This is a genomic window from Thalassospira sp. MBR-102 (assembly GCF_040549275.1).
Lineage (GTDB): Bacteria > Pseudomonadota > Alphaproteobacteria > Rhodospirillales > Thalassospiraceae > Thalassospira > Thalassospira xiamenensis.
The window spans coordinates 57,672-288,357 of the sequence record NZ_JBEPTC010000004.1; the positions used below are offsets into that span (position 1 = coordinate 57,672).

At 55.5% G+C, this 230,686-nt stretch carries 217 protein-coding genes, 5 tRNA genes and 1 other RNA gene (2 of these 223 only partly in view); 110 read left to right on the top strand and 113 right to left on the bottom strand.

Annotated features, from left to right (window positions below; translation table 11 throughout):
* From ABIE64_RS09050 to ABIE64_RS09065, 4 genes are all read right to left on the bottom strand, one after another.
* Positions 1-2, bottom strand: partial view of a helix-turn-helix domain-containing protein gene (locus ABIE64_RS09050; RefSeq protein ID WP_354377203.1) — a 2-nt sliver only. It extends 1,126 nt beyond the left edge of the window; just 2 of its 1,128 coding nucleotides fall inside the window; the start codon is cut by the window's left edge — 2 of its three bases fall inside, at positions 1-2; its stop codon lies beyond the left edge, outside the window.
* Positions 3-169: 167 nt separating this feature from the next.
* Positions 170-2,452 (bottom strand): phosphoenolpyruvate--protein phosphotransferase, encoded by a 2,283-nt coding sequence (gene ptsP / locus ABIE64_RS09055; protein ID WP_007091121.1) that lies wholly within the window; start codon positions 2,450-2,452, stop codon positions 170-172.
* A 5-nt stretch (positions 2,453-2,457) separates the two neighbouring features.
* The gene (locus ABIE64_RS09060; RefSeq protein ID WP_037991039.1) at positions 2,458-3,486 is read right to left on the bottom strand and encodes an NAD(P)H-dependent flavin oxidoreductase; all 1,029 of its coding nucleotides are present in this window, start codon (positions 3,484-3,486) and stop codon (positions 2,458-2,460) included.
* A gap of 154 nt (positions 3,487-3,640) precedes the next feature.
* Positions 3,641-4,861 carry an aspartate kinase gene (locus ABIE64_RS09065; protein ID WP_007091123.1) on the bottom strand — a complete coding sequence of 407 codons (1,221 nt, stop codon included), beginning with the start codon at positions 4,859-4,861 and terminating at the stop codon, positions 3,641-3,643.
* Between the two features lie 430 nt (positions 4,862-5,291).
* Between ABIE64_RS09065 and ubiG the strand changes: the two genes are divergently transcribed.
* Complete coding sequence (ubiG, locus tag ABIE64_RS09070) at positions 5,292-6,056, top strand: bifunctional 2-polyprenyl-6-hydroxyphenol methylase/3-demethylubiquinol 3-O-methyltransferase UbiG (RefSeq protein WP_354377204.1); 765 nt, start codon at positions 5,292-5,294, stop codon at positions 6,054-6,056.
* A gap of 68 nt (positions 6,057-6,124) precedes the next feature.
* On the opposite strand, the gene ABIE64_RS09075 is transcribed toward ubiG, so the two are convergent.
* Positions 6,125-6,559 (bottom strand): DUF1178 family protein, encoded by a 435-nt coding sequence (locus ABIE64_RS09075; RefSeq protein WP_007091125.1) that lies wholly within the window; start codon positions 6,557-6,559, stop codon positions 6,125-6,127.
* A gap of 121 nt (positions 6,560-6,680) precedes the next feature.
* Between ABIE64_RS09075 and ABIE64_RS09080 the strand changes: the two genes are divergently transcribed.
* The 6 genes from ABIE64_RS09080 (at position 6,681) to ABIE64_RS09105 (ending at position 13,632) form a co-directional block, all read left to right on the top strand.
* Complete coding sequence (locus ABIE64_RS09080; protein ID WP_354377206.1) at positions 6,681-7,202, top strand: class I SAM-dependent methyltransferase; 522 nt, start codon at positions 6,681-6,683, stop codon at positions 7,200-7,202.
* Between the two features lie 133 nt (positions 7,203-7,335).
* A complete protein-coding gene (locus ABIE64_RS09085) occupies positions 7,336-9,249 on the top strand; it encodes a PhoX family protein (protein ID WP_354377207.1) in 1,914 nt (637 codons plus the stop codon).
* Between the two features lie 325 nt (positions 9,250-9,574).
* Positions 9,575-11,065, top strand: a complete 1,491-nt coding sequence (locus tag ABIE64_RS09090) for an alkaline phosphatase (RefSeq protein WP_354377208.1) — start codon at positions 9,575-9,577, stop codon at positions 11,063-11,065.
* A 65-nt stretch (positions 11,066-11,130) separates the two neighbouring features.
* Complete coding sequence (locus tag ABIE64_RS09095) at positions 11,131-11,571, top strand: hypothetical protein (RefSeq protein WP_354377209.1); 441 nt, start codon at positions 11,131-11,133, stop codon at positions 11,569-11,571.
* Positions 11,549-12,286: an ABC transporter ATP-binding protein gene (locus ABIE64_RS09100; protein ID WP_354377210.1), complete on the top strand. Its 738-nt coding sequence runs from the start codon at positions 11,549-11,551 to the stop codon at positions 12,284-12,286. Before ABIE64_RS09095 ends, ABIE64_RS09100 begins: the two co-directional genes overlap by 23 nt.
* The gene (locus tag ABIE64_RS09105) at positions 12,283-13,632 is read left to right on the top strand and encodes an FtsX-like permease family protein (RefSeq protein ID WP_354377211.1); all 1,350 of its coding nucleotides are present in this window, start codon (positions 12,283-12,285) and stop codon (positions 13,630-13,632) included. The genes ABIE64_RS09100 and ABIE64_RS09105 overlap by 4 nt, the downstream gene beginning before the upstream one ends.
* Before the next feature lie 53 nt (positions 13,633-13,685).
* Here the strand turns inward: ABIE64_RS09105 and ABIE64_RS09110 are convergent, their stop codons facing one another.
* On the bottom strand, positions 13,686-14,225 hold the full coding sequence (locus ABIE64_RS09110) for a YHS domain-containing (seleno)protein (protein WP_223305196.1): 540 nt from the start codon (positions 14,223-14,225) through the stop codon (positions 13,686-13,688).
* A gap of 206 nt (positions 14,226-14,431) precedes the next feature.
* On the opposite strand from ABIE64_RS09110, the gene ABIE64_RS09115 reads away from it, so the two are divergent.
* Positions 14,432-14,815: a VOC family protein gene (locus ABIE64_RS09115; protein ID WP_114094824.1), complete on the top strand. Its 384-nt coding sequence runs from the start codon at positions 14,432-14,434 to the stop codon at positions 14,813-14,815.
* 23 nt (positions 14,816-14,838) lie between these two features.
* Here ABIE64_RS09115 and ABIE64_RS09120 read toward each other — a convergent pair whose 3' ends face one another.
* On the bottom strand, positions 14,839-15,663 hold the full coding sequence (locus ABIE64_RS09120; RefSeq protein WP_354377212.1) for a carbon-nitrogen hydrolase family protein: 825 nt from the start codon (positions 15,661-15,663) through the stop codon (positions 14,839-14,841).
* 198 nt (positions 15,664-15,861) lie between these two features.
* On the opposite strand from ABIE64_RS09120, the gene ABIE64_RS09125 reads away from it, so the two are divergent.
* The 3 genes from ABIE64_RS09125 to ABIE64_RS09135 all read left to right on the top strand — a co-directional run bounded on the left by ABIE64_RS09125 (position 15,862) and on the right by ABIE64_RS09135 (position 18,785).
* Complete coding sequence (locus tag ABIE64_RS09125) at positions 15,862-16,533, top strand: GntR family transcriptional regulator (protein ID WP_063094860.1); 672 nt, start codon at positions 15,862-15,864, stop codon at positions 16,531-16,533.
* An 80-nt stretch (positions 16,534-16,613) separates the two neighbouring features.
* Positions 16,614-17,423, top strand: a complete 810-nt coding sequence (locus tag ABIE64_RS09130) for a phytanoyl-CoA dioxygenase family protein (RefSeq protein ID WP_063094858.1) — start codon at positions 16,614-16,616, stop codon at positions 17,421-17,423.
* Positions 17,424-17,447: 24 nt separating this feature from the next.
* Positions 17,448-18,785 carry an NAD(P)H-dependent oxidoreductase gene (locus ABIE64_RS09135; RefSeq protein WP_354377213.1) on the top strand — a complete coding sequence of 446 codons (1,338 nt, stop codon included), beginning with the start codon at positions 17,448-17,450 and terminating at the stop codon, positions 18,783-18,785.
* Between the two features lie 81 nt (positions 18,786-18,866).
* Here ABIE64_RS09135 and grxC read toward each other — a convergent pair whose 3' ends face one another.
* From grxC to ABIE64_RS09150, 3 genes are all read right to left on the bottom strand, one after another.
* Positions 18,867-19,145 (bottom strand): glutaredoxin 3, encoded by a 279-nt coding sequence (gene grxC / locus ABIE64_RS09140; RefSeq protein WP_354377214.1) that lies wholly within the window; start codon positions 19,143-19,145, stop codon positions 18,867-18,869.
* 105 nt (positions 19,146-19,250) lie between these two features.
* The gene (locus ABIE64_RS09145) at positions 19,251-20,021 is read right to left on the bottom strand and encodes a ComF family protein (RefSeq protein WP_354377215.1); all 771 of its coding nucleotides are present in this window, start codon (positions 20,019-20,021) and stop codon (positions 19,251-19,253) included.
* Between the two features lie 77 nt (positions 20,022-20,098).
* Positions 20,099-20,995: a LysR family transcriptional regulator gene (locus tag ABIE64_RS09150; protein WP_354377216.1), complete on the bottom strand. Its 897-nt coding sequence runs from the start codon at positions 20,993-20,995 to the stop codon at positions 20,099-20,101.
* 141 nt (positions 20,996-21,136) lie between these two features.
* Here ABIE64_RS09150 and ABIE64_RS09155 point away from each other — a divergent pair, with 141 nt between their 5' ends.
* The 6 genes from ABIE64_RS09155 (at position 21,137) to radC (ending at position 27,462) form a co-directional block, all read left to right on the top strand.
* Positions 21,137-21,754: a glutathione S-transferase family protein gene (locus ABIE64_RS09155; RefSeq protein ID WP_354377217.1), complete on the top strand. Its 618-nt coding sequence runs from the start codon at positions 21,137-21,139 to the stop codon at positions 21,752-21,754.
* 43 nt (positions 21,755-21,797) lie between these two features.
* Positions 21,798-23,915, top strand: a complete 2,118-nt coding sequence (locus ABIE64_RS09160; protein ID WP_354377218.1) for a 2Fe-2S iron-sulfur cluster-binding protein — start codon at positions 21,798-21,800, stop codon at positions 23,913-23,915.
* A gap of 84 nt (positions 23,916-23,999) precedes the next feature.
* A complete protein-coding gene (locus ABIE64_RS09165; RefSeq protein WP_354377219.1) occupies positions 24,000-24,917 on the top strand; it encodes a methyltransferase domain-containing protein in 918 nt (305 codons plus the stop codon).
* A gap of 50 nt (positions 24,918-24,967) precedes the next feature.
* Entirely contained in the window at positions 24,968-25,696 is a 729-nt protein-coding gene (sfsA, locus tag ABIE64_RS09170; RefSeq protein WP_354377220.1) for a DNA/RNA nuclease SfsA, read from the top strand.
* A gap of 97 nt (positions 25,697-25,793) precedes the next feature.
* Positions 25,794-26,600 (top strand): type I methionyl aminopeptidase, encoded by an 807-nt coding sequence (gene map / locus ABIE64_RS09175; RefSeq protein WP_007091145.1) that lies wholly within the window; start codon positions 25,794-25,796, stop codon positions 26,598-26,600.
* 28 nt (positions 26,601-26,628) lie between these two features.
* Positions 26,629-27,462 carry a RadC family protein gene (gene radC, locus ABIE64_RS09180; protein WP_354377221.1) on the top strand — a complete coding sequence of 278 codons (834 nt, stop codon included), beginning with the start codon at positions 26,629-26,631 and terminating at the stop codon, positions 27,460-27,462.
* A gap of 181 nt (positions 27,463-27,643) precedes the next feature.
* On the opposite strand, the gene ABIE64_RS09185 is transcribed toward radC, so the two are convergent.
* A complete protein-coding gene (locus tag ABIE64_RS09185) occupies positions 27,644-28,117 on the bottom strand; it encodes an AtaL-like protein (RefSeq protein WP_354377222.1) in 474 nt (157 codons plus the stop codon).
* A 40-nt stretch (positions 28,118-28,157) separates the two neighbouring features.
* Positions 28,158-29,021: an SDR family oxidoreductase gene (locus ABIE64_RS09190; protein ID WP_007091148.1), complete on the bottom strand. Its 864-nt coding sequence runs from the start codon at positions 29,019-29,021 to the stop codon at positions 28,158-28,160.
* Between the two features lie 102 nt (positions 29,022-29,123).
* On the opposite strand from ABIE64_RS09190, the gene ABIE64_RS09195 reads away from it, so the two are divergent.
* Positions 29,124-30,017 carry a LysR family transcriptional regulator gene (locus ABIE64_RS09195; protein ID WP_007091149.1) on the top strand — a complete coding sequence of 298 codons (894 nt, stop codon included), beginning with the start codon at positions 29,124-29,126 and terminating at the stop codon, positions 30,015-30,017.
* A gap of 143 nt (positions 30,018-30,160) precedes the next feature.
* On the opposite strand, the gene ABIE64_RS09200 is transcribed toward ABIE64_RS09195, so the two are convergent.
* From ABIE64_RS09200 to ABIE64_RS09215, 4 genes are all read right to left on the bottom strand, one after another.
* Positions 30,161-31,015: a MipA/OmpV family protein gene (locus tag ABIE64_RS09200; RefSeq protein ID WP_007091150.1), complete on the bottom strand. Its 855-nt coding sequence runs from the start codon at positions 31,013-31,015 to the stop codon at positions 30,161-30,163.
* Between the two features lie 129 nt (positions 31,016-31,144).
* Positions 31,145-32,338 carry an AraC family transcriptional regulator gene (locus ABIE64_RS09205; protein ID WP_354377223.1) on the bottom strand — a complete coding sequence of 398 codons (1,194 nt, stop codon included), beginning with the start codon at positions 32,336-32,338 and terminating at the stop codon, positions 31,145-31,147.
* Between the two features lie 41 nt (positions 32,339-32,379).
* Positions 32,380-33,603, bottom strand: a complete 1,224-nt coding sequence (locus ABIE64_RS09210; protein WP_354377224.1) for an AraC family transcriptional regulator — start codon at positions 33,601-33,603, stop codon at positions 32,380-32,382.
* 28 nt (positions 33,604-33,631) lie between these two features.
* The gene (locus tag ABIE64_RS09215; protein ID WP_354377225.1) at positions 33,632-34,858 is read right to left on the bottom strand and encodes an AraC family transcriptional regulator; all 1,227 of its coding nucleotides are present in this window, start codon (positions 34,856-34,858) and stop codon (positions 33,632-33,634) included.
* Positions 34,859-35,453: 595 nt separating this feature from the next.
* On the opposite strand from ABIE64_RS09215, the gene ABIE64_RS09220 reads away from it, so the two are divergent.
* The 5 genes from ABIE64_RS09220 to ABIE64_RS09240 all read left to right on the top strand — a co-directional run bounded on the left by ABIE64_RS09220 (position 35,454) and on the right by ABIE64_RS09240 (position 40,975).
* Positions 35,454-37,088 (top strand): peptide ABC transporter substrate-binding protein, encoded by a 1,635-nt coding sequence (locus ABIE64_RS09220; RefSeq protein ID WP_354377226.1) that lies wholly within the window; start codon positions 35,454-35,456, stop codon positions 37,086-37,088.
* A gap of 78 nt (positions 37,089-37,166) precedes the next feature.
* Complete coding sequence (oppB, locus tag ABIE64_RS09225; RefSeq protein WP_354377227.1) at positions 37,167-38,090, top strand: oligopeptide ABC transporter permease OppB; 924 nt, start codon at positions 37,167-37,169, stop codon at positions 38,088-38,090.
* Between the two features lie 26 nt (positions 38,091-38,116).
* A complete protein-coding gene (locus ABIE64_RS09230; RefSeq protein ID WP_051682242.1) occupies positions 38,117-38,998 on the top strand; it encodes an ABC transporter permease subunit in 882 nt (293 codons plus the stop codon).
* A 4-nt stretch (positions 38,999-39,002) separates the two neighbouring features.
* Positions 39,003-39,974, top strand: coding sequence for an ABC transporter ATP-binding protein (locus ABIE64_RS09235; protein WP_354377228.1), 972 nt, complete (start codon positions 39,003-39,005; stop codon positions 39,972-39,974).
* The gene (locus tag ABIE64_RS09240; protein WP_085643804.1) at positions 39,971-40,975 is read left to right on the top strand and encodes an ABC transporter ATP-binding protein; all 1,005 of its coding nucleotides are present in this window, start codon (positions 39,971-39,973) and stop codon (positions 40,973-40,975) included. The genes ABIE64_RS09235 and ABIE64_RS09240 overlap by 4 nt, the downstream gene beginning before the upstream one ends.
* Positions 40,976-41,049: 74 nt before the next feature.
* Here the strand turns inward: ABIE64_RS09240 and ABIE64_RS09245 are convergent, their stop codons facing one another.
* From ABIE64_RS09245 to ada, 6 genes are all read right to left on the bottom strand, one after another.
* Positions 41,050-42,603: a trypsin-like peptidase domain-containing protein gene (locus ABIE64_RS09245; protein WP_354377229.1), complete on the bottom strand. Its 1,554-nt coding sequence runs from the start codon at positions 42,601-42,603 to the stop codon at positions 41,050-41,052.
* A gap of 62 nt (positions 42,604-42,665) precedes the next feature.
* Positions 42,666-45,557 (bottom strand): TonB-dependent receptor, encoded by a 2,892-nt coding sequence (locus tag ABIE64_RS09250; protein WP_354377230.1) that lies wholly within the window; start codon positions 45,555-45,557, stop codon positions 42,666-42,668.
* Positions 45,558-45,725: 168 nt separating this feature from the next.
* Complete coding sequence (locus ABIE64_RS09255; protein ID WP_354377231.1) at positions 45,726-46,811, bottom strand: FecR family protein; 1,086 nt, start codon at positions 46,809-46,811, stop codon at positions 45,726-45,728.
* Positions 46,804-47,337, bottom strand: a complete 534-nt coding sequence (locus tag ABIE64_RS09260) for an RNA polymerase sigma factor (protein ID WP_341365360.1) — start codon at positions 47,335-47,337, stop codon at positions 46,804-46,806. The genes ABIE64_RS09255 and ABIE64_RS09260 overlap by 8 nt, the downstream gene beginning before the upstream one ends.
* A gap of 126 nt (positions 47,338-47,463) precedes the next feature.
* Positions 47,464-48,177: a 2OG-Fe(II) oxygenase gene (locus ABIE64_RS09265; RefSeq protein WP_354377232.1), complete on the bottom strand. Its 714-nt coding sequence runs from the start codon at positions 48,175-48,177 to the stop codon at positions 47,464-47,466.
* Positions 48,174-49,244, bottom strand: coding sequence for a bifunctional DNA-binding transcriptional regulator/O6-methylguanine-DNA methyltransferase Ada (ada, locus tag ABIE64_RS09270; protein WP_503012846.1), 1,071 nt, complete (start codon positions 49,242-49,244; stop codon positions 48,174-48,176). Before ada ends, ABIE64_RS09265 begins: the two co-directional genes overlap by 4 nt.
* Before the next feature lie 253 nt (positions 49,245-49,497).
* On the opposite strand from ada, the gene ABIE64_RS09275 reads away from it, so the two are divergent.
* The gene (locus ABIE64_RS09275; RefSeq protein ID WP_354377234.1) at positions 49,498-50,268 is read left to right on the top strand and encodes an SDR family oxidoreductase; all 771 of its coding nucleotides are present in this window, start codon (positions 49,498-49,500) and stop codon (positions 50,266-50,268) included.
* Between the two features lie 37 nt (positions 50,269-50,305).
* Here the strand turns inward: ABIE64_RS09275 and ABIE64_RS09280 are convergent, their stop codons facing one another.
* Positions 50,306-52,036 (bottom strand): GAF and HD-GYP domain-containing protein, encoded by a 1,731-nt coding sequence (locus ABIE64_RS09280; RefSeq protein ID WP_354377235.1) that lies wholly within the window; start codon positions 52,034-52,036, stop codon positions 50,306-50,308.
* Positions 52,037-52,288: 252 nt separating this feature from the next.
* Positions 52,289-53,302, bottom strand: coding sequence for an MBL fold metallo-hydrolase (locus ABIE64_RS09285; RefSeq protein WP_354377236.1), 1,014 nt, complete (start codon positions 53,300-53,302; stop codon positions 52,289-52,291).
* 107 nt (positions 53,303-53,409) lie between these two features.
* Between ABIE64_RS09285 and ABIE64_RS09290 the strand changes: the two genes are divergently transcribed.
* Together ABIE64_RS09290 and purB are read left to right on the top strand one after the other, a co-directional pair.
* Positions 53,410-54,366 (top strand): LysR family transcriptional regulator, encoded by a 957-nt coding sequence (locus ABIE64_RS09290; protein WP_354377237.1) that lies wholly within the window; start codon positions 53,410-53,412, stop codon positions 54,364-54,366.
* Between the two features lie 232 nt (positions 54,367-54,598).
* Positions 54,599-55,909, top strand: a complete 1,311-nt coding sequence (gene purB, locus ABIE64_RS09295; protein WP_354377238.1) for an adenylosuccinate lyase — start codon at positions 54,599-54,601, stop codon at positions 55,907-55,909.
* A 57-nt stretch (positions 55,910-55,966) separates the two neighbouring features.
* On the opposite strand, the gene ABIE64_RS09300 is transcribed toward purB, so the two are convergent.
* Entirely contained in the window at positions 55,967-56,875 is a 909-nt protein-coding gene (locus ABIE64_RS09300; protein WP_354377239.1) for a LysR substrate-binding domain-containing protein, read from the bottom strand.
* 97 nt (positions 56,876-56,972) lie between these two features.
* On the opposite strand from ABIE64_RS09300, the gene ABIE64_RS09305 reads away from it, so the two are divergent.
* Complete coding sequence (locus ABIE64_RS09305) at positions 56,973-57,914, top strand: DMT family transporter (protein WP_354377240.1); 942 nt, start codon at positions 56,973-56,975, stop codon at positions 57,912-57,914.
* 59 nt (positions 57,915-57,973) lie between these two features.
* Here ABIE64_RS09305 and ABIE64_RS09310 read toward each other — a convergent pair whose 3' ends face one another.
* From ABIE64_RS09310 to ABIE64_RS09320, 3 genes are all read right to left on the bottom strand, one after another.
* A complete protein-coding gene (locus ABIE64_RS09310; protein ID WP_037989875.1) occupies positions 57,974-58,672 on the bottom strand; it encodes a CTP synthase C-terminal region-related (seleno)protein in 699 nt (232 codons plus the stop codon).
* A gap of 120 nt (positions 58,673-58,792) precedes the next feature.
* Entirely contained in the window at positions 58,793-59,470 is a 678-nt protein-coding gene (locus ABIE64_RS09315; RefSeq protein ID WP_007092026.1) for a response regulator, read from the bottom strand.
* Between the two features lie 158 nt (positions 59,471-59,628).
* A complete protein-coding gene (locus tag ABIE64_RS09320) occupies positions 59,629-59,949 on the bottom strand; it encodes a DUF1476 domain-containing protein (protein WP_063092658.1) in 321 nt (106 codons plus the stop codon).
* 145 nt (positions 59,950-60,094) lie between these two features.
* On the opposite strand from ABIE64_RS09320, the gene ABIE64_RS09325 reads away from it, so the two are divergent.
* The 5 genes from ABIE64_RS09325 to purL all read left to right on the top strand — a co-directional run bounded on the left by ABIE64_RS09325 (position 60,095) and on the right by purL (position 65,186).
* A complete protein-coding gene (locus ABIE64_RS09325; protein WP_063092661.1) occupies positions 60,095-60,874 on the top strand; it encodes an NRDE family protein in 780 nt (259 codons plus the stop codon).
* Positions 60,875-61,091: 217 nt separating this feature from the next.
* Positions 61,092-61,850, top strand: a complete 759-nt coding sequence (gene purC, locus ABIE64_RS09330) for a phosphoribosylaminoimidazolesuccinocarboxamide synthase (protein WP_007092029.1) — start codon at positions 61,092-61,094, stop codon at positions 61,848-61,850.
* A 118-nt stretch (positions 61,851-61,968) separates the two neighbouring features.
* Positions 61,969-62,208: a phosphoribosylformylglycinamidine synthase subunit PurS gene (gene purS / locus ABIE64_RS09335; protein ID WP_007092030.1), complete on the top strand. Its 240-nt coding sequence runs from the start codon at positions 61,969-61,971 to the stop codon at positions 62,206-62,208.
* 81 nt (positions 62,209-62,289) lie between these two features.
* Positions 62,290-62,979: a phosphoribosylformylglycinamidine synthase subunit PurQ gene (gene purQ, locus ABIE64_RS09340; protein WP_354377241.1), complete on the top strand. Its 690-nt coding sequence runs from the start codon at positions 62,290-62,292 to the stop codon at positions 62,977-62,979.
* Positions 62,976-65,186: a phosphoribosylformylglycinamidine synthase subunit PurL gene (gene purL, locus ABIE64_RS09345; RefSeq protein WP_354377242.1), complete on the top strand. Its 2,211-nt coding sequence runs from the start codon at positions 62,976-62,978 to the stop codon at positions 65,184-65,186. The genes purQ and purL overlap by 4 nt, the downstream gene beginning before the upstream one ends.
* Positions 65,187-65,263: 77 nt before the next feature.
* On the opposite strand, the gene ABIE64_RS09350 is transcribed toward purL, so the two are convergent.
* Entirely contained in the window at positions 65,264-66,079 is an 816-nt protein-coding gene (locus ABIE64_RS09350) for a helix-turn-helix domain-containing protein (protein ID WP_354377243.1), read from the bottom strand.
* A gap of 133 nt (positions 66,080-66,212) precedes the next feature.
* On the opposite strand from ABIE64_RS09350, the gene ABIE64_RS09355 reads away from it, so the two are divergent.
* On the top strand, positions 66,213-66,617 hold the full coding sequence (locus tag ABIE64_RS09355) for a hypothetical protein (RefSeq protein WP_354377244.1): 405 nt from the start codon (positions 66,213-66,215) through the stop codon (positions 66,615-66,617).
* 46 nt (positions 66,618-66,663) lie between these two features.
* Positions 66,664-67,437, top strand: coding sequence for a substrate-binding periplasmic protein (locus ABIE64_RS09360; protein ID WP_354377245.1), 774 nt, complete (start codon positions 66,664-66,666; stop codon positions 67,435-67,437).
* A gap of 16 nt (positions 67,438-67,453) precedes the next feature.
* On the opposite strand, the gene ABIE64_RS09365 is transcribed toward ABIE64_RS09360, so the two are convergent.
* A complete protein-coding gene (locus ABIE64_RS09365; RefSeq protein ID WP_354377246.1) occupies positions 67,454-68,656 on the bottom strand; it encodes an Mrp/NBP35 family ATP-binding protein in 1,203 nt (400 codons plus the stop codon).
* A 277-nt stretch (positions 68,657-68,933) separates the two neighbouring features.
* Here ABIE64_RS09365 and hflK point away from each other — a divergent pair, with 277 nt between their 5' ends.
* The 4 genes from hflK to ABIE64_RS09385 all read left to right on the top strand — a co-directional run bounded on the left by hflK (position 68,934) and on the right by ABIE64_RS09385 (position 72,975).
* Positions 68,934-70,064, top strand: a complete 1,131-nt coding sequence (hflK, locus tag ABIE64_RS09370) for an FtsH protease activity modulator HflK (protein ID WP_354377247.1) — start codon at positions 68,934-68,936, stop codon at positions 70,062-70,064.
* Positions 70,064-70,936 (top strand): protease modulator HflC, encoded by an 873-nt coding sequence (gene hflC / locus ABIE64_RS09375; protein ID WP_354377248.1) that lies wholly within the window; start codon positions 70,064-70,066, stop codon positions 70,934-70,936. Before hflK ends, hflC begins: the two co-directional genes overlap by 1 nt.
* Before the next feature lie 132 nt (positions 70,937-71,068).
* Positions 71,069-71,260 carry a DUF2065 family protein gene (locus tag ABIE64_RS09380; RefSeq protein WP_007092039.1) on the top strand — a complete coding sequence of 64 codons (192 nt, stop codon included), beginning with the start codon at positions 71,069-71,071 and terminating at the stop codon, positions 71,258-71,260.
* Between the two features lie 218 nt (positions 71,261-71,478).
* Positions 71,479-72,975: a DegQ family serine endoprotease gene (locus tag ABIE64_RS09385; RefSeq protein ID WP_114094796.1), complete on the top strand. Its 1,497-nt coding sequence runs from the start codon at positions 71,479-71,481 to the stop codon at positions 72,973-72,975.
* Positions 72,976-73,060: 85 nt separating this feature from the next.
* On the opposite strand, the gene serB is transcribed toward ABIE64_RS09385, so the two are convergent.
* Entirely contained in the window at positions 73,061-73,951 is an 891-nt protein-coding gene (serB, locus tag ABIE64_RS09390; protein ID WP_037989861.1) for a phosphoserine phosphatase SerB, read from the bottom strand.
* A 147-nt stretch (positions 73,952-74,098) separates the two neighbouring features.
* Between serB and ABIE64_RS09395 the strand changes: the two genes are divergently transcribed.
* From ABIE64_RS09395 to ABIE64_RS09420, 6 genes are all read left to right on the top strand, one after another.
* Entirely contained in the window at positions 74,099-74,260 is a 162-nt protein-coding gene (locus tag ABIE64_RS09395) for a hypothetical protein (RefSeq protein WP_354377249.1), read from the top strand.
* The gene (miaA, locus tag ABIE64_RS09400) at positions 74,257-75,213 is read left to right on the top strand and encodes a tRNA (adenosine(37)-N6)-dimethylallyltransferase MiaA (RefSeq protein WP_354377250.1); all 957 of its coding nucleotides are present in this window, start codon (positions 74,257-74,259) and stop codon (positions 75,211-75,213) included. The genes ABIE64_RS09395 and miaA overlap by 4 nt, the downstream gene beginning before the upstream one ends.
* 151 nt (positions 75,214-75,364) lie before the next feature.
* Complete coding sequence (locus ABIE64_RS09405; protein WP_007092046.1) at positions 75,365-77,128, top strand: acetolactate synthase 3 large subunit; 1,764 nt, start codon at positions 75,365-75,367, stop codon at positions 77,126-77,128.
* A 104-nt stretch (positions 77,129-77,232) separates the two neighbouring features.
* Complete coding sequence (gene ilvN, locus ABIE64_RS09410) at positions 77,233-77,742, top strand: acetolactate synthase small subunit (RefSeq protein ID WP_007092047.1); 510 nt, start codon at positions 77,233-77,235, stop codon at positions 77,740-77,742.
* A gap of 97 nt (positions 77,743-77,839) precedes the next feature.
* Positions 77,840-78,859 (top strand): ketol-acid reductoisomerase, encoded by a 1,020-nt coding sequence (gene ilvC / locus ABIE64_RS09415; RefSeq protein ID WP_007092048.1) that lies wholly within the window; start codon positions 77,840-77,842, stop codon positions 78,857-78,859.
* A 154-nt stretch (positions 78,860-79,013) separates the two neighbouring features.
* Complete coding sequence (locus ABIE64_RS09420) at positions 79,014-79,922, top strand: pseudouridine-5'-phosphate glycosidase (protein WP_354377251.1); 909 nt, start codon at positions 79,014-79,016, stop codon at positions 79,920-79,922.
* A 50-nt stretch (positions 79,923-79,972) separates the two neighbouring features.
* Here the strand turns inward: ABIE64_RS09420 and ABIE64_RS09425 are convergent, their stop codons facing one another.
* Positions 79,973-80,638, bottom strand: a complete 666-nt coding sequence (locus ABIE64_RS09425) for a pyridoxamine 5'-phosphate oxidase family protein (RefSeq protein ID WP_354377252.1) — start codon at positions 80,636-80,638, stop codon at positions 79,973-79,975.
* 133 nt (positions 80,639-80,771) lie between these two features.
* Here ABIE64_RS09425 and pdxR point away from each other — a divergent pair, with 133 nt between their 5' ends.
* A complete protein-coding gene (gene pdxR / locus ABIE64_RS09430) occupies positions 80,772-82,283 on the top strand; it encodes a MocR-like pyridoxine biosynthesis transcription factor PdxR (protein WP_354377253.1) in 1,512 nt (503 codons plus the stop codon).
* A 109-nt stretch (positions 82,284-82,392) separates the two neighbouring features.
* On the top strand, positions 82,393-83,877 hold the full coding sequence (locus ABIE64_RS09435) for a cryptochrome/photolyase family protein (protein ID WP_354377254.1): 1,485 nt from the start codon (positions 82,393-82,395) through the stop codon (positions 83,875-83,877).
* Between the two features lie 30 nt (positions 83,878-83,907).
* Here ABIE64_RS09435 and ABIE64_RS09440 read toward each other — a convergent pair whose 3' ends face one another.
* Positions 83,908-85,455, bottom strand: a complete 1,548-nt coding sequence (locus ABIE64_RS09440) for a CYTH and CHAD domain-containing protein (protein WP_354377255.1) — start codon at positions 85,453-85,455, stop codon at positions 83,908-83,910.
* A 723-nt stretch (positions 85,456-86,178) separates the two neighbouring features.
* On the opposite strand from ABIE64_RS09440, the gene ABIE64_RS09445 reads away from it, so the two are divergent.
* A complete protein-coding gene (locus tag ABIE64_RS09445; RefSeq protein ID WP_354377256.1) occupies positions 86,179-86,532 on the top strand; it encodes a hypothetical protein in 354 nt (117 codons plus the stop codon).
* Positions 86,533-86,723: 191 nt separating this feature from the next.
* Complete coding sequence (locus tag ABIE64_RS09450) at positions 86,724-87,386, top strand: hypothetical protein (RefSeq protein ID WP_354377257.1); 663 nt, start codon at positions 86,724-86,726, stop codon at positions 87,384-87,386.
* A gap of 396 nt (positions 87,387-87,782) precedes the next feature.
* Here ABIE64_RS09450 and ABIE64_RS09455 read toward each other — a convergent pair.
* The 5 genes from ABIE64_RS09455 to infA form a co-directional block, all read right to left on the bottom strand.
* A tRNA-Phe gene (locus tag ABIE64_RS09455) sits at positions 87,783-87,858 on the bottom strand.
* A gap of 97 nt (positions 87,859-87,955) precedes the next feature.
* On the bottom strand, positions 87,956-88,162 hold the full coding sequence (locus ABIE64_RS09460; protein ID WP_354377258.1) for a DNA gyrase inhibitor YacG: 207 nt from the start codon (positions 88,160-88,162) through the stop codon (positions 87,956-87,958).
* Position 88,163: 1 nt separating this feature from the next.
* The gene (locus ABIE64_RS09465; protein WP_354377259.1) at positions 88,164-89,597 is read right to left on the bottom strand and encodes a ribonuclease E/G; all 1,434 of its coding nucleotides are present in this window, start codon (positions 89,595-89,597) and stop codon (positions 88,164-88,166) included.
* Between the two features lie 2 nt (positions 89,598-89,599).
* On the bottom strand, positions 89,600-90,178 hold the full coding sequence (locus tag ABIE64_RS09470; RefSeq protein ID WP_354377260.1) for a Maf family protein: 579 nt from the start codon (positions 90,176-90,178) through the stop codon (positions 89,600-89,602).
* Positions 90,179-90,306: 128 nt separating this feature from the next.
* Entirely contained in the window at positions 90,307-90,525 is a 219-nt protein-coding gene (infA, locus tag ABIE64_RS09475) for a translation initiation factor IF-1 (RefSeq protein WP_007092059.1), read from the bottom strand.
* Positions 90,526-90,745: 220 nt separating this feature from the next.
* Between infA and ABIE64_RS09480 the strand changes: the two genes are divergently transcribed.
* On the top strand, positions 90,746-91,270 hold the full coding sequence (locus tag ABIE64_RS09480; RefSeq protein WP_354377261.1) for a GNAT family N-acetyltransferase: 525 nt from the start codon (positions 90,746-90,748) through the stop codon (positions 91,268-91,270).
* Between the two features lie 10 nt (positions 91,271-91,280).
* Here the strand turns inward: ABIE64_RS09480 and ABIE64_RS09485 are convergent, their stop codons facing one another.
* The 7 genes from ABIE64_RS09485 to ABIE64_RS09515 form a co-directional block, all read right to left on the bottom strand.
* Entirely contained in the window at positions 91,281-91,727 is a 447-nt protein-coding gene (locus ABIE64_RS09485) for an arsenate reductase ArsC (RefSeq protein ID WP_007092061.1), read from the bottom strand.
* 6 nt (positions 91,728-91,733) lie between these two features.
* Positions 91,734-92,210, bottom strand: coding sequence for a UPF0262 family protein (locus ABIE64_RS09490; RefSeq protein ID WP_167332761.1), 477 nt, complete (start codon positions 92,208-92,210; stop codon positions 91,734-91,736).
* Positions 92,211-92,260: 50 nt separating this feature from the next.
* A complete protein-coding gene (gene hisD, locus ABIE64_RS09495; protein ID WP_354377262.1) occupies positions 92,261-93,556 on the bottom strand; it encodes a histidinol dehydrogenase in 1,296 nt (431 codons plus the stop codon).
* Positions 93,546-94,205 (bottom strand): ATP phosphoribosyltransferase, encoded by a 660-nt coding sequence (gene hisG, locus ABIE64_RS09500; protein ID WP_354377263.1) that lies wholly within the window; start codon positions 94,203-94,205, stop codon positions 93,546-93,548. The genes hisD and hisG overlap by 11 nt, the downstream gene beginning before the upstream one ends.
* Positions 94,206-94,279: 74 nt before the next feature.
* Positions 94,280-95,572 (bottom strand): UDP-N-acetylglucosamine 1-carboxyvinyltransferase, encoded by a 1,293-nt coding sequence (gene murA / locus ABIE64_RS09505; RefSeq protein WP_007092065.1) that lies wholly within the window; start codon positions 95,570-95,572, stop codon positions 94,280-94,282.
* An 82-nt stretch (positions 95,573-95,654) separates the two neighbouring features.
* Entirely contained in the window at positions 95,655-96,209 is a 555-nt protein-coding gene (dcd, locus tag ABIE64_RS09510) for a dCTP deaminase (RefSeq protein WP_354377264.1), read from the bottom strand.
* A 142-nt stretch (positions 96,210-96,351) separates the two neighbouring features.
* Positions 96,352-96,534, bottom strand: a complete 183-nt coding sequence (locus ABIE64_RS09515; protein WP_007092067.1) for a hypothetical protein — start codon at positions 96,532-96,534, stop codon at positions 96,352-96,354.
* A 177-nt stretch (positions 96,535-96,711) separates the two neighbouring features.
* On the opposite strand from ABIE64_RS09515, the gene ABIE64_RS09520 reads away from it, so the two are divergent.
* The 3 genes from ABIE64_RS09520 to ABIE64_RS09530 all read left to right on the top strand — a co-directional run bounded on the left by ABIE64_RS09520 (position 96,712) and on the right by ABIE64_RS09530 (position 97,931).
* A tRNA-Thr gene (locus ABIE64_RS09520) sits at positions 96,712-96,786 on the top strand.
* A 27-nt stretch (positions 96,787-96,813) separates the two neighbouring features.
* Positions 96,814-96,888 (top strand) — tRNA-Thr (locus ABIE64_RS09525).
* A 224-nt stretch (positions 96,889-97,112) separates the two neighbouring features.
* Positions 97,113-97,931 (top strand): hypothetical protein, encoded by an 819-nt coding sequence (locus ABIE64_RS09530; protein ID WP_354377265.1) that lies wholly within the window; start codon positions 97,113-97,115, stop codon positions 97,929-97,931.
* Positions 97,932-98,041: 110 nt separating this feature from the next.
* On the opposite strand, the gene ABIE64_RS09535 is transcribed toward ABIE64_RS09530, so the two are convergent.
* Together ABIE64_RS09535 and ABIE64_RS09540 are read right to left on the bottom strand one after the other, a co-directional pair.
* On the bottom strand, positions 98,042-99,325 hold the full coding sequence (locus tag ABIE64_RS09535; protein WP_354377266.1) for an oligosaccharide flippase family protein: 1,284 nt from the start codon (positions 99,323-99,325) through the stop codon (positions 98,042-98,044).
* A 6-nt stretch (positions 99,326-99,331) separates the two neighbouring features.
* The gene (locus ABIE64_RS09540; protein ID WP_354377267.1) at positions 99,332-100,363 is read right to left on the bottom strand and encodes an NAD-dependent epimerase; all 1,032 of its coding nucleotides are present in this window, start codon (positions 100,361-100,363) and stop codon (positions 99,332-99,334) included.
* Positions 100,364-100,575: 212 nt separating this feature from the next.
* On the opposite strand from ABIE64_RS09540, the gene ABIE64_RS09545 reads away from it, so the two are divergent.
* On the top strand, positions 100,576-101,307 hold the full coding sequence (locus tag ABIE64_RS09545; protein ID WP_354377268.1) for a putative metalloprotease CJM1_0395 family protein: 732 nt from the start codon (positions 100,576-100,578) through the stop codon (positions 101,305-101,307).
* Positions 101,308-101,592: 285 nt separating this feature from the next.
* Positions 101,593-102,246: a response regulator gene (locus ABIE64_RS09550; protein WP_007092070.1), complete on the top strand. Its 654-nt coding sequence runs from the start codon at positions 101,593-101,595 to the stop codon at positions 102,244-102,246.
* A gap of 60 nt (positions 102,247-102,306) precedes the next feature.
* Here ABIE64_RS09550 and ABIE64_RS09555 read toward each other — a convergent pair whose 3' ends face one another.
* The 7 genes from ABIE64_RS09555 to ABIE64_RS09585 all read right to left on the bottom strand — a co-directional run bounded on the left by ABIE64_RS09555 (position 102,307) and on the right by ABIE64_RS09585 (position 109,015).
* The gene (locus ABIE64_RS09555) at positions 102,307-104,265 is read right to left on the bottom strand and encodes a response regulator (protein WP_139328265.1); all 1,959 of its coding nucleotides are present in this window, start codon (positions 104,263-104,265) and stop codon (positions 102,307-102,309) included.
* A 76-nt stretch (positions 104,266-104,341) separates the two neighbouring features.
* Positions 104,342-105,340, bottom strand: a complete 999-nt coding sequence (gene acuI, locus ABIE64_RS09560) for an acrylyl-CoA reductase (NADPH) (RefSeq protein ID WP_354377269.1) — start codon at positions 105,338-105,340, stop codon at positions 104,342-104,344.
* A gap of 83 nt (positions 105,341-105,423) precedes the next feature.
* Positions 105,424-105,795 carry a YkvA family protein gene (locus ABIE64_RS09565; RefSeq protein WP_354377270.1) on the bottom strand — a complete coding sequence of 124 codons (372 nt, stop codon included), beginning with the start codon at positions 105,793-105,795 and terminating at the stop codon, positions 105,424-105,426.
* Between the two features lie 56 nt (positions 105,796-105,851).
* Entirely contained in the window at positions 105,852-106,127 is a 276-nt protein-coding gene (locus ABIE64_RS09570; protein ID WP_354377271.1) for a hypothetical protein, read from the bottom strand.
* A 127-nt stretch (positions 106,128-106,254) separates the two neighbouring features.
* Complete coding sequence (locus tag ABIE64_RS09575) at positions 106,255-107,019, bottom strand: glycosyltransferase family 2 protein (RefSeq protein ID WP_114094771.1); 765 nt, start codon at positions 107,017-107,019, stop codon at positions 106,255-106,257.
* Positions 107,012-107,983 (bottom strand): glycosyltransferase family 9 protein, encoded by a 972-nt coding sequence (locus tag ABIE64_RS09580; protein WP_354377272.1) that lies wholly within the window; start codon positions 107,981-107,983, stop codon positions 107,012-107,014. The genes ABIE64_RS09575 and ABIE64_RS09580 overlap by 8 nt, the downstream gene beginning before the upstream one ends.
* A 3-nt stretch (positions 107,984-107,986) precedes the next feature.
* Positions 107,987-109,015: a glycosyltransferase gene (locus tag ABIE64_RS09585; protein WP_354377273.1), complete on the bottom strand. Its 1,029-nt coding sequence runs from the start codon at positions 109,013-109,015 to the stop codon at positions 107,987-107,989.
* Between the two features lie 160 nt (positions 109,016-109,175).
* Between ABIE64_RS09585 and ygfZ the strand changes: the two genes are divergently transcribed.
* Complete coding sequence (gene ygfZ, locus ABIE64_RS09590; protein WP_354377274.1) at positions 109,176-110,090, top strand: CAF17-like 4Fe-4S cluster assembly/insertion protein YgfZ; 915 nt, start codon at positions 109,176-109,178, stop codon at positions 110,088-110,090.
* An 85-nt stretch (positions 110,091-110,175) separates the two neighbouring features.
* Here ygfZ and ppdK read toward each other — a convergent pair whose 3' ends face one another.
* The 7 genes from ppdK to ABIE64_RS09625 form a co-directional block, all read right to left on the bottom strand.
* The gene (gene ppdK, locus ABIE64_RS09595; protein ID WP_354377275.1) at positions 110,176-112,839 is read right to left on the bottom strand and encodes a pyruvate, phosphate dikinase; all 2,664 of its coding nucleotides are present in this window, start codon (positions 112,837-112,839) and stop codon (positions 110,176-110,178) included.
* Between the two features lie 58 nt (positions 112,840-112,897).
* Positions 112,898-114,961 carry a glycine--tRNA ligase subunit beta gene (gene glyS, locus ABIE64_RS09600; protein ID WP_354377276.1) on the bottom strand — a complete coding sequence of 688 codons (2,064 nt, stop codon included), beginning with the start codon at positions 114,959-114,961 and terminating at the stop codon, positions 112,898-112,900.
* Positions 114,962-114,964: 3 nt separating this feature from the next.
* The gene (locus tag ABIE64_RS09605; RefSeq protein WP_007092414.1) at positions 114,965-115,855 is read right to left on the bottom strand and encodes a glycine--tRNA ligase subunit alpha; all 891 of its coding nucleotides are present in this window, start codon (positions 115,853-115,855) and stop codon (positions 114,965-114,967) included.
* Positions 115,856-116,102: 247 nt separating this feature from the next.
* Positions 116,103-116,336 (bottom strand): hypothetical protein, encoded by a 234-nt coding sequence (locus ABIE64_RS09610; protein WP_354377277.1) that lies wholly within the window; start codon positions 116,334-116,336, stop codon positions 116,103-116,105.
* A 163-nt stretch (positions 116,337-116,499) separates the two neighbouring features.
* Positions 116,500-118,188 carry a methyl-accepting chemotaxis protein gene (locus tag ABIE64_RS09615; RefSeq protein WP_354377278.1) on the bottom strand — a complete coding sequence of 563 codons (1,689 nt, stop codon included), beginning with the start codon at positions 118,186-118,188 and terminating at the stop codon, positions 116,500-116,502.
* A 339-nt stretch (positions 118,189-118,527) separates the two neighbouring features.
* Complete coding sequence (locus tag ABIE64_RS09620; protein WP_354377279.1) at positions 118,528-119,310, bottom strand: tRNA1(Val) (adenine(37)-N6)-methyltransferase; 783 nt, start codon at positions 119,308-119,310, stop codon at positions 118,528-118,530.
* A 43-nt stretch (positions 119,311-119,353) separates the two neighbouring features.
* On the bottom strand, positions 119,354-119,611 hold the full coding sequence (locus ABIE64_RS09625) for a putative signal transducing protein (protein WP_354377280.1): 258 nt from the start codon (positions 119,609-119,611) through the stop codon (positions 119,354-119,356).
* Between the two features lie 234 nt (positions 119,612-119,845).
* On the opposite strand from ABIE64_RS09625, the gene ABIE64_RS09630 reads away from it, so the two are divergent.
* From ABIE64_RS09630 to ABIE64_RS09655, 6 genes are all read left to right on the top strand, one after another.
* Positions 119,846-120,856 carry a polyprenyl synthetase family protein gene (locus ABIE64_RS09630; protein ID WP_063092616.1) on the top strand — a complete coding sequence of 337 codons (1,011 nt, stop codon included), beginning with the start codon at positions 119,846-119,848 and terminating at the stop codon, positions 120,854-120,856.
* A gap of 100 nt (positions 120,857-120,956) precedes the next feature.
* Positions 120,957-121,033, top strand: a tRNA-Pro gene (locus ABIE64_RS09635).
* A gap of 204 nt (positions 121,034-121,237) precedes the next feature.
* Positions 121,238-121,314: transfer RNA gene (locus tag ABIE64_RS09640), tRNA-Pro, on the top strand.
* Positions 121,315-121,973: 659 nt separating this feature from the next.
* Positions 121,974-123,035: a TRAP transporter substrate-binding protein gene (locus ABIE64_RS09645; RefSeq protein ID WP_007089654.1), complete on the top strand. Its 1,062-nt coding sequence runs from the start codon at positions 121,974-121,976 to the stop codon at positions 123,033-123,035.
* A 113-nt stretch (positions 123,036-123,148) separates the two neighbouring features.
* Positions 123,149-123,739: a TRAP transporter small permease subunit gene (locus ABIE64_RS09650; protein WP_007089655.1), complete on the top strand. Its 591-nt coding sequence runs from the start codon at positions 123,149-123,151 to the stop codon at positions 123,737-123,739.
* Between the two features lie 23 nt (positions 123,740-123,762).
* Positions 123,763-125,154 carry a TRAP transporter large permease gene (locus tag ABIE64_RS09655; RefSeq protein WP_063092614.1) on the top strand — a complete coding sequence of 464 codons (1,392 nt, stop codon included), beginning with the start codon at positions 123,763-123,765 and terminating at the stop codon, positions 125,152-125,154.
* Between the two features lie 132 nt (positions 125,155-125,286).
* Here ABIE64_RS09655 and spbR read toward each other — a convergent pair whose 3' ends face one another.
* On the bottom strand, positions 125,287-126,423 hold the full coding sequence (gene spbR / locus ABIE64_RS09660; protein WP_063092613.1) for a SpbR family protein: 1,137 nt from the start codon (positions 126,421-126,423) through the stop codon (positions 125,287-125,289).
* A gap of 265 nt (positions 126,424-126,688) precedes the next feature.
* On the opposite strand from spbR, the gene ABIE64_RS09665 reads away from it, so the two are divergent.
* Positions 126,689-127,084 (top strand): c-type cytochrome, encoded by a 396-nt coding sequence (locus ABIE64_RS09665; RefSeq protein ID WP_037992286.1) that lies wholly within the window; start codon positions 126,689-126,691, stop codon positions 127,082-127,084.
* Positions 127,085-127,159: 75 nt separating this feature from the next.
* Here the strand turns inward: ABIE64_RS09665 and ABIE64_RS09670 are convergent, their stop codons facing one another.
* From ABIE64_RS09670 to ABIE64_RS09710, 9 genes are all read right to left on the bottom strand, one after another.
* Positions 127,160-127,900 (bottom strand): DUF6969 family protein, encoded by a 741-nt coding sequence (locus ABIE64_RS09670; protein WP_114095472.1) that lies wholly within the window; start codon positions 127,898-127,900, stop codon positions 127,160-127,162.
* A gap of 139 nt (positions 127,901-128,039) precedes the next feature.
* The gene (locus ABIE64_RS09675) at positions 128,040-128,909 is read right to left on the bottom strand and encodes a formylglycine-generating enzyme family protein (protein ID WP_114095471.1); all 870 of its coding nucleotides are present in this window, start codon (positions 128,907-128,909) and stop codon (positions 128,040-128,042) included.
* 317 nt (positions 128,910-129,226) lie between these two features.
* A complete protein-coding gene (locus tag ABIE64_RS09680; RefSeq protein WP_181849986.1) occupies positions 129,227-129,562 on the bottom strand; it encodes a hypothetical protein in 336 nt (111 codons plus the stop codon).
* 90 nt (positions 129,563-129,652) lie between these two features.
* Positions 129,653-130,081 (bottom strand): universal stress protein, encoded by a 429-nt coding sequence (locus ABIE64_RS09685; RefSeq protein ID WP_037992232.1) that lies wholly within the window; start codon positions 130,079-130,081, stop codon positions 129,653-129,655.
* A gap of 14 nt (positions 130,082-130,095) precedes the next feature.
* Positions 130,096-132,687: a TRAP transporter permease gene (locus tag ABIE64_RS09690; RefSeq protein ID WP_354377281.1), complete on the bottom strand. Its 2,592-nt coding sequence runs from the start codon at positions 132,685-132,687 to the stop codon at positions 130,096-130,098.
* Positions 132,688-132,895: 208 nt separating this feature from the next.
* Positions 132,896-133,873 carry a TAXI family TRAP transporter solute-binding subunit gene (locus tag ABIE64_RS09695; protein ID WP_007089664.1) on the bottom strand — a complete coding sequence of 326 codons (978 nt, stop codon included), beginning with the start codon at positions 133,871-133,873 and terminating at the stop codon, positions 132,896-132,898.
* 207 nt (positions 133,874-134,080) lie between these two features.
* Positions 134,081-134,911 (bottom strand): beta-keto acid cleavage family enzyme, encoded by an 831-nt coding sequence (locus ABIE64_RS09700; RefSeq protein ID WP_354377282.1) that lies wholly within the window; start codon positions 134,909-134,911, stop codon positions 134,081-134,083.
* Positions 134,911-136,272 carry an aspartate aminotransferase family protein gene (locus ABIE64_RS09705; RefSeq protein ID WP_354377283.1) on the bottom strand — a complete coding sequence of 454 codons (1,362 nt, stop codon included), beginning with the start codon at positions 136,270-136,272 and terminating at the stop codon, positions 134,911-134,913. Before ABIE64_RS09705 ends, ABIE64_RS09700 begins: the two co-directional genes overlap by 1 nt.
* Entirely contained in the window at positions 136,269-137,171 is a 903-nt protein-coding gene (locus ABIE64_RS09710) for a MurR/RpiR family transcriptional regulator (protein ID WP_354377284.1), read from the bottom strand. The genes ABIE64_RS09705 and ABIE64_RS09710 overlap by 4 nt, the downstream gene beginning before the upstream one ends.
* 276 nt (positions 137,172-137,447) lie before the next feature.
* On the opposite strand from ABIE64_RS09710, the gene ABIE64_RS09715 reads away from it, so the two are divergent.
* Positions 137,448-138,536, top strand: a complete 1,089-nt coding sequence (locus ABIE64_RS09715; RefSeq protein WP_354377285.1) for a response regulator — start codon at positions 137,448-137,450, stop codon at positions 138,534-138,536.
* Here ABIE64_RS09715 and asnB read toward each other — a convergent pair.
* Both asnB and ABIE64_RS09725 read right to left on the bottom strand, forming a co-directional pair.
* Positions 138,497-140,437 (bottom strand): asparagine synthase (glutamine-hydrolyzing), encoded by a 1,941-nt coding sequence (asnB, locus tag ABIE64_RS09720; RefSeq protein WP_354377286.1) that lies wholly within the window; start codon positions 140,435-140,437, stop codon positions 138,497-138,499. The genes ABIE64_RS09715 and asnB overlap by 40 nt on opposite strands.
* The gene (locus ABIE64_RS09725; RefSeq protein ID WP_007089671.1) at positions 140,438-140,710 is read right to left on the bottom strand and encodes a ribbon-helix-helix domain-containing protein; all 273 of its coding nucleotides are present in this window, start codon (positions 140,708-140,710) and stop codon (positions 140,438-140,440) included.
* Between the two features lie 78 nt (positions 140,711-140,788).
* On the opposite strand from ABIE64_RS09725, the gene ABIE64_RS09730 reads away from it, so the two are divergent.
* The gene (locus ABIE64_RS09730; RefSeq protein WP_354377287.1) at positions 140,789-141,565 is read left to right on the top strand and encodes a phosphodiesterase; all 777 of its coding nucleotides are present in this window, start codon (positions 140,789-140,791) and stop codon (positions 141,563-141,565) included.
* A 2-nt stretch (positions 141,566-141,567) separates the two neighbouring features.
* Here the strand turns inward: ABIE64_RS09730 and queG are convergent, their stop codons facing one another.
* The 10 genes from queG to ABIE64_RS09780 form a co-directional block, all read right to left on the bottom strand.
* On the bottom strand, positions 141,568-142,722 hold the full coding sequence (queG, locus tag ABIE64_RS09735; RefSeq protein ID WP_354377288.1) for a tRNA epoxyqueuosine(34) reductase QueG: 1,155 nt from the start codon (positions 142,720-142,722) through the stop codon (positions 141,568-141,570).
* Between the two features lie 112 nt (positions 142,723-142,834).
* The gene (locus ABIE64_RS09740) at positions 142,835-145,312 is read right to left on the bottom strand and encodes a TonB-dependent siderophore receptor (protein ID WP_354377289.1); all 2,478 of its coding nucleotides are present in this window, start codon (positions 145,310-145,312) and stop codon (positions 142,835-142,837) included.
* Positions 145,313-145,477: 165 nt separating this feature from the next.
* The gene (locus ABIE64_RS09745; protein ID WP_354377290.1) at positions 145,478-146,500 is read right to left on the bottom strand and encodes a FecR family protein; all 1,023 of its coding nucleotides are present in this window, start codon (positions 146,498-146,500) and stop codon (positions 145,478-145,480) included.
* 139 nt (positions 146,501-146,639) lie between these two features.
* Entirely contained in the window at positions 146,640-147,164 is a 525-nt protein-coding gene (locus ABIE64_RS09750) for an RNA polymerase sigma factor (protein ID WP_354377291.1), read from the bottom strand.
* Between the two features lie 195 nt (positions 147,165-147,359).
* Positions 147,360-147,827, bottom strand: a complete 468-nt coding sequence (gene queF, locus ABIE64_RS09755) for a preQ(1) synthase (protein WP_341364686.1) — start codon at positions 147,825-147,827, stop codon at positions 147,360-147,362.
* 4 nt (positions 147,828-147,831) lie between these two features.
* Positions 147,832-148,974 carry a tRNA guanosine(34) transglycosylase Tgt gene (gene tgt, locus ABIE64_RS09760; protein ID WP_354377292.1) on the bottom strand — a complete coding sequence of 381 codons (1,143 nt, stop codon included), beginning with the start codon at positions 148,972-148,974 and terminating at the stop codon, positions 147,832-147,834.
* Entirely contained in the window at positions 148,974-150,023 is a 1,050-nt protein-coding gene (gene queA / locus ABIE64_RS09765) for a tRNA preQ1(34) S-adenosylmethionine ribosyltransferase-isomerase QueA (RefSeq protein WP_354377293.1), read from the bottom strand. Before queA ends, tgt begins: the two co-directional genes overlap by 1 nt.
* Before the next feature lie 102 nt (positions 150,024-150,125).
* Positions 150,126-150,671, bottom strand: coding sequence for a queuosine precursor transporter (locus ABIE64_RS09770; RefSeq protein ID WP_114095459.1), 546 nt, complete (start codon positions 150,669-150,671; stop codon positions 150,126-150,128).
* Between the two features lie 260 nt (positions 150,672-150,931).
* Positions 150,932-152,461, bottom strand: a complete 1,530-nt coding sequence (locus tag ABIE64_RS09775) for an inorganic phosphate transporter (protein ID WP_354377294.1) — start codon at positions 152,459-152,461, stop codon at positions 150,932-150,934.
* Between the two features lie 170 nt (positions 152,462-152,631).
* The gene (locus ABIE64_RS09780; protein ID WP_354377295.1) at positions 152,632-156,219 is read right to left on the bottom strand and encodes an AsmA family protein; all 3,588 of its coding nucleotides are present in this window, start codon (positions 156,217-156,219) and stop codon (positions 152,632-152,634) included.
* Between the two features lie 402 nt (positions 156,220-156,621).
* Here ABIE64_RS09780 and ABIE64_RS09785 point away from each other — a divergent pair, with 402 nt between their 5' ends.
* Both ABIE64_RS09785 and ABIE64_RS09790 read left to right on the top strand, forming a co-directional pair.
* Positions 156,622-157,458 carry a DUF2189 domain-containing protein gene (locus ABIE64_RS09785; protein ID WP_007089683.1) on the top strand — a complete coding sequence of 279 codons (837 nt, stop codon included), beginning with the start codon at positions 156,622-156,624 and terminating at the stop codon, positions 157,456-157,458.
* A 180-nt stretch (positions 157,459-157,638) separates the two neighbouring features.
* A complete protein-coding gene (locus ABIE64_RS09790) occupies positions 157,639-158,019 on the top strand; it encodes a hypothetical protein (RefSeq protein WP_063092593.1) in 381 nt (126 codons plus the stop codon).
* Positions 158,020-158,173: 154 nt separating this feature from the next.
* On the opposite strand, the gene ABIE64_RS09795 is transcribed toward ABIE64_RS09790, so the two are convergent.
* Positions 158,174-158,413: a hypothetical protein gene (locus tag ABIE64_RS09795; protein WP_063092592.1), complete on the bottom strand. Its 240-nt coding sequence runs from the start codon at positions 158,411-158,413 to the stop codon at positions 158,174-158,176.
* Between the two features lie 159 nt (positions 158,414-158,572).
* On the opposite strand from ABIE64_RS09795, the gene ABIE64_RS09800 reads away from it, so the two are divergent.
* A complete protein-coding gene (locus ABIE64_RS09800; RefSeq protein ID WP_063092591.1) occupies positions 158,573-159,307 on the top strand; it encodes a Crp/Fnr family transcriptional regulator in 735 nt (244 codons plus the stop codon).
* A gap of 36 nt (positions 159,308-159,343) precedes the next feature.
* On the opposite strand, the gene ABIE64_RS09805 is transcribed toward ABIE64_RS09800, so the two are convergent.
* The 4 genes from ABIE64_RS09805 to ABIE64_RS09820 form a co-directional block, all read right to left on the bottom strand.
* Positions 159,344-159,562, bottom strand: a complete 219-nt coding sequence (locus tag ABIE64_RS09805; RefSeq protein ID WP_063092590.1) for a hypothetical protein — start codon at positions 159,560-159,562, stop codon at positions 159,344-159,346.
* A gap of 131 nt (positions 159,563-159,693) precedes the next feature.
* On the bottom strand, positions 159,694-160,074 hold the full coding sequence (locus tag ABIE64_RS09810; RefSeq protein WP_063092589.1) for a hypothetical protein: 381 nt from the start codon (positions 160,072-160,074) through the stop codon (positions 159,694-159,696).
* 116 nt (positions 160,075-160,190) lie between these two features.
* Complete coding sequence (locus ABIE64_RS09815) at positions 160,191-160,388, bottom strand: hypothetical protein (RefSeq protein ID WP_007089689.1); 198 nt, start codon at positions 160,386-160,388, stop codon at positions 160,191-160,193.
* A 211-nt stretch (positions 160,389-160,599) separates the two neighbouring features.
* Positions 160,600-160,833 (bottom strand): DUF3309 family protein, encoded by a 234-nt coding sequence (locus ABIE64_RS09820; protein WP_063092588.1) that lies wholly within the window; start codon positions 160,831-160,833, stop codon positions 160,600-160,602.
* A 360-nt stretch (positions 160,834-161,193) separates the two neighbouring features.
* Here ABIE64_RS09820 and ABIE64_RS09825 point away from each other — a divergent pair, with 360 nt between their 5' ends.
* Positions 161,194-161,559, top strand: a complete 366-nt coding sequence (locus ABIE64_RS09825; RefSeq protein ID WP_051682411.1) for a hypothetical protein — start codon at positions 161,194-161,196, stop codon at positions 161,557-161,559.
* Positions 161,560-161,676: 117 nt separating this feature from the next.
* Here ABIE64_RS09825 and ABIE64_RS09830 read toward each other — a convergent pair whose 3' ends face one another.
* Complete coding sequence (locus ABIE64_RS09830) at positions 161,677-162,588, bottom strand: DMT family transporter (RefSeq protein WP_037992207.1); 912 nt, start codon at positions 162,586-162,588, stop codon at positions 161,677-161,679.
* 166 nt (positions 162,589-162,754) lie between these two features.
* Between ABIE64_RS09830 and ABIE64_RS09835 the strand changes: the two genes are divergently transcribed.
* Both ABIE64_RS09835 and ABIE64_RS09840 read left to right on the top strand, forming a co-directional pair.
* The gene (locus ABIE64_RS09835) at positions 162,755-163,663 is read left to right on the top strand and encodes a LysR family transcriptional regulator (RefSeq protein WP_354377296.1); all 909 of its coding nucleotides are present in this window, start codon (positions 162,755-162,757) and stop codon (positions 163,661-163,663) included.
* A complete protein-coding gene (locus ABIE64_RS09840) occupies positions 163,660-164,745 on the top strand; it encodes a lipid A deacylase LpxR family protein (RefSeq protein WP_354377297.1) in 1,086 nt (361 codons plus the stop codon). Before ABIE64_RS09835 ends, ABIE64_RS09840 begins: the two co-directional genes overlap by 4 nt.
* Before the next feature lie 82 nt (positions 164,746-164,827).
* Here ABIE64_RS09840 and ABIE64_RS09845 read toward each other — a convergent pair whose 3' ends face one another.
* Positions 164,828-166,231 (bottom strand): FAD-binding oxidoreductase, encoded by a 1,404-nt coding sequence (locus tag ABIE64_RS09845; protein ID WP_097053123.1) that lies wholly within the window; start codon positions 166,229-166,231, stop codon positions 164,828-164,830.
* A gap of 198 nt (positions 166,232-166,429) precedes the next feature.
* Positions 166,430-167,386 (bottom strand): choline ABC transporter substrate-binding protein, encoded by a 957-nt coding sequence (gene choX / locus ABIE64_RS09850; RefSeq protein WP_354377298.1) that lies wholly within the window; start codon positions 167,384-167,386, stop codon positions 166,430-166,432.
* Between the two features lie 261 nt (positions 167,387-167,647).
* On the opposite strand from choX, the gene ABIE64_RS09855 reads away from it, so the two are divergent.
* Complete coding sequence (locus ABIE64_RS09855) at positions 167,648-168,547, top strand: LysR substrate-binding domain-containing protein (RefSeq protein WP_354377299.1); 900 nt, start codon at positions 167,648-167,650, stop codon at positions 168,545-168,547.
* Here the strand turns inward: ABIE64_RS09855 and ABIE64_RS09860 are convergent.
* The gene (locus tag ABIE64_RS09860) at positions 168,544-169,251 is read right to left on the bottom strand and encodes a TIGR00266 family protein (RefSeq protein WP_063092580.1); all 708 of its coding nucleotides are present in this window, start codon (positions 169,249-169,251) and stop codon (positions 168,544-168,546) included. The genes ABIE64_RS09855 and ABIE64_RS09860 overlap by 4 nt on opposite strands.
* A gap of 185 nt (positions 169,252-169,436) precedes the next feature.
* On the opposite strand from ABIE64_RS09860, the gene ABIE64_RS09865 reads away from it, so the two are divergent.
* From ABIE64_RS09865 to ABIE64_RS09880, 4 genes are all read left to right on the top strand, one after another.
* Positions 169,437-170,858 carry a branched-chain amino acid ABC transporter permease gene (locus tag ABIE64_RS09865; protein WP_354377300.1) on the top strand — a complete coding sequence of 474 codons (1,422 nt, stop codon included), beginning with the start codon at positions 169,437-169,439 and terminating at the stop codon, positions 170,856-170,858.
* Between the two features lie 91 nt (positions 170,859-170,949).
* Positions 170,950-171,948, top strand: a complete 999-nt coding sequence (locus ABIE64_RS09870) for a sensor domain-containing diguanylate cyclase (RefSeq protein ID WP_354377301.1) — start codon at positions 170,950-170,952, stop codon at positions 171,946-171,948.
* Between the two features lie 233 nt (positions 171,949-172,181).
* Positions 172,182-172,658 (top strand): GNAT family N-acetyltransferase, encoded by a 477-nt coding sequence (locus ABIE64_RS09875; RefSeq protein WP_063092577.1) that lies wholly within the window; start codon positions 172,182-172,184, stop codon positions 172,656-172,658.
* Between the two features lie 304 nt (positions 172,659-172,962).
* On the top strand, positions 172,963-173,331 hold the full coding sequence (locus tag ABIE64_RS09880) for a DUF4870 family protein (RefSeq protein ID WP_037992274.1): 369 nt from the start codon (positions 172,963-172,965) through the stop codon (positions 173,329-173,331).
* Positions 173,332-173,396: 65 nt separating this feature from the next.
* Here the strand turns inward: ABIE64_RS09880 and ABIE64_RS09885 are convergent, their stop codons facing one another.
* Complete coding sequence (locus ABIE64_RS09885; protein ID WP_037992196.1) at positions 173,397-173,780, bottom strand: hypothetical protein; 384 nt, start codon at positions 173,778-173,780, stop codon at positions 173,397-173,399.
* Positions 173,781-174,113: 333 nt separating this feature from the next.
* Between ABIE64_RS09885 and ABIE64_RS09890 the strand changes: the two genes are divergently transcribed.
* Together ABIE64_RS09890 and ABIE64_RS09895 are read left to right on the top strand one after the other, a co-directional pair.
* Positions 174,114-174,638, top strand: a complete 525-nt coding sequence (locus ABIE64_RS09890) for a hypothetical protein (protein ID WP_354377302.1) — start codon at positions 174,114-174,116, stop codon at positions 174,636-174,638.
* Positions 174,639-174,678: 40 nt separating this feature from the next.
* Positions 174,679-175,590 carry a hypothetical protein gene (locus tag ABIE64_RS09895; RefSeq protein ID WP_354377303.1) on the top strand — a complete coding sequence of 304 codons (912 nt, stop codon included), beginning with the start codon at positions 174,679-174,681 and terminating at the stop codon, positions 175,588-175,590.
* Here the strand turns inward: ABIE64_RS09895 and ABIE64_RS09900 are convergent.
* From ABIE64_RS09900 to ABIE64_RS09935, 8 genes are all read right to left on the bottom strand, one after another.
* A complete protein-coding gene (locus ABIE64_RS09900) occupies positions 175,581-175,934 on the bottom strand; it encodes a VOC family protein (protein WP_354377304.1) in 354 nt (117 codons plus the stop codon). The two genes, ABIE64_RS09895 and ABIE64_RS09900, sit on opposite strands and share 10 nt — an antisense overlap.
* A gap of 25 nt (positions 175,935-175,959) precedes the next feature.
* Positions 175,960-177,639 (bottom strand): FMN-binding glutamate synthase family protein, encoded by a 1,680-nt coding sequence (locus ABIE64_RS09905; RefSeq protein WP_354377305.1) that lies wholly within the window; start codon positions 177,637-177,639, stop codon positions 175,960-175,962.
* A gap of 60 nt (positions 177,640-177,699) precedes the next feature.
* Complete coding sequence (locus ABIE64_RS09910) at positions 177,700-178,068, bottom strand: HVO_A0114 family putative DNA-binding protein (protein ID WP_354377306.1); 369 nt, start codon at positions 178,066-178,068, stop codon at positions 177,700-177,702.
* Positions 178,065-178,331, bottom strand: a complete 267-nt coding sequence (locus ABIE64_RS09915; RefSeq protein ID WP_354377307.1) for a toxin-antitoxin system TumE family protein — start codon at positions 178,329-178,331, stop codon at positions 178,065-178,067. Before ABIE64_RS09915 ends, ABIE64_RS09910 begins: the two co-directional genes overlap by 4 nt.
* Positions 178,332-178,533: 202 nt before the next feature.
* A complete protein-coding gene (locus ABIE64_RS09920) occupies positions 178,534-182,199 on the bottom strand; it encodes a hydantoinase B/oxoprolinase family protein (protein ID WP_354377308.1) in 3,666 nt (1,221 codons plus the stop codon).
* Positions 182,200-182,267: 68 nt separating this feature from the next.
* Positions 182,268-183,569: a TRAP transporter large permease gene (locus ABIE64_RS09925; protein ID WP_037992186.1), complete on the bottom strand. Its 1,302-nt coding sequence runs from the start codon at positions 183,567-183,569 to the stop codon at positions 182,268-182,270.
* Between the two features lie 10 nt (positions 183,570-183,579).
* Positions 183,580-184,092 (bottom strand): TRAP transporter small permease, encoded by a 513-nt coding sequence (locus tag ABIE64_RS09930; protein ID WP_354377309.1) that lies wholly within the window; start codon positions 184,090-184,092, stop codon positions 183,580-183,582.
* A gap of 139 nt (positions 184,093-184,231) precedes the next feature.
* The gene (locus tag ABIE64_RS09935) at positions 184,232-185,206 is read right to left on the bottom strand and encodes a TRAP transporter substrate-binding protein (protein WP_354377310.1); all 975 of its coding nucleotides are present in this window, start codon (positions 185,204-185,206) and stop codon (positions 184,232-184,234) included.
* Positions 185,207-185,466: 260 nt separating this feature from the next.
* Between ABIE64_RS09935 and ABIE64_RS09940 the strand changes: the two genes are divergently transcribed.
* Positions 185,467-186,216 carry an SDR family oxidoreductase gene (locus ABIE64_RS09940; protein ID WP_354377311.1) on the top strand — a complete coding sequence of 250 codons (750 nt, stop codon included), beginning with the start codon at positions 185,467-185,469 and terminating at the stop codon, positions 186,214-186,216.
* A gap of 77 nt (positions 186,217-186,293) precedes the next feature.
* Here ABIE64_RS09940 and ABIE64_RS09945 read toward each other — a convergent pair whose 3' ends face one another.
* Entirely contained in the window at positions 186,294-186,818 is a 525-nt protein-coding gene (locus ABIE64_RS09945) for a winged helix DNA-binding protein (RefSeq protein ID WP_354377312.1), read from the bottom strand.
* Between the two features lie 304 nt (positions 186,819-187,122).
* Between ABIE64_RS09945 and ABIE64_RS09950 the strand changes: the two genes are divergently transcribed.
* Both ABIE64_RS09950 and ABIE64_RS09955 read left to right on the top strand, forming a co-directional pair.
* Positions 187,123-188,043, top strand: coding sequence for a LysR family transcriptional regulator (locus ABIE64_RS09950; protein WP_354377313.1), 921 nt, complete (start codon positions 187,123-187,125; stop codon positions 188,041-188,043).
* A 95-nt stretch (positions 188,044-188,138) separates the two neighbouring features.
* Positions 188,139-188,807: a glutathione S-transferase family protein gene (locus ABIE64_RS09955; RefSeq protein ID WP_354377314.1), complete on the top strand. Its 669-nt coding sequence runs from the start codon at positions 188,139-188,141 to the stop codon at positions 188,805-188,807.
* A gap of 80 nt (positions 188,808-188,887) precedes the next feature.
* On the opposite strand, the gene ABIE64_RS09960 is transcribed toward ABIE64_RS09955, so the two are convergent.
* Complete coding sequence (locus ABIE64_RS09960; RefSeq protein WP_354377315.1) at positions 188,888-190,852, bottom strand: methyl-accepting chemotaxis protein; 1,965 nt, start codon at positions 190,850-190,852, stop codon at positions 188,888-188,890.
* 367 nt (positions 190,853-191,219) lie between these two features.
* Between ABIE64_RS09960 and ABIE64_RS09965 the strand changes: the two genes are divergently transcribed.
* From ABIE64_RS09965 to ABIE64_RS09985, 5 genes are all read left to right on the top strand, one after another.
* Positions 191,220-192,032 carry a TerB family tellurite resistance protein gene (locus ABIE64_RS09965; protein ID WP_354377316.1) on the top strand — a complete coding sequence of 271 codons (813 nt, stop codon included), beginning with the start codon at positions 191,220-191,222 and terminating at the stop codon, positions 192,030-192,032.
* Positions 192,033-192,161: 129 nt separating this feature from the next.
* A complete protein-coding gene (locus tag ABIE64_RS09970) occupies positions 192,162-193,994 on the top strand; it encodes an ATP-binding cassette domain-containing protein (protein WP_037992270.1) in 1,833 nt (610 codons plus the stop codon).
* A gap of 92 nt (positions 193,995-194,086) precedes the next feature.
* Entirely contained in the window at positions 194,087-194,269 is a 183-nt protein-coding gene (locus ABIE64_RS09975; protein WP_063094751.1) for a hypothetical protein, read from the top strand.
* Positions 194,270-194,425: 156 nt separating this feature from the next.
* On the top strand, positions 194,426-195,298 hold the full coding sequence (locus tag ABIE64_RS09980) for a DMT family transporter (protein WP_007089723.1): 873 nt from the start codon (positions 194,426-194,428) through the stop codon (positions 195,296-195,298).
* A 6-nt stretch (positions 195,299-195,304) separates the two neighbouring features.
* Positions 195,305-196,036, top strand: coding sequence for an N-acetylmuramoyl-L-alanine amidase (locus tag ABIE64_RS09985; RefSeq protein WP_354377317.1), 732 nt, complete (start codon positions 195,305-195,307; stop codon positions 196,034-196,036).
* On the opposite strand, the gene ABIE64_RS09990 is transcribed toward ABIE64_RS09985, so the two are convergent.
* Positions 196,030-196,842 carry a substrate-binding periplasmic protein gene (locus ABIE64_RS09990; protein WP_354377318.1) on the bottom strand — a complete coding sequence of 271 codons (813 nt, stop codon included), beginning with the start codon at positions 196,840-196,842 and terminating at the stop codon, positions 196,030-196,032. The two genes, ABIE64_RS09985 and ABIE64_RS09990, sit on opposite strands and share 7 nt — an antisense overlap.
* Before the next feature lie 199 nt (positions 196,843-197,041).
* On the opposite strand from ABIE64_RS09990, the gene rnpB reads away from it, so the two are divergent.
* Positions 197,042-197,437: RNase P RNA component class A (rnpB, locus tag ABIE64_RS09995), an RNA gene on the top strand.
* A 54-nt stretch (positions 197,438-197,491) separates the two neighbouring features.
* On the opposite strand, the gene ABIE64_RS10000 is transcribed toward rnpB, so the two are convergent.
* Both ABIE64_RS10000 and ABIE64_RS10005 read right to left on the bottom strand, forming a co-directional pair.
* On the bottom strand, positions 197,492-198,112 hold the full coding sequence (locus ABIE64_RS10000) for a pyridoxamine 5'-phosphate oxidase family protein (RefSeq protein WP_354377319.1): 621 nt from the start codon (positions 198,110-198,112) through the stop codon (positions 197,492-197,494).
* A gap of 70 nt (positions 198,113-198,182) precedes the next feature.
* Positions 198,183-198,755 carry a cysteine hydrolase family protein gene (locus ABIE64_RS10005; RefSeq protein WP_354377320.1) on the bottom strand — a complete coding sequence of 191 codons (573 nt, stop codon included), beginning with the start codon at positions 198,753-198,755 and terminating at the stop codon, positions 198,183-198,185.
* A gap of 96 nt (positions 198,756-198,851) precedes the next feature.
* On the opposite strand from ABIE64_RS10005, the gene ABIE64_RS10010 reads away from it, so the two are divergent.
* Positions 198,852-199,832, top strand: a complete 981-nt coding sequence (locus ABIE64_RS10010) for a GlxA family transcriptional regulator (RefSeq protein ID WP_354377321.1) — start codon at positions 198,852-198,854, stop codon at positions 199,830-199,832.
* Here ABIE64_RS10010 and corA read toward each other — a convergent pair.
* The gene (gene corA, locus ABIE64_RS10015; RefSeq protein WP_354377322.1) at positions 199,829-200,872 is read right to left on the bottom strand and encodes a magnesium/cobalt transporter CorA; all 1,044 of its coding nucleotides are present in this window, start codon (positions 200,870-200,872) and stop codon (positions 199,829-199,831) included. The two genes, ABIE64_RS10010 and corA, sit on opposite strands and share 4 nt — an antisense overlap.
* Before the next feature lie 152 nt (positions 200,873-201,024).
* Positions 201,025-201,690 (bottom strand): EF-hand domain-containing protein, encoded by a 666-nt coding sequence (locus ABIE64_RS10020; RefSeq protein WP_258548516.1) that lies wholly within the window; start codon positions 201,688-201,690, stop codon positions 201,025-201,027.
* A 615-nt stretch (positions 201,691-202,305) separates the two neighbouring features.
* On the opposite strand from ABIE64_RS10020, the gene ABIE64_RS10025 reads away from it, so the two are divergent.
* The 12 genes from ABIE64_RS10025 to ABIE64_RS10080 all read left to right on the top strand — a co-directional run bounded on the left by ABIE64_RS10025 (position 202,306) and on the right by ABIE64_RS10080 (position 214,005).
* Complete coding sequence (locus ABIE64_RS10025; protein WP_114095425.1) at positions 202,306-202,842, top strand: division/cell wall cluster transcriptional repressor MraZ; 537 nt, start codon at positions 202,306-202,308, stop codon at positions 202,840-202,842.
* Positions 202,842-203,825 carry a 16S rRNA (cytosine(1402)-N(4))-methyltransferase RsmH gene (gene rsmH / locus ABIE64_RS10030; RefSeq protein WP_354377323.1) on the top strand — a complete coding sequence of 328 codons (984 nt, stop codon included), beginning with the start codon at positions 202,842-202,844 and terminating at the stop codon, positions 203,823-203,825. Before ABIE64_RS10025 ends, rsmH begins: the two co-directional genes overlap by 1 nt.
* Positions 203,822-204,265, top strand: a complete 444-nt coding sequence (ftsL, locus tag ABIE64_RS10035; protein WP_341364717.1) for a cell division protein FtsL — start codon at positions 203,822-203,824, stop codon at positions 204,263-204,265. Before rsmH ends, ftsL begins: the two co-directional genes overlap by 4 nt.
* On the top strand, positions 204,262-205,980 hold the full coding sequence (locus tag ABIE64_RS10040) for a peptidoglycan D,D-transpeptidase FtsI family protein (protein ID WP_354377324.1): 1,719 nt from the start codon (positions 204,262-204,264) through the stop codon (positions 205,978-205,980). Before ftsL ends, ABIE64_RS10040 begins: the two co-directional genes overlap by 4 nt.
* Positions 205,967-207,427 carry a UDP-N-acetylmuramoyl-L-alanyl-D-glutamate--2,6-diaminopimelate ligase gene (locus tag ABIE64_RS10045; RefSeq protein WP_354377325.1) on the top strand — a complete coding sequence of 487 codons (1,461 nt, stop codon included), beginning with the start codon at positions 205,967-205,969 and terminating at the stop codon, positions 207,425-207,427. Before ABIE64_RS10040 ends, ABIE64_RS10045 begins: the two co-directional genes overlap by 14 nt.
* Before the next feature lie 65 nt (positions 207,428-207,492).
* A complete protein-coding gene (locus tag ABIE64_RS10050; RefSeq protein ID WP_354377326.1) occupies positions 207,493-208,923 on the top strand; it encodes a UDP-N-acetylmuramoyl-tripeptide--D-alanyl-D-alanine ligase in 1,431 nt (476 codons plus the stop codon).
* A 24-nt stretch (positions 208,924-208,947) separates the two neighbouring features.
* Positions 208,948-210,036: a phospho-N-acetylmuramoyl-pentapeptide-transferase gene (gene mraY / locus ABIE64_RS10055; RefSeq protein ID WP_354377327.1), complete on the top strand. Its 1,089-nt coding sequence runs from the start codon at positions 208,948-208,950 to the stop codon at positions 210,034-210,036.
* 27 nt (positions 210,037-210,063) lie between these two features.
* Complete coding sequence (murD, locus tag ABIE64_RS10060) at positions 210,064-211,470, top strand: UDP-N-acetylmuramoyl-L-alanine--D-glutamate ligase (RefSeq protein WP_354377328.1); 1,407 nt, start codon at positions 210,064-210,066, stop codon at positions 211,468-211,470.
* Positions 211,467-212,612 (top strand): putative lipid II flippase FtsW, encoded by a 1,146-nt coding sequence (ftsW, locus tag ABIE64_RS10065; RefSeq protein ID WP_354377329.1) that lies wholly within the window; start codon positions 211,467-211,469, stop codon positions 212,610-212,612. Before murD ends, ftsW begins: the two co-directional genes overlap by 4 nt.
* Before the next feature lie 415 nt (positions 212,613-213,027).
* Positions 213,028-213,123, top strand: coding sequence for a type II toxin-antitoxin system RelE/ParE family toxin (locus ABIE64_RS10070; protein WP_354377330.1), 96 nt, complete (start codon positions 213,028-213,030; stop codon positions 213,121-213,123).
* A complete protein-coding gene (locus ABIE64_RS10075; protein ID WP_037992159.1) occupies positions 213,120-213,398 on the top strand; it encodes a helix-turn-helix domain-containing protein in 279 nt (92 codons plus the stop codon). The genes ABIE64_RS10070 and ABIE64_RS10075 overlap by 4 nt, the downstream gene beginning before the upstream one ends.
* A 136-nt stretch (positions 213,399-213,534) precedes the next feature.
* The gene (locus tag ABIE64_RS10080) at positions 213,535-214,005 is read left to right on the top strand and encodes a GNAT family N-acetyltransferase (protein WP_354377331.1); all 471 of its coding nucleotides are present in this window, start codon (positions 213,535-213,537) and stop codon (positions 214,003-214,005) included.
* 106 nt (positions 214,006-214,111) lie between these two features.
* Here the strand turns inward: ABIE64_RS10080 and ABIE64_RS10085 are convergent, their stop codons facing one another.
* Positions 214,112-215,008 (bottom strand): hypothetical protein, encoded by an 897-nt coding sequence (locus ABIE64_RS10085; RefSeq protein WP_354377332.1) that lies wholly within the window; start codon positions 215,006-215,008, stop codon positions 214,112-214,114.
* Positions 215,009-215,213: 205 nt separating this feature from the next.
* On the opposite strand from ABIE64_RS10085, the gene murG reads away from it, so the two are divergent.
* From murG to ABIE64_RS10110, 5 genes are read left to right on the top strand one after another with little or no spacing between them, the layout of a single operon-like run.
* Positions 215,214-216,413 carry an undecaprenyldiphospho-muramoylpentapeptide beta-N-acetylglucosaminyltransferase gene (gene murG / locus ABIE64_RS10090; protein WP_354377333.1) on the top strand — a complete coding sequence of 400 codons (1,200 nt, stop codon included), beginning with the start codon at positions 215,214-215,216 and terminating at the stop codon, positions 216,411-216,413.
* 11 nt (positions 216,414-216,424) lie between these two features.
* Positions 216,425-217,834 carry a UDP-N-acetylmuramate--L-alanine ligase gene (gene murC / locus ABIE64_RS10095; protein ID WP_354377334.1) on the top strand — a complete coding sequence of 470 codons (1,410 nt, stop codon included), beginning with the start codon at positions 216,425-216,427 and terminating at the stop codon, positions 217,832-217,834.
* A gap of 40 nt (positions 217,835-217,874) precedes the next feature.
* Positions 217,875-218,819 (top strand): UDP-N-acetylmuramate dehydrogenase, encoded by a 945-nt coding sequence (gene murB / locus ABIE64_RS10100; protein WP_354377335.1) that lies wholly within the window; start codon positions 217,875-217,877, stop codon positions 218,817-218,819.
* Entirely contained in the window at positions 218,816-219,730 is a 915-nt protein-coding gene (locus tag ABIE64_RS10105) for a D-alanine--D-alanine ligase (RefSeq protein ID WP_114095677.1), read from the top strand. Before murB ends, ABIE64_RS10105 begins: the two co-directional genes overlap by 4 nt.
* A complete protein-coding gene (locus tag ABIE64_RS10110; RefSeq protein ID WP_114095676.1) occupies positions 219,718-220,587 on the top strand; it encodes a cell division protein FtsQ/DivIB in 870 nt (289 codons plus the stop codon). Before ABIE64_RS10105 ends, ABIE64_RS10110 begins: the two co-directional genes overlap by 13 nt.
* A gap of 118 nt (positions 220,588-220,705) precedes the next feature.
* Here the strand turns inward: ABIE64_RS10110 and ABIE64_RS10115 are convergent, their stop codons facing one another.
* Together ABIE64_RS10115 and ABIE64_RS10120 are read right to left on the bottom strand one after the other, a co-directional pair.
* On the bottom strand, positions 220,706-221,677 hold the full coding sequence (locus ABIE64_RS10115) for a 2-hydroxyacid dehydrogenase (protein ID WP_354377336.1): 972 nt from the start codon (positions 221,675-221,677) through the stop codon (positions 220,706-220,708).
* A 108-nt stretch (positions 221,678-221,785) separates the two neighbouring features.
* Positions 221,786-222,547 (bottom strand): GntR family transcriptional regulator, encoded by a 762-nt coding sequence (locus ABIE64_RS10120; RefSeq protein ID WP_354377337.1) that lies wholly within the window; start codon positions 222,545-222,547, stop codon positions 221,786-221,788.
* A gap of 172 nt (positions 222,548-222,719) precedes the next feature.
* On the opposite strand from ABIE64_RS10120, the gene ABIE64_RS10125 reads away from it, so the two are divergent.
* The 6 genes from ABIE64_RS10125 (at position 222,720) to ABIE64_RS10150 (ending at position 228,691) form a co-directional block, all read left to right on the top strand.
* The gene (locus ABIE64_RS10125; protein WP_354377338.1) at positions 222,720-223,745 is read left to right on the top strand and encodes a TRAP transporter substrate-binding protein; all 1,026 of its coding nucleotides are present in this window, start codon (positions 222,720-222,722) and stop codon (positions 223,743-223,745) included.
* Positions 223,746-223,809: 64 nt separating this feature from the next.
* A complete protein-coding gene (locus ABIE64_RS10130) occupies positions 223,810-224,337 on the top strand; it encodes a TRAP transporter small permease subunit (protein ID WP_063095112.1) in 528 nt (175 codons plus the stop codon).
* Positions 224,327-225,631, top strand: coding sequence for a TRAP transporter large permease (locus ABIE64_RS10135; protein ID WP_037992146.1), 1,305 nt, complete (start codon positions 224,327-224,329; stop codon positions 225,629-225,631). Before ABIE64_RS10130 ends, ABIE64_RS10135 begins: the two co-directional genes overlap by 11 nt.
* 19 nt (positions 225,632-225,650) lie before the next feature.
* Positions 225,651-226,850: a mandelate racemase/muconate lactonizing enzyme family protein gene (locus ABIE64_RS10140; RefSeq protein ID WP_062960718.1), complete on the top strand. Its 1,200-nt coding sequence runs from the start codon at positions 225,651-225,653 to the stop codon at positions 226,848-226,850.
* Between the two features lie 24 nt (positions 226,851-226,874).
* On the top strand, positions 226,875-227,642 hold the full coding sequence (locus ABIE64_RS10145) for an SDR family oxidoreductase (RefSeq protein WP_354377339.1): 768 nt from the start codon (positions 226,875-226,877) through the stop codon (positions 227,640-227,642).
* Between the two features lie 11 nt (positions 227,643-227,653).
* Positions 227,654-228,691 (top strand): L-idonate 5-dehydrogenase, encoded by a 1,038-nt coding sequence (locus ABIE64_RS10150; RefSeq protein WP_354377340.1) that lies wholly within the window; start codon positions 227,654-227,656, stop codon positions 228,689-228,691.
* A gap of 526 nt (positions 228,692-229,217) precedes the next feature.
* Here ABIE64_RS10150 and ABIE64_RS10155 read toward each other — a convergent pair.
* Both ABIE64_RS10155 and ABIE64_RS10160 read right to left on the bottom strand, forming a co-directional pair.
* The gene (locus tag ABIE64_RS10155) at positions 229,218-230,264 is read right to left on the bottom strand and encodes a LacI family transcriptional regulator (RefSeq protein ID WP_354377393.1); all 1,047 of its coding nucleotides are present in this window, start codon (positions 230,262-230,264) and stop codon (positions 229,218-229,220) included.
* A 37-nt stretch (positions 230,265-230,301) separates the two neighbouring features.
* Positions 230,302-230,686, bottom strand: partial view of an ABC transporter ATP-binding protein gene (locus ABIE64_RS10160; protein WP_354377341.1) — the final stretch only. The gene runs 725 nt beyond the window's last position; the window shows 385 of its 1,110 coding nt (coding positions 726-1,110); the start codon falls outside the window, past its right edge; its stop codon occupies positions 230,302-230,304.

Sequence of the window (230,686 nt, forward strand, 5' to 3'; positions counted from 1 at the left end):
ATCTTAATGTCATTTGACGGCCCATTTCCAGGCAAAGGCCTGAAACGCAAGCGCCCCCCGGATTGCTCGTCCAAATGATCTTCCTTTCGCTTTCCGATCGCCAACTCCGCACCCCCACGTTACGATCTAGCAATAAAAATAGCAGAATCCCCACCAAAAGCGATTGTTTTTAAAGTTTTACACCGTGATCTATTGCGAAAGCCTTAAGACGCGATCGCAATGACTTGGTCGAACTTCCCATCACCGACAGGACATATCCCTCAACGCTTCTCACATTCAGGCTCCGGACCATTTCCTTAACAGGACCGATAGAAGCCGGTGCCATGGACAAGCGGCGAATACCCAATCCGATCAGGGCCATCGCTTCAAGTGGTCGCCCGGCCATCTCGCCGCAGATGGTCAGACGCACATTCCGTTCGTCACACAATGTGACAAGCTGCCGCATAAATGCAAACACACTTGGCGAAAGTGTATCATATCGCCCTTCCAACCGCGGGTTTCCACGATCAGCAGCGAACATGAACTGCAGCAGGTCGTTGGTTCCAACCGACAAAAAGTCGACACGCTCCAGAAGCGCCGGTGCCTGCCATATCAGCGCCGGAACCTCCAGCATCGCGCCAACCTCGACCCGGTTCGGTACATAGCCGCGTTCTGCTTCGCGTTTCAACTGCTGATCCAGAAGCGCCCTTGCCTGGTCGAACTCTGCGACTTCGGCAATCATCGGGAACATGACATACAGGTCTCGCTCATGGGCGGCCCGGATCAACGCGCGCAACTGATGAACAAGCACTGCAGGCCGATCCAGCGTAATGCGGATCGAGCGCCAGCCCATCGCCGGGTTCTCTTCTGTCATATCCTCCCAATAGGGCAACAATTTGTCACCCCCGACATCAAGCGTCCGAAACACGACCGGACGACCTTCCGCCTGTTCAAATATCCGGGTGTACAGCCGGGTCTGATCGCCAATATCTGGCATGGCCGATCTGACCATAAATGGAATTTCCGTCCGATAAAGCCCGATCCCGTCCGCGCCGCTTTCAATCACATGGGGTACATCGATCAAAAGCCCCGCATTGACGTTCAGCGAAATATCAATCTCGTCACATGTCCGGGACGGCATATCGCGCATCTGCGCATAAAGCGCCTTGCGCTCGGCCCGCGCACGAAGCGCACCGTCAATAACCGAACGGACATCTTCACTCGGCCGGACGAACAATTGTGCATTGTCGGCATCGACAATCAGCGGATCACCGGTTTCGACCTTGTCGAGAACCCCTTTAACCCCGCCCAGCACCGGAATATCCAGCGCACGCGCAACAATTGCCACATGTGACGTATGCGACCCTTCTTCAAGAGCAAGGCCGCGCAGGCGGGTATGATCATAATCCAGAAGTTCCGCCGGACCGATATTTCTCGCCACCAGAATGATATCGTCGGGCAACTCGCCAAAGGCCGGGGACTGATACTGCCCCGAAAGATGCTGCAGCAGACGGTTCGCCAGATCTTCAAGATCATGCAAACGTTCGCGCAGATACGGATCACTGACCTGGGCCATGCGCGCACGGGTATCATCATGAACCTTCTGAACCGCGGCTTCCGCCGTAAGGCCGGTATGGACCGCCTCGGTAATGCGGTTAAGCCACCCGGTATCCTGCGCAATCATTTTATAGGCTTCAAGGATATCGCCCGGATCATCATCGCCGCCACTGCTATCCATTCCCGCAACAGCTTCAAGCATTTTGTCGAGATGGTCCTGAAGCCCGCGCATGGCGTCGCGAAGCCGGGTCAGTTCCTCGTCCGGATCATCGGATACCATCCGGTCGATGACAATACGCGGCTCATGAAGAACCGCAACGCCCTTGCCAATCCCCGGTGCCAGACGCGCCCCACCAAGCCGCAAGGGCAAAAGCGCAATCCCGTCGGTCGGAATCAGTTCATCGCGGCTGACCAGTTCGCCACCGGCGACCATTTCGGCCAGCACCATGGCAACGTTTTCAAGCGCTTCCTGCTCGTCCTCTGAATAAAGACGTTCGGTCCGGTTCTGCACGGCAAGGACGCCAATGATACGGCCCCCACGCAGGATCGGCACACCGATCATGGAATGATAGATTTCCTCGCCGGTTTCCGGACGGTAAGCAAAGTTCGGATGGCCTTGCGCATCTTTAAGGTTAAGGGGCCGCGCATGGGCCGCCACATAACCGACAATCCCCTCGCCCACCCGAAGGCGGGTCATATGAACTGCCGCCGGTGCCAGACCGCAGGTCGCGAAAAGTTCCAGCACCTCGCCCGCGCGCATCACATAGACCGAACATACCTCCGCCACCATATCGGCGGCGATGATGGTCACGATCTGCCCAAGGCGCTCTTCTGCCGTCCCCGGACCAGCCATGACGTCGCGAACGCGCTTTAACAGGCGTCGCGGACCAGTGACTGCGGCGGACGGCATGCTCATCGGGTTTAACTGTCTCTTCTAACGAGGGACTGAACGGCCTGTTCGACCAGTTCTTCCAGAATTTCGGATACCGGTTGTTCTTTCTTTACCATACCAACCGACTGCCCTGCCATAACCGATCCGCCATCGACATCACCATCGATAACAGCCCGGCGAAGCGCACCGGCCCAGAAATGTTCGATCTCAAGCTGGGCTTCACCCTGATCAACCTCACCGGCGCGGAATTTGGCAATTACCTTGCGCTGGGTTTCAAGGAATTCATCGGTTCCCTTATTGGCAAGGGCGCGTACCGGAATAACCGGGAAACGTTCATCAAGCTGAACCGTGGTGACCGCATCGCGTGCGCTGGCACGAATGAAGGCCTTTTTGAAATCGGGATGCGCAATACATTCGGTTGCGCATACCAGTCGCGTACCGATCTGAACACCGGCCGCCCCCTGTTCAAGCAATCCGGTAATGGCTTCGCCGCGCGCGATACCACCGGCACAGAATACCGGAACATCGCGCATTTCCGGCAGGATTTCCTGCGCCAGAACCGTCAGGGAAACCGGGCCGATATGACCACCAGCTTCGCTGCCTTCGATCACCAGCGCATCCGCACCCGAGCGCACCAGTTTTTTGGCCAAAACCAGTGCCGGGGCAAAACAGATGACCTTGGCAAATTCCTTGGCTTTCTTGATCGCTGCCGATGACGGCAGACCACCGGCCAGAACGACATGACCGACTTCATGCTCACGGCAAACCTCGATCAGGTCATCAAGCATCGGGTGCATGGTGATCAGATTGACGCCAAACGGCTTTTTGGTCAGGGCCTTGGTCCCGGCGATTTCAGCCGACAGCAATTCCGGGGTCATCGACCCGCACGCAATCACACCAAAGCCACCGGCATTTGAAACCGCCGCCACAAGGTGACGTTCGGAAACCCAGGACATTGCACCCGCCATGATGGCGTAATCCGTTCCCAGAAATTCCTTGCCCGCCGCCCACAATTTTTCAAGGCGGGCGCGTGCGACATCGAATTTCGGATCTCTCATATCATTCTGTACCCCAAAGCAGAAATGCAGGAAACCAAGGGTTCCCTGCCATTTCATCATAAAGGCCGAAACCGATAGTTCCAGCTAGTATGTAATAATTGACGCAATTTAACAGTGACTTAATCACAGGCCATGCAAGTCACATTATATTAAATTACTCGGCATCAAGGCCATAAGCGGTATGAAGCGCGCGAACTGCCAGTTCGGTATATTCTTCGGCAATCAGAACGCTTACCTTGATTTCCGAGGTCGAAATGACCTGGATATTGATGCCTTTTTCCGCAAGCGTTTCGAACATCTTGCGCGCAACGCCAACGTGCGAACGCATGCCCACACCAATGATCGACACCTTGGTCACATCTGATGTGCTCAGCAATTCCTTATAGCCGATCTTGGCCGAATTGCCCTCAATCACCGACAGCGCACGTTTAAATTCGCCGCGCGGCACGGTAAAGGTCATGTCGGTGCTTTTACCGTCTTCTGAAACGTTCTGCACGATCATGTCGACATTGATATTGGCCTCGGCCAGCGGGCCGAAGATAGAAGCAGCGATTCCCGGTTTGTCGGCGACTTTCACCAAGGTGATCTTGGCTTCGTCACGGCTATAGGCAATCCCGCTGACGACTTCCTGTTCCACGATTTCGTCCTCGTCTACAACAAGTGTTCCTTCCGCATCACTAAAGGAGGAGCGGACCTGTACCCGGACGCGATGGTTCATGGCCATCTCGACAGAACGGGTCTGAAGGACCTTCGCACCAAGCGATGCCAGTTCCAGCATTTCTTCGTAGGTAATCTTTTCGATCTTGCGCGCCTTGGGCACGATGCGCGGATCGGTCGTGTAAACCCCGTCAACATCGGTATAGATATCGCAACGATCAGCCTTCAGAGCCGCGGCAAGCGCCACCGCAGAAGTATCCGAACCGCCACGGCCCAGCGTGGTAATGCGGTTGTCAGGTGCGATCCCCTGGAAACCGGCAACACAGACAACCTCGCCGCTATTCATGCGCTTGTCGAGTTCGGTTGTATCGATTTCCTTGATACGTGCCTTGGCATGCGCGCCATCGGTCTTTATCGGAATCTGCCAGCCAAGCCATGAACGTGCTGGTACGTCAATGCTTTGCAGCGCCATGGCGATCAGGCCAACTGTCACCTGCTCGCCCGATGATACGATCACGTCATATTCACGCGCGTCATACATCGGTGAAATTTCATCAGCCCAGCCAACCAGTTCGTTGGTCTTGCCCGACATTGCCGAAACAACAACCGCTACCTGGTTCCCGGCATCGACCTCGGATTTGACCCGACGGGCGACGTTCTTGATCTTTTCGACATCGGCGACCGATGTGCCGCCGAATTTCATGACAATACGGGCCATGAAGTATCCCCGCTAAGCTTGCCATCCATCGGTGCTCCGAAGAAGACGGCATGTGATCCGGCCCTCGATCGATTGGCGCAGGCCATCAATGCGGCGCGCCGCCTGATCCGGGCGGCGTTATCAATACTGCCATACTCTTTTGGAAACAAGCATCAACGCAGGGGAAAATTGCATCGATTCATTTTTTATTCGGGTTTGATGCGCCAGATGCCTCCCCAAGGGCGCAAACTGCGAAATATCCTGCGAATTCTTACCTGAAAACCCTGACAACACATGCGATTGGCGCAAGGCACGTTTCGATTTCCCTCATGCTGGCAAAGCCCTCATTCGCCCGGCGTCAGGACCTTGATGCCCGGCAAACTATTGCCTTGCCGGGCGCGCCCGCGTAAACAGGGCAAAGAAAATCAACGTCACGCCATCGGAGCCGTCCATGTCGCACGCATCCGCCAATAACAGCCGCACCGCCAATGCCGAGGAAATCGCACGCTTTTCCGCAATGGCCGAAAAATGGTGGGACCCGAACGGCGCGATGAAGCCCCTGCACAAGTTCAATCCGATCCGCTTGCAGCTTCTGCGCGATAATATCGCTGCCCATCTCGGACGTGATGCCAACCAGCTTGACGTCCTGAAAGATGTCGAAATCATCGATATCGGTTGCGGTGCCGGTCTTCTGTCCGAACCGCTGGCACGCATGGGCGCAAAAATGACGTCAATCGACGCTGCCGAAAACAATATCGAAGTCGCAAAAGTCCACGCTGCGCAATCGGGCCTTGCCATTGATTATCGCAATTGCACCCCGGAAATGCTGGTCGACGAGGGCAAGCAGTTCGATATCGTTCTGAATATGGAAGTCATCGAACATGTCGATGACCCGCAATTCTTCATGCAGGCCTGTGCGGCGTTACTCAAACCCGGCGGGTTGATGTTTGTTGCCACCCTGAACCGGACGATCAAATCGCTGGCACTGGCAAAATTCGGCGCTGAATACATCCTGCGCTGGTTGCCTGCTGGCACCCATGACTGGCGCAAATTCGTCAAACCATCAGAAATGTCGGGCTTGCTGCGGGGTGCCGGTCTTGATCTCGTGGATATCACCGGTGTGACCTACAACCCGATCACGGATAAATGGTCGATTGCCCCTCGCGATCTTGACATCAATTATATGGTGATCGCGCAAAAACCCGCCAAAGCCTGATCCTATAGCTGACAACGTATTTTAGGACGGCACATCAGGCATGAAGGGAGCAAAGCGGGATCGAGCCCCTAATTCTTCTTGCTCTCATCAAGCCATGGCAACGCCTGAACATCAATGCCTTCATCGATCAGTTCGGCGGTTTCTTTAAGTGATGCCTCGCCATAAATGCCGCGCTTTTCGGTTTCGCCGTAATGGATTTTGCGGGCTTCCTCGGCAAATTTGTTACCGACATGCTCGCAATTCTGTTCGACCTGCTTGCGGATTTCGGCGATTGCCGCACGGGTTGCCTCGGCAAAGGCGACCTGGCGGGTCTTTTCGGCGGCTTCCTCTTTTTGGCGCGACGTCCGAAGACGCGGTGCCATCAACGCCTTTCCGACATTGGCCGTTCCACAAAACGGGCATGACAATTCACCGCTGGCAGCCTGGGTGTCATAAGTGGCACCGTCTTTGAACCAGCCTTCAAATTCGTGATCATGTTCGCATTTAAGCTGAAAGAGGATCATGGTGTTGTTTTGTTCAAGCAAACCGTAACAATTGCAAGGTGTTTTGATATCAATGATATAGCGACACCCTGCCCGAAACGCCATTTTCAGGCGGCTCCTTCAATAACCAAGATTTATGAAAATGTCATCATTAATGCCATCGGACTGGGTTACCCGTCATTCCCCACCCTGCCCCACGACCGGTGGAACGGCCCTTGATCTTGCCTGTGGCAAGGGTCGTCACAGTTTCTGGCTGGCGGATCAGGGATGGCAGGTCACAGCCCTTGATCGCGATCTGTCGGATACGGGAACCGGTGAAAACACAGGAATTGAGTGGATCGAAGCAAATCTTGAATCTGGTCCCTGGCCGCTTGGGGACCGGCAGTTTGATCTGGTGGTGGTCGTCAATTACCTGCACCGACCGCTATTTGAAAATCTTCGCGATGCGATCAAATCCGGTGGCACTTTGCTTTATGAAACCTTCATGATCGGTAACGAAGCATTCGGCCGCCCGCGATCACCAGAATTCCTTCTGCACCCTGGCGAACTGCAAAACGCCTTTTCCGGCTGGAAAATCAACGCATTCGAGCAGGGCCCTCAATACAAACCAGCCACAGCCGTTCCCTTCGCTGTGAAACAATTCCTGTCGGCCTGCAAACCATAGGCAAAGCAGACCGCAACAATTCCGTAACACACTGGAATAAAAATAAAAATAAACACAAGTGTCATAATTAAAACAGCTGGTTTCTGGCATCTTCCTCGGCGCTAGTTTTAGCATTTGGCAGAGAGAGAAAACCATGACAGAACACTTTGAAATCGTCGAGGATCGCGATGACATTCCGTCGAACCCGACAAACAATCCGCGTGTAGCCGACCTGATCAATGCCCGCCTTTCTCGCCGTGGCTTTTTCAAGGGGCTGATGGCAACCTCGGCCGTCGCTGGCGCCGGTATCGCGACCTCCGGCATGGCCCGTGCGCAGGACGCATCGACCCTGACCTTCAAATCGATCCCGCAGAAAATCACCGAAACTCATGCGGTAGCCGACGGTTACGATGCCGACGTCCTGATTCGCTGGGGCGACAAGGTTGCTGCCGATGCACCGGCCTTCGTTCCGGGTGCTGTTGACGCAACCGCCCAGAATAAACAGTTCGGCTATAACTGTGACTATGTTGGCTATATGCCGCTGCCGGTCGGCTCGGACAATTCCGAACACGGCCTTCTGTGCGTCAGCCATGAATACACCAATGCGGAAATGATGTGGCCGGGACTCAAGGATGCCATGGGCGCATCACAAGAACAGGCCCTTCACGAAATTGCCGCCCACGGCCATTCCATCGTCGAAATCAAAAAGACCAATGGCAAATGGCAGGTCATCGACGGGTCAAATTATGCGCGCCGCATTTCGGCCCTTGATACCGACATGGTCATCACCGGCCCGGCAGCAGGCCATGACCGCCTGAAAACCAGTTCTGACCCGACCGGCACGCGCGTCATCGGCACGCTGAACAACTGTGCAGGCGGCAAAACCCCTTGGGGCACCATCCTGATCGCCGAAGAAAACTTCAACGGCTATTTCGGGGGCGACATCGCCAAAACCAGCGAAGAACGCAACTACAAGCGCCTCGGCATCGAGCCGGACAGCTGGTATTCATGGGTCAAATATTTCGACCGTTTCAATGTCGAAAAAGAACCGAACGAACCGAACAAGTTCGGCTGGATGGTCGAAATCGATCCCTACGATCCGACATCAATGCCCAAAAAACGCACCGCCCTTGGCCGCTTCAAACACGAAGGCGCAACCGTTATCGTCAACAAGGATAACTCGGTTGTTGCCTATTCCGGCGACGATCAGCGTTTCGACTATCTTTATAAATTCGTCGCGTCGAAAAAATACAATCCGAACGACCGCGCAGCTAACATGGACATCCTCGAAGACGGCACGCTTTATGTCGCCAAATTCAATGAGGACGGCACAGTAAACTGGATGCCGTTGGTCCATGGTGATGGCCCGCTGACCGCCGAAAACGATTTCCATAGCAAGGCCGACGTTCTGATTGAAACCCGTCGCGCCGCCGACCTTTTGGGTGCGACCCAGATGGACCGCCCCGAAGACGTCGAACCGAACCCGGTCAACGGCAAGGTTTACGTCATGCTGACCAACAACTCGAAGCGCAAGGAACCGAACATCGTCAACCCGCGCGCCTCGAACATCCATGGCCATGTTCTTGAGCTCACCCCTCCGGGCGGCATGGGTAAGGATGCCGATCACACCGCAGATACCTTCAAGTGGGACATCTTCCTGCTTGGTGGTAACCCGGCGAATGCCGATGACCGTGCAGTTTACCATCCAGGGGCTGAAAGCTGGGTATCCTGCCCGGATAACCTTGCGATTGACCATAAAGGCCGCCTGTGGATTTCGACCGATGGTGCGCCGAACTCGGATATTCCAGATGGCATGCATGCCGCAGACGTTGAAGGTGCCGGTCGTGCACTGACCAAATTCTTCTTTGCCTGCCCGGAAGGTGCCGAAATGTGCGGCCCGGAATTCACCCCGGATGGAACAACCCTGTTTGTCGCGGTTCAGCACCCGGCAGATGGTTCGACCTATGACGCACCCAGCACCCGCTGGCCGGACTTCAAGGACGGCGTTCCGGCGCGTCCGTCGGTGGTTGCGATCACCAAGCAGGGCGGCGGCGAAATCGCAAGCTAAGGCCACGAAACACACCTGATGGACCACACGCTGGTCCTGAAGAAAATGGCGGCGGGCAAGGATGTATTTCCGGTCCGCCGTCCTTGTTTTACCTGCTATGTCGGTTCATTCGCACATCGGAATATTGGTCAAATTGTTCAAGGCTTTAGTTTGGAATAAATCCAGTTCTTGAAGATTCGAGCCCCAAAATACATTCACCCGAACATTGTAACCTATCAATCACATTAGCTTCACCAAACCGCCCCTTATCGATCTTAAAATGAGAACCATTCGCTGCATAGCAGAGTGCAGCCGAATATTCCGTTCGATAAGGGAGAACATCGAAATGAAACGCCTTCTTGTCGCTTCCGCACTGGCTGGTGCCATGTGTGCGAACGTTGCTGTTGCCGCTGACATGCTGCCGCAGGCCAATGATCCGTATTTCGTCGCCGCCCAGCAGACCCTGCAGCAGAAACTGCAACAGCAGGCCAACACCAACCGCGCCAAGAACATCATCCTGTTCGTTGGCGACGGCATGAGCATCCCGACCGTTACCGCAGCCCGCATCTATGAAGGCCAGAAGCGCGGTGTCGACGGCGAAAGCAACAGCCTCGTTTTCGGTCAGTTCCCGAACGTTGCCCTGTCCAAAACCTACACCCATGACGCCCAGATCGCTGACTCGGCCCCGACCGCATCGGCCATGATGGCAGGGGTCAAAATGAATAACGGCACCATCGGCGTCAGCTCGGACGTTGTCCGTGGCGATTGCAAGGCACAGCTTGCCCATCCGGTCAAAAGCCTTGCCGCACAGGCCGAAGAACAGGGCATGTCGACCGGTGTGATTTCCACCGCACGCCTGACCCATGCAACCCCGGCGGCAACTTATGTTCACACATCCGACCGTGACTGGGAAAGTGACAGCGACCTCTCTGACGCGGCCAAAGCGGATGGCTGCAAAGACATCGCAGCCCAGCTGATTGAATGGTCGGCGGGCGACGGGTTGGAAGTTGCCTTTGGTGGCGGTCGCCGCATGTTCATGGACAAAACCATGGAAGACCCGGAAGACAAGGGCAAGATGGGCCAGCGTTCCGACGGTCGCGACCTGACCAAGGAATGGGTTGATGCCAAGGGTAAAGGCGCGTCCTACATCTGGAACAAAGAACAGTTTGATGCGATCGACGTTGCATCGGCAAAGCATGTTCTGGGTCTGTTTGACCGCTCGCACATGGAATATGAAGCCGACCGCGCCAAAGATGCGGCTGGCGAACCGAGCCTGGCCGAAATGACCGGCAAGGCAATTGATATTCTGTCGAAAAATGACAAGGGTTACTTCCTGATGGTTGAAGCCGGTCGTATCGACCATGCCCATCACGAAGGCAATGCGGCCCGCGCGCTTGAAGACACCGTCGCACTGAACGACGCGGTCAAGGAAGCCATGGGCAAGGTCAATCTTGACGATACCCTGATCATCGTCACGGCCGATCACTCGCACACCATGACCATTTCCGGCTATTCCAGCCGTGGCAACCCGATCCTTGGCGTTTCAGAGGAAAAGGGCGACGACGGCAAACCTTACACTACCCTTGGCTATATGAACGGCCCGGGTGCGCTTAAGGACGAAGTCCGTGCCGACCTGACCAATGTCGACACCACCGACATTGACTTCCTTCAGCAGGCACTGGTCCCGATGAGCAGCGAAACCCATGCTGGCGATGATGTTGCCATCTTTGCCAACGGCCCGTGGTCGCACCTGTTCAGCGGTGTCGTTGAACAGAACTTCATCTATCACGTCATGTCCTATGCCTCGAAAATCGAAGACCGCATGGCTTCGAAATAAGGCTTGCGTCTGATACCGCCGACCGCAGCGAACTGCGGTCGGCATTTTCTTTGATGGAGATTTCCATGATCGTCGGACGCCGCACATTCATTGCAGGTGCAGCCGCCACCGCCGGGATGCTGATCGCCCCGCCGGCCTTTGCACACGACCGGATCAAAATTCCCGATATTTACAAAACCCAGAACGAATTTTCCGGTCAGGCCAAGACATTCGCCAAAGATAAAAGTCGCATCGAAATTACCGGCTTCATGGCTCCGCCACTTAAGGCGGAGGCATCCTTTTTCGTACTGACCCGTCGCCCGATGTCAGTTTGCCCGTTCTGCGAAACATCCGCCGACTGGCCGGTCGATATTGTCTTTGTCAGAACCCGCGAAAGGGTCGACGCCGTCGCCTTTAACCGCATGATCGTCACGAGCGGCATTCTCGAGCTCGGCGAAGCCAAAGATGAGGAAACCGGATTTGTCAGCCTTGTCCGACTTGTCGATGCAGAGTTCGAAGTCCTCTAAGCCCGGCGCAGATCAAAGCGCGTCGGACCTGTTGCGGATTTCGGATATTGAACTGCGCTATCATCGCAATACAGCCCCGGTCATCAGCCTGCCATCCCTTGCCATCCATCAGGGCGAGGTCGTCGGCATTTCCGGCCCGTCGGGGTCGGGGAAGTCCAGCCTGCTTTATCTGATCAGCGGCCTTTTGCGTCCGACAGGCGGCAATATCATCTGGAACGGAACCGATATCACCAGCCTGTCAGAAGGCGCATCTGATCGCTGGCGCCGCCAATCGATCGGTTTTGTCTTTCAGGATTTCCACCTGATCGATGAAGTCAGCCCGCTTGAAAATGTTCTGATCCCGGCAAGCTTTGCCGGATGGCGCATTCCACCAGAAACCCGTAAACGCGCCTATGATCTTCTTGATCAGGTCGGCGTTCCGATGGCGCGTAAAAGCACATCGGACCTGTCGCGCGGCGAACAGCAACGCGTGGCGATTGCACGTGCCCTTCTGTTTGATCCGCCGATCATCCTTGCCGATGAACCAACCGCAAGCTTGGATGACGCAGCAAGCCAGATCGCAACTGACATTCTGTTTTCGCTTGCCGGATCAAACCGCACCCTGATCACCGTCAGCCACGACCGCGACGTGATTGATCGCTGCGCGCGCATCCTGAAATTCGACAAGGGCCATCTTGTGGATGATGCGACCACCAACCGGGCGGAGGGCGCATGAACCCGTTTCCCATCGTCATTGCAAGCCTGCGCCGCCACTGGATCATGAATATTCTGTTCGTGCTGCTGATCGCGGTTGCGGTTGCCATTGGTGTCGGCATTACCGCACAGGAACGTGCACTGCGCCAAGGTAGCGCCAAGGCCGCCGACAAATTCGACATCCTTATCGCCGCCCCCGGCAGCCAGACCGAAATCGTCATGAACACGATTTTCCTGCGCCATAGCGCGATCAATCTACTCGATGGTCAACACTGGGCCAGCTTGATGACCGACCCGCGGGTTGAAATCGCCGCCCCGCTTGCCTTTGGCGATAGCTGGCAGGATTACAGCATTGTCGGATCGACCCCGCAATTCGTGGCCTATCTGTCGGACGGACTGGCAAGCGGCCATATATTTGAAAACATCGAACAGGCCGTTATCGGTGCTGCCGTCCCACTTGAAATAGGCGATGAATTCGAGCCCAGCCACGGTCATGGTGCCGAAGCCGAGCTTGAACATCATCACGGCGTTCATCTACAAGTCGTCGGCAAGATGAAGCCCACCGGAACCCCGTGGGATAGTGCGATCATCGTTGCCGTCGAGCAGGTCTGGGATATCCATGCCCTGCCAACCGGCCATGATGAAGACGAAGATCACGACCATAGCGGTGCCGCAGAAGAACATCATGACGAACATGAAGATCATGATCATGACGAAGCAGCGGAACATCACGACGAGGATCACGAGCACGAACACGAACACGAACACGAACACGAACACGAACATCAGGTGATGGACCATATCGGCCCGCCCTTTGATGCCGATGCCCTGCCCGGTGTTCCGGCACTGGTTGTCCGCCCCAAAAGCGTTGCAGCCGCCTATACGCTGCGTGCCGATTACCGGACAGACCACAGCACCGCCTTCTTCCCGGCCGAGGTTCTGGTGGAAATGTATCGCCTGCTGGGCAATGCCGGTTCGGTGATGCGTGCCATGGCACTGGGATCACAGGGACTGGTCGTTGCCGCCATTCTGGCCGCGATCCTGGCCATGATGCAGCTTTATCGCAAACAATTCGCTGTCCTGCGCGCTCTTGGCGCACCGCGCAGCTATGTGTTTGGCGCGATCTGGTCCTATGTCTCGATCCTTGTCGTGATCGGTGCCATTGCCGGTCTTGGACTTGGCTGGTTTGTTGCCCAATCGGTTTCTACCGTCTTTACGGCCGAAACCGGTATGGCGTTACAGGCAACAATTTCAGGCTCAGAACTATCGCTTGCCGGTGGCTTTGTCCTGATTGGTCTGATCCTTGCCACGGTTCCGGCCTTCCTGCTTTATCGGCGACCAGTCGTCGAGGCCTTGCGCAACTCATAAAAAACGCCCCCGACAGACCAAATCTGCCGGGGGCGTTTCATCCTGAGGTCACCTTACTTCACCGGGGCTGTCCCGTCATAGGTGCCGTCATTATCGCTGATCGCCTTCCAGCTTTTATCCGACGCGTCCTTGGCTTCAAGCGACGTCCAATTACCTTCGGACTTGTTGATATTCCCACTGATATCGCTGGCCCAGAAACCAGCCACCGTCGGCGTGATGTTCAGATAAAGCGCCCCGTCGACAATCCGCCAAAGGTTCGGGTTTGCCGGAACCTTGCCCCCCTGTGCGATGCCATAGGCACAATGCCCGTCATATTTCGGCGCATATTTTGCTGGATTGGCAACGAACATTTCGCGATGCTCCTCGGATGCAAACGCCCATGTCGCACCATTGTAATTGGCGGTAATATCGGCACGACCCGGCACCGCACGTGGCTGTGCCCCGCCCGGCTCCGCCTGTTTCAGATCGAAATAGGCCACCGGATCATACCCGCTGATCGCAAAGCCGGTTTCATCAACATATTGCTCCCCGGCAAAAGCCGCCCCTGACGCCGCTACCATCACGCACGAGGCCAGTAAAATACGCTTAAGCATGACCATAAAACTCCGTTTGCTGTCTTGATGATCACAGACTGCAAAAAGCGCCCCCAAAGGTAAAATGACGTTGCGACACTGTTTCGTGAAGCCGCGTGACCAATGGCGTCCAAAATCGAGCTGATCACGAATTTTCCTATTGACCTCAACTTAAGTTAAGGAATTACACAGAAAACAGTTGAGAGAAAAACATAAAGGAGATCACCATGAGTGATGCTTTTTTGGAACATGTGAATTTCACCGTCGCTGATCCGGCCAAAACGGCTGCACAATTATGCAACTGGTTTGGCTGGCATGTGCGCTGGAACGGTCCGGCAAAGGATAACGGCATCAGCTATCATGTCGGCAGTGATACAAGCTATGTCGCCGTCTATTCCGGCGGAACACCGGTAAGTTCGGACGAAAATTCCTATCGCACGCTGGGTGGGATGAACCATGTCGCCATCGTGGTTGACGACCTTGATGCCACCGAAAAGAAAATCCTCGCCAGCGGCCTTAAAACCCACAATCACGCAGATTACGAGCCCGGCCGCCGGTTCTATTTCCACGATGAAAACGGCATCGAGTTCGAGGTGGTCAGCTATCGCTGACCACCTGCCAGACGGCGCTTAAATCAGCACGGTTTATACGCCCGGTCATTATGAAGCGACGGCACCATCCGCCGAATGTCTTCGACCCGGTCCAGATCGATCTCGGCGGTAACAAAGCCGGGATCGGTCCCCGCATCGGCAAGAACCTCGCCCCACGGATCGATAATAAGCGAATGGCCGAATGTCTGCCGGTTGCCCGGATGATCGCCGCACTGTGCGGCTGCAATCACATAACAACCATTTTCAATCGCGCGTGACCGCAACAGATTGTGCCAGTGCGCCTGCCCGGTCGTGCGCGTAAACGCCGCCGGGATCGACAGAATCTTTGCCCCCGCCTTGGCATAATCACGGAAAAGCTGCGGGAACCGGACGTCATAGCAAATTGCGATGCCGATATCGCCGATATTGGTTTTGGCAAGCCGTGCCTGATCGCCGGGGCGGAATGTTTTACTTTCGCGGTAACTTTCCCCATTCGCCAGATCGACATCAAACATATGGATCTTGTCATAGGATGTGATCACCGCCCCGTCCGGGCCGATCACAAAGCAGCGATTGGCAACCCGGTCTTCGCCCGGCACCTTCACATGCAATGACCCGACAATCAGGGTCGATTTCAGTTCTTCGGCCAGATCGCAGAAAAATGTAAGGGCCGGATGATCGGCCTCGTCAAAGGCGGCTGTCCGCACCTTTTCCCCGCCAAACGACATCATCGAAACATTTTCCGGAAACGCAATAAGCGTCGCCCCCGCCGCATGGGCATCGCGCGCATAGGTCGCGGCACGCGCAAGGTTGTCGCTCATATTGTCACGCGCATTGACCTGGACACAGGCAGCAATGAAACGGGCCATGACATCGTCTCCTTATCGTTGTTCTGCGATAATCATGGAACGCGATCAGACCACGGACAATACACAATTGGGCTATCGCGCCACCAAAACAGTGTTTTAATCTGAACACACAACCACAGAGTCATTTTTTTTCGATTTGATCTTCCAATGGTTAAATTTAGCGTATACAGTATTCCACATGCGAAAGAAGGATTGAAGATGGAACCGCTTTCCGGTCGTAAAAGTCTGACTGACGAAGTGCATGATCGCTTGGTCGATGCCTTGTGTTCCGGTGCTCTCCCTCCCGGAACGCCTTTGCGTCAGGAAGCCTTGGCCGAGGAGCTCAATGTCTCGCGGCAGCCAGTGTTGCAAGCTCTGGGGTTGCTGCGTCGTGATGGACTGGTGGTACCGATGGGACGGCGCGGATACCGCGTTGCGCCGGTCGATGCCAAACTGGTCGAGCACGTTTATGACTTGCGCGAAGCGTTTGACGGGCTTGCCGCCCGTCTGGCGTCAAAATCCCCGGAAGACGAACGGAAATCGGCCCTGCGGGCTGCCATCCAACAGGGACACCACGCCCTGGACAGCAATACCACCGCAGACCTTGTTGCAGCCGACGTCGCGTTTCATCAAACGATCTATCGCCTGTCGGGCAATCCCCTGTTGCCCGAGGCATCAGCCGCAATCTGGCTGCAGGTTCGGCGCGTCATGCACGCCGACCTGCAAACCGGAACCGGTCGGGACCCTGTCTGGACCGAACATCAAGCCATCGCCGACGCGATCTGCGCCGGCGATGGCGCGGCGGCCCAACAATTGGCAATTGCACATACACGCAATGCCGCAAACCGCCTGATCACGCACATGAAAGAAACTGCAAAGAAAAACAATTGAATCGCCTGGCGCATAAACCGCCCGAACCGGGCACAAGGTCGCACAACAAAAACCAAAATCTTGCGACACGGAGGAACGTCATGAAACTCAATGAAGCGGCACTTGCCGAATTTCGCGAACAGGGCTTTGTCTTTCTACCGGAACTTTTCTCTCGCGAAGAAGCCGCCCTTCTTCTGTCCGAAGCCCGCCAGATTTATGCATCCGACCGCGAAGAAGTCTGGCGCGAAACATCGGGCGTCGCCCGCACGGCTTTTGCCGCCCACACCTATAACGAAGCCCACCGCCGCCTTGGTGCCCATCCCCGCCTGATCGAACCTGTGGAACAGTTCCTTGATGAACAGGTTTACATGCATCAATACAAAATCAACGCCAAGGCTGCCTTTGATGGCGCCGTCTGGCAATGGCATCAGGATTACGGCACCTGGCAGCGCGACGATGAAATGCCCGAACCGCGCGCGTTCAACATCGCCCTGTTCCTCGAAGACGTCACCCCGGCAAACGGCCCGTTGCTATTCATCCCCAAAAGCCACAAGGCCGGCGTACTCAAAGCCGGTCACGATCTTGAAACCACCTCCTATCCGCTTTGGACCCTGGATCGAGAAACCGTGACAAAGCTTGCTGCCGAAGGCGGCTGTGAAGCCCCGATTGGGCCTGCCGGATCGGTTGTGATGTTCCACGGCAACCTTGTCCATGCAAGCCCGCCCAATATCAGCCCGTTTGACCGCACCATTGTTTACCTTAGCCTGTGCGCGGTTTCGAACCATATCCGGGCGTTTAATCGCAAACCTTGGATCGCGCATCGCGACTTCACCCCGATCACACCGCTTGCCGATGATTGCCTTGACGAACTGGTTGCCAAACAATCGTCCGCCAAAAGTTCCGCGGCCTGATCGCCCGGCGACGGAGTATTTCAAATGAACCTTGATGCAAAGCTGCGCAAACGTGCCGCAGACGGCAATCCCGTTCGCGTCGGCATTATCGGTGCAGGTAAATTCGGCTCGATGTTTTTAAGTCAGGCCGGACACCATCCGGGCTATCACGTTCTCGGGGTCGCAGACCTGAGCGCGACCCGCGCCAAAGAGGCCCTCGACCGTGTCGGCTGGCCAAAGGAACGCTATCAGGCAACCGATCCGGACAATGCGCTTGAAAACGGCACCACCTGGATCACCGAGGATGCCGATGCCCTGATCGAAGCCAACGGCATCGAAGTCATCATCGATGCCACCGGCAGCCCCGCAGCCGGTATCCGCTATGGTCTGAAGGCCATCGAATATGGCCGCCACCTTGTCATGGTCAATGTAGAGGCCGACGTTCTTGCTGGCCCCCTTCTGGCCCACAAAGCCGAACAGGCAGGCCTTGTCTATTCCATGGCCTATGGCGATCAGCCCGCCCTGATTTCGGAAATGGTTGATTGGGCGCGTGCCGTCGGCCTTGATGTCATCTGTGCGGGTAAAGGCACCAAATATCTGCCCGCCTATCACCATGTCACGCCTGATGATGTCTGGACCCATTATGGCCTGACACCGCAACAGGCCAAGGCGGGTGGGATGAACCCGCAGATTTTCAACAGCTTCCTTGACGGCACCAAATCCGCCATCGAAATGGCCGCTGTTGCCAATGCCTGTGATCTGGTGCCACAGGATATCGGCCTTCGCTTCCCGGCCTGCGGGGTCGATGACCTGCCACGTCTGCTCTCACCACGCGAAACCGGCGGATTGCTTGATCGCAAGGGCACGGTTGAAGTGGTTTCAAGCTTGGAACGTGATACCCGCCCGGTGTTTCGCGATCTGCGCTGGGGCGTTTATGTCACGTTTGAAGCCCCCAGTGACTATGTCAAACGCTGCTTCTCGGAATATGGTCTTCTGACCGATCCGACCGGGCAATATTCCGCGATGTATAAACCCTATCACCTGATCGGGCTGGAACTGGGCATTTCGGTCGCCTCTGCCGCCCTGCGCCACGAGGCCACCGGCTCACCGCGCGCATGGTCGGGCGATGCGGTTGCCTTTGCCAAACGCGACCTTCGCGTCGGTGAAAAGCTCGACGGGGAAGGCGGTTACACGGTCTATGGCAAACTGATGCCCGCCCGCATGTCAAAGGCCCAAAATGCCCTGCCCATCGGCCTTGCGCACCACCTGACACTCAACCGCAATATCGCAATTGATCAGGTCGTGACATGGAACGATGTCGATTTCGACCCCACCGATCCCGCCATCCGTTTCCGCAAGGAAATGGAAGACACCTTTGGCTAACGAACTCTCTCTGTCGCGTCACCAAAACGAAAACCCCGGCCACATGGACCGGGGTTTTCAATGTGCAGGGCGATGCCCCAATCAGGCCGACAGCTTGCTGTCCAGGCCGCCCTTGGCGTTCAGCGCCATCAACTCGTCGCAACCGCCAATATGTTCGTCATTGATGAAAATCTGCGGCACGGTGTGTTTGCCATTCGTACGATCCATCATTTCCTTTTTGCGACGCGGTTCCATCATCACATCGATCAATTCGTATTTGGCACCCTTTTCTTCCAGAAGCTTGCGGGCACGCTTGCAATAGGGGCACCATTCGGTGGCATAAACTTCGACTTTTGCCATCTGGTCATGTTCCTTTTTCATTGGGTCGTTATCGGTGCTATGGCGCATATTTTCACGGCCTTGCACCAGAATACGACCGGCAATCCGTCCTGTATGGGCGTTCTATAACAGATATTTTGCGACGCGTCATCGGACCACCCGTGCAACTGTGATCACATCGACGTGCATGGCTCCGGCGCGCTTTAAAATCCGCGCGCATGCATTGGCCGTCGCCCCGGTGGTCAGCACATCATCAATCAAAACCACGCGCGCCCCCGAGAGCCCGATCCGCTTTGCGATCCCGTCATCGACACCGAACGCACCGCCGACTTCGCGCTTGCGCGACGACGGCCCCAAACCGCCTAGACTGCGCGTTTTTCGCAACCGCCGCAGCACCGTGCCATGCCATCCAATGCCGGTCTGGCGCGACAGACTGGCGGCCAACAACCCAGACTGATTATATCGCCGCATCAAAAGCCGGGTACGATGTAACGGCACCGGAAGAATGATATCCGCATCTGCCCAGAAATCCCGCCCTGCCTGCACCAGCCAGCGACTTAAAAGCGGCGTCAGATCGGTGCGATCCCCGTGCTTGAACCGTAAAAGGTAATCACGACTGGCGTCGTCATAAACCAGTGCCGCACGGGCCCGATCAAACGCAGGCTTTTTACGCAAACATTCGCCGCACAGGATGCCATCGCCCGCATTGTCTTCAGCGGCAAGCTCGAACGGATAGCCGCAACACGCGCACAGTGGATCGGAAATAAACCGAAGCCCGATCCAGCAATCAGCACAGACCGCATGCACTGTATCGGTAACCGCACCGCATCCACCACAACGCGGCGGCAAAACGGTGCGCAAACCGATCTGCATGACATTGCCGACAATACGCCCAATCTCTGCCGGTAAAATCCCCACTCGATCTTCCCTGCCCATGCATCGTCATCGATCACAAAACACCCGATCCTATCACGCAAGATGATTGAAACGATGCGCTAATTGATACGCTTATCCGCACGCAGACGATCCACCGCCAGGTCAATAAAGGCGCGCACCTTGGCCGGTGCATGGCGGCCTTCGGGATGGACGATATGAATGGGGATCGGTTCGGGCTCATAATCGCGTAAAACGACTTCAAGCGATCCTGCCTCAATCGACGGTATCGCCTGATAAGACAACAGGCGCACCAGCCCCCATCCGTCAATCGCCGCCTTGCGCGCGGCTTCAATCGAATTGGTTTGCAATCGTGCACTGACCGAAAGACTGGTTTTCTGATCGCCGCCAAACTGCCAGTCCAGTGGTGCCGATGATCCGGTTGATGCAACAACCCTGTGCATCCCGATATCTGCGGGTACCTGTGGCCTGCCGTGGCGATCAAAATAATCGGGGGACCCGCAAATGATACGCCTAACCGTCCCGACCTTGATCGCGCTCATTGATGTATCGGCCATATGCCCGATCCGAAGAGCAAGATCGATGCCTTCCTCGACAATATTGACGATGCGATCAAACAACAGTACCCGACCGCGCATTTCGGGATACTGATCGAGGAATTCGGTCATTACCGGAAATACATACATCTGACCGAACAGAACCGGGGCCGTGATGGTCAAGGTCCCGCTGGGTCTGGCATAGGCACCGCCTGCCGCGGCTTCGGCTTCTTCCAGGTCGCCAAGCAATCGTTTGCAATCGTCATAATAATGTGCACCCGGTTCGGTCAGGGAGACAGACCGTGTTGTCCGGGTCAGCAGCCTTGCGCCGGTGATATCCTCAAGGAAGGCCACCGCACGTGTAACCGCAGGCGGGCTTGATCCCAATTCCCGTGCCGCAGCGGCAAAGCTTTGTGCTTCGACAACGCGCACAAAAATCCTCATCGCCTGAAATCGGTCCATGGTGCTTTTCCTGCTCCGCCAACACACAATTCCACTTTATGGAATAATGAATTCCCCGAAAACCATATTCCGCAAATCAGAGGAAACAATCACAGTAGGCAGCATCGCATCAACCTCATATTCGAAGAAGGATTTGGAACAATGAAGCTGCATTATTTTCCCCTCTCGGGCCATGCCCACCGCGCCCACCTGTTTCTAAGCCTTCTGGGCGTTGACCATGATGTCGTCACGGTCGATCTGCCCAATGGCGCGCATAAATCGCCGGAATTCCTCAAACTGAACCCGTTGGGTCAGGTACCGGTTCTCGAAGACGGCGACGTCGTGATTGCCGATTCCATCGCCATCATGACCTATGTCGCCAAGAAACGCGGCGCGACCGACTGGCTGCCCGAAGATGCCGAAAGTGCCGCCAAGGTTCAGAAATGGCTTTCGGTCGCGGCGGGGCAAATTGCCTATGGCGTCTGTGCTGCCCGTCTGCTCACGGTGTTTAATGTACCGTTCAATCCCGACGAAGTCATTGCACGCGCCCATGCCATTCTGGCCCAGATTGATGACGCGCTTTCGGGCAAGGACTGGATCGAGCTGGGCCGTCCAACCATCGCCGATGTCGCCCTTTACAGCTATATCGCCAATGCGCCCGAAGGCAATGTTGACCTTGCCCTCTATGGCAATGTGCGTGCCTGGCTAAAACGGGTCGAAGCCCTGCCCGGTTTTGTGCCGTTCGAACAAACGGTTGCCGGACTAAGAACGGCAATCTGACAAAACCATCCTTCCCCTTACTTTTGTCGCGAAGGAAACTGCCATGAACACGCCCATTACGTCACCTGCCCCCGTAAAATTCACCCCGTCTGGCACCGACACCAACGGTCCGTGGCACGAGGGCGAAATCCAATTGCAGAAGCTGGTCGGGGTCGATGAACGTATGGCCGAAGTTGGCAAACGTGTCCTGCGCGACCACCTGATCGACCAGCATCGCCAGTTTTACCCCCAACTGCCCTTTGCAGTATTTGGTGCGGTTGATGACAATGGCGATGTCTGGGCAACCCTTCGCGCCAACCACCCCGGCTTTCTGCATGCCCCCGATCCCTATCAGCTTGCCGTCGACATCCCCCGGGATCCGACCGATCCGGCCGATGCCGGGATGGATGACGGCAAGGCCATCGGCATGATCGGGATAGAATTGCACACAAGACGCCGCAACCGCCTGAATGGCACCATCGAGCGCTCATCTGATGATGGTTTCGCGATCCGCGTCGGGCACAGCTATGGCAACTGCCCGCAATATATCCATCTGCGCGATTTCGAATTCGTCCGCGATCCACTTTCGTCTCAAACCGGTTCGCATGCGGATTTGGAAAGCACGTTGAATGATAAAGCGCGCGCGATGATTTCCGAGGCTGACACCTTCTTTGTCGCAACCTATGTTGATCGTCCGGGCGAAAAGCGCGAGGTCGATGTTTCACACCGTGGCGGCAAACCCGGATTTGTTCGCATTGATGACGATGGTAGCCTGACCATTCCCGATTTTGCCGGAAACCTGTTTTTCAATACGCTGGGTAATATCCTCGCCAATCCCAAGGCTGGCCTTGTTTTTACCGATTTTGCCACGGGCGATGTCCTGCAGATCACGGGCGATGCCGACGTCATCATCGACGGGCCGGAAATTGCCGCCTTTCAGGGGGCAGAACGTTTGTGGCGGGTTTTCCCGCGTAAGGTTGTGTTGCGCAAAGCCACCCTTCCGATCCGCTGGCGCGATCAAATCGACGGGGCATCCCCCAACAGCCTTCTGACCGGCGACTGGGAAACGGCGGAACGTAAAATTGCGGCCATGCAGAACGCGATTATTTGGAAAAATTTCAAAATCGCGCGGATTGTGAAAGAAAACAGAATAATCAAATCCTTCCATCTCGAACCGCTCGACGGAACTGGAACCCTGCCTTACAAGGCCGGGCAGCATCTGCCGATCCGGGTCACGGTGCCCGGCCATGACAAACCACTGATCCGCACCTACACACTTTCAAGCGGCCCGTCGGACAATCGCTATCGCATCAGTGTGAAGCGCGAAGGCTTGGTTTCAAGCCACTTGCACGACCATCTTGCCGAGGGCGATGTGATCGAGGCCCGTGCGCCTGCAGGCGATTTTTCAATCGACGCCCATGTCAAACGCCCGGCAGTTCTGATTGCGGGTGGGATCGGTATCACACCGATGATCTCGATGTTGCGCCATATCGTTTATGAGGGGCTCCGCACCCGCGGCTTCCGGCCGACATGGCTGTTTTATGCGGCGCGAACCCTTGAAGACCGGGCGTTTGATGACGAGCTGGTCGAACTGGTCAAAGCAGCCCAAGGCAGCATTCGCCTTGTCCGCGTGCTTGCTGATCCGACCGACGCCGAACCGCGCAAGGATTACGAAGCATCCGGGCATATCGATATGGATTTGCTGCGCTCCCTGCTGCCGTTTGACGATTTCGATTTTTATCTGTGCGGTCCGCCACCTTTTATGCAGGCGATATATGACGGTTTGCGCGGCCTTAACATTACCGATACCCGCATCCATGCCGAGGCCTTCGGCCCCGCATCGCTGCAACGCAGCCACGACAGCCAGCCCGATCTGCCTGAACTGGCACCGGCGAGCAGCACGGATACAAAAGTTGATTTTTCAGGTTCGGACAAAAGTGCGATCTGGAAGCCAGATGATGGCAAAACCTTGCTGGAACTGGCCGAAGATGCCGGATTGGCACCAGAGGCAAGCTGCCGCGGTGGGAATTGCGGCACCTGCCGGACTAAAATCCTGCAAGGGAACGTCACCTATAAAACCCGGCCCTCGGCTAAAACCGCCCAGGACGAGGCATTGATCTGCTGTGCGGTACCTGCGGCTGCGGAAGATGGTAGCGATGAATCGCTTGTTCTGGCGCTTTGATCCGGTCTTGGATTGCAAGGGAGGGCGCGACGTTCTATCTAGGTCGTAACTTTTAAAACGACTTTTGACGGAGCTTCCCGCCTCATGGCCGATCCGATCACCGTTTTTGATCGCCACATCCTGAAACTGCGCCGCGACCGCGCGGCAAAACGTGCCAGCGAGTTCAATTTCCTGTTTGCCGAAACTGCCGAACGCCTTGCCGACCGGCTTGACGACACCACGCGCAAATTCCCGCTAGCGGTTGATCTTGGCTGTCACAATGGCGAGCTTGGCCAGATCATCGGTGCACGTGGCGGGATAGAAACCCTGCATCAATGCGACATTTCATATGGTTATGCGCAGTCAGCCAAAATGCGCAATGAGTGCACGACATTCGTTGCCGATGAAGAATTCCTGCCGTTTGGCGATGGGTCACTTGATCTGATCCTTTCGAACCTGTCGCTGCATTGGGTCAATGACCTGCCCGGTATGCTGCTTCAGGCACGGCGCGCGCTTAAACCCGATGGGCTGTTTCTGGCATGCCTTCTGGGCGGTGATACGCTGCGTGACCTGCGCGAGGCGCTGATGACCGCCGAGGCAGAAGAAGAAGGCGGCGTATCCCCTCGCGTATCCCCCTTTGTCGATGTTCGCGATGCAGGGTCGCTGTTACAGCGCAGCGGCTTTGCCCTGCCGGTGGTTGATAGCGACGATATCACCATCGATTATCCAGACGCCCTGAAACTGATGCGCGATCTTTCGGGGATGGGCGAAAGCAACCTTGTCGCCATCCGGTCCAAGAAATTCACCAAACGCAGCACATTGGCCCGTGCGGCGGCAATTTATCACGAACGTCACGGTCGCCCGGATGGCCGCGTTCATGTCAAATTTCAGGTGATCTACCTTACCGCCTGGGCCCCCGATGAAAGCCAGCCCAAGCCGCTTAGACGCGGTACAGGGCAGGTCAGCCTTGTTGATTTTCTGGGTGACGTCCAGGACAAGCCCGATCCGGCAAAAAGCAATTAGTCATACTTTTTGTTTTGCCGTTCAAAAGCAAACAGTTACCGGAATTTGACATGCTCCTTCCTTCTCCGCTGATTCAGGGCAAGCTGATCAAACGTTACAAACGTTTTCTGGCCGATATCGAGCTTGATAATGGCGATATGATCACCGCCCATTGCGCCAATCCGGGCGGGATGATCGGGTTGAAGGAGGCCGGGATCGATGTCTGGCTGTCGCAATCGGACAATCCGAAACGCAAACTGAAATACAGTTGGGAACTGTGCCGGGTTGGCGGTGCGATGGTTGGCATCAATACTGCCCATCCCAACACAATCGTCGAAGAAGCCATCTTGTCGGGCAAGGTGCCGGAGCTGGCCGGATATGAAACGCTGAAGCGTGAAGTCAAATATGGCAAGAATTCAAGGATCGATATCCTGCTTTCTGATCCGGAACGTGGGCTTTGCTATGTCGAAGTCAAGAATGTGCATCTTAAACGCGATGATGCTGTTCCGGGGCTGGCGGAGTTTCCCGATGCGGTTACCGCGCGCGGGGCAAAGCACCTTGACGAAATGGCCGACATGGTCGCAGAAGGTCACCGTGCCGTGATGTTCTATCTGATCCAGCGCGATGATTGCGACCGTTTTGCCTTGGCATCCGATATAGATCCGCACTATGCAGCGCGCTTTTCAGCGGCGACCAGCGCCGGGGTCGAGGCATTGGCCTATGACTGCATCATTGATGTCAAGACACCATCGGTAACCGTAAACAAGGCCGTTCCGATCCGGGACATCAGCGCAAAGTGACGGCATCCTTGCCAATTTCGCCCTGTCCGATTATGTCATTGAACTATGTTGCGACACAGTGACCATTGAATTTACTGCCGAACCAAGGAGATTTCGGGTGGCGAACGGAAAAGTAAAACTGCACGGACCCGAAGCGTTCGAAGGGATGCGCGCCGCCGGACGGCTGGCTGCGGAAGTCCTTGATTACATTACGCCCTTCGTTGTTCCGGGCGAAACGACCGGCAGGCTCGACCAATTGTGTGATGAATATATTCGCGATCATAATGCGGTTTCGGCCTGCCTTGGCTATCGCGGCTTTCCGAAATCGATTTGCACCTCGATCAACCATGTTGTCTGCCACGGGATTCCCGGCGACAAGAAACTGATGAATGGCGACATCATGAATATCGATGTCACGGTCATTCTCGATGGCTGGTATGGCGATACGTCGCGCATGTATATCGCGGGCACGCCCAAGGTCATGGCGCAGCGTCTTGTCGATGTGACGTACGAAGCATTGTGGCGCGGGATTAATGCCGTCAAGCCGGGTGCGACACTTGGCGATATCGGTCATGCGATCCAAAGCTATGCCGAAAGCGAACGTTTTTCGGTTGTACGCGATTTCTGCGGTCACGGCCTTGGTCAGGTGTTCCATGATGCGCCCAATATCCTGCATTATGGCCGCCCGGGCGAAGGGCTGGTTCTGGAACCCGGCATGATTTTCACCATCGAACCGATGATCAACCAGGGCACTTATACCTGCAAAATCCTGCCTGATGGCTGGACAGCGGTGACGCGGGACCGCAAACTGTCGGCACAGTTCGAACATTCACTTGGCGTCACCGATGACGGGTTTGAAATCTTTACCCGATCACCGGCCGGGCTTGAAAAACCACCATACGACATTAGTGCAGCCGCCGAATAAGGCCGCAAACAAAAAGGGGGAAGCGGATTTGAGCGAAACAGAAGATCGCAAGGCTGCTTCCCGTCCTGACGCATCAATAGATGTACAGATTGATGACGGCACGCGCGTCTTTTTCGATCAGACGCGCGCTGCGGTTCCGGTCGGACAAAGTACCAGTTTCCAGCCATCGCCGAGCGACGCGAAACCGCCCAAACCCCATTATCACGGCCACCGTCAACGCCTGCGCGAACGGTTCCTTAAAGGCGGGGCCAATGCGCTTGCCGATTATGAATTGCTTGAACTTCTGCTGTGTATGGCGATGCCGCGTGGCGATGTCAAACCGCTGGCAAAATCGCTGATTACGCAGTTTGGCAGCTTTGCCAATGTTCTTGCCGCACGGCCCGAAGATTTGCAAAAGGCCAAGGGGCTTGGCGATGCCGGAATTGCCGCGATCAAGGTGGCCGAGGCAAGTGCGCAATATCTGGCCCGTGAACGCGCGATGGAATTGCCCGTGATCGCCAGTTGGGAACAGCTGATTGATTACTGCCGGGTGCGTCTGGGCCATCGCAAGACCGAAGAACTGCATCTGCTGTTTCTGGACCGCAAGAACCGGTTGATTGCCGATGAATGCCATCAGACCGGCACGGTCGATCACACCCCAGTTTACCCGCGCGAAGTGATCAAGCGCGCCCTTGAATTGCACGCCAGCGCGATCATTCTGGTCCATAACCATCCCAGCGGCGATGCCACCCCATCGCGCGGCGATATAGACATGACGCGCAAGATTGTCGAGGCCGCAAAGGCGATGGAAATCACCATCCACGACCACATCATCATCAGTCAAACCGGGTATAATTCGTTCAAAACCCTTGGCCTGATTTAGCCACATGATCCAGCGGGATAAGATCGTGCTTTTGGGATAAAAGTGCAGCGCCGCCGTAAAACGAACGGAACCAGACAGAAACAGTTGGCTAAAACGGAAAATCTGGTCAGCCATTGAGAACAGCCGACCAGATATCTGTCTCTGAATTTTCAATTGTCTCAAACAATGAAGACGACCGAGGTCAAATCCTTCCTTCGGCAACCATTTCACGAGTACGCTTCAATGTAGACATCAGGGCTGCTTTGTAGCCGTTATTGCTATCGAACTGTGCTTGCTCTGCCTGTTCTTCCGAGCCGTTAGGTTCCTTGTCGCGCAGTCCTAGGTAGCAGTAGAATTTGAGCTGAAGGTCGCCCGTTTCGTCCTCGAACAGTTCGTTGATGATCGCCCCCTCTCGCGGGCCTGTTGCCTGAAAGAAGGTGACCTTTCGTTGCGCATCCAGCGTAATGATCTCGCGCAGGTCGACACCGCCGATCGTAGCATCGCGGACGAAATGTGTTGAGCTTTCCTCTGTGACATCGCAACGGGTACAGAGGCCAGCCGGAAGAAATTGTCGCGCATCACGAGCTTTCAGCTCAAGGCCCTTCCAGACCTGTTCGCGTGTCAGTCTGGGTTGACCTTGCGGGTTAACCGGGACGGTTGCAGTCGAATATATCATGTCGATGATCCTTTTTTCGGTCGGGTTGGAATGAGGGCGATCAGTCAACGATCTGCGCGACATAATCACGATAGGAGCGCAACGGACGGCCAAGCATCGACGTCAACCGGTCGACGTCGCCAGCATCCGGAAGCATGCCATCGGTCAGGAAACGCTCCGCCATCAGTCGCATATCAAAGGCCATCCAGCCTGGCATGAACTGACGCAGGTTCTGTTCAAACCCAGCAGTATCGTTGCCGGGAAAGGTGATTGGGCGGCCAAGGACATCGCCCCAAATCGTGGCCGCATCCTTGCCGGTCAGCGTATCCGGACCAACAAGGTTGATGCGATTGATCGGCAGCGGTATTGCCGATTGTTCACGGCGGATCAGTTCGAGCGCAGCAATTTCGCCGACGTCACGTGCATCAATCATTGCAAGTCCCTTTTCACCAATCGGCATCGGATAGATGCCAAAGTTGGTGACGACGTCCATGATCGTAATTTCGTTATCCATGTAATAAGCTGGGCGCAAAATGGTGGCACCAAGACCCATTTGTTCGATCATCCTCTCAACACCGAACTTGCCCGCGAAATGCGGCACGTTGACATAGATATCGCTGTGGATCACCGACAGATATACGATCCGCTCGATCCCGGCCTCACGGGCAAGGTTAAGCGTAATCAGCGCCTGCGTGTATTCGTCGGCAACAACCCCGTTCAGCAGAAACAGGGTCGAGACACCGGACAGGGCGCGCCGCAGTAAATCGACATCACGCATATCGCCCTGAACGACTTCCACGTCGTTCGGGAAACTGGCCTTGGACGGGTCACGGACCAATGCACGCACATCTGCACCGCGTTTCAGAAGTTGTTCGACAACATTGCTTCCGACATTGCCGGTCGCGCCGGTTACCAGAATGGTCATGGTTTTTCTCCTTGGTTGAGCAATTTGACTGCCCCAATTTAATGATCCACATTCACGGCAATAGACGTTATATTTAGACAGACTGTCTCGCTGGTGGAACACATGGACCTTCTTGCCCTTGCCGACTTCAATCTGGTCGCCCGACACGGTGGGTTTGGGAAAGCGTCGCGCGCCACAGGCCGCCCGAAAGCGACACTGTCACGCCGCGTGGCAGAGCTGGAGGCAAGCCTTGAGCTGCGTTTGTTCGAACGCAGTGCTCGACTTCTCAAACTGACCGAAGAAGGAAGGACGCTGTTCGAGCGGACGAGCCAGTTGTTCACTGAACTCGACGAGACGACTGCGGCAATTGCCTCTGGCGGACGCGAACCGAGGGGGAAACTTCGGATCAGTGCACCTTTGCTGTTTTCGCAGACTGCGATGGGGAAACTGGCTGCGGACTTCGCCCTCAAATACCCGAAGGTCCGACTTGAGGTCACGACCGAAGATCGCCCGGTCGATATGATTGAGGAAGCCTATGATCTGGTAATAAGGGTTAACCCGGAACCTGATGAAAGCCTTGTCGGTCGTGTGTTCCTGCGTGATCGACTGGTGATCGTTGCTAATCCGGGCCTGACGCCACCGATGGATGGCTCCTCTGTCCCGGCTGTTGTACGGGGGCAAGTCCGCCAAGACGAAAGCTGGAATGTGAAAACATCAACCAGCCAGTCAAAGATCGCGGTCAATCCGGTCCTGAGCCTCTCATCGCTCGTCATGGTTCGGGACGCCGTACGCAAAGGAGTTGGCGCGGGACGACTTCCGGTGTCGCTTGTGTGTCATGATCTTGCCGATGGTACGCTGGTGCATTGGGGCGATGTGGACGGGCCTGAAATTACCTTATGGGCGCTCTATCCGTCACGCCGCTTGCTAAGCGCACGCGTCTCGGCGTTCCTAGACTTTCTAAGGGATGCTTTTCCCAAAGGAACTCCGGACGAGTTGGCGGCCTATGTGGGAAGATGAAAGCCATATAGCTTGGCTTCCATGCCTGCTGTCCGATTGAAAAGAGCACAGAAAAGGCGAGTCGGCCCACTGGACGTGACCGACCCGCCAGAAACCGGCCGCCTGAATTTGGGGGGCAGGAGACCGGTGCCTGAACCCAAAGGTCAGAAGTTGTAAACCAGACCCAGACCGATGCTGTAAACATAGTCATCATCAATCAACGGGCTGTCAGTATAGCTGTCAGGCAGCAATTCCACCCCACCGGTTCCAAGCAGAACGATACTTTCGGTAATCGGATAGGTCACAGAAACGTCAAGATGCGGGATAAAGGCAGCATCCGCGTCATAGACGGCCCGGTCACTTCTGACTTCGGTGCCGCTGACACCGACATGGTAGTTTGCCAGCTTATCGCTTTGCCAGCGTACCCCGCCACCCCAGTCGAATGTTACATTCTGCAGATCCATCGGGATGGTATAGGTGAGGTCAAGTTCATGACCGTCATGGGCGTCATTCAGATCAGTCAGGTAATAGGCCCCGACTTCCCCGCGCCACAGGCGGCTGGTGAAACCGATCCCGGCCTCATAGGCCATATCGCGCTCTTTCATGCCACGCAGATATTCACTATCGCCATTTTCAAACGGCTTCATGCGAAGCGCACCAAGTACGTCAAGACTGGCGAATTCATTTTGCCATGCGGTGACAGATATCCCGTCGGTCCCGATATGCAGCCGATCCGCATCATAGGCCAAAAGCGGCAAAGGATCTAAATCGACGCTGTCCGCACCACGATAAGGATTGCTTTCAACCTGGCCATATGCCCCGAACTGCCATACCCCACCAAGCCAGGGATCAGCAGCTTCATCTTGTTTGGGGTTAACCTCTTCGCGCAGGACGTCCCTTGTACCTTGCTGCGCATTGGCCGACGTACTGATGACGAGCATAAGCGCACTTGCACACAATCCGGCCCCCAACAGGATCAAACCGTTCCCGACCAGATTTGAAACTTTATAAAAATTCATTTTGTCCGATCACCCTTGTATCAGTTTTGGTGACCCGACAATGCAGTGTTGTTCTGTGTCTGGCGTCCGGCTCTGTATCTTCGAACCTGATCTAAGCGATCAAAAGGTACGAATGCGCATTCGGACGCGTTAAGTATTTGTATTTAATGAATTCTCATCCCGGTACGCACTGGGCGTTTTGCCGATGATTTTCTTGAAGGCCAGATTGAAAGTCGATTTAGAATTAAACCCGACACTGATGGCGATATCGAGGATCGTGCGATCCGGTTCCTCGATCAGAAGACGGGATGCTTCGTTTGTGCGGGTCTCGTTGACAAAATCAAAAAAGCTTTTGCCAAGATGCTGGTTCAGCACATAGGAAAGCTGATTGGGTGTCACCCCAACAGCATTCGCGAGCTTTGGCATGGTCAGAAGCGGATCAAACATCAGCTCGCGTGCCGCCACGATGCGGTCCAGTTTTGCCCCTATTCGGCTGACATCTTCGGGATCAACCACATTGCGCGCCAGACCGGGTCTGGGCCTTTTTCCATCACTCTCGCCGGTGTTTTCAACCTCGTCGCGTTCAGGCTGTACGAACAATGCCGGATTGGCGGCAATAACGTGACACATCCGAAAGAACACCAGAACAAAGGTCGCCTTCACACACAGAACCAGCCATTCACTGCGTGAAACGATGGTATCGAAAAGACTGATCAGCGTGAAAAGGGTGAAAATCACACTCAACCCGACGAGCAGTTCAAGAATCCAGCGCCTTAGCCCTTTCTGATCGACTTCAAGCTGCCGATGGGCATCTTTCAAATACCGGACCGCAACATGCCAGATCCGGAACATATAGATCGCAAATTGCAGACAGAAGATCGCGATCAACATCATCAGCAGCAGATTAAAGACGTTGCCCTGACTGAAATCGAGATTGATGCGGACGTCGGAAACAGCCGTGTCCGACCGCGAAAGACTGGCATGCAGCAGAAAAACGACCCAGACCATGACTGCCGACACCGGAAGCATGATTGCAAAATGCCATGCCGGTTTTGCGGATGGATTGCCTGATATCTCCCGGAAATAAAGATAGATTGCCGGAATGAAGGCGAAAAAGAAGGGTGTAACAAGCGGTGTCAGATACAGGTTCACAAGTGGCGGGACGATGGTATCGACGATATCGTCGACAAAGCCCATTCCAACGGCCACCGCAAACATCATCAGCCAGCGATTTGCTCGAAATGCGCGTTTTCCCTCGCCCTGCAAAAGAATAATCAGAAAAACGGCCTGAACCGCGCCAAGTGCCGCAATCAGCAGCAGCAGCAAATCGATTGTTTCAAACATTCATGTGCCCGTCATTTGCGACGATAAAGATTACAGCAGCGCTAAAGTACGGGGTTACGCCGCGACAGGGTCTCCGATCGGTAAACACTTGGCGTTTTGCCGGTGATTTTCTTAAAAGCCAGATTGAAGGTGGATTTGGAATTAAAACCAACACTGGTTGCGATATCAAGGATGGTGCGATCCGGCTCGTTTACCAAAAGGCGGGATGCCTCGCCGGTTCGGACTTCGTTGATGAAGTCAAAGAAGCTTTTGCCAAGATGCTGGTTCAGCACATAGGAAAGCTGGTTAGAGGTTGCACCGACTGCATTTGCAAGCTTTGGCAGGCTGACAAGAGGATCGAAAAGCAGGTCGCTTCTGGTCCTGATGGCGTCAAGCCGTTTACAAATTCTGCTGATTTCATCGGCATCCACCAAGTTGCGAGGCGCAAACCGGGTTTGCCTCGACCCGGTTGCCGTGAAATCACGGGCATCTTCATCCATTGCCATCTCTTGCGCCCCGTCCCATTCCGCCTGAACGAACAAAGCCGGGTTGTGCGCAATCACGTGGCACATACGAAAGAATACGAGCGCGAACGCCCCCTGCACAAGGGTCGTCAGCCATTCGCTATCGGTAATGAAAATATCGACAATCGTCGTTGCGGTAAAAATCAGAAAAATCAGGCTGATGCCAGTCAGCAGTTCCGTCACCCAGCGGCGCAGAACGCGCTGATCCGCACCGAGTTGTTCACCCGCCTGCCGCAGATAGCCAATCGCAACCCGCCAGATTTTGACCATATAGCCAAACAACTGGACATAAAGCGCAATAATGATTGTCAACAGGATCGCAGCCACAGGCAAATGACTTTCAATATCGGTATCCAGTTCGAAATCGATTTCTCCGCCAATGTCGCCCGGAAGTATGCTGGTGCGCATTATGTGTACCGCGACCGCCGTCAGGATGGCGACCGGCACCAGAATGACGAAATGCACCCCCGGATAGCGCACGGGACGGTCAGCAATTTCGCGAAAATACAAGTAGATAGATGGTAAAAAGGCAAATGTGACCGGTACAAAAATAATTGCCAGATACAGAATATAAAGCGGCGAGAGGAAGACATCGCTGATGTCTTCGATAAAGCTTGCGCAGGCGGTCAGCGAGAACGCCAGCAACCAGCGATTCGCACGAAATGCGCGTTTGCCCTCGTGCCGCAACAGAAGCATCAGGAATGCGGCCTGTGCAAGGCCGACTGCAGCAATAAGCAAAAGAACGATTTCGGACGTATCCATTCTTTATCCTGATGGTCGCTGTCTGTTGTTAACCGGGGCCGACGACAGCATCCCCAACAATTCCAGGGGCGGTCGCGTGCGTATCTGCAGCAACTCGGTATTTGCTTGGTGTTGTACCGGTTACACGCCTAAACGCAAGATTGAAGGTGGATTTTGAATTGAACCCGACGGCCATGGCAATATCAAGAACCGGTCGATTTGGCTCGGCAAGAAGCAAGCGAACAGCTTCTTCGATCCGGACGGTATTGACGAATTCAAAGAAGCTTTGGCTTAGATGCCGGTTCAGGACAAAGGATAACTGATTAGGCGTTGCCCCAACCGCGCTTGCCAGTTTGGGCATCGTCAGAAGCGGATCAAACATCAAATTACGTTCGGTGCGCAGAACATCAAGGCGTTTTCGGATGCGTTCACTTTCGTCGGTATCGACCAGCGAACGTAGTGGTTCATGATCTTTGTCAGCGAGATCGGTCAGCGGGTCGACCGACAGGTGCACAACCTTTGCTGGAATGGTATTGAACGGCTGGCTTGCGACCAGAAAACTCAGCCGCATCACTATGCACAGGAACACGAAATTCATCACCGACCCCGCCCAGTAAAGGCTTTCGGTCCACCACTGAATTATCTGAATACCGGCAAAAACGACGAAGGCCAGATGCAGGCTTCTTACGACATTGCCGATCCATTGCCGCTTGGCCAGGCTTTGCTCAGTTCCCTGTTTTGTCAATTCCGTCGCAAAGGACCGGGCGGCACGCCACATCATGAGATGATAAGTGCCGACATAAACAAAAAACGCCGTCATGATGGCAACCACAAACCAGGACAGCGCCGGATCGGTTTCAAATGTCAGATGGATAGGCGCACCGGAAGAAATTTCATCGCCATATCTGGCAAAGACCGAGGCGGTCAGAATACTCGAAAAGACCATACCGACCAGAAGCGATACAAAATGCCACCAGCCGTTGGATACCCAACGCCCGGCAACAGTGCGAACATAAAGAAAGATTGCCGGACCAAGTGCAAGATAGGCGCTGAAAAGTAGCGGTTCGGTCATCAGCGCGATTTCAGTTCCGAACAGCAGAAATACCGCATCTCGAAGGAAAATCAGCGCAAAGCACAGTATGAAGATATAGAGCCAGCGATTAGCATAGAGGGCAGATGGCCCTTCTTGGCGCAAGAGCAGAATAAAGAAACCGGCCTGAGAAATACCAAGTATGGCAACCATCAGGGCCGCCAGATCAAACGGGCTTAAAGGCATCTTTCGGTCGCATTTATTGATCAAGGAAATCTGAAAAAACAACGTACGCAAAAACCCGTAGCCTGAATGACGATGTTTCTCAACGGCAATTTTTTGAATTCACGCTTGTTTCATCAAGCTGCCATGACGCGATACCGGGTTTGTATTCCTAAATCTTTTCACGCGCGAAAATGTAATCAGAGAACGCCCATTTTCGCGCCAAGATATTGAAATCGCCTGAATTGCCGAAAAATAATGCAGAAAATCACAAAGCCCGATTCGTGATCACCGAATTTGGCGGCCAACCCTTTGAATGTGAACTGTTTCACTTTTTGCGCATATAGCCGCAAGGCACGACGCGACAATCACCATTACATGCAAAACGTTTTACAGGCTAAAGTTGCAGGCTTCCCCAGCCGTAGAACAATCTGTTATTTCCGAATAACACGCAAAATAACACCACAAAACGACTGCAATCACGCAAGAAAGCACCATTTGTTTCAAATTTGTGGAATCGTGACTTGCAGATCACGCATGTCAGTCTCAGTATTTTTGCGTACGTACTTTCAGGGAGTACGTCGACAACAAAGCAAAATAGATGAGGGAGACATTACAGATGTCACAAAACGCGAAGACCGCAAATGGTCTCGTGAAGGGATTGCTTAATTCCTCGCGGGCCTTTGTGCTGGGCACGGCATTGCTTGCCGGTTCCATGACCATGCTGTCCACCACACATGCACAGGCTGAAAAAATCCTGCGCGTCGGCAATGATGGCGAACCGCAATCAATGGACCCGCATTTCATTTCGACGGTTCAGACCAGCCGCCTGTCGGATGATATGTTTCTGGGTCTTCTGACATATGGCCCGGATGGTGAACCGGTGCCAGGTGCCGCTGAAAGCTGGACCGTTTCTGACGACGGCATGACCTATACCTTTAAAATTCGCGATCACAACTGGTCGGACGGCGTGCCGGTAACTGCCGGTGATTTTGTCGCGGGCTGGAACCGCCTGCTTGACCCGGCGACCGGTGCGGAATACGCATCCCTGCTTTATATCATCGAGGGTGCCGAGGCTGTTAACAGTGGCAAGGAAGGCGCGAAACTCGCGGCCACCGCCCTGGATGACAAAACCCTGCAGGTCAAACTGACCGCGCCAGCCCCTTATTTCCTGGCACAACTTACCCACCAGACCGCCTTCCCGATCCCGCAGCATGCGATTGCCAAATTTGGCAAAGACTGGGTGAAACCGGAAAATACCGTGGTGAACGGTCCGTACAAACTGACCGAATGGCTGCCGAACGTTCATTCCAAACTTGAAAAGAACGCGGAATTCTATGACGCCGCCAATGTGCCGATCGACGAGGTGATCTATTACACCTATGAAGATCGCACCGCGATGCAGAACCGTTTCCGTGCAGGCGAACTTGACGTCGCACGCGACATCGCGTCCGAACAGATTTCCTGGCTGCGCGATAACCTTGCCGATAGCCTGCGCATCGCACCGTATGCCGGTATTTATTACTATGCGATCCGTACCGACAAGGACATGTTCAAGGATGTCCGTGTCCGCAAAGCCCTGTCGATGGCGATCAACCGCGAAGCCATTACGGACTCGGTTCTGAAAACCGGTGAACTTCCGGCCTATTCCTTTGTCCCGCCCGGAACCGGTAATTACGGCGAGCCAGCATACATTTCGTGGAAAGACCTTTCCTATAATGAAAAGCTCGAAGAAGCCAAAAAGCTTCTGGCCGAGGCCGGTTATGGCCCTGACAATCCGCTTAAATTCACCCTGCGCTACAACACGTCTGAAAACCACAAGCGCATCGCGATTGCGGCCCAGAACATGTGGAAGCAGATCGGCGTTCAGGCCGAGCTGTTCAACACCGAAGGCAAAATCCACTATGCCGATCTGAAGGTCGGTAACTTTGAAGTGGCACGTGCGGGCTGGATTGCCGATTACAACGACGCGCAGAACTTCCTGTTCCTCGGCGAAGAACGGACCGGGCCGCTGAACTACGCGGCTTTTGACAACCCGCGTTACAACGAACTGATGCTGGAAGCCGAAAAGGAAGGCGACCTTAAAAAGCGTGCCAGCCTGATGAAGCAGGCCGAAGCCATCATGATGGAAGCACAGCCTTACATCCCGATTTACTACTATGTCTCGAAACAACTCGTCTCACCGAAGATCGAAGGCTGGATCGATAACGCCCCGGATCGCCACCTGACCCGCTGGCTCGACATCAAAGAGTAAACGCCGGAGACTTTACCGCAGGTCCGGATCACGGACCTGCGGCAACTCATCGGCCCCCAATGGGGATGAGAGAGAATTATGTTATCTTACGCCATCCGGCGCCTGATGATCGCGATCCCAACGCTGTTCATCGTGATCACGGTTGCCTTTTTCATGATGCGCATTGCACCAGGCGGACCGTTCGATCAGGAACGTGCCCTGCCCCCGGAAATCGAAAAAAACATCAAGGCCGCCTATGACCTTGATAAGCCGCTGCTTGAACAATACACGATCTATATCGGCAAAATCCTGCGTGGTGACTTTGGCCCGTCGATCAAAATTCGCGATTTTTCCGTCGCGGAACTGATCATGGCTGGTGCCCCGGCATCGATGCAGCTTGGCCTGTCGGCGATCTTTCTGGCGCTGATATTCGGGGTTGGCTTTGGCACCTATGCCGCCCTTCGACAGAACAGTGCGGTTGATTTTGCCGTAATGGGCGTTGCCATGGTCGGCATTGCCATCCCGAACTTTGTCATGGCGCCGCTTCTGTCGCTGGTGTTTGGCCTGTATCTTTCGATCCTGCCAACGGCAGGTTGGGGAGACGGCGAAATTCAATACAAGATATTGCCTATCATCGCCCTTGCCCTGCCACAAGTCGCCTATATCGCGCGCCTGACGCGCGGGTCGATGGTCGAAGTCCTCCATTCCAATTACATCCGCACTGCACGCGCCAAAGGTTTGCGTGAAAAGCTTGTCGTCAACCGGCATGCGATCCGCGGCGCGCTTTTGCCTGTCGTATCCTATCTGGGACCGGCAACCGCGGCGGTGATGACCGGCTCTGTGGTCATCGAAACCATCTTTGGCGTGCCCGGTATCGGCACCTATTTCGTCAAGGCAGCGCTTAACCGCGACTACCCGCTGGTGATGGGTGTGGTCATTGTCTATGCGGTGATGATCATCCTTCTGAATTTCCTGGTCGACATGGTCTATGGCCTGCTCGATCCCAAGCTGAAGTCACGCTAATGATGAACAAGGATCAAAAAACAGCGATGCTTCAGGCGGCAGGCGTCGCCGGAGAGATCGAGGGTCGCAGCCTGTGGCGCGATGCCCGTATTCGCCTGTTTCGCAACAAGGCCGCCGTCGGGTCGATGATCATTCTGGCCATCATTACCCTGATGGCGATTTTCGCCCCGCTGCTCAGCCCGTTTGAATACGACCAGATCGACTGGGGCTATATCCAGGAAGGTCCGAACTGGGAAAACGGCCATATCCTTGGCACGGATGGCAATGGCCGCGATATTTTCATCCGCATTCTGTATGGCGCGCGCGTGTCGCTTGCGGTTGGTTTACTGGCAACGGCGGTGTCGCTTGTGATCGGCGTTACCTATGGCGCTGTTGCCGGCTATTTCGGCGGCCGGATCGACAATATCATGATGCGGTTTGTCGATGTGCTTTATTCCCTGCCCTTCATGTTCTTTGTGATCATGCTGATGGTGGTGTTTGGCCGGAACATTTTCCTGATTTTCGTCGCCCTTGGTGCGGTTGAATGGCTGACCATGGCACGTATTGTCCGCGGTCAGACGCTTTCGATCCGGCGGCGCGAATTTATCGAAGCCGCCCATGCCACGGGTGTTTCGAACTTCAAGATCATTTTCCGCCATGTGATTCCCAACGTTCTGGGGCCGGTCATTGTTTACATGACGCTGACCATTCCGCAGGTGATCCTGACCGAAAGTTTCCTGTCGTTCCTGGGCCTTGGTGTTCAGGAGCCGCTCACAAGCTGGGGCGTTCTGATTTCCGAAGGGGCGAAAGTGATCGAAGCAGCGACCTGGATGCTGATTTATCCGGCGATCTTCCTGGCACTGACGCTGTTCTGTTTCAACTTCATCGGCGACGGATTGCGCGACGCCCTTGATCCGAAGGACAGATAGGCACATGACAAACCATATTCTGACTGTTGAAAACCTGCGTGCCCGCTTCCAGACCCCCGACGGCGAGGTCGAGGCTGTCAACGATGTGAACTTCCATATCGATCCGGGCGAAACACTTGGCGTTGTGGGGGAGTCCGGATCGGGCAAAACCCAGATTTTCCTTGCCGTGATGGGTCTTCTTGCCAAGAACGGCAAGGCCACGGGTACGGTGCGCTACAAGGATAAGGATATCCTCAATATCCCGTCACGCCAGCTTAACAAAATCCGCGGTGTGACGATGTCGATGATCTTTCAGGATCCGATGACGTCGCTTAACCCGTTCCTCAAAATCTCCAGACAGATGACCGAGGTACTGGTGGAACATCGCGGCATGTCCGAAGGCGATGCGCTTAAACGCGCGATCAACATGCTTGATCGTGTCGGTATTCCGGGTGCGGCCCAGCGCGTGCATATGTATCCGCATGAATTTTCCGGCGGCATGCGCCAGCGCGTAATGATTGCCATGGCGTTGCTGTGCGACCCCGAAGTCCTGATTGCGGATGAACCAACCACCGCCCTTGATGTGACGGTGCAGGCACAGATCCTTGATCTGCTGCGCGATCTTAAAAAGGATTTCAATACGGCCATTGTCATGATCACCCATGATCTTGGCGTGGTGGCAGGCCTGTGTGACCGGGTGATGGTAATGTATGGCGGACGGATTGTCGAAACCGGTTCGGTGCGTGACATTTTCTATGACAGCCATCATCCCTATACCGAGGGGCTTTTGAAATCGATGCCGCGCATCGACACGGCAAGCGAGGAACACATGTTTGCCATCCCCGGACAACCGCCTAACCTGCAAAACCTGCCACAGGGTTGCGCTTATCAGGAACGCTGCGCCTATGTGATGGATCGGTGCTGTGTTTCCCGCCCAAGCCTGTTTGGCTTTGACGATGGTCGCGCCAGTGCCTGCTTCCGGGAGGACGGTCAATGAATGCGATCCGTAAAAAGAAAAACGTCCCGATCCTGTCGGTTCGTGACCTTAAGGTTCACTTTTCCCTGCCGGGCAAGGGATTTTTTGGGGCAGAACGCCAGCTTAAGGCCGTCGACGGGATCGATTTCGATCTGTATCCCGGCGAAACGCTTGGCATTGTGGGCGAATCCGGTTGTGGAAAATCGACCCTTGGCCGTGCGATCCTGCAACTGATCCCGCCGACCGACGGGCAGGTCGTGTGGCTGGGGCGGGATATTGTCGGCGCCCCCCATCGCGAAATGCAGCCGCTACGCCGGGACCTGCAGATCATTTTTCAGGACCCGCTGGCCAGCCTTAACCCGCGCATGACGATTGGCGAGATCATCGCCGAGCCGCTTGTGACCCACAAATCCGAACTGGGTAAGGACGAAATCAAGGCGCGCGTTAAACGCATGATGGCGCGCGTCGGGCTTTTGCCACAGATGATCAACCGCTATCCGCATGAATTTTCGGGTGGCCAGTGCCAGCGTATCGGCATTGCACGCGCGATGATCCTCGAACCGAAACTGATCATTTGTGACGAGCCGGTTTCAGCACTTGATGTATCGATACAGGCGCAGATCGTAAACCTGTTGCAGGAATTGCAGCGCGAATTTGATCTGTCGATGATTTTCATCAGCCACGATCTTTCGATCGTGCGCCATATCTGCCACCGCATATTGGTGCTGTATCTCGGCAATCTTATGGAGCTTGCCGACCGCGACAGCATCTATGCCAACCCAAAACATCCCTACACCAAGGCCCTGATTTCCGCAGTTCCGATCCCGGACCCCGAGATTGAACGCACCAAGGAACGCATCGTGCTGACCGGTGATTTGCCCAGCCCGATCAACCCGCCATCTGGTTGCGTGTTCCGCACCAGATGTCCGTTTGCCAAGGATGTCTGCGCGACCGATGTCCCGACCGTTGACACCGTCAACGATCACCATCAGGTGGCCTGCCATTTCCACGAACGGATGTAGGAGGGCAACCTCCCTTTGCACCACCCAAACTTAGTCGGGCCGTCTTGCGACGGCCCGTTTTTTGTTTGGATCGCTCAGTAGTCTTCAAGATCAACCATGCTCAGCGTATCGATGATCTTTGTGCGATCCTGACCATCACGTTTGAAATAGACAAGCGCATAGGGTGCGTTGCTTTCAAGCGCCTGCCCCATCACGGCTTCGAACTCCTCGGGTGTGGAAATCTCGGTATCATTGATCCGGGTAATGAAATCACCCTTTGTAAATCCAGCCTGATCGCCTTGCCCCATCTTTTCCATCCGATCAACGACAAGCCCCTTCGTGCCAACGGGTAAATCCAGTTTTTCCCATGCCTTTTCATTAGCCGGAACCAGTTCGAGGCCCATGACTTTCTTCCGACCATCATCCTTCGGCGTTTTACCAAGAATCTTGTCGCGTTCGGCCTGGCGGCGGCGGCTTTTGGCTTCGTCCATATCGCCGGGGATCATCGTAAAGCTTTTAAATCCACCATCGCGCCAGACGGTAACGGTCGTTTCACCTTTTGCCTCCGCCGCCTGCATGCGGAAATGCAGGCGCGATGTGACCGTTTCGCCATTCACCGCAACAATCACATCTCCTGCACGAATACCTGCTTGATAGGCCGGTTCGTCATCGGGGGCCCGGTGGATCAACATTCCCTCGTCATGGTCCATCCCCAAAAGCTTGCCGATGCCCGGCTTGACTTCAGAATAGGCAATCCCGAACCATCCGCGTTTGATTTCACCATCTTTGACAAGCAGATCAATGATCCCCTGCGCATGTTCAGCCGGGATGGAGAAGGCCAGTCCCTCGTTCCCGCCAGAGCGGGTATAAAGCGCGGAGTTAACGCCAACGACCTTGCCATCCATCGACAGAAGCGGCCCGCCGGAATTGCCCTTGTTTACCGCGGTATCGGTTTGCAAATACGGGTTATATTCCCCTTTGGATAGCTGGCGCTGCTTGCCCGAAATCACCCCGGTGGTCAGACTTTGATCAAAGCCATAGGGATAACCAAGCGCAAAAACCGGATCGCCGATACGGATCGCATGCGAGTTGCCCCATGAAAGCGGCTTAACATTTTCAGGCATTTCAACACGAAGGACGGCGAGGTCGGTCAGAAAATCCTTCCCTACCAGATCAGCACGAACACGACGGCCATCTTTCAAAACAACGACAAAACGCGCACCATCGCGGACCACATGCTCGTTGGTAACAATCAGGCCGTCATCGGTAATGAAAAAACCAGTCCCGGTCGACGCATTGCGCTTCTTTTTCTGCCAGTCGTATTTGGGTTCATCGCCCTTTTCGCTTTCCTTGTTCTTTTCATCGCGATCATTGCGATCTTCATCCTCGTCCTGATCGCCACGTTCGTTCGGCGGCAGATAGAAATCCTCGCCGTTTTCCTTTTTCTCCCGTTCTTCGGCGACGATCTCGGCATAGCTTTTCTTAATGACATTGATGCGAACAACGCCAAGTGAAACAGCATCATAAACTTCGGCAAGGTTTTTGTCGGACAGTACCATGCTTGCCTGTTCTGCCATTGCATGAACGGGGACAAGGCTTGATGTGGCAAGCATCGCGGCAAACAGGGTCGCGGTCAGGGTTCTTTTCATATTATCGATCTCACAAGCAGGTTTGGCCGGGGCCAAGCCCCGGCAGGATTAACGCGGAATTTTCAGTAGGTGTAAGTCAGTCCGAGCCAAACTGTCCGGCCCTTGCGGTAGGGTGTATCGGAGACAAGCGTATGGGCGCCGCCGCGGTTCAGGACGTTATCGATAGAAACATTTAGGGTAAGTGTGCCGGAATCTTCGCGGACGACATCGTAATCCAGCGTCATGTCCAGATCGAAGCGCGCCTTTTCCGGACGCATTTCATACACATCGTAAACGACACCACCGATATTCTGATTGTCCCCGCTGTCTGCTACAATCTCGTAAGAAAATGTGTAGCGTCCTGTCAGGCCCGTACGCAATCGACCATCGTCGAACTCTGAATACAAGGCAGCGTTTATCAACCATGGTTCATCAAGATTGCCACTGATCAGACTTAGCGCGTTTGGCGATACAACCTGTCCATTAAAAACGATGTCCTCTTCTTCTTCATTACTTCCAAAGTAAGAGTTGTTAGACGTCTCGCGCTCGGCATATTGACCATTGATACTGAAGGTATGGCTGGCATCTAAAAATCGATCTTCGAATTTCTTGGCCCATTCGATGGAATAGGACCGATAAGAACTCTTCCCCTCGTTGCTTAGGGTGTAGCTGCTCGAACCGGTTTCTCCCTCAACACGCGAAAACTGGTCTCTTCCGTTGCGATCAACGACCTTAAGGCGGGTCTGGCCGCCCAGCATCGGTAATGGAAAGGAGACAGCTGCGGCGCGTTCATCGGTAAAGGGAGTTTTTAGCCTCTGGCCACCGTAGTTTGTTCTTCCCCCGCCAAGGGTCAACAAATCATAATCCCCAACCGCACCAGCACCAACTGAACGACTGTAGCTATCGACCCCTGGCGACAAATCATTTAAGGCGTAGGAAAGCATGTTGGACGCAAAATACCGGTTCCAACCAAGATTAAAATCGATGCCGAGATCGGTGTAATAAGTCGCATTGAAACGAGGAGCCAAATTGGTATTCCTCAAGAAGGTATCTCGCTCAACCCTTAGTCCTGGCTGAACTTCAAGATCACCAAATGGAATGGCATCAAGATTAAGCGCATATTGTGTATAAAGAGCGCCTGTATAAAAATCAGCGCCGCCTTTATATGCTCTATATTCAAGCAACCGTCGGTTCGCCTGAACGCCATCCTCACAGGAAATGTCACCTGGTACGGCGCATACTATCCCAGCGTTTGCAGTAGCAGAATAATAGCGGCGAGCCGTTTCCGGCCTTTCGATTTCAGCTTCAATTCGGCGGATATCCGCACCAAAACCCAATTTGTTACTATAATGACGTGCTTCGAAGTCGGCCTGATAAGAGATTTCCTGTTGAGATTGGTAAAGATCTCCCAACGTTCCGAAGTTACATGTAGTGCTGTCGCAAAAAGGATCGTATTTCCCGCCGTCATTTCCCCTTACCTCAAGTGCGGTATTGGTTTCGGCGTCTCTACCTGTCTTTGAACTGTTAATTGATAATTTGGTATCAAAGTTTACGTCAGAAAAACCATAGCCTTTCCAACTTAACGGCGTATCCAATCCGACATAACTATTCAGACCGTCCCCCTTGATATCCATAGAGCTATCATAGCGGCGTGACGATGCCCATTCCTGAGCATAGGGTGCGTAAACTGTCTGAAACGTCAATCCAAGGCCATCATCGTTTTCATAGCGAAGCTTGGCTAGCACGTTGTCTGCAACCGTTTCGGTTGTAACATCTTCCATAAGAAGATAATCAGCATCTGCAGCGCGTGTTGTTTCCGCTGTGCGGCGGCTGACCGAAACCAGCATACCCCAATTTTCATTCAAAGGCGTGCTTGCAGACCCACCATATGACAATCTTTCAAATTTCGGTTCACGTGCATCTGAGTCTGCCTCGTCTCGGGATTTCAGATGATAATCCGTCCAGTTTGATCCACCACGATTGATACTTGCGCTGAACTCCGGTTTTTCAGAAGGATTTTTAATCGTGTAATTAACAACTCCCCCCTGAAATCCGCCGTACTTTGCCGATACGTTACTGTCAAAGATTTCGGCCTGTTCAAGAATATTGCTATCGATATAAACAGATTGAGGATGTACCCCATAAACAAGATTGGGGTTAGGCAGGTTTGTGTCATCGCTGGGCATGTTAGCCGGATCATTTCCCAAACCTTCTGCCGCAAAATAGGAGTTAATCCCGACCCCATCGATCATAATGTTGTTTTGATCGACTCTACCACCCGAGATACTCATCCCGGCTGGACGCAAATCCTGCTCTTTGACCGATGTCGCCCCGCTCTCTGAAAGCCTGTTCTGAGTAGTGGAGTTGGCCGAGCTTGCCTGAAACTGGACATTCGGATTGGCGCGAAAAATCTTGTTCGGGTCACTGTCACCCTGAACCACCGCACCGATCATCTCTTCGCCATACACAGTTGACCCGCTGGCCGCACCGGTTCCGAGTTGGAAGATCGTTGTGCGATTTGCACTGACAGAAACGGGGGCGGTAACGATTTCTTCGTCAGATGACTGGTTGGATAGCTTGGGGGAAATAACCAAAACACCGTCGGTAACGGCAAAGGTAACTTCCGTCCCCTCAAGCATTTGAAACAAGGCGTTTTCAATGCTGAGCTGACCAACCACGGCCTGACCATTCATCGCAAGGTTGGTGCCATCCTGGACCGAAAACGGAATACCGGCCTGCTGCGATAATAGCTCCAAAGCGCGCATCAGCGGCACGGAGGGAATGTCAAAGCTGTAAAGTCGTGATGCGACCGGCTTATCGACAACCGCACGTTCCTGTGCATGCAGAAAATTCGACGACATCCCCCCCAGCAAGGCAGAAGACGCAACAGCGCAGAACAGCAAATCCTTCCATGCCCGCCCCTTTGAGGTTTCGAAGAGGTTGCGGACTGTCTCCTGTTGTCTGGTAGGCTTCATTCGGCACGACCCAATGCAAGTTATTGCGTATCACTCGCACTTAAGGACGGAAGGCCCGACAGTAACCGGACATCTTTTTTTAATATTTTTGTTCAAATAGGGAATTAATCGAGGAGTTCAGGCTAAATCCGCACCATTTTCAGGCCGAACCAATCTGGAACCGTGATTTCAGCGCACCAGAAGATACTGATCAAACGGCAGTTCAATCATTCTTGTTCCGGTTGTCCGCGCAATCAGATCAAGTGACACCATTGCATCGGCAACATTGAACCGCCCACGGATTTCGAGATCGGCAATGCCGGGGTCAAGCCAGATTTCCATGCCACTCTGCCGACTTACGGCATGGACCACATCAGACAGCTTTGCTGGCGAAAACACCCGCCAACCTTCAAGGATTTGCGTAATATTGTCGCCATTGAAGTCATGCCGCCGGACATCGCCCCCGCTGGATACAGTCACCCCTTCACCTGCATGAAGGGTGACTTCACGGGCAGGCGGCGATTGTTGTTGTTGTACCCGGACGGTTCCTTCGGCGACGCCGACTTCGCTGGTTTGATCATCACCGATCACAACAAAACGTGTCCCGACAACAACAACCCGACTTTGTGGCGTGGTTACCACAAGCGGGCGGTCCTTATTCGGTGCAGCCGAAATCACTACCGCCCCATCCTCAAGAACGATATGGCGTTCGCGTTCGGTAAATTCCCAATAAAGCCGGGTACCAGGTGCCAGTTGCAATTCGCTGCCGTCCGGCAAAAACTGACGAACCGGTGCCATGTTCGCCGCGATATACCCCGGATGACCAGAATGTTCTGCCGGGGACAACGTCAGGACGGCAACAAGAATCGCCACGCACATTGCAACACCGCCCCAGATTGCTTTTCGCACATTTGTTGCCCTTGGCGGGGTCGAACGTCGCGGCTTACCGACAGGCATCGATATTTGCCGCGTGCTTGATGGTGCATGGTTTCGCGCACCGGTGCCTTTCTCAGTATCGAATTTCCGCAAGATATCATCGAAATCACGGTCACTGAGAAAGGCCCGAACCGCGCGCGCCGCCTGTTCATGATCCGCACTTTGGCCGCACCACTTCTGAAATGCGACATGCGTATCTGTGCCCTCAATATCCGCACCATCGCGAGCAAGCCATTGCATTGCCTGATCAACAAGGCGGCTTTGCAGATCTTTCTGTTCTGTGGTCTCCGGTTTATGGCCGGTATGGCGGTTGCCGCTCATAAGCAATGGCCTAGTCATAGTGTTTCATCAGATCACGACACGTTGTCATGGCACGATAAAGATGCTTCTCGATCGCGGCCTTTGACAATCCGGTCGCTGCGGCAATTTCATCATGGGTCTTACCATGCAACTTACGCAAGATGAAGACTTCTCTGGATCGCGTCGGCAAGGATGAAATTGCCTGCTCAAACGCCTGAAGACGCTGACGATGGTATATAACATTGTCTGCAAGCGGGCGGTCCTCCGCTGTCCATTCCAGCGGATCAAGCCCGGATTTAAGTTCGACAATATGACCGGCATTGCGACGTCTTTGATGATCCCGGATCAGATTAAGAACCACGGTCCGAAGGAATGCAGGTGGATCGCTGATCGGTTCTTGCCTGTCTTTTGCCCCGGCAATCCTTACAAAGGCATCTTGGACAATGTCCTTTGCCTCATCAGGATTTCCCAACTTCCGCATAGCCAAACGCAACAGGGACGCACGTTCCTTTTCAAAGGCGCGGACAAGATTTGCCGTTATGTGATGGGGCGCAAAAAAGTTCATGAAAACAGACAGGAACGTGAATTTGTTCCTGCTGACATACACCAGCAGCACTCAATTGCAAATAGTTATTAATAACTTTTCTGAACATCACAGCAGCTAGAATAACATCAGCCAGACCGGGATCAGCTATTTGGCGTCATGGAAAATGATGCCAAGCGTATGCCGTGTCCCGGCGCGCAGGCGCGAAACGCCGTGGCGCATATTCACCCGGTACGTGCCGCGCGTTCCCCCAACCGGACGATGATGAACCGGGAAAATCACGGCGTCACCTTGCGTTAGCGGTACGACCTCGGCGCGGGACTGCATGCGCGGGCGCTGTTCGGTCAGGACAAATTCGCCGCCTCCGAAATCGGTTTCCGGATCGCTTAGAAGGATCGCGACCTGTAATGGAAACACGCAATCGCCGTAAACATCCTGATGCAGGCAATTGTAATCCCCCGCACCATAACGCAGCAAAAGCGGCGTCGGTCGGGTTTGGCCTGCGCCATGGCATTGGACTATAAACCGAGCATGATCGCTAGGGAAATGCCGATCCAGCCCCATCGCCCGGTTCCACCGGTTGGCAATTTCGGCCAATGGCGGATAAAGCGATTGCCGCAGATCCGCAATAATGTCGGGCAGGGGATAGGCAAAATATTTGTATTCGCCGCGCCCGAAACCGTGCCGGGCCATATGGATGTGACTGCGAAATGTGTCCGGGTCGTCATAATGTGCGATCAATGCCCGGCAGGTGTCTGGATCGATCAGTTTTTCAAGGATCGTGCAGCCATATGCGTCAAGCTCCCGGGAATGTTTTTCCCAATCAAGCGATCCGATCCTGTCACGGGTCATCTCGTTCATTGCCCGGCCTCCCCGCTTTCAAGGTCCAGCAGGGTTTGTTTGCGCTCCACGCCCCAGCGATATCCGGAAAGATCACCATCCTTGCGCACCACCCGGTGGCAGGGAATCGCAACCGCGATGCTGTTGGCGGCACAGGCCTGTGCGACAGCACGGGTAGCACGCGACGATCCGATCTTTTCGGCTATTTCGGCATAGCTTGCCTTTGTCCCGGCCGGAATTTCCGAAAGTGCCTGCCAGACGCGTTGCTGAAAGGCAGTCCCGCGGATATCGAGCGGCAGGTTATGGCCAAGTTGCGGGGCTTCAACCAGACCGATGACCTGCGCCATCCAGTCTTCGAACGCCGGATCACCACCAATCAGTTCCGCCTTGGGAAAGGCGTCCTCTAACTGGCGCACCAGCGCATCGGGATCATCGCCCAGAAGGATCGTGCAAATTCCCTTGGCACTTGCCGCGCCAAGGATCGCGCCAAGTGTGCATTGAGCCACGGCAAACCGGATTTTTTCGCCCTTGCCGCCCGCACGATAGCTGCTTGGTGTCATGCCCAGCATCTTGTGCGAGCGTTCATAAAACCGGCTGTTGGAATTGTAACCCGCGTCATAGATCGCCTCGGTCACGGTATTGCTGCTGCGCAATTCCTCGCGCACGCGCCCTGCCCGATAGGCACTGGCATAGGCCTTTGGCGTCACCCCGGTTACCGATTTAAATACCCGGTGGAAGTGAAAGCGGCTCATCCCGGCCTGTGCGGCCAGATCATCAAGGCTTGGCATTTCTTCAGCATTGCGGATGGTTTCGCATGCCTTTGCCACCGCATCGGCATTGCGTTCAGCAATCGATGCGCTGTTCGGAAGGCACCGTTTGCACGGGCGAAAACCCGCTTGCTCGGCATCGTCGCAACTGGCATGGAACGCAACATTTTCCCGGCGTGCCAGACGTGCGCCGCAAGACGGGCGGCAATAAACCCCGGTGGTTGCCACCGAATAATAAAACTGCCCATCAGCTTTGCCATCGCGTTTTGCCACGGCCTGCCATTTATCTTCGTCACTGATCCAGCGGATCGTTTTGTTCAATCTCGTCTCCGTCAGCATGGGATGGCTCCTTTATCAGAATACAGGGATGCCAAATGCATCCGTTTGACCGGCATTCTGATCGTCCATTCCGTTGACCGCACTCCGTTCCTTGCTTTCGAATTCGCACCCCACGAAAACCCGTCACATTTACGAATTCAATGCCAATAACCGGAGTGATCCGTTTCCGTTCGCAATCTAGCGTCCCGACATTCGGCCTTGCTGGCCATCCTATCATGACACAGGAGACGGAAATATGTTCACACTGGACGGTAAAACCGCAATCATCACCGGGGCCAGTTCCGGCATCGGTCACGCCGTGGCCGAACTTTTTGCAAAGCAGGGCGCACAACTTGTCCTTAATGCGCGGCGCGCCGATCTGCTTGACGATATGGTCGCCGATATTCGCGATGCCGGTGGCATGGCGGTTTCGGTTCCCGGCAACCTCACGGACGAGGCAATTTCAAAACAGCTGGTCGAGGCCACCCTTGATCATTTCGGCAAGCTTGATATCGCGGTCAATAATGCCGGGATGGTCGGGGAATCGGTTTCGATCCCTGATATGGCAACCGATGACTGGCATGAAATGATCGAAACCAACCTGACATCGGCGTTTTTCGGGGCGAAATATCAATTGCCAGCGATGCTTGCCAATGGCTCGGGATCAATGATCCTGACATCAAGCTTTGTCGGTTATTCTGTCGGCATGCCCGGCATGGGGGCCTATGCCGCCAGCAAGGCAGGCATGATCGGATTGATGAAGTCGCTGGCAGCCGAATACGGACCACAGGGCATTCGGGTCAATGCACTGCTGCCCGGCGGGACCGATACCCCGGCCAGCATCACCAACAAACCCGGTGCCGGGCCGGAGGTCGAACAATTCGTCAACAACCTGCATGCGCTAAAACGTATGGCAAAACCGTCCGAAATGGCGCAGGCCGCCCTGTTTCTGGCATCCGACGCGGCAAGCTTTGTGACCGGGGTGCCATTCCTTGCCGATGGCGGGGTTTCGATCAACCGAACCTAATCAAATCTGGGCCGGGTGCAATGCGTCCGGCCCGTTTTTACCTGCGCAAGAACTGCGTAATATCGACTTCGTCACATTGATCGGGTTGCAAATATTTGCGGCCATATTCGATATAAACGCCAGATGACAACAGCAGATCGAACAGGTCGCCATCAATCTGTCCTTTGTCTCGCATGTCGGCCAGGATCGCGATGCATTCCGATAACATCTTGGGCCGTTTATAGGGACGATCAACCGCAGTAAGTGCCTCGAAGATGTCGGCAATCACCATCACCTTTTCGAGAATGCCCATATCTTCGCCAAGCAATCCGTTGGGATAGCCCGAACCATCCATTTTTTCGTGATGGTTGCCCGCAATCGCCGGAATGCGTTGCAGTTCCTTGGGATAGGGCAATTGTGCGAGCATTTCCTGTGTCACGACCACATGATCATTGATCACCTTGCGTTCCTCGGATGTCAGGGTGCCGCGCGGAACCGAAAGGTTATAAAGTTCACCCCGGTTAATGCCCAGATAAGCCTGATCGCGGCGGTTATCCAGAAGCTTTTCAACGCCGGGCTGGCTGAATTTGGCACGGTCATCTTCGGTCAGGCGTTGATTTTCGGCCCATGAAAGCCCGATGGTACGGTCAAAATGTCGCACCCATTCCTGCGCCCCGATTTCATGCAGGGCAAAGACCGCGTCGGTATCGAGTTCCTCGTCACCAATATTGCTGTGCGCAACCATTGAAAACTGGCTTTCAAGTTCGGCAATCCGGGCGTTGAAATCGGCATCGCAACGTTGGGCATCCTCGCCCGCGAGCTTGCGTGTGAGCATCTCGATTTCGGCATCGCGGCGAAGCACTTCGAACCGGGTGCGGATTTCGTGAATGCGGTTATGGATTGTTTCAAGTTTGGTCGCCTTTTCCACCACATGATCGGGTGTGGTGATCTTGCCGCAATCATGGAGCCAAGCGGCCAGATCAAGCTCGTACCACTCCATATCCGTCAGATAGAAATTGGAAAATGTTCCTCGTTTTTCATCGACGGCGGCCTTGGCCAACATACGGGCAATGATGGGTACTTTCTCACAATGATGGGCTGTATGGGGGGATTTGGCATCGATTGCCTGCCCCAGAACGCGCACGAAACTCTCCATCAGGTCGCGCTGCGCCATCAAAAGGCGGCTATTTTCAAGTGCCACCGCCGCCTGACTTGCCAGCGCATTGATGATTGGTTCGATTGCCGGATCAAAGGCAATAATATCGCCCGCATCGTTACGCGCATTAATCAACTGCAACACGCCGATCACAGTACCGCGTGTATTTTTAAGCGGTACCGTCAGGAATGATTTCGACCGATAACCGGTTTTGGCATCAAAGGCGCGCGTGCCGGAAAAATCGAACCCGTCGGCGAAATAGGCATCCTCGATATTGATCGACTCACCCGTTAACGCGACATAGGTGGCGATGTTTTTGTGATTGGGGTTGCCCGCTGCATCATAAAGCGGCAGGGGTGGAAAAGGTTTCTCGTTTTCGCGGCCAGATACGAAGAACGTATCAAGCGTATCGTTCATCAGAATACGAAATTGAAGTTCCGTCTCGTCCTTGTTGACCAGATACAGCGACCCGCCATCGGCATTGGTAAACTGTCGGGCTGCCATCAGGATTTTCTGATGAAGCTCTTCGCGGCCCTGTTCAGCCGACATGGCAATGCCAAGATCGACCAACTGCGCAAGGTAATGCGCATCGGCGTCTACGCTCTCGGTTATGCCGTTCGGACGATTTTTCAAATCATCCCCGATACGCATCACAAGTACGGGTCATAGGTACGGGCCATTATCTGTGTCCACTCGCCATCAGAACGGTTTGCCGTCCTTGTTCTGGAATGTTCGTTTTACGAACTATATCCTTTAGGAGATTGAGATAATCTTAGCAGATGGCAAGTTCCATACGGATAAAAACGCGATAACAAACCTGTCATGTCCGATGCAGGGTTAGTAATGGTAATACGTTCGGTGTGCACACCTCCTTGAGAAACCGGATCAAAACTGCCAATTGGCCGGGACCCAGGCATAGCCAACATCCGTCTTGAGCATCCGGCCAAGGCCCGGGAACGGATAGTGGAAGCCGAGAACAAGGAGCCGGTCTGTCGCTGCCATGTCAAAGATGCGACGGCGAGAGGCAAGAGCCGTTTCCTTGTCGCGATCCGGCCCCGGCAGCCATGACCGGTCGACATTGACGATCGGATGATACGCAAGATCGGCCGTCAGCAGGAGCTGATCATTTCCGGATTGAACAAGGAAATTTGCCATGCCAGGTGTATGGCCCAATGCCGGAAGCGTGGTCAGCCCGGGGACGATCTCCTCACCGGCTTCGTACAATTCGATCCCGTTTGTGACCGGCTCGACACTCCGCCTGATGGCGGCGGCGAAATTGCGACGGAAATCCTCGGGCACCGGCATGTAGGAAAGGTCTGGATCGTTGGCGACAAAAAAGTCCCAATCGGCACGGGGCGCAAAGACAGTCGCCCTTGGAAATGCCTTGCCTCCATCGACAGTTCGAAGATTGCCGACATGGTCCGGGTGCGTGTGCGAAACAACCACAATATCGATATCCTCCGGCCGTAAACCTATGGCCGCCAGATTCTCGAAGATGCGACCGCCTTGCGGCCCCATCGTCTGCCCGGCTCCGGCCTCAAGAAGGATACGCCTGCCATTCGTTTCGATAAGAAGCGTGTTGAGGTTGAGCGTCAGGCGGTCGGTCGGCAGAAAGGCTTGCCTCAGAACTTCCTCCAGTTCTACCTCCGGCGCATTGCTGGCATAAATCCGCGGCGGGCCACCGATTAGCCCATCGCTCAACACGGTTGCGGATATATCGTCTCCGACGCGAAAACGATAATAGCCGACATTTCCACCCGTATGTCCACTTTGGGCCGGAGACGGCGCGCCGGCAGCAGCCTGCGCAAATGCCATGCAGCCGGTTGGCAAGATCAGTCCCGCCGCTGCCGATGCGGCTGTCAGCATGATCTTTCTGCGATTCAATGTGATTCCGCTCATACTCATCATCCTGTCCAAATATCTGATTGCAGATGCCGTATTTGATTTCAGCTTGTTGCAGCATCGCGATTATCCGCAAGCGACGCCCCGCAGCATGCTTTCTAGGGATGACACAGATCGAGCGCGCAGATAAGCTAACAAAAATGGATCAGCTTATTAAGCAAAGCTTTGCAATGAAATCGTTACGCCTCGACAGTCTGGAGATATTTGAGGATGTCGTGCGATGTGGTGGCTTCAGAGCCGCCGCGCTTGGCAGAGGCGTATCATCCTCTGCCATCAGCCAATCGATCAGTGTGCTTGAGGAAGCGCTGGGCATCCGACTGCTGAACCGAACGACACGCAGCGTCGCGCCTACCGAAGCAGGCGAGCGGCTTCTTGAGCGACTTGGACCTGCCCTTCACAATATCAGAACAGCCATCGACGATCTCAATCAGCTTCGGGAACACCCGTCCGGCACCGTGCGGATCAATGCGCCGGGACCGGCCGCCGACCATGTTCTGTGCCCTCTGGCCTTTGAATTCATGGAAATTTACCCCGACATCAATATCGAGATCGTCAGCGATGCCGCGATCATCGATATTGTGGCGCAGGGTTTCGACGCTGGCGTGCGCTTCGGACATCAACTCGCCCAAGACATGATCGCCATACCGCTGGGTCCCGCATTGCAATATGCAATCGTGGCCTCGCCCGATTATCTTCGCAGACGTGATCGCCCCGGCTCACCGGGCGACCTTCTTGCACATGACTGTATTCGCCGCCGCTTTCCCGGCGGAACCATGGTGACGTGGAAATTCGAAAAGGACGGTAACGAGGTGGAAATCCCCCCGAAAGGCCGATTGACTTTGAGTTCAGCACATCAGGAACGTCAGGCCGCCCTTGCCGGATCGGGCATCGCGCATCTGTTTGAGGATTATATCCGCGACGATATCGAACAGGGCAGACTTGTCGAATTGCTCGTCGACTGGAAGAAGAAGCTGCCGAGTTGGTATCTGTATTATCCGAACCGGCGCCATACAAGCGCGGCCATGCGAGCCTTTCTCGAATACATCCGCAATCGGAAATGATCCCCGATTGGAGACTAATGCCCGGCAGGCATATCGAGAAACATGTAGCAGCAATCGAAAAACACCGGCAAAGATGCCCCCGGACGGGGACGCTGCACGATGCAGGGTTGCCAATCGCGACGATTTGGACTATCCGACGCTTTGAAAGCGTGCCGGAACCAGCATCGCACTTCGCTAATCACGCAATCTGGTCATGACCCGGCACCCAACCATCCTGCCCGGAGGCGACTGCATGATCCCCCGTTATTCCCGTCCGCAGATGACATCAATCTGGGAACCGGCGAACAAATTCCGTATCTGGTTTGAAATCGAAGCACACGCTGCCGACAAACTGGCTGAGCTGGGCGTCATTCCGGCTGCCTCTGCCAAGCTGGTCTGGGAAAAAGGCAACAAGCCCTATAGCCAGGACCGTATTGACCGCATTGACGCGGTCGAAGCCGAAGTCAAACACGACGTGATCGCCTTCCTGACGGAACTGGCAGAACAGGTCGGCGACGAAGCCCGCTTCGTTCATCAGGGCATGACCAGCTCCGACGTTCTCGATACCTGCTTTAACGTGCAGCTCGTTCAGGCAACCGACATCCTGTTGGAAGATATGGACAAGCTTCTGGCCGCCCTTAAAAAGCGCGCCTATGAAACCAAGGACATCGCCTGCATGGGCCGTTCGCACGGCATCCATGCCGAGCCCGTGACCTTCGGCCTGAAACTGGCAACCTTCTATGCCGAATTCAAACGTAACCGCGACCGTCTGGTCGTCGCGCGTGAAGAAATCGCGACCTGTGCGATTTCCGGTGCGGTCGGCACATTTGCCAATATCGACCCGCAGGTCGAAGAACATGTCGCAGCCAAGCTTGGCCTGAAACCCGAACCGGTTTCGACCCAGGTGATCCCGCGTGACCGTCATGCCGCCTATTTCGCTGCCCTTGGCGTTATCGCATCCTCGATCGAGCATCTGGCAACCGAAATCCGCCACCTGCAGCGCACCGAAGTTCGTGAAGTTGAAGAATTCTTCTCAAAGGGGCAGAAGGGTTCGTCGGCAATGCCGCACAAACGCAACCCGGTTCTGACCGAAAACCTGACCGGCCTTGCACGTCTTGTCCGTTCGATGGCGATCCCGGCCATGGAAAACGTCGCCCTGTGGCATGAACGCGATATTTCGCATTCATCGGTTGAACGCAATATCGGTCCGGATGCGACCGTAACCCTCGACTTTACTTTGATGCGCCTGACCAATGTGGTTGAAAACCTTGTCGTTTATCCGGAACGAATGGACGAAATCCTCAATCAGATGGGCGGTCTGGTCTTCTCGCAGCGCGTGCTCCTCACCCTGACGCAGCATGGCGTCTCGCGCGAAGATTCGTACCGTATCGTTCAGCGTAACGCGATGAAGGTCTGGAACCGCGAAGGCGATCTGTTGTCGCTTCTGAAGACCGATGCAGACGTTACCGCGAAAATCCCGATGGAAACGCTCGAAAGCCTGTTTGACCTTGGTTACCACACCAAGCATGTCGACACGATTTTCGCCCGCGTGTTTGCCGACTGACGGTAGCACCGCACACTAAAATCAAAGCCCCGGTCAATTTGCCGGGGCTTTTTTCGTTTACGGGTTTTGCGACAATGTCAGTTCCCGTGCCTCGCCCAGCAGCCAGTCGCGAAACAGCTTCACCTGACCGCGCAGTTCCCGGTTTTTTGGGTGTACCAGATAGTATCCTGAAGGAACGACCAGAACCTGTTCGGGGAACAGATGGACCAGCTTGCCCTCCATCACGTCTTCTTCAGCCAGTAACGGATTGGCCATTACCACACCCTGCCCGTGGATCGCGGCCTCTATCGCCATCGATGTCTGATCGATTTCGATACGCTTGATCGTCGCGATCTCGGTCGGTGTCATTTTGCCAAATTTCCCCAGCCATTCTTCCCACCAGTCATGCAGAATATCGTTTAGCAAAGTGGCGCGTGCCAGATCGGCAGGATGCTCAAAGCCCATGCGGTCGCGATAGGCCGGCGAACAGAATGCCGCCGCCTGACCGCGATAGATCAGGACGGATTCAAGTTTGTCGTCATTGCCGTCAAAATACCGCACGGCAATATCGACTGGATCGCGATCAAAATCCGTAAATTGCACCGACGACCCGACATGAAGTGACGTTGACGGATAATCGATCAGGAACCGCGCCATCCGTTTGGAAAACCATTTCGCGGCAAAACTTGGCGGCATGACCACACGCACGGTATGTTCGCGCTGGCCGCGCAAATGCTGACTGGCATCGATGATCTGCAGCAAGGCGGGCGATATGCGCGCGGCATAATCAAGCCCGTCGGCTGTCGGTTTCACCTGCCGGACCGAGCGAACAAACAGTTCCACCCCTAGCCAGTCTTCAAGCTTTCTGATCTGCTGCCCGACGGCACCCGGCGTCACATTCAGCTCTTCCGCTGCACGAGAAAAACTATTCAATCGAATAGATGCCTCGAACGCACGCAAGGAATTGAGCGGCGGATATGAACTCATGATGCAAATTTTCTATTCCATAATCCAGATAACATGATTTGTACGCCGTTTGGACCGGACCTACAATCGCGACATGACCCCCACGAAAGTTCCGGCCATGAAGAACAACGCATACCTCGTCTTTGGCTTTCTTGCCCTGTGCTGGGGCATGACCTTTTTGTTCAACAAAACGGCAAGCAGCCTGATATCGCCGATGCAGGTGGTAACGGTACGTGTGATCATGGGCTTTCTGCCGGTTCTGGCATTTGCAACGGCGCGCAAGGTGCTGCATTGGCAGCATCTGCGTTATGTGCATCATTTCATCGTCATGTCACTTCTCGCGGCCACCGTCTATTACCTCGCCTTTGCCAAGGGCATCGCCCTTCTGCCATCCAGCGTTGCCGGAATGCTAAGCGGCGTGATCCCGATGTTTTCCTTTATCGCCGCGGCCATTTTCCTGCGCAGCGAACCGGTCAATATCCGTTCGATCAGCGGTTTGCTGTTTGGCTTTGCCGGTGTCCTGATCATTGCCAAGCCTTGGGAAAGTGGCACGTCGGGCGTCGATCTGATGGGTGTGGTTTACGTCGCCATTGGATCGGGCTGTGTCGGGCTTTCGTTCGTCTATGTCCGCAAATTCCTGAGCCCCCTTGGCATTTCACCAATTGCACTTTGCACCTATCAGCTTGGCCTTTCTGCTTTAACGCTTCTGCTGATTTGCGACTTTTCCGGCATGAATGCGATCTTCACCAACTGGAAAATTGCCACCGGGCTGTTCATCGGTCTTGGCATGTTTGGCACCGGCATTGCCTATATGTGCTATTACTTTCTGATCGGGAAACTGGGCGCGGTCAAAACCGCCGGGGTCACCTATATCCCACCGGTCATTGGCCTTCTGACCGGCAGTCTGATTTTGGACGAACCGGTTTCCGCAACCGATATCGTTGCGACCGCAATGATCCTGTCGGGTGTCTTCATAATCCAGTCGGGCAGAACGCCGCCGTCATCTGCAAACACGACATCACCGAATGTCCGCGCACACAACCTGCCCGAACGTGCCTGAGACTCTTCGTCTCGTGGACGGCACCCCCGCGTTGATCACGGGGGTGCCCTTTTGAGTGGCTATTTTTCCGATGCAGCTTTGACAAAGGCCGTGATCAGCGGATGATTTTCACCGCGCAGGGCGGATCGTTCCGGCTGAAATGCCGTGCCGATAAAGAAACGATGATTGCGCAACTCCACCGCACGTGGATCACCATCTGCATCCCAGGCACTGATCTGCAATGCCTGCCCTGCCAGCAGCCCCGCATAATCACGATTAAACCCATAACTGCACCGATAGGTTTCAATCAGATGATCCGATCCGCAATAATCACGGATCAGGCTACCCACGGCCAGATCAATTCCGCCATCCTGATCAATCAATGCACAGGTTAGCGGCGCGATCAGCGGCAATTCCGCATCCGGATCAATTTCGGCATTCGCGGCATTGGAAAGCCCCAGAACATTACGCGCATATTCCAGAACCGCATGCTGATAGCCACCGCACGTGCCCAGAAAGGCAATATCGTTTTCACGCGCAAAGCGGATGGCGGCAAGGGCACCTTCAAGACTTTCATACGGACTGGCCGGAACACACCACATCCCGTCATAGCCAGACAGTATCTGCCCCGCACCACCATCAAAACACGGCGTTGCGATCCAGTCATATTCAACGGGAATACCGATTTCGGCAGCCGCGATTCCAATGGCCTTGGGGATAGCCTGATGGGCAGTAACGGCGGGATTATAATCCCCGACAAGGGCGATACGGATGGTCATTTTAGTTCCTCGTTTCAGGTGACATTACGAGGGGAGTAGCCCAAACCGCCAAAGAAAAACGGCCCGTGAAATCACGAGCCGGGTTTCGAGCGTCAGATAGCGCTGCCTTTGACAAGCTTACTACAAGTTTCCAGCGCGCGCCATATCTTCAAGTGCGATTTTTACCGCCTGTGCACGGTTGGACACATGCAGTTTGCGGTAAATGTTTTTCAGGTGATATTTCACCGTAATTTCGCGCAGATCAAGATGCCGCGCGATATCCTTGTTCGGCCGCCCTTCGGCCAAAAGCGCAAGAACTTCACGCTCCCGCGGTGTCAACCGGCTGAAATCGCCTTCGTTGCCAAATCCGCCAGCCATGCGCGGTTCGCCGTCGCTACCGCCGCCAAATCCGTCCCCCATGTCATTAAGGATAGAGGATGGCAGATATTTTTCGCCCGCCAGAACCAACTGGATCGCATTGGCAAGTGCCTGCCCGCGCAGTGTTTTGGGGATAAAGCCGTGTGCGCCATTTTCGATGGCATGACGTACATCTTCGCTGCGATAGGCACCGGAAAGCAAAACGACCGAGGTTGTTTTGGATGCCTTTTCAAGTGTGCGTTTAAGTCCCTCAAGCCCGTTCATGCCGGGCATGCGCAAATCCAGAAGCACCAGATCGAAATCATTCTGAGCTTCAATATGCTCCAGTGCCGGGTCAAGCGCCCCGGCTTCGACCACTTCACAACCTTCGAAATATTGCTGGAATAGCAGTGATAATGCTTCACGAACCAGATCGTGATCGTCTGCCAACAGGATACGCAAAGCCTTTACCCTTCTTTACCTGACCCACAACCATGCCCGAACATTAACAAGCAAAAAAACGCGTGGCTGCAACCAGAAATCTTTCTTGATCCGGGAACAGAATACGAAACCGGCTAATGGTTTGCAAATCCGAACTTTTTCTTATTTCGGGGAAACAACTATTCCTCGAGCACTTCGGCACGTGCGATTGGGCGTAACGCTTCGAGTTTACGGTTAAGTTCGCTGACCGTCATATCGATATTGTGCCGTCCGAAATCGGCCAGAATCACCGAAATCACCCCGTTTTCCTGAGGATTTGTAACAACATCGCCGATGACTTTTGCAGCATAGGCCTGACTTTCGGCCTCGGTCATACCCATTTTATCGCCGGCCCAAACGGCAAGCATTTTATAAAGGTGGGCCTCGATGCGGAAATTCTGTTCAAGATCAAAGCTGTATTTTGCCTCAAAACCGCGTTCGCGTTCGGTCAAATTCGTCATGTGCGCACTCCTCCATCTGATTTGTTTTTTGGCGGGACGTTTCCCCGTTGTCCTTTATTTATGGACTGTACCACGTCATGCCACCGTGGTGCTGTGATACTTTTGAATTTGACAAATGCCGGTCCATGTCGCTTTGATCTGGGTCATGTGTACATTTATCATTCTGCGCCGCCCCGACCATGAATGGCCGGTGATTATCGGCGCCAATCGCGACGAAATGAACAACCGCCCATGGAAGGCCCCTGCCCGCCATTGGGAGGATCGCCCCGATGTTATCGCCGGACTGGATGAAACCGGCGGCGGAACATGGCTTGGCATCAACGAAGATGGCGTGGTGGCAGCGGTCCTGAACCGGTTTGGCACACTTGGCCCCGCCGACGACAAGCGGTCCCGCGGGGAATTGCCGCTTGAAGCACTTGATCATGCCGATGCCATTGATGCCGCCCAGGCACTTGCCGAACTTGATGGCACAGCCTATCGACCGTTCAATATGGTGATTGCCGATAACCGCGATGCTTACTGGCTGGCCAATCGGGGGGATGGCAAAATTGAAATCACCGATATTCCCGAAGGATTGTCGATGATCACCGCCCATGACCTGAATGACAAGACCAACAGCGAACGCACCAAACGCAACCTTCCGCGTTTTTTAACGGCACCGCCCCCCAATCCCGAAGCCGATGACTGGTTTGCCTGGCAGGCGCTTCTGGCCGATACCGGCTTGATGGAACCCGATCCAGAACATCATGACATCCGTGCTGATGCCATGCTGGTGCGCAGCAATATCGGGTTCGAGACGATCTGTTCTTCCCTGATCGGCCTTCCGGCCATTCCGACTCAGAAAAACGAACTGCCGCGCCGACCGGTCTGGCTGTTCGCCAATGGCCAACCAGACAGGGTTCCGTTTCACCCGGTTGAGATTTAGGCACCCCACTAATTTCGCCTCGCAACGCCCGGATTTGGCGGGCCATTTGCGCTGCAACAACCTGTCAGACGGACAGTTGCAAAATCCTATTATCAAGTCTGCGTAAATAGACCTACACGGCAATTGAGTTTCTGCGTCAGCACTGCTATACGGGGGGCGCGATTTTCAGGGTGCTCGGGGACACTCCCCGCGAGCAAAGATGTGAAAGATCCCGCCAATGTCCAGAAAGCAGCCCATCTACGAGGGTAAAGCCAAGGTTTTGTACGAAGGTACCGAGCCCGGAACCATCATCCAGTATTTCAAGGACGATGCCACGGCGTTCAACGCACAGAAGCGCGGCACCATTGCCGGCAAAGGCGTCCTGAACAACATGATTACCGAATTCGTCATGACCCGTCTGGCGGAAATCGGTATCCCGACGCATTTCATTCGCCGCATCAACATGCGCGAACAGCTTTGCAAGAAATGCGAAATCGTTCCGATCGAAGTCGTGGTGCGCAATATTGTCGCCGGTTCGATGGCAAAACGTCTTGGCCTTGAAGAAGGCGAACGTCTGCCGCGCCCGATTGTCGAATTTTATTACAAAGACGACGCCCTTGGCGATCCGCTGGTTTCTGACGAGCATATCCTTGCCCTTGGCTGGGCAAGTGCCGAAGAGCTCGAAGAAATCGTTGGCATGACCCTTCGCGTCAATGATTACCTGTGCGGTCTTATGCGCGGCATCGGCATCAAACTGGTCGATTTCAAACTTGAATTTGGCCGGGTGTGGGAAGGCGACTTCATGCATCTGGTTCTCGCCGATGAATTCAGCCCGGACAACTGCCGCCTTTGGGACGCCGTCACCAACGAAAAGATGGACAAGGACCGGTTCCGCCGCGATCTTGGCGGGGTAGAAGAAGCCTATCAGGAAGTGGCGCGCCGTCTCGGCGTCCTGCCTGAGTCAGCAGATATAGAATCGCTGAACAAAGACAAATAATCCAAAGGCCGCGCTTGCGCGGCCTTTTCTTATCGACGCCGGAACCTTCGGAACCGGTACATTATTGTTTGCAAACAAGTATCGCCGTATGGCGAGTGCGCACTCAAAGGAGCTTCTCGTGAAAGCACGTGTCCACGTCACCCTGAAGAACGGTGTTCTTGACCCGCAGGGTAAAGCCGTTCACCACGCCCTTCAGGGTCTTGGTTTTGCCGGTGTCAATGATGTCCGTCAGGGCAAGTTCATCGAACTCGAACTGGATGGCAGCGACGTCGAAAAGGCACGCGCCGAGGTCAAGGAAATGTGCGAGAAGCTTCTCGCCAATACCGTGATCGAAGATTACAGCATCGAGCTGGCCTAACTGCCCGGGCGGGGCTTTGCCGTTGCAGGGCCTTTGTCTGTCGCGATCAAGTAACGGATATTAATCGAGAGACGGTATTTCATGAAATCCGCTGTCATCCTCTTCCCCGGCATTAACCGGGAGAATGACGCCATTGCAGCACTCGAACAGGCCACCGGCACCAAGCCAACCGTGGTTTGGCATGGCGAAACCGAACTGCCAAAGACCGACATCATCATGGTCCCGGGTGGTTTTTCCTATGGCGACTATCTGCGTTGTGGCGCCATGGCGGCCAAATCCCCGATCATGCGTGCGGTTGCCAAACGCGCCAAAGCCGGTGTGACCATCCTTGGCGTTTGTAACGGTTTCCAGATTCTGACAGAAGCAGGCCTGTTGCCCGGTGCGCTGATGCGCAATGCCAGCCTGAAATTCATCTGCAAGAACACGCATCTGAAGATCGAAAATACCAATACGCGCTTCACCAACCATTACAAAACCGGCGACGTTGTCGATTATCCGGTGGCCCATCATGACGGCAACTTCTTTGCCGATAGCGAAACGCTTGACCGCCTTGAAGGCGAAGGTCGCGTTGTTCTGCGCTATTGCGATGCCAATGGTGTTGTTGATCCGGCAACCAATCTGAACGGGTCGCAGCGCAATATTGCCGGCATCATCAACGAGGCGGGCAATGTCCTTGGCATGATGCCGCACCCGGAAAATGCGATTGATCCGCTCCATGGTGGCACCGATGGCCGCAATCTATTCAAAAGCTTGGTGGAGGCAGCATCGTGAGTGCTAACGATTTCAACACCCCGATCACGCCGGAACTGGTCAAGGAACACGGGCTGAACGAGGAAGAGTACAAACTCGTCCTCGAAATCATGGGCCGTGAGCCCAATATCAACGAGCTTGGCATTTTTTCGGTAATGTGGTCGGAGCATTGCTCCTACAAATCATCGAAAAAATGGCTCAAAACCCTTCCGACCAAGGCAGACTGGGTCATTCAGGGTCCGGGCGAAAATGCCGGTGTTATTGACATTGGTGATGGTCAGGCCGCCGTATTCAAGATGGAAAGCCACAATCACCCGTCCTTTATCGAACCCTATCAGGGTGCGGCAACCGGCGTTGGCGGCATCATGCGTGACGTATTCACCATGGGTGCCCGTCCGGTTGCAAATCTTAATGCGCTTCGCTTTGGCGAGCCGGATCACCCGAAAACCCGCCACCTGCTAAGCGGTGTGGTCGAAGGCATCGGCGGTTACGGCAATTGCATGGGTGTCCCGACCATCGGTGGGGAAACCAATTTCCATGCTTCCTATAACGGCAATATCCTGGTCAATGCGATGACCGTGGGTCTGGCCGATGCAGACAACATATTCTATTCGGCAGCAGCCGGTATCGGAAACCCGGTTGTCTATGTCGGTTCGAAAACCGGCCGTGACGGTATCCATGGCGCGACCATGGCCTCGGCCGAGTTCGATGACGACAGCGATGAAAAGCGTCCTACCGTTCAGGTCGGCGATCCGTTCACCGAAAAGCTTCTGCTGGAAGCCTGCCTTGAACTGATGGCGACCGACATGATCGTCGCCATTCAGGATATGGGGGCGGCCGGTCTGACATCCTCCTCGTTCGAAATGGCGTCCAAGGGCGGCGTTGGTGTCGAACTGTGGCTCGATAAAGTCCCGATGCGCGAAGAAGGCATGACGCCCTACGAACTGATGCTTTCAGAATCGCAGGAACGCATGCTGATGGTCCTGAAACCCGGTTGCGAAGACGCCGCCAAGGCGATCTTTGACAAATGGGAACTCGACTTTGCCGTCATCGGTATCCTGACCGATACCAAACGCATGGTTCTGAAATGGCATGGCGAGGTTGCCGGTGATCTTCCAATCGATCCGCTGGCCGAAGCATCGCCGGAATATGATCGTCCGTGGGAATCGACCCCGAAGCAGGATCGTATCGATCCGGCCAGCATTTCGGGCAAGGTCAGCCATGTTGATGCGCTTAAAACCCTGATGGCGTCGTCCGATCTGGCATCGCGTCGCTGGATCTGGGAACAGTATGACCACCTGGTCATGGGCAACACGATTGTTCGTCCGGGCGGGGATGCCGGTGTCGTGCGCGTTTCGGGCACGAACAAGGGCATTGCAGCCACCACCGACTGCACCCCGCGCTATGTCATGGCCGATCCGGTCGAAGGTGGCAAACAGGCCGTTGCCGAAGCCTATCGCAACCTGGTTGCCACCGGTGCCAAGCCGCTTGCGATCACGGACAATATGAATTTCGGCAACCCGGAACGCCCGCGCATCATGGGGCAGTTCGTTGGTGCCTGTCAGGGCATTGCCGAGGCCTGCATCGCACTCGACTTCCCGGTCGTTTCGGGCAACGTGTCGCTGTATAACGAAACCAATGGCGTCGGTATCATGCCGACCCCGGCAATTGGCGGCGTGGGGGTGATTTCCGATCTGGGCCATCATGCCACCATCGCCATCAAACGCGATGACAGTGCGTTGATCATGATCGGTGCCGCGACCGGTGAACTTGGCCAGTCACTGTATCTTAAAACCATTGAGGGCCGCGAAGAAGGCGCCCCGCCGCCGGTCGACCTGAATGCGGAAAAACGTGCCGGTACGCTGGTGCGCGAACTGATCGAGCTTGGTCTGGTACGTACTTGCCATGATATCGCCGATGGCGGTCTTCTGGTCGCGGTTGCCGAAATGTGCCTTGCCGGCAATATTGGTGCTGACCTGCACCTGCCCGAAGCCGGCAGCGAAGTCGCATGGCTGTTTGGCGAGGATCAGGGCCGTTACGTGATCGCCACCCGCGATCCGGACAAGGTCCTGAATGCCGCTAGCAGCGCCAATGTCGCCGCGGTCATCATCGGTCAGGCCGGGGGTGATGCGGTGACCATTGATGGTGGTGCCAAGGTATCCCTTGCCGAGCTGCGCGAACTGAACGAAGGCTGGATGCCGAACTTCATGGCAGAAGCCGTCCAGTAAGCCGTCTACACTACAAACACAAAACCCCGTCAGAGAAATCTGGCGGGGTTTTGTGCTTTGGCCCGGTTCGGTTCAAATTAACGCAAGTCGACCGCCAGCCCCCGCAAAATGGCCGCCGTTTGGGTGTCGGCTGGCAACAGGGTTTCGATGGCAAGTTCGGACAATGTGACTTCGACCGGAGTGCCAAAGACCGTGGTTGTGCTGACAAAACGCAATTCACCGGCGTCACTTTGCAAAACCAGCGGCACGACAAGCCCGGACAGATCCCCCGCCCCGTCAGCGGCACCGGGTTCGTCCGCATTTGCGGGCGCATGATAACGACTGGCTTCATCATAAAGGCAGCGCAGTTTTGCATCGGCCGTCACTACAATCTGGCGACGCAATCGATCCAGCAAATGGTCGCGCCATTCGACGTAATTCACGACCCGAGGTGCAAGCCCGTTAGGATGGAGGCTCAGCCGCAGGATATTGACCGGCGGTTTCAGAAATTGGGGATCAACCCCGCCAAGCAATAACGGTACGACCCGGTTCGCCGCCACCATGTTCCAGTGCCGGTCCATTGCCAGCGCCGGATAGGGTTCATGTGCGGTAAGGATTCGATCCACCGCCGCCCGGATTGCAGCCGACTGTTCGGTGCCAAGATCATGTTCGGCATAGATCGGTGCAAAGCCCCCCGCGATCAGCATTGCATTGCGTTCGCGCAGCGGCACATCAAGACATTCGGACAGATGCAAAACCATGTCGCGGCTGGGCCGGGCGCGACCGGTTTCAAGAAAGCTCAGATGCCGGGTCGATATGGCGGCCTCGCTTGCAAGGTCAAGCTGGCTCATACGGCGCTGCTTGCGCCAGACCTTAAGCACATTGCCAAACAGATCGGGTTTTATCGCGCTCATCAGATCACCATCATTATTGATGACGTAATCCTAACACCGATCAATTCGAACCAACATTACCTGTCAGGTAATCGTATTCTTTCGCACTTTTCGGCAAGGTTCGCGAACAACAATCAACCGAAAGGTCAAAAAGATGTCTATTGATGTGCCAAACAAAATGCTGAAAACCGTCCTGATGCTTGACGCGGCAACCTGCCTTCTCTTCGGCCTGCTGCTGTGTATCGGCAATGCTTTCCTTGCGGGCCTGCTGGGCCTGCCTGCCGATTTGCTGCTTTATGCCGGGATCATCCTGTTTCCCTGTGCCGTTTTGATGTCTGCCACCGGATGGCAAGCCCGTCCAAATGGCTTTCTTGTCCGGTTGATCGTTGTGGGCAATCTGTGCTGGGTCCTTGCCAGTCTTGCGGTGCTGATTGCCCCGGTTGGCGTTCCTACAGCCATCGGATATGGCTTTGTCATCGTACAGGCACTGGGCGTTATGGGCATCGCGGCACTGGAATATCGCTTTGCAGCATCGCATTCCTTGTCGGCAGCATCCTGACGCCCCATGTCTTCTTTACGGTACAGAAGCATCATCAGGGGCCAGAATGACATTTCCGGCAAGATTATTTGCCCTATTGATACTCGTCGTCGGCATGGCCTTCGCGGTCCTGATACCGGCGACGCAAAGCCATGCCGAAACCATTTATGTCGACGAAGCCAATCCGCCTTTTATGTATCGTGCCGGGGATGAGGCCGTGGGCATTTACCCGGCCCTGATCCGTGCAATTTTCAGACATGCCGGCATAAATGTCGATGTCGTTGCCGTCCCCTGGAAACGCGCCATTGAAAACCTTGATGCCAACAAGGGCGGTGCTGCCGGGATATACAAGAATCTTGAACGCCAGAAGAAATACGTCTTTTCCGAGCCGATCCATATAGAACAGCTGATGCTGTATCAACGCCAGAGCACATTCGACAATCCAACCGATATTGATGACCTGCGCGGCCAAACCGTTGGTGTCATTCGCGGATGGAGCTACGGGGATCAGATTGATGATGCGCGCAAACGCGGCGTGTTTAGCGCATCCGAAGCCACCGGGGACGAACAGAATTTTCAGATGCTGGCACTTGGCCGGGTCGATACCGTCATCGCGATTGGCGAGGCAGGGGATGTCTGGGTCAAACGGCTGGGACTAAGCGACAAGGTCGTCCGCAGCGAAACCCCGATCCGGGAAAACCCGACCTATATCGTATTCAACCGTGCATCATCGACAATATCGACGGTGACGATGATCAATCGATCCATCGAAGAACTGCGCGAAAACGGCACCCTGCAACGCATCACTCAAGAAGTTTTGCAGGGTGCCAGCAATTATTAGGCGAAAGTCGGGCGACCTAACGGAAGCTGATTTTCGGGAACAGGCTTTTCTTCGGTGCAGTTTTCGGTCCGACGCGTTCGTCAATTGCCGCGGCAATCTTGTCGGCAATCGCGGCATAGGCCTTGGAATGTTCGCCGTTCGGATCGGTATGAATGATCGGTTTGCCTTCATCCGCACCCAGCCGGATTTTAAGGTCCAGCGGGATTTCACCAAGAAACGGTACGCCCAGTTCATCGGCGGCCTTGCGTGCACCACCATGATCAAAGACATGATCGACATGGCCGCATTCCGGGCATTTGTAATAACTCATATTCTCGATCAGGCCAAGCACCGGCACATTGACCTTGCGGAACATATTAAGTCCCTTGCGCGCATCCAAAAGGGCAATGTCCTGCGGGGTGGAAACGATAACCGCCCCCGTGACCGGCACGCGTTGTGCCATCGAAAGCTGGATATCGCCAGTGCCCGGTGGCATGTCGACGACCAGAACATCGAGTTCGCCCCAATCGCTGTCGCGCAGAAGCTGTTCGAGCGCGCCCATCGCCATCGGTCCACGCCAGATCACCGGCTGTTCTTCATCGACCATAAACCCGATAGACATGATCCGGATGCCAAAGGCCGACGGCGGCACCATTTTGCCTTCCTTGTCGGAATGACTTGGTTTGGCATCACGAAGGCCCATCATCCGTGGCAGGCTGGGGCCATAGATATCGGCATCGAGAAGACCGACCTTAAGCCCCTTGGCCGCCAGTGAAAGCGCCAGATTGACCGAAGTGGTGGATTTCCCCACCCCGCCCTTACCCGACGCAACCGTGACGATCGAGCGGACACCCGTCATTTCGAGCGGCTTTTGCCCTGCACCTTGCGGACGTTGCCCTGCTTGCGGTGCGCCCTGTTGCGCCCCATGTGTATGATCATGAGAATGGGGATGCGAATGACCACCTTGGGCCGGGGCAGAAGCCCCTTTGGGACGCTCTGCGGTAAGGGCCACACGAGCTGTTGTGACCCCGTTCACATTGGCAACGGCACGTTCGGCCGCAAGACGCAGATCTTCAAGAGAAGCCCCGCGTTGCGGGTCAACAGCGATTATGACGTTCACGGTTTCGTCATGAATATCAATGCCTTGTACCATACCCTTTTCAACGATAGTCTTGCCGTCAGCCGGATCGATAACACTTGAAAGGGCTTCAGTAATGCGTTCCCGGTTGGGCGAGGTCATATTGCAGTCTCCGAAAAATGGCTTAAGTCCGTGATCGTACAGAACCTGCAGGCGCGTATCGTTGTTTTGCAGGACAAGCTGTCATATAAGGCCTTAGGGCGTGGCCCCATTAATTACATGCAACTCTGCTTCGATAAAAGGATTGAGACGGTTCTTGATGCGCAGATAGGTCAGATGACCGCGATAAGCAAGTGAACAGGCATGTTATTGATGGGCTCATGTCCCAAGCTCGGTAAGCATAAATAAACACCGAACGGCAAGAAGAGGAAGACACTCGATGCCTTGGAATTCACAAGGGGGCGGCGGCCCCTGGGGTGGTGGCGGAAACAATGGCGGCGGCCGCAATCCGTGGGGACAGCGTCCTCAGGGTGGCGGCGGCGGTGGTGGTAACACGCCCCCCGATTTTGATGAAATTATTCGTAAAGGCCAGGAACGCTTGAAGCGGCTGTTCCCCGGTGGTGGTGGCTATAAAGGCTTTGTCCTGATCGGTATTGCCATAATCGGGTTGTGGCTTTTGACAGGCTTCTATCGCGTCCAGCCGGGCGAACAGGGTGTTACACTTCTGTTTGGCAAATGGGTTGGCACGACCGGTCCGGGTCTGAATTATTTCCTGCCCGCCCCGATTGGCGAAGTCATCAAGCCGAACGTCGAACGCACCAACCAGATTGAAATCGGTTACCGTGGCAATGGCACCGGCACCGGTGGTGCCCGTGATGTCCCGGAAGAAAGCCTGATGCTGACCGGTGATCAGAACATTATCGACATTGATTATGTCGTTCAGTGGCGCATCAGCGATGCGGGTGCCTACTTGTTCAATGTTCGCGATCCGGAAAACACCATCAAGCTTGCAGCTGAAAGTTCGATCCGCGAAGTCATCGGCAAAACCAGTCTGGAAGAAGCCCTGACGGTTGGTCGTGTGCGCGTTGAAGAGCAGACACGCACCCTGCTGCAATCGATCATGGATGGCTATGCTTCGGGTATTTTCATTGCAGAAGTGAAAATGCAGAAGGTTGATCCGCCGCGTGACGTTATTGATGCGTTCAACGACGTGCAGCGTGCCCGTCAGGACCGTGATCGTTCCCAGAACGAAGCACTGGCATACCGTAACGACATCATCCCGCGTGCAAAAGGTGAAGCAGAACGTCTGGTTCTTGAAGCCCGCGCTTACAAGGATCAAGTTGTGAAGAATGCCCAGGGTGAAGCAGAACGCTTTATCTCGGTTTATAATTCCTACCTGACCGCGAAGGATGTCACCACGCGTCGTCTGTATCTTGAAACCATGCAGGATGTTCTGAAGAACTCCAACAAGGTCATTCTCGATCAGAAGGGTGAAGGTGCCAATGGCGTCGTTCCTTACCTGCCATTGCCCGAAATCCAGAAACGCTCGAACGCAGGAGGCAACAACTAATGGCAAGTCCTAAACTTATTGCCACCGGCGTCGTTGTCGTCATCGCGGCCGTGGTTGCATCCATGTGCATGTTTACCGTCCGTCAGGACCAGCAGGCACTGGTGCTTCAGTTCGGTAATCCGGTTCATGCGATTTCCGAACCGGGTCTGCATTTCAAACTGCCGATCCAGAATGTGGAATATTACGAACGCCGCATTCTTGAACTTGATCCGCCGGTGCAGCAGGTTCTTCTGTCGGACCAGAAACGTGTCAATGTCGACAGTTTTGCCCGCTGGAAAATCGTTGATCCGTTGCAGTTCCGTCAGCGCGCAACCAACTCGGCGAACTTTGTTCAGCTGTTTGGCCAGCGTCTGAACTCGGTCATTCGTGGCGAACTTGCACAAGCCCCGCTTGTCGCCCTGCTGTCGGACAACCGGTCACAGATCATGGAGAAAATCCAGGCGACCCTGATCGAACCGGCCAAGGAATTCGGTGTCGAACTGATCGATGTCCGTATCGGTCGTACCGACCTTCCGCAGGAAACGTCGCAGGCGGTGTATAACCGTATGCGTTCTTCGCGTATCGCCGAAGCCGCACAGCTTCGCGCCGAGGGTGAAGAGCTTAAGGCGAAAATTCAGGCCGAAGCAGATCGTGAACGGGTTGGCATTCTTGCCGAAGCCCGCCGTCAGGCCGAAGTCTTGCGCGGTGAAGGCGATGGCGAGCGAAACATCGTTCTGGGTGAAGCCTATGGCAAGGATGCCGGCTTCTTCGAGTTCTATCGTTCGCTTGAAGCCTACCGCGAGGCTCTTTCGGATGGCTCGACCATGGTGATTTCACCAGATTCCGAGTTCTTCCAGTACTTTAATAACTCCACGCTTGGCGCAACGCGCTAGACAAACGGGTGCTGGACAAAGCACTAGGGCGACCGGCATAGTGTGCCGGTCGCCCTTTTTTGTTTGAAAATAATGTCCTGTTGATAGTTATATCGCACACAGGTTCATAGAAACGCCGGAACGTCCACGCCCATGAAGGAACTCGCCACAGCTATTCTCCTGGCCATCGCGCTGGAGGGAATGTTTTATTCGCTGTTCCCGGGCGGGGCGAAACGTGTGATGGAGCTAATGCAGGAAATCCCCGAATCCCAGCTTCGGATCGGTGGCCTTGTTGCCGCGATTGCCGCCATTGCTGCGATCTGGGGGATGCGGGTCTGGCTTTGAGGGCAAAGTTTCAAGGCATTTCGCGCATGTTTGCGCCTTCTTGTGTGAAAACACAGAAAAACCCGAGCTCTTCCTTGATTTTTCTCAAGCCTGCCAAATTTCTGACAAACTCGGCGCTAACTTGGCTAGTTAAGCGGTGCATGAACTATCCAAAAGAACAGCATCGCGTGCTGCAAAAATTCAATACCGTGAACGCGGCAACGAACAGGATCAGACACATGCTAAAAGCATTATACAACCCGGCGCGAAGCAGATTTACGGCTGCGCTGGTGATTGTTCTTCTTGGCGTGACCAGCGTCTCGCAGATTGCGAACGCTCGCCCCGCTCCTGAAAGTTTCGCAGACCTGGCCGAAAAGCTTCTGCCCAGTGTGGTAAATATCTCGACCAGTCAGATGGTGGCCGAACGTCAGGGACCGGACTTCCAGTTCCCTCCCGGCTCGCCGTTTGAGGATCTTTTCAAGGACTTTATGGATCGCAACGGACAAGGCGGACAGGGCCAAGGCCAGACTCCTCAACAGCGCCGTGCGACCGCACTTGGTTCGGGCTTTATCATTTCGGCTGACGGTTACATCGTGACCAACAACCATGTGATCGATGGTGCCGACGAAATCACGGTGCGCCTGCATGATGGCGATACCCTTCCGGCAAAACTGATTGGCCGTGACCCGAAAACGGATGTCGCACTTCTGAAAGTCGAACCGGAAGAAGACCTGCCCTTCGTCAATTGGGGTGACTCCGATCATTCCCGCATTGGTGACTGGGCCATGGCGATCGGTAACCCGTTTGGCCTTGGTGGCACGGTGACCGCCGGGATCATTTCGGCACGCAACCGCGACATCAATCAGGGTCCGTATGACGATTTCATTCAGACGGATGCATCGATCAACCGGGGCAACTCGGGCGGGCCGCTGTTTAACCTTGATGGCGATGTCATCGGTATCAACAGTGCAATCTATTCGCCGTCGGGCGGTTCGGTCGGTATCGGCTTTGCCATTCCCTCGGCAATTGCACAGTCGGTTGTTGATCAGCTCAAGGAATATGGTCGGACCCGTCGTGGCTGGCTGGGTGTTCACATCCAGACCGTGACCGACGATATCGCAGACTCGGTCGGACTTGATAAATCGACCGGCGCGATGGTTGCCGGTGTATCCGATGATGGCCCGGCAAAAGCTGCTGGCATCAAACAGGGCGACGTCATCCTGTCGTTTGACGGCAAGGAAGTCGAAAGCATGCGCCGCCTGCCACGTATCGTTGCCGAAACCAAAATCGGCAAGGATGTCGACGTTGTGATCTGGCGTGACGGAGAAAAGAAAACCGTTCAGGTCGAACTTGGCGAACTTGAAGAAGACGTTGTCGCAACATCTGCGGAACCGGGCGAAGAACAGGCACCGGTCGCAATTGCCGAAGCCGAAATCAAGCCGCTGGGCATGAAGATTGCCAATGTCGATGATGAACTGCGCCGCCGCTATAACCTGGCCGAAGGCACCGAGGGTGTCATCGTGACCGAGGTTAATCGTGACAGCTATGCCGCCGAAAAGGGTGTTCGCCCGGGCGACATCATTATCGAGGCATCGCACAGCTCGGTTTCCTCGGTCGAGGAAGTTTCAGACGCGGTCAAAAAGGCAATGGATGATGACAAACGCACCATCCTAATGCTGATTGAAACCTCGGCGGGACCGCGTTACTTCGGCCTGACGCTGAATAAGGAAGATTAAGACCTTCGGGTTTTACTCTCCCAAAATCAAAGAGGGCGGCCTTTGCGGGCCGCCCTCTTTGCATTCCGGCTTATGATTGCCGCCATCAGCTCGAAAAATCGGATTGTGCATATCCTTGCAGATACAACAATGCGGTCAGATCACCATGATTGATGCAGATGCGCGCCTGTTCCTGAACCGATGGTTTGGCATGAAACGCCACACCGGTCCCGGCCAGTGAAATCATCTGAAGATCATTGGCGCCATCGCCAACCGCAATGGCGTCCTCAACCCCGACACCCTGCTGGGCGGTCAGTTTTTCAAGCGCATCGACCTTTGCCTGACGGTCAAGCACCGGTTTCTGAACCTTGCCGGTCAATGTGCCGTCTTTGGTGATCAGCACATTGGCCTGATCAAAATCAAACCCCAGTTCACGACGCACGGCACCGGTAAAGAAATCAAACCCGCCCGACACAAGGGCAGCGTAGGCACCATTGGCCTTCATGGTCGCAACCAGCGTTTTGGCACCGCCAGTATATTCAACGGTTTTCCATGCCTCGGCCAGCATGTCGGTCGACATGCCATCCAGCAACCCGACCCGTTCATCAAGGGCAGCCTCGAAATCCAGTTCGCCATTCATCGCACGCGCGGTTATCGCCGCAACCCGGTCCTTGACCCCGGCAAAGGCCGCCAGCTCATCAAGCGTTTCACCGGTGACCATGGTGCTGTCCATATCGGCAATCAGCAGTTTTTTGCGGCGCGTTTTGGCAGTCTGGGTCACGGCATCGACACCAAGAGCGGCATCGCGAAGAGCCGTATCGGCAATATCGAGGCTGAGCCCGCCAAAGCCGATATCGCAGGCCTCACCCGCCGCCAGCCACGAAACATCCCCGACACGCGCCCCAGCCCCGGCCAGAACGGTTTTGGCGCGCGCGACAATATCGTCACCTAGCGCATTCGAATTGGGGGCAGCGATCAGGGTCAGGACCAGATCCATGGATTGCGGGCTCCTTGACGGGACACAGGTAAATCAGATTTTCGTCTTTATCCGTATTGCGGGACGCGATGACAAGAAAAGTTTGATACATAACCGTTACAGACCGATATTCTGTCAAGCCGGGTTTCAAACAAGGGAGGTTAAGGAATGTCAGAAAACACAACAAGCAACGAGCGTAAGAAGACAAAATCTGCTTCCGAAGCTACCTGCGATGTTGTCGATCAGCTTGCCATGGCGGAGATTGCGAATATCTTGTTTGAGCCCCAGCAAATCAAATTTTTCATACGACCGGCAAACCTAGAAGAATGAATAACAAGACCTTCCAACCCGTCCTGATCGTTGCCGGACCGACCGCCAGCGGCAAGTCCGCCTTGGCACTTGATCTGGCGGAGGCGTTTGACGGTGTGGTGATCAATGCCGACAGCATGCAGGTCTATAGGGAACTACGTGTGTTGAGTGCGCGGCCCGATGACCGCGAGATCGCGCGCGCGCCGCATCGGCTTTATGGCGTACTATCCGGGCGCGAGGCATGTTCGGCCGGGAAATGGCGCGAGATGGCGATGGCGGAAATTGCCGAATGTCATGCAAGCGGCAAGCTTCCGATCATTACCGGGGGTACGGGCATGTATCTGAATGCCCTGACCGAGGGGATCGCGCCGATTCCCGATATTCCTGCCGGGATTCGCAACCAGGTCACAGCCGAGCTTGAAAAAGACGGACATCAGGCCTTTTTTGAAGCATTTGCCAAACGCGATCCCGACACCGCCGCCACCCTTGATCCGTCAAATACCCAGCGCCTGATTCGTGCGGCCGAAGTTCTGGCGGGCACGGGGCGCGGGGTGGCGGCATGGCACCGCGAAGCGATGGTAACCCCGCCCGACGGCATGGTTTTCAAAAAGCTGTGTTACATGCCACCGCGCGACATTCTTTATGATCGCTGCAACCGGCGTTTTGATTTGATGATCGAACAGGGCGCGATTGAGGAAGTTCGCGGACTTCTGGCTGAAAACCTGCCGAAAACAGCGCCCGTGATGAAGGCCGTCGGCGTGCGCGAGATTGCAGCCTACCTTGCCGGCGAGATCGATCTTGAGACCGCCAAAGAGAAATCACAACGCGAAACCCGGCGTTATGCCAAGCGTCAATTAACGTGGTTTCGTCATCAGATGAGTGACAAGGAGATCATCGACACGCAATATTCGGAAAGTTTGGCAGACAAATTGCGTAATGATGTTCACCAATTTCTGTTGACCACGCCAAAGTGAGGCGATAGGTTGGCCCTTCCGCCGTCGAAATGGCGGAAAACCGCCGTTTCGGCGGATTTTTCAACTCCAGTTCAAGGGTAATTGGATCATGTATCAACCACGCGGTTATCACGCGACACGTTGTTGTCGCTAAGGAAGAGGCTCGAAAAACATGGCAGAACGTATTTTAAGCGGTTCGGAAGTAGTGTTGCAGGCCCTGGTCGATCAGGGTGTGGAAGTCGTGTTCGGCTATCCCGGCGGCGCCGTCCTACCGCTATATGACGAGATATTTAAGCAAAACAGGATTCGTCATATCCTAGTACGCCATGAACAGGCAGCCGTGCATGCCGCCGAAGGTTACGCACGTTCGACCGGAAAGGTCGGCGTTGTTCTGGTAACCAGTGGTCCGGGTGCAACGAACGCCGTTACCGGCCTTACCGACGCGTTGATGGATTCGATTCCCATTGTCTGCCTGACCGGGCAGGTTCCGACCCACCTGATCGGCAATGACGCCTTTCAGGAAGCCGACACCACCGGCATCACCCGCCCCTGCACCAAGCATAACTATCTGGTGAAGGATAGTGCCAAGCTTGCCCGCACGATGCATGAAGCATTCCACGTTGCGTCAAGTGGCCGCCCGGGTCCGGTTGTGATCGACCTGCCGAAAGATATTCTGGTTGCCAAGGCACCGTATCTTGAACCGTCACAGGTTCAGCACCGCACCTATAACCCGGTTGTCAAAGGCGACCGTGGCCAGATCGAGGAAGCGCTGGAACTGCTGGCATCGGCGAAAAAGCCGATCCTGTATTGCGGTGGTGGCGTCATCAATTCCGGCAGCCAGGCCTGCAAGGTTCTGACGGAATTCACCCGTCTGACCGGTATTCCGATCACGCTGACGCTGATGGGGCTTGGTGCCTATCCGGCTTCGGATAAACAGTATCTTGGCATGCTGGGCATGCATGGTACGTACGAAGCGAACATGGCGATGCACGATTGCGATGTGATGATTGCGGTTGGTGCAAGATTTGATGACCGCGTGACCGGCAACCTTGATTTCTTCTCGCCGGGTTCGCAGAAAGTCCAGATCGATATTGATCAAAGCTCGATCAACAAAAACGTTCCGGTCGATATCGGGATTGTCGGCGATGTCGGTCATGTCCTTGAAGACATGATGAAAATCTGGAAGGCCAAACAGCACAAGATCGAAGCCAAGGCGCTTGATAGCTGGTGGGACGAGATCGAAGGCTGGCGGGGCAAGCATTGCCTGTCCTACAAGCAGCCCAAGGATATCATCAAGCCGCAGCATGTGATCCGTCGCGTTCATGCACTCACGCGTGATCGCAAGACATACATTACCACCGATGTCGGACAGCACCAGATGTGGGCGGCCCAGCATTTCGGATTTGAACATCCGCATGAATGGATGACGTCGGGCGGGCTTGGCACCATGGGTTATGGCATGCCTGCGGCCCTTGGCGTTCAGGTTGCCCACCCGGATGCCACCGTTGTCTGCTTTACCGGTGATGCATCGATCATGATGAATATTCAGGAATGCGCGACGCTGACCCAGTATCGCCTGCCGGTGAAAACCGTCATCCTGAACAACCGTTACATGGGCATGGTCCGCCAATGGCAGCAATTGCTGCACGGGTCGCGCTATTCGGAAAGTTACAGCGAATCCCTTCCGGATTTCGTGAAACTGTCCGAGGCATTCGGCTTTACCGGTCTTACCTGCAACAACCCGGCCGATCTGGACGATACACTTAAGCAGATGCTTGAGATTGATGGTCCGGTGATCCTTGATGTGGCTGTGGATGACAAGGAAAACTGCTATCCGATGATTCCGTCGGGCAAGCCGCATAATGAAATGCTGCTTGGCGCGGAAACCACCGGTGACGAAGCCATTGATTCCGACGAAGGGATGGTTCTGGTCTGATCCGCGAAACCCGTTCGCGTCAAGACATCATCAAAACCAAAATCAAAGGCCGGGCCGGGCTGCACATTGAATGCGCCCGCCCGCGCCCTAGCGGAGCAAGACCCGTGAGAGAAACCGAAATTTCGAAACACACGATATCCGTTCTGGTGGATAACGAAGCAGGCGTTCTGGCCCGTGTCATCGGCCTGTTTTCCGGTCGTGGCTATAACATCGAAAGCCTGACCGTGGCCGAGGTTGACGCCAGTTCCCATCAGTCGCGCATCACTGTTGTCACCTCGGGTACGCCCATGGTGATCGAACAGATCAAGGCACAGCTTTCACGTCTGGTGCCGGTTCACAAGGTCAGCGATCTGACCCTTTCGGGACCGTGCGTTGAACGTGAACTTGCCCTGGTCAAGGTGATTGCATCGGGTGAAAAGCGCGTCGAGTCCCTGCGTATTGCCGATATCTTCAAGGCCCGCGCAGTCGATGCGACCAACAGTTCCTTCGTCTTCGAAATCATCGGAAGCCCGGAAAAAATTGACGCTTTCATCAAATTGATGGAGCCGTTGGGGCTTTCGGAAACTTCGCGCACGGGTGTCGCAGCAATTTCGCGCGGCACGCTGACGATGTGAGTTCGCCGGGGGTGCCTTGGCAGTCCCGCTTTAACAATTTGATCCATCCGCCACGCAAAGAAAAATCGCGTGGTCCAACGTCCAGAGGTATCGAAAGATGCGTGTTTATTACGACCGCGATGCAGATGTTAATCTGATCAAGACCAAAAAAGTTGCCATCATCGGTTACGGTTCGCAGGGCCATGCCCATGCACTGAACCTTCATGATTCGGGCGTTAAAGACGTTGTTGTCGGCCTTCGTGAAGGTTCCAGCTCGCGCAAGAAGGCTGAAAATGCCGGCCTGAAAACCATGACCCCGGCCGAAGCCGCCGCATGGGCAGATGTTGTCATGATCCTGACCCCGGATGAACATCAGGCTGCGATCTATGCCAACGAACTGCGCGACAACCTGAAAGACGGTGCCGCCCTTCTGTTCGCACACGGCCTTAACGTTCATTTCGGCCTGATCGAGCCGCGTGCTGATCTTGACGTCATGATGATCGCACCTAAAGGCCCGGGCCACACGGTTCGTTCCGAATACAAACGTGGCGGTGGTGTGCCTTGCCTCGTTGCCATCGAACAGAACGCGTCGGGCAACGCGCTTGAACTCGCACTTTCCTATGCATCGGCAATCGGTGGCGGCCGTTCGGGCGTGATCGAAACCACCTTCCGCGAAGAATGCGAAACCGACCTGTTCGGCGAACAGGCTGTTCTTTGTGGCGGCCTGACCCAGCTGATCAAATACGGTTTTGAGACCCTTACCGAAGCTGGTTATGCTCCGGAAATGGCCTATTTCGAATGCCTGCACGAAGTGAAACTGATCGTCGACCTGATGTATGAAGGCGGTATGGCCAACATGCGTTATTCGATCTCGAACACCGCAGAATACGGCGACTATGTCACCGGCCCGCGCGTGATCGACGCATCGGTCAAAGAACGCATGAAAGAAGTTCTTGCCGACATTCAGGAAGGCAAATTCGTTCGTGACTTCGTTCAGGAAATGCATTGCGGCCAGCCGATGTTCAAGGCAACCCGTCGCCTGAACGCCGAACACGAAATCGAAGAAGTTGGCACCAAGCTGCGCGCGATGATGCCGTGGATTGCTGCCAACCAGCTCGTCGACAAAGAAAAGAACTAAGCTTTACGCTTTGTTTTGCAAAACGGCCGTCCCGATGGGGCGGCCGTTTTTGTTTGTCCGCACACAACAGCCATGATCTGTTTGGGGTAGATTTTACAAACTGATCCGCGTAATCCTGACCTTTAAAACTTTAACTCAACCATGAGCATTTTGAATGTCGGACTTTATCGATATCGCCCCGGAAGTTGCCGAAGCCCTTGCGGCGGGCAAGCCGGTTGTAGCCCTTGAATCCACCATCATCTCGCACGGGATGCCCTATCCGCAGAACCTTGAAACCGCGCAGGCGGTCGAACAGGACGTGCGCGATAATGGCGCGATCCCGGCCACCATTGCGGTGATCGGCGGGCGTTGCAAAATCGGCCTGTCGCCGTCGGAACTGGAATATTTTGCCAAGGGCACCGACATTCTGAAACTGTCGCGCCGCGACATCCCGTTCTGCATCGCCAAAAAACGCGATGGGGCCACCACCGTTTCAGCAACCATGATTCTGGCGGAAAAAGCCGGGATCAAGGTCTTTGCCACCGGAGGGATTGGCGGGGTTCACCGCGAACTTGCGGCAAGTTTTGATATCTCGGCCGATCTGACCGAACTTGGCAAAACCAGCGTTGCCGTCGTCTGCGCGGGTGCCAAGGCAATCCTTGATATTCCGATGACGCTTGAACATCTTGAAACGCTGGGCGTGCCGGTCATTTCATATGGCACCGATGAATTCCCGGCCTTCTATACCGTCAAAAGCGGCCAGAAAGCCCCGATCCGCCTTGATAGCCCGGCCGAGATTGCCGAGTTCCTGAAATCCAAATGGGACTTTGGTCTTGAAGGCGGGGCTGTGATCGGCAACCCGCCGCCTGCGGACAAGGCGCTCGAACTTGATGCCATCGAACATGCGATTGACAGTGCGCTGATCGAAGCCAAGGGCCTTAACATCCATGGTCGCGAAGTCACGCCCTTCCTTCTGGAACGCGTGACCCAGCATACCAAGGGCAAAAGCCTTGAAGCCAATATTGCGCTGGTGCGCAACAATGCGGTCCTTGGCGCAAAAATCGCGGTTGCGCTGGCGGGTTAAAGCCCGACCTGTTCCGATTTAAAAAGGCAGTCATCGGGCTGCCTTTTTGTTTATTCCGGTGCTTTGGCAACCAGTCCGGAATAGGCCGGATCAAGGCGGGTATCTGCCACCGGCTCGCCCCAGACATTCTTGCAGGGCAAAACCCCGGCCCAGACCGGCCAGCCGTAATCATCCTCGTCATCCACCGGATCACCGCTACGGACCTTGGCCGATACCTCGTTCAGGTCAAAACCAAGAAACATAGTGGCCTTGAGCTCCTGTTCGTTGGGATGACGGATCTGCTCCCAACGGCCTTTGGACAGCTTTTCAACAAACAGTCGGGAATGTTCCATTTTGCCTTCCGGATCGGCCACAATTTCGCCCCTGCCGTAAATCACGACCGACCGGTAATTGGCCGAGTGATGGAAGGCCGAACGCGCCATCACCAGGCCATCCAGATGGGTGATGCACAGGCAGGCTTCTGCGCCATTGGCGATGGTCGCCAGAATGCGGTTCTTGGATGCGCCATGGATATAAATCCGTTCCCCCACGCGCCAATGCGCGGTCGGGATCATCGAGGGGCGACCATTCACAACGGTTCCGACATGGCAGATCAGGGCATCGTCGATAATGCCATGCACGAGTTTACGATCATAACTGGCGCGTTTCGGCCCACGCACCACTTTGGTCGCAGGATGGACTTCGTACTGTTCGGGAAGCTCGGTGGTATCAGGCATTTTCTGTTTCTCTGTAACTTGTGGTGGCGCAACGGGCTGGCGTCATCATCGGTAGAATTGGACTTTATCAAAGGTCCGTTATAATAATTTTGATAGAACCAATTTTGCTGAACCTGATTTTTGATAGGCCACCATGCGCAGCGACTTTACCTGGATCTATCCCAGCCATGCAGCCACGGCAGGCGATGAGAACGGCGATGCGGCCTATCGCCGGCTTTATCTTGGCATCCGCCAGGCCATTCTGGACGGGCGACTGCATCCGGGTGAAAAGTTACCCGCCAGCCGTGATCTGGCCAAAAGCCTTGGCATTTCGCGCAATACGGTGGTGACGAGTTTTGATCTTCTGGTATCAGAAGGGTATCTCGAAACCCGGATCGGGGCCGGAAGTTTCGTTGCCAGTAGCCTGCCCGACAGGGAAATGACGGCGACCACCCTGCCCGCCTCGGCCGATCAGGCCCGTAAATCCGCAAACCTTCCACGGCTTAGCCAAAGTGCAACCCGCATGCTGGCCTATGATCGACGGTTTCCACGGTTTCGCATGGCGCGTCCGTTTAACCCGGCAACCCCCGATCTTGATGCCTTTCCGTTTGATGTCTGGGCGCGGTTGCTGCGCCGAAGCTGGCGGGCACCTGCCCTTGACCTGACCATTCCGGTTGATCCGCTTGGCATGCCGGCATTGCGCGATGAAGTTGCCAAGTGGCTGCGCCAGTCCCGTGGGGTCAAATGCGATGCCGATCAGGTGATGATTGTTTCAGGTGCGCAGCAGGCACTTGACCTGATTGCGCGTGCGCTTGTGGATCCGGGTGACGTGATCGCAACCGAAGACCCCGGTTATGAAGGCATTCGCGGGGTCCTTGCCGCCAGTGGCGCGACGTTGCTGCCGATCCCGGTCGATGCCGATGGATTGCAGGTCGACAGGCTTGATCAGGGGCCCCCGGCGCGCATTGTGGTCACGACGCCATCGCGCAATTACCCGCTGGGCACGACATTGTCGCTTGCCCGTCGTCTTTCCCTTTTGGCATGGGCGGATGCCCATGATGCGTGGATCGTCGAAGACGATTATGACAGCGATTATCGCTATGACGGACCGCCGTTATCGTCCCTTCAGGGCTTGGACCGGCAAAATCGCGTGCTTTATGTCGGCACGTTTTCGCGCGTCCTGTTTCCCGGTATTCGGCTTGGATATCTGGTTTTGCCACCTGACCTGATCCCGGCATTTCGCGGGATGCGGGGCTTTGCCGATGGTGTGCCTGCCCCAACGGCACAGGCGGCACTGGCCGCATTTTTTGCCGAGGGGCATTTTGGCGGCCATGTCCGCAAGATGCGGCTGAGTTATGGTGAGCGCCGGGCGCATCTGCGTGACCTGATCGAGACACGCGCCAGCGATATTTTGCAGGTCCTGCCATCGGATGGGGGATTGCATCTTTGCACGCGCCTTATCGGTGACCAGGACGATGTGGAATTGCAGGACCAGATGGTCAAGGCGCAACTCGATTGCCGGGCGCTTTCATCCTACTATCATGATAAATCGACACAAAATCGCGGCAACCTGCCCCACGGACTGGTGCTTGGATTTGCCGGATGGAAAAAGAATGTGATTTCGCAAAGTTTCGATGAACTGATCAATCTGGTCCGCCGTACATGATGATGTACCCCGAGCCAGAGAGAGCGCATCGACATCCCTCTATGCTGTCACAGTCGATGTGCTCTCTCACCCTTTTGCCCCCTCCCTCCCCCAAGGTACGAGTTCCCGGATGCCTTCTGCTTCTGCCGCACCGATTGCCATCATGTGGTTTCGCAATGACCTTCGTCTTGCCGACAACCCGGCATTGAACGCCAGCGTAAAGTGGGCTCAGCAAAATAACGGCATCGTGCTTCCGGTATTTATCCTTGATCGGGTGATTGATGCCCAATTGGGCGGGGCGACGCGCTGGTGGCTGGAAAAAACCCTGACGCGTCTTGATGAAAGCCTTGCAACAGTGGCCGGAAAAAAGGCCCCCTGTCTGCGGGTTTTCAGATCGGATGCGCGGGACGTTTTCAATCAGTTGCAAACTGATCACAAAATCGGCGCGCTTTTCTGGAACCGGCTTTATGACAAGGCGTCCATCGCGCGCGATGCTGATATCAAATCATCCTTGCGCGATCAGAATATCGAATGCGAAAGCTTCAATGGTCAATTGCTGTATGAACCATGGGAAGTCAAAACCGGGGCCGGAACGGACTTCAAGGTTTTCAGTCCGTTCTGGCGGGCGTGTTTGAAACTGCCACCCCCGGCAGAACCCAAAAAAGCCCCTGAAAGCATCCCGCTTGGCGATCTGCAACTGAGCGATGAAGCAGATATTGCCGGGCTTGATCTGTCGCCCAAGCCGTTTGACTGGGCCACCGGCTTTGCCGATCGGTTCACGCCGGGTGAACAGGGCGCGATGGATCAGCTACATGAATTTATTGATGGCAGGCTTTCTGATTACGCCGACCTGCGCGACCGGCCCGATCATCGGGTGACGTCGGAACTGTCCCCGCATCTGCGGTTTGGGGAAATCAGCCCGCGGCAGGTGTGGCACGCGGCAAACCATTATGCCGACGCCCATCCCGGCCAAGGCAAAACCGCATCAAAATTCATGGCCGAACTGGGTTGGCGGGAATTTGCCCATCACATCCTGTTTCATGCCAGGGATTTGAAATCCGTGCCGCTTCAGGGGCAATTCACCGATTTCCCGTGGGATGATGATCCGAAGGCGCTTGAACGCTGGCAACGCGGGCAAACCGGTTTTCCGATTGTCGATGCCGGAATGCGGGAACTTTGGCATACCGGCTATATGCATAACCGGGTGCGGATGATTGTCGGGTCGGTTCTGGTCAAACACCTTCTGATCCATTGGCGCGAAGGTCTGGCATGGTTCGACGATACGCTTGTCGATGCCTGCCCGGCCAATAATCCGTTTTCCTGGCAATGGATTGGGGGCTGTGGTGCCGATGCCGCCCCCTATTTCCGGATTTTCAATCCGGTCCTGCAAGGCGAGAAATTTGACCCGGACGGCCGTTACGTCCGGCAATGGGTCCCGGAACTTTCCGATATGCCCGCGCAATATATCCATAAGCCGTGGGAAGCATCCCCGCTGATCCTGAAGGCCGCAGGGGTGGATTTGGGGCAGAGCTATCCCGAGCCCCTGATCGGGGTCAAAGAAGGCCGTGAGCGGGCGCTGGCGGCTTATCAGGATATGAAACGGGCAGCGACCTAGCCGCCGCCCGGTTTCGATTTGCCGGGCGGGCTACTTCCAGAACGGTTTCTGCTTTTCGAATTTCTTCCATGCCTTATCAAGTCCCTGAAGGCGATGATCGGCGCGTGCACCGAACCAGCCGGAAATCAGGCCAATGGCGATCATGCCGTCTTTGGAAAGCTGCGGCCGCAAGGCCATCAGGCGGGATTCTGCCACGGCAACATCATTCAGCCAGCCAAGAATTTCCTGCAAACCCGTCAGTTCCTTGCGGAATTTATTGACCGGTTTGGCCGCATAAACCTCGCCAAAGAAATCGCTGCCATAGCGCATCTGTTTGACATCCAGACGCAAGGCGTGAAGTTGTGGCACCGTAAGCTTGCCAACGTCGCCGCCGCGTTTGGTCACGCGTTTATAGGCCCGGCTCAACAGCGGTTCTGCCAGTTTTGTGACAGGTGCAGACATCGCCTTCATCTGGCTGGCATCCGCCCCCGATGCCCAGCGCGAATAACTCGACCATGCGCCAAGCAACAGTAAAAGCTGCTGATACTCGAAACTTTCAAGCATTTCGCGCGCGATTACCAAGGCCGCTTCGCGCTGCTTGGCGGCAGCCTTGCGCAGATCGGCGACGCCGGGATGATCGGGAAACCGTTCCTCGACCATCGGCAGGGTTTCGGTCAGGAAAACATCCCAGTCGCGCAGGCCATCAAGCGCCTTGGTGCAATGTTTCAGCAGGCGGCGGATCAGAACAGCCTCGCCCTGCGGCAGGTTTTTCTTAAACAGGTTGAACGCCACCCGAAGGCGGCGCATCCCCACCCGCATCTGATGGCAGCCTTCGACATGAAGGTCATCACGCACGCAGACCTCGTTGCCAAGGATCATCCGAAGCCCTTGCGCAAGAACCGCCCGAAACGAAATTTCGGCCGACATATCGGCAGCAAGCCCGACCGGAGGGGCCTTATAGAAGCCTGGTGTCTCGTTAAGATAAAGCGCCCGTCCGCGCGATGCCTTTGAGCGCAGGCTCAGGAAAAGGGGTACGGTGCGTTGCAGTTCAAGTGCCAGATCAAACAGGGCGGCGGGATGGCCTTCCTTCAGCTCCAGCTCCACCTCGGACAGGGGTGATTCTTTTTCCGCGGTGCGCACCACACCCTGATCGATTGCCAGTTCCATGATCGCGTCGCGATAGGTCAGATCAACCGCACTGCGTTTCAGATCGGTTTCAAAAATCCGTTCGATCTTTTTCTTTTTAACGTGCTTATCAAGCAGCCCGACGACGTCTTCATCGGTGAATTTATCCAGATCAAGAACGCCATCGGGCAGTTCGACATTCCATTCATGACGTTCCGGCAGGGCTTCGCGCAGTCCGTTTGATGCCTTGACGGTCTGCTCCCACCCGTTCGTTCCCTTCTTGCGCACACGCAACGCCAACCCCTTGCGGGCCAGCGAAAGTTTGGGGGTGTCGTGATAGATGGACACAAGATGGGTGGTCAGAAGACGGCGGCCTTCCTTGACCTCGCGCAGGACGGGTGCCTGCTTCAAACGCGATACATGTTTCGGATCGATACGGAGCTTCAGTTCGATCTCGATCTGCTTTTCGGCCATCAGGGTCCCCTGGATGTTTGTTATTGCAGCGCAGAACACGCTGTCTGCCATAACGTCATAGCCCGATTTGTGTTTCAGCAGTTTGAAACCAGCCGCCAGACATCATGGTAACGGGATGTAAAATTTCCGCAACATTCCTGACATAACTGTCTCTTTTCAAGCGTTAATGTTGCGGCTGACATCTTGCGCGCACGGTTGTTTTCATTTGAAAACCGAACCGACGCGATACGTTCGTTTGAGCAGCAAAGGTATGAGGAATCATCAAAACACCCGGACGAATCGCAAATTTGTCGAGGGTGAAAAGGTGCCGTTGCCCGCGATTCCCTCCCCTTTTCTGACGGCATATAAAGTTTTTCAAAAAAGTTCTTGATTTGTTCTTTTATTTATGGCATACGATAAAAGTCAACGGGAGAAATACACCCGGACCGAACCCCGCAAAGCCTTGTGCTTTGCGGGGTTTTGCGTTTGGGACCGGATCAAAGAGGTGATCAGAATGCGGGAACAAAGAAACAGACAGGACTGTGGGGTAATCCGCAGGATATGGGTCGGCGGATGGCGGAGCCATTACGGCGGCATTCCGCGTTCGTTCTAACACGCTTTTAATACGCTTATTTATCATGACGGGAGAGGTGCGTCTTGTCGGGGAAAGGACCCCCGATTTGCCGGAGGCGGCAGCGATGGCAGCAGCGGGCTTTGGCCCGCCGATGGTGGAAAGGTGGGGCCGTGCGCACGAAGTCCGTCTTTGGCGCGAATGACAGACGCCCGAAGTGTGTCCGGGCCGAACCGGTTGCCGGAAATGCCATCAGGGCCGAAAGTGATCAGAGCGGGTCAGAAGCCCGAGAGCCGTCGGTTGGCGAGGATGGCGAAGGCCCGAAGTTTGTCCGGGCCACATCCGTTGCCGAAAATGCCGTTTGGGCCGAGAGTGACCAGAGCAAGGTGGAAAGGCCGTCTGTCGGCGGGAATGGTGACAGCCCGCGCTGTGTCGGGGTTTCCGGGGAAGGGGCCATGACGACGCCAAGCATCCGCCGTCTGCTGTCCGGATTCCTGATCCCGGATCATCCCGAGAGATTCGTTTGAGCCGGAAAAGTATGAGGAATCGTCAAAACACTCGGACAAATCGCAAATTCGTCGAGGGTGAAAAAGGTACCGTTGCTTGCAATTCTCCTTAAAACTTTGCCTGTAATCCGCACCACCCCACACTTTCGGACAGGTTGCGAGGCATCCCCCAGTTGCTATTCTGAACCTGGACGTTAATTGAGGGATAGAATATGAAATTTGATAAATTTACTTTTCTGGCAGTAATTGCCGGAGCATTAGTTCTGAGCGCATGCCAGACCACGCGTGATTATGCATTTTCGGAATGGCAAGAGATGCCGATTGGCAAATCGCGATTTAATGTGCCATCCGTTTCCTCGGTACCAGTCACGAAGCTGGAACAGAATGACCGCAATAATGGTCAGGTCCAGAACGAAAAGTGGGAGCTGGCGTGTGGTCAGGGATATGTAACTCTTCAATACACTTTCGACGTCTGGTTTAAGCAGAGTGTTGAACAGGATCTTGATAATCGGGAAGAATTCACATCCCATTTCAGAGAACGCAGCATCGAGGTTTCGAACCTGAAAAAGGTATCAAACCAGAATGGCAAGTCGATGGGGTACATGGCCGACGCCAAGCTCTCTGATGATACCAGTTGTCAGGTAGCCATGTTTGGTTTCAGGGCGACGAGCAATAGCAAAATCTATGACAATGACCGTGGCGGCATAGATGCTGTTGTTAACGCTATTTATTGCGGGTCAAAACCGCTTGATATGGAAAAGCTGACATCGCAGATCACGCTGGTCGAAAACCGCGACGCATATGCGGTTGCAGCGCAAAACCTGCCAACGATGGAATGCACTCCAAAAGCCAAAAACCCAGAACAAGCCAGTTGACTTGATCGCAACAATAAATGGCCGGACTACAAAACAACGGCCATGACATGGGGTAGCAAGCTGACAGAAGGTTATCTGAAAACTGATGTCGACATTGTATCTGGCGGCGGGACTTTAAAATTCTCTGGTGCAGAAAGCTCCAGTTGCATGACGAAAATCGAACTAACAAAGTTCGATTTTCCCGAGCAAGGCATCTGGTCAATCGATTGTACCAACGGTGATCTCGCGTCTGGAAAGTTTTATGTAGATGATCGCTATAACCTTGTCGCATCCGGAAAGGACAAAACTGGCGAATCCGTCGATTTCATAGTTTGGCTTTAAATTTCGCGCAAATCGAGGAAAACAAGACACAAAAAAACCCGGCCAATGGCCGGGTCGTTTTGGGCTACCTAAAGATGGTGCCCGGGGGCGGATTCGAACCACCGACACGCGGATTTTCAGTCCACTGCTCTACCAACTGAGCTACCCGGGCGTTCTTTAAGCGTCTCCGTTTCCGGAGCGTTCCCTGCGGAACGAGCGGGGTTATACAAACTCCTTCGGGGCTTGTCCAGCCTCAAATCGCATTTTTTTTATGCGCGAAAATCTTCTTCATCTTCAAGGTCTTCAAGATACTCCGGCGGTTCGGTCGCCGGGACGGCATAGCTTTCATTGAGCCATTTGCCGAGGTCGAGATCAGCGCAGCGTTTCGAGCAGAACGGCTTGTATTTTTCCACCACCGGCTTGCCGCACATGGCACAGCCCGAGCCTGCTGTTTTAACTGTGTTTTTTTCAACCATATCAGAGTTTCTCCAGCCTGTAGTCAGCGCGCGAAAGGCTTTCGTCGGCGGCCAGTTCCGGCGCCATCCCCATCGCACGTTCAAGAATTTGTTGCCCGTGGCTTCCCGGCGCAAGGTCCGCGACAAGGCCCTTTGACAGATAAAGCCTGTATCGCCCGCCCTGTCCGCCCTGCCCGCTGCGCATATCGCGAATCACGGAACGCAGCACAAAATTCAATGCTGCCGTTCGCGTCGGCATCGGATCAGGCAGCCTGCCTTGCATCAAATCGACAAGGGCAATACCGCCGCGCTGCCGGGTCAGTTCAAACAGGCCCAGCCGGGTAAAACCGCCAAACTGGACCGCACCGCTCATTTCCGGGCCAAAGGCATCGCGAAGGGCGGTTTCGAACCGGTCGCGCGATGCCTTGCCCGCCATGCGAAGCGGATCAATCACCACCAGACCGCCAATATTGCGCAACTGCAATTGGCGGACAATTTCGGGTGCTGCGCGCAAGTTGACCCGCTCTGCCCGCCTTGCCTGATCATTGTCGGAATCCGATCCGCCCGCATTGACATCAATCGCACAAAGTGCGGTCGTCTGTTCGACGGCGATCCAGCCACCGCCCGGAAGCGGCACACGCGGTTGCAGGGCGGTTGCGATATCGTCTTCGATATCCTGATCATCAAACAGCAGGCGCGCGCCGTCATGACGGATCAGGTGCGCATCATCCAAACCACGTACGCGCAACAATCCACGCAAACGAACAAATTCATCCGAACCATCAACAATGCATTCGCCGCCCGCCATCACGTGGCGTTCGATCAGCTGATCGGCATCCGACAATGCCTTGAAAACCACAACCGGCTTTGCCGGTGATGCAAGGGCCGCCTGGGCGCGTTTCCACACAGCCCGAAGCTGTCCAAGTTCGCCTGCCAATGCGCCGTCATCCCAATCGATTGCCAGACTGCGCAGCGTGATGCCTTCTTCGCGGGCGATCAGCCCCTTGAACAGGGTCATGAGCACCGCACGCCGGTTTTCGTCCTTGAGCTTGCGGGGGAGTTCCAACAGACCGCCGCGCTTTGCGTCGGTGGGATGCTCGTTCGGGCGCAGGATCATGCCCAGCCCCTCTATCGCGATGCGGCCGGTCAATTTCGGGCCTTTATCCTCGAACCCGAGGCGGGAAATCTGCACGATGACCCATTGGCCTTCATGAAGCGGGCCGTCAATGCGATCAAACGGCAGCAGACCATCGTCGACACCGTCAAGAACCACCATGGCCGCAGCCATTTCAGGAAGAATTTTCGAAACACGGCCCAGATGGATATCAAACCGCGCCGGGCCACCGCGATCAATCCATAAACGCGCCAGCCGGTCATTGCGGATCAGGGCGATGCGCCGTTCGCATGCGACGGCATCAATCAGCAGGCGGTCTGTTTCTGTTCCGCCAGCCACCATGATCACATCCCCTGTTTGAAACCAAGACCGCGCAGCATCCCGTCAGCCTCGCACAGCGACAGGCCAACGACATTGGAATAGGACCCGGTGATGCTTTTAACAAACGTTGCGGCATATCCCTGAATGGCATAAGCGCCGGCCTTGCCCTGCCATTCGTCATAGGCCAGATAGCGCGCAAGATCGTCATCGCCAAGGCGGCGGAAAATCACCTGTGTTTCGATCACGCGCGCGCGGGTCGTACCATCAGGCGCAACCACGCAAAGACCACCATAAACACGGTGACGTCGACCGGAAAGCAGCGAGAGGAATTTGCGGGCCTCGTTCGTATCGGTCGCCTTGCCCAAGGCGCGACGGCCACAGGCCACAACCGTGTCAGCGGCAAGAACAAAACATCCCGCATGGCCGGCGGCAATTGCACGTGCCTTTTCCTCGGCCAGGCGCAAGGCAAGCCGACGGGGGCTTTCATCATCATGCGGAGTTTCGTCGATATCAGCAGGGATAACCTGATCTGGCACAATTCCGATCTGTGCCAGCAGCTCAAGACGCCGCGGCGATGCAGAGGCCAAAATCAGTTTCGACAAGTCGCGGCTCCCCACAGACATCCAAAGCCAAACCAGAAGGGTTGTAGACACAGCAAAACGCAACCTTGCGCGCAAACCTAAACTGCGCGCCCGGCAACGTCAATTTTTGCGGTATTACAGGTTCCGGATTACTTGAAACGGAAGGTAATACGACCCTTGGTCAGGTCATAAGGCGTCATTTCGACGCTGACGCGGTCACCAGCAAGAACACGAATGCGGTTCTTGCGCATCTTGCCCGAGGTATGAGCAAGAATTTCGTGATCATTGTCCAGCTTCACGCGAAACATCGCATTGGGCAGAAGTTCGACAACAGTGCCCTGAAACTCGATAACGTCTTCTTTAGCCATGAGACTCCTAGCTTTCGTATTGCAATACCAATTACCGGTGGCCCGCAAACTGCTCCGAACGCGCAAAAAGGTCAAGCCCTTTCACGCAAGGGACAAAGCGGCCCAGCACTGCATTTCAATCATGCCCTGCGTGATGGCATGACCCCGCACCGGGAAATCATGTTGTTTCCCATGACCGATCCCCTTTATGGTTCCAAGGCCCCCATCAAGGACCCTGAGCATGACCGCCAATCATCCCCATCCCGTCAACCCGCCCCAAATCCGGCCCGCAACCGCACAGGATGTTGACGATATCCATGCCATGCTGTTTGAAATTGCCCGTGCGACCGGGTGCGAGGATAAATTCAAAAGCACAGCGGAAGATCTGGCGCGCGATGGTTTTGGCCCCAACCCGGCGTTCGAGGCCCTGATTGCGCATAACGGGGATACACCGGTTGCACTTTGCCTTTATTTTCCGAGCTATTCGACATTTCGTGGCAAGGCCGGAATTTACATTCAGGACCTGTTTGTCGCCCCGGAATATCGTGGGGGCGGTTTTGCCCGTCATCTGATTGCAAAGGTTGCCGAACGGGCCCGAACACGTGGCCAGCATTATATCCGCCTGTCAGTCGATGCCGAAAACGTCATCGGGCAGCGGTTTTATGCCCGTATCGGCATGCGGCATGCCCATGATGAACGCATTCATGTGCTGGACGGGGATGCGTTTGACGCGCTGATTGACGGCCCGTACGGGGCGTCTGTTTAAACCTTGGGGGTCAAACCTTGGGTGCAGGGCCAACCGGGAAACGTTCAAGGATGCGTTTTTTGATCTGGTCGCGGACCTGCCGATAGGCTTCAAGGCGGATTTCGCGTGAACCTTCGACAATTGTGGCATCGAACGTATTCCAGAATTCGACATCACAGGCCATGGTGCGGGTCATTTCAACCGCCCTGTGCTGGGCTTCTGGTGACAGGGTGATGATCAGATCAAAGAACCCGTCTTCCAGTTCGTCAAATGTCTTGGATTTATAGGTCGAGATATCCAGCCCGATTTCTTCCATGACCGCGACGGCAAAGCCATCAAGATCACCGGCACGCAAGCCGCAGCATTCAACATATACCTTCGTTCCGTGATAGTGACGCATAAGCGCAGCCGCCATCACGGATCTTACAGCGTTGAAGCTACAGGCAAAAAGAACCGAACCGGGGAGTTCTTCTGCCACCGTGCCCTAACCCCGGATATGAAGGACGCAGATCAGGGTAAACAGGCGACGCGCGGTGTTTTCATCAATCGTCACCTTTTCCGACAGCAGTTCACGAAGCTGTTCGGATCCTTCGTTATGCAGGCCGCGGCGCGCCATATCGATGGTTTCGATCTGTGCGGCGCTCGCCTTTTTGATCGCGTCATAATAGCTTTCGCAGATCATGAAGTAATCCTTCACGATCCGGCGGAACGGGGTTAACGGCACGACAATGGTGGTCAGGTTTTCGGTATCGTCATCGCCGCGCACATCCATATAGATGCGGTTGTCTTCGATGCGCATGTGAACCGAATACGGACCTTCGAAGCCGCCTTTTGGCGCGAAATGGTTTTCTTCGAGAAGGTCATAGATGGCCACCGCCTGCTCGTGCTCGACCTCGGGGCGGCGACGCACCTTGTATTTCTCGTCGAGATAGATACCGGCAATGCATTGGTTATCTGCAATTTCTGCCATCTTAGTCTCCCTGCGATCCCTCGGCGCTGCACTGCAACAGCTTACATGCGGTTGGACCGGATCGCCACAGAAAGTCCGTGTGCCTGCAAACCTTCGCTTTCGGCCAGTGCAATCGCCGCCGGGCCGATCTTGGCCAGACTTTCAGGCGTGCATTTGATCAATGACGACCGCTTGATGAAATCAAGCACACCCAGACCCGACGAGAAACGCGCCGAACGGGCGGTTGGCAGAACATGGTTCGGCCCGGCAACATAATCGCCAATCGCCTCGGGCGTGTAACGGCCCAGGAAAATGGCACCGGCATGGTGAATGTCTTCGGCAAGTGCGTCCGGGTCATCCACAGCCAGTTCAAGATGTTCCGGTGCGATCCGGTCAACCAAAGCCGCAGCCTGCGTCAGATTTTCGACCAAGACAATTGCACCAAAGTCGCGCCAGCTTGCCCCGGCGATTTCAGCACGCGGCAGTTTTTCAAGATGGGCATCAATGGCGTCCTGAACGCGATCAGCAAAATCCGCATCATCGGTAATCAGGATCGACTGCGCGACCGGATCATGTTCGGCCTGCGACAGAAGATCGGCCGCGACCCAGCTCGGATCATTGCTGCCATCGGCAACAACAAGGATTTCCGACGGGCCAGCAATCATGTCAATCCCGACCTGCCCGAAAACGCGACGCTTTGCGGCCGCGACAAAGGCATTGCCCGGACCAACGATCTTGTCGACCGGCTTGATGGTTTGCGTCCCATAGGCCAATGCGGCAATCGCCTGCGCCCCGCCGATACGGTAAATTTCATCCACCCCGGCAATCCATGCGGCGGCCAGAACCAGCGGGTTCATTTTATTGTCGGGGGTGGGGACGACCATCACCAGACGTTCCACACCGGCAACCTTGGCCGGAATGGCGTTCATCAGCACCGAAGACGGATAGGATGCCAGCCCACCGGGCACATAAAGCCCGGCAGCCGATACCGGACGCCAGCGCCAACCGAGTTCGACCCCGGTTGCATCGGTATAACGTTCATCAGACGGCATTTGCCGGTCATGGTAGGAACGAATGCGTTCAGCGGCCAGTTTCAGCGATTTCAGAAGATCCGCATCGATTGCGGCAATCGCAGCATCGACTTCGTCCTTTGTCACAATCATACCGGCGGCATCAATATTCAGGCGGTCAAACTTGTTGGTGTAATCACACACCGCTTCGTCACCGCGCGCACGGACATCGGCAATGATATCGGCAACCGCGGCATCAACATCGGCGTCCGATTCCCGCTTCATGCCAAGCAGTTTGACAAAGCCTTCTTCGAAATCGGCATCGGTGATCGAAAGTTTAATCGGCATTGCGCACCTCGGAGAAACGGTCAATCCAGGGCTGAACTTCGGTCGGGCGGGTTTTAAGTGCCGCCCGGTTGACGATCAGGCGCGAGGTGACATCGGCAATATGTTCGATTTCGCGAAGCCCGTTGGCCTTAAGCGTATTACCGGTCGACACAAGGTCAACGATACGACGGCACAGGCCAAGGGTTGGTGCCAGTTCCATCGCCCCGTTCAGCTTGATGCATTCGGCCTGAACCCCGCGCGCGGCAAAATGATTGCGGGTGACATTGGGATATTTGGTGGCAACACGGACATGCGACCAGCGCGACGGATCATCGCCATCGATCATTTCTTCGGGTTCGGCCACGGCAAGGCGGCAATGCCCGATATCGAGATCAAGCGGGGCATAAATTTCGGAATAATCGAATTCCATCAGGACGTCATTGCCGCAGACACCGATATGCGCCGCCCCAAAGGCAACAAATGTTGCAACGTCAAAGCTGCGCACACGGATGATATCGATATGCGGATGATTGGTGGCGAAACGCAGGGCCCGGGATTTCGGATCGTCAAATGCTGCTTCCGGTTCGATCCCGGCGGCACGCACCAGCGGCATTACCTCGTCTAGAATGCGCCCCTTTGGCAGGGCCAGCACCAGCTTTTCGTCACTCATCAATCAGTCGCCTTACGCGTTTATCTGTCTGTCCCGGCCTGCTGGCCGATAGCCCATGTCATTATGCAGGGTAATTATGCAGGAACACGGACACGTTCGATCTGCGCCCCGCAGGCGCCAAGTTTTTCTTCCAGCCGCTCATAACCGCGGTCCAGATGATAGACACGGTTAATAATCGTCTCGCCCTCGGCTGCCAAGCCTGCAAGTACCATCGATACCGATGCACGCAGATCGGTCGCCATGACTTCGGCCCCCGACAGTTTGGCACTGCCGCGCACGATGGCGGATCGGCCATGCACATTGACATCAGCGCCCATGCGGCTCAGTTCCGGGACATGCATGAAACGGTTTTCAAAAATCGTTTCGGTGATCATGGATGCGCCATTGGCGACTGCCATCAGGGCCATGAATTGCGCCTGCATGTCGGTCGGGAAGCCGGGATAGGGTTCGGTCATGACGTCAACGCCCTTTAGGGCAGCGCGATTGCCGCGCACGATCATGCCGTCTTTGGTTTCCTCGATCTCGACACCGGCCTTGCGCATCGACACGATCAGGCTTTCGATCAGTTCGGCCTTTGTTCCGACCAGCTCGATCTCGCCCCCGGTAATGGCGGCGGCAATGGCATAGGTACCGGTTTCAATGCGGTCCGGCACGACGGAATGTTCCGCACCATGCAGGCGCGGCTTGCCGGTGACTTTGAGCGTATCGGTGCCGATACCTTCGATCTCGGCCCCCATCGCGACAAGGCAATGGGCCAGATCGGTGACTTCGGGTTCGCGGGCCGCATTGGCGATTGTGACCACACCATCGGCAAGGGACGCCGCCATCAGGGCGTTTTCGGTCGCGCCAACCGATACCTGCGGGAACAGGATATGCCCGCCCTTGAGCCCTTCGGGGGCGCGGGCTTCGATATAGCCCTCGGTCAGGTGGATTTCAGCACCCATGGCTTCAAGCGCCTTCAGATGCAGGTCAACCGGACGGTTGCCAATCGCACAGCCACCGGGCAGCGACACACGTGCCACACCACACCGCGCCACCAGCGGCCCCAGCACCAGAACCGATGCCCGCATTTTGCGGACCAGATCATAGGGTGCGGTTGTCGATGCGATTTCCCTGGCCGTCATTTCCAGAACCCGACCGGTATGGCCGCCATTGGGCGCATGGCCGTTCAGATGCAACGCGACACCATGCTGCCCCAACAGGTTGGCCATCGATGTGATATCGGCCAGATGCGGCAGGTTGGAAAGGGTCAGCGTCTCATCGGTCAGAAGGGCTGCTGCCATTAGCGGAAGGGCCGCATTCTTGGCACCGCCAATTGCAATTTTGCCCTGCAAGCGGCGACCGCCGGAAATCTTGATCTTGTCCATTCAATCCTCGTATGACCATGCCGATTGCGACATGGCGGTTACTCGTGTCTTTGGCGATGCCGCCTTTATGCCATTGCCTTTATCACAGGCGCGGCAGCGTGACACCTTTTTGGCCCATATATTTTCCTGCGCGATCCGCATAGGAGGTATCGCATTCGCTGTCGGCTTTCAGGAAAATGAACTGGCAGGCACCTTCGTTGGCGTAAATGCGGGCCGGAAGCGGCGTGGTATTGGAAAATTCAAGGGTGACGTGCCCTTCCCATTCCGGTTCCAGCGGCGTGACATTGACGATGATGCCGCACCGCGCATAGGTCGACTTGCCAAGGCAGATCACCAGCGTATCGCGCGGGATACGGAAATATTCGACCGTGCGCGCCAGGGCGAAACTGTTGGGCGGGATCACGCAGACATCGGTCTGGCGATTGACGAACCCTGCATCGGAAAATTCCTTGGGATCGACAATGGCCGAGTCGACATTGGTGAAAATCTTGAATTCGTCGGCAACCCGGGCATCATAGCCATAGGAACTGACCCCGTAGGAAATCACGCCATCGCGCCGGAAACCGTCGACAAACGGTTCGATCATGCCTTTTTCCTGCGCCATCTGGCGTATCCAGTGATCCGGTCTTACCGACATATCGCCACCCCTGTTGTGCAAATTGGCATTGTGCCTTTGGTTTTACCCGCGCGGGGCATGCAAGATCAACCGGACGATGCGGGCGACGGGGCCAATTTGGTATTTTTCTTGAAATGGGGCTTCGAAACCGGTGGGAAGCGGACTAATCCTTGTCCGAACCGTCCGAACCGCTGCCCTGTTCGTCCGCCTTGGTATTCTGATCCACCGTCTTGCGCGAACGCTGCTGCTGCTTTCGGCGCGCCAGATTGGCACGCAGCGCTTCGGCTTCGCGTTTTTTGCGTTCTTCGTTGGTCGCGGGATATTGCTTGCTTTGCTGTGCTGTCATCTTGCCAATACGTTTCTGGTTCCAAAGGTCCGGCTTTTATAGAATATTCCGAGGCAGAATGCAGCCTTGACCAACAAAATTGCACCATCCGACCAAGATCAAAAATCTTCGCATAATTCGGGCTTGACCAATTGCCAGCCAGTGGCCTATAACCCGCCCGCACCGCAAGGGCTCGATGCTGCTGTAGCTCAGGGGTAGAGCACTCCCTTGGTAAGGGAGAGGCCGGGAGTTCAAATCTCCCCAGCAGCACCATTGCCCGACGATCAGCCTTTTTAAAGGGCTGCTGTAGCTCAGGGGTAGAGCACTCCCTTGGTAAGGGAGAGGCCGGGAGTTCAAATCTCCCCAGCAGCACCATTTTCAGCCAAACATTTCCTATCGGGTTCGAGCAACGCGCACATTGACTGCGCGATGGCGCTTTTTGCCGTCCAAGATGCATTTTCTGCCTATTCCTTTGATGTGGGCGGCACTCTTTTGCATAGCGACGGGTCAAATCCCCCTCTTCGAATGGCAACTTCTGCGTGTAAATCCCGGCATATTAATTGCTTGGATTGTTTCCTCAATTGCATGGGGAACGCATCATGACCATCCTGACAAACACATATAGTGCCAGCTCCGCAAATGCTGCCTATGCGTCTTCGACGCAATCTTCAAACGGGTCGCATCCGACCTTTAGCGAGGAAATGTATTCCGATCCGGAAATGCGCCCTTATCTAGAACAATATTACGAGAAGGCCTATGCGCCAATGCGCGAGCGCATCGCGGCGATGCGCGAGGACGGATATACGCCCAAACCCATCCAGACCGAAGACGGTGGCATTGCGCAGGAAATTTCGGCGGATCAATATGAAGCCATGATACCGGATTTCGACAAATGGCTTGAAGGTCAGAAAACCATCATTCCGGGGATTCGTGACTCTGTCGACATATTCCGCGAAGGTGCGCAAAGGCATGTTGATTATCTGGAAAAAAATCATCCGGACAGTCAATCGGACGTCCGGGCCGTGTTTTCCAATGGTGATCAGATTCTGGGATATCTTTATGAAAACGGGGGAATGGTGACGCACGATAGAGGCAGCCATCTGCGGACATATAGCGATCAGGCAGACAAGCTGGGTTTGAGAGGCCAGGCGCGTGTTGATTACATCGCCGATGCCGTATCGCGCGATTATTCCAGCATCGATGTTTCGCGCTATGACGACCAGAACGCACCGACACGGCGTGAATTTTCAGAACGCTGGTATCCGGATCACGATGTCGACCAAGCATACCAAGCCAACCTGCAAGAGGCACGATCACAGCTTGCGGCGGCAGAGGAACGCTATCGCCAACAGCAGAGCAACATCACCGAGATGCATGGCTATCTTCTTGGCCTGATGGAACAGGAACATTTCAGCTGATTACTTCGGAAACTTTTACTCATAAAGTATCAGGTCCGACCCGATAATCGGCCAACGCCAGCTTCAAACTATATCACTTATAAAGCACGTTCGAGTGATATAAAGACACGTTATCTCTGAAGCAAAAAGCGTAAAGAAAAAATCGTCGTATCAATACCCAGAGCTTTATAGCAAATAACGGCAAGCAGAAGAGGGTAACCTGCTGTAGAAATGGCAGCGACCAAAACGCCCCCAGAGATTCCATACACAGTCATAGAAATCAATAATCCACATAAGACAAGGCAAGTCCAAAGCATCATAATTCGTGAAGTTACCTTATGGAGACCGGATATATTCAGAAGAGAAATACTAGGACCAGCAGCAACATGAACAACATATGCACAGAGCATTATTCGTAAAAAGGGAACTGCTTTAAGATAATCCGCTCCGAATGCAGAAAGAAGAACAGGTGAGAATAAGTATAAAACAATACAAACTGGAGCCGCAATAAACATAGAAAAAGCCATCGCCCTTGTAACAATTGACTGAACTTCCATTTTATCGCCAACAATTATCGCGCGAGATAAAAAAGGTGTAATTATTGAATTTACAGCGGTTAGAGCAAATGACACGAGCATTGCCAACCTACTAACTGCACCAATCTCTCCCGCGTCAAATGCAGATAAAACAATCCCAGCTATAATTACAGGTGATTGATTAATTAAAGATATCGAAATATTTGAGAAGACAACGCTCGCACCAACATTCAACCACAGTCGAATATCTTTAACTCCAATTCTGGATTCAAAATTCCAATCAACATACCTCTTCTTAATGATGACAATGAAAGCAAAAAAATTAGAAAAAATTAGAGCAACCGCATAAGAAAAAACAATAGAAAGGAGGCTTACCGTCTCCATGCGGGCAAAGAGAAAAACTGATATACAAATAGAAAAAATCAAAGGCCGAACAATTGCCTCTGGCATCACAGCGATAGAAACGTTTTCATTCGCTCGAATGATTCCTTGGGAGACGACTAAAACAACTGAAAGCGGCAGGCATACTCCTGTAGAAATCCCGATTCCCCAATCGTATCCTCTAAAGTTGACGAGTAAAACTGCCAGCCCGAGCCCACCCAAAAGTGAAATTGAACCAGAGAAAAACAAAACAAAGCGCTGTATTCTACCTACAAGGCTTCCCCTCCCCTCACTCCGATATACTGGCAAAAACCTTACAATGGCAGCATCCATACCAAATGTCGCAACAGGTGTTGCGGCAACAATCAATCCAAGTATGACACTGAAAAAGCCAAATATCTCCTTTCCACCATAGCGAGAAATGAGCAAACTGATGAGAAACATCATGCCCGCAGAAAAGGCATTGGCAAAAAGAACAAAAATTGCAGCAAATTTCAATTCAGGTTACTCGTAAAAGAATCGGAACCACTCGACAAACTTACCAATCCCCGTTTCAATCGAGGTTTCCGGCTTGAAGCCGACGGCATCGGTCAGGGCATCGACATCGGCATAGGTCGCCGGAACGTCGCCGGCCTGCATCGGCAGCATGTTTTTCTCAGCCGTCTTGCCCAGTGCCTTTTCGAGCGTTTCGATCATGTGCATCAGTTCTACCGGACTGTTGTTGCCGATATTGAACACGCGATACGGGGCAGAACTGGTTGCCGGGTCCGGCTTGGCCGGGTTCCAGTCGGGATTGGGGGATGCGATGGTTGAAATGCAGCGATGAACACCTTCGACGATATCGTCGATATAGGTGAAGTCGCGGCGCATTTTTCCTTCGTTAAAGACGTCAATCGGTCGTCCTTCCAGAATAGCCTTGGTAAACAGGAACAAGGCCATATCAGGCCGCCCCCAAGGACCATAAACCGTAAAGAAACGAAGGCCCGTGGTCGGCAAGCGGTAAAGGTGGCTGTAGGTATGCGCCATCAGTTCGTTGGCTTTTTTCGATGCGGCATAAAGACTGATCGGGTGATCGACATTGTGATGCACCGAAAACGGCATTTCGGTATTCATGCCGTAAACCGAACTGCTTGAAGCATAGACCAGATGCTTCACACCGTTATGACGGCAACCTTCAAGGATATTGGTAAAACCGACAAGGTTGGCGTCAATATAGGCATGCGGGTTTTCAAGCGAATAGCGAACGCCAGCCTGGGCCGCAAGGTTGACGACATAGGTCGGCTTTTCGGTTGCGAACAGATCAGCAATACCATCGCGATCTTCCAGATTCATGCGAACAAATTTGAAACCGCCCCGCCCTTCAAGCCGTGCAAGCCGGGCTTCTTTCAGCGTGACATCATAATAATCGTTGACGTTATCAAGCCCGATTACGGTGCTGCCCTGATCCAGCAGCTTCTGGCAAAGATGCGATCCGATAAAACCGGCAGCCCCGGTAACCAGAACCGTTTCATTTGCGGGAATGACAAAGTCGGACATCACGATCAGTTTTCCTGTCTTGAAAGGCTATTGCCCAAGAATTGGGGGCATCCAAAATCCAGACTTTCCTGTAACAGCCTATAGTTTGGCACGCAAGACAGCATGCTTCATGCAAGGCACCAAAGGTATAGACACCGGGCGAGACTCCTGCGAATTTTCCTGCTATCCTTAGGTATCGATTTTGTATCGCCACGGAAAACCATTTCGATCCGATGATTACGACCGGTCAAACCATAACGAACCCCGCTGGTGGTGGATTGGGCATTGTCCTGAATGTCAGGCAGATTGCGCAAACCGCTGATGGCAGTGTTTTGGCCGAATACGAAGCGATAGAAGTTAAGTCTGGCGAGAAGTCAGGGCTGTCGCAAGGACCTTATGGTATTGGAGGCGAAGCAGGCACCGGACTTCGCACCCGAATTGTAGACCCCAGAACGCTGACCGAAGCACAGGCCGTTGCCAATGGCGCCAGCCGAAGCGAGTATCGCGAAGCCCTTGAAGCAAGCGACAACAAGGCGGACAGCAATAATTCCGGCGCAAAAACTTCTGGTGAGCTGAGTGCGACGGAAAAAGCCGACATATCGCGATTGCAAGCCCGCGATTCTGCCGTAAAGCAGGAAGAAAAAGCGCATGCTGCCGCGGCAGGGCCTTATGGATCTGCCCCGCAATATGAATACCAGATCGGACCAGACGGAAAGGCATATGCCATTGGTGGACATGTTGATGTCGGAGTCAGCCTTTCGGGTAGCGCAGAAGATAAGGAACGCGCGCTTGCGACCCTTCAGAATGCAGCGCTTGCTCCCAACGCACCATCAGGCGCGGATATGGCGGCATTCCGACAGGCAAGCCTGCAACGTGTAACGATTGGTGGCGATCAGCCAAAACCGATCCCGGGTTACGGACAACCGCAGAACGACGCGAACGACATTTTTTCGATTTATGCCTGATTAAAGAATCCAGACACCTTAGAATCCGGTCAGTTTCACTATGCAATATGCGACAGTATTTTCATCATCCTTAAACAAATACTATCCTCACGGATAATTCCACCCCCTTAAATCCATCCTGCAGTTTGACAGGACATCAGAATTATTTAATGCTGCGCTCGCGTCCGGGGGGACGCGAAATTTGGAAGATGACAACTTTGCGTGTTTCCGTATGTTTGGGTGCGGGACGCGATACCGGTACCGCCTTTTGCGGGAGACGGCTAAAAACGGGTACGGCACAATAACATGAACATCCTGCTAGCGGACGACCATGACCTCGTTAGAGACGGGATCACATCCTTTCTGAAAACGGCGGCGCCAGAAGTCGAAATTGCCCAGGCAAAAGACTTTGCCGAAGCACTTTCCATCGTCGATGGCGATACGCCGGTCGAACTGACGATCCTAGATCTCAACATGCCGGGCATGAACGGGCTTTCGGGCCTGACCGTAATGCGGCAGAAACATCCGGAAATTCCGGTCGTCATTTTGTCGGGATCGGTCAAACGCAGCGATGTGCTCAATGCACTTGAACATGGTGCGTCGGGCTATTTGCCCAAAACCCTGTCTGGCAAGTCGCTGATCAATGCGCTCCGCCTGATCATGTCAGGGGAAAAATACATTCCCTCGGCACTTCTGGAAGATGATGGCAGCAACACGCGTCCGGGTGAAATTGATCTGGATGGGCTTGCTCCTGACAATCCCCTGCGTCAACTGACCAATCGGGAACGTGAAGTTCTGGCCCTGCTGACCAAAGGTCTGTCCAACAAGGAAATCGCCAAACAGCTTACGGTCCGCGAAATCACGGTGAAGGTTCACCTGACCGGCATTTTCAAAAAGCTTGGTGCCGCGAACCGTACACAGGCAGTTAAAATAGCCATGCAGCTTGGCTGGGAAGCCTGATTTTCCCACATAAAGCCGAAGCTTTCAAAACCCGGCCCCTTGGCCGGGTTTTTTTGTATTTCAGCCGGCAACGACTTCGGAAATTTCATCAAGCGTTGCCAGAAGCTCTTTTAAATCAAGCGGCTTTGCCATCACCATGACCGGCGCATCATCCCCATCCTCTGTCGGTCTGTCGGCATCCCCCGGATGACCGGTCATAACGATCACCGGCAAAGCGGGATTGCGTGAACGCAGTTCCCGAACCAGACTATTGCCATCCATCTGTGGCATCCGGATATCGGTGATCAGAATGTCGGGCTGCACAACACCGGCCAGAGCAAGCGCATCTTCGCCGTCGCTTGCCGCCGAAACAGAGAATCCCTGCGCTTCGAGATAGGCTGCGATGATCTCCATCGCATCAATTTCATCATCGACAACCATGATCCGCAAATCGCGCGACCTTGCCTCCGGAACTTTTTCCTGCTGAGGCAATAACGGGGCATCATCAGACGGGTCATTCTCATCCCCCTGCGTTTCGCCGATATGCGTCGCAGGCAGAACAATCTCGAAACAGGCACCGTCTCCTTCATTGCGAACATCAATATGCCCGCCCATTCCCTCGACGATGCCATAGCTTACCGAAAGGCCAAGCCCCGTTCCCTTTCCGACATCCTTGGTCGTAAAGAACGGATGGAAAATAAGGCCAATGGCGTCCTCGGGGATGCCGCCGCCATTGTCATTAATCGCAATTCGAAGCACTTCCTGATCGGGATCAAGCATGGCTGTTAATCGAATGAGCCCGCCAATCCCGCCGGTATCATCGCCGTTTTCCGTGATTGCATCACGCGCATTGGTCAACATATTGACCAGAACCTGTTCAAGCTGGACCTGTCGCCCAAGCACCTGGCAACTTTGTGCGGATGGTACGACATCCACCACGATCCCCGCCAAACGGCAATCATGCTCGATCATGTCCACCGCACGGGTGACCGCGCGCATCGGATCGAAAAGCTCGAAATCATCCTCGTCTGGCCGACTGTATATCTGCAAATGTCGAATAATTTCGGCCATACGCTGGGTTTGCCCGCTGATCAGGGACAATCGCTCTCTCTGGAAAGAGGGCTGGACCTTTTCAAGTTCATATTGAAGCGCGCAGGTATCAGCCGCCATCCGAATGACATTAAGCGGCTGGTTCATTTCATGGGCGACGGATGCAGCCATTTCGCCAAGGGTCGCCAGCTTGGAAGTCTGAACCAGTTGCCGTTCGATTTTGCGCTTTTCCGTCACATCCTCGGCCAGCATCAGCATGGCTGGCGCGCCTTCGTGGGTGAAGGCGATGGCGGATACTTCAAGCTCGACATTCTCGCCGTCGCCCCGTCGGCAGATGATGACAAAATCCGCCCGCCCCGTATAACCGCCAGCGTAACGGGCAATATATTCGCTCATGATTTCGCGGCTGTCGGGATGGACCATCTCCATGAAGCTGCGCCCGACCAGTTCGGAACTGTCGTTCCCATGCAGAATGGCAACGCCCTGCTGGTTGATATAGGTAATTTCCTCACCGCTCAGCACCGAAATCAGTTCCGGTGCCAGTTCCACCAGCTTGCGATACCGTTCTTCGCTTTCCTTCAAAGCCTGCTCGGCACGCGACCGTTCAATCGCATAACGGATGGATCGGCGAATGGTCCTGCCGTCGGGGAATTCTTTGGTCAGATAATCTTCTGCGCCGTGCTGAAGGGCTTCAAAGGCAAGTTCCTCGTCCTTGTGCCCGGTCAGGACAACAACCGGTGCGCTATGCGCACAACCGCGAATTCGGCGGATGGTCTCAACCCCCGATGAATCGGGCAGCGTCAAATCCAGCAGGACAACATCAAACTGTCCATCCGGTGACGGATCATTCAGAAGGGCCATGGCCGAAGCAAGATCGGACCGATGTTCGATACCGAATTGCTCACCGGTTTCCTCCAGCAATGTTTTTACAAGAAACGCATCGCCGGGATTATCTTCGACCAGAAGGATGCGAAACCGGTTTTCGGTCATATGGCACGGCCCATTCATTTCAGAATTTCAGGATTGGCAGCTCGGATCAGACTGATTCTGCATATATTTGCCTCTGCTAGCAATCCTGCACATCAATCAGCAAACGCCCCCGAACCTGCCCTTTGAGGATTTTTTCGCCCCACGGCAGGATATCACGAAGTCCAACCTTTGTTGTCACAGCATCCAGTTGATCCATGGGCAATTCCTGTGTCAGACGTTTCCAGGCTGTGACGCGCTTTTCATAGGGGCACATCACGGAATCAATTCCGATCAACCGGACCCCGCGCAGCAAAAACGGGAGAACCGTTGCAGGCAAATCCGGCCCGTCAGCCAACCCGCAAGCAGCAACCACGCCATGATACTTCATTTCCGATAAGACATGCGCCAGTGTCGTGCTGCCGACACTGTCAACAGCCCCCAGCCAACGCTCGCTCAGCAAGGGCTTGCTTGCCTCGCTTAACTCTGATCGATCCAGAATTGAATGCGCACCAAGGCTTCGAAGATAGTCATGCGTGTCAGCACGCCCGGTCGAGGCGGCAACACGATAACCAAGATTGGAAAGAAGACCTACCGCGACCGACCCAACACCGCCCGCCGCCCCGGTAACGAGGATTTCGCCATCCTGATCGGGTGATATGCCCTGCTCTTCAAGGGCCATCACGGCAAGCATGGATGTAAAGCCCGCGGTACCGATGGCCATGGCGTGCGCACCATCAAGTCCATCTGGCATTGGCACCAGCCAATCGGCTTTGATGCGGGCATACTGGGCATATCCGCCCCAATGGGCTTCGCCAACCCGCCATCCGGTCAGGATGACCTGATCGCCGGGCGCATAACGCGGATCATCCGATGAAATCACTTCGCCCGCAAAATCGACACCGGGCACATGCGGGTATTGCCGGACAAGACGGCCAAGCCCGTTCAGGATCATGCCGTCCTTGTAATTCAGGGTCGACCATCGTACCCGAACCAGCACATCGCCGTCAGGCAGATCATCAAGTGTCAGATTTTGAAAATCGGCCTGAACTGATTTTTCCTGCTGGCGCAGAACCAAGCCACGAAATGTATCTGCCATGGTCGTATCCCCGTTTCATGATGGAATTGCATCCAAGCTTAAAAGGGAGCGGGAAAGACTGTCAAAGGCGCAAAAGTCGTGTCTTAACCAGCAGACGGAGTTTTCAGGAAGCTGTCATCAGGTCCTGTAAGCATCACAATGCCAATCAGAACCACGATCAAAATCAGAAGATATAACCATTTACGAGACTTTGTCGGCCCTTCGGAATCCGTTGATGCCATATCCGATTTTATGGATGGCGGCAGGCTTTTATATGAAAGCCATCCCAACAGGGGCACGATAACAAGATCATCAATCCAGCCAATACCGGCAATGACATCGGGCAACAGATCAATCGGGCTAACGAGATAGATAATCCCGGCCAGCAACAGGATCTTGCTTCGCAGTGGCACATCCGGTCGAAACAGGCTGCGCAACAAATTGGGAATAATCGCCCAGACAGTCGAATTGGCCATTGGATACTCCAGACATTAACCCAGCATTACCAACGCGTCAGGTCGACTTGGCGATATCAGCGACGCGCCGTATCCAGAGGAAGGCTTACCTGCATATATGCGCCGCCTATTGAACTGGCCTTTTCCAGATCAAATGCACCGCACAGACTGCCACAAGATGCGTTATCGGCATTCCCATAACGGATGGCATACATTTCAAACCCGGCTTTATAGTCCGGAACCGGCACAAGATTGAGCTGGGTTCTCTGTTCCCCCACAGCCACCTGAAGCCACGCCATGGAAACGGCAAACAGCAACACCACGATCATTGTCAGATGCTCGGTACGGATCATCTTTCTGGTCCGGAACAGTTGAAACAAAATTCACATGATAAGCAAATGCATTAGCATGCGAATTGTTCCCCGTTCATTCCAAACAAGATTGTCCCGACCGTGAGACTCCTAACATAAAACCGCGAGCCTATTCGTCATCGTAACGCGCTTTAAGGTAGGACAGTAACGGGAACAATGCGGCAAACAAAGCAATCAGAAACCCCATTCCCTTTTCCTTGTAACCCTTACGGGAAACAAAGCAGCGGAAGAACCGGGAAAAGATGCGGCGAAAATTGTTTGCAAAACTGCCTATGTTGCCGCTTGCCCGCAAATCGGCGGCACGGGCGGTGGTATAGCTATCGAGCCTTTTGATCATGTCGGAAATATTCCTGTCGACATAATGCAAAAGAGCACCATCAAGCCTCGGCCCGGTACGCCCGATCAATTCAAAAGAAGGGTGGACGCGCTGAAGTCCCCAGGTCTTTCGCCCCGCGCGAAACAGACGTCTTACAGCGGAGGTTCCATAGGATGCCCCCCATCCATACCGGACCAGTCGTTTGCCAATATAATTGTGGACAGAAATTACAAAGCAATCGAACTCGGTATCGACGATGGCGTTGCGGATCGATTTGCCGAGTTCTTCGTTCACATGCTCGTCAGCATCGACTTCGAAAATCCAGTCGCCGGTTGCTTCCTGAAGCACCCGGTTGCGTCGTTCACCTTCAATATCCCAACTGCCAACAATCGTCTTTGCGCCAAACTCGCGCGCGATTTCTTCCGTGCGATCCGTGCATTTATCGCACAGAACAATGATCTCATCGGCAAAGCCAAGATGCGCAAGACACGATGGAAGTCGCTCTTCCTCGTTATGAGCACACATAACAACTGAAAGACGCGGCGCTTTGTCAGCCATTCTGCTTTTCCTCTTTCCGATAATCTTCCAGAAGCACTCTGGTCGCAGAGACAACCTTTTCGACCGGTAAGGTATCCATTAAAACTTCTTTGGATAACGGGCTTGAACGATTTTCGATGATTTTATCATAGGACCAATCGGTACGAACGGCCCGGCCCCACTTTGAATACGGGCGATAATGTTCATCACGCGATGGGCCAAACAATCCTATGGTCGGGTTACCTGTCGCGGCCGCCATATGCATAAGCCCCGAATCATTTCCCAGATACACGTTGGCGCGACGCAGACAGGCCATGACCGTCAGAAGATGTTCGGTGCCAAAAATCTCGGTTCGTCTATTTTCTGGAATGGACGCAATCACAGGCTCGGATGCCGCCCGTTCGTTCGGGGCACCAACAAGCAACACATTGGCATCTTCAAGGGGCCCGCCAACGGCTCTTAGTTCGGCAATCGCCTCGGCAAAACGTTCGGGACGCCATGTTTTGCCAATCCAGTTGGCACTTGGCCCAACGACCAGAAGCAGCCGCCCGTCATCGGGAAGAATTTCCGAAGCACGATTTTCATGCTCAGGCGCGGTCCAGACGAATGGCTCGGGTGCGGGATCAACACCAATTAATTGTCCAAGCTGTTCAACCCGGTGCATTTCATCGTCATTTCCCGGCAGCACCACCCGCTTCCAGCCCGGCAACACATAAGCCGTCGCACTGCCGCGCAGGTCGACGATGATGTCCCACCAGCAAAACGCGACCGACTTCCAAAGCTTCCACCAATGGCCGCCGCGTTTCTGCTTTGGCATTTCGATGATGCGTTCAAGCCCCGGCACCGCTTCAAAAATCGGGGCCGCAACCGGACCACAGGCAACCGTCACCCGGATGCCGGGATAGGTTTCGACATAGTGACGCAGCACCGATGTCGAAAGAACCGCATCGCCCAGCCGGTTCGAGGTGATGAACAGTAACCGCACGGTTTAAAGTTTCTCCAGCTCGCCAGCGACGTTAAGCCATTCGCGGCGGCTGTTGCGCGCCGCTTCGGACTGGCTGGCAAAAATCTGCCGGTCGGCCAGCAACTGCATCACCAGATTGCCATAAGCCGTTTCATCGGGAACGATATAGCCGGTCTTGCCGTTTTCGACCCGCGCCGTGGCAATCCCGCCATAGGACACAACCGGGGTTGCCGCCGCCAGCGCGTCATAAATCCATTGGCCGACCTGATCATTGCCGTATTTGCCGTGATGCAGAAACGCCCGCGCGGTTGCGACACGTTCGGCCATGTCGGCCTCGGGCATCGGGTGGCAAACGCGAACACCCTTGTCGATATTGTCGCGCACCATATCGACGAGTTCGCCGGAAACATCGTCATTTTCGCCCGCCATCGCCAAGAACAGGTCGGCAGCATAGATTTCCAGAATGGCACCGGGCACCTTGGGCGCGACATAAGCCGACCAGATGCGGATGATCTGGGCAATGCCGGTTTTGCTGTTGGCGACCGTCACGGCCAGGTTTTCGCGGCTCTCGAACGCCCAGTGCATGTTTGATGCCATGGCAAAGGCCGGACACGCCCCCGGCGCAATCACAATGGGGCGTTTGGCGATATCGCCATCAAATGCCCTGCCTTGATCCTCGTGGGTGAAAATCACCTGCGCACCGGTTTCAAGCAATGCCAGACGTGCCTTATCCGCATTCAGATCGGATACCATGCCATCAAACCAAAGCCAGCAATCGGCACCTTCGGGGATTGAGGGATGACGCAGCAATTCCGCATCGCGCCATACCAGAACCCGATCCACCGGATCCCCGCCAAAGGGCGGCATGGCACTGTCAAGCTGACGCCAGGCGACACCATGATGATCAAGGTCAATGCCACCGTTCCGGCGGGCTTCAACCTTGTGGCCACGGGCAACAAGGGCTTCGGCCAGCGCGATAAATCCGCGTTGGCGCGATCCCAGCGGGCGGGCTTCACGATCCTTGGGATCAAAGCCGATGGAACGATCAAGCATCAATATTTTCATACATTGCGTTCTATCGGTTCCCGCGCGATTTATGAAGGCTTTTCTTGTGGCGGGTTGCTTTTGCCTTTGCCAAACCACCCCTTGCCAAATGCCCCCCATTGCCCCACATTTCGGCCAACAATTCCGATAAACCGGAGCCATAAGAATCATGAGTGAGACTTTATACGCCCCCCTGCCTGACCGGGCCGTTATCCGGGTCAGCGGGCCTGATCGCGTCAGCTTCCTTCAGGGACTGGTGTCGAACAATATCGAAAAAATCACGGCTGATCATTCCGGCTATGGCGCGCTTCTGACGCCGCAGGGCAAGTTCCTGTTCGATTTCTTTGTCTATCAGCAGGACGAGGACAGCCTTCTGATTGAATGCGAACGCGGCGAAGATGGTGCGCGCGCAGCCGAGCTGTTCAAAAAACTGCGCATGTATAAATTGCGCGCCAAGGCGGAACTGACCGACGTCACCGAAAGCTATGACGTTGTGGCCGTTTTCGGCGATGGTGCCCTGGCCGCACTTGACCTACCCGATACGCCCGGAACCACCGCACCGTTTGCCGACGGGATCAAGGCGGTTGATCCGCGCCTGAGTGCGATGGGGGCGCGCGTGTTGCTGCCCAAGAACGAACTGGCGCAAATGGCGGCCATCGGTGCCACCGAAAGCGATGAAAGCACCTATCATCAGCATCGCGTGCTGCTTGGCCTGCCCAATGGCAGCGAGGAAATGGAAATCGACCGTGCCATCCTGCTTGAAAACGGGTTCGAGGAACTGGGAGGCGTTGATTTCAAAAAAGGCTGCTATATGGGGCAGGAACTGACCGCGCGCACCAAATATCGCGGGCTGGTGCGCAAACGCCTGCTGCCGATCACGATCACCGGCCCGGCCCCGGAAATCGGCAGCCTGATCATGAATGGCGACAAGGAAGCCGGCACCATCCGCAGCATCCATGGCAATGCGGGCCTTGCCCTGATCCGGCTGGAGCGGATCGGCGATGATGCCGAGCTTACGGCGGGGGATGCCAAAATTTCGGTCAAGATTCCCGACTGGGTCAAGTTGCCGGAAACAGCGGCCTGATCCGCCAACCGATAATTTCATCAAATGCAAACGGCGGCAGAAATTCTGCCGCCGTTTGCTTTATCAGTGCTGCCCGTCAGCAGCCTTATTTCTTGAGCGCGGCCTGTGCGGCCGCCAAACGCGCAATCGGCACGCGATAGGGCGAGCACGAAACGTAATCCAGCCCCTGCGCCTCGCAAAACGCGATGGATGCCGGATCGCCGCCATGTTCGCCGCAAATGCCAAGCTTGATGTCAGAACGCGTTTTACGGCCACGTTCAGCCGCAATGCTGACCAGTTCGCCCACCCCTTCCTGATCCAGCGATACGAACGGATCACCGGCAAAGATATCCTTGGAAATATAGGTATCGAGGAACCGGGATGCGTCATCACGCGAAAGACCAAAGGTCGTCTGGGTCAAATCGTTTGTCCCGAAGCTGAAAAATTCGGCTTCTTCGGCGATTTCACCGGCCCGAAGGGCGGCCCGCGGCAATTCGATCATCGTGCCGACAAGGAATTCGAGCTTGGCCGATTTTTCGGTTTCGACTTCGCCTGCAACCTTGATGATCACGGCCTTGAGGATTTCAAGTTCCTTCTTGCCAACAATCAGCGGGATCATGATTTCCGGAATGACCGGATCGCCGCCATCCTTTGAAACCTCGATCGCGGCTTCGAAGATCGCGCGCGCCTGCATTTCGTAGATTTCCGGATAGCTGATGCCAAGACGGCAGCCGCGATGCCCCAGCATCGGGTTGGCTTCGGACAGTTCCAGCAACCGGCGTCGCACGACGACCTCTGCCACACCCGCTGCATTGGCGACCTCGGCAATTTCGTTGTCGCCATGCGGCAGGAATTCATGCAATGGCGGATCCAGCAGACGGATCGTCACCGGAAGGCCCTTCATGATCCGGAACAGGTCAATAAAGTCCTGCCGTTGATAGGGCAGAAGTTTATCAAGTGCCGCACGACGGCCCTTTTCCGTGTCCGCCAGGATCATTTCGCGCATGGAAATGATGCGTGCCGGGTCAAAGAACATGTGTTCGGTCCGGCAAAGGCCGATCCCCTCGGCACCAAAGCCACGGGCGGTTGCCGCGTCATCGGGTGTTTCAGCGTTGGTGCGGACCTTAAGACGGCGCACCCCATCCGCCCATTCCATCAATTGCGAAAAATCACCCGACAGGTCGGGCTTAAGCGTTGCCACCTCGCCCAGCATGACCTCGCCCTTCGCACCGTCAAGGGTGATGACATCGCCTTCGTTGAGCGTCACGCCGCCCGACATCATGGTCTTGTTGGTATAGTCAATCTTGATCTGACCGGCCCCGCACACGCACGGCGTTCCCATGCCGCGCGCCACCACCGCCGCGTGGCTGGTCATGCCGCCGCGTGATGTCAGAATACCCTCGGCAGCGTGCATGCCGGCAATGTCTTCGGGGCTGGTTTCGATACGCACCAGAATGACCTTGCGGCCCCGGTTATGTACCCAGTCCTCGGCGACTTCGGCGGAAAAGACGATCTGCCCGGATGCCGCACCGGGCGATGCCGGAAGCCCCATGCCGATCACCTTGCGTTCCGCATCGGGATCAAGGGTCGGATGCAGCAACTGGTCAAGCTGTGCGGGATCAACACGGCGCAACGCATCTTCGCGTGTGATCACATTGGCTTGGCACATTTCAACCGCGATACGCAGCGCTGCCTTGGCCGTGCGTTTGCCCGCACGGGTTTGCAGCATGTAAAGCTTGCCGGACTCGACGGTGAATTCCATGTCCTGCATATCGCGATAATGCGATTCAAGCCTGTCGCGAATATCGCAAAGCTCGCCAAAGACGCCGGGCATGGCTTCTTCCATCGACAGAAGGTCCGAACCCGACTCTTCGCGTTCGATTTTGGTCAGCGGGGCCGGGGTACGGATCCCCGCCACGACGTCCTCGCCCTGTGCATTGATCAGATATTCGCCGTAAAAACGGTCTTCGCCGGTCGACGGATTGCGCGAGAAGCAGACACCGGTGGCACAATCATCACCCATATTGCCAAAGACCATGGCCTGAACATTGACCGCCGTGCCCCAGCTTGCCGGGATATTGTGCAGGCGACGGTATGTATTGGCGCGCGCATTCATCCAGCTTCCGAAAACCGCACCGATGGCCCCCCAAAGCTGTTCGCGCGGGTCCTGCGGGAAGGGACGCCCGAGTTCGGCATCGACCTTTTTCTTGAAGCCCTGGACAATCGCCTGCCAGTCATCGGCATCCATATCGGTATCAAGGACATAGCCCTTGTCTTCCTTGTGGATTTCAAGGATTTCCTCGAAATGGTAGTGATCGACACCAAGGACCACATCGCCATACATCTGAATGAAACGGCGATAGCTGTCATACGCAAAACGGCGGTCACCAGAGACCGCCGCCAAACCTTCAACCGTTTCGTCATTCAGGCCCAGATTAAGAACCGTATCCATCATGCCGGGCATCGAAGCACGTGCGCCGGAACGGACCGAAACCAGCAACGGGTCTTTGGGGTCGCCAAATTTGCGCCCGACCAGGGCCTCGACAGCAGCAAGCGACTTTTCGACTTCGGCTTCAAGACCATCCGGGTACGCACGGTCATTGTCATAAAATGCCGTGCAGACTTCGGTCGTGATGGTAAAGCCGGGCGGGACCGGAAGGCCGAGATTGCTCATCTCGGCAAGGTTGGCACCTTTGCCGCCCAAAAGCTCGCGCATATCGGAACGTCCTTCGGCGCTACCGCCACCGAAGCCGTAAACCCATTTGGTCATCTTGCCTTTTCCTCATCTGGTCAAGGCGTTCCGGAATTCCGGGCGACCCCGACCTTATTTATGACTCGATCTTCGAGAAATCGGCAATGTCATGCAAGGCAGTGCGAATTTGCGCCAGCAGTTTAAGGCGGTTGGCACGTTCGTCTGCCTTGTCACTATTTACCGTGACCCCTTCGAAGAATGCATCGACCGGTCCGCGCAGATGTGCGAATTCGGCCATAGCCGCGGCATAATTCTCGGCCCGCAGAAGCGGCAAGGCCTTATGCCGGACATTGATGAGCGCCTCATAGAGCTTGCGTTCCTCGTCCTGCGTCAGAAGATCGGCGGACACATCCGCATCATAGGATTTTTCATCCTTCTTCTCTTCGATACGCAGGATATTGGACGCGCGCTTGTACCCGGCCATAAGGTTGACGCCGCTTTCACCCGATACAAAATCGGCAAGCGCATCAACACGAGCCAGAAGGCGGACAAGATCGTCCTCGCCATCAAGGGCAAACACGGCAGACACCAGATCATGGCGCACGCCCTGTTCACGCAGATGGACTTTCAGGCGGTCGCCAAAGAATGCCAGAAGTTCGTCAACCGCCTCGTCACGACGAATGGAGGCCGGATATTGGGAAACGGCAAAGGCAAATGCACGACGCAGCGGTACACGCAATCCGTTTTCCAGAACCAGCCGGATGACACCCAATGCCGCACGACGCAGCGCGAACGGGTCTTTTGAACCGGTCGGCTTTTCATCGATGGTAAAGAACCCGGCAAGGGTATCGAGCTTCTCGGCCAAGGCAACAGCCACCGAAACAGGCGCGGTCGGACACATATCCGACGGACCAGCAGGTGCATAATGCTGTGCAATGGCGTTGGCGACTTCGGGGGCTTCGCCGTCATTCTCGGCGTAGTATTTCCCCATCAGTCCCTGAAGTTCGGTAAATTCGAACACCATGTTCGACACCAGATCGGACTTGGCAATTTCCGCCGCCCGATCAGCAAGTTTGACATCGCAGCCCGGAATATCGGCTGAAAGTTCGCGTGCCAGTCCGCGCAGGCGCAGAACACGCTCCGCCAGCGAGCCAAGCTTGGCATGGAACACGATGTTATCAAGTTTCGGCAGACGCGCTTCCAGCGTCACTTTCCGATCCTGATCCCAGAAGAATTTCGCATCATGCAGGCGCGCGCGCAAAACGCGCTCGTTCCCGGCAATGATCTGCGCATTCGCATCCAGCGTCACCATGTTCGAAATGGTGATGAAGCGCGCGGCCAGTTTGCCGTTGCTGTCTTCGACGACGAAATATTTCTGATGTTCACGCATCGAGGTTTCCAGAACCTCGCGCGGGATATCCATGAACTGGTCATCGACCTTGCCCATGACGGGTACGGGCCATTCGACCAGACCGCAGACTTCCTCAAGCAGTCCGTTATCTTCCAGAAGCGTAAAGCCTTCTGATGCCGCAAGCTTGCGCGCACCGTCCAGAATGACTTTCTTGCGTTCTTCGCGGTCCAGCATGACCTTGGCAAAGGCAAGCTTCGCCTTGTATTCTGTGGCATTGGCAACGCTAAAGGTGGCCGGGGCAAGGAACCGGTGGCCGCTTGTGATATTGCCCGCCGTCACCGGGCCAAAGGATGCCGGGATCACCTTGCCGTCAAACAGGCACAGGATCCGGTCAAGCTGACGGACCCAGCGGACTTTCTGATCGGCCCAGCGCATCGATTTCGGCCAGGGCAGTTTTGCCATGGCGTCTTCGATGATGTCCTTGATGACATCCGCGCTATCGCGGCCTTTCTGTTCGACAATCGCAAACAGGAAAACACCCTTGGGCGTTTCGCGCTTTTCGCATTGTTCCAGCGTCACACCATTGCCCGCCAGAAAACCGGCAATCGCCTTTTCCGGGGCATCGGCACGCGGGCCTCGGCGTTCTTCGCGAAGGTCCGGCTGTTTGTCCGGCAAACCATCAATGATCAGGGTCAGACGGCGCGGTGTTACCAGTGCCTCGACATTATCAAACGCAAGGTCGGCGGCCTTCAGGCCATCGGTGACCAGTTTGGTCAGGTCTTCGGAAGAACGCGCCTGCATGCGGGCCGGAATTTCTTCCGAAAACAGTTCAAGCAGCAATTCGGCCATGACTTATGCCTCCTCTTTCAAATGCCCGCGCGAACGAAGCCACGCCTCGCAGCAGGATTTCGACATGTCGCGCACACGGCCGATATAGGCCGCACGTTCGGTGACGGAAATCACGCCGCGCGCATCGAGGAGGTTAAAGATATGGCTGGCTTTCATCGCCTGCTCATAGGCCGGAAGCGCAAGGCCGCGTTCGATATTGACCGCACATTCGGCCTGCGCGTCCTTGAAATGCTGGAACAGCATATCGGTATTGGCGACTTCGAAGTTATAGGTCGACTGTTCCTTTTCATTCTGAAGGAACACATCGCCATAGCTGACGCCATTGCCGTTATAATCAAGGTCATAGACGTTTTCGACGCCCTGGATATACATCGCCAGACGTTCCAGACCATAGGTCAGCTCGACCGGGACCGGGTCGCATTCAAAACCGCCGACCTGCTGGAAATAGGTGAACTGGGTGACTTCCATCCCGTCCAGCCACACTTCCCAGCCAAGGCCCCACGCGCCCAAAGTCGGGCTTTCCCAGTCGTCTTCAACGAAACGGATATCATGCGCCATCGGGTCAATGCCCAGATGGGCCAGCGAGCCAAGATAAAGTTCCTGCGAATTGGCCGGTGACGGCTTCATCAGGACCTGGAACTGGTAATAGTGCTGCAAACGGTTCGGGTTTTCGCCATAACGACCATCGGTCGGGCGGCGTGACGGCTGCACATAGGCCGCATTCCAGCTTTCCGGGCCCAGCGCGCGCAACGTGGTTGCGGTGTGGAAGGTGCCGGCACCGACTTCAAGGTCATAGGGCTGCAGGATGACACAACCCTGATCGGCCCAATAGCTTTGCAGGCGGAGAATGATTTCCTGGAATGAAGGGGGACGTTGCGACCCGTCGAGCGCCATTGCGCGAACTCACTTTGATGTTGTCGGTAAATTTAGAGCGGCAAGCTACCGCCCCACCCCGTCGGGGTCAAGAACGCAAAAGCCCTGAGTGGGCCTGAATTTAGCGCTTTTTATGACGCCCTGCGAAATCTCATACCGCGTTGCAGCATACAACATCCGTGCAACAACCGGTTTTTCAAAGCGAAATCACGGCCTGTTGGGCGAAAGTCGAAGAAATCAGCAAAGGAAAATATGCCGCTCGCGCAATTCAGACTTCGCAAACATGCGCGCTGCCTTCGGCGTGATAGACACCGCATTTCGGGCATTTTTCAAGATCATGCGCCACAGCTTCCTGTTTCTGCTGCTTGGCTTTTTTGTCATGCCCGGTCTGCTTGGGCGGCTCCTGCCCTGACACCTGATTCTTGCGGGTAAACAGCTTGAAGCCCTGCCATACCACCACAACGATCAGTGCGGTAAAAAGGATTTTCGACAAACTCAGCATGGCATTTCCCGTCAATTGGGCATTGGATGTGCGCACCGTAAAGTCAAAAAGTTCGCGGTTCAACCCAAATGGATAGGTTGATATCGCCAAGGACCGGCCATCTGTCACAAACACGAATGCCGCCCGGCGAGCCGGGCGGCATTTTTCATTTCATACCAATAGCCTAGGCGGTTTTCACACCGGACAGGAATGCGTTGACGATCTCACGCATTTTTTCGGCTTCATGCGACAGCTCCGAAGACGCCTGCAATACGTCTTTGGCAACCCCGCCGGCACTTTGAACCGCATTGGTAACTTCGTGAATGTTTTCATTCACGTCTTCGGTACCTTTCGCGGCTTCATCAACATTTCGGGCAATCTCGCCGGTTGCGACCTGCTGCTGCTCGACGGCGGCGGCAATACTGCTCGAAATTTCGTTTATCTTCTCAATGGTTTCCGCAATAGAGGCAATGGCAGCAACCGCTTCTTCAGTCGCGGCACGCGTTGCTTCAATTTGTTCGCCGATATCGGCCGTTGCCCGGGACGTCTGGCTCGCAAGGTTCTTGACTTCGCTTGCCACAACAGCAAACCCCTTGCCAGCCTCTCCGGCGCGTGCTGCTTCGATCGTTGCATTCAATGCCAGCAAATTGGTTTGTCCGGCAATGTCATTGATCAGATTCACGACTTCGCCGATCTTGACGGAAGCCTGTTGCAGATTACCAACAACCTGTCCGGTATGACCGGCCTGATCAACAGCCTGCTTTGAGACCTGGGCTGCCATCGAAACATCCTGTGCGATCTGGCTGATCGACGCCGAAAGCTCCTCCGCCGCAGAGGCAACAGTCTGAACATTGCCCGCCGCCTGCGTTGCAGCCGATGCCACAGCCGACGACTGCGTTATTGCCTGCTGCGAAGTTGCCGACAGTGTCGACGCATTTGCCTGAAGCTCCGTTGCAGCCGAGGCAACCGCCCCGATGGTTTTTCCGGCACTCAGATCAAAATCCTGGGTCAGTTTTTCAATACGCGCGGACCGTTCTGCGCGTTCTTTCTGATTTTTCGCCTCAATCTCGGCAAGACGCTCTGCCTCTATCATGTTGTCGCGGAAGACCTGAACAGCATCGGCCATGCTGCCAACTTCGTCACCACGCCCAACGCCCGGAATTGTAACGGTTTTATCCCCCTCGGCAAGACGGGTCATCGTCGCTGTCATATCGCGGATCGGATTGGCAATAAGTCGCGTAAGCCCCATCGAAAAGATAATCGTCAAAATGGCAACAATCACTGCAACAGCAATCATCAAGATTCTGGCAAGTGCAAATTGCTCGTCACCGGTATTGGACGCCTGCAGACCACCTGTTTCGTTAAGAGTTATCAGTTCGGACAAAAGCCCCCGAAGCTCGACATTTACACCTTGAGCTTCATCAAGCATGACCTGACGGGCCTGCTCATTCTCGTTTTTCATCGAAAATGCCAGCGCACGCTCCCAAAGCTCGTTATTCTTACCGATCAGACCCTTGGCTTTCAGCCAGGTTTGACGCTCCTCATCCGATGAAATCAAAGATTCATAAATCCTGATTTCTTCGACCTGTTGTTTCTGGAGAGCGACGATCCGTCCTTCATATTCTTCCATATCCGCCTCGTCAGTTGACAGGATATGCGCAAGACTGGAAAGTCGCATGGTATTAACAGAGGTATTAATATCATTCACGGCCTTGATACTGGGCATCCAGTTCTCGGCAATGACTGTCGAAGTGTTGTTGATTGTGTCCATTTTCACCACGGCAAAAACGCTGGTAAAAACGTTCAGGATCAACATCGCCCCAAAGGCGAGAATCAGCTTTTTAGATATTTTCAGATTGGTGAGCGCGTTCATTTTCAGCCCCAAAACGAAGTTATTTTCGCATTCAGGCGATTGCAAAAGCACGAATTTCGCATTTTCGCAAAGCTCTGCCCCCCCCCCTACAGGGAAGAATTAATGACCGCTAGTCACTAATTAAGCGAAAAATCAACAACATATACCATTGATTACTATTCCTTTGTACATAAAAATAATACCAATGACTAAAAATGCTATCCATTGGGATGCGCCAGTCGACGCATCCCGGAAAGGGCCTTGAAATCAACCAAATACAATAAAGCTACGCCATTACTCGTCTAAGCTTGTACTAAGCCGAGAGATAGCAGTGATCGATACCTAGATAATTTGCAGAAATTATATCCGGAGCCCCAGAGGCCCCCGCAAAATCGCCTCGCATTCAGGCAGATAAGCCCCGGCCTCGTCATGCAAAACAATTCCGCGTCGCAGGGTAACCGGCGATGAAACGCCCTTGCGCGCCGAAACAATCACGCGAAGCGGTGCATCGGCACTGGCCTTGCTCCAGACCGGATAGATGGTCATGTCGCCTGCGCGACCATGCAAAAGCCCGATGATCCGGTCGAGATGATCCGCCCGGTGTACGATGGTGATCCGGCCCTTCTGGCGGACCATCTTAAGGCAGAAATGGATCCAGTCCTTAAGATCAGCCGTGCCTTCCTGATGCGCCTTCGCCCGGCTTTCATTGGCGGGGCGGGTTCCCCCGGCATAGAAGGGCGGGTTTGAAATCACCTGATCAAAACTTTCGGCCACCAGCAGCAAGGACCGGTCATTGATATCGCCATGAACCGGCGTTACCCGGCCAACAAGATCATTTTCGACAATGTTGCGGCAAAACAGCGCATAGAGATCGTCCTGCAACTCGACCCCGGTCACTTCGGCATCGGGCAGACGGCGTGCCACACATAACCCGGCCGATCCGACAGCCGCCCCGACATCGAGTATTTTCTGATCGCGTCTGGAATTGATCGAAACGGACGCCGCCAGCAAAACAGCATCGACCGCCGCGCGATACCCATCGACCGGCTGTTTTAACGTCACCGAACCGCCCAGCAGAAAATCGTGGCTGATGCGTTCTTCCGCAAAGTCGGGAACATGAAATGCGCTATCGGTTCGGGTCATAAATGCCTTAATTCCTGCAACCTTGCCGATGTCGGACTGATTTTCAGTCCTGAACTTCCTCGGTATCGGGATCATGCTGTGCGTTATGCGCATCAAGTTCGCGCCTGGCAATATCAAGGATGTATTTGGCCCGGCTTTCTTCCTCGGGGGCCACCATCAAACGCCTTGGCAATGCGCCGATGGATCCTTCGAGAATGCTGGCGTGGTAATCAAAAATATGGCTGGCGATGCCTTCGTCGGCGAGAACCGATTGCGCCCAGCTGAGCTCGATCGGGTCGTTGCTGCGAAATAGCTCGATCATGCGATTTATGCGCCCCGGTTGTTATTGTATGTTTATGTTATCCATATATATGTGTGTAGCAGAACATATTCGGGTAAAAATGACGGCAAAGCGGTTATTGTTGCCTGCCTGGCAACCATTTGTCCACTTGACCGTCACCACCCGGCATCTCTATGTTGAGGCCGCCCACTGAAATCAGCGTTACCCGTCCCGGTGGGCGGGGTCAATACGCGAGAAATTGTTTCGGATTACAGCGTGACCAATATCGCAACGCAGCAGACGACCGAACCCAGCCTGGACTCCCTGATCCGCCTTGTCGATGCCGACATGAAGCGCGTCAATCAGGTCATCATTGACAACATGCACAGCGAAGTCGCGCTGATCCCGCAACTGGCAAGCCATCTTGTCGCTGCTGGTGGCAAGCGCATGCGCCCGATGCTGACACTGGCATCCGCCCAGCTTTGCGGCTATCAGGGCGGCACATCGGCGGTTGATCTTGCGGCCTGTGTCGAGTTTATCCACACCGCAACGCTTCTGCATGACGATGTCGTTGATGAAAGCCTGCTGCGCCGTGGCCAGGCATCGGCCAATGCCCTGTTTGGCAACGAAGCCAGCGTTCTGGTCGGTGATTTCCTGTTTGCGCGCGCCTTTGTCGTGATGGTCAGAAACGGCTCGCTCAAGGTTCTTGATATCCTTGCCAAGGCGTCCGCCGTCATTGCCGAAGGCGAAGTTTTGCAACTTTCGACCGCCAATGACATGGCGACCACAGAAGAAGCCTATCTTGAAGTCATCACCGCCAAAACCGCCGCCCTGTTTGGTGCGGCGTCGCAGATCGGTGCAGTGATTGCCAATCGTTCGGCGGAGGACGAAGAAGCCCTTCGCCTTTATGGCATCTATCTTGGCACCGCCTTCCAGCTGATCGACGATGTTCTGGATTATTCCGCCCATCAGGCGACGCTGGGTAAAACCGTTGGCGATGATTTCCGTGACGGCAAGGTGACCCTGCCGGTGATCATTTCCTATGCCAAGGGTGACGACGCGGAAAAGGCCTTCTGGCGCCGTTGCATGGAAGATCAGGATTTCCAGGATGGCGATCTTGATCGCGCGCAGGAACTGATTCGCAAATATGACGCGCTTAGCGCATCGATGGATCGTGCGCGCGAATTTGGCCAGCTTGCCATTGATACCCTGACGCGCTTTGACGATGGCCCGATCAAGGATGCGATGATCGAAGCGGTCGAGTTCTGCATTTCGCGCCCATACTGATATCGCATGCCGGTATCGCATGCCGGGGTCCCGGCGGATTGGCGCAAAAAATCCTTGCGTCGGTCGGTATTTGGGATTATCACCCGGCTTCGCAGAATGACGGAGCGTAGCTCAGCCTGGTAGAGCACTGTCTTCGGGAGGCAGGGGTCGGAGGTTCGAATCCTCTCGCTCCGACCATCATTCAAAGGCCCTGAAACGGTTTTACGTTTCGGGGCCTTTTGCGTTTTGGCACAAACCCCGCCGAATTCACCCGCAAAGCGATTGATGCCCACACCGCGCAACCGTGAAATCATCTGTCGTAAAATGGCAAAGTTTTTCAGGCTCACCGACCGGTTTATGCTTGATCCAGCCCTGAAGACGGGCTAAACAACCGCCCACTGACGGAGCGTAGCTCAGCCTGGTAGAGCACTGTCTTCGGGAGGCAGGGGTCGGAGGTTCGAATCCTCTCGCTCCGACCATCAGTCGGGAAGCCTTTTTCAAAGGCTTCCCGTTTTCATTTCCGGATACTTTCCCGCCTGACATGCCCCGCCTTAACCATGCGTTATATCGGGTGCCGGCATCACAAGGTCCTCTTTCCGCACGGCTGACCAGAAAGCCCTTCGCAAACCGGTTCTTCATCAAATCAAACCAGTTCGGCCGCACTGCGCCGCGCCGCAACAAATCCGCATTACCGTTCGCAAGTGCAAACTTTCTCATCATGCTTTGGCATCGATTCCACTCACCTTGCCAGTCTTGCGCATGACGGCACCACAGCCCGTCAACAATCCGAAAGCAGTTGTTCTGCCAATCGATTCGCAACCATAGCGCGGGTTACCGGGCCTTTCTGCCATAACAACTTTAAATGAGAGCTATGCAATATGCTGAACCCCGTATAAATACGCATTTCCATGCGTAAATCCCGGTTTTTTGAGCGAAATCAAGTCATTTTTGTGCGTTCGCGAAGATATTTTCTTGCGTAGCGGGCGAAACAAACTTGCTCATACTTGCGAAATACGCTTAAGCTTCGCCCTGCAACAAGAGGAACGGGACGTTTTCGCCAGCAAGAATAAAAGCAAAAGGCGGTTATCGCCCCGACGTGGTAATACCAATTTCGGACTTCTTAGGGAGGAAGCTACGAATGAAATTTTCTAGTTTTTTGAAATCTGCAACCTGTGTGGCCGTACTTGCAGCGGCTACTTTGACGACGGTTGCGCCTGATGCGGATGCTGCTGATCGTGTTCGCTGGAAAATGGGTTCGACCTATCCGGGCAGCCTGACCCAGCTTGGCACGCTTGGCAAACGCGTTGACGAAAAGATCGACGAAGTTTCCGGCGGCAACATTCAGATTAAATTCTATGAGCCGGGCGCACTTGTTCCGGCACTTGAAGTGTTTGATGCGGTTTCAACCGGTTCCATCGATGCCGCCTTCTCCACCCCGGGTTACTGGGCGGGCAAGGTTCCGGCACTTCAGCTTTTCGGTGCCGTTCCGTTTGGTCCGCAGGCTGGTGAATATCTGGCATGGGTCAAATTTGGCGGCGGTCAGGAAATCTTTGACCGGCTTTACGCCGAACATGGCATCAAGTCGCTGTTCTGCGGCCTGATCGCACCAGAAGCCTCAGGCTGGTTCTCCAAGGAAATCAACACGGTTGAAGACCTTAAAGGCCTGAAAATGCGCTTCTTTGGTCTTGGCGCAAAAGTGATGGAAAAGCTTGGTGTCTCGACCCAGCTTCTGTCGGCTGGCGACATCTATCCGGCACTTGAACTCGGCACGATTGACGCGACCGAATTCTCCATGCCGGCGATCGACCTTAAACTGGGCTTCCATCAGGTCGCCAAATACTACTATTTCCCGGGCTGGCATCAGCAATCCACCTTCTTCGATCTCATGATCAACAAGGAGAAGTGGGAAGGTCTTGATAAGACCCAGCAGGCACAGATCGAAGCCGTCTGTAACGACAACCTGGCTTATGGTTTCGCCGAAGGTGAAGCGATCCAGTTCGCAGCCCTTAAAGAACTTCAGGAAAAAGGCGTGAACATCAAGAAATGGTCGCCTGAAATGCTTGATGCCATGCGCGGTGCATGGGAAGAAGTCGCAGGCGAACTTGCTGCACAGGATGCGGACTTCAAAGAAGCCTATGACAGCCTGCAGGGCTTCCGTGCCAATTACAAAATCTGGAAAGACATCGGATATCTCGATTAATCTTTCCCGGTCCTGATGCGACCTTGTGTCGGACCACAAAAAGTCTCGGCAAGGCCGGGCGCCAATGGCCCCGGCCTTGACCGCGATTAAGAAAAGACCCGGGAGGCTTTTTAATGGAAGCGCTACTAAAACTGAGTGACGGCATTGATGCCATCGTTTCCCGCATCGGGAAATGGGCCGCCCTGCTTGCCATTCCGCTGATGCTGACGATCATGTTTGACGTGATCCAGCGTAAATTCGGCGGCCAGGGTTCCATCAAGCTGCAGGAACTGGAATGGCATCTCCATACCGGCCTGTTCATGCTGTGTTTCGGTTTTGGCTATATTCGTGACTCTCATGTCCGCATCGAACTGATCCGTGACAATTTACGCCCGCGCACACGCGCCATCGTCGAGATGATCGGCGCGATTATCTGCATTCTGCCGTTCTGCGCACTGGTGATTTATTTTGGTTATGATTTTGTCCTTCGATCCTTCGAAAACCACGAAGTCTCCGCCTCGACCACGGGGCTGACCCATCGCTGGCTCATCAAATCAACCATCCCCATCGGCTTCGGCCTTCTCGCCATGGCCGGTTTTTCGGTCTTCCTGAAATGCTATGTCTTTGTGTTCGGCCCCAGCAACCTGCGCAGCCGTGCGGGTCACTATGTCGGCGCAACACATCACGCAGACCTTGGCAACGAAGCCGCCAGGCTCAAAGACTGATTGCGGAACGGGGATAATTCCAAATGGAAAACTTCTATATCGAAGACTGGTTTCCGCTGATCATGTTTGCCTCGCTGGGCATTCTGGTCTTCTCGGGGCTGCCGGTCGCATTCGTCATTTCGGGCATCGGGATCGCCTTTGGCTTCCTTGGCATGGCCTATGACGTCTTCTCATTCATTGAATTCTTCAACATCGTATCGCGCATCTGGGGTGGCATCGCCGAAAACATGGTGATGGTTGCCGTTCCGATGTTCATCTATATGGGCACGATGCTGGAAAAAAGCGGCGTTGCCGAAGACCTGCTTGAATGCCTGAACGTGCTGATGCGCAAGGTTCCCGGGGGGCTGGCACTTTCGGTTACCCTGATGGGTACGATCATGGCCGCCACCACCGGTATCATCGGTGCATCGGTTGTGATGATGACCCTGCTTGCCCTGCCGGTCATGCTGCGCCGCAATTATGATCCGTCGCTTGCGACCGGGACGATTGCCGCATCGGGAACGCTCGGCATTCTGATCCCGCCAAGCATCATGCTGGTCCTGATGTCCGACCTTCTGTCGGTTTCGGTCGGGAACCTGTTTCTGGCGGCGATCATTCCGGGTCTGTTGCTGGCATCGCTTTATACGATCTATATCTTTGTGCGGTGCCAGATGCAGCCCCATCTTGCCCCGCCCCTGCCCGATGCCGAAGCGGTCCATGGCACGGAGATGGTGCGCATGATGGTGCGAAGCTTCATCCCGCCGGTCTTCCTGATTGTGCTGGTGCTGGGATCGATCTTTGCCGGTTTTGCCACCCCGACCGAGGCCGCAGGCGTTGGTGCGGTAGGCGCGACCTTCCTGGCACTGGTCAAGGGTCGCCTGAAATGGGATGTGCTTAAGGACGTCTGCGAACGGTCGGCTTTGACCGGGGCGATGCTGTTCTTCCTGTTTGCCGGTGCAACCGTCTTTTCCTATGTGTTCCGTTCACTGGGCGGGGATGACCTGGTTATCGATCTGGTCGATAGCGCCGGCCTTGGGGCGTGGGGCGTTCTGTTCCTGCTGATGCTGATCGTGTTCATACTTGGCTTCTTCTTCGACTGGGTCGAAATCACCCTGATCGTGTTGCCGATCTTTGCACCCGTCATTGCACAGCTTGATTTCGGCGATCACCTTGCCGTTGCCGGGATTGGCCCGACCGAGACACAGGTTCTGACCTGGTTTGCCGTCATGGTTGCGGTCAACCTGCAAACCAGCTTCCTGACACCGCCCTTCGGGTTTGCTCTGTTCTATCTTAAGGGCGTCGCACCGAAATCGATCACCATCCAGCAGATTTACAAAGGCATCATTCCCTTTGTCATCCTGCAGGTGATCGGGCTGTTGCTGGTGATGTATTTCCCGGAACTGGCGCTGTGGATGCCAAATACCATTCTTGAATAGGCTTATGTCTGTCACATCAAAGGCACCGTGCAAACGGTGCCTTTTTTGTTGCCCGCAATCAGGCACACCAGACAAAGCAAAACCGCCCGAAACGGGCGGCTGCAAGATCACGAAGCTGCTTGCTGGTTAGGGTTACGGCTGAAGGTTCCGCTCGCTTGGCAATTGCAGCATGCGGCCCATCAGGTAATCGACATCGTCTGAGTCAAACTCGACACCAAGATCACCATACTGGGTCAGAACCCGTTCGATCATCCGGCGCGAATAGCGTTCCCGATCACGTTCCCCGCCATCAAGGTCGGTTTCGCGCGCGACTTCAACCGCGGCACGAACCCCCGGGAAGAAATGAGCAGGCATGTCGGCCTTGTTGTAAATCGCTTCAAGCCCGAACGGGCCGCTATCATGGATCAGAATGCGGGTATTGATCAGCGATACCCCGGCACGGCGCGCAAGGGCAGCTTCGAAAAAGGCAACATCGCCCATGCAAAGCGCACGCAGGATCAGACCGCTGGTCAGACGGTTGTTGGTGTGAAGATGTTCGACCAAAAGCTCGACATCGCGTTCTTCCGCGCCATCCCCCAGAAGGCCGATGGTCGCACTTTCCTGCGACTGGGTCATGACCGCATTCACGATCCCCTCGGGGATGTGGCCGCGCGCAATCAGTTCGGATCGCATCCGGTCAGACACCAGCGTCACAAGCCGTTCGGCAATCGTGATCGGCAGATGATTGCGTTCGATCATCGGCTTCTGGATGCGCTCGTTCTCGCCGAATTCATCCACAACCTTTTGCAGGGAATGTTCACTGATCTGTGCGCCGTCATTGGAAATCAGATCGACCATCACGTCTTCATGACCGATATCGACAAGGGTTGCCGAAACGATTTCCGACACATGCGGACGCGATGCGATGGCACGCTGTTTTTCAACACTGTCGGCATTGTCACCGATAATGTCGACCAGATCCTCGTCATTGAGAACTTCGGAAAATTTCAGGATCGGCAGGGCCACATCATCGACATCGCGTGCAAGGGTCGCTGCAACATCGTGGGGCACAAGCGGGGTCTGCTTAAGGTTCTTGGCCAGCGCCTTGCGCACACGCACTTCCGCGTCACGCACCATCAGCCGGAAAATATCCTCGGCAAGCAGACGTTCGCTGTCACTCAGGCTTTCAGCAGAAAATTCACGGCTGATTTTCTCGGCCGTTTCCGCACGATTCTTCCCGGAAGGATCCTGGATCAGATTGTTAAGATCTTCTTTGGTTATACGCGGCAATGGAGTTCTCCCGGCACGCTAAGCAATCGGCTGCCAACCATTTGTAATTCTTTATACACCGTAGGGCCGATTGACTAAACGCAAATTATTCAGTTCCTGCATGTGGTAAATGTCGTGTCGAATTCGGGAAACTCAACAGTAAGCCGATCTTTTTTAACGAAAAGCGAATTTTTGCTTCCGTTGATGTTTTTCGGTTCACTTGTGAAGCAACCAACGACACAATGTAGTGGGGACCCTACCACCGCAGACCATGAGAGGCCGCAATATGAATTTGACCAAAACACTTACCATCGCCGCCACCCTGGCCGTACTCGGCATGGCACCGGCAATGGCTGGTGATGCCGAAAAAGGCGAAAAAGTTTTCAAGAAATGCGCTGCCTGCCACAGTGTGGAACCTGGCCAGAACAAGGTCGGACCATCGCTGGCGGGGGCCTTTGGTGCGCAATGTGGCCATGTCGCCGACTTTAAATACGGCAAAGGCTATCAGGCTGCTTGTGAAAAAGGTTTCACCATCGATGAAGCCTTCCTGGTTGACTATCTTAAGGATCCGTCAGCCAAGCTTAGCGAAATCTCGGGTTCGAAAGAACGCTCGAAGATGACCTTCAAGCTGAAAAAAGAAGACGAAATTGCCGATGTCATCGAATATCTGAAAGCGCACTAAGCCTTTCGATATCCGGTACCGGAATAAAAAACGGCCAGTGCTTCTGCATTGGCCGTTTTCATATGTCCGAAGATATCACGCTGCGGCGCGGCGCCGACCAAGTTCCTCGGTGATCGCGCGGATTTGCTCCTCGACCCGGATGTCGATGGTCGATGTAACTTCCAGTTCGCGATCTTCGTAAACATCGCGATCAGGATGCTTTTCACGCCATTCGTTGATTGTCATATCACGCAGGCGGATCAGCTGTTCGATTTGCGGCCGATACAAAAAGATCATCCCCGATATCCAGCGATTTACCGGCCAGGATGGTTGCGCATGATCAATGATGAAGTTTTCGAGCATATTGATCACGGTTTCGCCGTCATACCAGACTTCGCCGGTCACCCAGCGGTTGGTGGTGAACAGACGCTGGGCAAAACCGTATTCATCCATCGATACCGCAACCAGATGCGACAACGCGTCATTTGGCCCTTCGGGATAGTCAAATCCCTCAATCGGTAACGGCTTTGACCCGGACGGCATGCCGCGCGGTCGCAGGAAGGTATGGAAGTGTCCATGCTCGTTCCAACTGCGCTGTTCGTCTTTGGGATGGGCATGATAATAAAACTGGGCGTGCGAATTGCGGTCATACACATCCCCTTCGGGATAGTGCGTCCATTCATAAAAAGGCCCCGCCGTCTTGATCAGTTCACCGACAATATTATCGCCGGTCACCGTCAAGACCCGGTGGCATTCCATAACATCGCGTCCCGCAGTCAGCATCCGTTCAAGCCGTCCGGTCGGAAGCGATGTCCAGTCAATTGCAATTTCGGTCATTCCAACACCAGTAACCTTGCGATGAGAATCCTATCCGCAGCGGCAGAAATAACCCGTCCATGACCATGACGGCCAATTAATCCCGTTCAAGAATTAGTGATTCTGTCACAATGTGCAAGCCTGCTTCGAAAACAGGCCACTATTCATGCATCAACCGAAATCCGATAAGGATATGCTGCATATGTTCCGGCCTGCCATGGCGGGCGGCGGGGCGGCAAACACCGCATCCCCGATCATCCCAAGATCCGCCCTTAACAATACGGTATCCGGCTTGCAAACTGGTGGCCGTCCATTCAAACACCTGCCCCGCCCCGTCATACAGCCCATAAGGTCCGGGTTCGAACTGTCCCACCGGAACTGTATCAAACGGGCCGCGATCGGCACTGTTCAATTGCAGCGGGTCATAAATATTGCCCCAGGGATAGAAAATGCCGTCCGCACCGCGAACCGCCTTCTCCCAATAGATTTCTTCGGGGATGCGCCACTTGATGCCGGTTTTCGAACTTAGCCAGGTGGCATAATCCTGGGCATCACGCCACGACACCAGAACAACCGGATGATTGCCCTTGCCACGCGGCGGTTCGCCATTCTGCCATGCAAAGGGACGGGTCGCGTCATATCCGTAAATCAGACCAAGACTTTCCCAGTCTTCCTCGCTGATATCGGGCGCTTCACGACCGGTATCCCGGACAAAGGCGGCATACTGATCATTGGTGACCGGCGTTTTCATGATGAAATAGTCGGGCAGATAAATGTGCCATTTATCGACTTCAACATCGTACCAGCGATTCCGGCGGCTGATGTCATGGCCATAGACCTGCTCATCAATCTGATAGGCATATTGCCGTTCAACCGCATCCGACCCCTGAAAGAACCAACCGGCCGGAATTTCCGCCACATCGGCATATGGTACATCCGCGGACTGCGCCCGCACAGAACCGGGCAACGACATCGTGGCCAAAACGGCCGCAAAAAGCCCGCCGATCATGTGACTCTGCTGTTTTTTCATTGTCTGTTCCGGTCTCCGTGATGGCTGTTCTCACGGTTTATTCAACCGTACGCCATGCTCCGCTCCCCGTATCCCCGATTTCTTAAATGCGTAAAATCTATCGGTTTTTCAATCGTTTTGATACCAAAGCATAAAAAATCAAACATGAATTGTTCGCGACTCATTCAACCGTGGGCATATTTTGACCGCTTCTTTCACACGGCTCTCTCACATAACAGTGAAACCATGTGACGTTCCGGGCGACCTGATTTGGCGCATATTGGCCTGCATCGGACGAAAAACATTCAAACGTCCCTAAGTCAGATCGAAATGAACGCTTAATCAGTGAGGCAATCAATGTCCAAAAAATCCAGCTTCTTCTCCCAGTCGGCCCTGATGCCCGCGATTGCCGTTGGTGCCGGCCTTGTCATGGCAGCCCCGATGGCAATGGCGGCCCCGCTTCCGACACCGACCGCCGAAGTCGCGACGTGCACAGCCAATCCTTGCGCGGCCAACCCCTGTGCCGCAAACCCCTGTGCCGCAAACCCGTGCGCGGCCAAAAAGGTCGTCAATCCCTGCAGCCCGTGCGCGGCCAACCCTTGTGCTGCAAATCCTTGCGCGGCGGCTAACCCCTGCGCTGCCAATCCGTGTGCGGCAAATCCCTGTGCTGCCAAATAACCGGGCCGATCCGTCGCCCTGACCATGCAAAAGGGGCAGTGCTTTTGGCGCTGCCCCTTTTTCGTGTCTGTCCGGAACGATAGCAATCAGTCGCGAACCACCATCACCGAACAATCGGCATGGCGAACAACCCGCGCGGCATTCGGCCCCAGAAGGTAATCCTTCAATTCCGGGCGGTGTGCCCCGATGACGATCAGATCGCAATTGGTCTTTTTCGCCATTTTCAGGATCACTTCATAGACCGTGCCCTGTCCCACGATATGCTGGACCTTAAGGTCGGACGGAATATGTTCGGAAACGAACTGGTGCAGTCTTTCGTTATAGGCATCGAGAACCTTTTTCTCGTAACCCTTGGGGAAAAACTGCCCGACCATCGACATCCCGACCGTGGGAACCACGGTCAGGACATGAAGGCGCGCATTGAATGCCTGGGCTTGCCTGATCGCGACCGGAATGGCTTTTTTCCAGGACAGATCGTGATCAAGATCCACTGTAACCAGAATATCCTTATACATGGACTTGGCCCTCCTTAGGCCGCTTCGGCACGACGGCGACGGCGTTGCAATACGATGATCCCGCCCAGCAGAATAAACGCCGGGATAAAGAACACCTCTTTGGGCATGCGGTCGGCTTCGATCTTGATCGCGGTGATTTCAAACTCGAAATCAAGTCCCGCTTTCTCGGCCGGACCACCAAATACCAGATCATCGATAAAGACCTTGCCGTCTTCGTTGCGAACCGCAATGCCCGCATTGTAAAGACGATCTTCACCCGATGCTTCCGGTCCCAATGGCAACATCACCGATTTGCTGACTTCGTCGCCTTCAAGACTGATGCCCTCGACATCCAGAAGAATGCTGGTATTGGCGGGCATATCGGCCGCCTTTTCAACAATCTCGGTTGCGGGCAGGTTTTCATAGGGCGGCTCGAGCAGATCAAGCCAGAAACCCGGACGGAACAGGGTAAAGGCAATCAGCAGAAGTGCCGCACTTTCCCAAAGTTTCGAGCGGGTGAAGAAATACCCCATCGTCGCTGCGGCAAAGACCAGCATCGCAACAATCGCGACAAAGATCACCATCACCACTTCAAACGGATGATCAAGCCCGATCAGCAGAAGCTGCGTGTTGAACAGGAACAGGAACGGCAGAACGGCGGTACGCATGCTGTAAAAGAACGCGACAAAGCCGGTCTTCATCGGGTCGGCCCCTGAAACCGCGGCGGCGGCAAAGGATGCCAGACCAACCGGTGGTGTCACATCGGCCATGATGCCGAAATAGAACACGAACAGATGCACCGCAATCAACGGCACGATCAGGCCGTTCGCAGCCCCCAGTTCAACAATCACCGGTGCCATCAGGCTCGACACCACGATATAGTTCGCAGTGGTCGGCAGGCCCATGCCAAGGATCAGACTGATGATCGCGGTAAAGATCAGGATCAGCATCAGATTGCCGCCCGAAATCAGTTCCACGAATTCGACCATCACCTGACCGATCCCGGTCAGCGACACCGTACCCACGATGATACCGGCCGCCGCCGTCGCCACACCGATCCCGATCATGTTGCGCGCCCCGGTGGCAAAACCGTCAATCACATCGGCAATGCCTTCCTTCACACTGGCCATATAGTCCGGCTGCTTGCGGAAGAACGCCTTGACCGGGCGCTGGGTCAGCATGATGAACAGCATCAGAACAGTCGCCCAGAAGGCCGACAATCCGGGTGATTTCAACTCGATCATCAGGAACCAGACCAGAACCACGACCGGCAGCAGATAATGCAGGCCGGACTTGGCGGTTTCGCCCAGCGCCGGAAGCTCCAGCACCGGCTTGTTGGGATCATCCAGTTCAAGATCAGGATATTTCGCCGCATAATACAGACCGGCAAAATAGATCGCGGCACATTCGACCGCGACAATCCAGCCCACCGCGTTACCGAATATCTGTTTCTGGAAATTGATCGCGTAGTAAATCACACCCGCAAGAATAACCAGCGACAGCACGAACAGAAGCGAACGCATCAGCACTTGCTGCACGGTCGATGTCTGACGTTTCGGTAGGCCCTTCATATTGGCCTTAAGCGCCTCAAGATGGACGATATAAATCAGCGCGATATAGGAAATCGTCGCCGGCAGGAAGGCATGCTTGATGACTTCCGGGTAAGGAATGCCGACATATTCCACCATCAAAAAGGCCGCAGCCCCCATGACCGGCGGCATGATCTGCCCGTTGACCGACGATGCGACTTCGACCGCACCGGCCTTCTCGCCCGAGAAACCGACACGCTTCATAAGCGGGATGGTAAAGGTCCCGGTCGTCACCACGTTGGCAATCGATGAACCGGAAATAAGCCCGGTCATTGCCGATGCCAGAACGGCAGCCTTTGCCGGACCGCCACGCATGTGGCCAAGGGCGGCAAACGCCACCTTGATGAAATAGTTGCCGGCCCCGGCTTTATCGAGCAACGAGCCAAACAGCACAAACAGGAACACGAAGCTGGTCGAAACGCCAAGCGCAATCCCGAACACGCCTTCGGTCGTGATCCACTGATGCGACATCGCCTTGGAGAAGCTTGCACCCGCCCATTGCAGGACATCGGGCACCCACGGTGCATTGCCAAAGAAAACATAGGCAAGGAACACCATGGCCACGATCATAAGGGGCGGACCAAGTGCGCGGCGCGTTGCTTCAAGCAACAGCACCAGACCGGCACCGGCCACCACAAGATCCTGCGTGATCGGCAAGCCCGGACGCGATGACAGCTCGCGGTAGAAAATAAAGATATAAAGAGCACAGAATGCCCCGGCAGCCGCCAGGACCCAGTCAAAAACCGGAATATAACTTCGCGGTGAATTCTTGAAAGCCGGATAGGCCAGAAACGCCAGGAACACGGCAAAAGCCAGATGGATCGACCGTGCTTCGGTCGAATTGAAAACCCCAAAACTGACAATATAGGGCAGTGGCGATGCCAGCCACAGCTGGAACAGCGACCAGGCCACGGCAACATACAGCAAAATTATTGCCGTCATGCCGGTCGGCTGGCGCGCGCCTGTATCATTTTCCGCGATCAGATCCTGAAGATCCTGGTCCGATGGACCCTGTGTCGCGCTTTTATCGTCGGTCATTGCAAACTCCCGGTCTGAACGCGGTTTCTGTTTCGGGCGGCCCAAACCGATAGCCCAGAAACAAAAAACCTCCGTCGACACTTACCCGGTCGCCCACGGAGCATATCGGCACATCATTGTGCGCCATTTTGATCAAATTTTTTAAGATGCCCGCAGGACGGAAGAAAACAAAACGGGAGGCACGGCGTGCCCCCCGTTTCAACCTGACTTACATCAGGCCAGCTTCTTTGAAGTATTTGACAGCGCCGTCATGCAGCGGTGCCGAAAGGCCGTCTTTGACCATTTCTTCTTTTTTGAGGATCGCAAAAGCCGGGTGCAGCTTTTTGAAATCCTCGAAGTTTTCAAAGACTGCTTTGACAACATTGTAAACGACGTCCGCATCGGTTGCGGTCGAGGACACGAAGGTCGCGCCGACACCGAAGGTCTGAACGTCGTCCGGGTTACCGCGATACATGCCGCCCGGAATGGTGGCAACACGGTAATACGGGTTATCGGCAACCAGTTTGTCGATTTCCGGACCGGCAACTTCGACCAGAACAGAATCACAGGAAGATACAGCTTCCTGAATCGAACCGGACGGATGACCAACGACATAAAGCATCGCATCGATCTTGTTATCGCAAAGCGCCTGCGACTGTTCAGCCGGCTTCAGTTCGGATGCCAGTGCGAAATCGTCAAGGGTCCAGCCCTTGGCGTTCATCACGATTTCCATGGTGTCGCGGCTACCCGAACCCGGGTTACCGATATTGACACGTTTGCCTTTAAGGTCATCAAAGGTTTTGATGCCGGAATCAGCGCGGGCAACAATGGTGAACGGCTCCGGATGGATCGAGAAGACGGCACGAAGTTCCGGGAACGGGCCGACGTCTTTGAATGCTTTTTCACCATTCAGGGCATAGTACTGAACGTCAGACTGGGCAACGCCAAGATCCAGTTCGCCCGAACGAATGGTGTTGATGTTGTAGGACGAACCACCAGTGGACTCGACCGAGCAACGAATGCCATGCTCTTTACGGTCTTTGTTCACCAGACGGCAGATTGCACCACCGGTCGGATAATAAACGCCCGTCACGCCACCGGTACCGATGGTGATAAAACGGTTTTCCTGTGCCGATGCCTGTCCGGCGAACAGCGACGCACCAGCCAAGGTGGCAATGGCACCCGCTACAGCAATAAGTTTCTTCATCAGGATTAGCTCCCTATTACACCCTGTTATAAAGTTTTCAACCACACCGCGAGGATGTGGCGGAAAAACATCGAAACATCAGATAAATCAGATGTTTCAGCGAGGGGATTATAATGACGAGCCCCAAGAATTGAAACCCTATAACCCCGAAACCCCCTGATACTTTTATGTCAGGTAACCATTCTGTTTTCATTGGCGCGCCAGAGTCTACCACTGCGGTTGCATGATTTTTCGCGCCTGATCGCCGGTCGCAACAGTCCGACCCATAAGATACGCGCCTTCGCGCGCCTGAACGATCAAAGCAGCATTGTCGACCGCACCCGAACGGTCAACCAAAAGATGATTATTTTCAAAACCAATGCGCGCATGACCACCCAATCCGGCCGCCGTCAACGCACAGGCATTTTCATGTACCCCGAAGGCGCACACCATCCATTCCGATACAAATGGCGACGCATCCAGATACGGCAAAAGGTCCTTGGGGTCGGATACCTGCCCCGTGGTGTAACGGCCCAGAACATAAAGCACCGGCAGCTTTTCACCCGGAATGACACCATCACGCACAAGCTGGTTGAACCGGATCACGTCTTCTGGCGCATAAAGGATGAATTGCGGCAGGATATCCGCCTCGCGCATGAAGGCAAAGAAATCGCGCAGTTCATCAAGATCGGCATTTTCCGGCGCAATTTCGCGCACTGCAATCGATACCGCCTCGGGCACAAGTTCGCGGATCATCGCCATCTGATCCTGCGCGCCATACATGCCGACCGCCTCGCTCGTGACCTGCAACAGCATGTCATCACCAACACTTGCGCGCACCTCGGTCAGCATTTCACGATACCGGCCCACATCAATGCTGTGCTTCTGGTCATCATCACGCACATGCAGATGCATCATTGCCGCCCCGGCGGCCTTGCAGTTGGCGGCTTCCTTGGCCAGTTCGGCCGGGGTTATCGGAATGCTGGGCAGATCGGCCTTGGTTTTGCGCGCCCCATTGGGGGCCGATGCGATCAGAAACGGGGTTTCACCATAAGACATTACAAAAGCCCCTCGGCGGCAAACACGTCATTCATCGCCAAATCAAACAGATCAACGATCCTTGCGACATCATCCCCGGTCACGATAAAGGGCGGCGCAAACAGCACATGGTCACCCCGCACGCCATCAATCGTGCCGCCCATCGGATAAGCCATCAACCCGCGCGCAAAGGCTGCCTTCTTGATCTTGGCGTTGATCTTGCGCGCCGGATCAAACGGGTCTTTGGTTTCGCGATCCGCGACCAGCTCAAGCCCCCGGAACAATCCCCGACCGCGAATATCTCCCACAAACGGATGCTGCCCGAACCGTTCGCGCAATCCATCGGCCAGCAATTCGCCCTGCCTGACGACATTGGTCAAAAGGTCGCGTTCGCGAATGGTTCGCTGGGTTGCAAGGGCTGCGGCACAGGCGGTTGCATGCCCCTGATAGGTATGGCCGTGCTGAAAGAAACCCGATCCATTGGCAATCGCATCATCGATTTTCTTCGACACCAGGATCGCACCAATCGGCTGATATCCGGCACCCAGCCCCTTGGCGATGGTTTGCAAATCACCCGAAATGCCTTCCTGTTCAATCGCATGCAGGGTGCCGGTGCGGCCCATCCCGCACATGACCTCGTCAAGGATCAGCAGCACACCATACTGATCGCAAATCTCGCGGATGCGTTTGAAATATCCCGGCACCGGGGCCAAGGCACCCGATGTTGCGCCGACAACCGGCTCGGCGACAAAGGCGGCAACGCTGTCGGCCCCGAGTTCAAGGATCGCGGTTTCAAGTTCGTTGGCGACCCGCAAACCATACGCCGCGTCACTTTCGCCCGGCATCTGGTCACGATACGGATAACAGGGCGCGATATGGCTTGCCGTAATCAGCAGCGGCTCGAACTGCTTGCGACGCCACATATTCCCGCCAACCGAAAGCGCGCCCAGCGTATTGCCATGATAGGACTGGCGGCGCGCAATCACATATTTCCGGTCCGGCTGCCCGATCTCAAGGAAATATTGCCGCGCCATTTTAAGCGCCGCCTCGGTCGCCTCCGACCCGCCCGAAACGAAATACGCCTTTGCCATGCCTTCGGGAGCATGGGTTACAAGGTCTTCGGCCAGTTCTTCCATCGCATCGGTGGAAAAGAAACCCGAATGGGCATAGGCAATCTGATCAATCTGGGCATGCATGGCCGCACGCACCGCCGGGTCGGAATGCCCAAGGCATGAAACCGCGGCACCCCCGCTGGCATCCAGATAACTTTTGCCATTCTGATCAAAGATATAAACACCTTCGCCCCGCACCGCACGCGGCGGGGTTGCGACACTGCTGCGATGAAGGACATAGGTTTCGGGCTTGCTGTGGGGCTGGTTCATGATCGGGAATTCCGGGTGGAGGCGGCTTCTTCATGATAGGTATCGAAAGCCGCAAGTTGTTCTTCCGCAACGGCAATCCGTTGCAGTACCTTTTGACCGCCGCGCGCAACCAGAAGGGCGACAAGCGCCTGCATGACCGAAACGCTGGTGGTAAAGCTTTGGAAAAAGGATGGGGAACTGTCTGATACGACCAGCTTTGCAACCGCATCGACCGCAATCGGCGCAACGTCCGAATCGCAAACCGCAATCACCGGGCAATGCTGTTTGCGGGCAAACGCGACCGCGCGCACCGTATCGCGAATATAGGGCCGTGCCCCGACGGCAATCAGAACGTCCCGCGGGCCAATCCCGCGCAACTGATCCCCGAATGCCCCTGCATGCCCGTCAACCAGAACACCATTTTCGTTAAACAGCCGATAGGCGTAGGCAAACTGATACGCCGCCGGATAGGCCGCACCACGCCCGACGACAAAAACCTGACGGGCGCGCGCAATATGTTCACACGCATCCTTCATGCGTTCGCACATTTCCGGTGCGAATGCCTGACCGATATTGGCAATCTCGGCCTGCGCGATGCTTTGCAGCAGATGTGCATCGCGATGGATATCGGCTTCGCTGTTTTGCAACGCGCGCGCCCGGTGTGCGTAACTTGCCGGCAGGTCAAGCAACCGGTTCTGGTAACTATCGCGGAACTGCTGCCAGGTATCGACACCGATGGCTGCCATCAGGCGGGTAACCGTACTGGGTGGCACATTGGCCGCCCGCGCAAGGGCGCGCATCGAACGCAGGGCCACATCATTGGGATGATCAAGAATATGGCGCGCCGCCTTCTGCATTTGCGGGCTCAGCGTCGCATAATCGGAAATCAGCTTTTCGCGCAAATCGGTGTAAACACCCATTTTCCCGGGTTCCTGTGATCAATTGATCGGAAAACTACGCCACAGCGCCACCGGATTTGCAACGAATGTTTCAATTACATGACTTAATGAAACGTTTGTTTCGCAAAATGTTTCATGGCCAAGGCAGCCTTGCGGGCTGCAATTGGTAAAAACCATGGACTTATAAGAAAAAGATGTAACAATACCAAATTCGCGGCAGGAACGTTTACGTTTCATATAAAGATATAAATCTACATTCGCGATGTGGGACTGGGCACCGAATCGATAAGGTGGCCAATGAATAATCAGATCATCGATGCACTGGCACAGACAAGTGCGGGCATCGCTCTTTTTGACAGCAATGAACGGATCATCTATGCGAACCCGGCATGGGAACAGCTGATTACCGGCGTTGCCGAAGAAGACCTGCTGTTTTCCGAGACCGAGCTTGCTGACGGCGGCATGATTTCCGTGTGCTTCGTCAAACCGCAGGCGGAGCATCCCCACCCGATTGCCCTTCCGGCATCGGCCAATGACAGTAAAATCGGTACCGTGATCATCGCCGATGACAGCGAAAGCAACCGCATGGTCGCGCGCCGCATCCTGCAAGCCGAAGGATACGGCATTGTCGAGGCCACCAATGGGCAGACCGTGCTGAACATGCTGCGTCGCGGGGTGACGGCCGATCTGATCCTGATGGATGTTGAAATGCCCGATATGGACGGATTGCATACGACGCGCCGCATCCGCCACATGCAGGGGCCGGTTGCCCATACCCCCATCATTGCCTTGTCTGCCCATCAGTCGCGCGACTGGAACGTCATTGCGCGTCAGTCCGGGGTTGATGAATTTATCAACAAACCGATCCAGCGCACCAAGCTGCTTGATACCATCCGCGACCTCATCAGCCGGTCCCCGGAGGGGGCTGCTTCCGCCCCGCGCCTTTCGCCGCCGCCGGTATTGCGATCCAAGGGGGCACGCATCACCCGCCCGGAACGCCTTGATCCGCCTTCAAGCCCGGTGCTTGATATCCGCACCCTCGAACAGCTTTATGCCGACGCCGGGGACGAAGGCGCATCATGCGGTATCGACCTTTTCATCAATGAAACCGAAACCCGTCTGGTCAAAATTGACAACGCGCTGTCAAATGACGACCTCGCAACCGTCCGGGACGAAGTCCATGTGCTCAAAAGCACCTCGGGCACCTTTGGCTTGCGCCAGCTTTCCGATTTGTGCGGGGTCACACAGAATTTCTTTGAAGAAGACGATATCGACGAAGGCCGCATCCTCGCCCTGTCACGCCAGGTGGTGCAACTGGCACCAACGGCCCTGACCGCGCTTAATCTTTATCGCCGTTCACGCGGCTGGGGGCGTTCCGGCATGTAACCCCCTGTCTTGATGCGTGCTGCAAACAATGCAACATTTTCCACCATTGCTGTGCTGATGTTTGCCTCTCCGATATCCGATTGCCAACACTCCTCCCGCAGTCGCCAGACCAGCATCGCCCAAAGGCTTAACGCCATATCCGGTGCCCTAGCTTGTGTTGCCCTGTGCCAGTAATGCCGCCGTTGGCGGTTTGTCACCGGCAGATCGCCAAACAAGACCTCAATGATCCGCCCCTCATTTCCCCAAAGCAATGCGCCAAGCTTGACCAACCATTCAGCGATCGGCGGGTTGAAGCCGATTTTGCCTGCACACAGATAACCATCAGGCATCATCGGCGCGATGACCGCCCGCAACAGGGCCTTCCCCCCGCCGCGCAGATGCGCCCCTGCCTGAACATGCCCGGCGATTGCCATCACCTCATGACCAAGCAACGGCACCCGATATTCAAGCCCATACGCCATGCCGCACCTGTCCGACATGGCAAGCTGATTGCCCGGCAAGGTGATTTTCCGGTCAAACGCCATCAGCCGGTCGCTCAATTCGCCATTTGGCAAATCCGCGGCCAATGACAATTTCGATGGCACTTGCGAAATACCGGCGCGATCATTCCAGAAATGAAACGCATCCTCGGCGCTTCCCTGCCCGCCTTGAACAAACCGTTCGGCCCCACGCGGCAATGTCCTCGCAAAATTCCCGGCCATCGCGCGCCGAACAACACCGGGTATATGCTGCCAAAAACGGAACATCCGGGCGGCCCGATAGCGCGGATAACCGCCAAACAGCTCATCCCCGCCATCCCCGGCCAGACAGACCGGCACATGCTTTGACACGCCCGCACTCAATGCCTGCATCAGAACAATCGACGGATTGCCAAAGGGTGAACCAAAAGCCCGTAAACCATCCTTCAGATGCCCCAAAATTTCCTCAGGCTCCTCCGGTGCCGCAATGACATGCAGCTCCATTCCCAGATGCTTCGCCAACTGCCGCGCACGTGGTGTTTCATCCATCCCGGCATCGCGGAACTGCATGACAAATCCCGGTGGCGGCTTTTGCCCGCGTTCACGCGCGACATCACACGCCATCGCGGCAATCGCACCACTATCCATTCCACCGGACAAAAGCATGCCAACATTACGGTCCGCATCCATCGCATCGGCCACCGACTGGCGAATGGCCCCGCGCAGATCGGCAACTGCGTCTTCGCCGTCATATCGGTGGCAAGTGGCTGGCCGGATCATCCGGCTATCAATCTTGCCATCCTGCCAGCAGATCAGCTCCCCCGGCCGTAACTGCCGGATATCGGCAAAGCCGGTCGCCGGTGCCGGGACAAACAGATGTGCAAGATAATGCGGAAAAACATTCTGGTCCGGCATGGTCGGTACGATGCATCGCAGGGCGGCAATCTCGGACGCGAAAGCCACATTGCCACTGCCGTACTCCACGAAATAAAGCGGCTTTATCCCGACCGGATCACGCCCCAGCCAAAGCTGCCGCAAGGCGCAATCCCAAAGCGCAAAGGCATACTGCCCGGACAGATCGCCAAGCGGTTTGGCAGGATCACCACCATCACGCAGGGCATTACCAAGAACCGTCAGAAACAGCGCCGCATCACTGTCGCTTTCAACAGTGAAACCATCTTGGCGCAAGGATGAAATACGCCGCCGATGCCCGGCAATATAACCGTTAAACGCCAGAACAAACCGGCCATCGGGTGAAATCAGGGGCTGATTTGCCGCAGCCCCCGGATCGGTCGTGATCAGCCGACGCACGCCAAGCGTTACCGCACCCGCGGGATCAGACCAGCACCCTTCACCATCCGGCCCCCGATGGGCAAGTGCATGCAGTGCTGCGTGAACACGTGGTTGCTCCCCGCTGGCTGTCGCCCCTGCCAGTCCACACATTTATTGATCTTCCGGTGCTTCTTCGTGACCCGATGGCATATCAGGGTCACGATCCCGCCCCAACCGCCCCTGCAAATCCGCCAGCACATATAACCGCAAGGCGCTTGAAAGGTTGCCGTCGCGGCCTTCGTCAACCTCGGCAACCAGTTCGGCAATTGCCATGTCGCGCCGTGTTGCGATGCCCTGAAGTTCGGACCAGAACGCATCTTCAAGCGAGAAACTCGTCCGGTGTCCGGCAATTGTCACAGATCTTTTGCGAACGTCGCTGCTCATCGGCCTGTATATCTTCCCAATCCTCGGCAACTCGATCATCATGCCGGTGGCGTCACCCGATCATGATAAGGCATCCCTATGAAATTCATACATCTTTCCGACACGCATCTGCTGGCCCGTGATGATCTTTCGCGCCCACCACATGCGGGTGAAACGCTGCGTGCCGTCATTGCCGAAATCAATGAATATCATGCCGATGCCGCGATCTGCGTGATTACCGGCGACATTACCCATCATGGCCGCCCGGAACAATATGACCACGCGGTCGAACTGTTCGCGACCCTTGCCATGCCGTTTATCATGATCCCGGGCAATCACGATATCCGCGAACCGATGCTCGCCGCCTTCCCTGATACGCCGCGCGATGAAAACGGCTTTATCAATCATGGTCAGACAATCGGCGGCATCCGCTTTGTGATGCTTGATACCATCGTGCCCGATGCGCATCACGGCACATTGTGCGACGCCCGGCTTGACTGGCTGAAACACGAACTGGCAGACCACCAAGACCTACCGACCTTCCTGTTCATGCATCACCCGCCGCTTGATATGGGCCTGCCGTTCCTTGACTCGATCCGGATGGATGCCGACGCCGAACTGGCCGTCATCGTCAAAGACCATCCGCAGATCAGGCATATCTTCCTTGGCCACCTGCACCGTCCCGGCAACGGCATCTGGCAGGGGATTCCATTCAATGTCGGCGGCAGCAGCCAGAAGGGCGAACCTCTCGACATGCGTCATGAAAAGGAAGAAGAACTGTTTGAACGCGCCCCGTTAAAGCCGATGTTCGGCATCGTACTGACCGATCCGTCGGGCAATGTGCGCTATCATTATGAAACAGTGCCGTTCGACTAGGATCACGGCGCGGGGCGCGCCCATTCCGCCAGCACCACCGGATCACTTTCCATGCGTTCATGACGGGATCGCAGGGCGTCAAACGCCTTGCCATCCATCAATTGCGACAGCGCCCAGACCGCCGATCCGCGCACAAGCGGGCTTTCGTCGGTCAAAAGGCTCTCGACACGCGGCACAAGATTGACCGCCCCGCTATTGCCCACCGCCGTCAGAACATTGCGCAAAAACTTCGCCCGCCCGATCCGCTTGATCGGCGATCCGGTAAAGAAACTGCGAAATGTCTCGTCATCAAGATCAAGGAAATCGGCAAGCCTTGGCGCGGTCAGTTCGGCGCGCGGGATAAAGGCCATTTCCTGTGTCCGGCTGGCAAACTTGTTCCACGGACACACTGCCAGACAATCGTCACAGCCATAAATCCGGTTGCCCATTGCGCGTCGAAACTGGGGCGGGATCAAGCCATCATGCTCGATCGTCAGATACGAAATGCATTTGCGCGCATCAAGTTTATAGGGCCCCGGAAAGGCATCGGTCGGACAGGCCGAAAGGCATTTGGCGCATGACCCGCAATGATCGATTTCCGGTTCAGCCAGATCAAATTCAAGGGTCGTGAACACCTCGCCCAGAAACAGCCAGCTGCCGTATTCGCGCGACACAAGATTGGTATGCTTCCCCTGCCAACCAATCCCGGCGGCCTGCCCCAACGGCTTTTCCAGCACCGGGGCGGTATCGACAAACACCTTGACCTGTTCGCCATCAGCACCCGCTTTCTGCGCCTGTTCCATCATCCAGCGCGCAAGCTGCTTGAGGCGTTTTTTGATCAGATCGTGATAGTCGCGATTTCTGGCATAGACCGAAATCATCGCCCGGTCGGGATGGTCCAGAAGGGTTAGCGGATTTTCCGCAGGGCCATAGTTGGAACCCAGAACAATGACGGATTTGACATCCGGCCACAGCATTTTCGGATCGCGACGGCGCGGCAGCCGTTCCGGGTCATTCATCCAGTCCATGGTGCCATATTCGGCAGCGGCGACAAATTCATCGAGCCGCGCCTGATTGCGTTCGTCAATCTGCGGGCGCGCCACGCCACAGACATCAAAGCCGATTTCACGAGCTTTGGCCTGAAGGCTTTCAAGGGTTATCGCAGCACCAACCGTCATGGCAAAACATCTGGGTCGTTTTCTCTCTCTGTGCTGCCTTATATAGGTTTGTCGCCGAAACGCAAAAGGCCGCAGCACATGGCTGCGGCCTTTAAGTCGACGCCGGGCGAAATCAGAAGCGATATCGCAGCGTCGCCAGAATTGTGCGTTCCTCGCCATAATAACAGTTATCCGACCACTGCGTGATCAGACAGGACGCGACATATTCCTCGTCCATCAGGTTGTTCACATTCAGCCGGAAATCGGCATTGTTCATGCCAACCTGCGCCAGATCATAGTTCAGCACGACATCAACCAGCGTGTAGTCCGGAACCATAAGGGTGTTGGCCTCATTCGCAGCCGTTTCACCGACATAGCGGATCCCTGCCCCGATGCCGAGCCCGTCAAGCGATCCCTGATCAAAGCGGTAATGCCCCCAAAGCGACACCATATGTTCGGGTACCTGCTGCGGACGATTGCCATCCTTGACCGACCCCGGCGCATCAAAGGACGCATCGGTATAAGTGTAACCGGCCAGCACGCTAAGATTATCGGTCAGTTCGGTGCGTGCCTCAAGCTCAATACCTTGGGACTCAATCGTTCCAACCGGCTCCCATGCCGTTGTCAGGTTGTTATAAACCGCAACGTTTTCCTGTTCGATATGGAATGCCGCCGCACTCAGCATCGTTTTGCTGCCTTCAGGCTGGAATTTTACGCCGACTTCATATTGCGTACCTTCGGTCGGTTCCAGCGGCTTGCCCGATGCGTCACTCGACAGGCTGGGATTGAAGGATTCCGAATAATTGAAATAGGGCGCGATGCCGTTATCAAACAGATAAAGAACCCCGGCACGTTTGGTCAGCTTGCTGCGGTCTTCACCCTGTTCAACATTGGTCAAACGGTTCAGGTTGCTGGTTTCCAGCCAATCCTGCCGAAGACCCAGCGAGAAACGCCAGTTTTCATAGGCCAGCTGATCCTCGGCATAAAGCCCGGCCTGTTCAAGGGACCGGCTGTTGCTGTTGGTGATTGCTCCCAACGCAACCCCGGGGCTGCCATAGACCGGATTGAAGGCATCAATGTTCGATGCCCCGGTAAACAGCCATTTGTTTTCGCTTTTGCGATCCTGATAATCAAAGCCCATCACAACCGTATGATCAACGTCACCGGTGGCAAAATTGGCTTCGGCCTGGTTATCCACCGTAAAGGCGCGAAGGCTTTCATCCCCACCGCCATAGGTTCGCGTCAACTCATTTGAGGTACCGCTCCAGCCCGTCTGGTAAATCTGGTCAAGATGCACATCGGCATCAAGGAAGCGGAAGTTCTGGCGCACCGTCCAGGTATCGTCGAAATCATGTTCAAACTCGTAACCAACCATGTTCTGGGTACGCTCATAACTTTCCAATGCCGGATCACCGTCAAAGAAAGTGTTCGAGATATACTGGCCGTTACTCGGGAAAAGCGTGCCTTCGGACGGCAGGCCATTATGGGTGCCGCCTTCCGGGTCTTTCTGGAAATAACCCGACAGGGTCAGGCGTGTATCATCGCTGATATTGGCGGTCAGCGACGGGGCAATGGCATAACGTTCTTCTTCAGTACCTTCGAACTGGGTATCGGATGCATCGGCTTTGCCGACAACGCGATAGGCAAGCTTGCCTGCCTCGTCCAGCGGACCGGTGAAATCAAAACCGACCCCGCGCTGATTGCGATTGCCATAGGAAAGCTCGACCTCGCCCTGCTGTTCGAATTGCGGTTTCTTGCTTGATAGTGCGACAAGACCACCGGGCGAACTGCGACCATAAAGCACCGATGCCGGTCCTTTGACCACATCGGCACGTTCGACGAAATAGGGATCGATCTGCATCGAGCTATAGGTAGAATCATCGCTCATGGTTTTCAGGCCATCGAGATAGATATTATCGATGCTGCGATCCACCAGGCCGCGCAGGATAATGTAATCGTACCGGTTTGACGCACCGACCTGCCCGGTGAAGGCACCGGGGGTATAGCGCATCGCCTGCATCACCGTCTGCGATCCCTGATCTTCCATCTGCTCCTTGGTCACCACGCTAATGCTTTGCGCTGTTTCAAGGATCGGTGTGCCGGTTTTGGTCGCCGCACGCGACCGGGTCGCGACATAGCCGTCCACCGGGCCATCTGCGGTTTCGGTGACCGCATTGGCTTCGACCCGCACCGGATCAAGCACCGTTTCACCACTGGCGGCGATCTGTTCAATCGTGACCGTGTTATCCTCGGTAAAGCGCCACGTATAACCCGTCCCGCTCAGAAGCTGGCCCAGCGCCTGATCAACCGTCATTTCCCCCTGAATGGCGGATGCCTGAACACCGGAAATTCCGCCGGACGGAAAGAACAGACGCACGCCTGCCTGATCGGCAAGGCTGGTCAGCGCCCGGTCAAGGTCCTGTGCCGGGATGTTGAAATCAATCACGCTCGCCTGTGCGATTTCGGCATTGTCGCGCGACGCGGCAATATCGGCCGCCGTCGCACAAAACGGTGCAATAGCAACAACGCCGGAAATCACCGTGGTTACCGCAAGACGGCGTTTCCAGCCCATCAGCATCATCCGCCGGGCCACACAAACGTTTGTATTCATTCCATAAGCCTTTTCGTCAGAAACCCCAATGCGAATGAAATTAAGAACCGAAATCATTCGCTGTTATTTCTGAGACGAAACCGGCTAACGTGATTTGCAGTAAAAAATTCAAAAAATTTTCAGATCGGGAAAAAGCCCGGAAACCCTTGGCCTTCGCCAGAAGGATCAATAGATGATCGTCAGCAACGGCAACCGGGTAACGCGTGCGGATGTCGTTTGCGCGATAGAGGCAAAAACCGCATCAAGGTCAGTCGTTTCGAACACACCCGTAACCTTAAGGTCGCGCAACGTATCGCGCGCCACAACGATCCTGCCCGGCTGGTAGCGTTGCAGTTCCGCCATCACATCCGAAAGCGTCCGCTGATTGAAAATCAGCTTACCACGCTGCCAGCTGCCATAGGCCGCAAGATCGGCATCCGTAATCTTGCTCAATCCACCATCGGTGTCATAATGCGCCTGCTGCCCGACGGTGATCCGCACCGGCTCACTGTCGCCACGGGTCACTTCGACAATGCCTTCGCGCACGGTGACATTCGCCCCGCCGTCCTCAAGCCGCACCCCGTAAACCGTACCAACCGCGCGCGCCGCCCCGCCATTGGCGGAAACAATAAACGGATGATCGGCATCCTTCGCCACGTCAAAAATTACTTCGCCCGCTTCAAGGCGGATTTCGCGACGTGGGCCGGAAAAATCAACGGAAAAGGCCGATGCGGTATTCATGTGTGCAATCGATCCATCGGCAAGCGTCACCGCCCGCTGCTGCCCGATGGCCGTGCTGTAATCCGATGTCCAGCGCGCAATCGGCCCGGTTGCTTCCAATCCGCCAAAGATCGCCAGCATCAAGGCGCAAATCATTGCCCCCGCAATGGCAAGGCGTCCGGGCCGGGCCCCAAATACCCTGCGCTGTGCCGGTTGTAGCGAAGGTTGCCTGCGGGTCGGGGCTGCCCCCGGCGCGAGGGATCGGAAACTGCCGATCTCGTTCTGAATGTCGGGATTTTCCTGCCATTGCTGCGCGGCTTCGGTTTGACCGATGGCGGCAAAAAGGCTTTGGGCCTCGGCCGCGGCACGGGCGTGATCGGGGCTTTGCGCGCACCAGTCGGCAAAGGCCGCACGGTCGCGCATGGTGGCATCCCCCGATTGCAGCATCACCAGCCATTCAATCGCCTGATCGCCAAGATCGGCGGTCAATGGCCTGCTGGCTGGTTGCTGATCCGATAACCCGGTCTTCAAAACCCGATACCCCGAAAATGATTCTGTCCGGCCCCGGTTGTGGAGCCGTTATTGTTAAGACGTTTGGGCATGGGCAAATCTACAATGATTTTTGCCATTATTTTTCGCCCTCGCGCAAAAGCTCGTCGCGGCAATGTTGCAGGGCGCGCACGATATATTTCGCGACCATGCTGTTTGATACGCCAAGACGCGCGGCAATTTCACTGTGTGACAACCCGTCGACCCGAAACATCAGCAACGCCATACGTGGCTTTTCTGGCAGCTTTTCCAGCGCCTTATCAAGCAGTAAAATCTGTTCACGATCGAGCACGATGTTTTCGGGGCCGGGTTTGGGATCGTGGATCGCGTCGGTATCCTCGTCCATATCGTGATGGGCGGTAATGCGTTTATCACGCCTGATCCCGTCAATCGCAAGATTCCCGGCCACCCGATAGATATAGGCACGCGGATTGTCAATCACGTCCCCCTGATCGGGTGTATCGGCAAGCCGCACATAGGTATCCTGCACCACATCGGCTGCGCGTTCATGGTCCCCGCCCAGCTTTCGGGTCAGAAACCGGAAAAGCTGTTCGTAATTTTCCTGAAAGCTTGCGATCAGAACCGATGCGCTATTGCGCGCCATGGCCTTGCCCAAACATATCGTTGCCAAGTGTCGCAGGTCATCCTGCCCGCCCGTCTATTAGCAAGAACCAAAACCCAAAACAATGAGAATAATTCGCATTGTTAATAAATACACATACCGGTAATGCCCGAAAACAAAAAGGCTGCCACCGGTTTCCCGACAGCAGCCTTTGATTTCGCAGCAATTCCGGTGAGCCTAGCCCCGACCGCGATAGGGGGCAACGCCCTGATCGGGGATCCACACCCCTTCGGGGGCCGGGCCGGTCTGGTAAAACACGTCAATCGGAATGCCGCCGCGCGGATACCAGTATCCGCCGATGCGCAGCCATTTCGGATCAAGCGTCTCGACGATGCGTTTGCCGACCTTGACCGTGCAATCCTCGTGGAACGAGCCATGATTGCGAAACGACGTCAGAAACAGCTTCAGCGACTTGCTTTCCACCAGCCAATCCCCCGGCACATAGTCAATCACCAGATGGGCAAAATCCGGCTGACCGGTGATCGGGCAAAGCGATGTGAATTCCGGTGCAACAAACCGAACACAGTAATCGGTTCCGGCCTGCGGGTTCTGTACCCGTTCAAGAACCGCTTCATCCGGGCTGGCAGGCTGTTCGGTGGTGCCACCCAGCATGGTCAGGTTGTCGTAAATGGTTTGATCGGCCATGTGATTAATCCTCGCTGATCGGCACGGGATCAATATCCCCGCCTTCTTGGCCTGCATAAAAATCACGGGCGAACTGTTCCATGCGGCCCGCGGCAATGGCGTCGCGCATGCCACGCATCAGATCCTGATAATAGGCAAGGTTATGCCAGGTCAGCAGAACCGCCCCCAAAATCTCGCCCGCCTTGATCAGGTGATGCAGATAGGCGCGCGAATATTTCGTGCAGGCCGGACAATTGCACTGATCATCCAGCGGACGGTCATCATCGCGATGCCGCCCGTTTTTAAGGTTCAGCGTGCCGCGATGGGTAAAGGCCTGCGCATTGCGGCCCGAACGGGTCGGCAAAACGCAATCAAACTGGTCAATCCCGCGCATCACCGCGCCCACAAGGTCCGATGGCTTGCCAACCCCCATCAGGTAACGGGGCTTGTTGGCGGGCAGCATATCGACACAGAAATCAAGCGTATCAAACATGATCTGCTGGCCCTCGCCAACTGCAAGACCACCGACTGAATGGCCCAGAAGGTCAAGCTCGGCCAGTTTTTCGGAACTTTCGCGCCGCAGATTTTCAAAAACGCTGCCCTGCTGAATGCCATAAAGCGCATAGCCTTCGCGCCCGACAAATGCATCCTTGGACCGTTTGGCCCAGCGCATCGACATGCGCATGGACTCTGCGGCCTGCTGTTCGGTCGCCGGGAACGGGGTGCATTCGTCAAACGCCATGGTAATCGTCGATCCCAGCAGATGCTGGATTTCCATCGAACGTTCCGGCGACAGGGCAAATTTGCGCCCGTCGATATGGCTTTTGAACGTAACACCATCTTCGGTAATCTTGCGCAGCTTGGATAACGACATCACCTGATAGCCGCCGCTATCGGTCAGGATCGGCTTGTCCCAATTCATGAATTTATGCAAACCGCCAAGGCGTGCAATGCGTTCCGCACCGGGGCGCAGCATCAGGTGATAGGTGTTGCCAAGCAGGATTTGCGCACCGGTATCAGCGACATTTTCCGGCAACATGCCCTTGACCGTGGCAGCCGTGCCAACCGGCATGAAGGCCGGGGTATCGATCACGCCGTGGGCGGTATGAATGCGGCCGAGACGGGCCTTGCCGTCGGTCGCCAGAAGTTCATAACGGAATTCAGTCATCAGCTTTTTTCAATCTTACTGGCGCATTCAAGCAGGCTGCAATCGCCATAGGAATAGAAACGGTACTTGTTTTCAATCGCGTGGCCATAGGCCGCCTTCATGCGCTCAAACCCGGCAAAGGCCGATACCAGCATGAAAAGCGTTGACCGTGGCAGATGGAAATTGGTCAGCAGCATATCCACTGCCCGGAATTTATAGCCCGGCGTGATAAAGATGTCGGTCTCGTTCTCGAACGGTTCAACCACCCCGTCTTCGCGCGCCGCACTTTCAAGCAACCGAAGCGACGTCGTCCCGACCGCAACAACCCGCCCGCCCTTGGCGCGCGTTTCATTGATCAGGCTGGCGATTTCGGGCGATATGCTGCCCCATTCGGCATGCATTTTGTGGTCTTCGGTATCATCCACCTTGACCGGCAAAAACGTGCCCGCCCCGACATGAAGCGTGATCGTGCGGCGCTCGATACCGCGCGCATCAATCGCTGCCAGCAGTTCCGGGGTAAAATGCAAACCCGCCGTCGGGGCTGCCACCGCGCCGTCATGCTGGGCGAAAATCGTCTGATAATCCGATCTGTCCTGATTATCCCCACCCTTTTCCCGCCGGATATAGGGCGGCAACGGCATCACGCCATATTTTTCAAGCGCGGCAATCAGATCAGCCCCGGCAACGTTAAAGCGCAGCAACACCTCGCCGCCGTCTTTCTTTTCCATGACCTCGGCTTCGAAATCATCGGCAACCTTGAAGGTTTCCCCAACGCGCAGCTTCTTGGCCGGTTTGGCAAAGGCGCGCCATTGTGCAAGACCTTCCTGCTTGTGCAGGGTCACTTCAATGCCCGCCTCCCCGCGCTTGCCAAACAGGCGCGCCGGGATCACGCGGGTATCATTGGAAATCAGAAGATCACCGGGCCGCAGGATTTCGGGCAATTCACGAACGATGCGGTCATGCGTCTGCCCGCCCGTCAGATCAAGCATGCGGGCACTGTCACGCGGGTTGGCCGGATGTTCGGCAATGCACTCACGCGGCAGATCGAAATCGAACAGATCGACTTTCATCAGAAAAACAAAACCTGCAATTATCAGAAAAAATCAGAGGGGCGCCTTATACCGCCCCCCTTTGCAAAATCACAAGACGCCCGCCGGAATATCAGCCCTGCATCACCCTTTTGCCGGTTCGATATTCAGGCGCGGGGTAATAATTGCCATCAGCAAACGGAACGGTGCCAGACAGGTCAGCGCCATGATGATCTTGGCGCTGAAATCGCCCATCGCCCATGTATGCCACGGAAGCCCGGTACCGACAAAAGCGATGGAAAAGAACAAGGCCGTATCCACCGCCGACCCGATCCCCGATGAGATCAGCGGGGCTTTCCACCAGGTCGCCCGGCGCAGCCTGTCAAACACCGTCACGTCAAGCATCTGCGCAATCAGAAACGCCGTGCCCGATGCAATCGCAATGCGCGTATCGGCAACGATCAACGACAGAACAACCGCAATCGCAAACCCGGCCAGCACGACAAGGCGTGCCGCCGCTGCCCCGCGTGCGCGGTTGGTCAGGTCAGTCACCAGAAACGCCACCGGATAGGTAAACGCCCCATAAGTCAGCCAATCGGCCAAAACGCCCGGCAGCGGATATTCAACCAGAATGTTCGATGCAACAACCGTCACGGCCATTGCCAGAACGCCAATAATGATGGCTTTCATCGTTTTTCCTTAACCAAAATCCTGACCAAAAGCAGAACGCACGCATAGGAAATCTCGCGGCCCACTTTGATTGGGCGACGATTCGGCACGGGTTTGTTTCAAATTATGTCGCGGTAATTACGCTTGCAGGCCCCAGGCGTCAAGGAAAAACGGCGGTCAGACAAAGCCTGACCGCCGCTGCAGATCGCCACAAGCTGCTCCGGGGAAAAGGAGGAGCACCGTGCCGCGAAACGTCAATTCTGCGCCTAATTCCGACGGAATTAAAGCATGATCCCGCGAATGGTGAAAAACAGCAACGCGCCAAGGAACGCCCCGGCCGGAACCGTGATCACCCACGCGGTCGCAATCGTCACCGCATACCGACGCCGCACCAGCAACCGCTTGCGCAGTTTCTTCTCGGCCTTTTCGGCCTGTGCCGGGTCAAGCTGACGCAGGGCTTCGATATGCTGTTTCTGTTCGTCACTTTCCGGTTCCGCACCGACCAGCATCGGCGCACTATCCATCCGGCGACGATGGCTTAGCGTTTCACGCAGGAACCCGACCCCAAACACCGCACCAACCGCAATATGGGTCGAACTGACCGGAAGACCCAGCGCGGATGCCACAATCACCGTCAAAGCCGCCGACAGCGCCACGGTATAGGCCCGGATCGGATCAAGCTTGGTGATTTTCGATCCGACCGTCTTGATCAGTTTCGGCCCGAACAGGATCAGACCGGCAGAAATACCAATCGCCCCGATCACCATCACCCAGATCGGGATCGGGGCCGATGTCACGATCTCGCCGCTATCAACACCCGAAACGATGGCGGCCAACGGTCCAATGGCATTCGCCACATCATTTGATCCATGCGCGAATGACAGAAGGGCTGCGGACACGACCAGCGGAATGCGAAACAGCGATGCGATTTCCTTGCGCCGCCCGGTCATGTTACGCGACGCATGCAGCACGGCCTTGCGGGTCGGCAACAGGGTGACGAAAAAGGCTGCGATACCGATAACAATGACCTGCCACGTATCAGCAGCCCAGATCTTTTTGATCCCCTTCATCATCAGATACATGGTGAAGGCCGATACCATCACACCGACCAAAATCGGCACCCATTTGCGAGCCGCTTCGACGCAATTTTCGGTATACAGAATCTTGAACTTGATAAAGGCAAGGAACGCGGCTGCGATCACCCCACCCAGAACCGGTGAAATCACCCAACTTGCGGCAATCGTGCCCATGGTCGGCCAATTGACCGCGCCAATGCCGACGGCTGCCATCCCCGCCCCCATCACACCGCCAACGATGGAATGGGTGGTCGATACCGGCGCGCCCAGCCATGTAGCAAGGTTAAGCCAAAGGGCGGCTGCCAGAAGGGCCGCCATCATCGCCCAGACAAAGGTCTGTGCATCGGGCATCTGGGTCGGGTCGATAATGCCGTTCTTGATCGTGCCAACAACATCGCCACCGGCGATAATCGCCCCGGCTGCTTCAAACACGGCTGCAATCAAAAGGGCGCCAACCATGGTCAGCGCCTTTGAACCAACCGCCGGACCAACATTGTTGGCCACGTCATTTGCACCGATATTCAGTGCCATGTAACCGCCGATCACCGCAGCGGCGATCAGAAATCCGCTTTGCGGCAGGCCGCCCATGTGAAAGGCGACAAAGGCGCTGCACGCCAAAAGAAAGACAAGCGCAAGTCCGAGCTTCGCACTCAGGGAGGCAGTCTCTCCGGCACCCGCATCCATGCGGCGCTGCCATTTGAGATCCTTATCCAGAGCGGTTTTCTTTGCGACCATGATCAACCGTTACTTAAAAAGGGAATCGACGCGCGGATCATGTCGAAGCAAACCCGGTTTGTTAAGGTTTTTTTGCCTTTTTATGACAGCCATGTCCCGACCGCATCCCGCCAATAGCAAAACGGCCCCGCACTGCAGGGCCGCTTTACGTTTGGAACAGTTGTGAAAAGTTATCGACCGAACTGGTTCAGAAGCCCTTTCAGAACATCCTTGGCCGCATCCTTGCCCGAACTTCCCGATCCGTTATCGGATGAACCACTCCCGCCCAGTGCCTTATCAAGGATATTATCCAGAACCTTGATCGCGACCTTGTCCATGCGGCCGGTAATCGCCGGGTTGCTGATATTGCCCTTGGCGTAAACGCTAAATGGCGGCAACTCTTCGATTTTCTCGGAAAAATCGAAATCGGCCTGCGTATCCATCTGCCATTTCGGCAGATCAAGGGTCGCATCGGCATCCGCCGTCCCCACACGCGATGTCGCTTCGACACGGGTGGTTTTGGCAATCCCGTTGGTGATGGCAATGTCGGCTTCAAGGGTCTGAACCAGATCGTTGTTACCAACCCCTTCAACCACCATCGCCTGCGGGCCCTGCTGTAACAATGCCTGAATGTTCAGCTTCGGATCAGCAGACCGTTTATCGGCATTGCTGAACCGGACATTATTCAGGACAAGGTTCGCCGTGCCATTCAACGCACTGATCAGCTTGCGCGATGTATTGCCCGATGCGGTGACATCAAACTTCGTCGCCGCCCCGCCGATCACCGTGTCATTGGCAACCCGGATCGGGGTCAGCTTTTCGATATCCGCCCCGTCAAGATTACCTTTAAGCGCCAGTTTCGGCGTATCGGAATTGCGCGCATCAAACGTGCCATCAATCGACAGATCACCATCGCCCAGAAGGCCGGTGAATTTCTCGATGGTCAGAAGCCCGGTCACGAGTGTCGCCTTCAAATCAGGCTTCACAAGGCTGTAGGTATCGAAATCAAGCTGATCAAGTGCGACCGTGATATCGGCATCAATCGACCGCAGGGCCGACACATCAATCACCGTATCATCCCACGGCGTGCCGTCACGGGCATCAACAGTCGTAACCTTCATCGTGGTCGGCATATTGAAAGCCGCCCGGCGCGCACCGCTACCGCCTTCGGGCATCAGTCCGGCCCGTTTTGCCGCGGGCACGAACGGATCAACATTCAATACCCCGCCTGAAAGGGCCACGGCCAGTTTCGGCTGCGCCCCGGTGGCGTCGAAATCAACATCACCCCTGGTTTCAAACGGACCGATCCCGAACTTCGCGATATCAAGCGCGATATTCTTGGCATTGCCCTTGACCGTACTGTCCAGAACCAGACGCCCCAGATTGCCCGATGGCTCATAGGTCGGTGCCAGCAACGGCAACACACGGTTCAGGCTTGATGCCTGCATCGCAAGTTTGCCATCAATGCCCGGTGTTGCCCCGAACAGGTCGCTCAGCACCCCGTTCAATGCCACCTGCATCAACGGGTTGGATACATCAAGATCAAGGTTCGGGCCGGTCACCGGGCCATTCAGCCCGATATTGGCCTGAATGCTTTTATATTCGCTGGCCGGTGCCGGAAGCGTCATACCGGTCAGCTTCGCCAACGGCGCCAGCGTTTTGGCCGTGACTTTAAGCTTGATCCCCTCGAATGCCGGAACAGCCACATCGCCACGGAACACACCGCTGGCACTGGCCGAAAGCCCGGCCGCATCGGCCACTGCAAAATTGTTCAGCGTGATCTGCGAACCGCTCAGGCTGCCATCAATCGAAATGCCCTTGATCGACACACCCGATGAAATGATTTCATCAGCCGCCAACCGATAATTGGCCGCAACACCATCAAGCGGTGCCAGCGCATCCTTGATCATCCTGACCATGGCATCACCGCCCGCCGCGGGTCCCGACGACGGGGCCGCATCCGAACCGTTCGCTGCCGTGCCGGAATCCGTTGTTGCGGAATCGTTGCCCGCTGGGCTTGCCGCATCGCCATTTCCGGCGGCTGGTGCTGCCGAAACATACTGATCCAGATTGATACGATCGAGCTTAAGACCAATACCAAGTGCCGGAAGCCCCTCGCCGCTCAGATTGGCGACAATCGCACCGCGAATGGCCGTATCATCAATCCGCATATCCAGATCGGAAATATCAAGCTTGTTCGGTGTCCCCTTGACCCCACCGGTCAACGAGAAACGACGCAACCGGTCCGCCCGGATGCCATCAACATCCACCCCAAGCCAGCGCGCCACCGCCCGAATATTTTCCGATGCCATCTCATAGGAAAGGGCCGCACTCGGCTTCGGACCTTCGCCCGAAATGCTACCAAACACCGAGAAATCCGTCCCCCCCGGCAAACCGGCGGAAACTTCGTTCAATGTGATCTTGCTGTTGGCAATCGCGGCATTGATCCGAGCATTGTGAACCGGCGTCTGGTTATAGATCAGGGTTTCAACTTCGAAATCAATCGATGCCGTCAGATCAGCCGGGATCATCGGACCATTGGCCGCACCCGATGTCTTGTCGCCCTGCGACGGGATGGATTGCCCACCCGCATCGCCCGCCGATCCATTTTCCGGGGTCGCCATGCCGCTGTCGCCCGTGCTGCCCGCGCCTGTGTCCGGGGCGTCACCATCGCCCATATGCGTCAGCACAAGGATTGAATCAAGATCAAGCTGATTGAAACGCAGCGCCACATCGGCCCGCATTTGCGGGTCCTGATCAATCGCAATTGCCCCCGATCCACGGGTTTCACCAAACCGGATCGACAGGTCATTAACCGTGACAGATTTGGCATTGGCGGCAACCTGCCCGCCCAGATTGAACGGCTTGGCGGCGATATCGGGGATGTCGGCACCGTCGCCTGCAATCCGAAGGGCCGCTTCGCGCAGATCATCAAACTTGCCGTCAATCTGGCCGTTAAAGCCCGGATATTCCGCCGAAAGATCAACCTGACCGCTTAAATTGATACCGCCATCGACCTTGTCGATGCCAATCTGCATGCCGACCGGGAACGGGCCGGTCTGGCTGATTTCGCCGACATTGAAATTAAACGTCAGCGGAATCCCGCGATAGAAAACATATCCCTCGCCCTTTGCCGGACCATTCAGGCTGTCGGCCGAAACGCCAAGGGTCAGCCCCTCGATCCGCTCCGTGCTGCCCGGTGTGTGATAAAGGATTGTCGCATTTTCGATTTCTAGACGGTCAATCTGGATCGTGCTGGCAAAATCGGATGATCCGGCGTCGCTTCCGCCCGATTGTGCATCGGGTGCCGCCTGTTCACCATTCGGTGCCGGGGATGCGGATGGCGGTGTCGTGATCGTGCCGGCATCCGGCCCGCTTGGCGCGGCCTGTGCCGGATCAAACACCAGATTGTTGCTGCCGTCTTCAAATGTCTCGATGGAAATCACCGGATCAATCAGGCTGATCTCGGTCACCTGCACATTGCCAGTCAGAAGCGGCATCAGGGCGACCGAAACCCGGACTTCCTTGACCGACACCATGTCGGGGTCCTGCGCGCCGGGCAGGTTGCCAAGCGTCACCTGTTCGACCGATAATGCCGGGAACGGCAGAACGGACATCGAAAGATCGCCGCGAATTTCAAGATCGCGACCGGTTGCTTCACGCACTGCCTGGGTGATCTGTGGCTTGTAACCGTTCCAGTCAATCAGGGAAGGAATGACCAACAGGGCAGCGATGATCACGACCAGAATGGCGCCAATCACGGCAAGGATCTTTTTCAACAGTCCGGCTCCGCTTTTTGCTTGGCACCGCTGAAACAGACATGTTTGCGCGGTGCGATGTTGTATTTATCTCAGTAGCATATGGCTCGTACCGCTCGTCGCAACAGAAAATGGCAATAAGTTGGTTGATGATACCATTTCCGCACGTTTTCGGTACGCGCATTTCCCTTTTACCGGTTCACCTATGAATTTGTGCGCAAGACCAGCGGTAATCAAGCACCCCCTATGGAAAACCGCCCCCGCACCCTCATATGAAAAACCTGTGCTATTGAACACAGCCGATACTGGCAATTGTTTTGCGAAGTGATACTATAAACAAAAAAGAACACACCATCAGGGCGTTGAGCCTGTGTATCAGCCACCTTGATCAATTCTGATCAACAGGGTGCAGGGAGGATGCAGATGTCCGAAACCACAATCGAACAACCAACAGGTTCCATCGGCGGGCTTCCGCAAGGCATTGCCATCCGCGATGTCACAAGTGACCAGTCCGGCAAATGGCTTGAAGCAGGCTGGCGCGATTTCAAACGTACCCCCGCCATCGGTCTTGCCTATGGCGGGCTTTGCGTCATTGCCGGTTATCTTATTCTACTCAGCCTCTTTCAATCGGGTCAGCCCTATCTGACCCTGCCGCTGGGTGCCGGTTTCATGCTTCTGGCACCGGTGATTGCCGTTGGCCTTTATGAAACCAGCCGCCGCCTTGAAATGGGTGAAAATGTCACCCTGTGGCATAGCCTGAACGGTTTCCGTCGCAATCCGGGTCAGCTTGGCGCGATTGGCGTCGTCCTGATGCTGTTCTTTCTGGCCTGGACGCGCATTGCCATGCTGTTATTTGCGCTGTTTTACAATGGCTCGGTCCCGTCGCTTGATGTGCTGGTATGGGAAACCTTCTTCTCGCGCGATGCCATCACCTTCCTGATTACCGGCACCATCCTTGGCGGTGTGCTGGCGATGATGGTGTTTGCCATTACGGTCGTCTCGATCCCGCTTCTGGTGGATCGTGATATCGATGTGATTACCGCCCTGATCATAAGTGTTGCGGCGTTTCGCAAAAACTGGCGGGTCCTGACCGGGTGGGCAGCCATGATTGCGGTCATGGCGGCGTGTGGCATGGTGGTCTTCCTGCTGGGTCTTGCGGTCATGATGCCGCTTCTGGGCTATTCAAGCTGGCATGCCTATCGCGGCCTGATAGACACTGAAAAGGCCGAAGCCCGACGCCTGCGGCGTGTGGTACCATAACACCCGCCAAATAGCATTTCACATCGGCGCAAGGATGCCTGAAACCAGCCTTGCGCCTTTGTTTTTGCCAAAAGAAACTCGGCAAAACTAACCCGTGTTAGCCAACCCGGATACCCCATGTGCTAAACCTTTCGATAGCTTGGCGGAAGTTCCGTCGAGCCTTGTTTAAGGCACACGCGCATGACACAGAAAACTGTCGAAGCCGACAAAACGGCCACCTCAATTCCCGCGCCCCTTCTCGAAGTTTTTAACGGACCGCTTGCATCGACGGTTAAAAACAATTCCGAAGCCATCGCCAATAGCATGCAGGTCGTTCCTGCAAAGCTTGGGGAATTTGTCGCAGGCCGGATCAAGGCCAATGTACAGCTTTACCAGACGTGTCAGGAATGCACGGATTGGTCGGACCTGATGGATGCGCAGCAAACCTGGCTAAAAGACACCAATGCCGCATTCGCCGATCAGACCAATACCATTATCGCGATGACCCAGTCCCTTTTTGGCCAGATCGAGGTCCCCAAAGGCACCCCGGAAACAAAAGCTTCCGATAAAGCGCACAAATAAGATCTGACAACATTGACGACCTTCAATGTCACAGACATCGAAACACATCACGAAAAAGGGCGGGATTTTGCGCGATGCAGAATCTCCGCCCCTTCATGTCGGGATATTGAATAATTCCGCCTGAAAAGCATTTGCCGAAAACCGTTACGCCCGACTAAGCGGGATGCCGTACCGAATTGCCACCTTTGATGATTGCTTTGATCAGATCATGAACGGCCTGATGATGATTGTTCACTTCCCCCCCGGGTTCGCCGGTGACATGCGCGCTGGCCGCATCTTCAAGAATACCGATAACATCCTTGTCCGTCATCAGCCCCATATCTCCCAGACAAAGCAAGAGAGACTCACAAATCGAAAGGGCAGCAGCACCTTGAACGCTGTATTGATCATCCATATTATTTATCCTTTAAATAATCTTGAATTTATCGCATCTATGTTGCGAAATATGACCAAAAGATTTATCATCATGTTTTACAACTGGCGTAAACACAGATCAGGATTTTGAAAATATTGGCATAATAATTTTTATTATTTTGTCAGGAAAGAAGAACACATGATTTCGTCTACAAAATTTGTTGTTAAAAAGCTGAAATCTTTCATCGATCTGACCGATAATGAAATTTCTACATTTTCTTCGCTACCACACAGATTGATCACACTTTCCGCCGGGCGCGAAATTGTTCACGAAGGACAGCGGGCGCACAATGCCTTTATCCTGCTTGATGGCTGGGTCGCGTCTTACAAACTGCTGCCCGATGGCACGCGCCAGATCATCGATTTTCAAATTCCTGGCGACTTCCTCGGCCTGCGCAGCCTGTTGCTGCGCACCTCGGATCACAGCTTCGAAGCGATAACCGAAATCACAGTCGCCGAAATATCAGCCCAGAACATGATATCCACCTTCGCGAAATCCCCCCGTCTGGCAAGTGCCATTCTCTGGGCGGCGTCGCGCGATGAGGCAATGGTTGTCGAACATCTGGTAAATATCGGCCGACGGTCCGCGATTGTGCGCACGGCCCACTTCCTGCTGGAATTGGGGACCAGATTGAATCTGATCGGGGTCGGCACCCCAAACAGCTACCCCTGTCCGCTGTCACAATACCTTCTGGCCGATGCCTTGGGCCTAAGTGCGATCCATATCAATCGTGTACTGCGCCAATTGCGCGAACAGGATCTGATGACCTTCCAAAAGGGGATCGTGCATTTCAAAAATCTTGAAAAGCTGATCGCCCTTGCCGATTTTCAGGTCGGCTACCTTGATCAGGACGAGCCCATCATCCGGCATTGATACCGGCCATATCGAGCATTGATCGCCCCCGTGCGATCAAAAAACCTTGCCTGCCATCCACGCATCGACATCCTTTGTCGCCTGTTCTTCGGACAGGCTGGCGCGGACTTTGATCATATTGCAAAACTGCCCCTTGGTCCGGATCGTCGAAAGATCATAATGCGTCAGGAATTTCCAATGCTTCTGCGCATCCCTGAGGTAACCCTTTTTGCGGGCAACAGCTTCGGCTGTTTCGTCACCCTGGAAACCAAACATTTACACTCTCCTGTTTGTGATATTATTGAATTTCAAAATGAAATGGATAATCCAAATCAACCGGGCAAACCGGGCGATATCGCCCGGCCCGTTGATCAGATCAAAATGCCTTGGTCGCAGATATCGGAATGTCAGCGAATAACCATCGCAAAGGGTGATCTGGCAGATGAAACCCGGCTTGCACGGTGTATTTCGCCCAGCAAGTTCAATTCCTGTTCGGAAATATCGGCATCAAGAAGGGCCAGTTCTTCTTCCGCGATCTCGTCCATCATCAACGCAAGATCAAGTTCTTCAAGACTGACCAGGATTGAAAGCCGCGCCGCATCAGAAGCCGGCGTCCCATTGATATGCAAAAGCGACAGGACCGGTTGATAGGTGACGAAACTATCGCCCTCCGCCAGCTCTTCGTATGTCTCCACACAATATGTACCGGCTGGCAGATTTCGTGTACGGCCTGTCAAATTGAACGGATGCCTGAAACGGTAAACATTGCTGATCGTGCGGACACTCATGGAAGCCTCCTGTGTACTCAGGTGAAATCCTGCTGTTGCGTCATGGCCTGTTTGAAAAAAACCACCCCGACGAAACGCCGGGATGGAAGATGTCAATAGGGGTAGGACATCAAAGTTCAGTTCAAAGCTTTGGTCGCTGCGTCGAGCGATTTGATACATTCAGGATCGTTTTTGGCCTTTTGGGCCGTTTCGGCAGCCTGATAATGCTTCAACGCCGCTTCTTTTTTCGGACCGGAAGGTGCCTTGTCCCAGGCAGCCTTGACAGTCTTCATTTTCTCGGCAGCGGACTGCCCTGAACTCTGTTGTTCTTTCATAGCCATTGACCTTAAGTCTTGATTTCATGAGGGCAAAATAGGGGGACTTGTCTTGAGAATCGGGGGTCCGACTGTGGGCGACAAGTATTGCTCTGAAAAAACCGAATTTGAATAACTGAACATTCAGCATTCATGATGACTTTTAACCGAAATTCCAAAGCACAGAACTAACCTGTGTTTGCTTAGGCCAAAATTTTATATCGCCATTACATTAGAAAAACACCTGAACATCATTTGTGAATGAAACACCAATGATGACAACAATCAATACAAGCATGATCGAACAGGGAAAATAGCCCCACCTGCGGCTAAAGGACCAGATTGGCATGGTCACGACAAATATCGATCCCAAAATCATCAGTATCAGGAATGTAAGCGACATGATGCCCTCATTCAATCGAGTGGCCGCCAAGATAAAGAACCTATCCAAACGGAAAAAATTCATTCTTTCATGATTATACAAATTTGAAACCCGTGCACTGATCTGTGTTTATTCATCCATTAAAAAACAAAAATAGAACATTCGATAAAATAAACGGATCAGCGTACAATAATATTCAAAACAAAATGAAACATGTGAAATGAAATGAAAACATCTTCGAACAGGATACTTCACATATCCACGGCACAATCAGACTTTCCGCTTGAAGGCTGTCCGTTCAGCACACCGGTTCCCTTGCCAAAAAAAGAACCGGACGAAGGATATCCGCTGCGCTCGTAAAATGATTTTGCCCTCCCCGCCGAATGTCCCGCGCACCGTCGGACAGGGTCATTGCCGGGGCCACCGCAAATGGAGCCTCATGACATGACGACCATCAGAACAATCCAGAAAACATACGCCTTCCACCATCCTTTCCACCTGAAAGGCTTCGATCACAGTTTCCCGGCTGGCTCGTACAATGTTGAAACCGAAGAAGAAATGCTCGAAGGGCTGTCTTTCGTTTCCTACAAACGAACCGGAACCACACTGCATATGATCCGCACGGCAACCACCATCATTGAACCCAAAATATTCAATATCGACCCGCGCGATTTCGACCTTGCCGTGCTTCGTGATCGCCATCAATGTGCCGAGGAAACCGAATTGTCAGACGCGCCATCGATGATGTCGCGCGTCGACAAACTGGCAATTGAAAGAGGCGAAAACGAAGGCATGACGCCCCGTAAATAGGGACACAACGGCACGATCCGCCCCACCGCCAGATACCCCGAAATACAAACCACCGCCCGGCGATACGGGCGGTGGTTTTCTTTGCTCAAGGGCGTGATCAAAGCAGGCATCGAGCCCCTAACTGGTCGCCGAAGCCCGACGATCCGATGGGCGTGCGGGCCGGACAAGGAACGTCCCCGCCACCACACAAGCCAATGTCACGATCAGTTCCGGGCGCAATGTTTCCCCCAGAAGCAACGTACCCCCCGCAAGACTGGTTAGCGCCATGACATAGCCGATCTGGCTGAGGAATACCGGGCCTGCCACGCGCTGCAATTCGAAATGGCAGATATACATCATGCTGGCGACCGCCATCTGAACCCCGATGATCAGCCACGCCATGCCATTGCCGAAATCGGGCACATGCAACTGGTCCCGTCCGGTTTCGAACCCAAGGCACAGGATCGCACTGGCCAGCATCATCCCCGACGCCAGCGTCAGCGGCGACGCCCCCGCGGGCCATGCCACGGTCCGGTAAACATTGCCAACCGCCAGACTGACCGGGATCAGGGCCGCCACCAGCAGGTAAACCAGAAGGGTGCTATCGGGTGCACTGATCTGCGGCACATACAAAAACAGCACACCGCAAAAACCGACCATCAACCCCATCAGGCGCTTGAATTGCGCGGTTTCAATCCCGATCCCCATCGAAATCAGATAGGTCATCAGCGGCGGCAGGGCGGTAAACACACCGGCCATCGATGCCCCGATATAGGGCACCATGAAATAACCAAGCCCCATCGGGATCGCGAGACTGACCAGACCGGCCACAAAATAATACCGGATATACCTGGCCCGCAACGGCGGCAAACCACCCCGCCCGACCGACAATATCGCCAAAATCAATCCGGCACCAAGGCACTGCCAGAACAGATAGGAAAGGGCGGGAATACCTTCCTGTGCCGCAACCTTTGACAGCAGGATCGAACTGCCGCCCATCGTTCCGGAACCAATCAGCAATAAAACAGGTTTGAGCCAGGTGGCGCTCATGGTCGTGATCCTTCCTCGGGCCTGCGCGGATATGTGGGGCGCGCAGGCAATTTCAATTTTGGTGAAACTAACACAACATTACCAGTCGATCTTGCCGCTATTTGATCGTAGTTTATTTCCAGTATGGAAATTATAGGGTTATTTGACCGGAATACGGGGAACAGGAATGGACCGTCTGCGCGCACTGGAATGTTTTCGTAAAATCGCCGAACGCGGCACATTTGCCGCCGCCGCCCGCGAACTCAACATGACACCCGGCTCGATGACCAAGCATATCAACGCGCTTGAAGACCAGCTTGGCGTGCAGCTGATCGCGCGCACCACGCGGCGCATGAGCCTGACCGAAGCCGGCGAAACCTATCTCGCGCGGATTACCGGCATTCTGGATGACATGACCGATGCGGATGAAACCGTGCGCGATCTTAACGACGGGCCGCGCGGACGGGTGCGCATCGCCGCCCCCATGTCGTTTGGCATCCGGCAACTGTCCCCGATGATTGCCGAAATGATTGATGCCTATCCCGAACTGACCATCGAACTTGAACTCAATGACAAGGTCGTCGATCTGGTGGACGAAGGATTTGATATTGCCCTTCGGGTCAGTGAATCGCTGCCCAATTCAAGCCTTATTGCCCGGCGATTATGCGGCTATTCCAGAGTCTTGTGCGCAAGCCCCGCCTATATCGCCAAATCACCCCCGCTAACCCGGCCAGAGGATCTGTTGCACCACAACTGCTTTGTTTACACCAATGACAGCCGCCCGGGTTTCTGGACCTTCGTTGATGGTGAACATGAACGCAGCGTTCAGGTCAGAGGCCGCTTTTATGTCAACAGCAGCCTTGCGAAGCGTGACGCACTGCTGCAAGGTTGCGGCATCACGCTGACACCGCGTCTGGTTGTTGACGATTTACTGCAAGATGGCAGGCTTGTCAGTCTTCTGGATGATTTCGCCCCGCGCGAGCTGGGCCTTTATGCTATATGTGCACCGCAACGTCATAAACTGCGTAAAATCAGAACCGTGATCGATTTCATGGTGCGGAAATTGCGCGTCAATAATGATCAGAGCATTCGATGACATCGCCCAAAACCATTTCGAAACGTCTTCTGGCATCGCTGCCCGTCCTTGGTGTTCTGACCCTGGCAAACATCGCCCATGCCCAGCAAAACACCGCATCCGGTCCGCAATCGACCCGCACCCCCGATGATAAATGGGGGGTGTCGCTATCGGTTGAAAACGATCTGTTCACCAAAAACAATCAGGACCAGCATTACACCAACGGTGTCCGGCTTGCCTTCGTCTCCCCCGAAGACAGTGCGCCCGAACCGGTCTTGACCGCGGCCAAGGCCGTGCCGTTTTTCGCCTCGAACGGTCGTATCCGCACCAGCTACGCCATCGGGCAAAGCATGTTTACGCCAAACGACATCTCGATTGCCGAAAACCAGCCCGATGACCGCCCGTGGGCCGGCTTGCTGTATGGCAGTGTCGGGCTTCTGTCCGATACCGGATTGCAACGCGACGACGACAGCAACTATTCGCGGATCGACACCCTTGAACTGACCCTTGGCGTTGTCGGTCCTGCATCCTTTGCTGACAATACCCAGAAAGTCGTTCACGAAATGATCGACAGCCCCGACCCCAAAGGCTGGGACAACCAGATCCACAACGAACCGATCGTCAATCTGGCTTATGAACGCAAATACCGAAGCTGGTTCGAAGGCGATGTTCTCGGTCTTGAATATGACGCCACCCCGCATGCCGGTTTCATGCTGGGCAATGCCTATACCAATGCTGAACTTGGCACCATGTTCCGGCTGGGCTTTGACCTGCCGGGCGATTACGGCCCGCCGCGCATCCGCCCCAGCCTGCCGGGTTCGGATTTCTTTGTCCCCGACACACGCGGCTTCCCCGTCAGCGGCTATCTGTTTGCCGGGGCTGCGGGCCGCTGGGTGCTGCGCGACATCACCCTTGATGGCAACACGTTCCGCGACAGCAATTCCATCGACAAGGAACCGCTGGTTGGCGATCTGCAAATCGGCTTTGCCGTCATTGTCGGTCAGGCCCGCTTTACCTACACCCACGTCTATCGTACCGCCGAATTCGAAGGCCAGGACAAGGGCGATCAGTTCGGGTCGCTGTCCATGTCCGTCCGTTTCTGATCCGATACCCGATATTACCGCACAAAAAACGGAGCCTCTTGGGCCCCGTTTTGCATGTATCTGACAGATTGACCGGACGACCTCAAAGCCCCGGAATAAGCTTGCCCGGATTCATCAATCCTTTGGGGTCAATGGCGCCTTTGATGGCGCGCATCAGGGCAATCGTATCCGGGCCATGTTCGGCTTCCATGAAATCAAGTTTGCCATAACCGATGCCATGTTCGCCGGTACATGTCCCGCCCAGTTTAAGCGCACGTTCCACCATGCGATCATGCAGGCGTTTGGCTTCGGCCATCTGTGCCGGATCTTCGGGGTCCAGCAGGATCAGGGTATGGAAATTGCCATCGCCGACATGGCCGACAATCGTGCAGGTCAGCGGGCTGGCATCGCAATCTGCCCGCGTTTCGCGGATTGCCTCGGCCAGTTTTGAAATCGGCACGCAAACATCGGTCGGCATCCCGGCCTTGCCCGGTTCAAGCTGAAGCGACGCATAATAGGCCTTGTGGCGTGCCGCCCAAAGCTTGTTGCGGTCTTCCTGACGGGTGGCCCACTGGAATTCCTCCGCCCCGAATTCCTCGGCCACCGACTGCACAAACTCCGCCTGTTCCTTCACACCTGCTTCGGTGCCATGGAATTCGAAAAACAGGGTCGGCGCTTCCTTGTGATCGGTCTTGGAATAATTGTTGATCGCCCGGATTTGCATCTCGTCCAGAAACTCGATGCGCGCCACCGGAATACCGGCCTGAATGGTCAGGATCACGGTATCGACCGCTGCATCAACGCTTGGGAAGGCGCAAACGGCTGCCGACATCGCTTCGGGGATGCCATACAGCTTCAAGGCGATTTCGGTAATCACGCCAAGTGTCCCTTCGGACCCGACAAACAGGCGCGTCAGGTCATAACCCGCCGATGATTTGCGCGCCCGGTTGGCGGTCTTGATGATCTTGCCATCCGGTGTCACCACCGTCAGGTTCAGGACATTATCGCGCATGGTGCCATAGCGCACCGCATTGGTGCCCGATGCACGCGTTGCCGTCATGCCACCGATCGACGCATTTGCGCCCGGATCAATCGGGAAAAACAGACCGGTATCGCGCAGATGATCGTTAAGCTGTTCGCGCGTCACCCCGGCCTGAACCCGGCAATCAAGGTCCTCGTTATTGACCTCAAGGATCGCATCCATCCGCGAAAGATCGATGCAAATCCCGCCGCGAAGGGCCGCGACATGCCCCTCAAGCGACGATCCGGTGCCAAACGGCACGATCGGCACGTTATGTTCGGCGCAAAGTGTGACGACCTTCGCGACTTCTTCGGTCGAGGTGGCAAACACCACCGCATCAGGTGGGGATGCCGCGTGCCAGCTTTCATCCTTGCCATGCTGTTCAAGAACGGCGGCAGCAGTCGACAGGCGATCCCCCAGCATGTCGCGCAAGCTCGCGATCAGGCTTTCGGGGGTTTCAATGCGGTCATATTGACGATGGGACATGACGTTCCTCTTGGTCTTTGGTGGCAGCCTGCCGCTATCACGCGGTATCAAACGGGGCGCATGCCCGGCAGGTCAAAATCTGGCCCCCAGCCTAATCCGATACATCCCAAATTGGTATTACCTTTTGCCGCGAAATGCAAAAAACCGCCCGTGACGTTACGGGCGGTTTTGCAAATCCGGTCACGATATCCGCCTGTCTCAGACGCCAAGTGCATCCTTGACCGCGGCCAGTCCGTCGCCGCCATCCTTGGTGGTCACCCCCTCAAGCCACGCATCAAGAACCGACGGGTCTTCTTTCAGAAGCTTGGTCGCGGCATCATTGGGTGCCATGCCATCATTGATGATCAGCCCCATCATGGTGTTTTCCATATCAAGGGTGAAGCTGACATTATCAAGCAGCTTGCCAACATTCGGGCAGGCCTTGGCAAAGTCGCCGCGCACCAGCGTATAGACATCCGCCCCGCCGTAATTCGGGCCGAAATATTCATCCCCGCCTTCAAGATAGGTCAGATCGAACTGGTTGTTCATCGGATGCGGTGCCCATGCCAGGAACACGATCCAGTCCTTGCCGCGCTCAAGGCGCTTGGCCTGTGCCAGCATCGCCTGTTCGCTGCTCTCGACAAGTTCCCAGCCCTCAAGACCGAAATCACCGGCATCGATCATTTTCTGGATCAGCTGATTGGCCGGTGCACCCGGTTCGATCCCGTAAATCTTGTGATCAAACTCTTCGCCATGTGCGCCCAGATCGGCAAAGCTTTTGATGCCCTCGGCGGCAACATATTCCGGCACGGCAAGCGTGAATTTCGCCCCCTTCAGGTTGACACCCAGATTTTCAATGCCGCCCTTTTCATTGGCCGCATCAACAAACTTCTGCTGGGCGGGCATCCAGTTGCCCTGAAACACGTCAACTTCCCCGGCACCAAGCATTTCAAAGGTCACCGGCACGGAAATGGTTTCAATCTTCTGCTCGTAACCAAGTGCTTCAAGAACCACACCGGTCAAGGCATTGGTCGATGTGATATCGGTCCATTGCGGATCGGAAAACACCACCGTATCGCATTCCTGCGCTTGGGCCGCGCCCGTCATGGCAATGCTGCCCAGAATAATGGCCGTTGCCCCCGCCGCCATCATTCCCCGTCGTCCCGCAAAACTCATGAAATTCTCCTGACTTTTATAATTGGTTTTCGATCCGCGCCACCGCGCAGTTGATCCACCCGCACTTGATCCACCCGCACCTGGTCCACCGGCACTTGCTCCAAACGCCGGATCACACAGCAAGTTCCGCGATCTGCCCTTGTGGCATTCACAGAAATGATAGGTATCGCCGTCATGGATGGATATCGCCAATTCTTGCCTATCGGAATTCCTGTGTGAAGGCCGCTTGCATCGATCATTGGTATCAATATAATTCATATCATGAAATTCCATCACATCCCCTCGCCGCATGCCCTGATCGCGTTCGAAGCCGCCGCCCGCCGCGCCAGCTTCACCGCCGCCGCGCGCGAACTGGGTGTGGGCCAACCCGCCGTCAGCCATCAGATCACCGCCCTTGAAGAACAGCTTGGCCATCCACTGTTTCGCCGCAAACATCGCGGCGTGTCGCTGACCCGCGCCGGGCAGGAACTCTTTGACTGCATTTCGGTCGCATTCGGGCAGATCGACCGCACGGTGGAACGCATCAAAACAAGGCGCTCGGCCCGGCTAAGTGTCGGCACCGACTTTGCCTTTGCCTCCTTTATCCTGATGCCGCATCTGCCGGAATTCATCGCCCGCCACCCCGATATCGAAGTCAATGTCGTCACCAATCAGACCGGGCGTTTTACCACCGACCAGAATATCGATATCGAAATCTCGTTTGATCATCACCGCCCCGAAGACGTGATGCTGATCCCCGAACAGGTCACACCGGTGTGCAGCCCCACCCTGCTTGAGGCCCGCGGCCATCCGAAAAACATCGCCGATCTGCGCCATTATCCGCTGATCCATCTCGATGATGAAATCGACCATCGCTGGTTTAACTGGGAAAGCTGGCTGCGCACCGCCGGGGTTCGGGAAACCGGCCCGCTTTACGGCCACCGGTTCAATACCTATCTGCTGGTCCTGTCGGCCACCCTGTCGGGGCAGGGCGTGGCGCTCGGCTGGACCGCCCTGTTGCAGCAGCACCTTAAAACCGGGCAGCTCGTCACCCTTGGCGATGTCACGCTGGGCTCGGACCGGGGATATGTCCTGTCCTGCCGGTCAAACACCCACCGGCAGGAACAGATCAATGCCTTTCTGCGCTGGATGCGCGAACTGGTCGCGCAAACCGCCGCCTAACCCTTGTTGCGATCCTTTGGCAGGGCTGCGGCAATCCGGTCAGCCAGCCTTGCAAACGGCAATGTCTGCAACCACACCGTTCCCGGCCCTTCAAGGGTCGTGACAAAAAGCCCCTCCCCACCAAAAAGCGCATTGGTAAAACCGCCAATGAACTTGATCGAATAATCGACCGATGGCGTCATGGCGACAAGTGCCCCGGTATCAACACGCAATGTCTGGCCTGCCTGCAAATCCTTGCGGATGATGGTGCCGCCCGCATGCACAAATGCCAGCCCGTCACCGCGCAACCGCTGCAGGATAAAGCCCTCCCCGCCAAACAAACCGGCACCGAGTTTTTTGGAGAACGCGATATCGATATCAATGCCCGATGCCGCGCATAAAAACGCATCCTTCTGGCAAATGATCTCGCCGCCCAGTTCCGGCAAATTCATCGGCACGACCTTGCCCGGATAGGGGGCGGCAAAGGCGACATGCCCCTTGCCCGATCCTTCATGCACGAAGCTTGTGATAAAGAACCCCTCGCCGGTCAGCATCCGCTTGAAACCGGAAAAAATCCCGCCGCCCGTGCCGGTCTGCATGGCAATGCCGTCCGACATATACATCATCGCCCCGGCTTCGGCGCGCACCCCCTCGCCCGGATCAAGTTCGATCTCGACAAGCTGCATTTCCTCGCCATGGATTTTGTAGTCGATCACGTCTGCCATCGGGGCGTCTCCCTCTTCGGGCTTTGGTTAAATCTTCGTCATTGATCAAGTTCAGCATGACCGCCCCCTGATCGCAACCAAAAGGGGCGAAATTTCGTCTCCTGTCATCGCAACAACACCAAGCACTTGTAAAAACACCCAAATCGCACGAGGATGAGGTGATCAAGGGCAAGCCGGAGCACCCGGTGAACACCAGATCAGGGTCAAGGCATTTTCATCGCGTTTTCTGGCTGCTGCCACTTCTGGCCGCAATCCTGTCTTCCTGCGCGCCGCGCGATCCCTATCAGTTCAATATCTGCCGCCTTGCCCTGCCGGGGATCGAGGATGCAGATAAACAGATCCGCCTTGTCACCCGGTTTGACGAAACCTCTGATGGCAATGCGATTACGCTGCGCTATCAGTTGCTCGCCCCCGGTGAAATCCCCCTGCCCTCGACCGAAACCCACGCCATCACCTGCCATTTCGAAGCCGCCACCAAACCCAATACCCCAACCAACCTTTATGCGATTGAAACAACCCGCCTTGGCCCGGTATCAGACGCGCATATGGTGTTGCTGAAACGGTTCTGGATCGAACGGGTCGGGCGCACCGCCCTTGAAAACTATATCGATCCGGAAAGCCACGGCCTGCGCGCCGATGTGCCCGATATCGGGCTACCTGCGGCCTATGCCACCCAACTGGTGCTAAGCGGTTTGGCGCGCGGCGCGATTTACGGCTTGCTGGCCCTGTCCTTTACCCTGATCTATGGCCTGATCGGGCGGATCAACCTTGCCTTTGGCGAGGTGGTCATGACCGCTGCCCTTGGCACCATCATCACAAGCCTGTGGATTTCAAACATGTTCGGCTGGCTGATCCCGGTGATGGTGGTGGGATCGGTCATGATGGCGGCCTTTGTCGGATCGGGGTTAAGCCACCTGACATGGCGCAATGTGTTCGGGCCCCTTGGCCGAAAGGCTGCTGGCGGACGGGCGATGATTGTCGCATCACTTGGCTGTGTGCTGGTCATTCAGGAATTTATCCGGATTGTCATATCAGCACGCAATTTCAATCTGCCGCCGATCTGGCAGTTTTCCGTGCCGCTTCTGCGGGGTGATCATTTCGTCGTCCGCCTGCACGGGTTTGACATGCTCGCCATTGGCGGCGCGGTTCTGGTTGCGGGCGTTCTGGTCTGGGTCATGGGCAAAACCACCTTTGGCCGGAACTGGCGTGCGATCAGCCAGGATCGTCTGGGGGCGGCCCTTTGCGGGGTGTCGCTTTCGCGCACCGAATCCCAATCCTTTGTTCTGGCGGGATTTTTATGTGGTCTGACCGGTGCGATGCTGGCCCTTCGTTATGGTGTCATTAATTTTCACAGTGGTACGCTTTTCGGGTTCAAGGCACTGACTGCCGCCATCCTCGGGGGAATAGGACGGATGCGCGGTGCGTGGCTGGGCGGGTTATTGATCGGTTTGACCGAAACATTATGGTCGGGATATTTCGGCGGGGCCTATCGCGATGTGGCGGTTTTCGGGCTTCTGGCGGCGATCCTCGTGCTGCGCCCTCAGGGGATTTTGGGGATAAATGACAGACATGACAGCTTGTTCTCCGCACGAAACGGACAAATATAAAAAGAACGGACCCCTGAAACGTCTGGTCACGTCGCTTGGGGCGCAAAGACCGGAACCATCAGGGAAATGGAGGGACCGGGGGCGTCAGGATATGGTGCAGTTCAAGACCCGCGACTGGCTTGCCGATGATGATGCCATCGCGCCGTCACTTGAAAAGTGGCAGCGTGCGGTCGATCTCATGACCGAACTTCTCGGTGCCAGTGCCGGCTTCATTGTCGAATATAATGACCGGCTGGGTTACCGCGCCGCCGTCACCAGCACCAATGACGCCAATCCCTATGCCGGATGCGACACCGGCATCACCAAGCTTGATACCAACATCTTCTGCCGTCGCGTGATCGCGCAGGGCGGCAGTTTTTACGAACCCGATGCGCGCGGCAAATCCGAATGGGCCGATAACCCGGAACTGACCGAGGATGGTTTCTGTTCCTATTTCGGGGTGCCGGTCACATGGTCGAACGGCACGATCTTTGGCACGATCTGTGTGTTTGACTGCAAACCCACCCAATATTCCGACACGCTGCAAAAACTGATCGAAACCATCCGCGACCTGATCGAAGCCGACCTTCGGCTGTATGAACAGTTTCAGATCATGCGCAGCATCTCGCTATCTGATCCTTTGACCGGGCTTAACAACCGCGCCGGGTTTGAAATGCTGGCCCAGCAGAAAATCCGCATCGCCAAACGCTATCACCATCATATCGGCCTGATCTTCATCGATCTCGATGACATGAAACACTGGAACGATGATTATGGCCATGCCGCGGGGGATGCCGCACTCAAGGCCGTGGGCGCGGCCATCACCGCCTCCATCCGCGAGGTCGATATCTGCGGGCGGATCGGCGGCGATGAATTTGCCATTCTGGGCTATGTGCGCAATCGCGGCGATTTGACCACCATCATCACCCGCATCCGCAATGTGTTGCAAACGACCAGAATTTCGGTGCCGGGATCAAAAAAACCGATCCACGAAACCCCGAAAATAAGCGCCGGGGCCTCGGTCTTTTTCGAACCGGTCAAGGAAAGCCTCGAAGAAATGATGGATATGGCCGACCGGGAAATGTATCGCGACAAAAACCGCAAAAAATAAATCGCCTTTTTATCGTCCCTTGTGTGCCACATCACTGCACGCGACCTCAAAAAATGCGACTTTCACCCAAAGTTCAACCTGTGCTGTGGTGACATTCAGACACACCTTTGGTATGAGCCTCCCACGACAGTCAGGATCAGACTCAAAACGTGACAACAGCCCGAAAACCCGCATGTTCCGGGCACCGACTATCGCCTGAAAAGACGCAACAATAAAAAGACAACGAGCCACGAATGCAGATCCGCAAAGGCACGGCCAACGACCTCCCCTTCATCCGCGACCTTACCAAACGCGCTACCGATTCAACCTATTTCATCGAAGGCATGGGCGATGCCGCGACCGCGACGGTTGCCCGCTATGTCGATATGTCGACCGGTGTGTTTGAAAATGCGCTTTCAAGCGACAATCACGGCGTCATCGTCGCAACCCAGGGCGACGACCTGCTGGGCTATGTCATTGTCATACATGACAATCCCGAAATCGACTGGATCATGGTCGACCCGGCGGCACATGGGATGGGCGCGGGCAAGGCATTGATGATCGCAGCCCTTGATGCGCTGGCCGAACGCAAACCGCATGCGACCGTCAGACTCTCCGTCGTCGCGCACAACGAACGCGCCAAGGCGTTCTACCGCAAATTCGGCTTCCTCGTCACCGGCCCGATCCCGGGGCGCGATATTCCGACCGTGGAGATGCAGCGGGCGGCTTAAGCCAGAGATCAGCTAACCCGCCCTATCACATCACGCGCGGAACATTACGACGAATCTGCAGAACCGCGTCGCAATAGAAAAATCAGAACCCAACCGGATTATTAACCGGATAAAATTGCACGCAGGTTTGAACAAAGAGAGGGGCTTTACTCAAGAATGAATACACCTCTTTTTTTTCACTTAAAAAATGTCTCTAAATTTCTTTAGCAATCTAAAATATAAGTTTGTGATTTCGAATACACTTATAATATATTTTCCGACTTATCAGCCTGTTAGTACCAAAACCAATCAACGGAAAAATATTATGACGGACGCAAACAGTGTAAGCATCGAAACCAATAACGATGAAGGTTTCACAGGCAACATCCGCCTTATCTACATTTTATATCTTGTCGGTATCATCATGCCGCTCGTAGGGCTCGTAGGTGTGATTTTTGCCTATGTCAAAAAGGGCGATGCACCGGAATGGGCCAAAACCCATTATCAGTTTCTCATTCGAACTTTCTGGATCTACATGCTGTTCCTCGTGATTGGATCCATCACGTCGATGATCATCATTGGCTGGTTTATCCTTATTGCCGCGTTGGTTTGGTTCATCATCCGCATGGTTAAAGGACTATCGTCTTTGAGCACGGGAACATCACACCCCTCACCGACCAGCTGGATGTTCTAGTTATAGCCAACTTCAAAAGCCCGCAGGTCGTCACCGGTGGGCTTTTTTGAACTTCAAGCAAAAACTTACCAGCTCTTTGCTTCTTCATAGGCTTCCGGGTAGACAAAAAGAAAGGCATTCACGACATTCTCAAGTCGCGTTTCTTCCTTGAAATTGACGTTTCTGGCTTCGCAACCGTATTTCTCAACACTCACCATGTCGATATCTCTCTTCCAGTCATTTTTCACATACTGGTTTACAAGAAACTGCGTCGCTTTGCGTTTGACGACCTTGGCATTTTCTGCTGACAAATCGGCACGTTCCTGCAATGTCAGATCGTCGAAATTTTCATAACATTTGAAATCGAACGACACGGACGCCAACGAATGTGGACGTCCGGTTTCACCCTGCCAGAAAACGTTTACCGGCGTTGACGTAACCTCGGCAATCGGACCTGCGGTTAAGTCCAAGTCAGGCGCGCTCTGTCGGGCACATGCCGAAACCAGAACAGACAGACAAACAATCGCTGCCACACGAAACAATAAAACTCGACTTTGCACCATTTCACCAAAACTCTGCACGTAGTGAAAACATCTTCCGCTTCGGCAAACTGCGTCAGACGGAACATGTCGATCCCTACCCTCAATGATTGATGATCCCAGTGACAGTGATCACTTTGCGGTGAATTTTCTTTTGATGTAAAACACGCCCGCAACGAGAACGTTGAGCTTCGTTCTCTGTTTTCACACTCTGGCCCTGCCATCGTCTGGGAAAAAGCAGATATTTTTCACGGACACGCAGTCATGCCGAACCTGACGACCTCATTCCAGACAATCGTTGGCAACTATAAAAGCTCTGCGACGAAATTGTTCACTTCAGACATGCAGAAGCGTGTCGATAGCAACCTTGCCAGCCTGTCGACACAGATGACGGAACTCGACAATGCATCCGCAGCCACCCACGGCAAAGCATTGCCTTCCCCCCAACAGGCAGCAAAAACGCTGGCACAGGCCACCTCGGCGGTTGAACTGTCTCTTAACGCGCTGGAACAGCTTTTTTCAAGCCTCCGACGCGAAAGGCAGACTTTCATAAACAACAAGGCCCTTGTCGAACAAAAGGCCCTTTTTGCAACCGACAAAGTCCAGTCCGAACTCGATCAGAAACTTTTGGCGTCGATGCTAAACCTCGCGAACTCGATATTGTTTGCAAATGGCCAGAACTACCTTCCGCCACCCAAAACAATCATCCGATCGAAGGAAGACCTTCTGGCCGTTGACACCAGCAGTTTCGAGGCGTGGCTCGCGGGTTTTGCCGCGCAGTTCCGTTGACCAAGGGCACAATACCCATCTATTTCCCCGGGAGATCGCAATGCCATATGTTGAACGAACAGACGTCATCATTTCCGACACCGAAGTCCTGATCAAGGCAATCGCAAAATGGCAACGCGACAATAACACCAATGGCTTTGGTCTGACGGGTAACAATCCCGGCACCGATTTACTTAATATCCTGAAGGATATGATTGCTGACCTGCCTGCAACTGTTCAGGCTGGATACAATCTCAGGTTCCCTGACATGACGACCGGGCCAAAGGTTCTGTCGCTGATCAAGGCCACCTTCTATGCCTATGCCCGGCATGTGCATAGCGGCGGCCCGAACATCGACATCGCAACCAACGAAGTCGATATCACCGATCCCGGTTATGGCCTGTCATGCACTGATTTCGTCAAATATGTGTTTCTGATGCTCCGGCTGCTTCTGGTCAGCAGCGCACTTAGCCTCGAAGGCGCAATTGCCATTGCCGTCGCCTTCCTGACATGGCACGCCACCGCAGTCGGCGAACAGGACAACCATTCCGAACTGTATGTAAACATCGCCGGAATGGCGACGCAGTTTGTTCTCTGGATCGCGGGCTGGTTCGCACATGGTTCCTTGCGGGTTGAATGGCAAAAAACCCAAACCATCGCCGACAAGGCAAGCTTCATCACAAGTCAGGTCGGCACGGTTGCCGCCGCGGCCTCAATGGGTGCACTGGCCTATTTCGGCACAGAGGCGGACGCATCTGACGAAATCGGCATCATGCTCTTTGTCCTGATTGGTGTTGTTCTGCTTCAAAACAACAAACCTGCAATCTTGCAGATCGGCAAAGGCATCGATGTGCTGATCCACATCATCTTTGCCCTGCTCAGCCTCGTTGGATGGTTCCTGGGAGGCGGAGTGGCTTTTACTCGATATCTACCAAGAAGGCCAGTAGGTGTACCAATGCCTATTCAACCATGACACAGAATATTCAAAAGCCTGCCCGCCGGGTCACGAACATAAAACCGTTTCACACCCCAAGGCTCGACCGCCGGGCCGTATTCGATGCCGATCCCGGCTTCCTTCACGCGCGCCAGCATATCCTCAAGGTCATCGACCTCTATCGAAAGATCAGGCACCGGCGTGCCGGAACCGCCCTCGGTCGCGAAGCTGACCTGCGGCATGACATTCTGGCTTTCGGCGGCAAAGGTCGCGATCCAGCCGTGATCCATCACGCAATCAAGGCCAAGGACATCCTCGTAAAACGCCCTGATCTTTGCGATATCATCGACGGCAAAGTTCGAAACGATGCGTTTGACGGCCATGGGATGCCTCCTGCCTTAATGCCTCCTACTGCGCTGCCCGCTCACCTGCCATATTCGCATGGCGCTTGAACGGCCCGAACGGGATTTCCTTGGGCGCAAAGGTTTCCGCCGATGCCCGGTCCCAGCGCGAATACCAGTCATGCAGCCCCTCGATCTCCGGCCCGCCGGAAACAAGGAACCCTTCGGGCAGGTAGGGATAGGCTTCGTTGCCATCAAGAAACTCGTTGTCCTTCTGGCGCACCATGAAGTGATAGGGCATGAAATTGCGCGGATCGGTCAGGCCCGCCGCCCCGGTAATTTCGGCCAGCGCATGCATGGTATTATGGTGGAACCGCGCCACCCGGTCGCTTTTGTCACCCACATTCAGGGCGCGCTGGCGCAGCGGGTCCTGGGTTGCGATGCCGACCGGGCAATGGTTGGTATGGCATGACTGCGCCTGAATACAGCCCAGCGCAAACATATACCCCCGCGCCGCATTGCACCAATCCGCCCCCAGCGCCAATGTCTGCGCGATATCAAACGCCGAAACGATCTTGCCCGCCGCCCCGATCTTGATCTGATCACGCACACCCGCACCGCGAAGGGCATTATGAACAAATGTCAAACCCTCGCGCATCGGCATGCCGACCCGGTTGGCAAATTCGACCGGGGCCGCACCCGTACCGCCTTCCTTGCCATCGACCACGATGAAATCGGGCAGAATACCGGTTTTCAGCATCGCCTTGACGATGCACATAAACTCGCGCCGATGCCCGATACAAAGCTTGAAACCGACCGGCTTGCCGCCCGAAAGATCGCGCAGTTTCGCGATGAATTCCATCAGGCCGACGGGGGTGGAAAACGTGCTATGCGCGGCAGGCGAAATGCAATCGATCCCCATCGGGATGCCGCGTGCCTCGGATATTTCCGGGGTGATCTTGGCGGCGGGCAACATGCCGCCATGGCCGGGCTTGGCCCCCTGGCTCAGCTTCACCTCGATCATCTTGACCTGCGGGTCGGATGCGGTTTCGGCAAAGCGTTCCTCGGAAAAAGTGCCATCATCATTGCGGCATCCGAAATAACCCGATGCCACCTGATAAATCAGATCCCCGCCACCTTCGCGGTGATAGCGGCTGATGCTGCCTTCACCGGTATCATGGGCAAAACCACCCTTTTTCGCCCCCTTGTTCAGCGCCAGAATCGCATTGCCCGATAACGAGCCAAAGCTCATCGCCGAAATATTATAAAGGCTGGCGTCATAGGGCTGCTTGCATGCCGCCCCGCCGACCCGAACCCGAAAATCGATATCGGTGATGCTGGTCGGCGCAACCGAATGGGTCAGCCACGCATAGCCGGAACCATACACATCCTCGATCGTGCCAAACGGGCGCTTGTCCTCGACCCCCTTGGCACGCTGATAGACAAGCCCGCGCGACTGGCGGCTGAACGGCACCTCGTCCTGATCGCTTTCGATCATATATTGCCGGATTTCCGGGCGAAAACTTTCAAGGATAAACCGGATATGCCCGCTAACCGGATAGTTGCGCAGGATCGAATGCCGGGTCTGGCGCAAATCAAACCAGCCCACCACCATCAAGGCCCCGAAAATTACGACCGGCACCCAGAACCAGACATTGACCACGGCGGCACAGATCAACGAGGCAAAAGTCAAAAGCGTCACACCGGCCAGAACCGCATAACGCTGATTCAAAATCAGAAACTTCACAGTGATCTATCCCATCCAATGGTGCGGGGAGTGTTGAATGCGGTTCCCGATCCTACCTTCTTATGCCGCCGCCGTCAGGGTGAAATCGACATGCACGGCATCAAACGGGAAAATGATCTGGCCGTTTTCCTCCCGATCCAGAACACCGGCATCCAGCAGGGCATGAACATCACCATGCACGCTTTTGACATCGCGCCCGACACGGCGCGCGGCCTCGCGCATGCTCATCGCGCCCTGCCCGGTCATCGCCTTAAGCAATTCCCACCGCTTGGCGGTCATGGTCTGCCACAATAATTCGACCGACGCGAACGAGATATGCGCGCCTTGCGCCGTGCCTTCAAACGCCGCAAGGGCGCGCTTGGTCACGTCCTCGCGTGACGCGACAGACAGGGTGACGGTATTGGCTTTGGAACTGGTTTTGGTGGTCATTCATGCCTCCATCCATCGACATCGGCCCAAAAATCACGCAGCAATTGCGCCGGTGTGGAAAAATCATAGGCTGTTTCAACATCGCCGATATGCTTGTGGTCGCCCTTGCCCGCCTCATTGTCATAACGAATCACACATTGCCGGGCCACGACATAAGCCAGCGCATATTTGAACATATGGTCCGAGCCCCGCACCGATTGCGGCACCCGCCAGATCCGCAATTCAACAAATGCGTCGGGTGCAAGCTGATGACGCTCGCGCATAAGCAATTCGGCCTTCATGTTGGTGTTTATACCAACAAAAGCGGAGTGTTGTCAATTGCACCAACACGTTTCGGCGCATTTCGCGGACAAAAAAACCGCCGGTTTCCCGACGGCTGCAAGTCTGACAAGTAACATCCTGTCGGGAACACCCCGTGATGAGGGGCGGGTGTTCCCGAATGTCCTGTCGCTCTGAGTGTTATGATCAGGCTTTGCCGTAACCGCCGCCACCCGGCGTCTCGATGATGAAGACATCACCGGGATACATTGTGGCGCCATCCGTACCCTTAAGTTCCTCGACCGTGCCGTTGGTGCGCTCGATCGCATTGCGGCCAAGCTTGCCCGGCTCCCCGCCGCCAACGGCCTGAACCGGCACGCGACGGTGGTTTGACAGGATCGATGCGGTCATTTCTTCAAGGAAGCGCACCCGGCGAACCGTGCCGTCCCCGCCCTTGTGCTTGCCGGCCCCGCCGGACCCTTTGCGGATGCCAAAGCTTTCCAGCAGAACCGGGAAGCGCCATTCAAGGACTTCCGGGTCGGTCAGGCGCGAGTTCGTCATGTGCGAATGCACACCCGACGTCCCGTCATAATCCGGGCCCGCACCGGTCCCGCCACAGATGGTTTCGTAATACTGGTGCGTATCATTGCCCCAGGTGAAGTTGTTCATCGTGCCCTGCGCACCCGACATCACGCCAAGGGCGGCATACAGCGTATCGGTGACATGCTGCGATGTTTCAACGTTCCCGGCAACAACGGCGGCCGGATAACGCGGATTGAGCATCGATCCTTCCGGCACGATCAGGTTGACCGGCTTCAGGCACCCGGCATTCAGCGGAATGTCATCATCAACAAGCGTTCTGAAGACATAAAGAACCGCCGCCCGTGTCACTGCCGATGGGGCGTTGAAGTTGTTATCAAGCTGATCGGACGTACCGGTGAAATCAACCGTGGCCGAACGGGTTTCCTTATGGATCGTGACCTTGGCTTTCACCACCGCGCCATTATCCATTTCGTAAGCAAACTCGCCGTCTTTAAGCACATCAATCACACGGCGAACGCTTTCCTCGGCATTGTCCTGCACATGGCCCATATAGGCATGCACAACATCAAGCCCGAAGTGATCGACCATCTTGCGCAATTCCTGCACGCCCTTTTCATTGGCGGCAATCTGTGCGCGCAGATCGGCGATGTTCTGATAGGGGTTACGCGCCGGATATTTCGCGCCTTCCAGAAGGGCGGTCAAACCGGCCTCGTCAAATTTGCCCTGATCAACCAGTTTGAAATTGTCGATCAGAACGCCTTCTTCCTCAAGAATACGGGAATTTGGTGCCATCGAGCCCGGGGTGATCCCGCCAACATCGGCATGGTGGCCACGCGATGCGACATAGAACAGGATTTCCTTGCCATCATCGCCAAAGACCGGCGTGATCAAGGTAATATCGGGCAGGTGCGTCCCGCCGTTATAGGGATCGTTGAGCATATAAACATCGCCGGATTTCATTTTCCCAGCATTGTTTTCCATGACAGCCCGAACAGACTCACCCATCGATCCAAGATGAACCGGCATATGCGGTGCGTTGGCAATCAGAAGACCTTCCTGATCAAACAGCGCGCACGAAAAATCAAGCCGTTCCTTGATGTTGACCGAATAGGACGTGTTGGCAAGCGTGACCCCCATCTGTTCGGCGATATTCATGAACAGGTTGTTGAACACCTCAAGCATCACCGGATCGGCCTGCGTGCCAATCGCTTCCGATCGTTTCAACGGCACAACACGCGTCAACACAAGGTGATCCCGGCCATTGACCTTGGCCTCCCAGCCCGGATCAAGCACCGTGGTGCCGACCGGCTCGACAATCACCGCCGGGCCGCGCACGGTGGCACCGGGTTTCAAATCTTCGCGTTTATAGAACGGCGTATCTTCGGATTTGCCATCAAACACCACCTTGCGGGTGGCAAGCGGATCGGGTCTGACGCCGTCCTTGGCAACTTCGGTTTCGGCATCGGGCAGGCCTTGGGTTTCGCCAATCGCCTCGACCGCGACGGCCTCGACCACCAACGGCTTTTCATCCATGACAAAGCCGTAACGCTGCTTGTGCTGTTCTTCGAACTGCGCCTTGATCGAGGCAACATCACCGAAATCAACGATCAACGGATTATCCGTGCCGTCATAACGCAGATGCAGCTTTTTAAGCATGCTGATCTTGGCATCCCCAATGCCCTGCTCATGCAGCTCGCCACGCGCCTCAAGTGCCAGCGCATCAAGGCTTTCATCAAGCCCGGCAAGGGCAGACGTTTCAAGCTTCGCCTCAACCGCCTGTTCGCGCATTGCGCGGATATCGGCAAGCCCCATGCCATAGGCCGACAGAACACCGGCAAACGGATGGACAAATACGCGCGTCATGCCCAGCGTATCAGCCACCTGGCAGGCATGCTGCCCGCCGGCCCCGCCAAAGCATTGCAGAATGTAATCGGTCACGTCATAGCCGCGCTGAACCGAAATCTGCTTGATCGCGTTGGCCATGTTTTCAACCGCGATGCGAAGGAACCCTTCGGCGACTTCTTCAGGCGTGCGGACCTGACCGGTGGCTTCCTTGATCTTGAGCGCCATGTCGGCAAAGCCCGCCTTGACCGCATCCGCGTCAAGCGGCTCGTTGCCTTCGGGGCCAAACACATTCGGGAAGAATTCCGGCTGAACCTTGCCCAGCATGACATTGATATCGGTCACGGCAAGCGGCCCGCCACGGCGATAGGCCGCCGGTCCGGGATTGGCACCGGCACTGTCCGGGCCAACGCGGAAACGCGCGCCATCGAAATGCAGGATCGACCCGCCACCGGCCGCAACCGTATGGATTTTCATCATCGGTGCGCGCATGCGCACACCGGCAACCTGGGTTTCGAAATCGCGTTCATATTCGCCGTCATAATGCGAAACGTCGGTCGATGTGCCGCCCATATCAAAACCGATGACCTGATTAAAGCCATCCATTTCCGCGGTCCGCACCATGCCGACAACACCGCCCGCCGGGCCGGACAATATCGCATCCTTGCCCTGGAACTTGGCGGCATCGGTCAACCCGCCATTGGACTGCATGAACATCAGCTTCACACCGCCAAGCTCGCCCGCAACCTGATCAACATACCGGCGCAGGATCGGCGACAGATAGGCATCAACAACCGTGGTATCGCCGCGCGACACCAGTTTCATCAACGGACTGACCTGATTGCTGACCGATACCTGGGTAAAGCCGATGTCACGTGCGATTTCGGCGGCTGCATTTTCATGGGCGGTATAACGATAGCCATGCATGAACACGATGGCACATGCCCGGATGCCGTCATCAAAGGCGGCCTGCAAGTCACGGCGAAGGTTCTCACGATCAAGGGCTGTCAGTTCCGCGCCCTGCGCGTCAAAGCGGCCATCCGCCTCGATCACGCGCTCATACAGCATTTCCGGCAGCCTGATATTGCGATCAAACAGCTTCGGGCGGTTCTGATAGGCAATGCGCAACGCATCGCGGAAACCGGTCGTGGTCACCAGAACCGTGCGGTCGCCTTTGCGTTCCAGAAGCGCATTGGTCGCAACCGTCGTGCCCATCTTGACGGCTTCGATTTTCTCAGCCGGGATTTTCTCGCCCGCCGGAACGTCAAGCAGCTCGCGAATGCCCTGAATGGCGGCATCGGCATAACGTTCCGGGTTTTCCGACAGCAGCTTGTGCGTCAGAAGGCTGCCATCGGGCTTGCGCGCGACAATATCGGTAAAGGTACCGCCACGGTCGATCCAGAACTGCCATTTCGGCTGTCCGGTGGTCTGGTCAGTGGTCTGATCAGTAGTCTGCGAAGCGGGCGAATTTTGGGTGTGCGAAGCCATGATGCTTACTCCTTCAGCATCGTATTCAAACAAATCTTGCGAATGCGCCGACCGTTAAACGGCGCGGGTCAGCCGTTCATTTTCTGCGGAAGCCAGGTGGCGATTTCGGGGAAGACCGTAATCAGCAAAACCGCCAGCAAAAGCAGGAAGAAGAACGGCAGGGAAGCCCGTGCAATGGAAAACAGGTTTTTGCCCGTAAGCCCTTGCAGAACAAAAAGATTGAAACCGACCGGCGGGGTGATCTGCGACATTTCGACCACCAGCACCACATAGATGCCAAACCACAAAAGATCGATCCCGGCGGCCTGCACCATCGGCAGGATCACCGAGGTGGTCAGAACCACCACCGAAATCCCGTCAAGGAAGCAGCCCAGCACGATAAAGAACACCGTCAGTGCCGCGAGAAGCGCATAGGGCGAAAGGTTCATTTCCGCGATCCATGCCGCAAGCTCGCGCGGAATGCCGGTAAAGCCCATGGTGACGGTCAAAACCGCCGCCCCGGCAAGGATGAAACCGATCATGCACGATGTGCGCGTCGCCCCCATCAGGCCATCGATAAAGCTTGCCCGGTTCAGCGACCCGCTGATGGCCGACAGGATCAGCGCACCGACGACACCAAAGGCCGCGGCCTCCGTCGGGGTAGCAATCCCGCCATAGATCGACCCGATCACGCTGGCAATCAGCACGATCACCGGGATCAGGCGGCCAGATGCCCGGACCTTTTCCATAAAGCCCATATCCGGCCCGGCAGGCGGCATCTTGTCCTTGTTCGCCGTCGCCCAGATCATGACAAAGCCCATGAACAGGATGATCAGCATCGCACCGGGCAGAATGCCGGCAATAAACAGACGCGCAATCGAAAGCTCCGCCGAAACGCCATACACGATCAGGATGATCGAGGGCGGGATCAGAAGCCCAAGCGTGCCGGAACCGGCCAGCGTGCCAAGGATCAGCCGGTCGGCATAGCCCTGCTTGCGCAGTTCCGGGATCGACATCCGGCCAATCGTGGCCGCCGTCGCCGCCGACGAACCCGATACGGCGGCAAAAATGCCGCAGCCCAGAATATTGACATGCAACAACCGCCCCGGAAGCTTGTTCAGCCACGGCGCAAGACCGGTGAACATGTCCTCGGACAGCCGCGACCTAAACAGGATTTCCCCCATCCAGATAAACAGCGGCAGCGGTGCCAGCGACCAGCTTGCCAGCCCCGACCACGCGGTCGTCGCAATGATCGGTCCGGTCTGCGCGCTGGTAAAGAATTCAAGTCCGATGACACCAACCGCAAATAACGACAATGCCACCCAAAGCCCCGCCCCCAGAAACAGGAACATCAACCCCATAAGGATCAGGCCGATTTCAAGTACTTCCATGACCGTCCCCCTATTCCGTCAGTTCGCTGGTTTCGCGCGTGGCAAAGACGGGCGCACGACCGCGCGCCACATCAAACAATGCTTCAAGCATGGCGATGGTAAAAACAATCGGCCCGAACGCCATGGCGGCCTGCGGTATCCAAAGCGGAAAGGCCAGAACACCGGGCGACGTATCGCCATATGAAAAACTTTCCTCGGCCAGCACGGCCATCCAATAGGCAAAATACCCGCCCAGGAAACTTGCTGCCGCCAAAGTGATACTTTCAACCACCCGGCGCAAACCGCCCTTAAGGTGGGATAACACGATCAGAACCCGGATATGGGTGCCCGCCCGAAGTGCCGGACCAAGTGCCAGGAACGTCCCCGCCGCAAGCGAGAAACCGGCAAGCTCGTTGGCATCATGCACGGCAATTCCGACAAACCGGCCCAGCGACGAGGCCAGGATCAGCAATGCGATGGCAACCAGAAAAATGGCTGCTAACCCCGCACTGAATTTGAACAAATAATCTAATGATCTGCGCACAGCAGTCCCCTTTCCGCCCGCGGGATTTCCCAGTGGTGGCTAACAAGGGTCAGGACCCTTCGGACAGTCATATCATGAATTTCGGCGGGGCGTCCCGATCCGGGCGTCTTCACCCGGATCGGAAAAGTCGGTTCGTCGCTTACTTTTTATAAGCGTCGATGATGGCAGCCCCGGTATCACCGGCTTCTGCCTGCCAATCGGCAACCATCTGTTCGCCAACCTTGGCCAGACCGGATTTCAGCGCGTCGCTCGGTGCGGCAACATTCATGCCGTTATCGGCCAGAACCTTTTTCTTCTCGTCGGTTTCGGCCATGCTCATTTCCCAGCCACGCGTTTCGGCTTTGGCGGCTGCGTCCATGACGGCTTTCTGCACTTCCGGCGACAGACCGTCAAATGCCTTGGCATTGACGATCACCATGTTTTTCGGAAGCCATGCCTGAACGTCATAGAAATTCTGCACAAAGTCCCATGCCTTGGAATTCGCACCGGTCGAGGGCGAGGTCATCATCGCTTCGACAATGCCGGTCGCAAAGGCGGTCGGGATTTCCGGCACTTCAACCTGGGTGCCGACCATGCCGGTCAGGTCTGCCAGTTTCGACGTTGCCGAGTTATAGGCACGGAACTTCATGCCTTTAAGGTCATCAACCGTGCTGACGGGCTTGGCGGTATAAAGACCCTGTGCCGGCCATGCGACCGCATAAAGGACCTTAAGGCCATCACCGGCCAGTTTTTCTTCAATCGCCGGGCGCGATGCTTCCCAAAGCTTTTTGGCTTCGTCATAGCTGGTCGCGAGGAACGGGATCGCGTCAACGCCGTAAACCGGGTCTTCATTCGACAAAAGCGAAATCAGGGTTTCACCGGCCGGAACCAGACCGCGCTGCACCGAACGCTTGATGTCCGGGTGCTTGAACAGCGAACCACCGGAGTGAACGGTGATGTCAAGCTCACCGCCGGTCGCTTCTTTCACGTCCTTGGCAAATTCGATGATGTTCTGGGTGTGGAATGTCGCGTCCGGATACGGGGTCGCCATATCCCATTTTTCGGCGGCCATGGCAAAACCGGCCGACATCGTGATTGCGGCAACTGCGACGGTGGAAAGTGCCTTTTTAAGCATCAGTCAAGTCTCCCTGTGTGTGATGAGGCCGACATGCATTTTTTCGCGCATCTCGTGACTCCGAAGTAGCCTCCCAACAGAACGGTCACATTTTACTGATAAATTGTCAATGTTATTTCATGGCTGATATGCATAATGCGGGAAACTAAGCATGATATGGTGCCCAAACCCGCCCTGACAGAGCGCGCCATCAATATGATATTCCTCGATTTATGGCCGTGTGCTAGGCTCCGCGCAAATAACAAACAGGGAGAAAGCCCGTGCATGATCTTTCGGGGAAATCAGTCTGGATTACCGGTGCCGGAAGCGGCATCGGCGAGGCAATCGCAAAATCGCTTGCCGCGGCGGGCGCGCATGTCGCCCTGTCCGCACGGCGCGAAGAAACACTTCAGCAGGTCGCAAACGAAATCACGTCAGAGGGCGGCAAGGTCGAAATCCACCCGCTTGATATCAGCAACAGCGATCAGGTCCTTGATGCCGCCCGGAATATCAAAAATTCCATGGGCTCGATCAATGTCCTGATCAATTGTGCGGGCATGAACACCCCCAAACGGCATTGGCGCGATCTTGATATTGCCGACTGGCACCGCATCGTCGCGGTCAATCTCAATGGTGTGGCGAACACGGTTTGCGCAACCCTGCCCTTCATGCGTGATCAACAGGACGGGTTGATCATCAATATCGCGTCATGGGCGGCAAAGCATGAATTTCCCGTCGCGGGCCCGGCCTATGTCGCGTCCAAACGCGGCGTTGTCGACCTGTCACACAGCATCAATCAGGAAGAAATGCACAACAATATCCGCTGCTGCTGCATAAGCCCCGGCGAAGTCGCCACCCCGATCCTTGACCAACGCCCCGTCCCGATCAAAGAAGACGAACGCGCCCTGATGCTAAAACCCGACGATCTGGCCGATATGGTCGCCTATGTCGTCGCCGCCCCGGCACGGGTTTGCTTCAACGAAATCATCATGTCCCCGACCCATAACCGAACCCTTCTGCCGCAGCCCTAAAACGCAGACATGAAAAAGGCAGCCCCGATACCCATCGCGCTGCCCTTTGTCTGCTCTTCAGAAACTCTGGAAGTCAATCACATCGCACTCGCCGCACGCGATGCCTGATCATAAACACCCGAAATCGCGCGCAGCGTCTTGGCCACATCGCCGACTTCCTCATGATTGACACCCAGCCGCTGGAACGTCTCGATCAGGCAGGCCTCGCGGACGTCACGGTATTTCTGGCACATTTCGCGGCCTTCCTTGGTCGTCGAATAATGCACTTCCTTGCCGCGCTTGATCCCGTCAACCAGCCCCAGCTTGCGCAGTTTTTTAAGCGAGTAATTGACCAGATGGCTGTCTTCGACATTCAGAACGAAACAGACCTCCGACAGGCTCTTTTCCCGCTCGCGTGAATTGACGTTATGCAGAACAAGGATATCAAGAACCGAAACATCGGGCATGCCCGCCGCCCGCATGCACCGCACCATCCAGCGGTTAAACGCATTGCCCGACAGGATCAGGGCAAATTCAAGCTCGGAAAGCTCGGCCGCGCGTTCCGAAACAAGATGTGACGATGATACGATACGTGGTTTGTCGGTCCGTGGTGTGTCGGTCATGCGGCGTTCCTGAAATCCCGTTGTTAACTTTCGCGATGCGCTTTGCGGCATTCACTTATACGCTTTGTCGGGATTTTATCGCAAAAAAAGCAGCCCGGACAAGGCCGGGCTGCACATTAATGTCGACATTTCACCGTCAAAGTGATCGCATGCGTTCCAGGAACCCGTCAATCTGACCGCGTAAATTGCCGCTTTGGGTATCGGGATTGTCAGTGGAACGCTACATATTCTTGGCGACAGCATCCACAGCAATGCGGCAACATCGGTTTCGGCCACGGCCGATACGTTAAGGGGAACGCAGAACTTGGACCTTTTTACATCAATGCGCTATTTCGTGCGCGTCTATGACACGAACTCGTTCAGTGCTGCCGCGAAATCATTCGATGTCGGTCAATCGACCGTTTCCAAGGCAATCGCAGGTCTGGAGCGGGAGCTCGGCGTATCCTTGTTCCTGCGCTCGACACGGCAGTTAACGCCAACCGAATCAGGTCGGCTTTTCTATGAACATGCCCTCAAGGTCGTCGAGGAAGTTAACGAGGCGATTTCAACGGTTGGCACGAAGTCGCTTAATTTCTCGGGTCAGATCCGCCTCAGCGGAACACTGACCTTCATGTGCCAATACATCATCCCGAAGCTGCCCCAGTTCCTTGACGCGCATCCCGGGATCGAAATATCCCTTCATCTTGATGACCGCAATATCGGCCTGATCGAACAGGGTATCGACATCGCCCTGCGCATGGGAAAGCTTGATGATTCAGGTCTTGTCGCCAAACGGATTGGCCGGTGCAGGCGCATCGTTGTCGGCGCGACATCCTATCTTGCCCGGCATCAGGCCCCGCAAACGCCCGAAGACCTTGCCGACCATTCGACCATCGCGCTTTCCCAAGGCGAAGGTGGGGACCGCTTCACCTTTAAAGGCCTGCATGGCACGAAGGCGGTCTCCATACATCCGAAATTACGGATCAATGCCACCGAAGGCGTTCGTTCCGCCGTACTTGCCGGGGCCGGGCTTTCCGTCGCGACAGAATGGATGTTCGAGGCCGAGGTCAATAACGGTCTCGTACAGGAAGTCCTGACGGACTGGACCATGCCCGACCTTGATCTTTGGGCGGTCATGCCTGCCGGGCGACGGACAGGCGCAAAGGTCCGGGCACTGCTTGAATTCATTGAAATGCAGGTCAATGCGACAAAATTCGGCATCACCAAAAATTCCAATACGGAATAAATTTTATTCATGACACCATTCTAGTCGACCGATATGGAATAAATTACCTGATGGGCTCGTCGTCATCGAAATGACTACCCCATCAGGAGAAAATCATGTCCGTCAAAATCTATGGTGATCTGGGCTCCGGAAGCCTTCGCCGCGTCATTACCGCCGCCAAAATCATGGGCGTCGATTACGAACGCGTGAATGTCGATCTCTTTAAGGGCGAAAGCCACACGCCCGAGTTTCTCAAGCTGAACCCGCACGGCCTGACGCCGGTGCTTCAGGACGGCAGCACCATCATCTGGGAAGCCTCGGCGATCAACATCTACCTTGCCGACAAGGTCAATTCCCCGCTTCTCGGCACCACGTCACAGGAACGCTATGAAGTTCTGCAATGGATGTTCTGGTCGGGCGAACAGTGGCGCATCTTTTCGACGCTGACATTCGACGAACGCGTCGGCGGGCGGGTGATGGGAAAGCCCGAAGACACCGCCATCGTCAATCTTACGCTGGCTAAAATCCGCGCGACGGCTGCGGTTCTCGATGCCCATCTCGCCGACCGTCCCTTCATCGTGGGGAACGGCCTGACGCTGGCGGACATTGATATTGCCGCACCGTTTTCGCAGGCGCACCGCACCAAGCTGCCGCTCAACACATTTCCAAACCTTGCGGCGTGGCAGCAACGCCTTCTTGATACCGTTCCCGCATGGGCCGAAACCAGACGCGATCTGGATGACCGGATGGATACCTTCCTGAACGCTCTCGACATCACCTTGTGATGCAAAGACGGAGCGAGGCATGATTGATACACGCCTCGCTCCGACTAACCATCTTCGCAACGAAAAGATGTCATTCCGGCTTAAAGTGATCGCATGCGTTCCAGGAACCCGTCAATCTGGCCGCGCAAATGACCGCTTTGCGTGCCAAGATTATCGGCCGAACCATGCACGTCATTGGCGGCAACATTGGTTTCGGCGACTGCTGCCGATACGCCCTGCATGGCGGCGGATATTTCCTCGGTCCCGGCGGCGGCCTGTTCGACATTCTGCGAAATCTCGCTGGTCGCGACCGTCTGCTGTTCGACTGCGGCGGCAACGGCCGATGCCCGTTCGCTGATGTCGGAAATCATCCGCACGATTTCATCAATCGCCTCAACCGCCAATCCGGTCGCCTGCTGGATACCGTTAATCTGGGTGGTGATTTCATCGGTGGCCTTGGCCGTCTGATTGGCAAGGTTCTTGACCTCGCTTGCCACAACCGCAAACCCCTTGCCGGCATCACCCGCACGGGCGGCCTCGATGGTTGCGTTAAGCGCCAGAAGGTTGGTCTGCCCGGCGATATCGCTGATCAGGCCAATGACCTCCCCGATCTTGAGCGCCGCATCATTCAGCCCCTGAATGTTTTCATTGGTATGGCGCGCACGCTCGGTCGCTGATTGCGCCATGTTCGATGTTTCGCTGACCTGACCGGAAATCTCGTTGATGGATGCCGCAAGCTCGGTCGCCGCCGTCGCGACAAGCTGCACATTCGCCGATGCTTCCTCGGTCCCCGATGACACCGCCAGGGACTGGTTTGCCGCAGTATCCGCACTTTTGCGCAGCACATTTGACACTTGATGCAGCTGGTCAACGGCACCGCCAACCTCGGCCATGACGGCCACCACCGCCTGATCAAACTCGCGGATATACCGCTCCTGGGTTTCCAGGCGTTTACGGCGGCGCTCATCCGCCTCGCGCTGGGCGGCCTCAAGCTTGACACGTTCGATCCCGTTTTCACGGAACACCAGAACCGCCCGGCCCATCTCGCCGATCTCGTCGGCCCGATTGACTTCATTGATGTCGACATCAAAGTCGTTATGCGCCAACCGCGTCATCTTTGTCGTCAGTCCGGCGATCGCGCGCACAATTGCTTTTGACAGCAATACGGACAGCACCAGCAACGCCAACGCCCCCACAACAAACATCACGACCGTCGTGATCAGGCTACGCTGCGAAATGGCGTTTGCCTCTGCCTTCTTCGCGGCCGCGATGGCCGCTATATCGGCACTAAGCTGTTCCAGAACCGGTTCTGCCGCAGCGTAATAGTCGCTCAGCTTGCCCAATTCTTCCTCGCGCTGAAGGATACCCGCCGCCAGCGCCTTGAAATCCGTCACATAGGATTTCATCAGATCGGCAATCTTTTGCTTTTCCGCAGCAGGAATACTGTCGGCGGCGCTCAATGCCGGACCAAATTCCGCCAGACGGTCATCAATGCGCGCAACATATTTCGGATCAATCCGCGCCAGGAAATCCTTCTCGTGGCGGCGCATCATCAACATGATGATTGTCAGCTTGTCGGCTTTGTACTGGTCCAGCGCTTCCTCGACATTGTGAACGGACGCGCGCAGACTGCCAAGCAGGCCGCTTTCTTCATCCAAACCGATTTCGCGTTGCAGATTGGCAATCGTCTGGAACTCATTGGCATAATTGTCAAACGAAGTCTCGATGGACGAAATTTCATCATCAAACGGATCAAGGGCCGAATCATTGGCCAGCTTTTTCAAACCGGCCTGAACAATCGTGACTGTTTCTGCATGGTCGGCGGCGTATTTTTCATCCAACCGCAGCAGAAAGTCTTTTTCACGCCTCCGGGCGTTCAGAAATTCCCGGGTGATCCCGTCAACGATCAATCGGTCATCGACGGCTTCCTCAGCAGTCATTTCCGCAGTTTGACGCTGATAATCCGCGACAAACAGGACCACGGCAACGATCGCAAAAATAGAAAGCGCAGCGAAACCTATCAACGAAATCTGATAGATCAGCTTCATGCGCGACAAAAAGCTCATTACGAATCTCCCAAGAGACTTATATTCAACAGGATACTAATCCTAGGTGTAGTACTATACACTTTAGTATAGTAGGTCACGCATTTTCCGCCCTATTGCCCTGCATCTGATGCATGAGTGCTATCTTGGGCTGCACCTGTGCCTTTTCATCTCCGGTTGGGTTACCGTTTTGTTACAATGATGCACGCCGGACTGAAAGACGCCACTTGCCAAGGCCTCAGACCCTTGAAAGGACGCGACATTTACCCCCTGCCGCCACCGCGTCCGGTACACTGCAACGATTCCCTGAATGAAAAGACTGGCTTCCTGCTTCACCTGTACTATCTAATGCGCTTTGCCTGTCGGCATCTGGCCGATACGGCGATAAATGAATGTCCTTTTCGCAACCAAGAGCCTGATCAGAAGTATGAGCATCTGGGGTAAAATCATCGGCGGCACTGCGGGCTTTGCCCTTGGCGGGCCGCTTGGCGCCATTCTGGGGGCGGCGGCCGGTCATGTCGTCGACAGGATCAAGCACAATATCCGCACCGCCCGCATTGGCGGCTATAGCGGCAGTACACAGGGCAGCTTCCCCGGCGGGCAGGATGCGCGTCAGGTCGCCTTTGCCACCGCCGTTGTCGTGCTTTCGGCCAAGATGGCCAAGGTCGATGGCGTGGTGTCGCGTGATGAAATCAACGCCTTCAAGCGCGTGTTCCACATCCCGCCCGGCGAGGAAAAGAATGTCGGTCGCCTGTTTGACATGGCGCGCAAGTCATCCGACGGCTTTGAACCCTACGCCCGGCAGATCGCCCTTCTGTTCCGCGGCGAACGTGCTTTGCTCGAAGGCATCCTCGAAGCGCTTTATCAGATCGCGCTGGCCGATGGTGCCCTGCACCCGGCAGAAAAGGACTTCCTGCAAAAGGTCGCAACCATTTTCGGCTTTGCCGATATTGATTTTGATCGCGTGCACCACGCCTATACCAGCCCCGGCGGCCCCGATCCCTATGAACAGCTTGGGCTGGGCCGCGATGCCAGCGACGATGACCTCAAGGCCGCCCATCGCAAACTGTCGCGCGAAAACCATCCCGACACCCTGATCGCCAAGGGCATGCCGCCCGAATTCATCGAACAGGCAAATCACAAGATGGCCCGCATCAATGCCGCCTGGGATCAGATCCGCAAGGAACGCAATATCCGCTAGGGTCACGCCCTGATAACAGCCACTTGCGACGCACCCCTGCCCTGCATGTAATGATTTCCCTTGCAAGATGCCGCGATTTGCGGTTTGCAGGGGGCCAGTTTTCATGACCTCAAGCTTATCGGTTTTTCCATGGCGCCACCGCTGATCAATATAAACGATATCCGTCTGACCTTTGGCGGCAACGATCTGTTTTCCGATGTTTCCTTTGCCATCGGGGATCGGGATCGCCTGTGCCTTGTCGGGCGCAATGGCGGCGGGAAATCGACCCTGCTTAAAATCATCGCTGGCGAAATCGAAGCCGATGGCGGCGAACGCTTCGTTCAGCCGGGCTGCAAGATCGCCTATCTCAATCAGGAACCGAAATTCGACGGCTTTGCGACGGTCGAGGAATATGTTCTGTCCGCGCTCGACGAGCATGAAATCGATTATGCCTATCGCGTCTATATGCTGCTGGACTCGGTCAATATCGATCCGCAGGCCGACCCGACCAAACTCTCGGGCGGCGAAGGCCGCCGGGCGGCAATCGCGCGCGCTCTGATCGCCGATCCGCAGGTCCTTCTGCTCGACGAGCCGACCAACCATCTTGACCTGCCGACCATCGAATGGCTTGAGGGCGAAATCAAAAACTTCCGCGGTGCGGTTGTCGTCATCTCGCACGACCGCGCCTTCCTGAACGCGATTTCAACCGGCATCCTGTGGATTGATCGCGGCGTCATGCACCGCACCGATCAGAACTTCTCGAAATTCGAAGAATGGTCCGAGGAAATCTTCCGCAAGGAAGCCGAAGAACGCGCCAAGCTTGATAAACTGATCGCCCAGGAAACCGTCTGGTCCGTGCAGGGCATCTCGGCGCGTCGCAAACGCAACCAGGGCCGTCTGCGCCGCCTGTGGGACATGCGCGAAACCCGGTCGCAGCAGATCGAACGCATCGGCAATGTGTCGCTGGCGGCTGACGCCGGCAGCACATCGGGCAAGGTCGTGATCGAGGCCACCGACATCACCAAATCCTTTGGCGACAGAACGATCCTGACCGGTTTCTCGACCCGCATCCTGCGCGGCGACAAGGTCGGCATCATCGGCCCGAACGGGGCGGGCAAAACCACCCTGCTTAAAATGCTGACCGGGCAACTTGAACCCGATAGCGGCACGATCAAGATCGGCACCAATCTGAATGCCAGCTATTTCGATCAGAAACGCGCGGCCCTTGATGACAATATGACCCTGTGGGATACGCTGTGCGATATCGGCGGCGACCAGGTCATGGTGCGCGGCAATCCGCGCCATGTCGTAAGCTATCTGCGCGATTTCCTGTTCGACGAAAAACAGGCGCGCAGCCCTGTCGGTGCCCTGTCGGGTGGCGAACGCAACCGTCTGCTTCTCGCCAAACAGCTTGCCAAGCCGACCAACCTTCTGATCATGGACGAACCGACCAACGATCTGGATATGGATACGCTTGATCTGTTGCAGGAAATGCTGGCCGACTACGAAGGGACCCTGCTTCTTGTCAGCCACGACCGTGATTTCCTTGATCGCGTCGTGACCTCGTCCATCGTGATGGAAGGCAACGGCATCGCCACCGAATATCCCGGCGGCTATTCCGATTATATCGCCCAACGCAAACTGTCCGCCGCCCCGGCTGTCGCCGAGGAAAAGCTGGGCAGCACATCGGGCAAGGGCGGCAAAAAATCCGTCTCGTCACAGGCCGCCAAGCCCAAACCAACCGGCAAGATGAGCTATAAGGACCAGCGCGAATACGACAACCTGCCCGGCCAGATCGCCAAGCTTGAGGCCGAGATTGCCGAAATCGAAGCCGCCCTTTCGGATGGCAGCCTGTTCACCAAGGACCCGGATGCCTTCCAGAAAAAGGTCGACCGCATGGCAGCGGCCCGTGCCGAACTCGAAGCGGGCGAAGAACGCTGGCTCGAACTCGAAATGCTGCGCGAGGAACTCGGGCTGTCATAAGCCCGGGACCGCCGCCCAAAGGCTGGCCACACCACTTGCAGCTTTTCGACTGAAACCGTAATCTTCTGACGGAACATTACGGGGAAATCGGTATGCGCGGCACGGTAAAACAGGATGCAATCGACGCGATTTCGAGGCTTCCCGATGATGCCAGCATGGATGACATCATGTATCAGCTTTACGTGCTGAAAAATATCCGCTGCGGGCAGGATGACATCGCATCGGGCAAATGCCATGACATGGACCAAGTAAGGGCCAAGCTTAACTCTTGGTAACCAATGCTTTACGGCACTATTCGGATCGGTCACAATTTACCCGACAACTGAAAACAATTCACTTGTCGGGTTGCTCTTTCCATCCGATGAAGGGGCATACCGATAAACCCGCAAACGCGCCACCAGCGCCGATGCGCTTTGCCGAAAGCCCCTGCCATGCCCCTCAAAGCCGTTCTGATGGCCCTGTCCGTTGCCGTGATCTGGGGCGTCAATATGCTGACCGTCAAGGGTGCGGTCAGTGAAATACCGCCCCTGATGCTGACCGCGATCCGTTTTGGATCGGTTGCGATCCTGCTTTTGCCCTTCACCAAAATGCCCTCTGGCCGCTTTGGCCGTCTCGCCATTCTGTCGGTCATCTTTGGCACCGGCCATTTCGGGGTGCTGTTCTTTGCGCTTTCGATGCTTGATGCCGGGCCGGTGGCGATTATCGTTCTGCTCGGTGTGCCGTTCTCCTCGATGCTGGCGACCTATTTCTTCAATGACCGGCTGGGCTGGAAACGGCTTTCGGGCATGACGCTGGCCTTTGTCGGGGTGATGATCATGTTCTGGGACCCGACCATGACCGACCTGCAATTGCCCCTGTTGCTGGTGGTGTTTGCCGCCTTCATGTGGGCGGTTGCCAATGTCATGATCAAAAAACTCGGCAATATCGATACTTTCCAGCTTAATGGCTGGATGGCTTTGATGGCCGCCCCGCAATTGCTGATCCTCTCGCTGTTCCTCGAACCGGCTGCGGTTGAGGCGGTGTTCAATGCAAGCTGGGTCGCATGGGCCAACACGAGTTTCACCGTCGTGATGTCCTCCATCGTGGCCTATGGCTTCTGGTATCATTTGCTGAAAACGCAGGATGTGAATGTGGTGGTGCCGTGGTCGTTGCTGGCCCCGGTGATCAGTGTTGCCGGATCATTCATTGTCTTTAACGAACCGATCAGCACCCTTAAAATCATCGGCGGCCTGACGGTTCTGGCCGGGGTTGGCGTGATCATGCTGCGCAAACCGCCGCAGCAACAGGAACAGGGAATGGACTGACCCGAGATGTCTGCTGGAAACACGGATTTCAAGAACCACATCATCGCCCGCCCCTCGCCCAATTGCGGCGACAGGCCCGGTGATGGTGCGGGGGACCGCAAGGTCGATATCCTCGTCCTGCATTATACCGGCATGCAAAGCGGTAAGGCCGCGCTGGATCGTCTGTGCGATCCGACGGCCTCGGTCTCAAGCCACTATCTGGTCGAGGAAGACGGCACCATTTTCCGTCTGGTGGACGAGGATAAACGCGCCTGGCATGCCGGGCGCGGTCAGTGGCAGGAATGCGATGATGTGAATTCCAGTTCCATCGGCATCGAAATCGTCAATCCCGGCCATGAATTTGGGTATCGTCCCTTTCCCGACATCCAGATCGACGCGGTCATCGCGCTATGCCGCGATATCCTGACCCGCCACGATATCCGACCGGATCGCATCATCGCCCATTCCGACATGGCCCCGGACCGCAAGGAAGACCCCGGTGAACTTTTCCCATGGGATCGTCTGGCGGCAAACGGCATCGGCCTGTGGCCCACGGCGGACATCACGATAATGGATGAAACCTGCACCGAAACCGAATTCGATGCGATGCTCGACCGTCTGGGATATGGCCCGAATGACGCGCTTAAACGCCGCATCGCCTTTCAGCGTCACTGGCGGCCTGCCGATATTTCGGGGAAGGTGGACGGAGAATGCGCCGCAATTTTGCGCGCATTGCTCGATAAAGCCGGACTTTACTGAACGATCAGGCCACCCGGATTGGCAATCGGCACATCCGATAACCCGACATAGCGGGCAAAACCGACCCGGCTAAAGCCAAGATGCCGGTGATAGATACCATCCACCACCCCGGTCAGAAGCCCGCGTGCCATTTCCCGGTCAAAATCGTTCAGCACCGGCGCCAGATCGGACCGCAGGCTCAAATACCGCTCCTCAATCTCGACCGCAGGCAAAAGCACCTTGAACCCCGTCAGGCTTTTCTGATCCCCGCCAGCAAAACGCAGAAAGGCCAGATCGCTAAACAGCACATCGACATGGTGCCGTTTAAGCATCTCGAACCCCTTGGCATATTCGGCAACTTCCACCGGATGCATGGTTTCGTTGGCAAGGATTTCCGCCGGATAGGACTGCCCGATCACTTTAAGCCAGTTGGTGTTATCAAGGCTGCGCACCCCCTGATAGGTCGCAAGGCTGAAACCCGAATTGACCACGGCCACCGTCACCTTGCTAACCAGGGACTGGGACGATATCACAAGCCCGGTTTCATCAGCCTTGGCAAGATCATCAAGCAAAACGCCATCCACCGCCCCCTGCCGCAGCGAGAAACGGCACCGCGCCATCGGCATCGCGACAAAACTGACGGAATGCCCGGCATTTTCAAGGAACCGGGTCGCCAGATCCACCGCAAGCCCGCGCGCAACACCCTGATCGTCATAGGCATAAGGCGGCCAGTCGTCATAGCACAGACGCACGTCTTTCGCCTGCGCCCCAAAAGACACAGCACAAAAGATCAATATTGCGCCTGAAATCCAAAGCGCCGCACGCATGGCCAATCCTTCAAATGAAAATCCGGCATCATCAATATGAGCCTGAAAACACGACATACCCCCTTAGGAGGGATATGGCAAACCCGCAGTTTTCCGGGCTTCCATGCGTTTTTGGCATGGTTCGGATAACGATCGTATAAGTCCCTGTACAAACTGCTTTTTCTTGACGACGCGATCAATGTCACCTACATCACGCCCACCAGATGGCCGGATGGCCGCCCCTGTTCTTCGGAACGGGGGAGGAAAGTCCGGGCTCCATGGAAATACGGTGCCAGTTAACGGCTGGCGGGGGCGACCCTAGGGAAAGTGCCACAGAAAGCAAACCACCTGATCGCGCAAGCCATCAGGAAAGGGTGAAAGGGTGCGGTAAGAGCGCACCGGTCCTTCAGCAATGCGGGACGCATGGTAAACCCCACCGGGAGCAAAACCTAATAGGAATGGTCGGCCGGATGCTTCGGCATTGTCGGCAGGCGGGTTTCCGCGCCACCATTCGGGTTGGTTGCAGGAGGCGTCCGGCGACGGGCGTCCCAGATGAATGGCCATCCAGTGCGGTTCGCCGCATGGACAGAACCCGGCTTACAGGCCATCTGGTCTATTTTCTTTGATACCCGATATGACATCGGCGGGGACATGCCCCGCCGTGAATGCCTTAACCGCGTTCGGCGATGGATTGCGCAAAATACTTATCGGCATCTTCCTGGGTGCCGACGTCGAAATTCGCTGATGTCTGATCCTTGATGATCTTGCCAAGGGTCGGCATCACCTTGCGATCCACCTGGCTCTCGATGCTCCAAAGTTTGGACCGCATCAACGATTTCGCACAATGCAGGAACGCTTCCGCGACCCGGATTTTGATCACCGTGATCGGCGGTTTTGGCGTATCGGCAAAATGCGCCAGCAATGCCGGATCATTATGGATTTCCGCCGTGCCATTCACACGCAGCGTATCATTGAAACCGGGCACGAAAAACAGCATCCCGACATTCGGGTTTTCAATGATGTTCGATAACGTATCAACGCGATTGTTGCCCGGACGATCCGGCATCAGAAGCGTATTGTCATCAAGCACCTTGATAAAGCCCGGCCCGTCGCCGCGCGGGCTGACATCGGCATTGCCTTTGGCATCGGCCGATGAAATCACCGCAAAGGGTGCCAGTTCGATAAAATGCCGGCAATGCGGGTCCAGTTTCGTCAATGCCTTGGCAACCGCCAATTCCATCGGCATTCCGTAAATCTCGCGCAGCTTCTCGGCAGTATCGATCTTGGTCATGGGGCAAACCTTTTCAGGGGACGATTATCATGGTGACGGGCGGCAAAACTGCGACAAACCCAGATGCAAGTCAATCGCAATCCCCCCCGATCATCTGCTCCGTCGTGCAAACCCTGGCAAACTCGCCATTCAGGCTCGCCAGTGCCACATCATGCACAAGATCGGCACCAAACACCCGCCCATCGGGCAATTTGCGCTCAAACGCAAAACAGGCATCACTGACAATCGTCACCTCAAAGCCAAGGTTCGCCCCCATCCGCGTTGTCGTATTCACGCAATGATCGGTCGATATCCCGCAACAAACGATCTGATTGATCCCGCGCGCCCGCAAATCGGCCTCAAGGCGCGTTCCGATAAACGCCGAATTGACCTGCTTGCCATAAACCGGCTCACCATCCTTCGGTGTGGCAAACTCAATAAATTCATGCCCCGGATGATCGGGATGCAGGCGCGATATCGGGGTTGTTGAATCATGACGCACATGAATAACCGGTGCGCCCTTTGCCCGCCAATGCGCCAGAAGCGCCGCGCCATTGGCCTCGGCCTCCGGGTTGTTGCGCTGCCCCCAATAATCCAGATCGGCAAAACCCTGCTGCCAGTCAATCAGGATCAGGGCGGTATTTGCGGTTTTGGTTTCGGTCATTCTCAATCTCTCCGGCGCGGTTGAATGTTGGCCCTAGATTATCCGATCCCCAAATGGCATAAATGACAACAACCCCTCATTTCAGGACAATGCCGCGTGACACCCCGCCTGCCCCACCTCATCGCTTTCATCCTCACCCCGCAAACCGTGATGCTTGATGTCACCGGCCCCTTACAGGCGTTTCACGAGGCCCGCGATCCGGCAACCGGCACCCCGCTTTATCGCACCTGTCTGGCCTCAAGCCACGGCGGCCCGATCATGACCGATACCGGCATTGCCCTTGATACCGTCGCCCTTGCCGATCTTGATCCGGGTGAAATCCACACCCTGATCGCCGCCGGGTCCGATGAAATGCTTGATGCGCTGGGTGATGCCAATCTGATCGGGTGGCTTGAAAAATACCGCGCTCAAATCCCCCGCATCGGCTCGGTCTGTATCGGGGCGTTTATTCTGGGCGCTGCCGGGATGCTTGATGATCGCGCCTGTGTGACGCACTGGCGCTGGTGCGACCGTTTGCAGGCCATGTTCCCGCAAAGCCGTGTCGCCCCCGATCCGATTTTTGTCCGAGATGGCCCGGTCTGGACCTCGGCCGGGGTAACAACCGGGATTGATATGGCGGTCGCGATGATCGAACAGGATCTTGGCCGGGACGCCGCCCTTGCGGTTGCGCGCAGCCTGATCGTCTTCATCCGCCGCCCCGGCGGCCAATCACAATTCAGCCTGCCGCTTGAACATCAGGCCAATGACAATACCGGGCGCTTTGATGCCCTGCATGGCTGGATCACGCAAAACCTTCAAACCCGCCTTTCGGTCGAAGACCTCGCCGAACAGACGGGCATGAGCCCGCGCAACTTTTCGCGCACCTACAAAACCGCCACCGGCCTGAGCCCGGCGCGCGCCGTCGAACTGATGCGTCTCGAAGCCGCAAGAACCGCACTTGAACAAACCGACAAACGCATCAGCCAGATCGCCGTCACCTGTGGCTTTGGCGATGACGAACGCATGCGCCGCTGCTTCGTCAAACATCTGGGTGTGGCACCCAGCGACTATCGCGAACGGTTCAAGGCTACCACCTAAAGCCACCCTTTCCGCTTGAAATACCAAAGCGGAAGAACAGCCGACAGCACCATCAGGCCAATCGCCAGCGGATAACCAAACTGCCAATCCAGTTCCGGCATGACGCTGAAATTCATGCCATAAATGCTGGCAATCAGGGTCGGCGGCAGGAAGGCAGCCGCCGCGACCGAGAAAATCTTGATGATATTGTTCTGTTCCAGATTGATCATGCCCAGCGTCGCATCAAGCAGGAACGTCACCTTGTTGGCGATGAAATTGGCATGTTCGGTGATCGACACGATATCGCGTGAAATGGTTTTAAGCCGCGTCTTGGCATCCTTTTTAAGCCGCGTCTGTGTTGACAGAAACAGCCCCAGCCGATGCAGGTTCAGCAAGCTGTCCTTGGCCTTGCCCGAAAGGTTCCCGGCCCGCCCGATGCGGCGCAGAACCGCCCGGTGATCCTGATCATGGGCCGGGTCATCGGGATTGGCGAAAACGATGTTTGACAACCCTTCAAGGTCGGCCGCCGCCTGTTCCATGATATCGGCCAGCCGGTCAACAATCTGTTCCAGCAACCCGAACAGAACCGCCTCGGCACTCGATGCCAGCGACGGGCTGCGATTGACCCGCCGGATAAAGGTCTTGAACGGCACCGGGTCGGCATAACGCAGCGTGATCAGGGTTTTCTTGACCAGGATAAAGGTGATCGCGGTGGTTTCGGGCTCGTCACTATTGGCCTTGTTTAGCACCGATACCGTCATGAAAAGCGCGCCGTCTTCGTCATACAACCGCGATGAAAGCTCGATCTCCTGCATTTCCTCGCGGGTCGGCACCTCGATGGCAAACCGTTTTTCGATCTCGTGAATTTCATCGTCGGACGGGTTCAAAAGGTCGATCCAGACCGGCGTGCGCTCCGCCTTTGGCGGCTTTGCCACACTTCCCGCGCTGTTAACTTCGCCATCAACAGCATCGTCGCTACTGACCAATGCAGCATCATCCGCCGGGGCGGCGGTATCGTCGGACGGGGTCCGGGCCGGGGCAAAAAATTCGTTGCTGTCCATGGTCACTCTCCATCCGCGCCGGTTGACCGGACATTGCCGGGTGCCGGTCTATTTCGGGCTTGTGCGCTTCCTGTCATAGGCCCGAAGGCCCCGTTCTGTCACGCGCCAAGCCATGACAAATCGGTTAAACACCGCCAAGGCACATCATCGCGCTATTGAAACGGCAGAACCGTCTGAAACGCAAACGGATCAATATCCGCATCGTTCCCGCGTTTTTCATCAAACTGCGCCTTGGCATAGGTCAGGAACTCATCCTTGCTGATCATTTTGTCAGAATTGGCGTCAACACTGCCAAACAGCAATTCCAACCGTCGGCTTTCGGTCCGCAACCGCTGGCGGTTGGCCTCCGCCGTGCCCGGCAATGCCTCAACCGCGGCAAATTCCCGGCCCACCAGAACACTATCGCCATTGATATCCCGCCGCCGGAACATCCAGCTCGCATAGGCCGCCGCCTCGTCCGCACTGATCCGCCCGTCATGATCCATGTCGATCGGGTGATATTGCGCGCGATACATCGTGACCTGCTCGGGGATGCCGGTCGCGGCGGCACTCGCCGCATTCTGATTGGCCAGCGCCTTGGCAATCGCATCCTCAAGTCCGGGGATTGCCGCCGCACCCGTGCCGTTGGTGCCAGTCCCCGTCGGCAGACCCTCGCCATCCTCAAGCCCGCCCAATCCGTTAAGCGCGCCCAAGCCGCCAAGCCCGAACTGCCCCATCAATTGCGGATTATTCTGCAACTGCTTCATGATCAAGGGCAATAACTGGCGCATTTCCGGTGATGTGACCTCGGGCGAGATTGTCGCACTGCCCTTATCCATCTGAAGGCTCTGGGCATGCACCGGCCCCCGAAGGCCCAAAACCGCCACAACGGCACAAGTCATTAACAATATGGCAGCTTTTTTCCGCAACACTCGTTCCCTTCGCCTGTCCTGACGCCGCCCCGCATCAGGATCACCATCATAGCATATCAGCACGGACCAGATCGCGGGCAACATTGCCCCATCAAAACCGATTAACGATCAAATGCCAATCCCCGAAGCCGGGATCGGCCCCCAAACCGGATCATCGCCATGTTGCGTGAAATGCCTCTCCGTCATCCCGTCAAATCCCATGCCGATCAAAAAAGGTCTGCGAATGGATTTGCATGGGCGCGCGTGGGGGCATCTATGGGCTTTCATGGGCAACAGGTAAAAATCACCCAGAAAACGGTTACTTTTGGCCCATTTTCACCCCATTCCGATCTGCCGCAAAGCCGCAGGAAACCACATTATCACCCTATTTGATCCCATCAATTCCCATTGACCCCCATCAAATCCCATGGTACCCCATAACTAGGCACATTTACGGTGTCATGCGGGGCATATCCATTTCGACGCGGAAACTGATCACTCTCTGGCGGTTCGAAATGGGTTTTTGATCAGGGGAATGGCGAAGTGCTGTTCACAGGAACGCACATTCACAAGCTGGACCGAAAAGGGCGCGTCTCCGTGCCCAAGCGGTTCCGTGCGACCCTGGAACGCGAAACCTTCGCTGGCATCTATCTGTACCAATCCCACAAGGAAGCCGCCCTTGAAGGCTGTGGCGAAAGCCACATGGACCGCATTGCCGCGTCGATTGACGAACTCGCGATGTTCTCCGACGAGGCCGACGACCTTGCCGATACCATTCTTGGCGCATCCCACATGCTGCCGTTCGACGGCGAAGGCCGCATCATTCTGCCCCCGGAACTGATCGAATTCGCCCGCATCGAAGATCAGGTCGCCTTTGTTGGCCGTGGCCGCACCTTCCGTATCTGGAACCCGGAAATCTTCAAACCGCTGCAGGACGCCAGCCGCACCCGCACCTTCAATCGCGGATCGACCCTCAAACTCAAACCGGCATCCGATTTCGCGCCGGGCAGCCGCCCCGCTGCCTCCGCCGCTGAAATCGCCCCGGATGAAGAGGGACCAGATGATGGGGGGAGCGCGTAATGAGCATCCATGACCTCAGCTTCGCCACAGGCGATGGCCCGCACAAGCCGGTGCTATTGCGCGAAGTTCTCGATGCCCTGGCCCCCAGGGCGGGCGAGATCATGGTGGACGGCACTTTTGGCGCGGGTGGATATTCCCGCGCCATTCTCGATCATGCGGACTGCGAACTTTACGCCATTGACCGCGATCCGACCGCCGTTGCCACCGGCAAGGCCATGGAAGCCGATTATGCCAATCGCTTCCACATGCTCGAAGGCTGCTTTGGCGATATGGGCACCCTTCTGCCCGCTGCTGGCGTTGATCAGGTTGACGGCATCGTCCTTGATATCGGCGTATCCTCCATGCAGCTTGATCAGGCCGACCGCGGATTTTCCTTCCGCGAAGACGGGCCGCTCGATATGCGCATGTCGATGTCCGGCCCGACGGCGGCTGATTTCATCAATACCGCCGACGAAGAAGACATCGCCAACGTCATCTATCGCTATGGCGAGGAACGCGCATCGCGCAAGGTCGCGCATAAAATCATTGAAATGCGCGCCGAGGCCCCGTTTGAAACCACCCTGCAACTGGCCCGCGCGGTGCGGTCGGTCGTGCGCAAATCCAAGGACGGCATCGATCCCGCCACCCGCACCTTCCAGGGCCTTCGCATTTACGTCAATGACGAGCTCGGCGAACTCGAACGCGCCATGCAGGCGGCTGAAAACCTGCTCAAACCCGGTGGCCGTCTGGTGGTCGTGACCTTCCATTCGCTCGAAGACCGCAGTGTCAAAACCTTCATGAAGGAACGGTCCGGCGATCTGTCGAAAATGTCGCGCCGCCTTCCGGGCGAGCCAGAGGTCGCAACCCCGACCTTCACCACCCTCACCCGCAAGGCCGTGACCGCACAAAAAGACGAACTGCGCGCCAATCCGCGTGCGCGTTCGGCCAAACTGCGCGCGGTTGCCCGCAATGAACAGCCCGCAACTCAAGGGGGGCGCAAATGACCCGCGCCATGACCTTTATCGGGCTGTTTCTGACCATCGTTATTGGTGCTGGCACCTATTGGGTGTCGCACGAAGTCGAACGCCTTGAAAAACGCTATTCCGCCATTCAGTCGGAAATCCTCAATGAACAGGAAAGCATCCATGTCCTCGAAGCGGAATGGAGCTACCTGAACAATCCGCAACGCATCGAAAGCCTGGCCAAGACTTACCTTAAACTCGATCAGATCGCCCCGCTTCAGATGGCCAGCATCGATGACCTGCCCGAAGACGCCGATCTGCATCAATATCGTCTTGATAAATTCGGCGAGGCCGTCGCCTTCCTGCCGGTCCCGCGTGCCCGCCCCGATGAACTGGCCCCGGACGAAGCCGCCGAAGCCATGATCATCAATGCTCCGTCGCTTGCCGCAACCCGGTCCGATGCGCAGGAGGGCGAGCAATGAGCTTCCATCGTTTCTCATACTGGCTGCGCGGTGACCGCCCGGAACTCAGCCCCGATCAACGCGAACGTCACGCGATTGAAACCGCGCGCAACCGCATCTTCATTACCGGTGCGATGTTTGCCGTTGGCTTTGTCTGGATCACGGCGGGTCTGGTCGATGCCACCGTTCTGCGTCAGGGCAACGAACCCGAAATGGCATCGGGATCGGATACCCGCGAACTCAAAACCGAGCGCGCCGATATCGTTGATCGCAACGGCATGCTGATTGCGACCGATCTTCCGACCAATTCGCTTTATGCCGATGCGCGCGTGATCAAGGACCCGGTCGGATCGGCCGATCAATTGCTGACCGTGCTACCCGAACTCGATCGCGATACCCTGATCCGTCATCTAAGCTCGCAAAAGGCCTTCGTCTGGATCCGTCGCAATCTGACCCCTGAACAGCAATATGCCGTCAACTCGCTTGGCGTGCCGGGGCTTAATTTCCAGCGCGAAGAACGTCGCGTCTATCCGCATGGTCGCCTGTTTGCCCATGTGCTGGGCTTTACCGATATCGACAATAACGGTATCGCCGGTGCGGAACGCAAATTTGATAACGAACTGCGCATCAATAACGGTCCGCTGCAACTCTCCCTTGATACCCGCATTCAATACGCGCTCGAGGAAGAGGTCGAAAACGCGATGAAGACCTATGACGCGGTCGGTGCGACCGGCATGGTCATGGATATCTATACCGGCGAAGTGCTGGGCATGATGTCGCTGCCCGATTTTGATCCGCACCGCCCCGGTCAGGCACCGGCTGACGCGCGCTTTAACCGCGCGACGCTGGGCGTTTATGAAATGGGCTCGGTGTTCAAGCTGTTTAACACCGCGATTGCGCTTGAAACCGGCACCGTCAATCTGCAAAGCATGTATGACGCCTCCCAGCCGATCCGCGTCGGGCGCTTCGCGATTAGCGACTATCGCGGCGAAAACCGCTGGCTGTCGGTGTCCGAGATCATCAAATATTCGTCAAACATTGGCTCCGCCCGCATCGCCCTTGATTTCGGGACCGAGACCCAGCGCAAATATCTCAAGAAATTCGGCATTCTCGACACACCACAGATCGAGCTGCCCGAAGTCGGCTCCCCGCTTGTGCCCAATCCGTGGCGCGAAGTGAACACCATGACCATCTCGTTTGGCCATGGTCTTGCCGTGACACCGCTTCAGGTCGTCAGCGGCATTTCCGCCCTTGCAAATGGCGGCATTTTGCGCCCGGCAACCATCCTCAAACAGGACGGCGCACCGGCGGGCGAACGTATTATTTCCCGGCAAACCTCGGACAAGATGCGGCGTTTGATGCGCCTCGTCGTGACCGATGGATCGGGCAAAAAGGCTGAAGTTCCGGGTTACTTCCTTGGGGGTAAAACCGGGACGTCGGAAAAACTCGTGAACGGGCGCTATGTCAAGAACGCCCGCATGTCGACCTTTGTCGCCGCCTTCCCGATGCAGGACCCGAAATATGTGGTCCTGGTGACGTTGGACGAGCCCAAAGGCACCAAAGAAACGTATGGATTTGCCACAGCCGGTTGGGTGTCCGCCCCGGCAGTAGGCAAGGTTGTGACACGTATTGCTCCCCTTCTGGGCATTGAACCGGCGAATGCGAAGGCGCCGGAGATTGAGCAAGCGCTGCATATCGACCTTCGCAAGGGGGAGCGCAAACTTGCGTCTTTCTGAACTCATGGCAGGTGATCAAGCGGCACTTAAACATGCCGACGGACAGGACCCGAACATTACGGGCCTGACAGCAGACTCACGCACCGTGAAGGATGGCTATCTGTTTGCCGCCCTGTCCGGTGCCAAAACCGACGGATCGAAATACATCAATGATGCGATCCGGCTGGGTGCGGCCGCCATCCTTGCAAAGGAAGGCACCCCCAAACCCGTCGCCGCAACGGTTCCGCTGATCCCGGTGGAAAACCCGCGACAGCGTTACGCGCAACTGGCCGCGCGTTTTTATGGCAAACAACCGGCCAATATCGCGGCCATCACGGGGACGAACGGCAAAACCTCCACCGCCGTTTTCACCGAACAGCTCTGGACGATCATGGGCAATATGTCGGGCTCCATCGGAACGCTCGGCATTCGTGCCGCCGGGGCCAAAATCCCCGGTTCGCTGACCACCCCCGATCCGGTCGCCCTCCACCAAAGCCTTAATGAAATGGCTGAAATCGGTGTCACCCACGTCGCGATGGAAGCCTCCTCGCACGGGCTTGATCAGCATCGTCTGGATGGGGTGAAAGTCACGGTTGCCGCCTTCACCAACCTGACCCGTGATCACCTTGATTATCACGGCAATTTCGAAAAATACTTCGCCGCCAAGGCCCGCCTGTTTGCCGATCTTCTGGCCGAAAACGGCACTGCGGTTCTGAATGCCGATGTCCCGCAATTCAAAATCCTGCGCTCGATGTGCGAGGGACGCGGCATTTCGGTGATGTCTTATGGCTTGGCCGCCGATGACATCAAACTGCTCGAAGCCAAGCCCGATGCCACCGGCACCAGGCTCAAGCTCGCCATTGAAAAGGGCGAATATGGTGTGCATCTGCCCCTCATGGGCTCGTTCCAGGTGATGAACGCGCTTGCCGCCCTTGGCATCGTCATTGCGTCGGGGGCTGATGTCGATGATGCGGTTGCCGCCCTTGAAAAGCTTGAAGGTGTCCGGGGCCGCATGGAACTGGTTGGCAAAACAAGCTTCGGCGCACCGGTCTTTGTCGATTACGCCCACACCCCTGACGCGCTTGAAACCGTGATCAAGGCGGTTCGTCCGCATGCCAAGGGCCGCATCATCTGCGTCTTTGGCGCAGGCGGTGATCGTGACACCGGCAAACGCCCGGAAATGGGCCGCGTGGTCAAGGAAAACGCCGATATTGCCATCATCACCGATGACAACCCCCGAAGCGAAGACCCCGCCAAAATCCGTGCTGCGATCAAGGCCGCCTGCGACGGTGCGGTTGAAATCGGCGACCGGGCCGAGGCAATCAAACGCGGCATCGGCATTCTGCAACGCAACGATATTCTTATTATTGCCGGAAAAGGCCATGAAAGAGGCCAGATTGTCGGCGATACGGTTCTGCCTTTTGATGATGCCGCGGTCGCGCGCAACATCCTTCTGGGCGGTAACTGATTGATTTTAAAACCAGCCACGACGCCAAAGATCGTGCTGGATGCGGACACGAAAGAAACCCAAAAATGACCAAGGCTGTTTTATGGACGGCAAAAGACGCCGAAAAAGCCACCGGGGGCAAGGCCACCGGCAACTGGCAGGCGTCCGGCGTATCAATTGACAGCCGCAAGACCGCAAAGGGCGATCTGTTTATCGCGCTCAAAGGCCCCAATTTCGATGGTCACAAATTCGCCCAGACCGCCCTTGATAACGGCTGTGCCGCCGCCATGGTGTCGGACACCAAAACCCTTGGCAATGGCGCACCGGCCCTTGTGGTCGATGATACGCTTGATGCCATGGTCCGCCTTGGCCTTGCCGGGCGCGAACGCAGCACCGCCAAAATCGTCGCGATCACCGGCTCTGTCGGCAAAACCGGCACCAAAGAGGCGCTTAAATACGTTCTGAACGAACAGGGCCAGACCCACGCCAGCCCTGCGAGCTTCAACAACCATTGGGGTGTGCCCATGAGCCTCGCCACCCTGCCGGTGGCGGCCGAATATGGCGTGTTTGAAATCGGCATGAACCATCCCGGCGAAATCAGCCCGCTGGTCAAGATGGTCCGCCCCAAAGTCGCCCTGATCACCACGGTGGTTGGCGCACATACCGAATTCTTCAGGGACGAGGCCGAAATCGCGCAGGCCAAGGCTGAAATCTTCGATGGCCTTGATACCGACGGCACCGTGATCCTCAACCGCGACAACATGCATTATTTTGCACTCGCACGTCGGGCCAAGGAACTCGGTATTAAGAACATCAAATGCTTTGGCACCGATGCCATGGCCGATTACCGCCTGTTCGAAGCCAACATTGTCGCCAATGGTTCTGCCGTGCGCGCCCGCATTGGGGGCCGCGATATCGAATATTTCATCGGCTGCCCCGGCGAACACTGGGTCATGAACTCGCTTGCCGTTCTCGCCTGCGTTGATGCGATTGGCGGCGATGTGCTGCGCGCCGCACAGGATCTGGCCGATTTCACCCCGCCCGCCGGTCGCGGCGAAACCCATATCCTGCCGGTCCCCAATGGGGTTGATGGCACCTTTACCCTGATTGACGATGCCTATAACGCCAACCCGACCTCGATGATGGCGGGTTTAAGCGTGCTGGCGCAAAGCAAACCCGAAGGATCGGGGCGCAAAATCGCGGTTCTGGGCGATATGCGCGAACTGGGCGATGATGCGCAAAAACTGCATGCAGACCTGCATCAGCCGCTGGTTGCCCTTGGCATCGAACGTGTTTATACGGTCGGCCCGTTAATGGCCAACCTGACGGAAACCCTGCCTGCCGACCTTCTTGCTGGCCATTTTGACACCGCCGAAGACGCAATCGACCCGATAAAGGCCGATTTGCAGGCCGGTGACGTGGTTTTGATCAAAGGATCGCTTGGCATTTACGTTTCGAAAATTGTCTCGGCCTTAAAATCATCGGATGGCGCATCTGGCGCACCCTCTAAAAATTAAGACGCAGAAGGAACCCCCGGGGCGATGCTCTATAATCTGCTTTATCCGCTGGCCGACCAGTTTCCGATCTTCAACCTGTTTCGTTACATCACGTTTCGGACCGGCGGGGCGATTATCACATCCCTTATTCTGGCCTTCGTGCTGGGCCCGTCCCTGATCAACTGGCTGCGCTCCAAACAAAGCGAAGGCCAGCCGATCCGCGATGACGGCCCCGAAAGCCACCTTCTGACCAAAAAGGGCACGCCGACGATGGGCGGCCTTTTGTTGTTGCTGTGCACCTCCATCGGCACCCTTTTATGGGCGGATCTGTCGAATGCCTATGTCTGGGCGGTATTGCTGGTGACCATCGGTTACGGGTTCCTGGGCTTCCTTGATGATTTCCTGAAAGTCTCCAAACGCAATACCAAGGGCCTGCCGGGCAAACTGAAACTGCTGGGGCAATTTTCCATTGCTGCGGCGGCTGCATGGTGGATTTCCACCAACACCGCCGATCCGCTCTCGACCGCGCTGGCCTTCCCGTTCTTCAAGAACTACCTGCTTGATCTCGGCTGGTTCTTTGTACCGTTCGCGATGTTCGTCATGGTCGGGGCGTCCAACTCCGTCAACCTGACCGACGGCCTTGACGGCCTTGCCATCGTGCCCGTCATGATTGCGGCGGCCAGCTTCGCGCTCATCACCTATCTGATCGGCAACATCCAGTTTGCCGAATATCTGCAAGTCCACTATGTCGCCGGATCGGGCGAACTGACCATCTTCCTCGGTGCCCTTGTCGGGGCTGGTCTTGGCTTCCTGTGGTATAACGCCCCACCCGCCATGGTGTTCATGGGCGATACCGGGTCGCTTGCCCTGGGTGGTGCGCTGGGTGCGGTGTCGGTTGTCACCAAACACGAACTGGTTCTTGCCATCATTGGCGGTCTGTTTGTCCTTGAGACGCTTTCGGTGATCATTCAGGTCGGCTCGTTCAAACTGACCGGCAAGCGCGTATTTCGCATGGCGCCGCTGCATCACCATTTCGAAAAAAAGGGCTGGCAGGAACCGACGATTGTCATCCGCTTCTGGATCATCGCCGTCATTCTGGCCCTTGTCGGGCTGGCCACACTTAAACTCCGTTAAACTCCGTTAAGTTAAGGACACCCCGCCTTGATCGACCTGTCACATCTGCGCGGCAAAACCATCGCGGTTCTGGGTCTGGGAAAATCCGGCCTGGCCAGTGTCAAGGCACTGGTCAATGGCGGTGCCATCGTCTGGGCGTGGGATGACAACGCGGAAAGCCGTGGCCAGCTAGAGGCCTTCGGCCTCGCCCCGATCAATCTGGCGGAATGTGACTGGACCGAACCCGACATGCTGGTCATCAGCCCCGGCATCCCGTCCACCTTCCCGACCCCGCATCCGGCGGCTGAAAAGGCCCGCCGGGCGGGCAAGCCGATCATCTGTGATGTCGAACTGCTTTGCACCGCCCTTCCCGATGTGCCCAGCATCGCAATCACCGGCACCAACGGCAAATCGACCACCACCGCACTCACCGCCCATATCCTGTCCAACGCCGGGATCAAGACACAGGCGGGCGGCAATCTCGGCAATCCGGCCCTGGGCTTTGATCCTGCCGGTGCTGACGACTGCTTCGTGCTGGAACTCTCCTCCTATCAGCTCGAACTGCTCCATGACGCCAGTTTCGATGCCTGCGGCCTGCTCAACATCACGCCCGATCATCTGGATCGTCACGGCGGCATGGATGGTTATATCGGTGCCAAACGCCTTGTCTTTGCCCGCAACAAGGGCCCGAAATGGGCGGTGATCTCGGTCGATGACGATCCGTGCGCGCGCATGGCGGTCGAACTCGCCCGCGAAGGCGGTCGCCGCGTGATCGAGGTCTCGGTCCATAAACCGACCCCGCATGGCATTTACGTTGAAAATGGCTGGCTGATCGATGACCTGACGGGCGCACAAACCCGGATCATGGATCTGGTCACGGTTGCCCATATGCCCGGCGTCCATAACTGGCAAAACATCGCCTTTGCCTATGCCCTTTGCCGGGCGCGCGGGGTGGCGGCATCCCAGATTATCGAAGGCATCATGACCTTCCCCGGCCTCGCCCATCGGCAGGAACGGCTGGGCATGGTCGATGGCGTGACCTTTGTGAATGACAGCAAGGCCACCAACGCCGAAGCCACCGCCAAGGCGCTCTCGGCCTATCGCGATATCTACTGGATTCTGGGTGGCAAGCCCAAGGAAGGCGGCATTGACGGCCTTCAGGCGTTTTATCCGCAGATCAAAAAGGCCTATCTGATCGGTGCGGCCGCCGATGCCTTTGCCGAAACGCTCGGCGATGATCTGCCATGGCAGAAATGCGAAACCCTTGATCGCGCCACGGCGGCGGCCTTCCTTGATGCCAAGGACGCCATCCAATCGCGTGCGGTCGATATGCCGGTCGTGCTGCTCTCACCCGCCTGCGCATCGTTCGATCAATTCAAAAGTTTCGAAGCCCGCGGCGATACCTTCCGCGATCTGTTTAACGCGCTGACGACAACCGGACGGGAAAAATCATGAAAACCCTGTTTGGCAACAGCACCAATCACAACATCGCCTTTTCGCGTGCCGATACATCCGTGCTCGGCATCTGGTGGTGGACGATTGATCGCTGGATGCTCGCCGCTGTCATCCTTCTGATGGGGATCGGTGCGCTGCTCGTCATGTCGGCAAGCCCGCCGGTGGCGGATCGCATCAATGTCGACAGCTTCCATTTCGTCCGCCGCCAGTTCGTGTTTCTCGGTCTGGCCGCGATCTGCGCCTTTGGCATTTCGCTGCTCTCGATCAAATGGGTGCGGCGTCTGGCCTCGATCATGTTTCTGGGCGTCATCTGCCTTCTGATCATCACCCCCTTTGTCGGCTCGGAAATCAAGGGCGCTGTGCGCTGGATTCATCTGGCTGGGATCACGCTGCAACCCTCCGAATTCCTCAAACCGGCCTTTGCCGTCGTGGTTGCATGGATGCTGTCCGAAGGCCGGCTTAACCCGAATTTCCCCGGCTATATCGTCTCCTGCATGCTGCTTGCGACCTGCATCATCTTACTCATGATCCAGCCCGACTTCGGCCAGACCGTGGTGGTCACCGCCATCTGGTCGACGCAGATTTTCCTGGCTGGCCTGCCGATGGTGCTGGTCTTTGGCCTTGGCATGGGTGTGGTCGGGCTTGCGGTCGGGGCCTATCTGATCCTGCCGCACGTGCAGTCGCGTGTGGACCGCTTCCTTGATCCGGCATCGGGCGACAACTATCAGATCGACCGCTCGATGGAGGCCTTTATGAATGGCGGCCTGATGGGTCAGGGCCCGGGCGAGGGTTCGGTGAAAAACTACCTGCCCGACGCCCATTCCGACTTCATCTTTGCGGTTGCGGGCGAAGAATTCGGCCTTCTGTTCTGCGTTCTCGTGGTTGGTGTGTTCAGTTTCGTCATCATGCGCGGCCTCTCGCGCCTGATGGGCGAACGCAACCTGTTTGTCGTGCTGGCCGTCACCGGCATTCTGGTCCAGTTCGGCTTGCAGGCGGTAATCAACATGGCCTCCACCCTGCAACTCGTCCCGCCAAAGGGCATGACCCTGCCGTTTATCTCATACGGCGGCTCCGCCACCGTCGGCATCGCGATTGGCATGGGCTTCGTTCTGGCCCTGACCCGCAAACGCCCGGGCGAATAAGCCACCCGCCACCGCCCGGCCCCACACCTCCACAAAAACCACCGCCCCTCCCGCGAAAGCGGGAGTCCATCTCGCCAAATGTTCTTCACGTCCGCATCCGGCCTTTTTGGCATTGACGCCACCGTCAATTAAGCGGATTATGCACCGTACACGGTACAGATCAGGATCATATGAAGAAACTTGAAGCCCGTTTCTTCCGGACCCTTGGCGGGATTGAACCTGTCCGGGAATTTCTCAAGGAACTTGCGCCGCAAGACCGCAAAACGCTCGGCATGGACATCGCCACCGTGGAATATGCCAGCCTGCCGGTCACTCGGCAAAGGTCTTTGGGAAGTCCGCAGCAACATATCCGACAAGAAGCAACATTTCCGACAAAAGGATTGTCAGGGTTGTTTTCTGCATCGCCGACGGACAAATGCTTTTGCTTCATGCCTTCATCAAGAAAACGCAAAAAACGCCCCAAACCGACTTTGACCTTGCTCTGACGCGCAAGAAGGAACTGGAACAATGACCAACCATACTGGCTCTTCTTTTGACGACTTCCTCGAAGAAGAAGGCATTCGCGAAGAAGTCGAGACCGTGGCGATCAAGCGGGTTCTGGCGTGGCAACTGCGTCAGGAAATGGAAAAGCAGAATCTGAGCAAGGCAGAAATGGCCCGCCTGATGAAAACAAGCCGCACACAGCTTGAACGCCTGCTTGATGACACCAACGACAAGGTGCAGCTCGACACGATCCAGCGCGGCGCCAAGGCCGTCGGCCGCACGCTCAAGCTCGAACTGGTCTAAGCCCCCGCGCTTCCACCCTAACCGCCCCTCCCGCGAAAGCGGGATTCCAGCCTGCCCGTTCCTCAAAAACACCAGCCTTGATTGACTTTTAGCGATACAGTACCCGTACCTGTTCGCCCCAACCCAAGGCCCCACCATGATCGATATCCAGCACGCTAAACCCCGTCACCGCACCGGATGGGAACGCCTCTGGCGGCAAAACATCATCCAGTTCGGCGCACCCGATATGACCGATGATGTGATTGATGGCCTGTGGCAGCGCATCCTTGATCCCGATCACCCGATGCAGGCTTGGCTGGCTCTGGATGACACCGCATCAAAGGGTAACCAATCCGTCATCGGACTGGCCCACCTGATCATCCATCCGCACACCTTCACGCTACGCAATGTCGCCTATCTCGAAGATTTCTGGGTATCACCCGATCACAGAAGCCGCGGCATCGGCGGCCTGATGATGGATGCCCTGCAAGAACAGGCCAGACAAAACAACTGGCTCCGCCTCTACTGGCTCACCGCCAGCAACAACCACGGCGCCCAACGCCTCTATGACCGGCTTGCGAAACGGGTTGATTCGGTGCTGTATAAGATTGATGTTGATGGAGATTAGCTTTGCGGCAATAGAGCACGAGTTACTGAAATCACACCCAGCTCATCGCACAAATTAGCGACTTGAGCATATTTCCACACCGAATTCTTACCAACTTAAAACATACTCACTTGGAGCGACCACAATATACAGTGCTCTCGACTAAGCCAGTTCCGTCCAAACCGAAACCGCCTATAGCAACTTCATAGCCGAGAATTTTTATTTCCCCTAACAAGACCGACCACTCATAGGCGGCTCTACCAATACAGGAATTGTTAAATTTTTTGCCACTCTCTGGGACGTTTGCTGGCATAAATTCTACAGAGCCGAAAACAAAAGCCTGACTTGCCTTCTCATAAATCTCGCAGCTATCAACGCGATCAACTGTGCATTGTGCTTCGGTACAGATCCTGACCCATTCAGCAGGGTTGTCCCAAATATTTTTTGTCAGCACCTTCTCCACACACCTCTGCTCTAATTCTTTTACAACCCCGGGAAGTAAATCTTCTGAAATTTCATCAATTTTGATCCGAGACAAGTCGGAAAATATTCCTACACTTTGCGAACCATCCGCTGCCATCAAAACATAAGCGGAGTAATTTTGAAAAGAATACTCAACCAAGTATGGGTCTTTATTCAAAACTTCAGCCAACCTACCATCTTCATCGTTCAAAGACTCAGAGTAAGCAAATAAAATACTTTCACCAGAGGAATAAAAATCCTTCAATCGAGCAATATGTAGATTTTTTCCATCAAAAAATAAAACCGGCTGATTCAGAGATGAAATGAGAGTTATATAATTGGCAAATTCCTTAGCACTCCCTAGCACTTTAGCTTCTACATTCAGCCCTATAGAGCGCAAGTTCCACAAAGAAGATTCAATTTTCTCAACAGCATCCTTGCTCAACTCCTGCGCATTCCCGGGTGTTCTATATAAAAGGACAAAGCAGGCAATCAGAATTACCAAAAATATAATCAACTTAATCAACTTAGAACCAAATATCGTTTTTTTGTCATCCCCCATAACGCCCTCCATTGCTTACAATCCACAAACCACCCCAAATAAAATAAACCAAAAGTTGAATTAAAATCAACTAATGAAAAATGGAGATGTATTTATCCACCCCAAAAAACGACAAAATCCTCCCCTACAAACACCCGCGCTTGAAGGGATGTTAACCTTTCTCGGGTTCTGATAGGGGCAAACCGTCGTTGCATATGTGGATCTGATGACCGACATCCAGAATATTGAAGTTTCCCCGATGGAACACCCGTTGGCAGGACAGGTGATCGCCCTGACATCGGGCGGCACCGGCGGCCATATGTTTCCGGCGGTTGCACTGGCGCGCGCCCTTGTTAGGCGTGGCGCGCACGTGCTGTTTTTCACCGATGCCCGGGCTTCGCGCTATACCGAGGGGGTCGAGGGGGTTGAAACCATCATCCTGCCGGCGGGTGGCATTGCCGGAAAGGGTCTTAAGGGCCGCATTACCGGTGCCCTTCGCCTTGGCCTTGGCACGATGAAGGCACGCGCGCTTCTGAAAAAATCCCGCCCCGCTGCCGTCATCGGCTTTGGCGGTTATGCCTCGATCCCGGCAACGCTTTCGGCCAAGTGGCTTGGCATCCCGTTTGCCATTCATGAACAGAACGCGGTTCTGGGCCGGGCCAACCGGATGGTGGCGGGTGCCGCACATCGCATCGCTACATCCTTCCCGACCGTCAAGCTGATCGCGGCAAATGACGCGGCCAAGGTGATCTGGACCGGCAACCCGATCCGCCACGAGGTCGCCGCCCTCGCCAGCACCGAATATCACGCCCCGACATCCGAGGGCCCCGTCCGCCTGCTGATTACCGGCGGGTCGCAGGGCGCACGCGTCCTGTCCGAAATTCTGCCCGCCGCACTGGTCGCCCTGCCGCGTGATTTGCGCAACCGCCTGATCGTGACCCAGCAGGCGCGCGCCGAAGACCTTGAAGCCGTGCGCAAAACCTATGAGGGTTCGGGCATTGATGTGACGCTGGCATCCTTCATTGACGATATCCCCGAACGTCTGCGCGACTGCCATCTGGTGATTGCGCGCTCGGGGGCCTCCACCGTCGCCGAACTGACCGCAGCCGGTCGTCCGGCCCTTCTGGTGCCGCTGCCGAGCGCCATTGACGATCACCAGCGTTTCAACGCCCAGCAGGTCGAAGAGGCCGGTGGTGCGTGGCTGTTGCCCCAGGACCGATTTACTACAGAGATTTTAAGCGAACGTTTGACCAAACTTCTGCAAAACCCGGCGGCACTTTCACGTGCTGCCAAGGCTGCCAAGGCAACCGGTCGCCCCAATGCCGCCGAACGGCTGGCCGACATGGTGCTGGATCTGCTGGGGCTGAACCCGGCCGGTAGCCCCGATCACGATAACATGACACAGAAAGACCCCCAGAAGGTATGAGGAGACACTCCATGAACACCCTGCCGCTCAACATCGGCACCATCCATTTTGTCGGTATTGGTGGCATCGGCATGTCCGGCATTGCCGAAATCCTGCACAACCTTGGTTACACCGTGCAGGGGTCCGATATTTCCGACAATGCCAATGTGCAGCGCCTGCGCGATCTGGGGATCAGGGTTTTCGTCGGCCATCAGGCCGCCAATGTCGAAGACGCCAAGGTGGTGGTGATCTCCACCGCCGTGAAGCCTGATAACCCCGAAGTCGTCGCCGCACGTGCCGATATGATCCCGGTGGTGCGCCGCTCTGAAATGCTGGCCGAACTGATGCGGCTCAAGGCCGCGATTGCGGTGGGCGGCACGCACGGCAAAACCACCACGACCTCGCTGGTTGCCACCATGCTGGACGCGGCCGGGCTTGACCCGACCGTGATCAATGGCGGCATCATCAATTCATATGGCACCAATGCGCGTCTTGGCGATGGTGACTGGATGGTGGTCGAGGCCGATGAGTCTGATGGCACGTTCGTCAAGGTCCCCTCGACCATTTCGGTCGTGACCAATATCGACCCGGAACATCTCGATCACTGGAAAAACTTTGATCAACTGCGCGAGGCGTTCAAGAACTTCGTTCAGAACATCCCGTTCTATGGCTTTGCGGTTCTGTGCATCGACCATCCCGAAGTCCAGGCCCTGATCGGCAAGGTCACGGACCGTCGCATCTTTACCTTTGGCTTCTCCCCACAGGCCGATGTGCGCGCGGTTAATGTCCGTACCGAAATCGGCCAAAGCACCTTTGACGTCGTCATCCGTGAACGGGTCGATAGCGCCGAACGCGTGATCAAAGATGTCCGCCTGCCGATGGTTGGCGATCACAACGTGTCAAACTCGCTGGCCGCGATCACGGTGGCACTCGAACTTGGCATTCCCGATGACAAGATCGTCTCCGCCTTTGACGGTTTCACGGGCGTCAAACGCCGCTTTACCAAAACCGGCGAGGTTGATGGTGTGACCATCATCGATGATTACGGCCACCACCCGGTTGAAATCAAGGCGGTGCTGAAGGCCGCCCGCAAGGCAACCGAAAACAACGTGATCGCCGTCGTGCAGCCGCACCGCTATTCGCGCCTGCATGACCTGTTCGAGGAATTCTGCACCTGCTTTAACGACGCCGACAGCGTGATCGTCGCCGACGTTTACGAAGCTGGCGAAAGCCCGATTGAGGGTGCCACGCGCGACGCCCTGGTCGAAGGTTTGCGCAATCGCGGCCACCGCCATGTATCGGCCCTTGAAGGCCCCGAAGCCCTGGCAAGCATGATCGCCAAAGAAGCCAAACCGGGCGATCTGGTCGTCTGCCTGGGTGCCGGATCGATCAGCGCATGGGCCAACGCCCTGCCCGCCCAGCTTGAAGCACTTAAGAACTGAGACTGAAACCGAAACCTGAAACGGATTTGACGAGTTTGTCATGAGCACGCCGGGACATCACACACCGCTTATTGATCGCCTGCCAAAGGTGCGCGGCAAGCTGCGCGAAGGCGCACAATTGTCCAAGGTCACCTGGTTTCAGGTCGGCGGCCCGGCCGATGTGATGTTCCGCCCGGCTGATGAAATGGATCTGGCCGATTTCATCAAAAACCGCCCGGCCGAAATTCCGATCACCGTGATCGGGGTCGGATCAAACCTTCTGGTCCGTGATGGCGGCATTCGTGGTGTGGTCATCCGCCTTGGTCGGCCCTTTACCGATGCCATCATCAAGGACGGCGAAATTCATGCCGGGGCCGGTGCGCTTGATCTCAACGTTGCGCAAATGGCGCGTGATGCCGGGATTGCCGGGCTTGAATTTCTATCTGGCATTCCGGGCACGATTGGCGGCGCGCTTCGCATGAATGCCGGGGCCTATGGCGCGGAAATCAAGGATGTTCTGGTCAGCGCCAACGCGATTGACGGCAATGGCGATCTGCATACCGTCACCGCCAAGGCGATGGATATGACCTACCGCCATTGCGGCCTTCCCGAAGACTGGATTTTCACATCCGCCATCCTGCGCGGCAAGCCGGGCGACCCGGCCGAGATCACCAAACGCATGGATGAAATCCACGAAGCCCGTGCCGGATCACAGCCGATCAAATCGCGTACCGGCGGATCGACCTTCGCCAATCCCCTGCCGGATCGCGCATGGGAAGTCATTGATGCCGCCGGGTGCCGGGGGCTGACGATTGGCGGCGCGCAGATGTCGCCGCAACACTGCAATTTCATGATCAATCTGGGCAATGCCACCGCCCTTGATCTCGAAGAACTCGGCGAAACCGTGCGCGAGCGCGTGAAAAAACATTGTGGCGTCGATCTGCGCTGGGAAATCCGGCGCATCGGCGACCGACTGGGACACTCGATCATAGGAAAAGACGCATGAGCAAGCATGTCGCCGTCATTTATGGCGGCTGGTCCGCAGAACGCGAAGTTTCCCTGTCCTCGGGCACGGAATGCATCAAGGCACTGCGTGAAAAGGGCTACCGCGTCACCGAAATTGATGCCGGTCGTGATCTCGCCGCACAGCTTGCCGCCATTGATCCCAAACCCGATGTCGTGTTCAACGCCCTGCATGGCCGCTGGGGCGAGGATGGCTGCGTGCAAGGGTTGCTTGAAATCATGGGCATTCCCTATACCCATTCGGGCGTGCGCGCATCCTCCATCGCCATGGATAAAATGTCGGCCAAGGCGATGTTCATGGAATATGACATTCCCTGTGCCCGCCACGTCTGGGTCTCGCGCGATGAAATCGCCGCGGGTAATGCCCTGCCGCCGCCCTATGTCCTCAAACCCAATAACGAGGGGTCTTCTGTCGGGGTGGAAATTATCCTGACGCCGGAGGAAGAACAGAACATGCTGGCGCGCGAATGGATGCATGGCGATGGCGTGATGCAGGAAGAATTCATTCCCGGCCGTGAAATGACCGTCGCGGTCAAGGATGGCAAGGCGATGGAAATCATCGAAATCATGACCGGCAATCACGCCTTTTATGATTTTGAATCAAAATATGTCGCCGGCGGATCCGAACATATCATCCCGGCCGATATCCCCGGCGACCTTCGCGCCAAAATTCAGGATTGCGCCGAAAAGGCCTATCGCGCGCTGGGCTGTCGCGGGATTGCACGTGCCGATTTCCGCTATGACCCGGCCCATGACCGCGTCGCAATCCTTGAAATCAATACCCAGCCCGGCATGACGCCGACATCGCTTGTCCCCGATGCCGCCCGTCACGACGGTCTAAGCTTCGCCGACATTGTCGCCTGGATGGTCGAGGACGCCTCATGCGAGCGTTAGGAACCCTCGAAGAACAGGCCCGCGAACGCCGCGAGAAGCTTCAGCAGCAGCACGGCGTTGGTGCCAACCTGAAAAAACTGGTGCGTGTTTTCTGGTGGTCAAGCCTCACGGCCCTGCTGATCGCCGGACCCTTTGCGCTGTGGTACACCGGCAAGGCCGAAAAATGGTATGCGGTCGCCGAGGTGGAGGCGATCCGCCTTTCCGCCGAATTTGGCATGACGGTGAAAAACATCGAAGTCCGGGGGCGTGAAAAGACCGACCCCGAAGCCCTTCTGGCCGCCATCGGCCAGAAACCCGGCACCCCGATTGTCACCTTTGATGTCGATGCCGCGCGTGAACGCATCGAACAGCTTTCCTGGGTCCGCGATGCGATTGTCGAACGCCGCCTGCCCAGCACCCTGATCGTCTCGATCACCGAACGCCAGCCGGTCGCCCTGTGGCAGACCGACAATGGCCATGTGGTGATTGATGCCGACGGGGCGCAGCTTCAGAATTACGAACTGGGCGATTATCTTGACCTGCCGGTCGTGGTGGGCGCGGATGCCCCCGAACATGCCAGCGAAATGCTGACCACGCTTAAATCCATCCCGCGCCTGTTTGACATGGTCAGCGGCGCACAGCGCATCGGCAACCGCCGCTGGAACATCCAGCTTGCCAACGGCATGTTCATCCGCCTGCCCGAAGACAACATCGACAAGGCATGGGCCCGCCTTGATCAGCTTGATCAGGAACACCACATCCTGTCACGCGACGTGCTGATCGTCGATCTGCGCCTGCCTGATCGCACCTTCGTGCGCCTGACACCGGGGGCGGCTGAGCAACGCCGCAACCCGCCAAAGAAGGGTAACGCGGCCTAGGGCCGCGCACCGTTTTCTCTAACAAAAGACCCGGAGCAAAAGGGCGGCTTCTGCTCCGGGGATAGCCGGTCGGTCGAAAATCAACCGTCCGGCCGGTGGGCGATGCGGTCAAACGACCTTATTTTGCAATACGATTGACCGGTGCCAATCCCTGACAGATACGGTTGACGTTATCTGCCATGACATTTCTGCGCCGTTCAATCGTCCCATGCGTCCAGCCCGACATGTGGGGCGTCATTGTAATGTTACCGAGCTCATGAAACGGCAGGCGGGAGGGATAGGTCACCGCGTCCGGTCCGCTCGGATACTGGTACCATGTATCAATAAAGGCATGTTCGATCAGGCCGTCTTTTAACGCCCCAAACAGCGCCTCTTCATCAACCACACCGCCACGGCCGACATTCATGAAAACCGCATTCGGCTTCATGCTGGCAAACGCCGTGCCATCGACAAGGCCGGTCGTGTTGGCCGCCAGCGGCAGCGTATTCACGACAACATCCACATGCGCCAGCATTTCCCTGAAATCATCAATCGCATGAAACGCATCGATCTGGCTCTGGTCTTCGGGGCGGGAACGGTTGGCAACATGTACCCTCATGCCAAACGCCTTGGCGCGTTGGGCAATCGCCTTGCCGATATGCCCGTAACCAAGAATACCGATTGTGGTATTGCCAAGTTCCGTTCTCATGCCGGACGGGCCACCCGCCCAATATTTCCAATCCCCTTTGCGCAAACGCGCATCGGCATCGCCAAGCGGAACATGACGGGACAGCAACGCACACATCGCATATTCCGCAATCGCAATTTCATGCCCGAAACAATTGCAAAGATCGGCATCCACCGGCAGGTCCGAAACTCGAATACCGTCATAGCCCGCACCCGGCACCTGATAAAGTTTCAGGTTACGCGGCGTTGGAAAACTGTCATCAAACTTGATACCGATAATGACATCCGCCGTGGCATAGGCTTCGCGGTCAAGCTCACTGCCAAGATGATCGGGCAACAGAACAAGCTCATGCGCCGCATCAAGCAATTCGGCAAAACCGGGATGAAAAGTCGAGGCATTCGCCCCATGGAACACGACCTTCACGAAATCCTCCCACATATGGTTATTATTTTTGCGCCTTGATATTTTCTGATATTTCACAAAATTTCAATAGGAAAATCGCAAAAGCCTATTGGCCTTCACGCCCCAATCTCAAAATGGATCAAAGTCCTGCGTCACGTCAAAAATGCTCGGCGCGATACTGCTTTCAAGAACCGGGAACATCGCATCCACAAACTCGATCAGCTTATCCGACGCAACCAGTGCCTCATCCTTTTTCCCCTCGACAACCGCATTCAGAACATCCAGATGGCTGTCGATGGTCACATCAAGCGATACCCCATCAACCGTCTGCGTATGATAAATCCATCCCAGACGGCGGAAAATCGTATGCAGGGGACGCAGCGTATATTCAAGGAACGGCTCGCCGCAGGCCGCCAGCATCATCTGATCAATCCGGCGATCAAATTCGTTGAACTCGACAATCGTCATCTTGTCGCGATGCGTTGTCAAAAGCCCGATCAGATGGCGCATCTGACTTCTGTGCGACGTACTCGCCCGCGCACTTGCCAGCGACACGACAAACCTTTCCATATCGCGGCGCAGCCGCAACAGCAAATGGGTGCGTGTCAGGTCAATCGGCGCAATCTGGATGCCCTGGCGGGGCTGAATGATCATAAGGGTATCGGCCGACAGGCGCGTGACCGCCTGATGAACCGGCGTGCGGCTGATACCGGTTGCGGTTTGCAAATCCTGTATGCGCAGATAACTGCCCGGCTTCAATTCACAGGTCACGATAAGTTCTTCAAGCTTGTTATAGGCAAGCTCGTTCAGGTTTTTGCCCCCGCCCGATCCTGCTTTTCCCGGCTCGGAAGAATCGCCTGAAATGACCTTATCTTTCTGTTTCGACGCCATTATTTCTCTCTGTAATTTCATAAAAAGTCACAATATATTTGTTTTTATTCAATACCATATATACACATTCCCATGGATGGAAAAGTAAAACCTGTTGAAGTTCTCACTTGATACATGCTACTGATGTTTCGTGAAATATCACAACATGTCACATAAGGGAGGAACCAACGACATGAAAAAACTAACAAAAACATTAACCGCCTTGGCCGCCACCGGCTTTCTGACTTTCACCACCTCGCAGGCCTTCGCGGCCGACCCGACCCCGCTGCAATTCCAGACCCATCACAACGCCTCGTCATTGCAGGGCAAGGCACTGTTGCGGTTTGCCGACCTTGTCAAAGAATATTCCGATGGCACGGTGCAGGTCGAAATGCACACCAGTTCATCGGTCGTCAATTCGAACGAAGCCTTCGAAGCATCCAGCATGGGCATCATTGACGGTGATGCAACCGGTGCGGGCTATATCACCGGCAAAAACCCTGCCTTCCAGTTCTATGGCGACATCATGGGCGGATACAGCACCCCGGAACAGCTTCTTGGCTGGTACAAGGATGGCGGTCTCGACCTCGCAAACGAGCTGTATCACAAATTCAACATGCATCTTGTTGGTGTGTTCATCGCAACCCCCGAATCACTAAGCTCAACCACCCCGCTTGCCGGGATCAATGACCTTAAGGGCTGGAAATTCCGCTCGCCTCCGGGCATGGAATCCGAAATTTTCCAGAAACTTGGCGCGGGCCCTGTTGTGATGCCGTTTGGCGAGGTGTTCACCGCCATGTCCACCGGCACGGTTTCGGGGGCCGATGCCTCCACCCTCGCCGTGAACAAGAAACTCGGCCTGTATGACATCGCAAAATATGCGACCTATCCGGGCTTCCATTCCATGCCAATCGAACATATCGCGATCAATCTGGAAAAATGGAATGCGCTGAACGACACCCAGCAAAAAGCAATGCAGGACGCCATCGCAACGATTGCCCCGGAAGTCATCGCAGAATCAAACAAGCTTGATCAGGAAGCCGCCAAGGAACTGACCGAAGCCGGCGTCACCCTTGAAGACTGGAGCAACGAAGACCGTCTGGCATTCCGCAAGGCGGCACAGGACGTGTGGGCCGACTGGGCAACGCGCAGCCCCGAAGCCAAAGCAGCCTATGACGCACATATCGCCTACATGAAGAAAAACGGCATCCTCGACTAACCAGCAAGTCCGTCATTCTGATCCTCGGGGGTTTGTCCCCCGGGGGCTTTTCTGGAGGTCCGCGATGCAGGCAACCCCGAAACGCGTGCGCAGTTTTCAATTCGTCGTCGCACTATTTTCCCTACTTCTTTTGATCATTGTCGGGGTGACTTTTTACGAAGTCATCGCACGCTACATATTCAGAACCCCGACAATCTGGGCCAATGAACTGGCCTTGTGGCTCTCGGCAATCCTGTTTCTGGCTGCGGGCCTCTATGCCATGCAAAGAGACCAGCATCTCAGAATTACCGTCCTCTATGACGCAAGCCCCGCATGGCTCCAGCGCATATTCGATCTCATCACGCTGGCCTGCTGCCTGACATTCTGTCTGGGCATTGCATGGTTCGGCGCGCCCAGTTCGTGGCAATCCCTGATGAATTGGGAACCGTTTGGCACGGCATGGAACCCGCCGATCCCGGCAACGGTAAAGCCGCTCATTGTTCTGACAACCGGTTTGATGGCGCTCTACGGGATCATCAACTGCGTCAAAAGGTTCCGTGGCATCCCCGCAGACACCGCAGAATCAGTCACGGAGGACAACCGTGTCGATTGAACTCATTTCCATTATCCTCGTCGGTGGCGTCTTTGCCCTGATGGCGCTGGGTGTTCCGCTGGCTTTCGCCGCCGGGTCGCTTGCCGTCCTTGTCAGCTATCTTAAATTCGGTCCGGCGGTCATCGCACTTGCCCACAAAACGGTTTACGGGCTTGCGACCGAATATTCGCTGCTGTCCGTACCGCTTTTCATTCTGATGGCAACCCTGCTGGAACGCTCCCGGCTGGCACAGGATCTATACGATGCCCTGTTCAAGGTTTTCGGGAATCTGAAGGGCGGCGTTGCGACCGTAACCCTGATCATTTCCGTTTTCATGGCCGCCATCAGCGGCATCATCGGCGGCGAAATCGTTCTGCTTGGTCTGATTGCCCTGCCACAGATGATGCGCCTGCAATATGACCGGAAACTCTCCATCGGGATCATCTGCGCGGGCGGGTCACTCGGCACAATGGTGCCGCCTTCGATTGTCCTGATCATTTACGGCCTGACCGCCGATGTCTCGGTGCAAAAGCTCTTTCTGGCGTCCTTCGTACCGGGCTTCGCGCTCGCCTTTGCGTACTTTGCCTATATCTATATTCGCTGCACGCTTAATCCGGCCCTGACCCCAAAGGCACCGGAAAAGACCGAGCCCTTCACAAAACAGGATTTCTTACGCGGCGTTCTGCCACTACTTGTCCTGATCGGCATCGTTTTTGGCTGCATCTACGGTGGGGTGACCTCCATTACCGAGGCCGCGGGCATCGCGGTTGGCGTCTCCATCCTTATCATCGCCCTGCGATCCGAACTGAACATAACCATGCTGTGGCAGGCCCTGACACGCACCCTGCAATCCTGCGGGATTATCCTGTGGGTGACGTTTGGCGCGGCATCGCTGATTGCGATTTACAATCTTTCCGGCGGCCAGCGCTTTGTCACCGGCATGATCACCGGTCTGGATATCGCGCCTGTTGTCACGATCATGCTGATGATGGCGATTTTCATCGTCCTTGGGCTGTTCATGGACTGGATTGGCATCCTGCTTCTGACCATTCCGATCTTTGTGCCCATCGTCACCCAGCTTGGCTATGACCCGGTATGGTTCGGGGTGCTTTTCTCGCTGACCATGCAGGTGGCATTCCTCTCGCCGCCTTTTGGCCCGGCCGCTTTCTATCTCAAAAGCGTCGCCCCGCCGGAAATCACCCTTCAGACGATTTTCGCGTCTCTCTGGCCTTTCATGCTCATTCAGATCGCCTTCCTGGCGCTGATGCTCACCTTCCCGTCCATCGCGCTATGGCTCCCGGAAATACTCAATTAATCTGAATTCGGATAAAAAAATGAAGATCACAGCAATCAAAACCTACCGCGTAGACGAATTTGCCAATGTCCTGTGGGTCCATGTCGAAACGGATGCTGGCATTACCGGCCTTGGCGAAACCTTCTATGGTGCCGGTGCTGTCGAAGCACACATTCACGATACACTGGCAGGACGCCTGATCGGGCAAAACCCCCTTCACATCGAAGCCCTGCACAAGGAAATGGTCAACCTGCCGATGGCACAATCATCGACGGGCGCGGAATATCGCGCGGCATCCGCCATCGACATCGCCCTTTGGGACATCTTTGGCAAGGTCTGCGACCAGCCCGTCCATCAGATGCTGGGCGGTTTGTGCTGGGATAAAATCCGGATTTACAACACCTGTGCCGGATATCGCTATGTCCGTACCAACAATATCAAACCCGTATCGAACTGGAACCTTGGCGAACCGGAAGGCCCCTATGAGGATCTGGACGGCTTCATGAACCGCCCCGCCCAACTGGCCGAAAACCTTCTGGAATCCGGCATCACGGCCATGAAAATCTGGCCATTTGATCCGATGGCGGCCGAAACACGCGGTCAGTACATCACCGCCGAACAGATGAAAAAGGCGATCCGTCCTTTCGAAGAAATCCGCAAGGCCGTGGGCGACAGAATGGAAATCATGGTGGAATTCCATTCCCAATGGAACCTGCCGACCGCCAAGAAGATCGCCCGCGAACTCGAACAGTTCAGCCCGACCTGGTACGAAGACCCGATCCGCATGAACTCGCCGCAGGCTCTGGCAGAATTCGCCGCATCCACTGATGTCTGGACCTGTGCCAGTGAAACACTGGGATCACGCTGGCCCTACAAGGATATGCTCGACCGCGATGCAACCCATGTGGTCATGGTGGACCTGTGCTGGACCGGTGGCCTTACCGAAGGCAAGAAAATCGCAGCCCTGGCCGAAACATGGCATCGCCCGTTTGCCCCGCATGACTGCATCGGGCCGGTTGGTTTTGCCGCCGCCATTCACATGTCGTTCAGCCAGCCAAACACCCTCATTCAGGAAAGTGTCCGCGCCTTCTACAAGGGTTGGTACAATGAACTGGTCACCGCCGTTCCGAAAATCGAAAACGGCTATGTCTATCCGATGGAAGGCCCCGGCCTTGGTGTCGAATTGCAGAAAACCTTCTTTGATCGCAGCGACCTGACCGTCCGCGAAAGCAAAGCCTGAAAATAAAAGCCCGTTGGAGGAAACATGTCTCTCGAACTTTTCTCGCTCGCCGGTAAAACAGCCCTCATAACCGGCTCTTCCCGCGGTCTTGGTCGCGCCTTTGCCGAAGGTCTGGCTGCCGCCGGGGCTACCGTCATCCTGAACGGCACCAATTCCGAACGCCTGTCTCAGGCCTGCAAGGAAATGTCTGATGCCGGCATGAAAGTCGATATGTCCCTGTTTGACGTCACCGACGAAGCCGCAATCAAAGCCGCCTTTGACCGCTTCGATACGGCCGGTATGCAGATCGACATATTGATCAATAACGCCGGTATCCAGTTCCGCAAACCCATGCTGGAACTCGACACCGCCGACTGGCAGCGCGTGATTGATACCAATCTGACATCCGCCTTCATGATTGGCCGCGAAGCCGCCAAACGCATGGTCAAACGCGGGCATGGCAAAATCGTCAATATCGGCTCGCTGACAAGCGAACTGGCACGTGCCACCGTCGCCCCCTACACCGTCGCCAAGGGCGGCGTCAAAATGCTGACCAAGGCCATGGCAGCCGAATGGGGCGAACACGGCCTTCAGGCCAATGCGATTGGTCCGGGCTATATGCTGACAGACATGAACGCGGCGCTGACATCCAACCCGGAATTTGACGCCTGGGTCAAGGCACGCACTCCCGCACGACGCTGGGGCAGGCCTGACGAGCTGATCGGCACGGCGATTTATCTCTGCTCGGATGCGTCCAACTATGTGAACGGTCAGATCATCTATGCCGATGGCGGCATGATTTCCGTTCTTTAAGGTGATCTTACATGTATTCTGTTGTCATACATTCACCCCACGACCTGCGTGTCGATCAGATCGACCAGCCCGGCGCACCGGAACCGGGCACGATAACCGTTCAGATCGACAAGGGCGGCATCTGCGGCTCTGACCTGCACTACTATCATAACGGCGGTTTTGGCACGGTTAAAATCCGCGAACCGATGGTTCTCGGGCATGAAGTCGCCGGTACGATCATTGCCGTCGGCCAAAACGTGACCGGCCTTGCCGTTAATGACAAGGTCGCGGTCAATCCCTCCATGCCATGCAACCAATGCCAGTATTGCCGCGCGAACATGCGCAACCAATGCACGGACATGCGTTTCTTTGGCAGCGCAATGCGCTTTCCCCATCAACAGGGCCTGTTCCGCCAACAGATCAACCTGCCCGCGGAACAACTGGTCAAACTGTCCCCCGACATCAATATGGAACACGCCGCCTGTAGCGAACCCTTGGCCGTCTGCCTGCATGCCGTGCGTCAGGCCGGGGCACTGTCGGGGAAAAAAGTCCTCGTTTCCGGTTGCGGTCCCATCGGCTGCCTGACCATTCTGGCCGCCGCCCATTCCGGGGCGCACTGGATTACCGCGACCGATCTGTCAAAGGCCGCTTTGGATGTTGCGGCAAAGGCAGGTGCCAATAGCTGCATCGATGTTGCCCGCAATGCCGATGACTTCAAAACGCTCGGCATGAACAAGGGCACGCAGGATGTGGTCTTTGAATGCTCCGGCAGCCCGCAGGCACTTGCCAATGCATTCGACGTGGTCAAACCGGGCGGCACCATCATCACGGTCGGCCTTGGCGGCAATGGCGAACTCCCTCTCAGTCTCGCCGTCACCAAAGAAGTCCGAATGATCGGAAGCTTCCGCTTTGATGCGGAATTTGCCCAGGCCGCGGAACTGATTGACCGCAAGGTCATTGATGTTTCACCGATCATCAGTTCGGTGCTGCCCTTCCGGGATGCCAAAACCGCCTTCGACCTTGCCTCGGATCGCAGCCAATCCATGAAAGTACAACTGGATTTCGGCTGACGGCTGACCTATTCGTCCGCGCGCCCCTATCGCCGCGCGGATCACCGGGGCGGGCAAGATACATCGATAAACTTGCCCGCACTCGCTGCCACGATCCATCTCGGGTCGATGATGCAGACCATACGCACGCGACCGCGTTAAACAGCTTTCATGGGTGCGCAACGCACTTTTCGCCCCCGCCCGCTCGACCCCATCTTTGTCCGCCTGACCTCGGGCCACCAACAACACCGCACCCCAACAAAAAAGGTAACTCGACCGAGCTCCGCGGCCCTCGCACGCAAAACACCCGAAACAATCCTCATACAAATAATATTAATGGCGGATTTCCGGGATTTATCTGGCGGACCGGGGGTCAAAACCTGCCTGAAATGCCGGTTTTGAAAATCAATTCCTCATACAAATAAAACCGCTGTTTTTACGCTTCGTCGGGTCAAAGATTCACGCCCGAAAAGTGATCAACAACCAAAAATGAATAATCGACTGTATTTTTCATTTTAAGTGAATAATAAATCCGGTAACGGTCGGCTTAAATATCGTTGCGCCAGACCGGGATCGGCGCGCTCAGCGATTGCAGATTTGCCCCTTCCCGCCCCTCGATCACGTCCAGCAAATGGGTCGCCAATTGCTGCCCCGCCACGATCAGATCCTCCCGCAAACTGTCGATCCGGGGCCGGGTAAAGTTCAGCAAATCCGACGTTTCCTTGGCGATCACATCGATGTCCCGCCCGACATCCATCCCCGACTGGATCATGCCGTCAATCAGCGCCATCGCGCACAGCTCGCTGCCGCAAATCACCCCGTCGGGCACATAATCCTGATGGCGCAATGCCATGCCGGCCTGGCGCAAAACCTCGCTGCTGCTGTCAAGGTCGATCCCGCCAAGCACCTGAAAAGGCACAGCTTCTGCCTCCGCCACCGCCGCAAGCCCGGCCAAGGTTTCCTGATAATATGAAAATTCCGACGGCGGCGAAAGCAGCGCCAGCCGCCTGCGCCCCCGCGCAATCAGACGCCTTGCCGCCATCTCGCAAAACGCCCGGTTATCAAAATCGTGATAGGCATGACCCGGTGCCGAAAGGCAACGCCCATGCGCCACAAACGGCAGCCCGCTTTGGCTCAGCGCCTGTACTCTCTCGTCATCGGGCCTGATATGGGTGATGATCACCCCGTCGGCAGCACGGGTATTTAACACATATCGCACCGGGTCCATCGGGTCGTCGGTACGTGATTGTGGTGTGACGACAAGGTGATAGGGCGTACCACGAATAACATCGGAAATGCCGACAATCAGCCGTCTGGCAAATTCCGGCACCTTGTCGGTCTGATCAAGGATCAGGCTGATAACATTGGTTTTTCCCGTCCGCAAACGCACCCCGGCCCGGTCCGGGTGATAGCCGATGGCATCCGCCACCTTGCGCACGCGCAGCTTGGTTTTCGCGCTGATATCATGCGCATCCTTAAGCGCGCGCGACACCGTCGTCACACCAAGGCCGGTCATTTCCGCAATGGTTTTAAGGGTCGGCCGGGTTTGGGCGGCAGGCCGCCCCGCATTCCCGGCAAGATCGTGATCAGACAGTTGTCAAAGCCTCCGTGGGGTATTCCAGGGTCAGGACCTAACGCAGTCTTACGCCGCTTTCGGGGTCAAAAAACACAACTTTTTCAAGGTTGAACACCAGTTCGGCGTGGCTGTTGGCCTGCCCGTCCCAGTCCTGATGCAGGCGGGTCACCACCTCCTTGCCGCCCAGCGACGTGATGGCAAAAATATCCGCCCCGGCCGGTTCAACCACATCGATCCGGCACGATGCACTAACCGCCTGCTGTCCGTCGCGCACCAGTGCCCGGTTATCGGCATCGGTGATAGCCTCGGGCCGGATACCGACAATGACCTCCTGCCTGTCACGCGCCCGGACATCCGCGGGCAGGTGTTGAAATTCAAGCATCAGCGGCTCTTCGCCCGCCCGCGCCATTTCAACCGCATTGCCGCGCACCGTCGCCGGG

What these genes read in the sequence shown, in the direction of transcription:
- ptsP (WP_007091121.1), bottom strand. Translation starts at nt 2,452, where the DNA reads ATGAGCATGCCGTCCGCCGCAGTCACTGGTCCGCGACGCCTGTTAAAG.
- ABIE64_RS09060 (WP_037991039.1), bottom strand. Translation starts at nt 3,486, where the DNA reads ATGAGAGATCCGAAATTCGATGTCGCACGCGCCCGCCTTGAAAAATTG.
- ABIE64_RS09065 (WP_007091123.1), bottom strand. Translation starts at nt 4,861, where the DNA reads ATGGCCCGTATTGTCATGAAATTCGGCGGCACATCGGTCGCCGATGTC.
- ubiG (WP_354377204.1), top strand. Translation starts at nt 5,292, where the DNA reads ATGTCGCACGCATCCGCCAATAACAGCCGCACCGCCAATGCCGAGGAA.
- ABIE64_RS09075 (WP_007091125.1), bottom strand. Translation starts at nt 6,559, where the DNA reads ATGATCCTCTTTCAGCTTAAATGCGAACATGATCACGAATTTGAAGGC.
- ABIE64_RS09080 (WP_354377206.1), top strand. Translation starts at nt 6,681, where the DNA reads ATGTCATCATTAATGCCATCGGACTGGGTTACCCGTCATTCCCCACCC.
- ABIE64_RS09085 (WP_354377207.1), top strand. Translation starts at nt 7,336, where the DNA reads ATGACAGAACACTTTGAAATCGTCGAGGATCGCGATGACATTCCGTCG.
- ABIE64_RS09090 (WP_354377208.1), top strand. Translation starts at nt 9,575, where the DNA reads ATGAAACGCCTTCTTGTCGCTTCCGCACTGGCTGGTGCCATGTGTGCG.
- ABIE64_RS09095 (WP_354377209.1), top strand. Translation starts at nt 11,131, where the DNA reads ATGATCGTCGGACGCCGCACATTCATTGCAGGTGCAGCCGCCACCGCC.
- ABIE64_RS09100 (WP_354377210.1), top strand. Translation starts at nt 11,549, where the DNA reads ATGCAGAGTTCGAAGTCCTCTAAGCCCGGCGCAGATCAAAGCGCGTCG.
- ABIE64_RS09105 (WP_354377211.1), top strand. Translation starts at nt 12,283, where the DNA reads ATGAACCCGTTTCCCATCGTCATTGCAAGCCTGCGCCGCCACTGGATC.
- ABIE64_RS09110 (WP_223305196.1), bottom strand. Translation starts at nt 14,225, where the DNA reads ATGCTTAAGCGTATTTTACTGGCCTCGTGCGTGATGGTAGCGGCGTCA.
- ABIE64_RS09115 (WP_114094824.1), top strand. Translation starts at nt 14,432, where the DNA reads ATGAGTGATGCTTTTTTGGAACATGTGAATTTCACCGTCGCTGATCCG.
- ABIE64_RS09120 (WP_354377212.1), bottom strand. Translation starts at nt 15,663, where the DNA reads ATGGCCCGTTTCATTGCTGCCTGTGTCCAGGTCAATGCGCGTGACAAT.
- ABIE64_RS09125 (WP_063094860.1), top strand. Translation starts at nt 15,862, where the DNA reads ATGGAACCGCTTTCCGGTCGTAAAAGTCTGACTGACGAAGTGCATGAT.
- ABIE64_RS09130 (WP_063094858.1), top strand. Translation starts at nt 16,614, where the DNA reads ATGAAACTCAATGAAGCGGCACTTGCCGAATTTCGCGAACAGGGCTTT.
- ABIE64_RS09135 (WP_354377213.1), top strand. Translation starts at nt 17,448, where the DNA reads ATGAACCTTGATGCAAAGCTGCGCAAACGTGCCGCAGACGGCAATCCC.
- grxC (WP_354377214.1), bottom strand. Translation starts at nt 19,145, where the DNA reads ATGAAAAAGGAACATGACCAGATGGCAAAAGTCGAAGTTTATGCCACC.
- ABIE64_RS09150 (WP_354377216.1), bottom strand. Translation starts at nt 20,995, where the DNA reads ATGGACCGATTTCAGGCGATGAGGATTTTTGTGCGCGTTGTCGAAGCA.
- ABIE64_RS09155 (WP_354377217.1), top strand. Translation starts at nt 21,137, where the DNA reads ATGAAGCTGCATTATTTTCCCCTCTCGGGCCATGCCCACCGCGCCCAC.
- ABIE64_RS09160 (WP_354377218.1), top strand. Translation starts at nt 21,798, where the DNA reads ATGAACACGCCCATTACGTCACCTGCCCCCGTAAAATTCACCCCGTCT.
- ABIE64_RS09165 (WP_354377219.1), top strand. Translation starts at nt 24,000, where the DNA reads ATGGCCGATCCGATCACCGTTTTTGATCGCCACATCCTGAAACTGCGC.
- sfsA (WP_354377220.1), top strand. Translation starts at nt 24,968, where the DNA reads ATGCTCCTTCCTTCTCCGCTGATTCAGGGCAAGCTGATCAAACGTTAC.
- ABIE64_RS09185 (WP_354377222.1), bottom strand. Translation starts at nt 28,117, where the DNA reads ATGATATATTCGACTGCAACCGTCCCGGTTAACCCGCAAGGTCAACCC.
- ABIE64_RS09190 (WP_007091148.1), bottom strand. Translation starts at nt 29,021, where the DNA reads ATGACCATTCTGGTAACCGGCGCGACCGGCAATGTCGGAAGCAATGTT.
- ABIE64_RS09195 (WP_007091149.1), top strand. Translation starts at nt 29,124, where the DNA reads ATGGACCTTCTTGCCCTTGCCGACTTCAATCTGGTCGCCCGACACGGT.
- ABIE64_RS09200 (WP_007091150.1), bottom strand. Translation starts at nt 31,015, where the DNA reads ATGAATTTTTATAAAGTTTCAAATCTGGTCGGGAACGGTTTGATCCTG.
- ABIE64_RS09205 (WP_354377223.1), bottom strand. Translation starts at nt 32,338, where the DNA reads ATGTTTGAAACAATCGATTTGCTGCTGCTGCTGATTGCGGCACTTGGC.
- ABIE64_RS09210 (WP_354377224.1), bottom strand. Translation starts at nt 33,603, where the DNA reads ATGGATACGTCCGAAATCGTTCTTTTGCTTATTGCTGCAGTCGGCCTT.
- ABIE64_RS09215 (WP_354377225.1), bottom strand. Translation starts at nt 34,858, where the DNA reads ATGCCTTTAAGCCCGTTTGATCTGGCGGCCCTGATGGTTGCCATACTT.
- ABIE64_RS09220 (WP_354377226.1), top strand. Translation starts at nt 35,454, where the DNA reads ATGTCACAAAACGCGAAGACCGCAAATGGTCTCGTGAAGGGATTGCTT.
- oppB (WP_354377227.1), top strand. Translation starts at nt 37,167, where the DNA reads ATGTTATCTTACGCCATCCGGCGCCTGATGATCGCGATCCCAACGCTG.
- ABIE64_RS09230 (WP_051682242.1), top strand. Translation starts at nt 38,117, where the DNA reads ATGCTTCAGGCGGCAGGCGTCGCCGGAGAGATCGAGGGTCGCAGCCTG.
- ABIE64_RS09235 (WP_354377228.1), top strand. Translation starts at nt 39,003, where the DNA reads ATGACAAACCATATTCTGACTGTTGAAAACCTGCGTGCCCGCTTCCAG.
- ABIE64_RS09240 (WP_085643804.1), top strand. Translation starts at nt 39,971, where the DNA reads ATGAATGCGATCCGTAAAAAGAAAAACGTCCCGATCCTGTCGGTTCGT.
- ABIE64_RS09245 (WP_354377229.1), bottom strand. Translation starts at nt 42,603, where the DNA reads ATGAAAAGAACCCTGACCGCGACCCTGTTTGCCGCGATGCTTGCCACA.
- ABIE64_RS09250 (WP_354377230.1), bottom strand. Translation starts at nt 45,557, where the DNA reads ATGAAGCCTACCAGACAACAGGAGACAGTCCGCAACCTCTTCGAAACC.
- ABIE64_RS09255 (WP_354377231.1), bottom strand. Translation starts at nt 46,811, where the DNA reads ATGACTAGGCCATTGCTTATGAGCGGCAACCGCCATACCGGCCATAAA.
- ABIE64_RS09260 (WP_341365360.1), bottom strand. Translation starts at nt 47,337, where the DNA reads ATGAACTTTTTTGCGCCCCATCACATAACGGCAAATCTTGTCCGCGCC.
- ABIE64_RS09265 (WP_354377232.1), bottom strand. Translation starts at nt 48,177, where the DNA reads ATGAACGAGATGACCCGTGACAGGATCGGATCGCTTGATTGGGAAAAA.
- ABIE64_RS09275 (WP_354377234.1), top strand. Translation starts at nt 49,498, where the DNA reads ATGTTCACACTGGACGGTAAAACCGCAATCATCACCGGGGCCAGTTCC.
- ABIE64_RS09285 (WP_354377236.1), bottom strand. Translation starts at nt 53,302, where the DNA reads ATGAGCGGAATCACATTGAATCGCAGAAAGATCATGCTGACAGCCGCA.
- ABIE64_RS09290 (WP_354377237.1), top strand. Translation starts at nt 53,410, where the DNA reads ATGACACAGATCGAGCGCGCAGATAAGCTAACAAAAATGGATCAGCTT.
- purB (WP_354377238.1), top strand. Translation starts at nt 54,599, where the DNA reads ATGATCCCCCGTTATTCCCGTCCGCAGATGACATCAATCTGGGAACCG.
- ABIE64_RS09300 (WP_354377239.1), bottom strand. Translation starts at nt 56,875, where the DNA reads ATGAGTTCATATCCGCCGCTCAATTCCTTGCGTGCGTTCGAGGCATCT.
- ABIE64_RS09305 (WP_354377240.1), top strand. Translation starts at nt 56,973, where the DNA reads ATGAAGAACAACGCATACCTCGTCTTTGGCTTTCTTGCCCTGTGCTGG.
- ABIE64_RS09310 (WP_037989875.1), bottom strand. Translation starts at nt 58,672, where the DNA reads ATGACCATCCGTATCGCCCTTGTCGGGGATTATAATCCCGCCGTTACT.
- ABIE64_RS09320 (WP_063092658.1), bottom strand. Translation starts at nt 59,949, where the DNA reads ATGACGAATTTGACCGAACGCGAACGCGGTTTTGAGGCAAAATACAGC.
- ABIE64_RS09325 (WP_063092661.1), top strand. Translation starts at nt 60,095, where the DNA reads ATGTGTACATTTATCATTCTGCGCCGCCCCGACCATGAATGGCCGGTG.
- purC (WP_007092029.1), top strand. Translation starts at nt 61,092, where the DNA reads ATGTCCAGAAAGCAGCCCATCTACGAGGGTAAAGCCAAGGTTTTGTAC.
- purQ (WP_354377241.1), top strand. Translation starts at nt 62,290, where the DNA reads ATGAAATCCGCTGTCATCCTCTTCCCCGGCATTAACCGGGAGAATGAC.
- ABIE64_RS09350 (WP_354377243.1), bottom strand. Translation starts at nt 66,079, where the DNA reads ATGAGCGCGATAAAACCCGATCTGTTTGGCAATGTGCTTAAGGTCTGG.
- ABIE64_RS09355 (WP_354377244.1), top strand. Translation starts at nt 66,213, where the DNA reads ATGTCTATTGATGTGCCAAACAAAATGCTGAAAACCGTCCTGATGCTT.
- ABIE64_RS09360 (WP_354377245.1), top strand. Translation starts at nt 66,664, where the DNA reads ATGACATTTCCGGCAAGATTATTTGCCCTATTGATACTCGTCGTCGGC.
- ABIE64_RS09365 (WP_354377246.1), bottom strand. Translation starts at nt 68,656, where the DNA reads ATGACCTCGCCCAACCGGGAACGCATTACTGAAGCCCTTTCAAGTGTT.
- hflK (WP_354377247.1), top strand. Translation starts at nt 68,934, where the DNA reads ATGCCTTGGAATTCACAAGGGGGCGGCGGCCCCTGGGGTGGTGGCGGA.
- hflC (WP_354377248.1), top strand. Translation starts at nt 70,064, where the DNA reads ATGGCAAGTCCTAAACTTATTGCCACCGGCGTCGTTGTCGTCATCGCG.
- ABIE64_RS09380 (WP_007092039.1), top strand. Translation starts at nt 71,069, where the DNA reads ATGAAGGAACTCGCCACAGCTATTCTCCTGGCCATCGCGCTGGAGGGA.
- ABIE64_RS09385 (WP_114094796.1), top strand. Translation starts at nt 71,479, where the DNA reads ATGCTAAAAGCATTATACAACCCGGCGCGAAGCAGATTTACGGCTGCG.
- serB (WP_037989861.1), bottom strand. Translation starts at nt 73,951, where the DNA reads ATGGATCTGGTCCTGACCCTGATCGCTGCCCCCAATTCGAATGCGCTA.
- ABIE64_RS09395 (WP_354377249.1), top strand. Translation starts at nt 74,099, where the DNA reads ATGTCAGAAAACACAACAAGCAACGAGCGTAAGAAGACAAAATCTGCT.
- miaA (WP_354377250.1), top strand. Translation starts at nt 74,257, where the DNA reads ATGAATAACAAGACCTTCCAACCCGTCCTGATCGTTGCCGGACCGACC.
- ABIE64_RS09405 (WP_007092046.1), top strand. Translation starts at nt 75,365, where the DNA reads ATGGCAGAACGTATTTTAAGCGGTTCGGAAGTAGTGTTGCAGGCCCTG.
- ilvC (WP_007092048.1), top strand. Translation starts at nt 77,840, where the DNA reads ATGCGTGTTTATTACGACCGCGATGCAGATGTTAATCTGATCAAGACC.
- ABIE64_RS09420 (WP_354377251.1), top strand. Translation starts at nt 79,014, where the DNA reads ATGTCGGACTTTATCGATATCGCCCCGGAAGTTGCCGAAGCCCTTGCG.
- ABIE64_RS09425 (WP_354377252.1), bottom strand. Translation starts at nt 80,638, where the DNA reads ATGCCTGATACCACCGAGCTTCCCGAACAGTACGAAGTCCATCCTGCG.
- pdxR (WP_354377253.1), top strand. Translation starts at nt 80,772, where the DNA reads ATGCGCAGCGACTTTACCTGGATCTATCCCAGCCATGCAGCCACGGCA.
- ABIE64_RS09435 (WP_354377254.1), top strand. Translation starts at nt 82,393, where the DNA reads ATGCCTTCTGCTTCTGCCGCACCGATTGCCATCATGTGGTTTCGCAAT.
- ABIE64_RS09440 (WP_354377255.1), bottom strand. Translation starts at nt 85,455, where the DNA reads ATGGCCGAAAAGCAGATCGAGATCGAACTGAAGCTCCGTATCGATCCG.
- ABIE64_RS09450 (WP_354377257.1), top strand. Translation starts at nt 86,724, where the DNA reads ATGAAATTTGATAAATTTACTTTTCTGGCAGTAATTGCCGGAGCATTA.
- ABIE64_RS09460 (WP_354377258.1), bottom strand. Translation starts at nt 88,162, where the DNA reads ATGGTTGAAAAAAACACAGTTAAAACAGCAGGCTCGGGCTGTGCCATG.
- ABIE64_RS09465 (WP_354377259.1), bottom strand. Translation starts at nt 89,597, where the DNA reads ATGGTGGCTGGCGGAACAGAAACAGACCGCCTGCTGATTGATGCCGTC.
- infA (WP_007092059.1), bottom strand. Translation starts at nt 90,525, where the DNA reads ATGGCTAAAGAAGACGTTATCGAGTTTCAGGGCACTGTTGTCGAACTT.
- ABIE64_RS09480 (WP_354377261.1), top strand. Translation starts at nt 90,746, where the DNA reads ATGACCGCCAATCATCCCCATCCCGTCAACCCGCCCCAAATCCGGCCC.
- hisD (WP_354377262.1), bottom strand. Translation starts at nt 93,556, where the DNA reads ATGCCGATTAAACTTTCGATCACCGATGCCGATTTCGAAGAAGGCTTT.
- hisG (WP_354377263.1), bottom strand. Translation starts at nt 94,205, where the DNA reads ATGAGTGACGAAAAGCTGGTGCTGGCCCTGCCAAAGGGGCGCATTCTA.
- murA (WP_007092065.1), bottom strand. Translation starts at nt 95,572, where the DNA reads ATGGACAAGATCAAGATTTCCGGCGGTCGCCGCTTGCAGGGCAAAATT.
- dcd (WP_354377264.1), bottom strand. Translation starts at nt 96,209, where the DNA reads ATGTCGGTAAGACCGGATCACTGGATACGCCAGATGGCGCAGGAAAAA.
- ABIE64_RS09515 (WP_007092067.1), bottom strand. Translation starts at nt 96,534, where the DNA reads ATGACAGCACAGCAAAGCAAGCAATATCCCGCGACCAACGAAGAACGC.
- ABIE64_RS09530 (WP_354377265.1), top strand. Translation starts at nt 97,113, where the DNA reads ATGACCATCCTGACAAACACATATAGTGCCAGCTCCGCAAATGCTGCC.
- ABIE64_RS09540 (WP_354377267.1), bottom strand. Translation starts at nt 100,363, where the DNA reads ATGTCCGACTTTGTCATTCCCGCAAATGAAACGGTTCTGGTTACCGGG.
- ABIE64_RS09545 (WP_354377268.1), top strand. Translation starts at nt 100,576, where the DNA reads ATGATTACGACCGGTCAAACCATAACGAACCCCGCTGGTGGTGGATTG.
- ABIE64_RS09550 (WP_007092070.1), top strand. Translation starts at nt 101,593, where the DNA reads ATGAACATCCTGCTAGCGGACGACCATGACCTCGTTAGAGACGGGATC.
- ABIE64_RS09555 (WP_139328265.1), bottom strand. Translation starts at nt 104,265, where the DNA reads ATGACCGAAAACCGGTTTCGCATCCTTCTGGTCGAAGATAATCCCGGC.
- acuI (WP_354377269.1), bottom strand. Translation starts at nt 105,340, where the DNA reads ATGGCAGATACATTTCGTGGCTTGGTTCTGCGCCAGCAGGAAAAATCA.
- ABIE64_RS09565 (WP_354377270.1), bottom strand. Translation starts at nt 105,795, where the DNA reads ATGGCCAATTCGACTGTCTGGGCGATTATTCCCAATTTGTTGCGCAGC.
- ABIE64_RS09570 (WP_354377271.1), bottom strand. Translation starts at nt 106,127, where the DNA reads ATGATCCGTACCGAGCATCTGACAATGATCGTGGTGTTGCTGTTTGCC.
- ABIE64_RS09575 (WP_114094771.1), bottom strand. Translation starts at nt 107,019, where the DNA reads ATGGCTGACAAAGCGCCGCGTCTTTCAGTTGTTATGTGTGCTCATAAC.
- ABIE64_RS09585 (WP_354377273.1), bottom strand. Translation starts at nt 109,015, where the DNA reads ATGCTTGATCGTTCCATCGGCTTTGATCCCAAGGATCGTGAAGCCCGC.
- ygfZ (WP_354377274.1), top strand. Translation starts at nt 109,176, where the DNA reads ATGAGTGAGACTTTATACGCCCCCCTGCCTGACCGGGCCGTTATCCGG.
- ppdK (WP_354377275.1), bottom strand. Translation starts at nt 112,839, where the DNA reads ATGACCAAATGGGTTTACGGCTTCGGTGGCGGTAGCGCCGAAGGACGT.
- glyS (WP_354377276.1), bottom strand. Translation starts at nt 114,961, where the DNA reads ATGGCCGAATTGCTGCTTGAACTGTTTTCGGAAGAAATTCCGGCCCGC.
- ABIE64_RS09605 (WP_007092414.1), bottom strand. Translation starts at nt 115,855, where the DNA reads ATGGCGCTCGACGGGTCGCAACGTCCCCCTTCATTCCAGGAAATCATT.
- ABIE64_RS09610 (WP_354377277.1), bottom strand. Translation starts at nt 116,336, where the DNA reads ATGCTGAGTTTGTCGAAAATCCTTTTTACCGCACTGATCGTTGTGGTG.
- ABIE64_RS09615 (WP_354377278.1), bottom strand. Translation starts at nt 118,188, where the DNA reads ATGAACGCGCTCACCAATCTGAAAATATCTAAAAAGCTGATTCTCGCC.
- ABIE64_RS09620 (WP_354377279.1), bottom strand. Translation starts at nt 119,310, where the DNA reads ATGACCCGAACCGATAGCGCATTTCATGTTCCCGACTTTGCGGAAGAA.
- ABIE64_RS09625 (WP_354377280.1), bottom strand. Translation starts at nt 119,611, where the DNA reads ATGATCGAGCTATTTCGCAGCAACGACCCGATCGAGCTCAGCTGGGCG.
- ABIE64_RS09645 (WP_007089654.1), top strand. Translation starts at nt 121,974, where the DNA reads ATGAAATTTTCTAGTTTTTTGAAATCTGCAACCTGTGTGGCCGTACTT.
- ABIE64_RS09650 (WP_007089655.1), top strand. Translation starts at nt 123,149, where the DNA reads ATGGAAGCGCTACTAAAACTGAGTGACGGCATTGATGCCATCGTTTCC.
- ABIE64_RS09655 (WP_063092614.1), top strand. Translation starts at nt 123,763, where the DNA reads ATGGAAAACTTCTATATCGAAGACTGGTTTCCGCTGATCATGTTTGCC.
- ABIE64_RS09665 (WP_037992286.1), top strand. Translation starts at nt 126,689, where the DNA reads ATGAATTTGACCAAAACACTTACCATCGCCGCCACCCTGGCCGTACTC.
- ABIE64_RS09670 (WP_114095472.1), bottom strand. Translation starts at nt 127,900, where the DNA reads ATGACCGAAATTGCAATTGACTGGACATCGCTTCCGACCGGACGGCTT.
- ABIE64_RS09675 (WP_114095471.1), bottom strand. Translation starts at nt 128,909, where the DNA reads ATGAAAAAACAGCAGAGTCACATGATCGGCGGGCTTTTTGCGGCCGTT.
- ABIE64_RS09685 (WP_037992232.1), bottom strand. Translation starts at nt 130,081, where the DNA reads ATGTATAAGGATATTCTGGTTACAGTGGATCTTGATCACGATCTGTCC.
- ABIE64_RS09690 (WP_354377281.1), bottom strand. Translation starts at nt 132,687, where the DNA reads ATGACCGACGATAAAAGCGCGACACAGGGTCCATCGGACCAGGATCTT.
- ABIE64_RS09695 (WP_007089664.1), bottom strand. Translation starts at nt 133,873, where the DNA reads ATGAAGAAACTTATTGCTGTAGCGGGTGCCATTGCCACCTTGGCTGGT.
- ABIE64_RS09700 (WP_354377282.1), bottom strand. Translation starts at nt 134,911, where the DNA reads ATGTCTTATGGTGAAACCCCGTTTCTGATCGCATCGGCCCCCAATGGG.
- ABIE64_RS09705 (WP_354377283.1), bottom strand. Translation starts at nt 136,272, where the DNA reads ATGAACCAGCCCCACAGCAAGCCCGAAACCTATGTCCTTCATCGCAGC.
- ABIE64_RS09710 (WP_354377284.1), bottom strand. Translation starts at nt 137,171, where the DNA reads ATGGGTGTTTACACCGATTTGCGCGAAAAGCTGATTTCCGATTATGCG.
- ABIE64_RS09715 (WP_354377285.1), top strand. Translation starts at nt 137,448, where the DNA reads ATGAATAATCAGATCATCGATGCACTGGCACAGACAAGTGCGGGCATC.
- asnB (WP_354377286.1), bottom strand. Translation starts at nt 140,437, where the DNA reads ATGTGTGGACTGGCAGGGGCGACAGCCAGCGGGGAGCAACCACGTGTT.
- ABIE64_RS09725 (WP_007089671.1), bottom strand. Translation starts at nt 140,710, where the DNA reads ATGAGCAGCGACGTTCGCAAAAGATCTGTGACAATTGCCGGACACCGG.
- ABIE64_RS09730 (WP_354377287.1), top strand. Translation starts at nt 140,789, where the DNA reads ATGAAATTCATACATCTTTCCGACACGCATCTGCTGGCCCGTGATGAT.
- queG (WP_354377288.1), bottom strand. Translation starts at nt 142,722, where the DNA reads ATGACGGTTGGTGCTGCGATAACCCTTGAAAGCCTTCAGGCCAAAGCT.
- ABIE64_RS09740 (WP_354377289.1), bottom strand. Translation starts at nt 145,312, where the DNA reads ATGAATACAAACGTTTGTGTGGCCCGGCGGATGATGCTGATGGGCTGG.
- ABIE64_RS09750 (WP_354377291.1), bottom strand. Translation starts at nt 147,164, where the DNA reads ATGGCGCGCAATAGCGCATCGGTTCTGATCGCAAGCTTTCAGGAAAAT.
- queF (WP_341364686.1), bottom strand. Translation starts at nt 147,827, where the DNA reads ATGGCCGATCAAACCATTTACGACAACCTGACCATGCTGGGTGGCACC.
- tgt (WP_354377292.1), bottom strand. Translation starts at nt 148,974, where the DNA reads ATGACTGAATTCCGTTATGAACTTCTGGCGACCGACGGCAAGGCCCGT.
- queA (WP_354377293.1), bottom strand. Translation starts at nt 150,023, where the DNA reads ATGAAAGTCGATCTGTTCGATTTCGATCTGCCGCGTGAGTGCATTGCC.
- ABIE64_RS09770 (WP_114095459.1), bottom strand. Translation starts at nt 150,671, where the DNA reads ATGAAAGCCATCATTATTGGCGTTCTGGCAATGGCCGTGACGGTTGTT.
- ABIE64_RS09775 (WP_354377294.1), bottom strand. Translation starts at nt 152,461, where the DNA reads ATGGTCGCAAAGAAAACCGCTCTGGATAAGGATCTCAAATGGCAGCGC.
- ABIE64_RS09785 (WP_007089683.1), top strand. Translation starts at nt 156,622, where the DNA reads ATGTCCGAAACCACAATCGAACAACCAACAGGTTCCATCGGCGGGCTT.
- ABIE64_RS09790 (WP_063092593.1), top strand. Translation starts at nt 157,639, where the DNA reads ATGACACAGAAAACTGTCGAAGCCGACAAAACGGCCACCTCAATTCCC.
- ABIE64_RS09795 (WP_063092592.1), bottom strand. Translation starts at nt 158,413, where the DNA reads ATGGATGATCAATACAGCGTTCAAGGTGCTGCTGCCCTTTCGATTTGT.
- ABIE64_RS09800 (WP_063092591.1), top strand. Translation starts at nt 158,573, where the DNA reads ATGATTTCGTCTACAAAATTTGTTGTTAAAAAGCTGAAATCTTTCATC.
- ABIE64_RS09805 (WP_063092590.1), bottom strand. Translation starts at nt 159,562, where the DNA reads ATGTTTGGTTTCCAGGGTGACGAAACAGCCGAAGCTGTTGCCCGCAAA.
- ABIE64_RS09810 (WP_063092589.1), bottom strand. Translation starts at nt 160,074, where the DNA reads ATGAGTGTCCGCACGATCAGCAATGTTTACCGTTTCAGGCATCCGTTC.
- ABIE64_RS09815 (WP_007089689.1), bottom strand. Translation starts at nt 160,388, where the DNA reads ATGAAAGAACAACAGAGTTCAGGGCAGTCCGCTGCCGAGAAAATGAAG.
- ABIE64_RS09820 (WP_063092588.1), bottom strand. Translation starts at nt 160,833, where the DNA reads ATGAATTTTTTCCGTTTGGATAGGTTCTTTATCTTGGCGGCCACTCGA.
- ABIE64_RS09825 (WP_051682411.1), top strand. Translation starts at nt 161,194, where the DNA reads ATGACGACCATCAGAACAATCCAGAAAACATACGCCTTCCACCATCCT.
- ABIE64_RS09830 (WP_037992207.1), bottom strand. Translation starts at nt 162,588, where the DNA reads ATGAGCGCCACCTGGCTCAAACCTGTTTTATTGCTGATTGGTTCCGGA.
- ABIE64_RS09835 (WP_354377296.1), top strand. Translation starts at nt 162,755, where the DNA reads ATGGACCGTCTGCGCGCACTGGAATGTTTTCGTAAAATCGCCGAACGC.
- ABIE64_RS09840 (WP_354377297.1), top strand. Translation starts at nt 163,660, where the DNA reads ATGACATCGCCCAAAACCATTTCGAAACGTCTTCTGGCATCGCTGCCC.
- ABIE64_RS09845 (WP_097053123.1), bottom strand. Translation starts at nt 166,231, where the DNA reads ATGTCCCATCGTCAATATGACCGCATTGAAACCCCCGAAAGCCTGATC.
- choX (WP_354377298.1), bottom strand. Translation starts at nt 167,386, where the DNA reads ATGAGTTTTGCGGGACGACGGGGAATGATGGCGGCGGGGGCAACGGCC.
- ABIE64_RS09855 (WP_354377299.1), top strand. Translation starts at nt 167,648, where the DNA reads ATGAAATTCCATCACATCCCCTCGCCGCATGCCCTGATCGCGTTCGAA.
- ABIE64_RS09860 (WP_063092580.1), bottom strand. Translation starts at nt 169,251, where the DNA reads ATGGCAGACGTGATCGACTACAAAATCCATGGCGAGGAAATGCAGCTT.
- ABIE64_RS09870 (WP_354377301.1), top strand. Translation starts at nt 170,950, where the DNA reads ATGGTGCAGTTCAAGACCCGCGACTGGCTTGCCGATGATGATGCCATC.
- ABIE64_RS09875 (WP_063092577.1), top strand. Translation starts at nt 172,182, where the DNA reads ATGCAGATCCGCAAAGGCACGGCCAACGACCTCCCCTTCATCCGCGAC.
- ABIE64_RS09880 (WP_037992274.1), top strand. Translation starts at nt 172,963, where the DNA reads ATGACGGACGCAAACAGTGTAAGCATCGAAACCAATAACGATGAAGGT.
- ABIE64_RS09890 (WP_354377302.1), top strand. Translation starts at nt 174,114, where the DNA reads ATGCCGAACCTGACGACCTCATTCCAGACAATCGTTGGCAACTATAAA.
- ABIE64_RS09895 (WP_354377303.1), top strand. Translation starts at nt 174,679, where the DNA reads ATGCCATATGTTGAACGAACAGACGTCATCATTTCCGACACCGAAGTC.
- ABIE64_RS09900 (WP_354377304.1), bottom strand. Translation starts at nt 175,934, where the DNA reads ATGGCCGTCAAACGCATCGTTTCGAACTTTGCCGTCGATGATATCGCA.
- ABIE64_RS09910 (WP_354377306.1), bottom strand. Translation starts at nt 178,068, where the DNA reads ATGACCACCAAAACCAGTTCCAAAGCCAATACCGTCACCCTGTCTGTC.
- ABIE64_RS09915 (WP_354377307.1), bottom strand. Translation starts at nt 178,331, where the DNA reads ATGCGCGAGCGTCATCAGCTTGCACCCGACGCATTTGTTGAATTGCGG.
- ABIE64_RS09920 (WP_354377308.1), bottom strand. Translation starts at nt 182,199, where the DNA reads ATGGCTTCGCACACCCAAAATTCGCCCGCTTCGCAGACTACTGATCAG.
- ABIE64_RS09925 (WP_037992186.1), bottom strand. Translation starts at nt 183,569, where the DNA reads ATGGAAGTACTTGAAATCGGCCTGATCCTTATGGGGTTGATGTTCCTG.
- ABIE64_RS09935 (WP_354377310.1), bottom strand. Translation starts at nt 185,206, where the DNA reads ATGCTTAAAAAGGCACTTTCCACCGTCGCAGTTGCCGCAATCACGATG.
- ABIE64_RS09945 (WP_354377312.1), bottom strand. Translation starts at nt 186,818, where the DNA reads ATGACCGACACACCACGGACCGACAAACCACGTATCGTATCATCGTCA.
- ABIE64_RS09955 (WP_354377314.1), top strand. Translation starts at nt 188,139, where the DNA reads ATGTCCGTCAAAATCTATGGTGATCTGGGCTCCGGAAGCCTTCGCCGC.
- ABIE64_RS09960 (WP_354377315.1), bottom strand. Translation starts at nt 190,852, where the DNA reads ATGAGCTTTTTGTCGCGCATGAAGCTGATCTATCAGATTTCGTTGATA.
- ABIE64_RS09965 (WP_354377316.1), top strand. Translation starts at nt 191,220, where the DNA reads ATGAATGTCCTTTTCGCAACCAAGAGCCTGATCAGAAGTATGAGCATC.
- ABIE64_RS09970 (WP_037992270.1), top strand. Translation starts at nt 192,162, where the DNA reads ATGGCGCCACCGCTGATCAATATAAACGATATCCGTCTGACCTTTGGC.
- ABIE64_RS09975 (WP_063094751.1), top strand. Translation starts at nt 194,087, where the DNA reads ATGCGCGGCACGGTAAAACAGGATGCAATCGACGCGATTTCGAGGCTT.
- ABIE64_RS09980 (WP_007089723.1), top strand. Translation starts at nt 194,426, where the DNA reads ATGCCCCTCAAAGCCGTTCTGATGGCCCTGTCCGTTGCCGTGATCTGG.
- ABIE64_RS09985 (WP_354377317.1), top strand. Translation starts at nt 195,305, where the DNA reads ATGTCTGCTGGAAACACGGATTTCAAGAACCACATCATCGCCCGCCCC.
- ABIE64_RS09990 (WP_354377318.1), bottom strand. Translation starts at nt 196,842, where the DNA reads ATGCGTGCGGCGCTTTGGATTTCAGGCGCAATATTGATCTTTTGTGCT.
- ABIE64_RS10000 (WP_354377319.1), bottom strand. Translation starts at nt 198,112, where the DNA reads ATGACCAAGATCGATACTGCCGAGAAGCTGCGCGAGATTTACGGAATG.
- ABIE64_RS10005 (WP_354377320.1), bottom strand. Translation starts at nt 198,755, where the DNA reads ATGACCGAAACCAAAACCGCAAATACCGCCCTGATCCTGATTGACTGG.
- corA (WP_354377322.1), bottom strand. Translation starts at nt 200,872, where the DNA reads ATGGACAGCAACGAATTTTTTGCCCCGGCCCGGACCCCGTCCGACGAT.
- ABIE64_RS10020 (WP_258548516.1), bottom strand. Translation starts at nt 201,690, where the DNA reads ATGGATAAGGGCAGTGCGACAATCTCGCCCGAGGTCACATCACCGGAA.
- rsmH (WP_354377323.1), top strand. Translation starts at nt 202,842, where the DNA reads ATGAGCATCCATGACCTCAGCTTCGCCACAGGCGATGGCCCGCACAAG.
- ftsL (WP_341364717.1), top strand. Translation starts at nt 203,822, where the DNA reads ATGACCCGCGCCATGACCTTTATCGGGCTGTTTCTGACCATCGTTATT.
- ABIE64_RS10040 (WP_354377324.1), top strand. Translation starts at nt 204,262, where the DNA reads ATGAGCTTCCATCGTTTCTCATACTGGCTGCGCGGTGACCGCCCGGAA.
- ABIE64_RS10050 (WP_354377326.1), top strand. Translation starts at nt 207,493, where the DNA reads ATGACCAAGGCTGTTTTATGGACGGCAAAAGACGCCGAAAAAGCCACC.
- mraY (WP_354377327.1), top strand. Translation starts at nt 208,948, where the DNA reads ATGCTCTATAATCTGCTTTATCCGCTGGCCGACCAGTTTCCGATCTTC.
- ftsW (WP_354377329.1), top strand. Translation starts at nt 211,467, where the DNA reads ATGAAAACCCTGTTTGGCAACAGCACCAATCACAACATCGCCTTTTCG.
- ABIE64_RS10070 (WP_354377330.1), top strand. Translation starts at nt 213,028, where the DNA reads ATGCTTTTGCTTCATGCCTTCATCAAGAAAACGCAAAAAACGCCCCAA.
- ABIE64_RS10075 (WP_037992159.1), top strand. Translation starts at nt 213,120, where the DNA reads ATGACCAACCATACTGGCTCTTCTTTTGACGACTTCCTCGAAGAAGAA.
- ABIE64_RS10080 (WP_354377331.1), top strand. Translation starts at nt 213,535, where the DNA reads ATGATCGATATCCAGCACGCTAAACCCCGTCACCGCACCGGATGGGAA.
- ABIE64_RS10085 (WP_354377332.1), bottom strand. Translation starts at nt 215,008, where the DNA reads ATGGGGGATGACAAAAAAACGATATTTGGTTCTAAGTTGATTAAGTTG.
- murG (WP_354377333.1), top strand. Translation starts at nt 215,214, where the DNA reads ATGACCGACATCCAGAATATTGAAGTTTCCCCGATGGAACACCCGTTG.
- murC (WP_354377334.1), top strand. Translation starts at nt 216,425, where the DNA reads ATGAACACCCTGCCGCTCAACATCGGCACCATCCATTTTGTCGGTATT.
- murB (WP_354377335.1), top strand. Translation starts at nt 217,875, where the DNA reads ATGAGCACGCCGGGACATCACACACCGCTTATTGATCGCCTGCCAAAG.
- ABIE64_RS10105 (WP_114095677.1), top strand. Translation starts at nt 218,816, where the DNA reads ATGAGCAAGCATGTCGCCGTCATTTATGGCGGCTGGTCCGCAGAACGC.
- ABIE64_RS10110 (WP_114095676.1), top strand. Translation starts at nt 219,718, where the DNA reads ATGCGAGCGTTAGGAACCCTCGAAGAACAGGCCCGCGAACGCCGCGAG.
- ABIE64_RS10120 (WP_354377337.1), bottom strand. Translation starts at nt 222,547, where the DNA reads ATGGCGTCGAAACAGAAAGATAAGGTCATTTCAGGCGATTCTTCCGAG.
- ABIE64_RS10125 (WP_354377338.1), top strand. Translation starts at nt 222,720, where the DNA reads ATGAAAAAACTAACAAAAACATTAACCGCCTTGGCCGCCACCGGCTTT.
- ABIE64_RS10130 (WP_063095112.1), top strand. Translation starts at nt 223,810, where the DNA reads ATGCAGGCAACCCCGAAACGCGTGCGCAGTTTTCAATTCGTCGTCGCA.
- ABIE64_RS10140 (WP_062960718.1), top strand. Translation starts at nt 225,651, where the DNA reads ATGAAGATCACAGCAATCAAAACCTACCGCGTAGACGAATTTGCCAAT.
- ABIE64_RS10145 (WP_354377339.1), top strand. Translation starts at nt 226,875, where the DNA reads ATGTCTCTCGAACTTTTCTCGCTCGCCGGTAAAACAGCCCTCATAACC.
- ABIE64_RS10150 (WP_354377340.1), top strand. Translation starts at nt 227,654, where the DNA reads ATGTATTCTGTTGTCATACATTCACCCCACGACCTGCGTGTCGATCAG.